The sequence below is a fragment of the Natronomonas marina genome (assembly GCF_024298905.1).
Lineage (GTDB): Archaea > Halobacteriota > Halobacteria > Halobacteriales > Haloarculaceae > Natronomonas > Natronomonas marina.
Genome location: NZ_CP101154.1, coordinates 2,075,483 through 2,301,922, shown reverse-complemented (window position 1 = coordinate 2,301,922; position 226,440 = coordinate 2,075,483). Strand labels below are relative to the sequence as shown.

General features: G+C 63.7%; 214 protein-coding genes, 2 tRNA genes and 1 pseudogene (2 of these 217 only partly in view). 99 read left to right on the top strand and 118 right to left on the bottom strand.

What is annotated here, in order from left to right; genetic code table 11:
* The 4 genes from NLF94_RS12290 to NLF94_RS12275 form a co-directional block, all read left to right on the top strand.
* Positions 1-420, top strand: partial view of a phosphoglycerate kinase gene (locus NLF94_RS12290; protein WP_254837919.1) — the 3' end only. It extends 765 nt beyond the left edge of the window; the window shows 420 of its 1,185 coding nt (coding positions 766-1,185); its start codon lies off the left edge, out of view; it ends in the stop codon at positions 418-420.
* 62 nt (positions 421-482) lie between these two features.
* Entirely contained in the window at positions 483-932 is a 450-nt protein-coding gene (locus NLF94_RS12285; RefSeq protein ID WP_254841424.1) for a GNAT family N-acetyltransferase, read from the top strand.
* Positions 933-943: 11 nt separating this feature from the next.
* Positions 944-1,017: transfer RNA gene (locus tag NLF94_RS12280), tRNA-Thr, on the top strand.
* A 206-nt stretch (positions 1,018-1,223) separates the two neighbouring features.
* The gene (locus tag NLF94_RS12275) at positions 1,224-1,640 is read left to right on the top strand and encodes a hypothetical protein (RefSeq protein ID WP_254837918.1); all 417 of its coding nucleotides are present in this window, start codon (positions 1,224-1,226) and stop codon (positions 1,638-1,640) included.
* A 4-nt stretch (positions 1,641-1,644) separates the two neighbouring features.
* On the opposite strand, the gene NLF94_RS12270 is transcribed toward NLF94_RS12275, so the two are convergent.
* Positions 1,645-4,518, bottom strand: a complete 2,874-nt coding sequence (locus NLF94_RS12270) for an outer membrane protein assembly factor BamB family protein (protein ID WP_254837917.1) — start codon at positions 4,516-4,518, stop codon at positions 1,645-1,647.
* 344 nt (positions 4,519-4,862) lie between these two features.
* Between NLF94_RS12270 and NLF94_RS12265 the strand changes: the two genes are divergently transcribed.
* On the top strand, positions 4,863-5,003 hold the full coding sequence (locus NLF94_RS12265) for a DUF7331 family protein (protein ID WP_254837916.1): 141 nt from the start codon (positions 4,863-4,865) through the stop codon (positions 5,001-5,003).
* Between the two features lie 7 nt (positions 5,004-5,010).
* Here the strand turns inward: NLF94_RS12265 and NLF94_RS12260 are convergent, their stop codons facing one another.
* Positions 5,011-6,429: a two-component system sensor histidine kinase NtrB gene (locus NLF94_RS12260; protein WP_254837915.1), complete on the bottom strand. Its 1,419-nt coding sequence runs from the start codon at positions 6,427-6,429 to the stop codon at positions 5,011-5,013.
* A 185-nt stretch (positions 6,430-6,614) separates the two neighbouring features.
* On the opposite strand from NLF94_RS12260, the gene NLF94_RS12255 reads away from it, so the two are divergent.
* Both NLF94_RS12255 and NLF94_RS12250 read left to right on the top strand, forming a co-directional pair.
* Positions 6,615-7,397, top strand: a complete 783-nt coding sequence (locus tag NLF94_RS12255) for a hypothetical protein (protein ID WP_254837914.1) — start codon at positions 6,615-6,617, stop codon at positions 7,395-7,397.
* A 29-nt stretch (positions 7,398-7,426) separates the two neighbouring features.
* Positions 7,427-7,657, top strand: coding sequence for a hypothetical protein (locus NLF94_RS12250; protein ID WP_254837913.1), 231 nt, complete (start codon positions 7,427-7,429; stop codon positions 7,655-7,657).
* 114 nt (positions 7,658-7,771) lie between these two features.
* Here the strand turns inward: NLF94_RS12250 and NLF94_RS12245 are convergent, their stop codons facing one another.
* From NLF94_RS12245 to NLF94_RS12220, 6 genes are all read right to left on the bottom strand, one after another.
* Positions 7,772-7,924, bottom strand: coding sequence for a hypothetical protein (locus NLF94_RS12245; RefSeq protein ID WP_254837912.1), 153 nt, complete (start codon positions 7,922-7,924; stop codon positions 7,772-7,774).
* Positions 7,925-8,022: 98 nt separating this feature from the next.
* Entirely contained in the window at positions 8,023-9,861 is a 1,839-nt protein-coding gene (locus NLF94_RS12240) for an acetyl-CoA carboxylase biotin carboxylase subunit (RefSeq protein ID WP_254837911.1), read from the bottom strand.
* Positions 9,862-10,046: 185 nt separating this feature from the next.
* On the bottom strand, positions 10,047-10,286 hold the full coding sequence (locus NLF94_RS12235) for a DUF8022 family protein (protein ID WP_254837910.1): 240 nt from the start codon (positions 10,284-10,286) through the stop codon (positions 10,047-10,049).
* Positions 10,283-11,833: an acyl-CoA carboxylase subunit beta gene (locus tag NLF94_RS12230; RefSeq protein ID WP_254837909.1), complete on the bottom strand. Its 1,551-nt coding sequence runs from the start codon at positions 11,831-11,833 to the stop codon at positions 10,283-10,285. Before NLF94_RS12230 ends, NLF94_RS12235 begins: the two co-directional genes overlap by 4 nt.
* Positions 11,834-11,903: 70 nt before the next feature.
* Positions 11,904-13,226: a sodium-dependent transporter gene (locus NLF94_RS12225; protein ID WP_254837908.1), complete on the bottom strand. Its 1,323-nt coding sequence runs from the start codon at positions 13,224-13,226 to the stop codon at positions 11,904-11,906.
* A gap of 115 nt (positions 13,227-13,341) precedes the next feature.
* Positions 13,342-14,049 (bottom strand): SDR family oxidoreductase, encoded by a 708-nt coding sequence (locus NLF94_RS12220; RefSeq protein ID WP_254837907.1) that lies wholly within the window; start codon positions 14,047-14,049, stop codon positions 13,342-13,344.
* Between the two features lie 139 nt (positions 14,050-14,188).
* Between NLF94_RS12220 and NLF94_RS12215 the strand changes: the two genes are divergently transcribed.
* On the top strand, positions 14,189-14,851 hold the full coding sequence (locus NLF94_RS12215; RefSeq protein ID WP_254837906.1) for a glycerophosphodiester phosphodiesterase: 663 nt from the start codon (positions 14,189-14,191) through the stop codon (positions 14,849-14,851).
* Positions 14,852-14,893: 42 nt separating this feature from the next.
* Here the strand turns inward: NLF94_RS12215 and NLF94_RS12210 are convergent, their stop codons facing one another.
* Complete coding sequence (locus NLF94_RS12210) at positions 14,894-15,544, bottom strand: helix-turn-helix domain-containing protein (protein WP_254837905.1); 651 nt, start codon at positions 15,542-15,544, stop codon at positions 14,894-14,896.
* Between the two features lie 84 nt (positions 15,545-15,628).
* On the opposite strand from NLF94_RS12210, the gene NLF94_RS12205 reads away from it, so the two are divergent.
* From NLF94_RS12205 to NLF94_RS12190, 4 genes are all read left to right on the top strand, one after another.
* Positions 15,629-16,576, top strand: a complete 948-nt coding sequence (locus NLF94_RS12205) for a ferritin family protein (RefSeq protein ID WP_254837904.1) — start codon at positions 15,629-15,631, stop codon at positions 16,574-16,576.
* A gap of 95 nt (positions 16,577-16,671) precedes the next feature.
* Entirely contained in the window at positions 16,672-17,817 is a 1,146-nt protein-coding gene (gene sucC / locus NLF94_RS12200) for an ADP-forming succinate--CoA ligase subunit beta (protein ID WP_254837903.1), read from the top strand.
* Positions 17,814-18,683 carry a succinate--CoA ligase subunit alpha gene (gene sucD, locus NLF94_RS12195; RefSeq protein ID WP_254837902.1) on the top strand — a complete coding sequence of 290 codons (870 nt, stop codon included), beginning with the start codon at positions 17,814-17,816 and terminating at the stop codon, positions 18,681-18,683. Before sucC ends, sucD begins: the two co-directional genes overlap by 4 nt.
* Before the next feature lie 263 nt (positions 18,684-18,946).
* Entirely contained in the window at positions 18,947-19,738 is a 792-nt protein-coding gene (locus NLF94_RS12190; protein WP_254837901.1) for an SDR family NAD(P)-dependent oxidoreductase, read from the top strand.
* Positions 19,739-19,817: 79 nt separating this feature from the next.
* On the opposite strand, the gene NLF94_RS12185 is transcribed toward NLF94_RS12190, so the two are convergent.
* The 6 genes from NLF94_RS12185 to NLF94_RS12160 form a co-directional block, all read right to left on the bottom strand.
* A complete protein-coding gene (locus NLF94_RS12185) occupies positions 19,818-20,894 on the bottom strand; it encodes a hypothetical protein (protein ID WP_254837900.1) in 1,077 nt (358 codons plus the stop codon).
* Between the two features lie 167 nt (positions 20,895-21,061).
* Positions 21,062-21,586 carry a DUF7504 family protein gene (locus tag NLF94_RS12180; protein ID WP_254837899.1) on the bottom strand — a complete coding sequence of 175 codons (525 nt, stop codon included), beginning with the start codon at positions 21,584-21,586 and terminating at the stop codon, positions 21,062-21,064.
* A gap of 239 nt (positions 21,587-21,825) precedes the next feature.
* Entirely contained in the window at positions 21,826-23,484 is a 1,659-nt protein-coding gene (locus tag NLF94_RS12175) for a Coenzyme F420 hydrogenase/dehydrogenase, beta subunit C-terminal domain (RefSeq protein ID WP_254837898.1), read from the bottom strand.
* Entirely contained in the window at positions 23,477-25,198 is a 1,722-nt protein-coding gene (locus NLF94_RS12170) for a nitrite/sulfite reductase (RefSeq protein WP_254837897.1), read from the bottom strand. The genes NLF94_RS12175 and NLF94_RS12170 overlap by 8 nt, the downstream gene beginning before the upstream one ends.
* Positions 25,199-25,564: 366 nt before the next feature.
* On the bottom strand, positions 25,565-26,152 hold the full coding sequence (locus tag NLF94_RS12165; RefSeq protein ID WP_254837896.1) for a DNA-3-methyladenine glycosylase family protein: 588 nt from the start codon (positions 26,150-26,152) through the stop codon (positions 25,565-25,567).
* Positions 26,153-26,234: 82 nt separating this feature from the next.
* Complete coding sequence (locus tag NLF94_RS12160) at positions 26,235-28,562, bottom strand: S8 family serine peptidase (RefSeq protein WP_254837895.1); 2,328 nt, start codon at positions 28,560-28,562, stop codon at positions 26,235-26,237.
* Positions 28,563-28,972: 410 nt separating this feature from the next.
* Between NLF94_RS12160 and NLF94_RS12155 the strand changes: the two genes are divergently transcribed.
* Positions 28,973-29,971 carry a tyrosine-type recombinase/integrase gene (locus NLF94_RS12155; protein ID WP_254837894.1) on the top strand — a complete coding sequence of 333 codons (999 nt, stop codon included), beginning with the start codon at positions 28,973-28,975 and terminating at the stop codon, positions 29,969-29,971.
* Positions 29,972-30,038: 67 nt separating this feature from the next.
* Here NLF94_RS12155 and NLF94_RS12150 read toward each other — a convergent pair whose 3' ends face one another.
* Positions 30,039-30,422, bottom strand: a complete 384-nt coding sequence (locus NLF94_RS12150; RefSeq protein ID WP_254837893.1) for a hypothetical protein — start codon at positions 30,420-30,422, stop codon at positions 30,039-30,041.
* Between the two features lie 85 nt (positions 30,423-30,507).
* Between NLF94_RS12150 and NLF94_RS12145 the strand changes: the two genes are divergently transcribed.
* Positions 30,508-31,857, top strand: coding sequence for an IS4 family transposase (locus tag NLF94_RS12145; RefSeq protein WP_254837892.1), 1,350 nt, complete (start codon positions 30,508-30,510; stop codon positions 31,855-31,857).
* Here the strand turns inward: NLF94_RS12145 and NLF94_RS12140 are convergent.
* The 4 genes from NLF94_RS12140 to NLF94_RS12125 all read right to left on the bottom strand — a co-directional run bounded on the left by NLF94_RS12140 (position 31,854) and on the right by NLF94_RS12125 (position 37,507).
* Positions 31,854-32,978: a site-specific integrase gene (locus NLF94_RS12140; RefSeq protein WP_254837891.1), complete on the bottom strand. Its 1,125-nt coding sequence runs from the start codon at positions 32,976-32,978 to the stop codon at positions 31,854-31,856. The genes NLF94_RS12145 and NLF94_RS12140 overlap by 4 nt on opposite strands.
* 687 nt (positions 32,979-33,665) lie before the next feature.
* Positions 33,666-34,691: a hypothetical protein gene (locus NLF94_RS12135; RefSeq protein ID WP_254837890.1), complete on the bottom strand. Its 1,026-nt coding sequence runs from the start codon at positions 34,689-34,691 to the stop codon at positions 33,666-33,668.
* Between the two features lie 513 nt (positions 34,692-35,204).
* The gene (locus NLF94_RS12130) at positions 35,205-36,596 is read right to left on the bottom strand and encodes an ATP-binding protein (protein ID WP_254837889.1); all 1,392 of its coding nucleotides are present in this window, start codon (positions 36,594-36,596) and stop codon (positions 35,205-35,207) included.
* A 572-nt stretch (positions 36,597-37,168) separates the two neighbouring features.
* The gene (locus NLF94_RS12125; protein ID WP_254837888.1) at positions 37,169-37,507 is read right to left on the bottom strand and encodes a hypothetical protein; all 339 of its coding nucleotides are present in this window, start codon (positions 37,505-37,507) and stop codon (positions 37,169-37,171) included.
* A 993-nt stretch (positions 37,508-38,500) separates the two neighbouring features.
* Between NLF94_RS12125 and NLF94_RS21145 the strand changes: the two genes are divergently transcribed.
* The 6 genes from NLF94_RS21145 to NLF94_RS12100 all read left to right on the top strand — a co-directional run bounded on the left by NLF94_RS21145 (position 38,501) and on the right by NLF94_RS12100 (position 41,778).
* The gene (locus tag NLF94_RS21145; RefSeq protein WP_491562640.1) at positions 38,501-38,893 is read left to right on the top strand and encodes a hypothetical protein; all 393 of its coding nucleotides are present in this window, start codon (positions 38,501-38,503) and stop codon (positions 38,891-38,893) included.
* Position 38,894: 1 nt separating this feature from the next.
* Entirely contained in the window at positions 38,895-39,209 is a 315-nt protein-coding gene (locus NLF94_RS12120; RefSeq protein ID WP_254837887.1) for a hypothetical protein, read from the top strand.
* Positions 39,210-39,314: 105 nt separating this feature from the next.
* Positions 39,315-40,013 (top strand): hypothetical protein, encoded by a 699-nt coding sequence (locus NLF94_RS12115; RefSeq protein ID WP_254837886.1) that lies wholly within the window; start codon positions 39,315-39,317, stop codon positions 40,011-40,013.
* Between the two features lie 129 nt (positions 40,014-40,142).
* Positions 40,143-40,760 (top strand): tyrosine-type recombinase/integrase, encoded by a 618-nt coding sequence (locus NLF94_RS12110; protein ID WP_254837885.1) that lies wholly within the window; start codon positions 40,143-40,145, stop codon positions 40,758-40,760.
* A gap of 180 nt (positions 40,761-40,940) precedes the next feature.
* On the top strand, positions 40,941-41,273 hold the full coding sequence (locus NLF94_RS12105; RefSeq protein ID WP_254837884.1) for a helix-turn-helix domain-containing protein: 333 nt from the start codon (positions 40,941-40,943) through the stop codon (positions 41,271-41,273).
* Between the two features lie 10 nt (positions 41,274-41,283).
* Positions 41,284-41,778, top strand: a complete 495-nt coding sequence (locus tag NLF94_RS12100; RefSeq protein WP_254837883.1) for a DUF8045 domain-containing protein — start codon at positions 41,284-41,286, stop codon at positions 41,776-41,778.
* A 45-nt stretch (positions 41,779-41,823) separates the two neighbouring features.
* Here the strand turns inward: NLF94_RS12100 and NLF94_RS12095 are convergent, their stop codons facing one another.
* From NLF94_RS12095 to NLF94_RS21140, 14 genes are all read right to left on the bottom strand, one after another.
* Positions 41,824-42,822, bottom strand: a complete 999-nt coding sequence (locus tag NLF94_RS12095) for a DUF7983 family protein (protein WP_254837882.1) — start codon at positions 42,820-42,822, stop codon at positions 41,824-41,826.
* Between the two features lie 349 nt (positions 42,823-43,171).
* The gene (locus NLF94_RS12090) at positions 43,172-43,615 is read right to left on the bottom strand and encodes an HVO_A0114 family putative DNA-binding protein (protein ID WP_254837881.1); all 444 of its coding nucleotides are present in this window, start codon (positions 43,613-43,615) and stop codon (positions 43,172-43,174) included.
* The gene (locus NLF94_RS12085) at positions 43,602-43,901 is read right to left on the bottom strand and encodes a toxin-antitoxin system TumE family protein (protein WP_254837880.1); all 300 of its coding nucleotides are present in this window, start codon (positions 43,899-43,901) and stop codon (positions 43,602-43,604) included. Before NLF94_RS12085 ends, NLF94_RS12090 begins: the two co-directional genes overlap by 14 nt.
* Positions 43,902-44,041: 140 nt before the next feature.
* Positions 44,042-44,875 carry a type IV toxin-antitoxin system AbiEi family antitoxin domain-containing protein gene (locus NLF94_RS12080; RefSeq protein WP_254837879.1) on the bottom strand — a complete coding sequence of 278 codons (834 nt, stop codon included), beginning with the start codon at positions 44,873-44,875 and terminating at the stop codon, positions 44,042-44,044.
* A gap of 264 nt (positions 44,876-45,139) precedes the next feature.
* On the bottom strand, positions 45,140-45,586 hold the full coding sequence (locus tag NLF94_RS12075; RefSeq protein WP_254837878.1) for a hypothetical protein: 447 nt from the start codon (positions 45,584-45,586) through the stop codon (positions 45,140-45,142).
* Between the two features lie 74 nt (positions 45,587-45,660).
* Positions 45,661-46,290, bottom strand: coding sequence for a helix-turn-helix transcriptional regulator (locus NLF94_RS12070; RefSeq protein ID WP_254837877.1), 630 nt, complete (start codon positions 46,288-46,290; stop codon positions 45,661-45,663).
* A gap of 289 nt (positions 46,291-46,579) precedes the next feature.
* A complete protein-coding gene (locus NLF94_RS12065; RefSeq protein WP_254837876.1) occupies positions 46,580-47,248 on the bottom strand; it encodes an RNA polymerase subunit sigma-70 in 669 nt (222 codons plus the stop codon).
* 174 nt (positions 47,249-47,422) lie between these two features.
* A complete protein-coding gene (locus NLF94_RS12060; protein WP_254837875.1) occupies positions 47,423-48,538 on the bottom strand; it encodes a hypothetical protein in 1,116 nt (371 codons plus the stop codon).
* Between the two features lie 167 nt (positions 48,539-48,705).
* Complete coding sequence (locus tag NLF94_RS12055; RefSeq protein ID WP_254837874.1) at positions 48,706-49,695, bottom strand: HNH endonuclease; 990 nt, start codon at positions 49,693-49,695, stop codon at positions 48,706-48,708.
* Positions 49,696-49,884: 189 nt separating this feature from the next.
* Complete coding sequence (locus NLF94_RS12050; RefSeq protein WP_254837873.1) at positions 49,885-50,568, bottom strand: ribonuclease H-like domain-containing protein; 684 nt, start codon at positions 50,566-50,568, stop codon at positions 49,885-49,887.
* Positions 50,568-51,509 (bottom strand): hypothetical protein, encoded by a 942-nt coding sequence (locus NLF94_RS12045; RefSeq protein ID WP_254837872.1) that lies wholly within the window; start codon positions 51,507-51,509, stop codon positions 50,568-50,570. The genes NLF94_RS12050 and NLF94_RS12045 overlap by 1 nt, the downstream gene beginning before the upstream one ends.
* A 43-nt stretch (positions 51,510-51,552) precedes the next feature.
* The gene (locus NLF94_RS12040; RefSeq protein ID WP_254837871.1) at positions 51,553-52,431 is read right to left on the bottom strand and encodes a DUF8168 family protein; all 879 of its coding nucleotides are present in this window, start codon (positions 52,429-52,431) and stop codon (positions 51,553-51,555) included.
* A gap of 258 nt (positions 52,432-52,689) precedes the next feature.
* A complete protein-coding gene (locus NLF94_RS12035; protein WP_254837870.1) occupies positions 52,690-53,661 on the bottom strand; it encodes a hypothetical protein in 972 nt (323 codons plus the stop codon).
* A 2-nt stretch (positions 53,662-53,663) separates the two neighbouring features.
* Positions 53,664-54,257 carry a DUF8112 family protein gene (locus NLF94_RS21140; protein WP_491562639.1) on the bottom strand — a complete coding sequence of 198 codons (594 nt, stop codon included), beginning with the start codon at positions 54,255-54,257 and terminating at the stop codon, positions 53,664-53,666.
* Positions 54,258-54,472: 215 nt separating this feature from the next.
* Here NLF94_RS21140 and NLF94_RS12030 point away from each other — a divergent pair, with 215 nt between their 5' ends.
* Entirely contained in the window at positions 54,473-54,685 is a 213-nt protein-coding gene (locus tag NLF94_RS12030; RefSeq protein ID WP_254837869.1) for a hypothetical protein, read from the top strand.
* A 108-nt stretch (positions 54,686-54,793) separates the two neighbouring features.
* Here NLF94_RS12030 and NLF94_RS12025 read toward each other — a convergent pair whose 3' ends face one another.
* The 4 genes from NLF94_RS12025 to NLF94_RS12010 all read right to left on the bottom strand — a co-directional run bounded on the left by NLF94_RS12025 (position 54,794) and on the right by NLF94_RS12010 (position 62,310).
* The gene (locus NLF94_RS12025) at positions 54,794-56,218 is read right to left on the bottom strand and encodes a hypothetical protein (protein ID WP_254837868.1); all 1,425 of its coding nucleotides are present in this window, start codon (positions 56,216-56,218) and stop codon (positions 54,794-54,796) included.
* A gap of 5 nt (positions 56,219-56,223) precedes the next feature.
* On the bottom strand, positions 56,224-58,299 hold the full coding sequence (locus tag NLF94_RS12020; protein WP_254837867.1) for an AAA family ATPase: 2,076 nt from the start codon (positions 58,297-58,299) through the stop codon (positions 56,224-56,226).
* A 26-nt stretch (positions 58,300-58,325) separates the two neighbouring features.
* Complete coding sequence (locus NLF94_RS12015) at positions 58,326-60,635, bottom strand: ATP-binding protein (protein ID WP_254837866.1); 2,310 nt, start codon at positions 60,633-60,635, stop codon at positions 58,326-58,328.
* A gap of 115 nt (positions 60,636-60,750) precedes the next feature.
* Entirely contained in the window at positions 60,751-62,310 is a 1,560-nt protein-coding gene (locus tag NLF94_RS12010; protein ID WP_254837865.1) for a DNA-methyltransferase, read from the bottom strand.
* A gap of 267 nt (positions 62,311-62,577) precedes the next feature.
* Here NLF94_RS12010 and NLF94_RS12005 point away from each other — a divergent pair, with 267 nt between their 5' ends.
* The gene (locus NLF94_RS12005) at positions 62,578-65,511 is read left to right on the top strand and encodes a DNA methyltransferase (protein WP_254837864.1); all 2,934 of its coding nucleotides are present in this window, start codon (positions 62,578-62,580) and stop codon (positions 65,509-65,511) included.
* A 49-nt stretch (positions 65,512-65,560) separates the two neighbouring features.
* Here NLF94_RS12005 and NLF94_RS12000 read toward each other — a convergent pair whose 3' ends face one another.
* Complete coding sequence (locus NLF94_RS12000) at positions 65,561-66,049, bottom strand: hypothetical protein (RefSeq protein WP_254837863.1); 489 nt, start codon at positions 66,047-66,049, stop codon at positions 65,561-65,563.
* Between the two features lie 196 nt (positions 66,050-66,245).
* On the opposite strand from NLF94_RS12000, the gene NLF94_RS11995 reads away from it, so the two are divergent.
* The 5 genes from NLF94_RS11995 (at position 66,246) to NLF94_RS11975 (ending at position 71,946) form a co-directional block, all read left to right on the top strand.
* Positions 66,246-68,297 carry a DEAD/DEAH box helicase family protein gene (locus tag NLF94_RS11995; protein WP_254837862.1) on the top strand — a complete coding sequence of 684 codons (2,052 nt, stop codon included), beginning with the start codon at positions 66,246-66,248 and terminating at the stop codon, positions 68,295-68,297.
* Complete coding sequence (locus tag NLF94_RS11990; RefSeq protein WP_254837861.1) at positions 68,294-68,476, top strand: hypothetical protein; 183 nt, start codon at positions 68,294-68,296, stop codon at positions 68,474-68,476. The genes NLF94_RS11995 and NLF94_RS11990 overlap by 4 nt, the downstream gene beginning before the upstream one ends.
* On the top strand, positions 68,473-70,419 hold the full coding sequence (locus tag NLF94_RS11985) for an AAA family ATPase (RefSeq protein WP_256558612.1): 1,947 nt from the start codon (positions 68,473-68,475) through the stop codon (positions 70,417-70,419). Before NLF94_RS11990 ends, NLF94_RS11985 begins: the two co-directional genes overlap by 4 nt.
* Entirely contained in the window at positions 70,419-70,826 is a 408-nt protein-coding gene (locus tag NLF94_RS11980) for a hypothetical protein (protein WP_254837859.1), read from the top strand. Before NLF94_RS11985 ends, NLF94_RS11980 begins: the two co-directional genes overlap by 1 nt.
* Before the next feature lie 133 nt (positions 70,827-70,959).
* Complete coding sequence (locus tag NLF94_RS11975) at positions 70,960-71,946, top strand: HNH endonuclease (RefSeq protein WP_254837858.1); 987 nt, start codon at positions 70,960-70,962, stop codon at positions 71,944-71,946.
* Between the two features lie 82 nt (positions 71,947-72,028).
* Here NLF94_RS11975 and NLF94_RS11970 read toward each other — a convergent pair whose 3' ends face one another.
* From NLF94_RS11970 to NLF94_RS11960, 3 genes are read right to left on the bottom strand one after another with little or no spacing between them, the layout of a single operon-like run.
* Positions 72,029-73,222, bottom strand: coding sequence for a DsbA family protein (locus NLF94_RS11970; protein ID WP_254837857.1), 1,194 nt, complete (start codon positions 73,220-73,222; stop codon positions 72,029-72,031).
* A gap of 3 nt (positions 73,223-73,225) precedes the next feature.
* On the bottom strand, positions 73,226-74,110 hold the full coding sequence (locus NLF94_RS11965; protein WP_254837856.1) for a hypothetical protein: 885 nt from the start codon (positions 74,108-74,110) through the stop codon (positions 73,226-73,228).
* A 47-nt stretch (positions 74,111-74,157) separates the two neighbouring features.
* Positions 74,158-74,469: a GIY-YIG nuclease family protein gene (locus NLF94_RS11960; RefSeq protein ID WP_254837855.1), complete on the bottom strand. Its 312-nt coding sequence runs from the start codon at positions 74,467-74,469 to the stop codon at positions 74,158-74,160.
* Positions 74,470-74,577: 108 nt separating this feature from the next.
* Here NLF94_RS11960 and NLF94_RS11955 point away from each other — a divergent pair, with 108 nt between their 5' ends.
* The 4 genes from NLF94_RS11955 to NLF94_RS11940 all read left to right on the top strand — a co-directional run bounded on the left by NLF94_RS11955 (position 74,578) and on the right by NLF94_RS11940 (position 82,277).
* Complete coding sequence (locus NLF94_RS11955) at positions 74,578-75,363, top strand: HFX_2341 family transcriptional regulator domain-containing protein (protein WP_254837854.1); 786 nt, start codon at positions 74,578-74,580, stop codon at positions 75,361-75,363.
* A gap of 128 nt (positions 75,364-75,491) precedes the next feature.
* On the top strand, positions 75,492-76,655 hold the full coding sequence (locus tag NLF94_RS11950; RefSeq protein WP_254837853.1) for a hypothetical protein: 1,164 nt from the start codon (positions 75,492-75,494) through the stop codon (positions 76,653-76,655).
* Positions 76,656-76,911: 256 nt separating this feature from the next.
* The gene (locus NLF94_RS11945; RefSeq protein WP_254837852.1) at positions 76,912-79,443 is read left to right on the top strand and encodes a hypothetical protein; all 2,532 of its coding nucleotides are present in this window, start codon (positions 76,912-76,914) and stop codon (positions 79,441-79,443) included.
* A 293-nt stretch (positions 79,444-79,736) separates the two neighbouring features.
* Entirely contained in the window at positions 79,737-82,277 is a 2,541-nt protein-coding gene (locus NLF94_RS11940; RefSeq protein WP_254837851.1) for a hypothetical protein, read from the top strand.
* 1 nt (position 82,278) lies between these two features.
* Here the strand turns inward: NLF94_RS11940 and NLF94_RS11935 are convergent, their stop codons facing one another.
* Complete coding sequence (locus NLF94_RS11935) at positions 82,279-83,046, bottom strand: CBS domain-containing protein (RefSeq protein WP_254837850.1); 768 nt, start codon at positions 83,044-83,046, stop codon at positions 82,279-82,281.
* Positions 83,047-83,347: 301 nt separating this feature from the next.
* Between NLF94_RS11935 and NLF94_RS11930 the strand changes: the two genes are divergently transcribed.
* The 5 genes from NLF94_RS11930 (at position 83,348) to NLF94_RS11910 (ending at position 88,700) form a co-directional block, all read left to right on the top strand.
* A complete protein-coding gene (locus NLF94_RS11930) occupies positions 83,348-83,698 on the top strand; it encodes a hypothetical protein (RefSeq protein WP_254837849.1) in 351 nt (116 codons plus the stop codon).
* Positions 83,699-83,775: 77 nt separating this feature from the next.
* Positions 83,776-84,123 carry a nucleotide pyrophosphohydrolase gene (locus NLF94_RS11925; protein ID WP_254837848.1) on the top strand — a complete coding sequence of 116 codons (348 nt, stop codon included), beginning with the start codon at positions 83,776-83,778 and terminating at the stop codon, positions 84,121-84,123.
* Positions 84,124-84,128: 5 nt separating this feature from the next.
* Positions 84,129-86,018: a DUF2075 domain-containing protein gene (locus tag NLF94_RS11920; protein ID WP_254837847.1), complete on the top strand. Its 1,890-nt coding sequence runs from the start codon at positions 84,129-84,131 to the stop codon at positions 86,016-86,018.
* A 510-nt stretch (positions 86,019-86,528) separates the two neighbouring features.
* Positions 86,529-87,488, top strand: a complete 960-nt coding sequence (locus NLF94_RS11915; protein WP_254837846.1) for a hypothetical protein — start codon at positions 86,529-86,531, stop codon at positions 87,486-87,488.
* Between the two features lie 48 nt (positions 87,489-87,536).
* Complete coding sequence (locus tag NLF94_RS11910) at positions 87,537-88,700, top strand: hypothetical protein (RefSeq protein ID WP_254837845.1); 1,164 nt, start codon at positions 87,537-87,539, stop codon at positions 88,698-88,700.
* A gap of 15 nt (positions 88,701-88,715) precedes the next feature.
* Here NLF94_RS11910 and NLF94_RS11905 read toward each other — a convergent pair whose 3' ends face one another.
* Positions 88,716-89,576: a hypothetical protein gene (locus tag NLF94_RS11905; RefSeq protein WP_254837844.1), complete on the bottom strand. Its 861-nt coding sequence runs from the start codon at positions 89,574-89,576 to the stop codon at positions 88,716-88,718.
* Between the two features lie 131 nt (positions 89,577-89,707).
* Here NLF94_RS11905 and NLF94_RS11900 point away from each other — a divergent pair, with 131 nt between their 5' ends.
* Positions 89,708-90,463 (top strand): DUF429 domain-containing protein, encoded by a 756-nt coding sequence (locus NLF94_RS11900; RefSeq protein ID WP_254837843.1) that lies wholly within the window; start codon positions 89,708-89,710, stop codon positions 90,461-90,463.
* 51 nt (positions 90,464-90,514) lie between these two features.
* On the opposite strand, the gene NLF94_RS11895 is transcribed toward NLF94_RS11900, so the two are convergent.
* Positions 90,515-90,832 carry a helix-turn-helix transcriptional regulator gene (locus tag NLF94_RS11895; protein ID WP_254837842.1) on the bottom strand — a complete coding sequence of 106 codons (318 nt, stop codon included), beginning with the start codon at positions 90,830-90,832 and terminating at the stop codon, positions 90,515-90,517.
* Positions 90,833-90,935: 103 nt separating this feature from the next.
* On the opposite strand from NLF94_RS11895, the gene NLF94_RS11890 reads away from it, so the two are divergent.
* Together NLF94_RS11890 and NLF94_RS11885 are read left to right on the top strand one after the other, a co-directional pair.
* Entirely contained in the window at positions 90,936-91,262 is a 327-nt protein-coding gene (locus NLF94_RS11890; RefSeq protein ID WP_254837841.1) for a hypothetical protein, read from the top strand.
* 33 nt (positions 91,263-91,295) lie between these two features.
* A complete protein-coding gene (locus NLF94_RS11885; protein ID WP_254837840.1) occupies positions 91,296-91,760 on the top strand; it encodes a hypothetical protein in 465 nt (154 codons plus the stop codon).
* A 171-nt stretch (positions 91,761-91,931) separates the two neighbouring features.
* On the opposite strand, the gene NLF94_RS11880 is transcribed toward NLF94_RS11885, so the two are convergent.
* Both NLF94_RS11880 and NLF94_RS11875 read right to left on the bottom strand, forming a co-directional pair.
* On the bottom strand, positions 91,932-92,219 hold the full coding sequence (locus NLF94_RS11880) for an amphi-Trp domain-containing protein (protein ID WP_254837839.1): 288 nt from the start codon (positions 92,217-92,219) through the stop codon (positions 91,932-91,934).
* Positions 92,220-92,573: 354 nt separating this feature from the next.
* Positions 92,574-94,703 carry a DUF262 domain-containing protein gene (locus NLF94_RS11875; protein ID WP_254837838.1) on the bottom strand — a complete coding sequence of 710 codons (2,130 nt, stop codon included), beginning with the start codon at positions 94,701-94,703 and terminating at the stop codon, positions 92,574-92,576.
* Between the two features lie 103 nt (positions 94,704-94,806).
* Between NLF94_RS11875 and NLF94_RS11870 the strand changes: the two genes are divergently transcribed.
* A complete protein-coding gene (locus NLF94_RS11870) occupies positions 94,807-95,604 on the top strand; it encodes a hypothetical protein (protein WP_254837837.1) in 798 nt (265 codons plus the stop codon).
* A gap of 183 nt (positions 95,605-95,787) precedes the next feature.
* On the opposite strand, the gene NLF94_RS11865 is transcribed toward NLF94_RS11870, so the two are convergent.
* The 8 genes and pseudogenes from NLF94_RS11865 to NLF94_RS11830 all read right to left on the bottom strand — a co-directional run.
* Positions 95,788-97,674 (bottom strand): ATP-dependent nuclease, encoded by a 1,887-nt coding sequence (locus tag NLF94_RS11865; protein ID WP_254837836.1) that lies wholly within the window; start codon positions 97,672-97,674, stop codon positions 95,788-95,790.
* Between the two features lie 52 nt (positions 97,675-97,726).
* Entirely contained in the window at positions 97,727-97,939 is a 213-nt protein-coding gene (locus tag NLF94_RS20985) for a KTSC domain-containing protein (protein ID WP_254837835.1), read from the bottom strand.
* 61 nt (positions 97,940-98,000) lie between these two features.
* On the bottom strand, positions 98,001-99,860 hold the full coding sequence (locus tag NLF94_RS11855; protein ID WP_254837834.1) for an ATP-binding protein: 1,860 nt from the start codon (positions 99,858-99,860) through the stop codon (positions 98,001-98,003).
* Positions 99,857-101,146, bottom strand: coding sequence for a DNA double-strand break repair nuclease NurA (locus NLF94_RS11850; RefSeq protein WP_254837833.1), 1,290 nt, complete (start codon positions 101,144-101,146; stop codon positions 99,857-99,859). The genes NLF94_RS11855 and NLF94_RS11850 overlap by 4 nt, the downstream gene beginning before the upstream one ends.
* Positions 101,146-104,415 carry an AAA family ATPase gene (locus NLF94_RS11845; RefSeq protein ID WP_254837832.1) on the bottom strand — a complete coding sequence of 1,090 codons (3,270 nt, stop codon included), beginning with the start codon at positions 104,413-104,415 and terminating at the stop codon, positions 101,146-101,148. Before NLF94_RS11845 ends, NLF94_RS11850 begins: the two co-directional genes overlap by 1 nt.
* Entirely contained in the window at positions 104,412-105,596 is a 1,185-nt protein-coding gene (locus tag NLF94_RS11840; RefSeq protein WP_254837831.1) for a DNA repair exonuclease, read from the bottom strand. The genes NLF94_RS11845 and NLF94_RS11840 overlap by 4 nt, the downstream gene beginning before the upstream one ends.
* A 177-nt stretch (positions 105,597-105,773) precedes the next feature.
* Complete coding sequence (locus NLF94_RS11835) at positions 105,774-108,044, bottom strand: phospholipase D-like domain-containing protein (protein WP_254837830.1); 2,271 nt, start codon at positions 108,042-108,044, stop codon at positions 105,774-105,776.
* A 376-nt stretch (positions 108,045-108,420) separates the two neighbouring features.
* Positions 108,421-108,683: pseudogene (locus NLF94_RS11830) on the bottom strand (hypothetical protein); the annotation flags it as partial.
* Between the two features lie 40 nt (positions 108,684-108,723).
* On the opposite strand from NLF94_RS11830, the gene NLF94_RS11825 reads away from it, so the two are divergent.
* Positions 108,724-110,088: a restriction endonuclease gene (locus tag NLF94_RS11825; protein WP_254837829.1), complete on the top strand. Its 1,365-nt coding sequence runs from the start codon at positions 108,724-108,726 to the stop codon at positions 110,086-110,088.
* A 16-nt stretch (positions 110,089-110,104) separates the two neighbouring features.
* Here NLF94_RS11825 and NLF94_RS11820 read toward each other — a convergent pair whose 3' ends face one another.
* On the bottom strand, positions 110,105-110,452 hold the full coding sequence (locus NLF94_RS11820; protein ID WP_254837828.1) for a DUF8165 family protein: 348 nt from the start codon (positions 110,450-110,452) through the stop codon (positions 110,105-110,107).
* 27 nt (positions 110,453-110,479) lie between these two features.
* Positions 110,480-110,617: a hypothetical protein gene (locus tag NLF94_RS11815; RefSeq protein ID WP_254837827.1), complete on the bottom strand. Its 138-nt coding sequence runs from the start codon at positions 110,615-110,617 to the stop codon at positions 110,480-110,482.
* Here NLF94_RS11815 and NLF94_RS21135 point away from each other — a divergent pair.
* The gene (locus NLF94_RS21135; protein ID WP_350355880.1) at positions 110,579-110,689 is read left to right on the top strand and encodes a hypothetical protein; all 111 of its coding nucleotides are present in this window, start codon (positions 110,579-110,581) and stop codon (positions 110,687-110,689) included. The genes NLF94_RS11815 and NLF94_RS21135 overlap by 39 nt on opposite strands.
* Positions 110,690-110,740: 51 nt before the next feature.
* Positions 110,741-111,073, top strand: coding sequence for a hypothetical protein (locus tag NLF94_RS11810; protein WP_254837826.1), 333 nt, complete (start codon positions 110,741-110,743; stop codon positions 111,071-111,073).
* 5 nt (positions 111,074-111,078) lie between these two features.
* On the opposite strand, the gene NLF94_RS11805 is transcribed toward NLF94_RS11810, so the two are convergent.
* Positions 111,079-112,005 (bottom strand): ADP-ribosylglycohydrolase family protein, encoded by a 927-nt coding sequence (locus tag NLF94_RS11805; RefSeq protein WP_254837825.1) that lies wholly within the window; start codon positions 112,003-112,005, stop codon positions 111,079-111,081.
* 371 nt (positions 112,006-112,376) lie between these two features.
* On the opposite strand from NLF94_RS11805, the gene NLF94_RS11800 reads away from it, so the two are divergent.
* The 3 genes from NLF94_RS11800 (at position 112,377) to NLF94_RS11790 (ending at position 113,873) form a co-directional block, all read left to right on the top strand.
* Positions 112,377-113,108, top strand: a complete 732-nt coding sequence (locus NLF94_RS11800) for a hypothetical protein (RefSeq protein ID WP_254837824.1) — start codon at positions 112,377-112,379, stop codon at positions 113,106-113,108.
* Between the two features lie 111 nt (positions 113,109-113,219).
* Positions 113,220-113,567: a hypothetical protein gene (locus NLF94_RS11795; RefSeq protein ID WP_254837823.1), complete on the top strand. Its 348-nt coding sequence runs from the start codon at positions 113,220-113,222 to the stop codon at positions 113,565-113,567.
* A 117-nt stretch (positions 113,568-113,684) separates the two neighbouring features.
* Positions 113,685-113,873, top strand: a complete 189-nt coding sequence (locus NLF94_RS11790; protein ID WP_254837822.1) for a hypothetical protein — start codon at positions 113,685-113,687, stop codon at positions 113,871-113,873.
* Positions 113,874-114,214: 341 nt separating this feature from the next.
* On the opposite strand, the gene NLF94_RS11785 is transcribed toward NLF94_RS11790, so the two are convergent.
* A tRNA-Val gene (locus NLF94_RS11785) sits at positions 114,215-114,288 on the bottom strand.
* Positions 114,289-114,410: 122 nt separating this feature from the next.
* Here NLF94_RS11785 and NLF94_RS11780 point away from each other — a divergent pair.
* Positions 114,411-114,782, top strand: coding sequence for a HesB/IscA family protein (locus NLF94_RS11780; RefSeq protein ID WP_254837821.1), 372 nt, complete (start codon positions 114,411-114,413; stop codon positions 114,780-114,782).
* 79 nt (positions 114,783-114,861) lie between these two features.
* Here the strand turns inward: NLF94_RS11780 and NLF94_RS11775 are convergent, their stop codons facing one another.
* A complete protein-coding gene (locus NLF94_RS11775; protein ID WP_254837820.1) occupies positions 114,862-115,059 on the bottom strand; it encodes a dodecin in 198 nt (65 codons plus the stop codon).
* Between the two features lie 106 nt (positions 115,060-115,165).
* On the opposite strand from NLF94_RS11775, the gene NLF94_RS11770 reads away from it, so the two are divergent.
* Positions 115,166-116,347, top strand: coding sequence for a pyridoxal-phosphate-dependent aminotransferase family protein (locus tag NLF94_RS11770; RefSeq protein ID WP_254837819.1), 1,182 nt, complete (start codon positions 115,166-115,168; stop codon positions 116,345-116,347).
* 81 nt (positions 116,348-116,428) lie between these two features.
* On the opposite strand, the gene NLF94_RS11765 is transcribed toward NLF94_RS11770, so the two are convergent.
* Complete coding sequence (locus tag NLF94_RS11765; RefSeq protein WP_254837818.1) at positions 116,429-116,743, bottom strand: DUF7116 family protein; 315 nt, start codon at positions 116,741-116,743, stop codon at positions 116,429-116,431.
* A gap of 124 nt (positions 116,744-116,867) precedes the next feature.
* A complete protein-coding gene (locus tag NLF94_RS11760) occupies positions 116,868-117,104 on the bottom strand; it encodes a DUF5816 domain-containing protein (RefSeq protein ID WP_254837817.1) in 237 nt (78 codons plus the stop codon).
* Positions 117,105-117,181: 77 nt separating this feature from the next.
* Between NLF94_RS11760 and NLF94_RS11755 the strand changes: the two genes are divergently transcribed.
* Both NLF94_RS11755 and NLF94_RS11750 read left to right on the top strand, forming a co-directional pair.
* Positions 117,182-118,543 carry a bifunctional metallophosphatase/5'-nucleotidase gene (locus NLF94_RS11755; RefSeq protein WP_254837816.1) on the top strand — a complete coding sequence of 454 codons (1,362 nt, stop codon included), beginning with the start codon at positions 117,182-117,184 and terminating at the stop codon, positions 118,541-118,543.
* 53 nt (positions 118,544-118,596) lie between these two features.
* The gene (locus NLF94_RS11750; RefSeq protein ID WP_254837815.1) at positions 118,597-118,998 is read left to right on the top strand and encodes a universal stress protein; all 402 of its coding nucleotides are present in this window, start codon (positions 118,597-118,599) and stop codon (positions 118,996-118,998) included.
* On the opposite strand, the gene NLF94_RS11745 is transcribed toward NLF94_RS11750, so the two are convergent.
* The 4 genes from NLF94_RS11745 to NLF94_RS11730 all read right to left on the bottom strand — a co-directional run bounded on the left by NLF94_RS11745 (position 118,982) and on the right by NLF94_RS11730 (position 124,927).
* On the bottom strand, positions 118,982-120,055 hold the full coding sequence (locus NLF94_RS11745) for a mechanosensitive ion channel family protein (protein WP_254837814.1): 1,074 nt from the start codon (positions 120,053-120,055) through the stop codon (positions 118,982-118,984). The two genes, NLF94_RS11750 and NLF94_RS11745, sit on opposite strands and share 17 nt — an antisense overlap.
* Before the next feature lie 194 nt (positions 120,056-120,249).
* The gene (locus tag NLF94_RS11740; protein ID WP_254837813.1) at positions 120,250-121,944 is read right to left on the bottom strand and encodes a YcaO-like family protein; all 1,695 of its coding nucleotides are present in this window, start codon (positions 121,942-121,944) and stop codon (positions 120,250-120,252) included.
* A gap of 108 nt (positions 121,945-122,052) precedes the next feature.
* A complete protein-coding gene (gene tbsP / locus NLF94_RS11735; protein ID WP_254837812.1) occupies positions 122,053-122,862 on the bottom strand; it encodes a transcriptional regulator TbsP in 810 nt (269 codons plus the stop codon).
* Positions 122,863-122,989: 127 nt separating this feature from the next.
* Positions 122,990-124,927, bottom strand: a complete 1,938-nt coding sequence (locus NLF94_RS11730) for a hypothetical protein (RefSeq protein ID WP_254837811.1) — start codon at positions 124,925-124,927, stop codon at positions 122,990-122,992.
* A gap of 144 nt (positions 124,928-125,071) precedes the next feature.
* On the opposite strand from NLF94_RS11730, the gene glyA reads away from it, so the two are divergent.
* The 6 genes from glyA (at position 125,072) to NLF94_RS11700 (ending at position 130,322) form a co-directional block, all read left to right on the top strand.
* On the top strand, positions 125,072-126,346 hold the full coding sequence (glyA, locus tag NLF94_RS11725) for a serine hydroxymethyltransferase (protein ID WP_254837810.1): 1,275 nt from the start codon (positions 125,072-125,074) through the stop codon (positions 126,344-126,346).
* Between the two features lie 77 nt (positions 126,347-126,423).
* Positions 126,424-126,792 (top strand): DoxX family protein, encoded by a 369-nt coding sequence (locus tag NLF94_RS11720; RefSeq protein ID WP_350355879.1) that lies wholly within the window; start codon positions 126,424-126,426, stop codon positions 126,790-126,792.
* Positions 126,793-126,893: 101 nt separating this feature from the next.
* Positions 126,894-128,300, top strand: a complete 1,407-nt coding sequence (locus NLF94_RS11715; protein ID WP_254837808.1) for an FAD-dependent oxidoreductase — start codon at positions 126,894-126,896, stop codon at positions 128,298-128,300.
* Positions 128,297-128,836, top strand: a complete 540-nt coding sequence (locus NLF94_RS11710) for a hypothetical protein (RefSeq protein ID WP_254837807.1) — start codon at positions 128,297-128,299, stop codon at positions 128,834-128,836. Before NLF94_RS11715 ends, NLF94_RS11710 begins: the two co-directional genes overlap by 4 nt.
* Before the next feature lie 89 nt (positions 128,837-128,925).
* The gene (gene folD / locus NLF94_RS11705; protein WP_254837806.1) at positions 128,926-129,819 is read left to right on the top strand and encodes a bifunctional methylenetetrahydrofolate dehydrogenase/methenyltetrahydrofolate cyclohydrolase FolD; all 894 of its coding nucleotides are present in this window, start codon (positions 128,926-128,928) and stop codon (positions 129,817-129,819) included.
* The gene (locus NLF94_RS11700) at positions 129,819-130,322 is read left to right on the top strand and encodes an NUDIX hydrolase (RefSeq protein ID WP_254837805.1); all 504 of its coding nucleotides are present in this window, start codon (positions 129,819-129,821) and stop codon (positions 130,320-130,322) included. The genes folD and NLF94_RS11700 overlap by 1 nt, the downstream gene beginning before the upstream one ends.
* A gap of 99 nt (positions 130,323-130,421) precedes the next feature.
* Here the strand turns inward: NLF94_RS11700 and NLF94_RS11695 are convergent, their stop codons facing one another.
* The 3 genes from NLF94_RS11695 to NLF94_RS11685 form a co-directional block, all read right to left on the bottom strand.
* Positions 130,422-131,498 (bottom strand): hydroxymethylglutaryl-CoA lyase-like TIM-barrel protein, encoded by a 1,077-nt coding sequence (locus NLF94_RS11695; protein ID WP_254837804.1) that lies wholly within the window; start codon positions 131,496-131,498, stop codon positions 130,422-130,424.
* Between the two features lie 138 nt (positions 131,499-131,636).
* Positions 131,637-132,347 carry a DUF7117 family protein gene (locus tag NLF94_RS11690; protein WP_254837803.1) on the bottom strand — a complete coding sequence of 237 codons (711 nt, stop codon included), beginning with the start codon at positions 132,345-132,347 and terminating at the stop codon, positions 131,637-131,639.
* 24 nt (positions 132,348-132,371) lie between these two features.
* A complete protein-coding gene (locus NLF94_RS11685; RefSeq protein WP_254837802.1) occupies positions 132,372-133,325 on the bottom strand; it encodes an asparaginase in 954 nt (317 codons plus the stop codon).
* An 85-nt stretch (positions 133,326-133,410) separates the two neighbouring features.
* Here NLF94_RS11685 and NLF94_RS11680 point away from each other — a divergent pair, with 85 nt between their 5' ends.
* Complete coding sequence (locus NLF94_RS11680) at positions 133,411-133,557, top strand: DUF8555 family protein (protein ID WP_178917488.1); 147 nt, start codon at positions 133,411-133,413, stop codon at positions 133,555-133,557.
* Between the two features lie 175 nt (positions 133,558-133,732).
* Here the strand turns inward: NLF94_RS11680 and NLF94_RS11675 are convergent, their stop codons facing one another.
* A complete protein-coding gene (locus NLF94_RS11675; RefSeq protein WP_254837801.1) occupies positions 133,733-134,002 on the bottom strand; it encodes an amphi-Trp domain-containing protein in 270 nt (89 codons plus the stop codon).
* Between the two features lie 224 nt (positions 134,003-134,226).
* Here NLF94_RS11675 and NLF94_RS11670 point away from each other — a divergent pair, with 224 nt between their 5' ends.
* Entirely contained in the window at positions 134,227-134,505 is a 279-nt protein-coding gene (locus tag NLF94_RS11670) for a PadR family transcriptional regulator (RefSeq protein WP_254837800.1), read from the top strand.
* A 161-nt stretch (positions 134,506-134,666) separates the two neighbouring features.
* Complete coding sequence (locus tag NLF94_RS11665; protein WP_254837799.1) at positions 134,667-135,821, top strand: acyl-CoA dehydrogenase family protein; 1,155 nt, start codon at positions 134,667-134,669, stop codon at positions 135,819-135,821.
* Between the two features lie 175 nt (positions 135,822-135,996).
* On the opposite strand, the gene NLF94_RS11660 is transcribed toward NLF94_RS11665, so the two are convergent.
* Positions 135,997-136,872, bottom strand: coding sequence for a homoserine kinase (locus tag NLF94_RS11660; protein WP_254837798.1), 876 nt, complete (start codon positions 136,870-136,872; stop codon positions 135,997-135,999).
* 166 nt (positions 136,873-137,038) lie between these two features.
* Here NLF94_RS11660 and NLF94_RS11655 point away from each other — a divergent pair, with 166 nt between their 5' ends.
* A complete protein-coding gene (locus NLF94_RS11655; protein WP_254837797.1) occupies positions 137,039-138,367 on the top strand; it encodes an NAD(P)/FAD-dependent oxidoreductase in 1,329 nt (442 codons plus the stop codon).
* Between the two features lie 78 nt (positions 138,368-138,445).
* Entirely contained in the window at positions 138,446-138,697 is a 252-nt protein-coding gene (locus tag NLF94_RS11650) for a hypothetical protein (protein WP_254837796.1), read from the top strand.
* On the opposite strand, the gene NLF94_RS11645 is transcribed toward NLF94_RS11650, so the two are convergent.
* Positions 138,694-139,284, bottom strand: a complete 591-nt coding sequence (locus tag NLF94_RS11645) for a DUF6149 family protein (protein WP_254837795.1) — start codon at positions 139,282-139,284, stop codon at positions 138,694-138,696. The two genes, NLF94_RS11650 and NLF94_RS11645, sit on opposite strands and share 4 nt — an antisense overlap.
* Before the next feature lie 166 nt (positions 139,285-139,450).
* Here NLF94_RS11645 and NLF94_RS11640 point away from each other — a divergent pair, with 166 nt between their 5' ends.
* Complete coding sequence (locus tag NLF94_RS11640) at positions 139,451-140,695, top strand: NAD(P)/FAD-dependent oxidoreductase (protein ID WP_254837794.1); 1,245 nt, start codon at positions 139,451-139,453, stop codon at positions 140,693-140,695.
* Here NLF94_RS11640 and NLF94_RS11635 read toward each other — a convergent pair whose 3' ends face one another.
* The 7 genes from NLF94_RS11635 to NLF94_RS11605 form a co-directional block, all read right to left on the bottom strand.
* Positions 140,696-142,324, bottom strand: coding sequence for a potassium channel family protein (locus tag NLF94_RS11635; RefSeq protein ID WP_254837793.1), 1,629 nt, complete (start codon positions 142,322-142,324; stop codon positions 140,696-140,698). It abuts the gene before it with no gap.
* 90 nt (positions 142,325-142,414) lie between these two features.
* Positions 142,415-144,277, bottom strand: coding sequence for an SLC13 family permease (locus NLF94_RS11630; protein ID WP_256558608.1), 1,863 nt, complete (start codon positions 144,275-144,277; stop codon positions 142,415-142,417).
* Between the two features lie 91 nt (positions 144,278-144,368).
* Positions 144,369-144,524 carry a DUF8143 family protein gene (locus NLF94_RS11625; RefSeq protein WP_254837792.1) on the bottom strand — a complete coding sequence of 52 codons (156 nt, stop codon included), beginning with the start codon at positions 144,522-144,524 and terminating at the stop codon, positions 144,369-144,371.
* Complete coding sequence (locus NLF94_RS11620; protein ID WP_254837791.1) at positions 144,524-144,736, bottom strand: zinc ribbon domain-containing protein; 213 nt, start codon at positions 144,734-144,736, stop codon at positions 144,524-144,526. Before NLF94_RS11620 ends, NLF94_RS11625 begins: the two co-directional genes overlap by 1 nt.
* 47 nt (positions 144,737-144,783) lie before the next feature.
* The gene (locus NLF94_RS11615; RefSeq protein ID WP_254837790.1) at positions 144,784-145,749 is read right to left on the bottom strand and encodes an MBL fold metallo-hydrolase; all 966 of its coding nucleotides are present in this window, start codon (positions 145,747-145,749) and stop codon (positions 144,784-144,786) included.
* A 55-nt stretch (positions 145,750-145,804) separates the two neighbouring features.
* Positions 145,805-146,488 carry a 6-hydroxymethylpterin diphosphokinase MptE-like protein gene (locus NLF94_RS11610; RefSeq protein ID WP_254837789.1) on the bottom strand — a complete coding sequence of 228 codons (684 nt, stop codon included), beginning with the start codon at positions 146,486-146,488 and terminating at the stop codon, positions 145,805-145,807.
* A 145-nt stretch (positions 146,489-146,633) separates the two neighbouring features.
* A complete protein-coding gene (locus NLF94_RS11605; protein WP_254837788.1) occupies positions 146,634-147,758 on the bottom strand; it encodes a dihydropteroate synthase in 1,125 nt (374 codons plus the stop codon).
* 105 nt (positions 147,759-147,863) lie between these two features.
* Here NLF94_RS11605 and NLF94_RS11600 point away from each other — a divergent pair, with 105 nt between their 5' ends.
* Positions 147,864-148,379, top strand: a complete 516-nt coding sequence (locus NLF94_RS11600; RefSeq protein ID WP_254837787.1) for a DUF8114 family protein — start codon at positions 147,864-147,866, stop codon at positions 148,377-148,379.
* A 1-nt stretch (position 148,380) separates the two neighbouring features.
* Positions 148,381-149,136 carry an RNA methyltransferase gene (locus NLF94_RS11595; protein WP_254837786.1) on the top strand — a complete coding sequence of 252 codons (756 nt, stop codon included), beginning with the start codon at positions 148,381-148,383 and terminating at the stop codon, positions 149,134-149,136.
* Positions 149,137-149,140: 4 nt separating this feature from the next.
* Here the strand turns inward: NLF94_RS11595 and gatE are convergent, their stop codons facing one another.
* The 3 genes from gatE to NLF94_RS11580 all read right to left on the bottom strand — a co-directional run bounded on the left by gatE (position 149,141) and on the right by NLF94_RS11580 (position 153,092).
* Positions 149,141-150,994 (bottom strand): Glu-tRNA(Gln) amidotransferase subunit GatE, encoded by a 1,854-nt coding sequence (gatE, locus tag NLF94_RS11590; RefSeq protein ID WP_254837785.1) that lies wholly within the window; start codon positions 150,992-150,994, stop codon positions 149,141-149,143.
* 64 nt (positions 150,995-151,058) lie between these two features.
* Complete coding sequence (locus tag NLF94_RS11585) at positions 151,059-151,550, bottom strand: PadR family transcriptional regulator (RefSeq protein WP_254837784.1); 492 nt, start codon at positions 151,548-151,550, stop codon at positions 151,059-151,061.
* A gap of 129 nt (positions 151,551-151,679) precedes the next feature.
* A complete protein-coding gene (locus NLF94_RS11580) occupies positions 151,680-153,092 on the bottom strand; it encodes a class II fumarate hydratase (protein ID WP_254837783.1) in 1,413 nt (470 codons plus the stop codon).
* A gap of 155 nt (positions 153,093-153,247) precedes the next feature.
* Between NLF94_RS11580 and NLF94_RS11575 the strand changes: the two genes are divergently transcribed.
* The 3 genes from NLF94_RS11575 to NLF94_RS11565 all read left to right on the top strand — a co-directional run bounded on the left by NLF94_RS11575 (position 153,248) and on the right by NLF94_RS11565 (position 158,858).
* On the top strand, positions 153,248-154,309 hold the full coding sequence (locus NLF94_RS11575; protein WP_254837782.1) for an aminotransferase class I/II-fold pyridoxal phosphate-dependent enzyme: 1,062 nt from the start codon (positions 153,248-153,250) through the stop codon (positions 154,307-154,309).
* 110 nt (positions 154,310-154,419) lie between these two features.
* The gene (locus tag NLF94_RS11570; protein ID WP_254837781.1) at positions 154,420-158,151 is read left to right on the top strand and encodes an outer membrane protein assembly factor BamB family protein; all 3,732 of its coding nucleotides are present in this window, start codon (positions 154,420-154,422) and stop codon (positions 158,149-158,151) included.
* A gap of 38 nt (positions 158,152-158,189) precedes the next feature.
* Entirely contained in the window at positions 158,190-158,858 is a 669-nt protein-coding gene (locus NLF94_RS11565) for an HAD family hydrolase (protein ID WP_254837780.1), read from the top strand.
* A 4-nt stretch (positions 158,859-158,862) separates the two neighbouring features.
* On the opposite strand, the gene NLF94_RS11560 is transcribed toward NLF94_RS11565, so the two are convergent.
* The 3 genes from NLF94_RS11560 to NLF94_RS11550 form a co-directional block, all read right to left on the bottom strand.
* Positions 158,863-159,828: a M48 family metallopeptidase gene (locus NLF94_RS11560; protein ID WP_254837779.1), complete on the bottom strand. Its 966-nt coding sequence runs from the start codon at positions 159,826-159,828 to the stop codon at positions 158,863-158,865.
* Between the two features lie 84 nt (positions 159,829-159,912).
* On the bottom strand, positions 159,913-161,562 hold the full coding sequence (locus tag NLF94_RS11555; protein ID WP_254837778.1) for a GTPBP1 family GTP-binding protein: 1,650 nt from the start codon (positions 161,560-161,562) through the stop codon (positions 159,913-159,915).
* Between the two features lie 121 nt (positions 161,563-161,683).
* Positions 161,684-162,370: an HAD-IIB family hydrolase gene (locus NLF94_RS11550; protein ID WP_254837777.1), complete on the bottom strand. Its 687-nt coding sequence runs from the start codon at positions 162,368-162,370 to the stop codon at positions 161,684-161,686.
* A 55-nt stretch (positions 162,371-162,425) separates the two neighbouring features.
* On the opposite strand from NLF94_RS11550, the gene NLF94_RS11545 reads away from it, so the two are divergent.
* Entirely contained in the window at positions 162,426-163,295 is an 870-nt protein-coding gene (locus NLF94_RS11545; RefSeq protein ID WP_254837776.1) for an MBL fold metallo-hydrolase, read from the top strand.
* 22 nt (positions 163,296-163,317) lie between these two features.
* Here the strand turns inward: NLF94_RS11545 and NLF94_RS11540 are convergent, their stop codons facing one another.
* Positions 163,318-164,154 carry a COX15/CtaA family protein gene (locus NLF94_RS11540; RefSeq protein ID WP_254837775.1) on the bottom strand — a complete coding sequence of 279 codons (837 nt, stop codon included), beginning with the start codon at positions 164,152-164,154 and terminating at the stop codon, positions 163,318-163,320.
* Positions 164,155-164,231: 77 nt separating this feature from the next.
* A complete protein-coding gene (locus NLF94_RS11535; RefSeq protein WP_254837774.1) occupies positions 164,232-165,428 on the bottom strand; it encodes a DUF3592 domain-containing protein in 1,197 nt (398 codons plus the stop codon).
* Positions 165,429-165,574: 146 nt separating this feature from the next.
* Between NLF94_RS11535 and NLF94_RS11530 the strand changes: the two genes are divergently transcribed.
* From NLF94_RS11530 to NLF94_RS11510, 5 genes are all read left to right on the top strand, one after another.
* Entirely contained in the window at positions 165,575-167,830 is a 2,256-nt protein-coding gene (locus NLF94_RS11530; RefSeq protein WP_254837773.1) for an NADP-dependent malic enzyme, read from the top strand.
* A 142-nt stretch (positions 167,831-167,972) separates the two neighbouring features.
* Positions 167,973-168,812 carry a transporter substrate-binding domain-containing protein gene (locus NLF94_RS11525; protein WP_254837772.1) on the top strand — a complete coding sequence of 280 codons (840 nt, stop codon included), beginning with the start codon at positions 167,973-167,975 and terminating at the stop codon, positions 168,810-168,812.
* 7 nt (positions 168,813-168,819) lie between these two features.
* Positions 168,820-169,557: an amino acid ABC transporter permease gene (locus NLF94_RS11520; protein WP_254837771.1), complete on the top strand. Its 738-nt coding sequence runs from the start codon at positions 168,820-168,822 to the stop codon at positions 169,555-169,557.
* A 1-nt stretch (position 169,558) separates the two neighbouring features.
* The gene (locus tag NLF94_RS11515) at positions 169,559-170,287 is read left to right on the top strand and encodes an amino acid ABC transporter ATP-binding protein (protein ID WP_286670320.1); all 729 of its coding nucleotides are present in this window, start codon (positions 169,559-169,561) and stop codon (positions 170,285-170,287) included.
* Positions 170,284-171,261, top strand: coding sequence for an amino acid ABC transporter permease (locus NLF94_RS11510; RefSeq protein WP_254837770.1), 978 nt, complete (start codon positions 170,284-170,286; stop codon positions 171,259-171,261). Before NLF94_RS11515 ends, NLF94_RS11510 begins: the two co-directional genes overlap by 4 nt.
* Here NLF94_RS11510 and NLF94_RS11505 read toward each other — a convergent pair whose 3' ends face one another.
* The 6 genes from NLF94_RS11505 to NLF94_RS11480 form a co-directional block, all read right to left on the bottom strand.
* Complete coding sequence (locus NLF94_RS11505) at positions 171,262-172,725, bottom strand: replication factor C large subunit (protein WP_254837769.1); 1,464 nt, start codon at positions 172,723-172,725, stop codon at positions 171,262-171,264.
* A 45-nt stretch (positions 172,726-172,770) separates the two neighbouring features.
* Complete coding sequence (locus NLF94_RS11500; protein WP_254837768.1) at positions 172,771-173,121, bottom strand: DUF5615 family PIN-like protein; 351 nt, start codon at positions 173,119-173,121, stop codon at positions 172,771-172,773.
* 2 nt (positions 173,122-173,123) lie between these two features.
* Positions 173,124-173,402 carry a DUF433 domain-containing protein gene (locus NLF94_RS11495; protein WP_254837767.1) on the bottom strand — a complete coding sequence of 93 codons (279 nt, stop codon included), beginning with the start codon at positions 173,400-173,402 and terminating at the stop codon, positions 173,124-173,126.
* Between the two features lie 183 nt (positions 173,403-173,585).
* Positions 173,586-173,960: a hypothetical protein gene (locus tag NLF94_RS11490; RefSeq protein ID WP_254837766.1), complete on the bottom strand. Its 375-nt coding sequence runs from the start codon at positions 173,958-173,960 to the stop codon at positions 173,586-173,588.
* A gap of 44 nt (positions 173,961-174,004) precedes the next feature.
* Complete coding sequence (locus NLF94_RS11485) at positions 174,005-174,556, bottom strand: HD domain-containing protein (RefSeq protein WP_254837765.1); 552 nt, start codon at positions 174,554-174,556, stop codon at positions 174,005-174,007.
* A 50-nt stretch (positions 174,557-174,606) separates the two neighbouring features.
* Positions 174,607-175,008 (bottom strand): hypothetical protein, encoded by a 402-nt coding sequence (locus tag NLF94_RS11480; RefSeq protein ID WP_254837764.1) that lies wholly within the window; start codon positions 175,006-175,008, stop codon positions 174,607-174,609.
* A 378-nt stretch (positions 175,009-175,386) separates the two neighbouring features.
* On the opposite strand from NLF94_RS11480, the gene NLF94_RS11475 reads away from it, so the two are divergent.
* Positions 175,387-176,637: an MFS transporter gene (locus NLF94_RS11475; protein ID WP_254837763.1), complete on the top strand. Its 1,251-nt coding sequence runs from the start codon at positions 175,387-175,389 to the stop codon at positions 176,635-176,637.
* 29 nt (positions 176,638-176,666) lie between these two features.
* Here the strand turns inward: NLF94_RS11475 and carB are convergent, their stop codons facing one another.
* The 3 genes from carB to NLF94_RS11460 form a co-directional block, all read right to left on the bottom strand.
* Positions 176,667-179,927: a carbamoyl-phosphate synthase large subunit gene (gene carB / locus NLF94_RS11470; RefSeq protein WP_254837762.1), complete on the bottom strand. Its 3,261-nt coding sequence runs from the start codon at positions 179,925-179,927 to the stop codon at positions 176,667-176,669.
* A 227-nt stretch (positions 179,928-180,154) separates the two neighbouring features.
* Positions 180,155-180,382 (bottom strand): hypothetical protein, encoded by a 228-nt coding sequence (locus tag NLF94_RS11465; RefSeq protein WP_254837761.1) that lies wholly within the window; start codon positions 180,380-180,382, stop codon positions 180,155-180,157.
* Between the two features lie 146 nt (positions 180,383-180,528).
* The gene (locus NLF94_RS11460) at positions 180,529-181,059 is read right to left on the bottom strand and encodes a DUF5815 family protein (RefSeq protein WP_254837760.1); all 531 of its coding nucleotides are present in this window, start codon (positions 181,057-181,059) and stop codon (positions 180,529-180,531) included.
* A 260-nt stretch (positions 181,060-181,319) separates the two neighbouring features.
* Here NLF94_RS11460 and NLF94_RS11455 point away from each other — a divergent pair, with 260 nt between their 5' ends.
* Positions 181,320-181,793, top strand: coding sequence for a mechanosensitive ion channel family protein (locus tag NLF94_RS11455; RefSeq protein WP_254837759.1), 474 nt, complete (start codon positions 181,320-181,322; stop codon positions 181,791-181,793).
* 9 nt (positions 181,794-181,802) lie between these two features.
* Here NLF94_RS11455 and NLF94_RS11450 read toward each other — a convergent pair whose 3' ends face one another.
* The 6 genes from NLF94_RS11450 to NLF94_RS11425 form a co-directional block, all read right to left on the bottom strand.
* Complete coding sequence (locus NLF94_RS11450) at positions 181,803-182,138, bottom strand: hypothetical protein (protein ID WP_254837758.1); 336 nt, start codon at positions 182,136-182,138, stop codon at positions 181,803-181,805.
* A 45-nt stretch (positions 182,139-182,183) separates the two neighbouring features.
* On the bottom strand, positions 182,184-183,050 hold the full coding sequence (locus NLF94_RS11445) for a DUF7847 domain-containing protein (protein WP_254837757.1): 867 nt from the start codon (positions 183,048-183,050) through the stop codon (positions 182,184-182,186).
* 80 nt (positions 183,051-183,130) lie between these two features.
* On the bottom strand, positions 183,131-183,547 hold the full coding sequence (locus NLF94_RS11440) for a DUF7124 domain-containing protein (protein ID WP_254837756.1): 417 nt from the start codon (positions 183,545-183,547) through the stop codon (positions 183,131-183,133).
* Positions 183,548-183,643: 96 nt separating this feature from the next.
* On the bottom strand, positions 183,644-183,991 hold the full coding sequence (locus NLF94_RS11435; protein ID WP_254837755.1) for a hypothetical protein: 348 nt from the start codon (positions 183,989-183,991) through the stop codon (positions 183,644-183,646).
* A gap of 275 nt (positions 183,992-184,266) precedes the next feature.
* Complete coding sequence (locus tag NLF94_RS11430) at positions 184,267-185,238, bottom strand: quinone oxidoreductase family protein (RefSeq protein WP_254841421.1); 972 nt, start codon at positions 185,236-185,238, stop codon at positions 184,267-184,269.
* Positions 185,239-185,359: 121 nt separating this feature from the next.
* Positions 185,360-186,232, bottom strand: coding sequence for an NAD+ synthase (locus NLF94_RS11425; RefSeq protein ID WP_254837754.1), 873 nt, complete (start codon positions 186,230-186,232; stop codon positions 185,360-185,362).
* A gap of 263 nt (positions 186,233-186,495) precedes the next feature.
* Here NLF94_RS11425 and NLF94_RS11420 point away from each other — a divergent pair, with 263 nt between their 5' ends.
* Positions 186,496-187,917 (top strand): FAD-binding oxidoreductase, encoded by a 1,422-nt coding sequence (locus NLF94_RS11420; RefSeq protein WP_254837753.1) that lies wholly within the window; start codon positions 186,496-186,498, stop codon positions 187,915-187,917.
* A 159-nt stretch (positions 187,918-188,076) separates the two neighbouring features.
* Here the strand turns inward: NLF94_RS11420 and NLF94_RS11415 are convergent, their stop codons facing one another.
* Complete coding sequence (locus tag NLF94_RS11415; protein WP_254837752.1) at positions 188,077-189,330, bottom strand: alkyl sulfatase dimerization domain-containing protein; 1,254 nt, start codon at positions 189,328-189,330, stop codon at positions 188,077-188,079.
* A 151-nt stretch (positions 189,331-189,481) separates the two neighbouring features.
* Between NLF94_RS11415 and NLF94_RS11410 the strand changes: the two genes are divergently transcribed.
* From NLF94_RS11410 to NLF94_RS11400, 3 genes are all read left to right on the top strand, one after another.
* Positions 189,482-190,672, top strand: a complete 1,191-nt coding sequence (locus tag NLF94_RS11410; RefSeq protein WP_254837751.1) for an acyl-CoA dehydrogenase family protein — start codon at positions 189,482-189,484, stop codon at positions 190,670-190,672.
* 87 nt (positions 190,673-190,759) lie between these two features.
* The gene (locus tag NLF94_RS11405; protein ID WP_254837750.1) at positions 190,760-191,515 is read left to right on the top strand and encodes an SIR2 family NAD-dependent protein deacylase; all 756 of its coding nucleotides are present in this window, start codon (positions 190,760-190,762) and stop codon (positions 191,513-191,515) included.
* 113 nt (positions 191,516-191,628) lie between these two features.
* Complete coding sequence (locus NLF94_RS11400) at positions 191,629-192,030, top strand: cupin domain-containing protein (protein ID WP_254837749.1); 402 nt, start codon at positions 191,629-191,631, stop codon at positions 192,028-192,030.
* Between the two features lie 24 nt (positions 192,031-192,054).
* Here the strand turns inward: NLF94_RS11400 and NLF94_RS11395 are convergent, their stop codons facing one another.
* Positions 192,055-192,330, bottom strand: a complete 276-nt coding sequence (locus NLF94_RS11395) for a glutaredoxin family protein (RefSeq protein ID WP_254837748.1) — start codon at positions 192,328-192,330, stop codon at positions 192,055-192,057.
* A gap of 83 nt (positions 192,331-192,413) precedes the next feature.
* Here NLF94_RS11395 and NLF94_RS11390 point away from each other — a divergent pair, with 83 nt between their 5' ends.
* A complete protein-coding gene (locus NLF94_RS11390) occupies positions 192,414-192,899 on the top strand; it encodes a peroxiredoxin family protein (protein WP_254837747.1) in 486 nt (161 codons plus the stop codon).
* Here the strand turns inward: NLF94_RS11390 and NLF94_RS11385 are convergent.
* From NLF94_RS11385 to NLF94_RS11375, 3 genes are read right to left on the bottom strand one after another with little or no spacing between them, the layout of a single operon-like run.
* Entirely contained in the window at positions 192,893-193,351 is a 459-nt protein-coding gene (locus NLF94_RS11385; protein WP_254837746.1) for a hypothetical protein, read from the bottom strand. The genes NLF94_RS11390 and NLF94_RS11385 overlap by 7 nt on opposite strands.
* Before the next feature lie 24 nt (positions 193,352-193,375).
* Complete coding sequence (locus NLF94_RS11380; protein ID WP_254837745.1) at positions 193,376-193,657, bottom strand: hypothetical protein; 282 nt, start codon at positions 193,655-193,657, stop codon at positions 193,376-193,378.
* A gap of 1 nt (position 193,658) precedes the next feature.
* On the bottom strand, positions 193,659-194,882 hold the full coding sequence (locus NLF94_RS11375; RefSeq protein WP_254837744.1) for an acyl-CoA dehydrogenase family protein: 1,224 nt from the start codon (positions 194,880-194,882) through the stop codon (positions 193,659-193,661).
* 125 nt (positions 194,883-195,007) lie between these two features.
* Between NLF94_RS11375 and NLF94_RS11370 the strand changes: the two genes are divergently transcribed.
* Complete coding sequence (locus NLF94_RS11370; protein WP_254837743.1) at positions 195,008-196,177, top strand: CaiB/BaiF CoA transferase family protein; 1,170 nt, start codon at positions 195,008-195,010, stop codon at positions 196,175-196,177.
* On the opposite strand, the gene NLF94_RS11365 is transcribed toward NLF94_RS11370, so the two are convergent.
* From NLF94_RS11365 to NLF94_RS11350, 4 genes are all read right to left on the bottom strand, one after another.
* Positions 196,170-197,072, bottom strand: coding sequence for a DMT family transporter (locus NLF94_RS11365; RefSeq protein WP_254837742.1), 903 nt, complete (start codon positions 197,070-197,072; stop codon positions 196,170-196,172). The genes NLF94_RS11370 and NLF94_RS11365 overlap by 8 nt on opposite strands.
* Before the next feature lie 253 nt (positions 197,073-197,325).
* A complete protein-coding gene (locus tag NLF94_RS11360; protein ID WP_254837741.1) occupies positions 197,326-199,020 on the bottom strand; it encodes a thiamine pyrophosphate-binding protein in 1,695 nt (564 codons plus the stop codon).
* Between the two features lie 79 nt (positions 199,021-199,099).
* On the bottom strand, positions 199,100-200,101 hold the full coding sequence (locus NLF94_RS11355; protein ID WP_254837740.1) for a TIGR04024 family LLM class F420-dependent oxidoreductase: 1,002 nt from the start codon (positions 200,099-200,101) through the stop codon (positions 199,100-199,102).
* 22 nt (positions 200,102-200,123) lie between these two features.
* Entirely contained in the window at positions 200,124-200,900 is a 777-nt protein-coding gene (locus tag NLF94_RS11350) for an SDR family NAD(P)-dependent oxidoreductase (protein WP_254837739.1), read from the bottom strand.
* Positions 200,901-201,072: 172 nt separating this feature from the next.
* Between NLF94_RS11350 and NLF94_RS11345 the strand changes: the two genes are divergently transcribed.
* The 4 genes from NLF94_RS11345 to NLF94_RS11330 all read left to right on the top strand — a co-directional run bounded on the left by NLF94_RS11345 (position 201,073) and on the right by NLF94_RS11330 (position 204,345).
* Positions 201,073-202,035: an MBL fold metallo-hydrolase gene (locus tag NLF94_RS11345; RefSeq protein WP_254837738.1), complete on the top strand. Its 963-nt coding sequence runs from the start codon at positions 201,073-201,075 to the stop codon at positions 202,033-202,035.
* Positions 202,032-202,724: an HAD family hydrolase gene (locus tag NLF94_RS11340; protein ID WP_254837737.1), complete on the top strand. Its 693-nt coding sequence runs from the start codon at positions 202,032-202,034 to the stop codon at positions 202,722-202,724. Before NLF94_RS11345 ends, NLF94_RS11340 begins: the two co-directional genes overlap by 4 nt.
* A 73-nt stretch (positions 202,725-202,797) precedes the next feature.
* Positions 202,798-203,577 carry an SDR family NAD(P)-dependent oxidoreductase gene (locus NLF94_RS11335; RefSeq protein ID WP_254837736.1) on the top strand — a complete coding sequence of 260 codons (780 nt, stop codon included), beginning with the start codon at positions 202,798-202,800 and terminating at the stop codon, positions 203,575-203,577.
* 72 nt (positions 203,578-203,649) lie between these two features.
* The gene (locus NLF94_RS11330) at positions 203,650-204,345 is read left to right on the top strand and encodes a DUF502 domain-containing protein (protein WP_254837735.1); all 696 of its coding nucleotides are present in this window, start codon (positions 203,650-203,652) and stop codon (positions 204,343-204,345) included.
* 8 nt (positions 204,346-204,353) lie between these two features.
* Here the strand turns inward: NLF94_RS11330 and NLF94_RS11325 are convergent, their stop codons facing one another.
* Complete coding sequence (locus NLF94_RS11325) at positions 204,354-205,208, bottom strand: hypothetical protein (protein WP_254837734.1); 855 nt, start codon at positions 205,206-205,208, stop codon at positions 204,354-204,356.
* A gap of 101 nt (positions 205,209-205,309) precedes the next feature.
* Between NLF94_RS11325 and NLF94_RS11320 the strand changes: the two genes are divergently transcribed.
* Entirely contained in the window at positions 205,310-206,080 is a 771-nt protein-coding gene (locus NLF94_RS11320) for an SDR family NAD(P)-dependent oxidoreductase (RefSeq protein WP_254837733.1), read from the top strand.
* 16 nt (positions 206,081-206,096) lie between these two features.
* On the opposite strand, the gene NLF94_RS11315 is transcribed toward NLF94_RS11320, so the two are convergent.
* Positions 206,097-207,311 (bottom strand): acyl-CoA dehydrogenase family protein, encoded by a 1,215-nt coding sequence (locus NLF94_RS11315; protein ID WP_254837732.1) that lies wholly within the window; start codon positions 207,309-207,311, stop codon positions 206,097-206,099.
* A gap of 133 nt (positions 207,312-207,444) precedes the next feature.
* Here NLF94_RS11315 and NLF94_RS11310 point away from each other — a divergent pair, with 133 nt between their 5' ends.
* From NLF94_RS11310 to NLF94_RS11295, 4 genes are all read left to right on the top strand, one after another.
* Positions 207,445-208,527 (top strand): phosphotransferase family protein, encoded by a 1,083-nt coding sequence (locus NLF94_RS11310; protein ID WP_254837731.1) that lies wholly within the window; start codon positions 207,445-207,447, stop codon positions 208,525-208,527.
* A gap of 97 nt (positions 208,528-208,624) precedes the next feature.
* Positions 208,625-208,861 (top strand): HalOD1 output domain-containing protein, encoded by a 237-nt coding sequence (locus NLF94_RS11305; protein ID WP_254837730.1) that lies wholly within the window; start codon positions 208,625-208,627, stop codon positions 208,859-208,861.
* Positions 208,862-208,908: 47 nt separating this feature from the next.
* Positions 208,909-209,925, top strand: a complete 1,017-nt coding sequence (locus tag NLF94_RS11300; protein WP_254837729.1) for an alcohol dehydrogenase catalytic domain-containing protein — start codon at positions 208,909-208,911, stop codon at positions 209,923-209,925.
* 59 nt (positions 209,926-209,984) lie between these two features.
* On the top strand, positions 209,985-211,619 hold the full coding sequence (locus NLF94_RS11295) for a rhomboid family intramembrane serine protease (protein ID WP_254837728.1): 1,635 nt from the start codon (positions 209,985-209,987) through the stop codon (positions 211,617-211,619).
* Here the strand turns inward: NLF94_RS11295 and NLF94_RS11290 are convergent.
* The 4 genes from NLF94_RS11290 to dph2 all read right to left on the bottom strand — a co-directional run bounded on the left by NLF94_RS11290 (position 211,616) and on the right by dph2 (position 215,500).
* Positions 211,616-212,257, bottom strand: a complete 642-nt coding sequence (locus NLF94_RS11290) for an METTL5 family protein (protein WP_254837727.1) — start codon at positions 212,255-212,257, stop codon at positions 211,616-211,618. The genes NLF94_RS11295 and NLF94_RS11290 overlap by 4 nt on opposite strands.
* 56 nt (positions 212,258-212,313) lie before the next feature.
* Positions 212,314-213,636 (bottom strand): hypothetical protein, encoded by a 1,323-nt coding sequence (locus NLF94_RS11285; protein WP_254837726.1) that lies wholly within the window; start codon positions 213,634-213,636, stop codon positions 212,314-212,316.
* 67 nt (positions 213,637-213,703) lie between these two features.
* On the bottom strand, positions 213,704-214,381 hold the full coding sequence (locus NLF94_RS11280) for a DUF8173 domain-containing protein (RefSeq protein ID WP_254837725.1): 678 nt from the start codon (positions 214,379-214,381) through the stop codon (positions 213,704-213,706).
* A 51-nt stretch (positions 214,382-214,432) separates the two neighbouring features.
* Positions 214,433-215,500 carry a diphthamide biosynthesis enzyme Dph2 gene (dph2, locus tag NLF94_RS11275; RefSeq protein ID WP_254837724.1) on the bottom strand — a complete coding sequence of 356 codons (1,068 nt, stop codon included), beginning with the start codon at positions 215,498-215,500 and terminating at the stop codon, positions 214,433-214,435.
* A 109-nt stretch (positions 215,501-215,609) separates the two neighbouring features.
* Here dph2 and NLF94_RS11270 point away from each other — a divergent pair, with 109 nt between their 5' ends.
* The 7 genes from NLF94_RS11270 (at position 215,610) to NLF94_RS11240 (ending at position 222,897) form a co-directional block, all read left to right on the top strand.
* Entirely contained in the window at positions 215,610-216,005 is a 396-nt protein-coding gene (locus NLF94_RS11270; protein ID WP_254837723.1) for a YlbF/YmcA family competence regulator, read from the top strand.
* Positions 216,006-216,068: 63 nt separating this feature from the next.
* Positions 216,069-216,896, top strand: a complete 828-nt coding sequence (locus NLF94_RS11265; RefSeq protein ID WP_254837722.1) for an MBL fold metallo-hydrolase — start codon at positions 216,069-216,071, stop codon at positions 216,894-216,896.
* Between the two features lie 51 nt (positions 216,897-216,947).
* Positions 216,948-218,153, top strand: a complete 1,206-nt coding sequence (locus NLF94_RS11260; RefSeq protein ID WP_254837721.1) for a hypothetical protein — start codon at positions 216,948-216,950, stop codon at positions 218,151-218,153.
* 56 nt (positions 218,154-218,209) lie between these two features.
* Positions 218,210-219,124, top strand: a complete 915-nt coding sequence (locus NLF94_RS11255; RefSeq protein ID WP_254837720.1) for a phosphoribosyltransferase HisG-related protein — start codon at positions 218,210-218,212, stop codon at positions 219,122-219,124.
* A gap of 24 nt (positions 219,125-219,148) precedes the next feature.
* Positions 219,149-221,470, top strand: coding sequence for a DEAD/DEAH box helicase (locus NLF94_RS11250; RefSeq protein WP_254837719.1), 2,322 nt, complete (start codon positions 219,149-219,151; stop codon positions 221,468-221,470).
* A gap of 38 nt (positions 221,471-221,508) precedes the next feature.
* Complete coding sequence (locus NLF94_RS11245; RefSeq protein ID WP_254837718.1) at positions 221,509-222,231, top strand: SDR family oxidoreductase; 723 nt, start codon at positions 221,509-221,511, stop codon at positions 222,229-222,231.
* Between the two features lie 192 nt (positions 222,232-222,423).
* Positions 222,424-222,897 (top strand): Lrp/AsnC family transcriptional regulator, encoded by a 474-nt coding sequence (locus NLF94_RS11240; protein WP_254837717.1) that lies wholly within the window; start codon positions 222,424-222,426, stop codon positions 222,895-222,897.
* On the opposite strand, the gene NLF94_RS11235 is transcribed toward NLF94_RS11240, so the two are convergent.
* Positions 222,894-223,910, bottom strand: coding sequence for an amidohydrolase family protein (locus NLF94_RS11235; RefSeq protein WP_254837716.1), 1,017 nt, complete (start codon positions 223,908-223,910; stop codon positions 222,894-222,896). The two genes, NLF94_RS11240 and NLF94_RS11235, sit on opposite strands and share 4 nt — an antisense overlap.
* Before the next feature lie 394 nt (positions 223,911-224,304).
* Between NLF94_RS11235 and NLF94_RS11230 the strand changes: the two genes are divergently transcribed.
* Both NLF94_RS11230 and NLF94_RS11225 read left to right on the top strand, forming a co-directional pair.
* On the top strand, positions 224,305-225,792 hold the full coding sequence (locus NLF94_RS11230; protein WP_254837715.1) for a proton-conducting transporter transmembrane domain-containing protein: 1,488 nt from the start codon (positions 224,305-224,307) through the stop codon (positions 225,790-225,792).
* Positions 225,782-226,440: the 5' portion of a DUF2309 domain-containing protein gene (locus NLF94_RS11225; protein ID WP_254837714.1), read on the top strand. It continues 1,753 nt past the right edge of the window; the window shows 659 of its 2,412 coding nt (coding positions 1-659); its start codon is at positions 225,782-225,784; its stop codon lies off the right edge, out of view. The genes NLF94_RS11230 and NLF94_RS11225 overlap by 11 nt, the downstream gene beginning before the upstream one ends.

Below are 226,440 nucleotides of genomic sequence, written 5' to 3'. Positions count from 1 at the left end.
GCCGCCGGCGACCTGCTGGACGACTTCAGCCACCGAATCTACATGCCCAGGGACATCGCCGTCGAGCGGGACGGCGAGCGCGTCGAGGTCGACCTCGACGACCTGCCGGCCGAGGAACCCGCCATGGACATCGGCGCCCGGACGCTGGCCGCCTACGCCGACATCCTCGAGGACGCCGGGACGGCCATCCTCAACGGCCCGCCGGGCGTCTTCGAGGACGAACGCTTCGAGTTCGGCACCCGCGAACTGTACGGGGCCGCCACCCGGGCCGAGATGAGCATCGTCGGCGGCGGCGACACGGCCGCGGCGATGCGAAAGCTCGGCGTCGAGGGATTCGACCACGTCTCGACCGGCGGCGGCGCCGCCCTCCGGATGCTTTCGGGGGAGACGCTGGCGGGCGTCGAGGCGCTCCGGGTGTGACCGTGCCCGACGCCCCGCCCGGCTACGTCATCGAGGCCGCAGACACGGACGCCGCCGACGCGATGGCGGACCTGTGGGTCGAACTGGCGGCCGACCAGCGACGCCACGGGTCGCATCTGCTGGCCGCCGAGAACCGCGACCGCATCCACGAGACGATGCTCCAGCACGTCGTCACCGACACCACCCTCGTCGCCCGCCGAACGGACGGCGGTGCGGTCGTCGGCTTCGTCACGTTCGGCCTCGAATCCGAGAGCTACACCCAGGAGGTCGCCCGCGGGGTCGTCCACAACGTCTACGTCCGCGAGGGCGACCGCGACGAGGGCGTCGGCAGCGCGCTGCTTGCGGCCGCCGAAGCGACTCTCGGCGAGTACGGCGTCGACGCCGTCGGCCTGGAGGCGATGGCCGACAACGACGCCGCCCGCCGGTTCTACCGCCGGCACGGCTACACCCCACACCGGGTCGAACTCGAGAAGTCGCTCGAAAGCGATAGCCTCACAACGGACGACGGCTAAGCCCCGAACGCGCCAGGGGAGCTTGGGCGGTTCAAGCACCCGACTTGTAATCGGGAGTTCGTGGGTTCAAATCCCACCCCTGGCTTACTCACTCAGGTTCAAGGCCTGTACGAAACCTCTTCAGTCGGCGAGTTCACGTCGAATCCTCGCCTCGAATCAGCGATTCGGGCACCACCCTCACCGGGTCGCCCGGGAAACGGGAGGGAATACCGGCCACCCGACGGACCTACCGAAGTAATATCTCGACCAATAATAGTTAAAATGAAGTAATTAGAGCAATGAATACACGTCGTGACCGAGGGCGCAAACGGCAGTCAGTCGCGGGGCGTCGACGGGCGGGGACATTCCTCTCGACGACGCCCCGAGGATCCGAAGGCGGTCCCGTTCGAGAGCCGCTGGCATCTCGCGGCCGTCGGAACGCTCGCGTTCGGTGGTTCGGTCGTGGTCCTCATCGCGGCCGGGCGGCCCGAACCGCTCCGTCTCGTCGGATTCGCGGCCGTCTTCGGCACGATAGTCTGTTCGCTGCTCTCGCTTTTCGCCTATCGCGTCGAGGCAAAGCGTCTGCGAGCGGCCGATGCCGACTGGCGGCCCGTCTGGTGGGCGTACGTGCTGGCCCACCTCCTGCTTTCGCCGTTCTTCGTCACGTTCGTCTACCTTCTCCAGCGGTGGCGACACGTCGGACTCGGGACCGGAATCGACGGTCCCTAGGCGCTCACCCGACGGTGACGGTCTCGCCCGTCCGCCAGACGTCGACGGTGTCCCGGAGCGTGACCGTCGAGGTGTTCTGGACGCGCCAGTCGTCGACGGCGGTCCGCAGGCCGTCGTTGTCGACGACGCCGTCGTCGTTGGCGTACTGGGGGACGCCGAGTCCCACGAAGCCAGTGGTGCCGCTGCGGTCCGTGCTGCCGTCGTCGGCGATGGCGTCGCGGTTCTCCAGCAGGCCCTCGTCGCCGGGGGCGGCGGCGGTGATTCGCTGGCCCGGCAACTGGAACGTCTGGACGTTGCCGTTCTCGTCGATGGCGATGCCGCGGGTGGCCGTCCCCGAGAAGGGCGCAAAGGGCGGCGGGTCGACGGGGTCGACGTTCCCCGTCGGCGGCGTCGCCCACGGGCTCTTTGCGACCTGCTGGAGGTAGGTCAGCTGGGACTTGTCCACCTGCGTGCCGCCGTCGGTCGTCGACTCGTTGTGGTGGCCGAGCGTCCGGAGTGCCACCCGCGTGCCGACGCTGTCGCCGCCGGCTGGGTCCGCGACGACGGTGGGCGAGGAGACGCCGATCTCGCCGACCCCCGAGTAACTCCAGGCCTCCTGACCGGACGAGGCGTCGACGGCGTAGAGGTTGCCGTCGTTGGAGCCGACGAAGACGGTTCCGTCCCGGACGGTCGGTGACGAGCGGACGTAGTCGGTCGACCCGTTGAACCGCCACTCCTGGGTGCCCGACGCCGCGTCGACGGCGTACAGCGCCGTGTCGTCGGAGCCGACGTAGACGGTGCCGTTCGAGTAGGTGGGCGAGGAACTGACGATACCGCTCGGCTCGTGGAAGCTCCACTCGGGCGTGCCGGTGGCGGCGTCGAAGGCGTAGACCGTTTCGTCCCATGTGCCGACGAACACCGAGCCGTTGGCGACCGTCGGCGAGGAGTCGATGAAGGAGACGTCGACGAAGGACCACTCCTCGGCGCCGGTGGCCGCGTCGACGGCGTAGACGCCGTCGGAGGCGACGTACACCGTGCCGTCGTGGACCGTCGGCGACGAGAAGACGAACGAGTTGGGGCCACTGTAGACCCACTCCTGTTGGCCCGTGCCGGCGTCGACGGCGTGTAGCGTTCCGTTCTGGGCGGTCGCGTTGAAGGAGCCGACGTAGACGGTGCCGTCGTCGACGTTGGGCGAACTGATGACGGCGCCCCTGGTGTCGGTGTACTCCCACTGCTTCTGTCCGGTCGCTGCGTCGACGGCGTACAGTTCGCCGTTCCCCTCGCCGAGGCTCTGGCTCTCGTTGGCCTCGGTGCCGCCGAGGTAAATCGTTCCGTCGACGACGGTCGGCGAGGAGGTGAAGACCCGGTCCGTCACCGTGAACTCCCACTCCTTGTCGCCGGTGTCGGCGTCGATGGCGTACAGCGCCCCGGGAGTGTCGGTTTCGGCGACGCCGGTGCCGACGTAGACCGTCCCGTCGACGACGGTCGGCGACCCGATGACCTGCCCGGCCGGTTCCGTGAACGTCCAGGCCGCCTGGCCGGTGTCGGCGTCGACCGCGTACAGGCTGGTGTCGTTGGAGCCGACGTAGACGGTGGCGCCGTCGGTCTCGACCGCCTCGGTCGTCGTCGAGGAGACGGTGACCTGCTCGTCGGTGCAGGCGTCGTTGTTGTCGGTGTCGAACTCCGTGACCTCGGCGTCGGCGTCTATCTCGTAGCAGACGTAGTAGTCGTCCTCGATCGTATCGGAGGGAATGTCGACGTCCGTGTCGACGTTCGCGTAGTCGAACGGAGCGACGTCGGCGGAGACGGTCCGCTCGTCGACCTTCGTGTCGAAGCTGTCGACGCCGTCGTCGAGGGTCGAGAGGTAGTACTCGACGGTGAAGTCGGCTCCCGACCCCGAGGCGCGGCTGTTGGAGACCCGCGAGGTGCCGATGTTGCGGACGTCGTGACTGACGCCGACGCTGCCGCCGGGCGAGACCGTCGAGTCGTCGAGGTCGGTCCACCGGGGGCCGTCGTCGACCAGGTCGGCGTTATCGTCGACCAGGCTCTCGTCGACGACGGTGTTCATCCAGTACTCGATGTCCGCGAACTTCGAGGGGGTGAGCCGGTTGGCGAAGTTGCCGGCGTAGGTGTGGACGCCCGCGGTGTACCGACCGGGACAGGACGCCCACGGGGGACAGCCGCCGTTCCCGGAGTAGTACTTGTAGAGGGCGCTCCCGCTGGACCCGCCGGCGGTGTCGGCGTTGTGCCTGATGTGCTTGCCGTCGCCCGTGAGGGAGGTGCCCGTCTTGTTGGAGTCGAACCACATCGTCCCGAAGGGCTTGTCGGCCGGATACTGGTTGAGGTTCACCCACCCCGAGTACAGCGGGTGGTTCGAGGGGGCGGCCACCCGGCCCATGTAGCCGACGACCTTGCCGATCGGCCGGTCGAGCTGGACGATGGCGACGTCGTAGTCGTTGTTGCCGCTGTCGGTCCAGTTCTTGTACGTCACGATGTGGGTCCAGTCGGCGGAGCCGTACGGCGCCGTCGAGGCGTTGTGCCGCGCCGGCCGGAAGACCAGCGTCTCGTTGGCCCACTCGTTCGTGGTGGAGTTGTAGACGCAGTGGGCCGCCGTCAGGATGACCGTCTCGGAGATGGTCGCCGCCGAGCAGACGCCAGTGTTCCCGTTGGGGTACTCCATGAAGACGTGGCCGGTCGCCCGCCGCGGCCACGCCGTCGTCGGGTCCACCCGGGTCCGGTCGTCCGCGCCCTGGACGGACTCGGTACCGACGGTGTCGTTGGTCGCACCCGCGTCGGGCGTGGCGGCGACGCCGCCCGTCGCGGCCACGAGGACGGCGACCGCGGCGACGAAGAGGCCCACGGCGAGGAGGACCCGCCGCCGTCGGCCGCGCGCCGTCACGGTGTCCACCTGCCCGAGGACCCCCGCCCCGACGCGAAGGCTCCAGTCACTTGCGTACGCCCCGATACCGCCGGCCGGCCGCCACGGATCGAACCAGTCGTGTACATGTCTCCCCCCTACGGTTCCGTCCCCCTCCGCGACGAGAGCCCCCCAACAGGCTAACGGACGACCGCCGAGGTGGTACGACCGCAGTTCCTTTGACGAGGGATAGCCACCGATATAAAAGTTTTCGCCGAACCGAACGCTCTCGCCGACCGCTGGGGCCGGGTGGCGTCCCGAATTTGGGTGAGACCCTAGACCGAATCCGGCGAAGTATGAAGTAGCCCCTCGGGGTAGCGACGGGTATGAGCCTACGGAACGACCGACCCACTGACGACGAACCGGCCATCCGCGAGGTCCGCCTGGAGGACGGCGGCCTCATCATCTACGACACCGAAAACGAGGACGCCTGGCTTCAGGCCGACGAGCCGACCCCCGTCGGCTGAGGGGTGGTCACGCCTGCACGTCCGCCAGCGTCTGGACGCCCCGAATCTCGAACCTCGCGCCGCCCGCCTGACTCTTCGCCGCCGATATCTCCCAGCCGTGGGCCTCGACGATGCTCCTGACGATTGCGAGACCGAGTCCCGTCCCGTCGTCGCCGGTGGTGTATCCGGCCTCGAAGATTTCGTCGCGCTTGTGATCCGGGATGCCCGGTCCGTCGTCGGCGACGAAGAATCCCTCCCCGCCGTCGAGCATTCCGACGCTGATTTCGACGTCCTCGCCGCCGTGCTCGATGGCGTTCCGGAAGAGGTTCTCGAACAGCCGGCGGAGCCGCTCGCCGTCGGCGGTGATCGCCGACAGCTCCCCGTACTCCATGTCGGCGTGCTTCTGGTCGATGGTTCCCCAGGCAAGCTGGACGGTCTCCTCGAGTTCGACCCGCTCGAACTCGTCGACGTCCTTGCCCTGACGGGCCAGCGTGAGCACGTCCTCGATGAGCTGTTCCATGCGCTCGAGGGCCGACTCGGCGGATTCCAGCTGTGACTCGTCGTCATCCTTCTTCTGGGCCATCCCGATGCTGCCGATGGCGACGTTGAGCGGGTTCCGGAGGTCGTGGCTGACGACCGAGGCGAACGCCTCGAGCTGGCTGTTGCGGCGCTCGAGCTGTTCGAGCCGTTCGCGCGTCTCGGATCGATCCGACAGCACGAGGAGGTAGCCGAGCAACTCGCCGTCCTCGTCGATGGCGGTGAGCGTCCCCGAACCGTGGAACTCCTCGCCGTCGCTGCGGCGGAAGGTCCGCTCCAGTTCGACGGCGTCGGTCCGGAGCGCACGCTGTAGCTGGGCCCTCACCACTTCGTCGGCGTCGTCGCCGGTGTACAGTTCGTCCAGCCGCGACCCGACGACCTCGTCTGCGGGGAAGCCGGTGACGGCCGCCGCGCCCTCGCTCCAGGTCTCGACGAACCCCTCGGGGTCCAGTCGGACGACGGCGAACCCGCTTGCGCCCTCGACGAACCGCTCGGCCCGGTCGGCTCGCCGCTCGGCGTCCGCGACCGCGCTCTCCTGGCGTGCGGCGAGGAACCCGCCGACTGCGCCGGCGGCGCCGCCGACCGACGCGATGGTGGCGACCACCAGCACCGAGTCCGGGAGCGTGATGCCGAACTCCTGGGCCAAGAGGAGGTCGCCGACCGCGGCGACCGCGACGGCGGGCACGAGGGTCCAGGCCACGACGCGGACCCCGCCGGCATCCAGCGAGCGGACGCGATAGCCGAGCGAGGCCAGCAGTCCACCGGCGACGAACAGCGGCGCCAGCGCGAGGAGCAACAGCCCGTCGATCGTCTCCACGGTCGAGGCGTACCACCCCGCGACGGCGATAGCCCCGAGGCCACCGAGCGCCAGGATCGCCCCGGCTGGCACGTAGTCGTCGAAGCGTCCCATCGTGCCACCATTCGTCACCCCTACAGTATAATGTCTCGCATCGATCAGCTACGCGAGCCCGTCTCGAACCCACCGTGATTCCGGCGGAACCGGGCTCGTACCGGGAGTCGAGTGCTCGGGACCGCGGCCGGTCGCCGGTCGTCCGGACCGCAAGGGCTTTTCTCTCCCGGAGCGCGGCGGGGAGTATGGAGGTGGCGTCGCCGGCGGTCGTCGTGTCGTGTCTCGCAACGCTCGCGGCCGTCGGCCTCGCCGTCGAAGACGGGTTCTCCCACTGGACGGTTCCGGCGGCCGGCCCCTGGGCAGTCGCGGGCGGAGCCGTCACGGTCGCCAGCGGCGCCGGCGTCTACGCGGCCCTCGAAACGTCCCCCTCGGCGAGCCTGCTCCTCTCGGTCGTCGCGGGGTTCGCCGCCGCCTCGTGGATCGTCGTCGGCCGTCTTGCCGCCGGTTGGGGGGTCGACTACCGGGAGCGCTACTTCGCGGCCGCGGGCGTCGGGGTCGCCGCCGTCGTCCTCGTGGCGCTTGTGACCCACCTGGGGGCGCCCGCGAGCAGCCTCGTGTGGGTCCTCATCGTGCCCGTCGCCGCCGCCGTACCGGCAGCGGTCGGCTTCGTCGCGTTCGGGTTCCTCGTCACGGACCTGTTCACCGAACTGCGGCTCTCCGGGCTGTTCGCCGTCGTGACCGTCGTCTTCGAGGGGGCCGCATCCGTCGCCGCCGGACGTCTGCTGGCGGCCGACGCCGAGGGGCTCTTCGCGTCGGCGCTGCGCCCGGCGTTTTCGGCGGCCGGCGTCGCTCCCGGGTGGTGGGCCCTCGTCGCCGCCCACCTCGCGGTCGGACTCGTGATCGTCGCCGTCTGCGGTCGGCTCTCGCGGTGGCGGACCGACGCCGGCCGGACCGTCGTCTTCGTCGTCTCGGTCGTGACGCTCTGGTCGGGCACCGCCGTCCTCGTCTCGGCGGTAACCCTCGGGTGAATTATATACCCGCAAGCGCAAGGGTCGCCGTGAGCAGTAGCTTCCGTGACCCGACCGGAACCGCGGGCGCCTTCCTCGCTGGCGTTGCCGGCGGACTCGCGCTCTCGGCGCCGATGCTCCCCGGCCGCGCCGCCGTCCCGACCCCGGAGTTGGCCCTCGGCCCCGTGGGCGGCTACCTGCTCGTGGGCGTCCTCGTGATGACGGCGTTACCGCTCTGTATCGCCCTGCTGTACGTCGTTTCGATACAGATCGACAACTGACGTCGGCGCGGAGCCTCGCGTACACACGACAGCGGCGCCGGCGAACTCACCGCAAGAGAGGACTCGAAAATCGTCGACGGTCGGCCCGTTCGACCGGTCGGAGCCGGTCTCGGCTTATTCGACCAATCGGAACTGGTTGCTCCCACACCGGCAGTTCGGGTTCCCCATCGCCTCGAGTTCACCATCCGGGCGTACTTCCACCGGCTGGATCGCATCGCAGTTCTCACAGACCGCGATGCCGTGTCGGACCTCCTCGCTGCTCGACATACGAACGTATGCTACTGGCTCCAGTATAGACGCACGCGAGAACACAGCGCTAGAACTCAGCTGAAAGTATATATAGAAGTTCCGCCGTCGGGCGGGTGTCAGTCGAGCACGACCAGCGGGTCGCCCTGGTCGACGGACTGGCCCTCTTCGACGGCGACCTCCGCGACAGTGCCGCCGATCTCGGCGATGACGTCGTTCTCCATCTTCATCGCCTCCAGCACGCAGATGACGTCGCCCGACTCGACGCTGTCGCCCTCGGCGACGTTGACCTCCAGGATGGTGCCCTGCATCTCGGCGTTGATGATCTCGCCCTCCGCGGAGACGGCCTGGGCGCTGCCGCCACCCCCGCCGCCGCCACCGCCGCCACCGCCGCCTCCACCACCACCGCCGGTCCCGGGCGCCGGGCGGTTGGCGGCGAGTTCGGCCCGTTCCTCGAGGTTGACCTGGAACCGCTTGCCGTTGACCTCGACAGTGAACTCCCGTTCGACGACCTCCTCGTCGGTCGACCCCTCGGTGTCACCGGTGCCCCACTTCTCCTGGGCCTCCTCGAGGCGCTCCTGTTCGAGGTGTTCGTCGAGGTACTTCGTGGTGTGGGTGCCGGAGACGAAGGCGTCGTCGTCCAGCATCAGCCGGTGGAACGGGACGATGGTCGGGATGCCCTCGATGTCGTACTCGGCGAGCGCCCGTTTCGAGCGGGCGATGGCCTCCGTGCGGTCCTCGCCGTGGACGATGAGCTTCGCTATCATCGAGTCGTAGTCCGTCACCAGGTCGTCGCCCTGCCGGGGGGCGTCGTCGATGCGGACGCCGATGCCGCCCGGCGGGTCGTACACCTCGAGTTCGCCGCCGCTGGCGGGCGCGAACTCGTCGGCCGCGTTCTCGGCGTTGATGCGGTACTCGATGGCGTGGCCGTCGAGTTCGATGTCGTCCTGGGAGAACGTGAGTTCCTCGCCGTCGGCGACGCGAATCTGCCACTTGACGATGTCGATGTCGGTCAGTTCCTCGGTGACGCAGTGCTCGACCTGGATGCGGGTGTTGACCTCCAGGAAGTAGAAGTTCGCGTCCGCGCCGAGCAACTCGCCGTCGTCGCGGTCCTCCTCCTCGACGAGGAACTCGAAGGTGCCGGCGTTGTAGTAGTCGGCGGCGTCGGCGCCGCGGCGAGCAGCCTCGCCGATCTCCTCGCGCAACTCGTCGGTCAGGGCGGGCGAGGGACCCTCCTCGATGACCTTCTGGTGGCGCCGCTGCAGCGAGCAGTCCCGCTCGCCGAGGTGACGGACGTTGCCGTGTTCGTCGGCCAGGATCTGCACCTCGATGTGGCGGGGGTTCTCGAGGTAGCGCTCGAGGTACACCGAGTCGTTGTCGAAGTAGGCCTCGCCCTCGCGTTTGGCGGTTTCGAGCTGTTCTTCGGCTTCCTCGGGGTCACGGACGATCTTCATCCCGCGGCCGCCGCCGCCACCCTCGGCCTTGATAGCGACGGGGTAGCCGTGTTCCTCGCCGAACTCGTGGACCTCCTCGGCGGTCTCGACGGGGTCGGTCGTCCCCGGAACGATGGGCACGTCGGCCTCCCGCATGATGGTCCGGGCCTTCGTCTTCTCGCCGGCCTGCTCCATCGACTCGGCGGAGGGACCGATCCAGGTCACGTCGTCGTGGGCCTCGACCTTGCCGGCGAACTCGGCGTTCTCCGCGAGGAAGCCGTAGCCCGGATGGATGGCGTCGGCGTCGGCCTTCTCGGCGGCCTCGATGACCGCCTCGTGGTCGAGATACGAGTCCGCGGCGCGGGCGGGACCGATGTTGTACGCCTCGTCCGCGTGCCGGACGTGGCCGCTGTGCTTGTCCGCGTCGCTGTAGACGGCGACGGTATCGACGCCGAGGTCGTCGCAGGCGCGCATCACGCGAACTGCGATCTCACCCCGGTTGGCGACGAGCACCTTGTCGAACATGTGTGCGGAGCAAATCGCGGGGCATACGTCATTCTGTCGATTTCCACAATTGCAAACTCCGGGAGAATTTACGCCCGCAGGCCGTCTACCGATTCCGTATCGCGGGTTGACGAACTGCCGGCGACGCGTCGCGGACGACACCGGGGGGACCGATTCGGTCGCGTCGACGACGGACCGGCCGGCGTTCAGAGGCGGTCGGTCCGGCCGGCCGCAGTCCAGGCGTCCTGGGGCGCGGCCGTCGGCACGCGGACGCGGCGGCGCTGGAGCGCGTCCACACGGCCCCGGAACCGCCAGCGGGCCCCGTCCCAGCCGTCGTCGGACGCCGCCTCGTCCTCCGAGTCGTCGGCCGAGACGTGCGCCCGAACGGCGGCGGCGATGGCGGCCGCCTCCGCCGAGTCGGCGTCGTCGGGAACGTCCAGCCTCATAGCGGGATGTTGCCGTGCTTGCGGTCGGGCTGGTCCTTGCGCTTGGATTCGAGCATCCGCAGGTCCCGGATGAGCCGCGGGCGCGTCTCGGCCGGTTCGAGGACGTCGTCGACGAAGCCCCGCTCGGCCGCCGTGTAGGGGTTGGCGAAGGTGTCGCGGTAGTCGTCGATGAGCTCCTCTCGGCGGCTCTCGACGTCGTCGGCCGCCTCGAGTTCGTCGCTGTAGAGGACGTTGACCGCGCCCTTCGGTCCCATGACCGCGATTTCGGCGGTTGGCCAGGCGTAGTTGACGTCGGCCTCCAGGTGCTTGGAGGCCATCACGTCGTAGGCGCCGCCGTAGGCCTTGCGGGTGATGACGGTGAGCAGCGGTACCGTCGCCTCCGAGTAGGCGTACAGGAGTTTCGCGCCGTGTTTGATGATGCCGTTGTGCTCCTGGTCGGTGCCGGGCATGAACCCCGGCACGTCGACGAAGGTGAGGATGGGGACGTTGAAGGCGTCACAGAAGCGGACGAACCGGGCGCCCTTCAGCGAGGACTCGATGTCGAGCGTGCCGGCGTTGACGCGCGGCTGGTTGGCGACGATGCCGACCGAGCGGCCGTCCAGCCGGCCGAACCCGGTCACGAGGTTGCGGGCGAAGCCCTCCCCGACCTCGAAGAAGGAGTCCTCGTCGACGACCCGGTCGATGACGTCGACGATGTCGTAGGGCTTCTGCGGTTCCGACGGGACGATGTCGGCCAGTTCCTCGTCGCGGCGGTCGGGGTCGTCCCACGGCTCGACCTGCGGGGGGTCCTCGACGTTGTTCGACGGCAGAAAGGAGAGCAGATACCGGATGTCGTCCAGCGCCTCCTTCTCGTCGGCCGACGAGAAGTGGGCGACGCCGGACTCGGTGGTGTGGGTCCGGGCGCCGCCCAGTTCCTCGAAGCCCACCTCCTCGCCGGTCACCGTCTCGATGACGTCCGGCCCCGTGATGAACATGTGGCTGGTGTCCTCGACCATGAACACGAAGTCGGTGATGGCCGGCGAGTAGACCGCGCCGCCGGCGCAGGGACCCATGATGGCCGAGATCTGTGGGACGACGCCGCTCGCCTTCTGGTTGCGGTGGAATATGTCGGCGTACCCCGCGAGGGAGTCGATGCCCTCCTGGATGCGGGCGCCCGCCGAGTCGTTCAGCCCGACGATGGGCGCGCCGGTCTCGATGGCGCGGTCCATCACCTTGCAGACCTTCTCGGCGAAGGCTTCGCCGAGGGACCCGCCGAAGACGGTGAAGTCGTGGGCGAAGACGAACACCTGTCGGCCGTCGACCTCGCCGTAGCCGGTGACGACGCCGTCGCCGTAGGGGTGGCGTTCGTCCATGTCGAAGTTCGTCGACCGGTGGGTCTTCAGCTGGTCGAACTCCTGGAAGGTGCTGTCGTCGAGGAAGTAGTCGATCCGCTCGCGGGCGGTCATCTTCCCCTTTTCGTGCTGTTTTGCGATGCGCTCCTCGCCGCCGCCCTTCGCGGCCTCGCGCTTCTTCTCGCGCAGTTCCTCGAGGTCCTCCTCCATCGTCATGCCATCTCACGCCCCGCGTGACTCATTGACGGCTGCAACGACGGGCACCTAGAAAAGAGTTTCCGACTCCCTACAGCGGCGGTGCCGACAGCCCCTGGAGGCTCAAAACGAGGGTCCCGGCCACGGCCACGAGCACCACTGTCCGGAGCGACCACAGCCACACGACCGACAGTGTCTCGGCGCCGCCGGTGCCCTGCCGAATCTCGTCGACGGCGTCGCCGGCCATCACCCAGCCCACGAAGAAGACGACGCCGAGCGCCGCCAGCGGCAGCAGCAGGTTCACCGCGACGGTGTCGAACCAGCCGAGCCATCCGTCGTACATCGCAGAGGGGATACCGCCGACGAAGAGCACGGCACCGAGGCCGACGGCGGTCGCCGGACGGCTGAACCGATAGTTGTCGACGACGTAGGAGACGACGACCTCCAGCAGGCTGATGGCCGACGACAGCGCTGCGATGAGCACGACGCCGAAGAAGACGACGCCGAGAACCCTGCCGAAGGGCAGGTCCACGAACGCGGACGCGACCGAGACGAACACCGCGCCTGCGCCGGCGTCGCCGACCTCGACCCCCTGTGCGAACAAAAGCGGGAAGACGACGAAGCCGGCCAGCACGCCGACGAAGGTGTTGAACGCCGCGATGCTGACGCCGTCGGTCCCGAGGTTCTCGTCCTTCCCGAGGTAGGAGGCGTACGTTATCATCACCGAGAAGCCGAGCGACAGCGAGAACAGCGCCTGTCCGACCGCGGCCGGGACCACCGTCTCGAAGTTGGCGACGATGGTCCCGAGGTCCGGCGTCAGGAAGAACGCGTACCCCTCGCCGCCGCCGGGCAGGGTCGCGGCGTAGGCCGCCAGCCCCACCATCAGCACGACGATGCTCGGCACCATCAGCTTCGTCGCCTTCTCGATGCCGTCCTCGACGCCCAGCGCGACGATGCCGACGGTGACGGCCATGAACACGAAGTGCAGGAAGACCGCGTCCAGGCCGGAGGCGATCATACCGAAGTAATCGGCTGGTCCGGGGTCGCCGAAGTACGCCCCCGTCGCGCTGCCGAAGACGTAGCGGATGACCCACCCGCCGACGACGCTGTAGTACGACATCGTCCAGAAGCCGGCGAGGACGCCCAAAGCGCCGACCGCCTTCCAGTTCGGCTTGTCGAGTCGGTCGAAGGCGGTGATGGCGTTGATGTTCGCCCGGCGGCCGATGACGAACTCCGCCAAAAGCGCCGGCAGGCCGATTATCACGACCGCCGCCAGGTACACCGCGAGGAACGCCGCGCCGCCGTTCTCGGCGGTCTGGAAGGGGAACCGCCAGATGTTCCCCAGTCCGACCGCGCTGCCGACCGATGCGAGGATGAATCCCAGTCTGGTCGCCCACGTCTCTCTGTCGGCCATGTGTTGTCGTTGCGGCACAACTGACGGAAAAATTTGGTGGAACCGAACCGACAGGACGGCCGTCAATCGACGGCGGCACAAGCCGATCCGCTGGCGTGTCGGCGTCGCCGCTCGGTCAGGCCTCGCCGTAGACCGGCACCGCGGCGCCGCTGGTGACGCCTGCCTGCCCCGTACAGAGGAACAGCACCACGTCGGCGATATCGGCGGGGTCGACCCACTCGTCGTGGTCGGCGTCCGGCATCATCTCGCGGTTCATCGGCGTGTCGATGACGCTCGGCATGACGGCGTTGGCCCGGACGGTGCCGAGGTTCTCCTCGGCGATGGTCTCCGTCAGGAGGCGAACGCCGGCCTTCGAGGCCCGGTAGGGTCCGTCGCCCTCGCCGCCCTCCAGCGACGACCGGGCCGACACCGAGACGATGGCGCCCTCCGTCTCCCGGAGGTGCGGGATGGCGTGCTTCGATGTCAGGAACATCGACTTCAGGTTCACGTCGAACAGCAGCTCGAACTCGGAGACGTCGGTCTCGTGGATGGGGTCGCCGCCGCGCCAGGTGCCCGCGACGTTGCAGAGCGCGTCGAGGCGGCCGTGCTCGTCGACGATGGTCTCGACCGTCTCGGCGACGCTGTCCTCGTCGGTGGCGTCGGTCTCGTAGAACTCGACCGTTCCGGGTTCGACCAGCGCGTCCTCCTCCGTGGGAGCCACGACGTCTGCCCCACAGACCGTCGCCCCGCAATCGTCGAACGCCGCCGCGACGGCGCTACCGAGCGCACCGCTGACTCCGGTCACCAGCACGACCGACTCCTCGAAATCGTAGGACGCGTCCATACCCCTCGTAGGGGTTCCGACCGGATAAATTCGGTTGCCGGTCGCCGCCGCCGACCACTTCCGCCGCGTGGATCGGTTTTAAGTGATAGTTCGAGAGCCACCGACAGAGACTTGCCCGTCGCCGCCGGGCGATGTGGACGTGCGACTCATCGCCCACCGGGGGTTCGCGGGCGTCAATCCGGAGAACACCCGGCGAGCGGTCGTGACGGCCGCCGAGGTGGCCGACGCCGTCGAAGTCGACGTTCGCCGGTGTGCGAGCGGCGAACTCGTCGTCGTCCACGACGCGACGGTCGACCGCGTCACCGACGGCGAGGGCCCCGTCGCCGACCACACGCTCGCGGAACTCCGCGACCTGGACGTGCTGGAGAGTGGCGAGGGGGTCCCGGCGCTGGTGGAAATCCTGGAGGCCATCCCCGACGCCGTCGGCGTCAACGTCGAACTCAAGGAGACGGGCACGGCGGCCGACGCGCTGGCGTCCGTGACGTCGCTGCACCCCCAGGCCGTCGTCTCCTCGTTCTCGCCCGAGACTCTCGCGGCGTGTCGGGACGTCGACCCCGCGGTGCCGCGGGCGTTGCTCACCGACGATAGCGATTCGGCCGTCGAAACGGCCCGCGAGGTCGGCTGTGGCTACCTCCATCCCTCGGTCGAGTCCTGCGACGACCGCCTCGTCCGCGACGCCCACCGTGCCGGCATGAGCGTCAACGCCTGGACCGTCAGTCACAGCGGGGAAGCCGACTCGCTCGCGGCGATGGGCGTCGACGGCGTCATCGCCGACCGACCGGACGTCCTGTCGGAGGAGTGACCCCGTTGCGACCGGGAACCGCAGGTCCGACCGCGCCGCCCGTCACTCCCGCAGCGACCGCATGACCGTCCCCTCGATGCGGCGCAGGTGCTCGCCGACCGTCGCGGGCGCGAGTCCGACCGCCTCGGCCACGTCGGCCTGATTCGCCCGGCGGGGCTGCTCGTAGTACCCGGCATCCAGCGCCGCGTCCAGCACCTCGAGTTGTCGGTCGGTCAAGAGCGCCTCCGCCCGATCGGTCGAGGGGTCGTACTCCCGCAACTCGACCAACTCGACGCCGACGGCGTCGGGCAGCCCCGCGACGGCCGCCTGCAGCGTCCGGTCGTCGCCGACCGCCGACACCTCTAGCCGACCGTCCGCGAGCCAGCGAATCGGCGTCCGGACGACGAGTTCGTGGGCGCGCCGGAGCTCCAGGAGCGCCTCGGCCGTCTCCGTCGGGCGGAAGTGGACGTACGCGTAGAGCGTGCCGTCGGCGTCGGTGACGTGGGAATCGAGGACTCCCTCGGTGTCCGCGAGTACGTCCGCCAGCGCCGCGGCGTCGCCCCGGAGCCGACAGAGCACGACCCCCGCACCGTCCGCCAGGGCCGTGATGTGGTCGATGGCCTCCCGCCCGAGGTCCGGCCGCGCGGCCACTTCCGCGTCGGCCGGGTGCAGGCCCGTCCCGGGCGGCGAGAGCCGCACCGTCGCGGTTCGCATACCCCTCCATCGGTCGGTCCCGATCAAAAAGCCTCCCCAGATAACAGGGCGAGAACCCACGTCGTGGTAGTGTGTGACACTAACATGGCGAAACTGACGAGCACCGACCGCGGTACCCGGAGCGACCCCGACTCCTTCGCTGGCGGCTACTTCCGGAACGCGGTGTACCGGCACTGGGACCCCCACGACATCGACCTCGCGAGCGACCGCGAGGCGCTGCTGGAGTACGAAGACGAGTTCACTGGCGAGGAGTTCGACATGCTCCGCCTCGGCGTCGCCCGGTTCGGCGGTGGCGAGGAGGCCGTCACCGAGGACCTGATGCCGCTCGGACTCGCCCTGGAGGGCACCGACGCCCAGATGTTCCTCACCACGCAACTGTACGAGGAGGCAAAGCACACCCGCTTCTTCGACCGCTACTGGGAGGAGGTGCTCGATCCCGTCGCCGAGGAACTGGGACTGGAGCCGGCCGACCCGACGGACGAGCGATACCTCAACGACGATTACGTGGCGATGTTCGACGCCGTCGAGGACGCGATGGCGGCACTGCTCGACGACCAGTCGCCGGAGACGCAGACCCGCGCCTACAGCCACTACCACATCGTCGCCGAGTCCGTGCTGGCACAGACGGCCTACTACAGCCTCCAGTCGGCGTTCGGCGAGACGGGCGACGACGCCGTCATCACGCGGTCCCGCGAGGAGATGCCGACGCTGCCCGGCCTCGTCGACGGCATCGCAAAGATCCGCAGCGACGAGGGCCGCCACGTCGGCTTCGGGATGCACGAGGTCCGCCGACTCGTCCAGGAGGAAGGCGTCGACGAGGCCGTCGTTCGGGGGACGCTCACGGAGCTGATGCCCCACGTCGCCGGTATCTTCACCGACATCGAGGGTCCCGTCGACCACGGGGCGATCGTCGAGTACGCCCGCGACAAGCTCACTCGTCGCCTCGACATCATCACCGACGCCGACGGCGAGGTGCCACCCGTCGAGGAACTGGTCGCAATCGAGGGCGCCGACCGCGGCGCCGCCGACTGACCTCGCCCCTCCGCGAGCGCACTCCTCGCCGTTTTCCCCCCGTTTCGGGCGAACATAGCACGTTTTAAGCGGATGCCGGACGCCGTTCGATACGGATGAAACTACACGAGTATCAGGCGAAGGGCGTCTTTGCCGACGCCGGGATTCCGGTCCCGGACTCGGCGCTGGCTTCGACCGCCGAGGAAGCGGTCGAGGCGGCCGAGGAGATCGGCTACCCCGTCGCAATCAAGGCACAGGTACAGGTGGGCGGCCGTGGGAAGGCCGGCGGTATCGAACTGGTCGAGGACGCCGAGGAGGCCCGCGAGGCCGCCGAGCGCATCATCGGCATGGACCTCAAGGGGCTGCACGTCGACAACGTCCTGGTCGAGGCCGCCGTCGACTTCGTCAACGAACTGTACGTTGGCGTGACGATGGACCGCAACGAGGGCGAACCCGTCGGGATGGTTTCGACCCGCGGTGGCGTGAACATCGAGGAGGTCGCCGCCGAGGATCCCGACGCCATCGTCCGCGAGCACGTCGACCCCGCCTTCGGGATGCAGCCCTACGAGTCCCGCAAGGCCGTCTACGAGGCCGGCGTCGACCGCGAGGTCGCCGGCGATGTGGCGTCGGTTCTGGGGACGCTGTTCGACCTGTGGGAGGACAGCGACGCCACGGAAATCGAGGTCAACCCGCTGATGGTGACGCGCGATGGCGACGTCGTCGCCGCCGACGCCGTCATGAACATCGACGACGACGCCCTCTTCCGGCACCCCGACCTCGCGGAGATGGAAGAGGAGGCCGCCGGGGACGAACTGGAGGCGAAGGCCAACGAGTACGGCTTCGACTACGTCCGACTCGACGGCAACGTCGGCATCATCGGCAACGGCGCCGGCCTCGTGATGACGACGCTGGACCTGGTCGACTACTACGGCGGCGAGCCCGCCAACTTCCTCGACATCGGCGGCGGCGCCAAGGCCGAACGGGTCACGAACGCTCTCGATATGGTCTTCTCCGACGAGAACGTCGACGCCGTCGTCTTCAACATCTTCGGGGGCATCACCCGCGGCGACGAGGTGGCAACGGGCATCAACGAGGCGCTGGAGGCGTTCGACGAGATACCCAAGCCGGTCGTCGTCCGACTCGCCGGCACCAACGCCGAGGAGGGCATGGAGATACTGAACACGGATCTGGTGACGGTCGAGGCGACCCTGGAGGAAGCCGTCCAGCGCGCCGTCGACTTCGCCGAGGAGGAATCACAATGAGCATCCTGGTCGATTCGGACAGCCGCGTCGTGGTACAGGGCATCACCGGCGGCGAGGGGAAGTTTCACACCCGCCAGATGATCGAGTACGGGACGAACGTCGTCGCCGGCGCCGTCCCCGGCAAGGGCGGCCAGGAGGTCGACGGCGTCCCCGTCTACGACACCGTCGAGGGCGCCGCCCGCGCGGAGGACGCCGACACGTCGGTCGTCTTCGTCCCGCCGGCGTTCGCCGCCGACGCGCTGTTCGAGGCGCTGGACGCGCCGCTGGATCTGGTCGTCGCCATCACCGAGGGCATCCCCCAGCAGGACATGTCGAAGGTCTACCGCAAACTGCGGGAGACCGACACCCATCTCGTCGGCCCGAACTGCCCCGGCCTCATCACGCCCGGCGAGGCCAAACTCGGCATCCTGCCCGGCAACATCTTCGCCGACGGCAACGTCGGCCTGGTCTCCCGGTCGGGGACGCTGACCTACCAGGTCGTCGACAACCTCACGAACCGCGGCCTCGGGCAGACCACTGCCGTCGGCATCGGCGGCGACCCCATCATCGGGACCGACTTCGTCGACGCCCTCGAGATGTTCGAGGCCGATCCCGAGACCCACGCCGTCGTCATGTGCGGCGAGATCGGCGGCGAGGACGAGGAGGAGGCCGCCGACTACATCGGCCAGTACATGGACACGCCGGTCGCCGGCTTCATCGCCGGCCGAACCGCCCCGCCGGGCAAGCGGATGGGCCACGCCGGCGCCATCGTCTCCGGTAGCGGGACCGGCACCGCCGAATCGAAGATCGACGCCCTCAACGACGCCGGCGTCCCCGTCGGCGACACCCCCGAGGAGGTCGTCGACCACATCGAGGACCTGCTCTAACGCCCCCACTTTTTACACGGCCCGTCGGCGCTGCCGACGGGCCGGCAAAAACTTGGGGAAAATATGCGCGACTCGCTCCTGTCGCTGCCCTGCGGGCCGCGGTAGTCGCTCGTCGCTACGGCGATTCGTCGCCCTCCGGGCGCCTCACCGCCGGGAACCGCTCGCTCACTCCGTTCGCTCGCGGATGCTGGTCCCCCGACGGTATCGTGTTCCGGACTACCGCCGCCGATACAGTCTTGCCGGCGGCCGCCGACGGTCGGCCCATGCCGACGGACCAGTTCAGCGTCGAGGGTCGCAACGCCATCGTCACCGGTGCTTCCCAGGGCATCGGCCGCACCATCGCCGAACGGCTGGCCGCCGACGGCGCCAGCGTCGCCATCTGCTCGCGGGCACAGGAACGGGTCGACCCCGTCGCTGAGGGCATCCGTGACGATGGTGGCCGTGCCCTCGCGGTCGAGTGCGACGTCCGTGACCGCGAGGCAGTCGACGCCTTCGTCGAGGCGACCGTCGAGGAGTTCGGCGGCGTCGACCTGCTCGTCAACAACGCCGGTGGTGAGTTCGTCGCCGCCTTCGAGGACATCTCCGAGAACGGCTGGAAGTCCATCGTCGACCTCAACCTCCACGGCACGTTCCACTGCACCCAGGCCGCCGGCGCGCACATGCGCGCCGGCCAGGGGGGTTGTATCGTCAACGTCTCCAGCGTGAACGGCCAGCACGCCGCGCCGAACGAGAGCCACTACAGCGCGGCCAAGGCAGCCATAATCCGGCTGACGGAGACGCTGGCCGTCGAGTGGGCCGACGATGGCGTCCGGGTCAACTGCGTCGCACCCGGCCTGATCCAGACGCCGGGGGTCGCCGACACGCTCGGCATCCGCGAGGAGTCGATGCCGGCCCGCGAGACCGTCGACCGGCGCATCGGTTACACCGAGGATGTCGCCGATGTCGTCCAGTTCCTCGCCAGCGACGCCGCCGCGTTCATGACCGGCGAGACGGTCACGGTCAAAGGCGTCCCCCGTCCCGGCAACAGCTTCGACGTGGACCTGGGATTGGAGTAGCGGGAGGCCCGGCCGGAGCGACGTCTCGGCGTGGCGAGCGAAGCGACCTGCGGGACTGCGATGGAAAAGAGCCGTCCGTCTACCCCGTGAGGGGGTCCAGAAGGCCGCCGTCGTCCTCGGTCGGGGTCGGCGTCGGTTCGGGCGTCGGCGTCGGGGTTGGTTCGGGCGTCGGGGTCGGTGTAGCCGTCGGCGTCGGGGTCGGCGTCGAGGTGGGTGTCGGGGTGGCCGTCGGCGTCGGGGTCGGCGTCGAGGTGGGTGTCGGGGTGGCCGTGGGTGTCGGGGTGGCCGTCGGTTCCGGCGTGTCGGTCGCCGTCGGCGCCGGCGTCCCGGTAGCGGCCGGCGCTGCTCCCGTCTGTGCCCCGCCACCGCCGCCGGGAGCGGCGAAGCCGGTCCCCGGACCGAGCGGAGCGACGCCGCCGGCCAGCGTCATCGCCACCGCCGCGAGCGTGGCCGCGAACACCGCGAACACGGCGATTTTCGCCGGTGGGAGGTCGGAGATGCCGCCGCCCGGCGGCGTGGGATACCCCGGATCGCCCGGTGCCGTCGCGCCCGCTTGCGCGGCACTGGCGGTCGGCTCCGACTGCAGCACGTCGGGGTCGACGTACTCGGTGCCGCCCTCGCCGAGCCAGTCCGCGAACTGGAACCGGCTCCCGTCGGCGCCGACGGTCGCTCCGGCGGCAGCCGAACTCGCGGCGCTCTCGGACTCGTGCTCCGCGAGGCTTTCGGTGACGACGCGGGGAGTGTCCGGCGGCCGCTCCGGTCCCTCGGCGTCGTCGTCCTCCATCCACTGTCGGAACCCGAACCCGGAGTAAGACGGTTCGAGGCCGGCCTGCTCCTCCGCTTCGGCTTCGAGTTCGGCTTCGGTCGCGGTCTCCTCGGTCGTCGTTGTCGTGGTTCTGGCCTCGGTCTGATCGAGCCACGTCCCGAAGTCGAAGCCGGCGAAGTCGGCACGACCGACCGTCCCTCTTCCGTCGGCCTCGTCCGCCGACCCGACCGCCGAGTCGTCCCGAACGTCGGGGAACCCGCCGTCCGTCTCGCCGGTCGGCTGTTGGCGGTCGGCGTCCTCCGAACCGCCGTCGGACATCGGGAACTGGAACCCGCCGACCTCCTCCGGTCGGTTCTCGCTATCGTCCGGCTGTGAGTCTCTTTCTGTCATCGATTCGTTACTGCCTGCCCTTGCAGGGTAGATTCGCCATTACACGTAAAAAGTCTCTGGTCAGTATAGCCGGTCGCTTATACCCTCCCGCGCCACCTCGGGGTGTGTTCCGGCGGCCGAGAACGATCCTCGCGCGGCCGAGAGAAAGCAGTGCCTACCGACCGCCGCTACGCGTCGACCCAGCGGTCGGTCGTTTCGTCGTACTCGCGGACGGCCTCGAAGAGCGTCTCGATCGTCGAGACGGTCCGCTGTCCGTGTACCGAGGGGTCGAGATGGTAGTGTGCGACGGCGTCGGCGGCGTCGATCCGCCGCATCAGTACGTGGAGGAACCGAAACACCGTCGGCAGGTCCGTCGTCTCGAGCAGCGCCGATACCGAATCGAAACAGATCTGGACCGGCGGCCCGTCGCTCCACGACGACAGACAGCGGTCGATCTTGACGCCGATACCGGAGAGGTCGGCGGCGCTGGACACCGTCGCCCAGGACAGTTCCGTCCCGCCGCGAGCGGTCGTCGGACCCGGCGCCGTCGAGGCGGCCGCCGCGCTCCGTGTCTCGCCGGCGGTGAGGACGGCTACCTCCTCGGGGAGTCCCCCGCACGCCTCGATGGCCGCGACGCGGGCCTCGGCGTCGCCGGAGAGCGAAACGACAAGCAGGCGCCGTTCCGTGTCCTCCTCGCCCGGCGGACAGGGCACTGGCTCGCGCCGGTCCGACGACGAACGCAGCAGGACGTGGCCCGACCGACAGGTCGGGCCCGGCAAATCGGCGGTGGCATTGGACGACGGACGCATTCGTTACCACCGCTACGGGCCTACCGTTCATAAGCCCCGGAGACGTTTTTCACGCTCGGATAACCCCGACGACCGAAACCACCGGATCGTTTGGCCTGCCGCGCCGGTGGCTCGAATCGGTTCACCGTGCGGGACGCCGGCGTTCAGTGGGCGTCCTCGTGGGGGTTCCGGATCGTCCCGTAGCTGTCGGCGTGGTCGGTGTACTCGATGAACCGCGGGGCGTCGGGGTCGAACGGTCGCTGCAGCGACTCGAACGCCTTCTTCTTGTCCCAGCTCTGCAGCCCGCCGATGGCACTGCGGTCCTCGAGGTCGTGGTAGTCCAGGTCCGGCTCGGTCAGCTCCCACGCCTTCAGCCCCTGTTCGGTCCGGACGATGACGCTGGAGTACTCGTCGCTGGAGCCGACCGACCCGACCGTCAGGTCCGCACAGTAGCCCGTGAAGTCCGCACACTCGTCACAGCCCTTCAGCGCCGCGTCGTGGAACTCCTCGACGTCCTCCTCTAAGATCATCTCGCCGCTGTGGTCGTACACCATCATGTTCCCGTGAAGGACGTCCATCTTCCCGATGTCCTCCGGGGCGATGCCGCGCTCCGCCTCGAGTTTCTCGCCCATGAGCCGCCGGTAGTTGAAGTTCTTCGTGCACATCAGCGCGATTGTGTAGTCGACGGCACGGACGCCGGCCTCCTGGCTGGCGTAGTCCCACTCGAAGTCCTGCAGCGCGCGGATGCCCTCTATCTCGCAGGGCGTCCCGACGAGCGCCAGCGAGAGGTCCGCGGGATCCTCGTCGGGGAGTTTCTCCTCCCACTGGTCGACGTCGAGGTTGCCGAGCGCCATCGTCTGGTTGTAGAAGCTGCCAGCGTTCTCGATGCACTCGGCCGGCGTCGTCGCCAGGAAGCTCTCTGCCTTCCAGGGCTCGTCGTCGGACTCGGTAGCGATGAGCGCGCCGTCGATTTCGCCGGCCTCGAGCAGGTGGATCAGGACCGAGGTGACCAGCCCGCCGTCCTGGGCGTTCTCGCGCCAGTCGTCTTCGACCTTCGCGGAGAACTCCGTGATCGGGTCGCCGGCGCCTTTCACGTTGTCCTCGCCGCCGGTGATCTTCCACTGGCGCTCGTAGCGCAGGCCGCCGCGAGGACAGAAGTCCCAGCACAGCGAGCAGCCGGTGCACATCTTGACCAGTTCCGGCAGGCCGTCGTCGCCGATGCCGATGGAGTCCGAGGGACAGGAGGCGACGCAGGTGCCACACTGGATGCAGCGCCCCTCGTCGATGACCGCCGCGTCCAGCTCCATGAACCACGTCTTGTCGTCCGGCTCCTCGATGTCGTTCATCTCGGCGCGGATGCGGTAACTCGGCGTCTCCAGGTCGACGCCCTCCGGCACGCCGACGCGTTCGTCCGGCGCCGACCCCTCGACGTCCTGGCTGACGCCCTCGGCCGGCTCGGTGAACTCCAGGTCGCCGAGGCTGCCCTCGCCGTCGACGTTGGCGGGCGTCGCGCCGCCGTCGGCCACCGGCGCCGTGCGGGACGGCCCGCCCGAGTCGTTCCCGTCACAGCCACAGGAGCCGTCGTCGCAGCCACGGTCGGCGTCACCCTCCGGCCGCCTGTCGGAACGGAAGAACCGTATCGGCTTGCCCGTCGACGTCGAGTGGCCTGCCTCCCGGCCGCTGACGGGCGGCACCTGGACGGCCTCGGGGTCGACGTCGACGTCGGGGACGCCCGGAAGGGACGGGGAGCCGTCGGCGTCCTCGCCGTCGGCCTCGTGCAGTTCCGGTGCGACGTCGGCGGGCGCGTCCGGCGTCTCAGTCATCGCTCGTCACCTCCTCGTGGGGGACGCCGCCCGCGACGTTGGCGTCGGCCCGCTGCATCACGTCCCGGAGGCGGTCGTTGTCGACGCGCCGGCACCACTCGTAGAACCGCTCACCGTCGGTCCGCTCGTCCGCGTAGGCGTCGAACAGTTCCTCCAGCGCCGGGATGACGGCGTCGGCCGGGACGGCGTGTTCGACCCAGTCGAGGAACTCGTTGTCGGCGCCGAGCGAGCCGCCGAGGCCGAAGTCCATCCCCTCGACGATGTTGTCCCCTTCCTCGTTGGTGGTTCCCTCGGGATCGTCGATGTCGACGGTCTCGCCGCGGAAGCCGATGTCGGCGATCTGCGGCTGGGCACAGGAGGCCGAACAGCCGGACATGTGCATCCGGACGACCTCGAGGTCGTCGGGCGTCTCGATGCGGCGGTCCAGCGCCTTGGCCCACCGGCGGACGCGGTTCTTCGTCTCGATGATGCCGTAGTTGCAGAACTCCGAGCCGGTACAGCCGACCGCGCCCCGCGAGAACGGTCCGGGGTCGGGGCGGTACTTGCGGGCGAACGGCTCGTTCAGGAGGTCGCCGACGTTCTCCTCGGGAACGTGCGTGACGAGGAAGTTCTGGTCGGTCGCCAGCCGAATCGTCGCGTCGTCGGTGCCGTACTCCCGGGCGGCGCGGGCAGCCGCGGCGAACTCGTCGCCGCCCATCCGCCCCGCGATGACGTTGAAGCCGACGTACTTGAGGCCGTCCTGTTTCTGGTCGTGGACGCCGACGTGGTCGCCGGTGTACCCCTCGGTGAGGTCGGCCCCACGCGAGCGGAGATCGACCGTACAGCGGTCGCGGACGGCCTCCTCGAACGTTTCGGGACCCATCTGCTGGACCAGATAGCGCATCCGGCAGACGCCGCGGTTGTTCCGGTCGCCGAGTTCCTTGAACGTCTGGGCGACGGCGCGGCAGAACTCCACGGCGTCCTCCGGACGGACGAACACGTCGAGGTTCGAGGCCATCCGCGGGCCGTCCGAGAGGCCGCCGCCGACGCGTGCGTGGAAGCCGTAGTACTCCTCGCCGCCGACCTCCTTGCGGGCCGGCACCAGGCCGACGTCGTTGATCTGCGACTGGGCGCAGTCGTGCCGACAGCCGGTGATGGTCATCTTGAACTTCCGCGGGAGGTTGGCGTACTCTCGGTTCTCGGTGAAAAAGTCCGAGACGGCGGCGATCACCGGCTGGGCGTCGAAGCACTCGTGGTCGTCGAGGCCGGCCGCCGGACAGCCCAGCACGTTCCGGGCGGAGTCGCCGCAGCCCTGGATCGTGGTGAGGCCCACCTCGCCGTAACGGTCCCAGATCTCGGGGACATCCTCGACCTCGATCCAGTGTTTCTGGATGTCCTGTCTGGTCGTGATGTCGAGGAAGGCGTCGCCCCAGATGTTGTTCTGGTTCTCGCCGCCGTACGCTTCGGGCGCGGTGGCGTACTCGTCGGCCACTTCGCCGATCACCTCGGCCTGCTCGGGCGTCAGGCGGCCGCCCGGCACCTTCGTTCGCATCATGAAGTAGCCGCGCTGGCGGCCGTGGGCGTACATCCCGGCCCACTTGAGCCGCTCCCACTCGCCGTCGCCGGCGTCGGCCTCGATCTCGTCGAAGCTCATCCCCTCCTCGGCGTAGCGCTTGACGTCCTCGATGACGTCGAGCGGGTGTTTCTCCTGTTTCCACCGTTCGACGGTGTTCACGGTGACCACTCCGGCGTTCCCTCACGTCCCGAACGTCTGCGGTAGTCGATAACAATCATTGTGACAAGGACGTACAACCGAAAATAGAGTCTACCCGTTGCGGTCAGGCCTGCCAGCGATCCTCTCACTCGTCGTATATTGCCGCTTTGTCGGACGTGCCTCTCGGCAGGAAACAATCCGAGCGTCCGAAATCGGTCCTTTGAGAGTCTCTCGGGCGGTCTCGGACGAGTATCGAGCGTCCGAATAACTGGTAACGCACGGATCGGACCGAACCAACCGACGATGCGGGTGTCGTGACGAATCGACCGTCCCAGGAGAGGGAAAATATCTCCGGTTGTCGTGCCGACGTCCGCGTCGGACGCGAGGTCACTCCGACTCGTAGGCGGCCCAGACGTACCGCGTCCCGTGGCTCCGGTATGGACGCCAGGCTTCGGCGGCCTCGCGCATCTCGGCGCGGGTCATCTCCCCGCCGTCGGCGTACAGTTGCTCGATGCCGCGGCGAACCGCGAGGTCGCCCAGCGGCAGCACGTCCGGCCGCTCGAGCACGAAGATGAGGTACATCTCGGCGGTCCAGGTGCCGATGCCCTTGATCTCGGTGAGTCGGTCGACGACCGCATCGTCCGAGTCGTCGGCCAGTCCCGCCGGCGTCAGATCGTCCCGCTGGAACGCGCTCGCGGCGTTGTGCAGGTACTCCACCTTCGACGCCGAGAGCCCGGCGTCCCGGAGCGCCGCCTCGTCGGCCGACAGCACCCGCTCCGGCGTCACCTCTCCGAGCGTCTCGAAGGCCCGCTCGCGGACGGCCGCGGCGCTTTCCGTCGAGAGCTGCTGGTTGATGATCGAGACGCAGAGCCGTTCGAAGGGCTCGCGATCCCGTTCGGTGTAGGGGTCGTGCCGTTCGAGTAGCTCCGCCATCACCGGGTCCTCCCGGAGGACCGCTTCCGCCTGGGATCGCATGCTCGTGCCCGGAGGAACGGCCGCGGTCGGGGTAAGCGACTCGGTTCCCGGCCGGTCTTTCGGCCGAGCGGCTACGGCCCGGTCACGTACTCGGACCGACGACGTAGTTCGAGTCGGTGCCGGCTATCTGGACGCTCACGTCCGCGTCGACGACCGTGGCCGTCGCCGGGCCGAAACTGTAGCTGTTCGTCGCCTGCGGCCCGGAGGGTGCCTCGACGAAGTACGTCTTCGTGACGGTGGCATCGCCTTCGACCTCGCTGGGGTCGACGGTGCCGAGGACGACCGTCCCGTCCTCGACGGACTCGGCGTCGCCGTAACGGGTGTCGACGGTCCAGCCGTCCGGAACGGCGTCGGTGACGACGACCGGCTCGGAGGTCTCCGAGACGGTGATGTCGACCCGGTTGGTCTGGCCGCCGGTGAAGACGGTCCCGTCGTCGGTCCGGGAGCCCGAGGCGGTGAGGTCCGGCGCCGAGGGCACGTCGTCGCCGCCCTCGTCGACGTCGGCTGCCGGGAGCGTCACGTCGGTGTAGTCGGGGACCCCGCCCTCGATGGCCGTCTCGACCGCGCTGCGGGCGTTGACGAAGCCCGCACCGGCGTTGTAGGGGTTGTAGGCGTCCGCCGCGTTCTCCTCGGCGGTGCCCTCCACGATGCGGATAACCTGCTCCGGGGAGGGGTACTCCTCGCCGTTGTTCGTGTACCAGGCCTCCATCACCTGGGCACAGACTCCGGCGACGACCGGACAGGACATCGACGTACCGGAAAGTGCGGTGTACAGCGGACCAGTTCTCGTCGAGGTTGGGCCCTCCTCGTCGAGTGCCTTCAGCGCGGAGGCGCCCTGCGTCGAGATGACCGCGTGACCGGGCGCGATGACGCCGGGCCGATAGACCCCCAGCGGACCCTCCGGGTCGCCCGGCAGGTCGACCTCCGGCGGCGGACCACGCTCCTCCACGGAGAGGGTACACTGCGCCTGGACGGCCGTCCACGGGTCGACCTCGAAGTAGTAGGTCTTGTCGGGGTCGATGTCCGTCGCGATAACCTCGAGTTCGCCGCCGCCGGGACTCGGCGAGGTCGTCTGGCCGTTCGTGGAACTGGCGAGCACCGGGCCGTCCTCGGCACCCTCGTGGATGTAGAGGTCGATGTCCTGGGTGCCGTCGGGCCAGCTCAGCGTCGCCCGGACGTTCGCCGCACCGTCGGCCGGCACGTACTCGACGAACGACGAGCTACCGACGGACGGCCCGCCGGCGACGCTGGCGTCCGCGCCCGGCCCGACCGTGACGGTCTCCTCGAACGTGTTGACCGTCTCGCGGTCCCCTGCGGCATCGGAGTTGAGCGCACGCAGGTTCCTGAGTCCCGTCTCGCGGTCCTCGGCGGTGAAGCCGCCCTCCCCGTCGGGGAACTCGTCCCAGCGGGCGCCCTCGCCGTCGTCGTAATTTCCCTTCCGGCCCCGCGAGGAGAAGTCGGTCGGTGCCTTGGTGTCGTGGACGTCCTGGCCCTGGCCGTCGTGGCTGGCCGCCACCGAGAGGGTGTGCGGTCCGGTCTTGGAACCGCCGAGCGTGTTCGTGCCCGGCCCGGAGTTGCCCGCCGACCCGACGCTGAGGATGCCCTCCTCGAAGGCGCGCCAGGTCGCCCGTTCCCAGCCGCCGGAGGGGTTGAAGTCGTTGCCGCCGGCGCTACCGTAGGAGTTCGACGTGATCTGCACCGGGTCCTCCGGGTGCAGTTCCGTCAGCAGGTGGTCGAACGCCGCGACCGACGAGAGGACGAAGATGCCGACGCCCTGCGAGTAGACGGTCAGGTCGGCGTCGGGGGCCATCCCCTCGTGGCTGCTGTCGACGTTGCCCTCGCCGGCGACGGTGCCGGCACAGTGGGTACCGTGGCCGATGTCGTCGGTGTCGGCGTACGCCGCATCGACGTAGGCGACGCCCTCCTGGAGCGGGTTGACGAACTGGAAGTGGTGGCTCAGCCGCGGCGCCAGGTCCGGATGATACGCGTCGAGTCCGCTGTCGATGACCGCCACATGGACCCCTCGGCCGGTGTAGCCGAGACCGTCCTGGACGACCCCCGACTTCGTCGCTATCTGGGCGTCGCCGTTGTCGTACTCCAGTTCGTGGTTGTACTGGACGTACTGGACCCTGTTGTGGCCCGCGATGCGCTCCAGTTCCGGCCCGGTCGCCTTCGTGTAGACGATGTCCAGCGCCTCCATCTCGAAGGTGCCCATCGGCGTCTCGTACCGGTCGAGGAGGCTGTAGTCCGCGCCGGGTTCCAGCACCACGAGCGCCTCCTGTAACTCCTCGCTGGAGAGATCGAACGCGTCGTCGATTCGTCTGCCGGCGGCAGCACCCGTCGTCGAGAACAGCTTCCCACCGAGTGCCGCACCCGTTGCCTTCAGTACCGAACGTCTGTCGAACGACATACCTCATCCGACGTGTGGAACGGAAAGTATTTCCTGACAAAACTGTCCAAAGGCCACTGTCATAGAATACCAAACGACCACCGGGACGGGGATGGATAGCCGATATTCTAGATAATACCGGCGGCTGCTCGGCGTACAGCGCCCTGCTGGTCTCTCACTCCGCTACGCTCCGTTCGAGAAGTGGGTCGGGGCGGATTCGAACCGAAGGAAGACGGTCGCCTCACTTCGCTCGGCGCTGCGACTTCCCGGGTTCGAATCCTTCGGACGATTTCCGTGCCGAAGGCTCCTCGCTACGCTCGTCGCGTTGCGGCACGGAAATGGGTCGGGGCGGACTAAGCGCGAGGTACGTACTGACCCTTCGCCGCCGTTCACGCGGTAGAGCGCCCTTCTACAGGCGGTCCGTGACAACGATGACCACGGACAAAGACGATCTCGAACCGCTTGATCCCGAGACGGGGACCAAGCTGTTCCTCGAACACAAGGCAACAGACTGTACAGACTCGACCGTCCAGAATCACCGCTACCGGATGAAACACTTCCTGGAGTGGTGTGACGAGGAGGATATTGACAACCTGAACGACCTGTCGGGCCGGGACATCCAGCGGTACCGGCTCTGGCTGGCTGACGACGATGACGTCAACGCGCTCACGATGAAGAATATGATGTCGGGCTTCCGCGTCTTTCTCAAGTGGGCCGGCTCGGTAGAGGCGGTTCCGGAGAACCTCTATTCGAAGTTGATGATTCCGCGCGTCCGGCGTAGCCAACAGAGTAGCGAAAAAATCCTTGAGGCGGAGCGAGCAGAGAAGCTTCTCGCGCACCTCTCGCGGTACGAGTACGCCTCAATGCACCACGTCCTACTCGCATTCCTTTGGGAAACCGGAATGCGCATGGGAGCTGCCTACTCGGTCGATCTGACCGATGTAGACTTCGACGAGAAACGCGTCGAACTCGTCCATCGACCTGATCAAGGTACGACGTTGAAAAACGGAAAGAGCGGCGAACGATTCGTAGCGATGTCTGCCGAAGTGACAGAGCTACTCAAAGACCACGTCGATACGTTCCGGTACGACGTCACCGACGAGTACGGCAGGAAGCCTCTGCTGACAACAGAGCACGGACGGATGTGCCGAGGAACGATCCGTCGAAAAATCAACAAGATCACCGCGCCGTGCTATCTTGACGACCCGTGTCCTGACTGCAACCAGGGCATCGAGAGGAAGTGTCCCGAAGCAGTTAGCCCGCACGCCATTCGTCGTGGGAGTATCACGCACTTCCTCACGGAAGACGTGCCGATCGAAGTTGTCAGTGATCGTATGAATGTGAGTCGGAAAGTACTCGACAAGCACTACGACAAACGATCCGCGGAGGTGAAACTGGAACAACGCCGCGGCTACCTCGATGAGATCTGAGGGGATAGCCAGTTAGCGAACCCCCTGCCGATTTTTTCGAGTAACAAACTACTGCCTCTAGTTTCAACTAAACGGCCCCGGGAAGAAGACTTAGACTGAATAGGTTGAGTGAAACCATGCCGACGAACAACGAGTAGGCAACTGCGCCTCTGGCCATTCGTTCTCTGTTTGGATGGAGGGATGCACCTGGTCGGGACGCTAAGTTTTCGAGCTCTCGTCGAAGACGATTCACCAGCAACCGCCCGACAGCGAATCCACCGATGACAAATACGGCTCCTGGATGCAGTACGCCCGTTGTGTCGTCGGGGAGTTCGTCGAACGTCAACTGTTCCTCAGCCATTGATTCGTCGTCTTCAGGCACTATCACGTCGTCTCCGGATGTCGATTCATCAGTTCTATTGAATTCCATGAGCGCCTCCGTATCGACTGTCCCGTCACTGTTGATGAACATATTGACCATCCGTTCTAGTTTAGTGGAGAATCCTGTTGCTATCTGTTGATTAGATATCGTCGCAACTACCCGGTTGAGGAACCCGGTGGGAAGTGTGTACTCTCCACCGGACTCGGTAGTTGTTGACCGAATTCAAAGAGCGTTTCCCTCTGATGAGTTGCGCGAGCGCGCTCGCGCAACGAATCTCGTTGAGCGTGAGCGGAAGTTCGACATCGTTGCGCTGTTTTACACGCTCTCGTTTGGCTTCGCCGCTGGCTCAGACCGCTCCCTGCAAGCATTTCTCGACCGCTACGTCGAGATGGCTGACTGCGACGAACTCTCTTACGCGGCATTCCACGACTGGTTCGAACCGGGCTTCGTTGCACTCCTTCGAGAGATTCTCGATGACGCCATCGAGAATCTCGATACCGGACGAACCGAGTTGAACGGACGTCTCGAACGATTTCGAGACGTCCTCATCGCCGACGCAACTATCGTTTCGCTGTACCAAGACGCCGCTGATATCTACGCAGCAACTGGCGAAGACCAAGCTGAACTGAAACTCCACCTCACGGAGTCACTCTCGACAGGTCTTCCAACACGGTTCCGCACAACTGACGGCACTACTCATGAACGGAGTCAGCTACCCACCGGCGAGTGGGTAGCTGACGCCCTCATCCTGCTTGATTTAGGCTTCTACGACTTCTGGTTGTTCGACCGAATCGACCAGAACGGCGGCTGGTTCGTCTCCCGAGTCAAGGACAACGCAAACTTCGAGATCGTCGAGGAACTGCGAACGTGGCGAGGCAACAGCATTCCGCTGGAAGGAGAGTCGCTGCAGGCCGTCCTCGACGACCTGCAGCGACAGGAAATCGACGTCCGCATCACGCTCTCGTTCGAGCGCAAGCGAGGGTCGGGCGCCAGCGCGACCCGGACGTTTCGACTGGTCGGGCTGCGCAACGAGGAGAGCGAAGAGTACCATCTGTATCTAACGAATCTAGCGCGTGAGGAGTACAGCGCGCCCGATATCGCGCAGCTCTATCGGGCGCGCTGGGAGGTCGAACTGCTGTTCAAGGAATTGAAATCGCGGTTCGGCTTGGACGAGATCAACACGACCGACGCCTACATCATCGAGGCACTGATCATCATGGCGGCGATTTCGTTGTTGATGAGTCGTGTGATCGTGGATGAGTTACGGTCGATTGAGGCAAGACAGCGTGAGGTCGAAGCCGCCGCAGACGCCGACGAGTCGGCGTCGCGGCTCCCTCGTCGTCGCTGTTCGCTAGCCGTCGAACGCCACGCTCATCTGATCCAGCTGTATCTCATGGTTGAGTTGGGCTACGAACTGCCGGATTTGGACGAGCTGTTGCTGTGGGCATCACGAAATCCAAATCCACACAGAAATCGGTTACGTGAGCAGGTTGAACGGGGTGAGTTCGGCTTTGACCGCCCCTAAACTAGAACGAATGACATATTGACAAGGACACCGGCATCTATCGTTGCCTCAGGATCACCGTAGCCGTCGAAGATTTTCTCCAGCACTTCTAACCGGTGCTCCCGCCTTCGCTCCTCAGTTCGCGTGTCGTAGTGTTCGTTCAGTACCGGAACCGAGACATCCACCCGATCGGTGAGCAGCTCCTTGGACACCCCACTCTCGATCTGGTGTTCTATCGACCACCGTCGAAGCGGATGGGGACTATGGCTCGACGGACACTCGGATGCGTGTCGACTGATCGTCGCCGTACACGACGCGATCTCACGATCGTGTGGGCACTCACCCGTGTATTCGCAGGGACGGGTGAGTTTGTACAGGTCTCGCCGGATCGTCGTTATTTCGGGACGGCCGTTTTCTGTCGTCAATAGTGGTTCTCTTCCAAACTTGTCTTCTACATCGGGGCGCTGAGGGCTGTTCACGTACCGCTTGATGAGGTCCGCCAGCTCCCGTGAGATGTTCTGATGTCGCTGTCCATCTGTCCCGTTTTTGAGCGGCGTCCCTCTTTCATTTTCGAACTCCTTCTCCGGACGATGCCGAAGTCGAATCGCAGGACCTTCTTCATCATCCTTGTCGATCACGTCATCCTTGTCAATCGCGCGAACAGCGCCGACCCGGTTCCCGAGTTCTTTGATGAGCCGAAACTCAACATGGCGACGCGAGCACGGTTCATGCGCTTCGAGAAAGTCAAGTGCTGCGTTGACTTCCTCGTCGCTCGGTTTGTCATTGGAAACACCCTCATCATCAGGCACGTTTGGAACAGGGGTTTTGTTCGGAACGTCAGAGTAGACCGCCTCGATCTCGACACAGAAGACGAGAAACCGCCGCAAGACGCTCATAATTCCATTAAGACTAACCGTGCTATTATCGGACGTATCCTGACACCAGTTCTTGAATCGGCGCAATTCCCGCCCCCGAATATTATTCATATTGTCGATACCTGATTCATTAGTCCACTCAACGAAGAGCCCGACCCCGTCCTTGATTGTCTGAATTGTGGCATACCTGGCGTCTTCCTTGCGCTCGTCCAGGTACATCTCTTCGGCTTCCTCTGGAGTGATTGGTTCGAGTCTATCCCTGTGCATTTTTGAGACAAAGCGGAATATTATACAGGTACTTAAAAACCCTCGTCGTACAGTGACTATTTTATCCGCGAATACTTCGAATTTGCCGACTCAGCCACATTCCTTGGTATGTTCTGTAAAGATCATTCTCCTCTATAGTGAACCCGAAATCCAAACCGTACCGAACATTTCACAAGCGGATCTGTTACGAAATCGGACACTGATGACGACTGTCAAATACTCGCAAGTCACCACTGAGTGGAGACAGACCCATTCGAAAATATCGGATCCGGACACCGACCACGATGAGATTGTTACTGCCGCGCCACTCCCACACCTTCGGCTGCAAGCTGTGGGAAATCGGAGAATATAACGTACTGATTCTCCGAGCGTTTCCGAGCTTCTTGCCACCTCTGGTTCCGTGGAGAATCGAAATCAACCTCGGAAAAACGTCGATATTGTCCCATAATGGTCTATCTAATAGGTGGATTTGTAGTGGGGTTGGAGCGGGATTTACCCGCCGGATTCAGCGCGTCGTCTCGGGTGCCGACGGGCGTGCGCTTCCCGGCGGCCAGCGCCAGGCCTCTGGCCTGCGGGCGCAGTGCTGGCGCGGCGTAGCTGTGCCGACGGAAGTGAACGGAACGAGGTGGGTATCGATTGCGGTGTATAGACGGGTGGTGTTGTCGCCGGAAAAAGTGCGCGGCAAAATCAGTCATCCAGAAGCGCCGTCGGGATTCCCGGGAACGGAGCCATGGTCGGCTTCCGGCAGTGTTTGCACCGCCAGTAGAGGCGCGCGCGTTCGCCTTCTTCGCTCGGAAATTCGATCGGATGCTCGAATTCCAATTTGCACGTGTTACACCGGTAAGACGGTGACCGCGTCTTTCGGTGAGAGATACTCTGCCCACCGCATGTGGGACACCTACAGCAAGCGCAAGATTCGATGTCGCCGTCTTCTGGCTCACAGTGGTCATAATCCGGATTCCCTTCCGTAATGCCACCGTCACGGACAGAACGAACACCGCGTTCCAGTGGCACCAGCCACGGATCCTCGCCGCCGCAGTGGTCGCATTGGGACTTGACTGAGTTCTTCGCTGGATCGTACTTGTTGAGGCAGTCGTCGCGCTCGGCTGCATCGATGAACGCGGGCAGGTCTTCGAGGCGGGCGTCTTCGGGGTCAAGCGCATCGGGGTTGACGTCTGCTTGAGTAGCATCCTCGAACGCGGTGAGTCCTGCCTGCCGGTCGTGCACGTCTGTCGGGTCAATCGGGTCAGTGGTCGCTTCCCGGGCCCAATCCGGTGTGTGGAGATCACGCGACCAGTATGCGCTGTCTTCCCGTGGTGCATCCGCGTCGTGTGGCCAGGAAGTCCGCGGCAGTCTCCGGGAGGCTGCGCTGTGACTCCGGATGGTGAACCACTCCTCGATGTTCTGCACCGGGTCGATGAACGCCGGGCCCGAGGGGTGGTAGTGCTCACGGTGATTGTCAGAGATGAACGCGGTCGTCCAGCCGTTCGGCGTTCCTTCGTTAAGCATCTCGCTGCAGTCGAAATACCCAACGACGCCCGGGAATTGCCGCCCGGAACCCGGTGTGACCATCGGCAGGATTCCCTCGCCGCCGAGGTACTCCTGAACGGTCAGGCCGTCCACGGTGTAGGTGTCCATGTCCGTGTCGTACCGCGGGTCTTTCCGATTCTCCTCGATTAGCTCGTCGATGCTGACTTTTCTATATTGTCGCATTGTCTTGTCTCCGTAGGGGTTCTCGCAGGGGACGCTGACCGAGAATCGACTTCGGGAAGGGTATCCGGAGCCTCACTGCACCGTGACCTATGGTCAACCGGTTCTCTTTGCGTGGGACGGTAGCGTCCTGTCGTTTCAGGCAGTCACCCTCCAGCGTTCCTCCTTTGTCGAATATCTACTCGGTACGTTGATTCCTAGTCTAATTTTATATCATATAGGTAAATAACCTCGCCAGCGACAGTCGTTTGATTATCAACGAGTCTCTGACCGCACCAGTCAGACCAGTATCGTCGGTAGCGAGCGGCAAAATTGTGTGGAACGTGGTCCATGTGCGCTATCTCCGAGGCATCGAAGGCGGAGTAGTCCCGTGTTTTCAAAGCTTTCATTGTTCCTGCGCAATCGGTGGCCTGCTGGCGCGCGCCGGGAGATGGGTAACACACGGTCCGGAACACGGGATTGACGATGTCGTACACATTCTCTCGTCATCGGCCGATGCCCCGGCTCTCAACGCACCTACCGCGACGCGCTCGAGTCAACGATTTCCTCAAGATCGAACAACTGCAGGTCGTCACGGTCAGCAGCTGCGTCTTGAACGGATTGCGTGAACCCGTTTCGGGCGAACAGCGCATACTCGTGCTCAATGTCCGCACCATCGGGCGACCATCGAATCTCCTCCGTGTGAGATTCAAGCGAGGCGAGCGCGCTATAATCGAGTGGTGCAGACGTGAACTTACACTCGCCCGTCACCATCGTCCCGTCTGCGGCGAGCCCGACGACGTCCACCTCGTACTCGTTGTACCACCAGCGCCCGATGTCGGTGAACATCGTATCGGGATACAGATCAGGCAGGATATCCTGACACCGGGTTTCGAACGCCGGACTCACGAAATCCGCTAGTTCCGGTTCAATAACCGTCTCGTACGCATCGGCCCCCAACCGCTCGTACCGGTCTTCGTTCCCGTAGACGAACCGGAACCAAAACCGGAACAACGGGTCGAGAATCCGGTACCGGCCTCGGCGTGATTTTGTCTTATCCTCAGTCACCGGGACTTCCCGTTCGACCAGTCGCAGCCGCTCAAGTTTCTGCGTGTACGTCGAAATCTGTTTGCTATCGATCCCGACCGTTTGCGCAATCTCGTTCGACGTCGTGTTCCCGGCCGCGATCGCTTTCAGGATAGCGAAGTACCGGTTCGGCTCCGTCAGCTCAGTGCGAAGGACGTACTCCGGCTCGTCGTGCAGGAACCCCTGCCGTGACAGCAGCGACTGTTGGATGGCTGTGCCGAGATCGTTGTCCAGATCGACGCCGTCCAGATAGTACGGCGTCCCGCCAAACACACCCCACGCGAGCAACAGTTGTTCAGGGGAGTAGCCCTCAGGAAAGAACGTGCGTGCAGCAGCAAAATCGAGCTGACGCAGATTGATCTTCTCAGTGAACCGGCCATACAACGGACTGTTCCCGAGGAGCGTCGCCTCCTCCATCATACTAATCGAGGATCCCACAAGCACGAGCGTCACGCCAGTCTCGCGCAACTCCTGATCCCACAGTCGCTGGATCACCGATGGAAGGCTCTCGTCAGCGTCAATCAGGTATGGGAACTCGTCCAGCACGATGACTGCATCCTGATCAGCGAGGTACCCAAGCAACGACTCCCACTCGTCCTCAATCCGGTCGATTCCTGGAAACGACTCTGCCGCCACATCCACGAACGCATCCAGTTGGATCTGCCGGGTCGTTTCGGTCGCCTGGTACAGGACAGCGTCATCGCGGTCTTCCAAAGACTCACGAACGAGTTCGGTCTTCCCGAGACGGCGACGCCCAAAAATCACGACCATGTCAGCGTCATCCGACGCATAGCAATCTCGAAGCCGGCTGAGTTCATCCTCCCGATCCACGAATCGCTCCATATCCTCTAACTGGCGTCCAGCCGAATAAAACTCTCGAATAGCCTAATCCAGAATAGGCTAATTCAGAATTGTCTAACCGAAGATTGTTCTCTGGACATAATACGGTGACAGCAGAAGCAGCTCTCTATCACCGCTAGCGACTGTGGGAACGACCGATGTCTCGATTCCGACGGACGCGACCGACCACTACCGTGTGTCGCTTAGCCGTCGTCTCGCTCGATAGTCCAGTACTTGACTGGCGTATTCAGCATCGTCTCGATTACTCTCCGCAACGGCTTCGAACGATTGGCGTGAAATCTGCTCTGTCAGCAACTCCCCGTCTTCAACCTTCCACGCAAACGGCTCAGCAGGATCTATTCCGCGCTCCTGCAGCAGGCTTCCATCCACCCGTAGGGACATCACAAGCTCGTCGCCATACTCACGTGCTTGGTCACGGCTCAACACCAAGTTATCCAGGTATCCATCACCACCTGGCGTAGGTGTCGCCCACTCAACTGTCCAGGACTCAGTTTCGCTCGTTACCAGATTCATCCTCAATCATAAGACACCATTTTAGTGGCGGTATGAAAGTTCTATTCAGAGGTATGGTCAGGCCACTCATGGCCGGGTTGTTGCCTGTCAGGTTCGGTTCGGTGCTGGAACTCCGCTTGTCGAAGGGCTTGGCGCTCCAGATCCTTTTCGAAGAACTCAGCCGCGCTCAGCTTCTCCTTAATGCTTCTCGATAGCCGCCGCATCGTTCGCTTATCCAGATGAACGGACTCAGCCAGACGTTTGAAATCCTCTGTCTCCGAAATTCGCGGAGCGTCCTTCTTCCGTAGGTGTGCGAAGCGATTGTAGTTGACGACGACCCGGATGACTGTTAACGCCACCTTCTCGATCCGTTTGTTCTGTCCGAAGTCGTCGAGATCCAACAAGAGCATCGCCCGCACCGCCTCATCTCGCTGGAACTGAGTGACACCGAACCGAGAACAGTACGCTTGCGTGATTCGTTTCTTATCGAGTCGAGCAAGCCGCGCACTCAGCGTCCCATCTGACGGATGCCGTCCCTCGTTGTGTTTGGCGAGACGATCAGCAGGTGTTCGAAACCGAGAGAATTTTGAGTGCCTGTACCGCTCTGAAGCATCCCCAATAGAAGTCTCCCCTACAGGTTCGTACCCGACGGCGTATGATTCAACATCGACCCCCCATGCCGGCGGCAAATCTCCGTCCCCTTCGCTCTCGTGTATGGGCCCTGCCCGATAATCTAACCGGGCACCAGTAGTGATCTCCCGGATAGTATCGTCAATAGTGGCAGTCTCCCACACCGAGTGACTCATCCATTAACCCTGCACCGGACGCGTTCTTTAATGCAGCGCTGCTGAACAGTCCGGAGTATGACAGGATACGGAAACAGATGAGGGGGTACTCCCTTAATTTGGGTTTAAGTATGGTCCTGCGACAATACTGTTATTGAGGGGTTCCCGGCTGAGGTGGCTCGGAGAGCCAGCGAGGGTATGCCGATTTTCCGGCCTCTTTTCGAGGCCTTCCATAATACCCTTTACCTGCCTTACGGCAGGTCGTGATGATTGGCTCGGCTTCGTCAGCTAAGGGTTACCTTTGGCGCTCGCCCGCGAAGGATTACACGAAGGGGCTTCGGGCCCTTTGACCCTACGTTGAGCGGCGTCAGGGGATGACTCCGTGGATTGCGAAGGGTTTTCAACGTTCTGAGCAGCACTCTCGCTTCGGTTGACGTCCCGCCGAAGTGAACTTGAGCCCAGAGCATCGTCACCGAGCGTAGCGTGTAGCTTGCCGGTTCGATATTCCCCTCACCCGACGACGCGATAGCGATTCTCAGAGACCGTTCGTCCGACTGAGCACACTTCGGCAGGGGCGGATCCGACCTTGCCGACCAGAGGATTCTACCCATGAACACGAAAACCACCAGCGACCAGCATCAGCGTCCAGTTGTGTCGTCCCACGCAGCAGACGAGTACGACAACCGATTCGACAACGGAGACGTCCCCCTCGCAACAGCGTGGGAACGCGGGGTTCGAGTCGAAGCACCGGACAAAGACTACCACGAGGCTCGGCTCCACCCGTTGATGGACCTGCTGATGACCTGCAAGAACGGAGTCATTACGACCGTGATGTACGCCAGTAGGACACGGGTCCAAGCACCCGGCAAGGTTCGGTGTCAGGGGTGCGGTCACCCCCACGAACCGCTTCGAACAAACGAGACCTGCCCGTGGTGTGGTTCGACCGCCGAGGCTGGTCGGAGCACCGGAGCGATCAGCATCACTCGAAAGGGAGGTAACTGAAATGGCGCAAAAGCAGGGACTCGCTGATCTCGCCGATCTTTCTGGGACAGGAGACAATGTCCTCGTTAAAGCTCAGGTGACTTGTGAGCAAGATCTGAACAGCCATCGACCCTACCAGAAGGGGCTCCTCTGGGACAAGTCGATGAACTACGGAGACATCCGGGCCTTCGTTGTCTACGACCCCGACGTTCGCCTGGAACCTGGAAAAGTCTACATCCTGAACGGCAAAGACCACTACTACGACCCCCGTGGCGAAGTCCAACTCATGCTCCACGACGGTGCCTACGTGAAGGAGCTCTACGACACCAACTCGTGAACCCCCGACCCCTATTTTTTATCCAACTCTGGAGTGCTCAGTCGCCTCAGGTTTCCTGAGTCGATAGACCCCCGTATTTATATCCCGCCGAGAGGAGTGGGTAGTGTGCCAGTCTTTCACTCATACGTGAATGACGATGGATATTATATTACTGCTCGACCGTCTGATGTTGGGAACATAACCTACCAGACTACCAGCGAAGCCGATCAACTTATATCTGAGTTGGGTTACGAAGACGAAGATGATCTCCCATGGGGGATCATCAATCCACTCCGATCAGCTGATCTCATCTATACAAACAATCAAGGAGTCGATAGTCATCAAGAAGACGCACCAAACCTTGACCCCTCAAAGTTACCGGAACTAACGGAAAGCGAGATACAGAAATTACTTGATTATTTCGACTCACGAGGGGACATACCTGACCATATCTATAGCCAGCTCGAAGAGAAAATTGAATCCTCAGCAGAGAATATGCTCGATAAGGTATGTTCGAGATTTCATTCCAAATTCCCCAACAATTCTACGAAACTCCATGTGACTTGGAAGTCGGGGAAGCATGAGGAAATCAATGAGATTAGAATTGAGATTAGGGATCTGAAAATCACTCACTACCTAAGAATGCGGGGCGGATCCTCGATCGACGAGTGGGAGGTGGAGCATTCCTATAATGAGAGTTGGGAAGGAATGGCCAAAGCATACGAAACTAGACCGGAAATTATGCGTGCCCTGGACGAAATCAATTCCGAGCTCCCTTTCGAGATCACTTGGTGTGAAGGCCTCAACGATGGATACCTGATCTGATCTTGTCTGCTTTTCGTGTGTCTGGGAGTAGATAGAAAACCACCAATATCTAAACTTTGGAGTCTGTTTGTGAACTCCAAAGTTCAATTGCCCATGGCCCGTGATAGTATATAAAGAGGATTCATTGTAATGAGCGATTCTGCAGATTCCAAAGTTCGTGCCAAAGTATGGCTCACGCCAGACCAAGTCGAAGCACTCCGATCGGCCTGTTACGCGACAGGTGCAGAGTATCTCCAACAACGCAACGAAGCCATCATTGCGTTCACGTACGATACCGGACTTCGAGTGGGGGAACTCGTCCAAGTGGATGTCTCACTGCTTCGGAGCAACAACTCGGAACTCTATCTGCCAACAGAGATCCAGAAAGACTACCCCAACGAGAACTCGCCACCGCCGGTAACGCTCGAACTGGCGGACGATACTGCACGATTGCTGTCGGCCTACCTCACCAATCGATGGAAGGAATCACCAGCGCTGTTCCCATCTCGTTCCTCGGACAGAATTTCAGAGCAGGGCGTCCGGAATATGCTTCACAAAGTTGCTGAAGCAGCAGCAGTGCGCCCATACAAAATTGACGGCAGTCGCGGTGATGCCGGTGACGTGACACCGCATGCGCTCCGACATGGTGTTGCCTACCGGATGATGAACGAAGAAGATGAGAACACGCTCTACGATGTCCGCAATCGGCTCCGTCACCGGAGTATCCAGACGACCGAACGGATCTATGATCACCTGCTGAAGGTCTAATCCGACAATAGTACTGGCACAGTGGCCTGAAATTCAGAAGGCACGCGAACTGGCTATACGGCTCCGTCTGAACAGCCAGTCCACAGTTGACACTGAGATGGATTCCCCGTGACAATCGGAGCGAGTGGCTGCCGATGCGAATCACGAGGAATTACCTCTATCGGACGCGAACTTCGGGATATGACATCGCCGGTCGAAGGATGGGCGAGAGACCGATTCGACGAGTCGTTCGGAACGCTTGATGATGCGGTTGCGCGGAAAGCAGCACTCGCACACGCCACCAAGTACGCGATCCTGTCCTACCTGCACGAGAACGGTGACGTCTCCAGAGAGGATCTCGCCACAATCGTCGAGGACGGCGTTGAGAGTCACGTCGGTGATCTCATCGATGCTGGCCTCGCAGCCCGTATCGGCGCTCCTGACGACCAGCCCCAAGAGACGGTGTACCGAATCACGCCCTCTGGTCGTCGGGAAATCGAGACTGACATGAAGCATATCGTGCATCACGCGTAACCCGCCGAATATGAAACTCCGATACTACGCTGACGCCGATATTCGTGAGCACCACGAGCATGTGCTCCGACTGTTGCGAACGCTCCACGATGACCATGGCCTCGCGGTGGAGATCGATCGGATCGACGAACAACACGGATCGATTACGGAGTTTCCCGGCGAGGTACGGTCTGCGACGCCAGAAACCGTCTACGAACGTGACCTCAAACGGAATCGTGCTCTGAACCAGTCCATCGAGCCGACTCCCTCAGAAGGCTTCAAACGATACGGGAAGCTCGACATCGCCGGCAACGTCGCACTCGTCGATGATGAGGGGACCGTCCAGTGGGCTTCGACGTTACCGGGGTATGCTGATGGTTATGGGCCAGGTGTCGAAGACCGAACTGCGATGGACTTCCTCGAAGAGGTTGCCACCGCACCGAGCAACCGCTTCTGTGTCGAGTGTCTTCACCTGCTGGACGGCGACGAACGCTTCTGTCCGAACTGTGGCGCAGAACTCCAGTAGCGATTCGTTTGCCTCGCAGACCAGTCTCCACCATCAGCCGTCAACCTATGACTCGCCGCCGGCCTGCGTGTGGAACTCCCGGCCAGATTTGAATTCAGTCAATTCATCGATCCGGGCTTCGAGGGCTTCGATCTCGTTACGAAGCTCGGCGGCCTCCTCGCCCTCGGTCGCCGCGAGTTGATCCTTGAGCCCCTGTAGTCGCGTTTCTTTGCGGTCCTGATCCACCTCGGCCTTCCGGACGTACGCTGACTCTTCGATCTCGTAGACATCAGATTCGGAGAGATCCGTGACAGCGAGTGCATCATCGACCTTGTCGCGGTCAACCCCCATCACCCGTTCGCGGTCAATCCCGGCCTCCGCAAGCGTGTCCAGGACCTCCTCCTCGTCTTTCAGCGACCGATTGCGTCGTGTCGTCCGCTGGACGGACCCGAAGGGACCGCTGACTGGTCGGTCGTGGTGCAGCCGGCTGAGAAGCACATCGCCCACGTCCTGGCGGAGATCGTTCGCGTTGCGTTGGACGTCCGAGAGGAGCGTATAGATGTTGACGAGTCCGTCTGTCTCCATGTCTTGGAGCGCGGTCACGTCGTGTCGTTCGAGGGCGTCAACAAGCAGCAGCGCATCCGCATAGACATCCAGGTCCGGCTCCATTCGGTCTGTCGCCTCAGCGTCGGTGTCATCCGCAGCGTCCAGTACCTGGCTCGTGGTCTCCGCGTCTGTCTCGACAATCACACCCCTTTCTTCGTCGATTTCGAAGCGTGGGTGGACGCTCAGGACTGCTGGATACGGGTCGGCGTCAGGCGGCAGTCGATCAAGCTCGAATCCGTTCGGTTCGTCAGTGATCCGTCGGTACAGCGTCTCGAACTGGTCGCGGTGTAACGGCCGTGTCTCATCATGCTCGCGGTCGAGAAACTTGATGATGACACGGTGTTCTTGGACATCGGCAGTGCGAAACTGCTTGTGCGAGAGCGGCGTGCGCAGCGTCGCACCCTCAGGGAGCGTATCGAGTTCCTCCACCAACGTGGACCAACTCTCGCGGAAGGACATACCAGTACCTTCGGTAGTGAGCGGCAAAATCGTGTGGGTGTGGTCCGTCTACGCCGTTCTCTGGACGCTGATACGTACGTCATCCGGTGATTCCACAGCTTTCGTTGTTCCTGCGCAACCGATGACCCGCTGGCGCGCACACAGACGAATTTAAAAAATACTGATATCGAAACCATTTCAATCCCCTCTATTACACGCCATCATCAAACCCTGAAAGTGTATTCTTTTGCGGACACACCCCTCCCTCTGCACTATAATATACTGTAACAAACATATCAGCCTAATTGCGGACACACCCCCTCCCCCCGTCCGATGTACATCCTGAACTAGTTCTGGCGACCATCTTCTCTCATACAGGGGCTTCAGTGTCGCCGCCCGTCAGCGGCGCACGGATTGTCACGTCGAACTCGATCGTCTCGTAGGGGACGAAGGGCTGCTTCGCCTGCCCTGCCTCGCGGTACTGGACGATCCCGTACTCAGCGAGGACTTCAACATCTTCGTGCACGGCCGAGTAACTGCGTCCGAGTCGGTCGGCCAACTCCGTGATGCTCTCGGCTGGCCGACCCATCAGCGAGCGCAGCAGTTCGAGTCGGCGATCCGTGAGCAGTTTCCGGATTCCCTCGGCAGTCTCGAACGAGACGACCGCGTCGCGCTGCTCGCCGTCCTCGGCAGCGCCGGCGGCTTCGACCGCCTCGTCGAATGCATCCTCGGCCGAGGCAATCGTGACGCGCAGTGTGTCCGGGAAGTTCATATCCTCGGGTGCGGGCATGTCGGTGTGGTTATCGTCGGGCATTGATTTCGGTCACCTCGTGGCGAAAGCGGGTAACATGGTCTTGGAGCCCCTCGAACTCGATGCCGGTCACCTCGTCAGCGTGGTGCCGGTGATGCGGACCGACATCGGAATCGTGGGCGTTGTCGTACCGGAGGATCTGCTCCCCCTCTTCCGGAGCGTAGTACTGAAATCGGTAGTAGTACCCGCCCGGTGACGAGGAGCTCTCGACAGCGAACAATTCGACCCGTGTCCCTGCCTCGGCATCAACCTCGAAGTTCCGGTTGAGTACGACATCACCATCAGCCATGTTGCCCTGTCACTATAACCTATAACCCGATACCCCATAATTCTGGTGCTGATCCCGAGACGAGCAGTCGCTCCTATCGGAGTCCGTCTCATCCATAGCATCCAGTTCTCTGGCCAGCCGTCGGAGTTGCGCGTCGGAAATCATGAGAACTCATCCGCGAGGAACGATTCGGGGGTGACGTTCAGGCGGAGTTGGTATGTGCTGTCACGGGTCCCCGTCGCTTCTCTCGTCGGATCAAGTAGTGGATATCCAGTCGTGAAGTTCTCAACGAGGTCCCGATACTCCGGAAGGTCGATATCCAACTGGTCGGCGAGATAGACAATTCGTTTCGTTGCGGCACCGTTCCCGACACGCCGCAGGTACTCGATGACTCGCTCCCATGAACATCGCATCTCAACAGCGTTCTGCATCGCCTTCGCAAGCTCGCTGATACCTCCGCAGAACTCCGGATGGTCGGCGCAATCGACCAGGGTCTTTTCGACACTCGAAATGTTCACCTGGCTCGACCCAACCGGAGTCGGTTGATAGCCGAAAAACTTCTGCTCAGTGACCGACACGGGTCGATACGTAACACCGTGGATTTCGCGCTCTTGGGCGCGCACTGTCGTCACGATGTACACAGTGCGGGACATCTGCTCTGTAAGCCCGTGGTGATTCAGCGCACTCCAGTACCCGACGTACATTGGCTCCACGAGCGCTGACGCGATTACGAACTCGTGTGCGGTATAGACCGCGTTCTCGCCCGCAGCGAGCGGCAGGATGAGATACTTCCCGTGAGCGATCCGCTCAAGCCACCCTTTCTCCTTGAGCGCATACGCCATATCCTTCGCCGACTTCCGCGGGATGTCAAGTGCGTCCGCGATGTCACTAATCGTGATGACCTGCCGGTTCTCGCTTGCGAGCCGTGACAGTGCCTGCGACTCGCGCGTCGACAGGCTCTTTCGTTGAGCTTCTTCCTCGTTTGTTGACTCCATAGCCGCTCAGCGTACATAGACTCTAAATCCAGCAGTGATAAAGGTGATTGTTTAGTGCTAGTTTCGGGAAAGTCAGCTCTTGAACCGCTGAGCATACACAGAATCTAACTGTTCTGCTAGGCTCGAATCTCAGCAGGATCTGCGTCGCCTGCTCGCTGTGCTAATCGACGCGTTCACACGCGCATGAATAACGCCGATTCGATCCGATACTCAGTCACGACTGCGGGGTGTTCCTACACAAGAGCACTGAGCCACCTAACCGTGTTACCTGTAGTCTGTGTACCCTCGTTCTCGAAGGAACTCGTACCGGTTGTTGTGATTTCCGATTATCCCGCTGTTAGTGAGCTCTGCTCCCGTGTAGCGTTCTAGAATCTCAGGGTCGGAAATGATCGCCCCGTGATAATCGTCGAATGCCTCGGTGACATCCACGAGTTTCTCCCCGTCCAGCATACACCACGCATGCTCAGTCCCATCCAGATCGAGATCGTCCATGACCGCGAATCCCTCGGTATACTTGAACCGGTCATTGTATACCCACATTCGCAGCGCGTTTCCAAAACAGGTTTTTGCAGACTGCGTTGTCGCTTCGATGGCTTCTTTGATGAGTGTTCGTTCCGCGGCGGTCACAGCGTCGGATAGTGCGATCCGACGCCCAGCAACCCTTACGTGCTCTATCTCCTGTTTCGCCACGCCTTCTCCGTTGTCTGCCACGTACCGATACATCGGAGATCGTTCTCGTGACGTCTCGACGTACGTAGAAGCTGGATTCACCGTCGGCACCTCTTTTACTCGACAGTGTGATGGACGACGCGATCCATAACGCGCTCCCGAGCGGCCTCGATTTCGTTCCGAGAGATGTCTCGGTCAAGCACATCCTCCGGGTGCGGCGCATAGTCCGCGCCCGGGTCAATACCACTCTTTTCCAGTAATACGGAGCGCAAGTAGAACTCGTCGATCGTATCTACGCCCTCGTAGATGGTATTGCGTAATCCATCTGGTACGTAGGCTCCACGTTTCACGTTGGTCTCGGTCGCGTAGTCGTCGACATCCTTGATTTCCCGTTCGACGAAGAGGTAGGTAGGATCACATATGCCCCAATGCCCGAAATACAATTCGAGTTCGACACGAGTACGGTCTTCGTCGGACTCGTTCCTCGCGGTAGAGGCAAGCAGATTCCACGTCGTATCGTCGACGGCGTCGATGTCCCGCGTCTCGCCGTCATCCCATGGTTGCGGTCCCAAAATCGTACAGAGTTCTTGAGCCCGGTCCCACTGGTCAAGGATGTCAGACCAGTGGTCTTCGACCCTGTCCGAAGGGAGCCCAAGGGTGTCGCCGATTTCATCAATCGATTCACCGTTTTTCCAGAGGGCAAGTACATCTGCTTGCCGTTCAGTGAGCGGGGTGCGTGCCTGCAAGTACTCGCTATGGTCTAACCATCCTGTGTGATATCCGGTCATATCTGATTCCGGATAAGCATATGAACCATACTGCCATAAAGAGTTGGAAACTGGGGACGCAAAACAGAGTCTCAGGGCTTCACACGCCCTTATTTGAAGGTTAGGGTTTTCAGAAAGTCGCCGTCTGTGTATTTCATAAACATCATTGTAAATCGACAATCACCAAATCATCAAGGCGGGTCTGGTTCCCCTGGCGGCCATGTGGTCACCGGTGTCCTGAGGGGCAGTGGTGCCATCATCATGAAGCTCACGAGCGACCCTGTTCCGACTCGCGGTCGGCCACATCGAGATCGTCGTACATCCGGTCAAGCATCGACAGCGCCGACTGGAACTGCGCGTAGTGCTCACGCATGTAGGCGACGGTCTCGTCACGAGGGACGACCGAGTAGCCGTCGACGTGGTCGATTTCGAGCGTGGGTCGCGGATCGAGGACGATCTGGAGTGTCCCCTCAACCGCGTCTCGCGGTTGGCGCTCGAACGCCGTCGGAAGTCCGAATCGCTGGAAAAAGCTCTGCCACCTCTCGATGTCCTGTTCACGGACGGCAAGAAATATCGGATAGTCGTCGGGATTCCGACCGACCTGGTAGCCACCCTGCGTCCAGACGTAGACGGCATCGATCCGAGCGAACGCGAACGGCCAGTCGCCGAACTGCGGGAGGACGTACGCCTCTTCGATGGATGGTGGACTCACATCAGCACTCGCGGCCAGTAGGTCGCGTGCTGTCTCGCGGACGCGATCGTCGGTGACGAACAGGCCACCGTCGTAGGCGAGATAGCCCGCATCCTCAAGTCGGTTGACCGCCTGCCGGACTGTCTCGTACGGGGTGTGGAGGTGGTGGGCCACTCGTCGGATCGAATCGCCCGGCTCGATAGCGAGCAGGACGCGGGCCGCTGTCTCGTCGAACAGTTCGTACATCTAATAGTTACCAATAATTCGGGAATAATCCAAATTTATACTCTTCCAGACTACGAAGCGTCACACCGGAGCGAGTTATTCCGGCACATCACTCCCCTTGTCGGTGACACAGGTCGCCGTCCAGCACGTGGAAGTTATAGGACTCAGTTTGGTTGATACTGGCGCGTCCAGCTATTACCGTGACTCTCGGACGGCGACTTGCTGGATTGCCGATCGGAAGATTTGCCTCGTCCTCGGGTCGTCCGCCTCCCGGCTGGCCGATGACGACATCGGTGTAGTCGCATCGAATCGCTCCGTGAGTTCATCCACCGCGTCGCCCGGCGCACACCCACGCTCAACGGCAGCCTGCACTCGGTATCCGGGCGGCAGTCGCGTGTCCTCATCCACGGTGAGCTCTGCCGACTGCATTGCGATGCCCGTTTCGGCCAGAAAGCCAGCCAACAGTTTGCTGATATCGTCGTCGACATCACAGACAGAGCTGATGATCTCACTAAGCTTCTGCTCCCGCTCACCCGCCCATGGGTCAAAGTACCACGAGTCAACCGTCGGCGTCTCCCGGATGGTCACCGCACTCATCACGTACTGCCGCCCGTCCTCGATAAGTTGCATCAAGTACTTCACTTCGAATTCACTCCAGCGCTCAATCAGCTGATCTATCTCGTTGGTCACCTCAACATCAACACCGTGCTTTCCCAGCGCCGGCTCCAGCCGATCGTGGTTGGGCGGCCGGCACGTGATATCGAGATCACCAACTGACTTCACCCGGTACCCGGCTTTTCTGGAGAGCTTTTGTGCGAGGGGTTCGACCACCACGAACACGCCTGATTCCGGGATGCTGTACAGGATTTCCTCAGGCCGGTACGGGCTGTCGACTGTGAGCCGTTTCTCCCAATTCTCAGGAATTGTCCAGAACCGCTCATCTGGCATCACTGCCTGCCTGGTCTTCGGGACGCGAATCATCCACTCGCCAGTACTCTTGCTGTCGAACATGAGAACATAGTCATCCTCTACCGCCGCGACATTCACGATATCGCTGTCCGTTCGTCGGCGAAATTGCGTTTTGAATTGTCGCGCTGTCTCGGAATTCAGCACTTCGTGGTTAACGTCCGATGTGGCTGTCTGTGTGGTGTCCGCAAGTTCACCAGTCGTTCCGGATTGCTCACCGTCCGTGCCATCTGCAGGCGGATAGAATCGGTCGTCAGTCTCAATGTCAGTTCGGATGTCAGGGTCAACACTGCCACCGGTCAATTCATGTGCTTCAGTCGCGGGGACCGCATCTTCAGCTACCATTACATCCATCTATAATACCCACATACACTTAATGGATTGTAAACTGAGAAAGCGAATTAGTACTCAAAACCACGATTTTCCAAACGTTTATATGGGTAAATCGGATATGATGCTCGGCACATCGTAGGTGTTCATTGAAAACTGTGACTCGCCGTCGTCAGGCGAGTTCAGAGTTCGCCATCAAGCCGCTGTAATGCCGCAATCGCCTGCTGAATGTGACCCTGGACCGCTGGTTGCTCACTCGATACGCGGTTCTCCCGCCCCTCACGCTCGTCCGACGATTCATCCGTCGCCTGTTCGGACACATCAACTGAAACCGCGTCCTCCTGACCGCTGCCATCAGCAACCGTGTCGAGTCGCTGCTGGCCATCTCCAACCGACTCCGTCGGATTGTCAGATCCTGTTACGTCGCTTCCGTCACCCGCATCATCCGCTGGTGGTCGCCCGCCGTTACGTCGATCGATCGCATCCAACGGCAGTGCGTAGGCGTGCGCCCGTTTCTCCCGGTAGAACGTCGTCCGACGAGAGATACCAAGCACGGCCATGATCGCATCTCGGTCACAGCCGCGGTCCAGCGCCCGTCGAACGAACTCGTCCTGGACGCGTTGCAACAGCGTCTGCGGATTCGTCGGGATACGACCCCTCGCCCGGTGATCGATCTGGCCGACCATGCCCCACTCGCCGGTATCGACATCCTGGTCGACGATCTGCCGATCACGTGACGCAACCAGACTCTCCAGTCCCATTAACACCCACAACCGTTCTCGGACAGCCGTCACCGTCAGGTCCATCGAGAGTTTCTCGGTCACGTCACCGGTGGATAGCGGCCCGGAGTCGGCTAGGATCCGGAGAATCTCGACGTCTTGTGGGAGCAGCACGGTCAAGTCCTCGTCCGTGAGTTCGACGGGGACGTCCTCCTCGGTCGTCTGCTGATGCTGCCAACTGTGGCACGATCGGCAGAGGACCGTCAGGTTCTCCTCGTCGTGTTCGTCCATCTCCTCCGGGTCACGTGTCAAGTGATGGACGTGCAGCGTGGCGAGGCCGCCAGCCGCCGGGCCACACCGTCCACAGCCCTGACAGCGATGCTTGTACTTGGCCAGCATGTCCTCGCGCGTTTCCGGATCCACCGTCTCGTGACACTGGTCATGCCCGGGCATTAGAGCACCTCCGACGCCGTCAGTTTGGTTGCTCCGTGATTCGACACCATCGCTTCGATTAGGTTTGATTCGAGCATCTGTGGTCTCTCGATGTACCGCCTGCCTGCAGAGTCGTCCGCGTCGCGGTGGCGTCAGACTCGTTGGTGTGGTGTATCGCTTCAATCCGCACTCCTGCAGCCACACTGGCGTTCAGCCCTTGCTGTCCACCGTCGGCGTCAGTGACTTCAACTGGAAATCCGATTTGCTGCAGTACCGTTCGGCGACCAGCCCCAACTGCCGCGTTCGCTGCACGTCCGCCACGTTGTGCGTGACGAGATCACCGAAGTGTCCGTTTTCGAAGGCCGTGACCGCCTCCTGACTGTCATCGAACGGATCCATCGCCCCAACTGCCCCGTCGCACAGCGTTGCGTACACGCCGGCGAGGTCCCGACGGGCCTCCGACTCGTCGTCCATCATCGTGTTGAACCGCTGTGTCAGGACCGGCAGCAAATCCGTGTACGGTAGGTCCTGAAACGGCCACTCGACACCTGTTCGCGCGAGTCGCGTCCGGAGGAACGGGAGGTCAAACCCCGCCTGCCAGGTCTCACCGTTAAACGCCGCCAGTAGCACGTCATCATCGGCGAACCGCTCGGTCACGAACGTCCCGAGCGCCTCCAGCAACGCCCGTTCCGTCGCGTGCAGCGACACCTGAACGTGACAGTCTACTCGTTCCCGCACCGCCATCTCGACATCGTCACTCGACGGTGACCGGCCACCCGTCTGGCAGAACACACGAACGCCGACCGGCAGCGCGAACCCGGCAACGGTCACCGTATCAGCAACCGCGAAGCCAGTCGTCTCGATATCAAACGCGATCAACTCTAACGCCGCCATCACGACTCACCTCCCTGCTGGTCTGCCTCCGCCTGCGCCCGCTCTGGCACGCGGTCCGCGTCGGCCGGTCGCAAGCGAAGCTCACCGAACCCATACTTCGCGTGTGTCCCAACACGCTGGATGCCGTTTTTCGCGGTCTCGACCGGCCGATCACCTGCGTACGCGACGACCTGCCCATGATCGATCGTCGCCACCTCATGCGCGTCATCGCCAGCGACGAGCCGTGTCTGCCGTCGGCGTAACTGCCTGTCGGATGCCCACCACCACGGCACTGACTGCCTGTCCGCCCCCGGATACTCACTCTGCACCACGTACGGCGACAGCAATTCGATCTGCAATTCGTCAGCCGAGCGGACCCGCGAATAATCGAGCGCGTCCACGTCGATGCCCTGCGTATCTGTCAGCGACAGTTCACCGAGCCCGTAGTTCCGCGCCCCGCCGACACGCAACCCATCCAGCACGCCCTCGGAGAGCGGGAGGATGTCCTCGTCGCCCCCGTCACCGTGCAGGTAGCAGTGGACGTACCAGTGCATCGTCCGCTTCGTGTTTCGATGCTCGGGCGGCTGCCCGAACCGGGTCGCCGGTGCGAACGCCAGTCGGCCGCCATGGCTCTGAATGTCGTGCGTGTTATGCGCGTCCCGCGGCCGTGAATCCAGCAACCACCGCTGCGCCGCGTCTCGAAACACGAACACATCCTCGTACGCCTCAACAGGTGGGAGCGACATCCCAAGCTTCCCTGCATACCCGTCGTGCGAATGTGACTCCGGATACGCCCCGTACTCACCAGGGATGAACACGCCCGTACTCACGTTGAGCGCTCGACGCACCCGGCCATTCACGCGGCGGGCAAGCGCGTTGAATAAAGCGTGGCCCGTCAGGAAGTACGGGTGCCCCATGTAGTCGGATTCCATCTCGAACAGCACCTGCTGGATCGTGGTCATCGGTCACACACCCCCTCGTTTCGCCTCCAGTTCGTGATGGGAATCACGCCCCATCACCCCGTTCGGCCGCCGAGCCGTGCAATTCGATGAATTCATCGATGTACGCCAACGCCACCGACCACGACCGGATGCGACGCAGTTGGGCATCCAAGAGACGCCAACGCCGCCCGCCATCCGTGTCGATCGGGTGCGCAGGCAGACGCGACCACACGTCCGCAAACGAGCGCGCCGGTGCGTCGCCGAGTCTCGCCGCCGGGCTGTCACCGGGCGTGGCCGTCACGTGGAGCGCGAGGTCGGGCGTCCAGCACACCGTTCGGTGCGGCTCGACCTCGTCGGCCGCCAGCGCCGCCTCCGGGTCACGAGTCGTTGCCGTGTCCGTCGTCGAGGCGTCGTCCAGGCTCGAACCCGTCGCCACCAACCACAGGTCCTCGAACGCGCGCCCCGCCCGGTAGGCATCCAGAAGTGCCGCCGCGAGCAGCGTGTGATACTGCAGCGACGTATACGGGTAGTGGACCGATTCGCTGTAGGCCCCGGCGACCGCGCTCGGAAGCCACCGCGCGTGCAACCGCTCCGGGTCATCAGGTGTCACGAGGTCGCGGAACCCGCCACCAGCAGCCGCCTGAATCCGGTCCGTCTCGACAGCTGTCTCGCCCGTCAACAGCGACAAACGGTACGGCGACCAGTGATTGGCGACCGTCTGCTCGGGCTCTCCACGCGGCCGACTCAACAACGCCGCATCCCGATCCGCATGCAACGGCACCGTCTCATTCACCGCCACGCCAGCATACGACTCCGCCGCCGCGCTGTGCCGCCTGTGCCGCAGCTTGTGGACGTCGTGCCGGTACACCGCCACCATCGGGGCCGCCCGCGTGGACGCGTCCTCACGGCTCCTGTCGGCCTCCAGGGCCGGCCCGTCAACCATGCCGGCCACCTACGTCCGGCTCAACGTCTCCACGGGCTTGACGCGCGGCGTGGTCGCGCTCTTGGGTGTCGTGTGCTCGTGCTGCCGGGTCAGGGTCAAGGCCGGACGCATCGTCCGCTGCTTCTGACGACCGCTGCACCGGTTCGTCCTCGCGTTTCGGCTCCCGACGGCGCTTGGGCGCTTCGACTGGCTGCCAGTCCCGAGCACACGCGCGGTCAGGGTCCGGTTCCGGGTTGGGGTCCCAATCTGCGTCTCGGGTCACGCCGAGTCCTCCGTCGGCATCGGCAGGTCGCCGTCACCAGCGGCTGTCCGAGCCTGCAGTGCGCGCACGAACTCGTCACGACACTGATTACGCCAGATGTCGTCCTTCGTCCCCATCCCGCTTGTCGGGTCCTGCGAGCGGTTGTAGACCCGCCGGAGTTCAGCCTCCGTGTACAGCGGATTCACCACCTCAACATCGGCGATGCCAGCACCGAAATTCCGCGCCCCGCCGAGTTGCATCTCGTAGACGTCACTGTGGGCATCCAGGTATGAGATGGCCTCGACGAGCAAGCCCACATATTCGGGCTTCAACTCCCGAAGCGTCAGTCGCCACGTCCCCACGAGGTTGCCGACCACGTCCCGGGTCGCCTGCCGGAGCGGTTGGCCCTCGTCAGCTTCGTTGCGCGAGCGTACCTGCGTGTTGAGCTGGCGGTAGTGCGCTTCGGCTTCGCCCTTCGTCACGTCCACCTGCCGTCGAATTGGTGAGAAGCGGATCGGCCGGCGGATCACGCGGCCCGCCCGGTCACCGAACCCACCGAACAAGTCGTGAATGACGCAGCCCGCGTCGTCATCCCCGTTGTCATCAACACAGCTGCCTTTCTCGTGATACCCGTTTTCCAGGTCGCGGTCGTAGACGTCGTCGAGCATGTAGTCGGCGTCGGCATTGCCCGGATGGCAGGCCGTCGTCCCCGCCGTCTGCACCACTCCTTCACAGCCATGGCGCAGCCAACCCGATAATGTGAACGGCGAGATCTGTCCGGCAATCTGATTCTGTGGATCATCCGCTTCGTACCGATCCGCTGACGCGTGGTGGCGATCCGTCACGATCCCATCGCCCGGTGCCAGCAGGCCGATATCGAGGCCGACGTACAAGTCCGGGAACAGCATCTCATCGACCGGGCGCGGGAGGTCGAAGTCGATGTCAAGGTGCGACGCGTCGAAAGTCTGCGAGTCTTCGTCTCCGTGCATCGTCAGCGAGCACCCCCCGGCTGGCCGCCATCAGGTGCGCGAGGGGCACTAGTTTCGACCGTGTCGTCACCCTTCGAATCCGGTTCAGGTGTGCTATCAGGGTCTGCGTTGTCACCTCGCACCACTGGTCGCTGCCAAGGTTTGCGCGTCGATGGGCGATCCGCCGCAGCGAAGACGTCGCTCCGCGCAATTGGGTGTCGGAACCACGTGGTTCCCGGTAGGGGTTGTACTGTTGTGGTGTCCGCCGGACTCACCGCGCGTGGGCGTGGTGCCAGCAGGACCGGCCACGACGACTGTGTTGCAGGGTCAGCACAGGTCCCGACGCGGCCGTCAAGCACGAGTTCGCACACGCCGAGCGTAAAGTACTCCGTCGGCTCGTGCCGACACTCAGTGCATTTCACGTGCCCGATCTCGAAGGCCGGTTGGTCGGCCGGTCGGAAGGCGAACGCGACGATCGGTTCGCCTTCCCGCAGTTTTTCACCGCAGGCTTCGCAAGCCGCGGCCCCTTCCCCGAGCGCATCTTGTTGTAATTGTGATATTTCTTCAATTAACTGATCGTCGATGGACTCTTGAGTTGGTAGCTTTGAATGGTTCATGGGTTCTTTCACACACTGTGGGGAATCCGGCTCGGGTGTTCTAGCACCCGGGCATTTCCGACACTTCTCACGCCCCGAGGAGCCAATTTTCCACGTTAGTAGTTACTATATGCAGTCACTTAATAGTTACTGTTTACAGTTATCATGACTATATATAGTAATAAGTGGCTGTGGCCAGTAAGAGTTACTATGGTGGAGGCGACCAATCGACAATTATGGTTGATGATCAGTATCGGGGGCTCCTCACCGAGCGTGAACGTGAAATCTTAGATGGTGAGGCAGAAGTCTCTGACAACTATCGCTATAGAGTTGTAAGCCGTATCCGTACGAAGATAGAGAATGTAGATGAGGATGTTGAAATTTTAGCTGAGAATCGAGAGGATCTTCTGGAAGAACTACGTGAAGCAGTGTGTGAAAATAATGAATGAGGGACATTTCCCTCGCTCTTCGGAAGCAAGTTGTTGGTCGGGTAGAGCTGGCGCTGTGAAACCGTAGCGGTCCGAATAATACTCGATGACAGAGAGCGTTTCCCGTTCTTATGACGAATTGTCTGGGAACGGAATATACGAGTCCCCATACTCAACTAATGAAATTGGGAGTTCACTGTCATCCGTCTCTGGAGGAAGTTTGTCCACGAAGAGGGCCCCCACGACGGGAATTTCGCTCTCGAAATTAGCGTCGGTTGGAGAAGGTGTTACGATATAGTCTCCATTGTAATGGAGATGATAAAGATACTCGAGGAGTTCTTCAACTCCATCTTTGATGTACTGAACGTCACGAGAATATTTCACTTCGCCAATCAGTATGCCCGTAAGCTCATTATCCGGATTGGTCCGGACGAGCAAGATATCCGGGACGCCAGTCCAGAGAGTCTTATGAGTACTCGACCCTAACGCAGTCTCAGCAATCTCTGCGGTATCTCGTTGTACTGTATGGGTTCGCTGGAAGTAATTCATCGACTCGAAGTGGTCCTCAAGGTGATGAAGTTGTGACTCTACGTCGGCTGAGTGGACCGAGAATGATAGCATATCTGGCCCTGTAGTGTGGTGGTAAAGGTCGTACTGGGAACCACCAGCCTCCCAACGTGCGATAAGATCGGTTCCTGATCGAATAATCTGAAGTTCCCCACCTGTTACTTCATCAAGTATCTTGAATAGCCAATAGATCTCGAAGAGTCTCCCACCATTATCGGTATTCGGTCGGATGTAGACATTCTGAAGGATATCTGTTGCCTTCTCTCGCTCAAAGTTCCGGTTTTGAAAGGAATAGTATTGCTCAAGCAGGGAGGCCGCATCCCGATACAACGATTGACGAGAGGATTTGACCGTACGAAGGATACGTTGAGGGATGCGCTCTGACGGGGAAACATCATCTAAATATACATTCTGATAAAGTGTTTCGGTCAGCGTCGTAAGTAATCCTGGTTTTTTCAACCATTCAGACAGCCACTGATAACTCTCTGGATCATCAGTGGTGGCTTCGAGTTCGTTCTGAAAGACAGAATGAATTTCCAGTAAAAGCCGCTTGAGAACCTGGTTTTCCGGGGTGTCGTACTCGGTCCGATGTTGATTACAAATGAATTTTGTCCCGTCAACGAACCCTCGCCGGCTGTACATCTCGACTGTTTCTCCCCAATCGATCCGCCCGTCAACACCGCCAGCAACCAGTTCCGATTCTTGATAGGTCGAGCGGTTGAGGCGGCGGATATGGTCGGGGAGTGCTTTGATGAACGGAACTACCTCGGGAGAGCTATGGGTTCCTGTGGCTAACGTCGAACCCGTAAGGACGAAATGAACTCGTAGGAGAGATTCAAGATCATTCACATTCAGCGAAGGATCCGTATCGATATCACCGATTCCAGGAACACTCACTCCCTTTCCAATATAAGTATGGAACGATCCAGCAGTATCCTTAATTAACTGGGTTGCAGGAGTCTTAGACGCGGAGGAATGGTTGACCATCCAAGTTACCCAGTAGTGAATCGTTCTCTATCGATACCAAAGTAGTCGCTGGCAAAACGCCTGAATCGTTCCCGTGCAAGCGGAATTTCATCATTATTCAATAATGCATTAATCGCGTCTATCTGCGTATTCTCCGGGAGATCCTCCAATTGCGGAAGAACGTACATTTTCAGTGGTCCGGTCAAATCGGCAGTATCGGGGCCCTGACGTGCGAGAGCTAGGCTGAGGTTCCGGATAATCGCCGGGCCAATAGTTCGATGTGGCTGCAACGTTTCCCAGAACGAGGCGATATCATCCAATCCATCTTCATGTATTACTAATCCTTGTTCTTCCCCATATTCGTTTTCGGCGTCGCCAGAACCCTTTTCACTAACCGATAGTTGAGACCACTCTGAGACATATTCTTTAATAAGATCTGTGCTGATTTCTCCTGCGTCTGGGGCACCGACGTGGATGAACGCAAAGCGGCGCATGAACGCGTAGCTCATATCGTATAACGACATCTTGTCATGTGTGTTCATCGTCGCAATGAGACGCCACGTTTTCGGGATGTAGTAGCGACTCGGGCGGATTATCTGGTCGGCATCGCCACTCCCGAGTATCTCGATTTCGTTGCCGTCGCTAGATTTGAACGCGGTGGTAACATCGTCACCAGAGAGGGCGGAAAAAAAGCTGCCAAACGCTTTATCAATATTCGCGCGGTTAATCTCGTCGACAATTAGCCATTCGTTTGCAGGGGCCGCATCTGATCGTTGAAATCGGGAGAGAAAAACTCCAGGGATAAAATCGAGCTGTGCCTCTCTATCTGGTTGGTACCCGCCTACAGTATCGAAGGTCGACCAATCTGCTGTGGCCGTCACCAAAGCGTACCCATCACGATTATTCACTTCACCAGCAATGGTTTGCGCTAATTTCGTCTTCCCTGAACCGGGCGGGCCGATCAAAATAAGGTGTTGATCGTTCAGCAGTGCTTCCTCAATCTCCTCCATCATCGCATCGAAGGGTTCTTCGGGGAAGTGCAGGTCGAAATCGTCTTTTTCGGGCAATTGAGAAGCTGAAAGCTCAAGTTCAACATCTACGTCAGCATACCGGTCAAGTTCACCTCCCATCTCGAAGATAGTTTTCGCCGCCCCCGATGGCAGCACGCCGAGCGAGATATTTCGGAGACCAGTTTCTGTAAAAGGATATGAAGGATCCTCAAGTACCGCCTCCGATAGATGCTCTGACGATGTCAAGGCTCCAATAACCGAAGACAGAGGAACTGACGCTGAAAATTCTCGGAAAAATACAGGAGTCCGATAGTACTCTGTTCCCGACTCGGTCGTGATTGTACCTGGTTCACGAAGCGTAGAATATCCGATCACTTCGCCATCCTCATACCGAAAGATGATATCTGAGGGTCCTATGTCACGGGGAGAGACACCAGTATCGGTATCGAGACGTGGCCGAATATAATTAGTAGAGCTGTGGCCTGTATTGTCATGGTTCACCCAGTAGAAATCCGGCGTCGTGCCAGAATCATCCCGTATCGAAGACATCAATTCCGTCGGTGTTGGTGGTTCACTATACTGGGAGTCAGGCGTATCCGTCTCGCTTAGTCGGGCACGGCCGGCGGGTGTAGGCGCATAAGTGTCGTCCTCATGGAGGTCGACATACCCTATACTTCGGAGATAATTGAGCCGGTGGTTGGTTTGATGAAGTTCTCTCCAATCGACATCTTGATCGAGGTTCTCAATAAGTGCCTGATGAAGTTGTTCTTTTGTGTCATAGTCATCGACTAGTTTCAGGAGTGTTGATATACCAAGATATTCATCATCCAGAATAGTGTAGAGTGCTTGTTGTTTGTCACCGGCATCGAGAAGTTGGTATCCATTACTACCGACCCGCATCTGTTCAACATTCTGTGAGAGAAGATCCGCCTGTTTAAGAAAAGAAATCCGGCGCTCTGCGGATTCCTCACTGGTCATCTCCCCCTGTTCGAGGATCCAGCTGACAAGGGCCTCATATGTAGGAGACTCAGAGTCCACGAAATTTACAGCTTCCAAAATAGTCTCGTCCTGGCTTTCTACACCACCGGGCATCGGGTAGACGGTACTATGTCGGGGCATTAGTCGATATTAAGTTGGATAGAATACGGATCTCCGTGCTCGTCATTACGACTCTTGACAGATTCAATATCTCTCTGGGCAATTTCTGACGCATCGGTCGCCCAAATCACTGTGCCTTCATAATCATCGGAGGTTCGCTTGTAGTGGTCTTGGTAAAGCATTGCCCGATAGATATCTTCTGGAGTTGCATTACCGTCAACGACGATGTGGAGTACATCGCCCGCTCCTGGATGCTGTGAAATGAGGTCGATTATTACTTCTTCAACCTCACTATTGCGTTGGATGTTTTCCCCGCCTCCGTCTCTAACTTTGCTGATCACAGTCTGAATTCGGTTATCAGTATCACCGCCGCTACTACTGCCGCTATCACCGCTTCCGCCACTACCGCCGCCACCACCGCTTCCGCCACTACCGCCGCCACCACCGCTTCCGCCACTACTGCCGCTGGTACCGCTTCCGCCACTACCGCCGCCACCACCGCTTCCGCCACTACTGCCGCTGGTACCGCTTCCGCCACTACCGCCGCCACCACCGCTTCCGCCACTACCGCCGCCACCACCGCTTCCGCCACTACCGCCGCCACCACCGCTTCCGCCACTACTGCCGCTGGTACCGCTTCCGCCACTACCGCCGCCACCACCGCTTCCGCCACTACTGCCGCTGGTACCGCTTCCGCCACTACCGCCGCCACTACCGCTTCCGCCTTCCTCGTAGGTAGCAACTGGAGTTCGTTTGGAGTCATTCAGCCACTCGGAGAGCTCCTGCCAAAGGTCTGAACTCTTCTCAACCCCAGTTTTGTCGTTGGTCGTTGGAAGCTCGTACTGTTCTGGGTCTGCAGGAATAACCCGCAACATACCACAGTACCCGTTATACTGGTTATTGTATGTGAGATCAAAAGGCCACTCTGCCGAGTTGAGTATCCGGCCGTTTCCGTATACATCGATCCCTGTACCTTCCTGATTACGCTTATATCGCCAACGGAACCCCTTGGTGCTTGGAGAGGTGATTTTCAAATTCCGTCCTTCGGCATTTGTTTCCTCAAACATCGCGTCCAAGTCAAGTTCACCGTACTCATATGAGACATAGAAAGTTTCTCCGGTGTTGTCGAACGAGATTGTGGTTGTATGCCAACCGTACTGTTCTGATCCAATATCTTCCGTGGAGATGCCAGCTACCGCTTCCCCAAAATCCTCAAACGAATTATAATCTGTGATCTCGCCAACATCAGTGTCTGAAGGTTTCGCTTTGAAACGAGGCTCAATGGGTGTGACCTCGAGTGTATCCTCGTCTACGATATCTCCGTCTTCAATGTCGCGGTACGTAATGATAATCGAGTTATCCTCATGAGCATTGAGAAGATGCTGGAAACGAACCCCGAGTTCCTCTTGTAGATATCGTATCTTCGTCTCGAGATTAGTAGCTCTTGGTGCAACTCCTTCATTGAAGTCCTGCACAGCACAGGTCAAATGGACTCGTGTCCCGTGCTCTGTCTGGGGTAACTCATCGGCTCCCTCCTCCCAAAGCTCAGTATCATCTGAATTGTAAACCTCAATCCCACGTTCGACAGGACCATCGACCCGTTGATACTGGTCTTCATCTGGTTCTCGGGAAAGCACATGGAACCGGTTATCATATCCGGAGGGTCCTTGTGCACTGCTCAGTGATTCCTCACACCAACAAATACTAGCTTTCAACCCAGCGCCGATATTGTTGAGAATGCCATCCGAGTAGTTCGTATCGCCGGTGCTAAATACATAATCGCGGATGACTTCTCGAGACATCCCACAACCGGCATCAGACACGATCACACGGCAGGTTTCTGGTCGGCGCTCAAAATCAAGCTGAATCATAAATGGCTCGGGATCGTTGTAGTACAGTTCGTTTTCCACAGTCGCAGAGATAGAATTATCAATCGGCTCCTGCAGCATCTCGCGATAGTTATCGTGCTGTTTAGCGAGGAGGGGCTTCAGCTGCTGGAGATCAGATTCAGTATTGATCGCCTCGGAATTACCAGTATTGCTCATGCTTTCACCCACCCTCCAACTCTCCCTAGCGGGGATGAGGTGTGGACTGGAGAGCGAACGCGAGCCGGTTTCAGTATCATATATGTTGAAATAGCCCCCCCTACTTTGTCTTTGTGTGCTCATCGAAAGCCGATAAGGAGCGGTGCCTTCGAAAAATACAAGAATATCATCTGCCGTGCCCTCGGTGTAGTTCTTCAAAGTTGTTGCCACTTCCCACCAGATAAATCCGAACAAAAGTGCCCGGACACGGGCGAAAAAGTGGCAGTTGCCGCAGGTTGTGTTCATAGCGCTAGAGTGATCAGACACCCCCTACCAGACCGATACTATAGTAAAGAGAAGGAGCTGATCAACAGGGGAATTCCAACTGATTATATTGAAGAGGACCTATAGATAGGGAATGTCATACATCCTCATTAAAATTTCTAAGTACCGTCTGGTGTTTATCAACCTTCTCGACCTCCTGTTGAGGATTTTCAACTTGGATACCAAGATTCGAGACAAGGGGTGTCCAGTGAGTACTCTGGTATCGTTTCCACTCGCTGTTAGCGACCATCGATTTCCACTGGTCGAACGTGATTTCGGCTTGATACCAGTGGTGGACACCGTCAGAATAGACATATAGATGATCAATAGAAGAGAGATCGAGTACTTGGGAAACAGTCCCTTCGAACCAGTCCTCGACGGGATATGCGTTTAGTTCGAAGTCAACTTCGTAATAGTCTCCAGACCCCCTGTTTGCAGAGATCAAGTTTTCTGCTGCTTGATCGAATGTGTCTTTGAGATTTCGGACTTTGTCGGTGCCGAGGTAGTACAGCTGTGTCTGGGGCCGGGTATCGGTACCGATAGTTTCCGGGTCAGTCACCGCCAACACAGAGTTGAAATCTTCCCGTTGGATGCCGATTTCTTCGTTGCTAACCAGTTCTCTTTGTAGTCGGAAAGCGTATTTGTGAATTCGAAGTGTCCAGATCAGGTATTCGAGATTGTGTCTAGAGTCCTCATCAACTAGGGTTTGCTGTTCGGTCTTCTGCTTACCCACCGAAGGTAGGACGTGATTATGATAGTGTTCAATGAACTCTTCATTGAGTTCGAATCCAATCGGACGACGGTTTAGTCGTTCCGCCACTGCCAGTGTGGATCCAACGCCGGCAAACGGGTCTAAGACGGTGTCGCCGGGGTCGGTGGCTAATTTGATGATTCGTTCGACGAGAGGTTCCGGAAACGGGCTAGGATGGTAGTTGAGTTTGGGCCCCCACTCTCCCTGTTTGGGGATCGGAAACTCCCATATGTTCTCAGGTAATTTTCCTTTCGGATGGTATCTCTCTGGGTAATTTACCCACCATCGGCCGAATTCGTCTGTATCTTGAATACGGATGGAGTCAGCGTTGTATTTGTAGTCATCCGTCTTGGCGTACATCGAGATATGTTCGTAGATGTTCCGTAGCTGGCCTTTTTTTCGCCAGGGACGCGTCCGTTGCTTGTTCCATATAAGATGATCTTTCAGCTGCCAAGATTCATCGAGAGGATTGACCTCTTCACCACAGATGTCGCAGTGCAGTATTCCGGTTCCTCTGTCGCGCTGAAGCCGGCCATTACAGTCTTCGTCAGGACAGAGACGGCGCTTTTCCAGATTTTCCAACTCATCAGCGATATCGAACGGAGGACGGACAATACGGTTGTTCCGACGAAAGGTATCTGTGACAATCCACAGTGTACTCTCGTCAGAGGCCACATTGTAGCACTGCTTGAAAATGGTACGTAGGTCTTCTAGAAAGTCCTCATACAGTTGTTCGCCTATTTGTCCTTCCTGGTCGCCGTAGTCCTGCATATCGGCGTAAGGAGGCGAAGTAATGATTGCATCTACCACTCCATCAGTTGATTCAAACCATTTTTCGAGCTCAGATTTTAGATTCCGCGCATCAGCTTGATGGATATCAAAGACGGAATCCGAAGTCTCACCCATCGTACGTAGTAGATAACCTCCACCCATATAACATCAAAGAACCCTTGGCCTCTATCCACAGGCCTACAGCACTGTAACTAGGGAACTGGTCCGAGAAACGTGTCAGGAACGATCAGAAAACTTAAAACATCTAGATCAATTTGAGTCTGCTATAATGGTTGCTTCGGACCGCCAGCCCGGATTTATCTCCGATAACGCGTTGGCGCTCAACAAGATTGCTTTTAAGCGGCTCTCAACTGGTGAATCTTCCTCTCCCCGGAGACAACTATGAGTCGTCAGACCAGGGCGACCTGCGATTCCGAGGTAGAACTCTCCACGTTGGCCTCGGGAATGGCAAAGCAGCACGAAAGGTATCAGGATGCGCTCCAGGAACTAATCGACAACTCGGTCTCGTCCGTGGTGAAGAACGAGGCATACTTCGATGATCCGGAGACCCCGATTAAGATAGTAATCACGCTTCGACGCACCGAGAACACTGTCCGAACGACTATTGCCGATAATGGACCAGGTATCAGCAGGGAAGCTCTTCAGAATGAAATCTTCCGAACCGGGAACAAGAAGGAATCCAACGGTATCCTGAACAACGTTGGCTGGGGTCTGAAAGCCAGCCTTGCTTGGTTCGAGGAAACTCTGTCGCAGGCTAATCCCACACCCGAGAGCGAATGGTTTACACTGGTAACCCAGGCCAGTGGATCAGAGAGATACCGGGTTGACGGGCCTATCACCGCGGATCTGCCTATCTCTCGCGCCGATGATGACGCCTGGATTGATGGGTTAGGTATCGGTAATCACAGCCTTGGTGAATACGAAAGTGGAACCCGTGTTCACGTCAGCTGTAGCCGACCCAAGTTCGATAACGACGTCTGGCCATCAGCCAAATCACTCGAAATCAAAGCACAGACACTACGAGAGCTGCTCGGAGTCAAGTTCCGTCGGCTGCTCTCCGTTCACTCTGAGAACGAGATATACATCGACTACGAGGATGAGACCAACGGGAAGAGCGGCTCTTTACCTGTTATTCCAATCTTCCCCAAGTACGTGTCGAACGATCAAGACCCGCCGACACCTTACGCGGAGGATTCGTTTGAAATAGAGGGTGATGACGGTGCAGTGTATCAGGTAGAGTTCGAACGCGGAACGCTTGATTTCGACGCGATGACCAGTGAGCTGGCCGACGACTATCCTGGTCTCTTCACTACAAGTGGACGGTTCAGAACCAGATTCAGACCCAACCAGTCCAAGCAGGGTGTCGATATCTATGCTAATGGCCGTATCTTGATGACCTCGGTATTCACTGATCTTTTCGACCTAATCAGGAATAACGAGTACAACTATTTCGGGGGTGAGGTCCGTATCTTCCCGAAGGAAGGGACGGACGAGGTTCCAACGGACAATAAAAAGGTTCGCGTCGATACCAACAGCACATTATGGCAGAACCTGTGTGAAATCCTCTCCAGCGACGAATACCAGCCAGAGGGGAAGCGGTATGACGAAGCATATGACGAGTCCGAGTTGGAGACTGAAACCACCACAACTGGAGAGGTAGACTCTACGGAGCCCTCCTCGGGAGCGGCTGATATTGGCCCCTCTATCGATACGTCCAGTCTTTCCGCTGCTGATGACCTTTTTGAAATCCACCAGCAGGATTCGATGAAGCTGGAGGAGACTCTTCGAGGGTTCGATGATGTTCCCGATGAAGGCGGTTTTGTCGATGCAACGTTGACTTCGCCGCCGTACTTCGACCTCAAGGATTATGGGTATGAAGCGGAGGAGCAGCTGGGTCAAAGCGGTTCATACGACCAGTATCTTGAGGAGATGCGAGAGGTCTTCCAGCAGGTATACAACGTTACCAAAGACTCCGGGACTCTCTGGGTGGTGGTGAACACGTTCAAGAACAACGGTGAAATCGTCCAACTCCCTAACGATATTGCTTCTATTTGCCAGAACTTATCAGGGATAGATCAATGTCCTGAGTGTGGCTCTTCGCTGCGACTAGACCAGCTTGATCATCAACTCACCTGCCGTGAATGTGACTACACCCATAACCGTAAGTCGGATTCGTGGCTGCTGCAAGATATCGTTATCTGGAACAAGACCCGGGCCTTACCCTACAACAGCGACGGCCAGTTCAGGAACGTCTTCGAGTACATCCTGTGCTTCAGCAAAACCGATTCCTTCGAGTTTGACGTTGACAAGACACGTATAGCAGATCCGACACAGTTCAAGCAGTGGTGGGTCGAATATCCGGAAAGATATCATCCACGAGGTAAGGTCCCGGACAATATCTGGGAGCACGTAACCCCTCCTCAGGGTTCATTTGGCGGGATTGATTCACTGGATCATCCAGCACCGTTCCCCACTGCGCTTGTGGAGCGAATTCTACGCTTGACCACGAAACAGGATTCGATAGCGCTCGACCCGTTTGCCGGGTCGGGAACGGTACCTGCTGTGGCCGACATTATGGGACGTCGCTCTATCGGCTTCGAGCTGAGCCCAAAGTATTGTGAGGCATATAACTCGGTCAAGAATGAGATCTCAGAGAAGTACGGGGATCGGCTTCGGTCTCAGACATCTGAGCAACAGGAAGATCTGGCGAAGGTGATCGGAGGTCTACGGCAAATAAAGCATATCCGTGAACTTCTTCGGAAACACGGAAAGGAGTCGAATGGTGGTTCGCACGATGATCTGACTATCCACACTGCTTTCCACCTTTGTCGGGAGATAAACGTCCGATCAACTGATCAGGATCGGTTTATCGACTCGGATATCTACTATATTGTTGACGACGATCTGAACGAGGAACTTCAATCCAATCTTCAGCAAAGCCTACGGTCGATTGCAGCCGACGGGATCAGTGCCTCTTACGGAATCAATCCGACTATCAACGTATATTCTACCAGCGAATTTCTTGAACAGGCAATAACACAATCTGAGATGTCGTCTATTGGCGATCTGTATGTCTACGAGGGGGGACGGCATTACGATTACAAGGAGAAGATTAGCCTGTCTGATTGGGTCGAACGGGCTGTCGGGACGAACAAATGGAGACAGGAATTCGCCCAGAAGGAGTGGCCGCCGATTGTGAGCAACGTTGGTCTTTCTGTGGACAATCCGCGTCGCGGGGGAAGTCAAGAAGGAAGTAAAGATGAGACTGCAGATCAGATAGAGATTCTTGGAATCGACGAGTTAGCCCTCAGTTAGGCGTCTGGTGCTGATTCCTATTTGTGCAACAATCATCCTGTGACGAGGGTTATTCGTCAACGAGGGGTCGCTGAGTAAATAGAGCAGGATTTTCTGCGAATAGTTCGATTTCCTCGATTAGGGTTCCAAATGACTCGATATCAATGATGCGGGCTCCGATTGATGCGAATTCGGCTTTGAATGACCGATCCCCTACATCACTGAATTCACGTAGAACGAGTGATTTAGGAATGAAGTCTCCGCCCACTTCATCCATCCGGGCGTGTGCTCGATCAACGTGATTGTACCAAGTACTGTTGTTGGTATCTGCTATGATGGTATCCTTGATATTGATGAGGTGAAGATATCTTTCGTTCTGACGCCCTTTGATCAGGGGTACGGCATCAACCTCATAGTGATTTCCTGACCGTCCCAGTACCTGCTTTTTTTCGCAGTCGAAACCTGTCTGCTGACGAATCATTTCTCGAACCAGCTCTTCGAATCCCCACTCGGGATTCTCTTCCTCCATTGTCTCAAAGAGCATCTCCCAATTAGTCATAGTCGTCCAAATACCTCCAGAGATTGTAACGCTTCTGTCAAAGTAAAAATACTCCGGCGGTCGAATCTCGGTATGTAATCCAAAAGCCGATCAATAACTGGAATCTCAACAGGGCAATTTCTATTGTAGTTCGGGTACTCTATGGTGGTAGATGTCTCTGAGGGATTACCAGTGGGAGGGATACTATCCTGGGCACGTGGATATCTTAGAGGAGTTCTTTATTCCTGCGCTCAAGCACTCGACTTACTATGATCGGATTACCGGCAGCTTTTCGTCTTCTGTTTTGGAGCTGTTTTCTGAAGGACTGCCTGAATTCATCGAGAACGGCGGGACAATCCGTCTTCTGCCTGGAATTGTGCTTTATGAGGAGGATATTGAAGCGATTGATCAGGGTCATTCTGACGAGGTTTTGTCCGAACGGATTGAGTGGGAGAAGGTCAAGCAGGGGAGCCGTGAGGAGGTTATTGAGGCCTTGGCTTGGCTGGTTGCCGAGGATATTCTGCAGATCAAGGTTGGTGTGGTAACCGATGAATTGGGGAGACTGCAGACACAGCAAGAAGCGGAGTGGCATCAGAAGGTTGCTATCTTCAGAGATGACGAGGATAACGCAATCGGGATTACCGGATCGCCCAATGAGTCGTTCAAAGCATTGCGGCAGAATCGAGAGAGCTTCAGCCTTTTCCGGAACTGGGTGGAATCTGAGGAAAATGAGTGGGATGAGAAAACGCGGCTGAATAAGCAGATAGATGAGTTTGAGCAGCTATGGAATGATGAGGATCCGGAGTCTGCTGTGTTCGATTTTCCGGAGGCGCTTCGCAGGGATCTAATCGAGAAAGCCCCGGAGTCCGAGCCCGACTGGGATGAAGTTATTCCTGGTGGGAGTGGCGGGGTAAGCGGCCGTGAGGATATTGAACTGCGGCCGTATCAGGAAGAGGCTATCGAGAGATTTCTTGATAACGGGAATCGGCTTGTTCTTGATCACGCGACAGGTACAGGGAAAACCTGGACCTCGCTTTTGGCAATGCAGCACGCGGTTGAGGACTCCGATATTGTTGTTGTCTTTGCTCCGACGAAGGACTTGGTCAATCAGTGGGTAGATGGTGACAATATCACACGGTTCTTCCCGGAGAGCAGTATCGTCCGGTGTCTGGGAGACACGAATTGGCGTGAACGTTTGCAGAACTATCTCTTTACTGAGCGGTCGGCTCCTCTGTTCGTGGTGTCAACAATGCATCCTAGCACGATGGAAGACGTCATCGAACGAGTGAATTCGACTAAGGAGTCGGGGATTGCAGTGATTGCGGATGAGGTACACAACTTGGGTTCTAATCTTCGCCGAACCATCTTCCCGGATCTGGAAGCGGATCGAGCCAGAATCGCTTTGAGTGCTACGCCATTCCGTGACGATCCCGGCGATGAAGCTATTATCGAATACTTCGGGGACACGATCCACGAAATATCGATAGAAGATGCAATAGAAGAATATGAAGTGCTTAGCGAGTACGACTACCACATTCACCCGGTTGTCTTGTCGGACAGCGAACGGAAGCGGTTCCGTGATCATTCTACCGAGATTTCCCACCTGTATAATACGTACAAGTCCTATGAGGACCAGTCTCTGATTGAGGTCTCAGATCGGCATCCGGATCTGAAGGTTGAGGTGATGGACCGAGCTCGGATTGTTAAGGAGTGTTCGGCTAAGCTGGATGTTACGAGGTCGTTGATTGATGAAGCAGGATCACGGACCTTAGTTTACTGTAATACTGAAGAGCACACTGAACAGGTTGTCGAGGAAGTCGACGATCATACTACGAAGACTGTCTCGATATTCCTCGGTCGTCTCCCCTCCAGCGAAAAAGAGAATCTGTTAACTCATTTTGAGGGTGGGAAAATTGATGTCTTGGTTTCTATTGATTGCCTTACGGAGGGTATCGACGTACCTGAGTGTGACTCAGCTATATTGGTAACGAGTTCTACCACGGAGCGAGAGGCCGTGCAGCGACGTGGCCGTATCTTGCGTGAAGCAGAAAGTGACGAACCGGCCCATCTCTATGACTTCGTCACTTTACCAGTTGATCTTGAGAAAATCAAAGCAGGGGAGGCTGATCTTGTCCCTGCTGAGATTTCGCTTATCGAGCGCGAACTACAGCGTCTACGTATTATGAATGCCGATGCAGCGAATAAGATGGAGAATGATCCCCGTATTTTAAGATTAAGTCGTGCCATCACGCAGTACGATCTCGAATGACAGGAATTGATCCGGACATCGAGGATATCTTAGATGAGGAAGTTGACGACTTCCACACGAAACAGATGTTACGGGAAATCCTCGACTGGGAGGATCAGCAACTCTACAAAACAAGACGTCGCGGAAAGAAAGACGCTCTTGAAGGATTCTTAGATAACTACCTCGAAGATAAAAAATGAAGCTACAATCTATAGAGATAGTCAACTTCCGGCCATACCGGGATTCTCACTTGGACCTCACCGACCGCGATGGTTCTATACACGTAGTAGAAGGTGATCAGGGAGGGGGAAAGACCAGTCTTCATACAGCGATCCAGTGGGGTCTATACGGTGGAGATGGGCCCGGCACGAATTATTCGGAGCACTGGAACGAACGTGCAAAGCAGGACCGAGAAGAGAAAATGTCGGTCGAAATCAAATTCAAAGAAGGTGAGAGGAACTACACTCTTATCCGGGAAATCGACCGGTTCAACCATACACAGGGGCGTGCATACGAAGAGACTACATTAATCGGGAATACCAATACCTATTCTGATGAAGAGGCTCAGAACCAGATCGAAGAGATCCTCCCTGAGCAGCTGAAGGACTTTTTCTTTTTAGATGGCGAACGAATCCAGAGGCTGATCGAGGAAGATGCCGGGCAGCAGGTGAAGCGTGAGATTGAGACTGTTCTCAAGCATCGAACAATAATCAATGCTCAGAACGATCTTGAGGATCTGCTGGAGGACCGGTTGATTCCTCGTCGAGATAAGATTGAGGAGGAAGCAAGTGAGCGCGACGAGATTGTACAAGAAATATCGGAGTACCGGGATGATATCAAGGACCTGAAGGAGCAAAATGAGGAAGATCGTGACAAGATTCAGGAAAAGAATGATATACTGGAGGAGACGCGTGAGGAGCTAGAAGAGCTAAATGAGGAGAAGATTGAGGAGATCAACGACTTAGAAGAGGCGATTCAGGACCTGCAACAGGATAAGGTCAGGATTCTTTCTGAGTTGAACGAGTCGTGGAAGGAGCTCCGCTACGCTATTCTGTTTGATGATATAGCCGATTTGAAGCAGGAGCTTGAGAGACAGATTGAGGAATACGATAAGCAGCTGTCGGAGATTGAGCGTAATCAGATTATCTACGAATTAACTGAGGAGGCCCGAGAGGGTGAGTGTCCGATCTGTGGAAATGAGGATATTGAATATCTGAAGCAGCACGATCACGAGGACCACGATGAGGACTTGAAAGAGCAAATCACGGAAAGAATTGTTGAACTGCGTGAGATGCGAGATAGGCTTGATTCTGTTGAACCACCCGAAGATGCTCCTGGGGACAAGCAGGTTCGCCTTGAAGAAATTACGAGTAAGATCGAGGGCAAGCAGGAACGACGTGATGAACTATTAGATGAGTTAGGAGGTGTTCCGGATGAAAGCGAGCGCGACACGTTGGAACAGAACATCAAGCAGCTTGAAAACGATATCAGAGATCTTCGAGAGGATATAGAGGATCGGGAAGAGGATATCCAGAAAAAACAGCAGGAAATCAAGAAGTTAGAGAATAAGCGGGAAGAGCGTTCCTCGAACAGGGATTTGGAAGAGGTAACCGACAAGATTGAGGCGGCCAAGACTGCTATTGAGAAACTGAAAACGATACGTGAGGAGCACGTCCGGGAGAAACGGAAGAAGATTCGGGATGAGATGAACGAGGTGTTCGATCAGGTAGCGCAGTCTGAGTTTATGAGCGAGCGTTACAAGGGACTCGATTTCCGTGGAAGCCCGGATGAGGACGATTCTTATGTTCTCCAGCTGGTCGAGGTTGATGGCGAGACAAAAGATATGGTCAATCATCAGCCGTCAGCTGGCGAATCGCAATTGACCGCTCTCAGCTTTATTTTCGGCCTCAATAAGTACGCGCGTTATTCCTCGACGATCGTGTTCGATACCGTTGCTGGGCGGCTTGATTTGACTAACAGTGAGGCGCAGGGTGAGTTCTTTGCGTCGCTCGATGAGCCACTCCTGCTACTCGTAACGGACTCGGAACTCCGTGATCTCGGCGAATCCGTTCAGCAGGAGATTGGAGCTCACTACCAAATCAAGCCTAATGGAAAGGACTCGGAGCTTAACAAGGTGAAATAATGAAATTCGACGAAATTTCCGGTGCTCAAACAGTTCACGTTACAACAGAGAAATTCGAGAAGGTAGCGACCTCTATCAATGAAACATTAGAGAACAACGACGGAAATCCAGTGGAAAACACTCAGATAGCGAATCTAGCGATTGCGGTTGGTTTCAAGGAGAAGCGCCGAGAGGAGCCGGAGAGTACAAATAAACCATTAAAGATGGAATCGCTGGATCAGGACAAGGTGCTCCGGACGATGATTGAACGTCGACACGAAGACGCGTCGCCTGAAGAGCTAAAGAACTACATGGAGAAATATTTAGAAGGAGGTATTCAGGAGATGGCGGAGGACATCGAGGATCAAAATTACTTTGAATACCACCAATATATTGACACTGACATCGGAGAGGTTTCAGAAGGCTAATCTTCAGAGAGTGTCTTTTTAGCTTTCACGTTCCAGGATTTGTAGCTTCAATACTTGAGAGCCGTTTGTGTAGAGTTTGAATGGTTGTTTTGACAAAGAAAGAATCATCATCCAGCTCTGTCACTGTTTCTTCATGCCTCCGGATCGGCTCCGTAGTATCGTCCCGATGTTTGGCGGTGGGACACGGTACGTTGAGACGCTGGATGCGATTCTTGAGTTCGTTGAAGCGCATCAGCCGACAACGGATGAACTCGTCGGGTGGCACCGTGGTTCGTTCCAGAACGTGTCCAGTCGAGATTCGATTATGCGGCGGGTGAGTTATCTCCAGCAGGTCGGATTCCTGCGCCAGTCAAACGATCACTGGGAGCTTGGTGATGCTGGTCGGAAGCATGCCGATCAACGTGATGTGGCAACGCTGCTGCGAATTATGTGTGATCGGAACGTCGGGCTACGGAGTCTCCTGTATGCGTTGGCTGCTGGTTCGATGACGCTCACAGAGGTGAGTGAACAGCAACTCGACACGCATCCGGAGTTAGGGTGGAGCCGCGGGGAGACGGACATGGCGAAGCAGCGGGTGAATTGGCTGCGGAGTATGGGGCTCGTCGAGAAGCGCGGCGACGAGTACGCGTTGACTGATGACGGTCTACAGTTCGTTGAGAATGCGGTAGAGGAGTGGGGTGACTCGGACTGGACACCGTCGGTGAGCGATGCCGAAATGCATGCAGGGACGTACAAAGCGACTGTCCACGCTCGCTCGGTCGATCCGGAGTTCCGTGCGACTGTGATATCCCGTCATGGACGAACGTGTCCGGTGTCTGGTGTGGATCATCCCGGCCTGTTGGACGTGGCGCATGTCTTGTCGTGGAGTGAGTATCCGGAACACAGGGCGGATCTCTCGAACGTGTTGGCACTCAGTAAGACGCATCACGCGGCGTTCGATCGGGAACTGTTCACTATTGATGTGGACTACCGGTTGCGCGTGAACCCGGACTTTGAAACACAGAGTGACGTACTCCAAGAGACGATTATTGACCGTGCAGGGGAGCGAATCTCGGTTCCGGAGGAGAGCTTGAACCCGCAGTATGTCGCGCAGCACAACGCGGCGCTTGAGTGGGTGTGAGAAGGACGGGTTGGAGAGACGTTCAGACTATCGACAACGCCGACCACGAAAGACGATGCAGCCTTGACGAAAGAGGATCAACTCAGTGCCAGAAGTTTTCGCCACTGACCTCGAACGACGAAACACCGTCCAGGTCTTCAAGGCGTTGTAGAGCGTCCTCGCGCTGGATTCCGTAGACTTCCATCACTTCTAGTGTAGCTACAGGACCGTGCTCATCAACAAAGACCTGCAGTTCCTGCGGCTCCTGCTCCTCTACCCCCTGGAACGTGAACTGATTTTTGAAGTCAGAGTACCGGACACGGCCATTCTTCGGAACTGGATTACCCTGGATTTCCATCAACGTGAACGGAAGCTCGCCACGCTCCCCGGCTTCTACCTCCACCTCGTCAAGATCTTCCTCGAACTGTTCTAAGTCCAGACCCAGATCTGAGGCCAACTCGGTCAGTATTTCTCGGTCGTTGATATCGCGGCCAGCCGCAACACCGTGCCGCCACAACTTCCTGATGTACTCCATACCTCGGTACTGCTGGATAGCTGCCTCGAATGCTCGGTTGACCAGTTCCGTGGACTCCGGCGGGTCCTCATCCCAGAACGAAGGATCGACTGGCATTTCCAGTTCCTCGCTGCACTCGACCCACTTCTGCTTCGCTTGCTCCGGGTGGAACTCTCGGACGGGAGCTGGTTTGTAGGAAAGTTCGATCTCTTCACCGTAGCACTCCTCGACGTGTTTCATCACCGGTTGGACACCCCAAGACATCGCGCTCAGGGCATCGACTTCCTGGACCACAACCATCGCCTCATCTTCCTCCTCATCTTCGTCTTCATGTTCTTCCTCGTCGGCATCCTCTTCTTCCGCGTCTTCCTCCGTCTCGGGTTCCTCGATGTCGTCTTCCGGCTCTATATCCGACTCTTCGACATCTGGCGATTCCGGCTGATTCTCTTCTTCCTCACACTCTTCTTCATCTGGTTCATCGGCGTCTCCGGAATCCTCACCCTCGGGCGGCTCAGTAACCGCACCGCCGCCGGCACCTGAAGCAGCAGTACCGGCAGCACCTGCACCACCTGCACCTGCAGCCCCAGCGGCACCGGCAGCGCCAGCAGCAGCAGCAGCGGCTTTACCACTGCCTGAATCTGCTCCAGAATCGTCACCTTCGCCATCACCAGTGTAATCGTCTACATCAGTTTGCGTATGATCGTCTGTCGATTCCTCGTCCTGCGAATCATCATTTGACGAACCTCCGCCGCCTCCACTGTACGAGCCTAAGAATACGAACATCGTTTAGTTTTCTTCCTTCGAGCCGCCGAACTCGTTTACAGGCCTTTGCTCCTGACCGTCGTTGACCGACAGCTTAGCTTCCCGCTTCTCCTGGAACTCCGGCCACAGACGTTGCGAAAGCCCGTCGTCCGTAGAGCAAGCGTCCGTCCACTGTCGAAGTCCAGTTGCTCCACGCACACGCGGAGCGAAATCCAAAAGGTCGTCCTCCGCGAGCCGTCCAATCAGGAAAACGTCCTCCATATCGATGGCGGCGATCGAGTTCCTAACGTGGCTTCGGAGGACGTTGATTGCGTTACCAGCGTCACCTCCGGTGTACTGAACGGCGTAGAACGCGAACTCCTCGTAGTCGAACTCCTCAAATAGCTCCCGGTATTTCAGGAAGTGTTCGTACGTCCATCCCTTGTTCGTCGGGATAAGTCGGACATCCAGCTCCTCCTCGATGACCAGTTCCTGTAAGGTTCGGATATGCCTTGTGTAGGCTTCAATCGCGCTTTCTTGGATTTCATCTTCTATCCAGTTGTAGCTATAGACTACGTCCGGGACGTAGATCGCTGGTTGGACCACTACGAGTACGTCCAAAACATCCTGCAGGGTACGTGCATTTACGTCCTCGTCGTACTCCGTACCGAGGATTACAGGGATATGCCACGGCTCTAAAATCTGGCCCAGGTTACCGTCCCGTTCCAGGACCTCTTCGGCATCAGAGAAGTTGATGACCACATACTCAACTTCCCGATTGCCGTCAAGCCACTCCTCGAATTCCTCGTCCGGAAGCTCGACGCGAGGATGAATCCCTCTAATCGGCTCGTAAATCCGGTGAGAATTAACTGCCTCATGCAGTGTCTGCTGGCCTCTGCCGCGTTCTCTGGATTCTACGTGTGAACTCAATCTTTTTCTCCTTGTTTTATTTGAAGAATCCAGTGATGTATCCCGTATTAGAGCCAGCTGGTGCGTGGGTCTTGGGTGTTCCAGGGCGGTGTTTCGCCGTGTTTGTCTTCGTAGTTGTCGAACGCGTCTTGTTCCATAGACCCATGACTTTGGAGGAATCCAGCTTCTTTGAACCGGAACTTGTTCGGGTTCTTGTCGTCGAGGTGTTCCAGCAGACGGCGCTGCAGGTCCCCGGTGCTCCCGATGTACAGCGCTCGCTGTTCGCCGAAACTCGTCAGCTCGTAGACGCCGCCATTGGTCGGGGCGCTCCGCTCGATTTTTGAGCGGTTCATCTTGCTCCACTTTTTCGAGATTGGCATTACTGGAATGAGGGGGATTATATGTTTAAGAATTATTGTGTTAGAAACGTTACTAACGTTGGTATCGTCACAAAATCGGCTTTTGTGAGTGTCTCGTAAGAGAGTGTAATGGGGATGGATGTTCCTGACCGAATCCACATTTCGCCGTTAGGATACGAGCATGACAGGGTTGTGAAGCCAGCAGTTGACTACAAGGCTGATTGCGTATATCTGTTGGAGCACGAGGAATCGAACAGCGAGAAACCAGAGTATCATGCGACGTTAAAGGAGGAATTGCGGGAGTCTGGGATTACGGTTCGACCTGTGCAGTGTGACATCTTCGATCTGTACACAGTCCTGGGCAAGGTTGCAGAGATCATTACCGCCCATAGGAATGATGAGGTGTATGTTAACCTCTCGACTGGGAGCAAGATCTCCGCGATCGGCGGGATGATTGCGTGTATGGTGACTCGGGAGTCGGCAAGCGTCACGCCCTACTATGTGCGAGCAGAAGGCTATACACCGGATGTTGAGGACAAGGAGGAGACACCGGTGAGTTTCGGGATGGCTGCTATTTCCGAACTTCCGACCTATCCTATCCAAGGGCCATCCCAAGAAGAAATTGCGATGCTCCAGTATATTGCCGACGAACAACCGATCACAAAGAAGCAGTTAATCCGCCACGCCCGACAGGTAGTTGATCGGTTCAGACGGAATGCGGAGCAAAAAGACATTCAGCTCGATGACGACCCCCATATGGGTGAGTACCGGCTACTGGATACGCATATTCTCAACCCCTTGGTGGAACGGGAGTGTATCGAGACTACCGAAGTCGGACGCTCCAAAGAGATCACGACCACGGAGGAAGGGCACAATACACTCCGGGCATTTGACTACCTGTTGGACGATGATTAGTCAGGAGTAAGGTAGCGGTGTGGTAGTTTCCCTGCCCGTTCAGCGAGTGATGTGTGGTTGTAGGTCTTAGAGGCCGGTGGCTTTGTGGCATACATTCAAACCGAATAGTTTCGAAGTGTTTGGTCAAGATGGATGAATCGGCGGTGTTCGGGCACGTCATTGATGAACTCGAAACACGCGATTACCAGCCACTTGTCCACGTGCCGGGCTCGCACCAAGACACGTACGCAGATGTCTTGGATCGGTGCGAGACCCACCAGATAACGATTGGCGGGCGGTATCCGGACGTACTTGGGTTCACGCATGCTGATCGCGTGTTCGCTGTCGAGGTGAAGGGATCGAGCGGCCTCCTCCGCGGGATCGGGCAGGCACTCACCTACCAGCAGGGGGCGCACGTCTCCTATCTTGCGGCGGCTGCTGACACGGTCGGGCAACATACTGATTTGCTCCGGTCGAAGGGTGTCGGTGTGATTGGTGCGACGGACGATGGCGTGACGCGGTGGTCGAGTCCGCCGACGTCGGAGTCCCACGAGCAGGTCGTTGATATCGAGGGGCAACTGTCGGTTCGACTGCGTCGCAGTGACATTTCCGGTGATATTGCGAGTCTTTCGCTTGCCCAACCACTGAATTACCTCGCGCCGGTCGTCGCGGTCGATCAACACGGCCCGCTGGCTGGCGATGAATTAGCGGATGTAATCGAAGCCGAGTACGGCTTCGGTGCGGGCACACAGGCTCGACGGAGTGCGCTGTCACTCGGACTGTTGGAGGGTACTGATCGGTTCACGCTGACTGACCAGGGGGAACTCGCGGCGACGGTGCTTCGTGGCTCTGAAATTTCGACACTCCAAGAACTCGATGCGGTCAAGAGCGATGTCGGGCGATCGACGGTCGTCGCGGAGCACCAGCCGCTCGCCATTCTGCTGCGGAACTGCTACGAGCGACACCCTGAATTCCGGTTGTTGCTTGACGCGTTGCGGAAAGAGGGGCCGCGGATTCACTTCCCTGACCTGGTTCGTCGGTTGGTCCACGAGTACCCGAACGTCTTCCTGAACACGTTCTGCACGCAAGCCGGCCGAATGCGAGCCCGGGAGCTGATCGAGGCTGGCCAGACGGCCCGAATCTACGAGGAGGAAGCTGTCTGGAAGGACATCATCCGGACGAATGTGTTGTTCAATTTCGTCCAGCAGCTCAAGCATATCGGCGTGCTTGCTGCGGACACGCGCAGTCACAGCGGGGCGATTAGCGAGTACGATGCCGGGGCGAAGCCGTGGATAATGCGCGAAGGCGGGTGAGGCGTGAATGATATTGATCCGGATCGTAAGTCGCTGAATTCAGGCACCCCATGGGAGCTTCAGTTGGAAGCACCTATCGCCTTGGTCAGTCCCGTACTGTCTGTTGACCGCGAGATGACTGTGACTGTGATTCGTTGTTGTTCAGTTCTACTTCCCAGGGTCCCGACTATTCGAGGTCGTTGTGTCCGGGATAGGTGATGGCGACCGTGCTGTCAGGAGCCAAAAAAATAAAAGACTACCCTTCGTCTCAAGCCGCATGGCGGCCGTTCAAGCCCAGTTGAATCCCGATACTATATTGAGGGATGTCCCCGCTGATCGGCCACGGTACGAGGACGGATGGGAGGAAATCTACAAGTCGAAATTTGAGGATGTACTGGATGATATTGATTCTGACACGCTAGATGTTATTCGTGAGCTTCTGGATATCGACGAGGATACTGACAATCTCCAATCAGAGATTCTTTCCCATCAAGCGGAAGCAATTACACTCTACGCCCTCTACCGATTTCTTGCAGATAAACGCACGCTCCTACGGGAAATGGCAGGAAGATATGGAGACGAGGTTGAGGAGGATGAGGAATATCGGTATCTGCTTCAAGGGTTCTTAGAAGGGAATCATAGTTTCGCCTATCAATTGCTACTCTACAACGAGTGGTCCGATGCAAAGAATGAACGGACATACAGTGTCGAAAACGATCTTCCAGACGACTATATCGATCGCTTTGATGACGACTTTCGGAAAATCCAGGTTACCCTATCACGCCGCATGAACACCGGCCACTTCAGATATGAAGACCGAAACGAACTCTCCTTTAAGAATTCGACCATTTTTGCAATCGACCGTCAGACCTCCGATAGAGAGCGACGTGATGTTGTCGGCGCTCAACGGCGTCGAAACCTACGGAGCATCTTTGTAGAGGTTAAAGAAGAGGAGGGGGTCGTCAAGATCATTGCGAACAATCAGACAATTCGTGACACGCTTGTAGAAAAGCTTGAGGAGATATTCGCTATTTCGTTGGTGAATGTTGATGCCGTTCAAAATCAGATGGCTGTCGATGCGGCGCAGTTCGAATCGTCTCTCAGCGAATTAGACGAGGACACTGAGGAAAGTGAAATCCGCCTGTTGAACGTAGAATTCCGGCGGACAGAGACAACTCCGTCAGTACCGCTCACGGTCTCAAAAAAGTCCTACGACACCGAAATTCGAAATGTTGTAGCAGCACTCGCTGAAGATATCATCAATCCAAGCATCCTGAACATTCGCCGATTCTGGTTTAATGCCTATGGCGTTGACGCCCGCGTACACGTCGACATCTCAACTGATGAAAACATTCTTCGGCTTGATTCAGATATCAAAACACACTCAGGTGATCTCTCTGGCAGAATTCGGAACACATTCCAAGACCGGTTTGGAATCCCGCTTGACCAAGAAATACCCTTACACTGGGTGACCGGTGAGCGGAAGCAGGTAGTCTCTTTTATCCTCAAAAATCCGCCTACCTACGAAACACAGAATAACCTATATCAAGACTTGATCGATGATCTCGCCGAACTTGGCGTCGTCAACACGCATTCTGTCGAACGGAAGCAGTGCCAAGGCTGTGAAGAAATCTATGAGCAGCGGGAGGACGATATCTGTCCAGCATGTGGTGGCGATTTAGCTGTTTTCGCGGAGTTTGAGAAGGTGACACTGTCGAGTCGCGGCGTTTTGAACTTCTTCCAGAACCGGCTTGCGGATGAGGGGCTGGACTACTTAGGGACGAAAACAGAGAAGATCTACCGGACAGAATACCGATTCCGTCGTGTCCGTCATGAAGGCGATATTGTCCATGTGCTGATTAATACCCCGGAAGTGAGCATCACTCCGAAGTCGATCGATCACCTGTACAGAAGTATTAATCCGGTGACGCTGCTGAATCCGGGGACAGTCAAAAATCAGCGTTTGATGGAGGAGGTCCTTGCCACGCATCTGGATTTGAGTGAGATAATCGACAAGTATCTTGACGATGAGCTGCCGGATGACTATATCACCCAGCACATCGAAGAGGTGGCTCGGGCTACTGAAGAGCGTGCTGCACGAACCGCTGCTGACGCGTATGGCCAACTACAGGAGATCGTCGCAAAACCCCAAAACTACGTCGGCGGGGATTTCGAACTGGAACTCTTCCATCTTATCAATCAGATTATCACGAATGCCGAGCAGTGGGGTACGAAACGACGGGGGAATCTCCCAGATGGGTTTGCGGAACTCCTATTTTCTAAGAGTCAGGGGCGCTTCTTCCGGTCTTTTGCGTGGGATGGCAAGTTCACTACTTCTGATGAATTGAGTATCGACGCGTCAGAAGCCAAGGATCTCCGTGGTTACATCCATCGCATCAAGGATTCTCCAGATGTTCAGTCGGCTGATACGCAATTCAGAAACTTTGTCGTGATTACCAACGCTGAGCCCGGCAATTTTGGTTCACGTGTCGCCGAACGTATCAACAAAATGCGGAGTTGGGATGGAATCCCAGTGTTGATGCATGTTGACTTCCTTCTCGGTCTCCACATCGGCTTCAACAAAAACGTCGAGGCAATCAAACGACATATACAGGAGTTCTATGAACAGTTCTATCTAATTCTAAACGACGGTAATTACTATCACCGGGACGTGGATGACGAGTTCTATGTCCACTTGACCGCTGAGGACGCTGAGACGCTGTTCGAAAACTTCGACAATCATACGACAGACAGTTCACTTGACATCAGCACCCTGCGCGACTTCATGGAGCAAGACATCTTCCCCTAAGCCGATCTCCTCCCTTGCCGAAACACCCTAACTACTCTAGCTGAAGAAGTTCCGACCCGCTATCGGCGTGCTGGACGCGGCAACGCGCAGCAACAGCGGGAAGATCAGCGAGCACAATCCTGATGCGAAGCCGTGGGTATTGCGAGAAGACGGGTGAGACGTAGGCGGAGTGGTGTTCGGTGGACGCCCTTGACCACTATACGATACTATCGATGGTATTGGTGAATCGGGTGTATTTTGCTGCAGAGGCCAGTCGAGAGTTTTTATATGTTAAGACAGTGCGAGTTATAGTGATGGATCTTCGGAGCAGTGTATCGCAGGTTCGTGTAACTGTTACACATCTTCTCTTCCGTCTGCTCACTGGGCGGTACAGCCGGAAAGCAGGTATCGGAATCGGATTCGGGGGTGCAGTGCTGATCGCGGTCGTGGGCTATGTGGCGGGTCCAGCCGTGGAACCCATCGTCACTGATTCACCTGTCGTCCCGCCACTCATGTTCACGACGGGCGATCTCACGGTGCTCTGGGGAGTGCACGCGACTGTTATCACACTGAGTCTGGTCGGGTTATCCTTCGCGTGGAACTCCGTGAAGAATCTTCCAACGATGGAGACGATCGTCGGAGAGATTGCGTATCGGCTGCGGTCGATTGAGACGATCACGTTCCTGCTGACCGCGAATCTCTGCATCGGCGCGGGTGTTCTGCTAGCCACGGACGACTTCGTTACCGCCGACATCGGTACGGCAACCGGGGCTCTGCTTGTTGTCAGTGTCGGGGTAACGGTCCACCGATTCTGGATAGTCTTTGATCTCCTCCTACACAATACACTGGACGAGAAGGTATTCGATTTTGCCGATGCTGCCTTGTCCGGAAAGTCTCGGGCGACAGCAAACGAGTATGACGTGTATCTCGGTCACTTCTTCGATGCGAGCCGGACAGAAATCGAACGTGATCGACCCGAGCGTCTCCGGGAAAAACTTCGGCGAGTGGAAGAGTTGCTGGATAGGTTGCTTGCCTCTGATTCCGAACTGAAAGAAGACGAAGGCTTCTGGGAGTACGTGTACGGAAGGTATGACGCGATCTACCGGCAAAGTGTCACACAACAAAACCCGGAGCTGGAAAAGAAGGTGATCGCCTCACTCTCTGGTGTTTTCTGGAAAACACGTAATTACGGTGATCCCGGCCTTGTTGAGCAGACAGTCCAGTGCTTCGCAAGGCTGTTCGCTCGCGGGTATGATATGAAGCCGCAGAGCACCTCGACAGAGTTTCTTCTAGATAGGTTTGAGAACGCTCAGAACGCGATATTCAGACAGTTCCAGAATGCAGACGATGATGCGTCGCTTGAGGTAGCGACGGCACAGGTCAATGGCCTGCTGGAGACGCACACCAGCCTGTGGCGGACCGCGGTTGAATACGAAGCTGTCGGAGCAATGGATTATCTCCGGCATATGCTTGACGACGTGTACCAGTTCCAAGAGCACACGTATGCACCGCCTCAGACGATCCGGGAGGCCAGGAATCTCCCCGAGGACTCGCTTGAGGCGCGAAAGCAGGAGCAGGCGGATGAGTACCGCGATGCAATCAGCCACCTGAAGTTTGCCACGTACGGGTGGGCACTCAATCTGTTTGAGGAGGAGGACGTCTCGGAGTACTTCATCGAACAGGTGCTCACCGAATACGTAGAGCAGGATTTTGGATCTGCCAACGCACTCTCGGAGATGTATTTCGAGATGGGTGAGGCGACCGAACCGCTAAACTACTGGGAGCGGTGGAATATTGACCGCGAGCTTGAGAAGAGCTACGGGGTCGCGTCGGCAGGCATGGCGATTCATACGTGGCTTCTTCGGTTCTACTGTACCGCACTTGTCTGGATCATGGACAGTGAGGAGGCGATAGACAACCTTGAGGCACGGGATCCGGAGGACAGTCCGCTCACAGAACACGACCACATTCAGAACCGTGTCGACAAGATCATCGATCGTCTGGAATCCTATCGGGATGATTATTCGCTTGATGACGTTCTAAGCGGAGGACCCTCCACGGATGAACGATGTGATGCGCTGATAGAGTACTTTGAGGCAGTCAAGGCTGTTCTTGACGAACAGGAGCAGAACTGGATTCGGGCCCTGCCAATCGGTGAGGATTACGCGGACAGTTACGGGGAGAGTCTGAATTCGCAGTTGGACTCCTGCGTCCTGCGGACGGCTATCGAGGAGGTTGGGGATATCACGCAGGTAGAGTCGCTTGAGCAAGACGCAAATGCTGAATTCACGTTATACTCTTCGTCAGTGCGAAAAGCGTTCGTGGACGATGGTATCCCCACGTTTTTCAACAGCAATTTTTCCGGAATCATGGATAAGTACCGCGGACTGGTGTTAGACTATCTCGATTTCGAAGAACGAGAGGTCGACGCGGCTGCCGATGTGGCGGATGCACTCGCGGAGGTGGTATCAGAAGAAGATGTTGCGCTTATTGTGGCCGAAGAGATGGAAGTGGCTCGGACATTGCGGGATGACGAGCGGAGCGACCGTATCTCGAACGACGATCTGCGAAGCTACCTCGCGTTCCAAGATGTTCCGGTGCTTCGGGACGTCACGACCGAATTTGCTGCTCTCGCCTTGTTTGACGAGGAATTCGACTATGTTGAAGAGGTCAAAGGTTACCCGATCGCGGTGGAGGTGACTGCTGGAGAAGATGTCGATGATTGGGACCCTGAGGAACTTTCAGGTGAGGAAGATATCCGTGACTATGTCCATATCGAGGCATCCTATAACGCGCACATCGAAACTTCCGAGCCTACCGGTGTCGTATATCGAATAAGAGAGCAAGAATACTGAATTAAACTGTGCTGGCGACGCTGGTGAAGTAGCCGTGGGCCATGTCTAGTTGGTCGCGGTCAACTTCGTCGGCATCGGTTCGGAAGTGGAAGAGTGCATTACGCGTCTCGCGGATGTCTTCAAGTAGGCTTTCGACCATGTCGCGTTCCTGTGAGAGGCGTGGCGGGAGCTGGTCGAGGTTCCGCATGATGAACATTCGGTACTCGGCGAAGGAAAAGTCTTCAAGCCGTTCGGGTGGTTCGTAACTTTCGTCGTGAGTGGCGCGGTCGGCGAACGTGTCCTCAATACGTTGGTCTAGGTCATCGCAGGATGCGCGGAACAGGTGGCGGAGGCTTTCTTCGATTCCGCCGATCTGGAGGAATGGTTCGACTTGGTGTTTGAGGAAATAGAAAACATCGTACCGGGTCAAGATCCCGTCCAGTTCCTGCTGGTCGCCGATCAGGACGTAGTCATCTTTTGCAAGCGTGTCGAATAACTCGAAGAGGTCGTGGTCAAGATCGACGAACTCGGGGTTCGTATTCAACGCAATCTTGACCGAGGTTTTCTCGACACGGGGCTTGTCAATTGATTTCACGTATTTGGCGGCCGATTTATACGTCACCGTACCCTCAACGCCGTCGTCGCTCACCACAGGGAGCTGGTCGAAATCGTTCTCCAGCATAAGTTTCAATGCCGTTTGGATTGAGTCATCAAGATTGACGGTTACAGGATCATCTGGGGTCGCTGCTGTACTGTGGCTGAGGACATCATCAGCAGTGAAGAACTCCATAGGACACTCAACATAGCACGTGTTCATTATATTCGGGGTCGCGTCGAAGCACTGGCGAGGTCAAGTGTGTCCAATCAGGGGGCAGGGAATGTTACGACCATCTAGGCATCATGCTCCACTACGGAAGTGACGGGTTGGAGCCGAACCGAAGACGCAGTCATGCCAAGCGTACGGTCAGAGGCACAGCATCGAATGCTCCGGGTCTGTCTTCCTTGGAAGGCCATTATTCGAACGAACATACCGCTCAATTTCGTTCGCTCCACCACGACTGTTTTATTTTGGCCGTTTCACGGGTAGTAGTATGACTCGTGGGCTGGAGCCGACGGAATCGTATGATGGTAGCATCACAGTGCACGTTTTGAACGATAAAAGAGATGATGTGAAGATTCAGTGTGCGTCGTATCAGGAGGCGATTCGGACTGTGAAACAACACCGTGACGGAGCGACGGCGACGAAGATTGCGGATCGTGATGGGAGAATCGTGTTCACGTCTGCTGAAATGAAGCTTGAAGAGTGGGTCGCAGAGTGGGAGCGTGCGAAGCGAAGCCTCTCGGTTGATGTTGAGGCGCATGAGTGCCCGTACGATAATGTTGCCTGTGTTGCCGATGACCTTTGCGTAAAATGCCAGATGGATGTGGTTAGAGATCAGTAGGTAACTTCGGAGTCATCTGTGAGAGGCGAGTGCACTCCTCCACTAGTTTCTTTATCGGCTTCTGTTGAACGTAGCGTATGCAACTTGATGAGGTGAATGCGGAGGTCAGGGAGTTTTGCGAAACGAGAGAGTGGGAGCAGTATCATACGCCGAAGGAGTTGGCGATCGGACTCGTCACGGAGTCGAGTGAGTTGTTGGAGTTGTTCCGGTTCAAGGAGCGGAGTGAGCAATCGGATCTCTTGACAGACTCTGAGAAGCGTGAGGATGTTGAGGATGAGTTGGCGGATGTCTTGTTTTTCTTGCTTCGGTTCGCTGATCTGTACGATGTCGATTTAGAAGCCGCGCTGGAGCGGAAGTTGGAGAAGAACAGGCAGCGTTATCCGGAGGATGAATATAAAGGAAGTAACAGGAAGTACGATGAGTAACGAGCATGCTGGTCTATGAGAATACGAAGTCGGGCTTCTTAGACGATACCCTGGAGGATCGGTTGGTGCCGGAGATTAAGCGTGGGTACGAGTCGAAGGGGCTTGGGATGGGGAGTGAGAGTGAGGTGCGGTCGTGGGAGAATTCCTTCCAGTACATGTACAAGGTGTTGCGGGGGAGCGATGTGCCTGACGATGCGGGCGTCGCCATCGAGTTCAAGATCCCGTTGACGTCGCGTCGGATTGATTTCCTGATTTCAGGGTATGACGAGGATGGGAATTCGAACGTGGCGATTGTTGAGTTGAAGCAGTGGGGTGGGGACGATACAGAGGCTGTCGAGGGGAAGGACGGGATCGTCAAGACGGTGCTTGGCGGTGGGCTTCGTGAGACGACGCATCCGAGTTACCAGGCGGTGTCGTACGCCGAGTTGTTGAAGGATTTCAACACGTCGATTCAGGAGGAGCCGATTCACTTGTACCCGGCGGCGTATCTTCACAATTTTGACCCACAGCACCGTGAGAAGATCGATAATGACGCGTACCGGCGGTATACGGAGCAAGCTCCGTTGTACGTGCGCGGTGATGCGAAGAAACTGCGGTCGTTCCTTGAGACGCAAATCGATGTTGGTGATGACCGGGAGACGCTGTACGAGTTGAACGATGGAGAACTCAAGCCAGCGAAGTCCCTGCAGGATTCGTTGTTGGCGATGTTGGAGGAGCAAGACGAGTTCACGTTGATTGACTCGCAGAAAGTCGTGTTTGAGAAGGCCGTCGAGTTGGCGAAGCAGTCTGACCGTGACGGGCAGAAACGCGTGTTGATCGTTGACGGCGGGCCTGGCACGGGGAAGACGGTGGTGGCGGTCAACATTTTAGCGGAACTGATTCAGAACGACCTGGTTGCGCAGTACGTCTCGAAGAACCGTGCGCCGCGGGAGGTGTACAAGGAAAAGCTACGGGGCGACAAGCTGGTGAAAGAGATTGACCACTTGTTCACGGGCGCTGGGAGTTACGTGGAGACGGAGGCGAACACGTTACCCGCGTTGGTCGCTGACGAGGCCCATCGGTTGAATGAAGAATCGACGTTCTTCGGGCGAGGTGAGAATCAGATCATGGAGATCATCAACGCGGCGCGGTTCAGCGTGTTCTTCATTGATGAGAGTCAGCGCGTCCATATTGATGATATCGGGTCGAAAGACGAGATTCGAAAGCATGCCCGAGAGTTAGGCGCTGACATCGAGGAATTGACGTTGGAATCGCAGTTTCGCTGCAACGGCTCGAAGGGCTACATCGCGTGGCTTGACGACGTCTTAGAGATTCGGGACACGGCGAACGCGGACGGGTTCGAGTTAGACTACGATCTCCGCATGTTTGATGACCCCGGCACGCTGCACGAGGCGATCGCGCGGAAGAACGAGCACACACGGTTGTCACGGGTGGTCGCGGGGTATTGTTGGGAGTGGGAGAAGGACGGTCGGTCTGATCCTGACACATATGATATCAAGATTGGTGAATACGAGCGGAGTTGGAATCTGGATTCCAGTGACCCGTGGGCGATCGCGGAAGGATCGATCGACGAAGTCGGGTGTATTCACACGTGTCAAGGTCTCGAATTCGATTATGTCGGCGTGATTATCGGCGAGGACCTGAAGTACCGTGACGGCGAGATCGTCGTTGATCATGAAGCGCGAGCAACGACGGACCGGTCGCTGTTCGGGATCAAGAAAATGTTCGACGAGCAGCCGACCAAGGCGGCTGAGACAGCTGAGGAGTTGATTAAGAACACGTACCGCACGTTGATGAGCCGCGGTATGAAGGGCTGTTACGTGTATTGTTGTGACGATCAACTGCAGGAGTATCTCAGAACATGCGTTGCAAACGTCAGTGCAGGATCTCAATAAGCGGATAAGACCGTCCTCAGTGGACTATCGTTCGTACTTCGGATCGTGGGGTTTCCGGACTGGTGTGTCTTTGCGGGTTTTAGCTTGAGTTTGTGATGTGTGCGGTTGTATGGCGGTACGTGTCGTCGAGAGCGGGGCCACTGAGTGTTGTGTAGAGTTCGATGAGGTCAGCAACGTCGCTTGTACAATAGTTTGAACGGGTCTGACCGGCTTGCATGGCTGTTAAGTGTGAGAGCAGGGTCGTTAGTGTCACCAGGTACGAACTTCCGTGAGCAGTATTGAGTGACGGCATCAGGGTTGAATTAGTAAGTGTCGAAAAGCGTGGAACTGAGGCTTTGCGTTCTGGAACGAATCTATGTATTTGTCGTGTCGGTTCACTTCGGACGTCGCATTACAACGAACCAGAAACAAGTACCACTCAGCTGTTCGCGCAATGTTAAGCGGATTTGTTACACGGGTCGATTTCCCGTATCGCCAATTTAAATATCGTTTGTCACAGTGGTGACTACCGTGCCAAATCTTAAACAAAAGAAGAATGGTGATTTTATTATACATAAGAACACAGACAATGTTCCATCTGCGCCTCCGGTCAGTACTTTCCAGGTTGACTCGATGGCCGTCAGAATTCTCGCAGAACTGAATATTAATGACGGTGATTATATCGATGAGGATACTTTTTGGAGTCTATTCGATATTGGATTACTTGACACGCGTAATGAAGACTACAAACCGAGTATTCCGGGTGATCTGAATGTCGATGACTTAGATCTCTTCGAAGGATTCGATATTTTGGAACAATCGAAGTTCGTGTCTGAGCTATTGTCAACACATGATCTTGAGGATCTTACCGATTCTAACGCTGTTATCGAAATTGCGACGCAGATTGATCAGGAATTCCAACGTGACAATTCGAATAGTGAGTTGATACGAGAATTAGTGACTATTTTGAAGCCAGAACTGAGCCGCCTTCTTTCATCAACCCCATTTGAGGTAGAGATATTATTCAATGTCTGTGACGTGCTAGGAGCCGAGGAACAGCAAGGGAATGCGGGTGGGTCTGGTGGGCCGCTACTCTGGACGTTCTTTCTAAACCAATTCTTTGAGGGGTTCGAAGATATCGACCATGTCTTGACAGACATTGTTAATTCGTCAAAAGATTCGATCCTCTTCGAAATAGAAGGCTTCGTTGTCGCAGCCACGTGTGAAACGTGGTATTTTGTCGGTGCAACGAATGCATTGAGTGCCGTTCCAGAGGACCTTACCGACGCTGTGTGTTCGTTTTACGATCCTCACGAGTTGTTCCTAACTGACATGCCGAAACTGGTTAGAGCGCAAATTCAGAGCTGGTTTCCCTACTCTGGAAAGTATGCAAGTTCACTCGGAGACATTCTCACAAAATCAAATCCGGGATATCTGATAGCACTACCTAAGTCTGACGCGGTTAATGTACCTGTCATCAGTTTAGAATAAAAGTTGGGTTTGATTTGTATCTGTTCTGTTAGTCCACAACGATCAGCAATGGTAGAGAACCCCATCGTCGTGGATCCTGGCCGTGAAAATCGCCAGGACAAACTCCCCTACCCGGTCGTTCAGTACCCGGCTCATTACGGTGTGTTCATCGGTTTCAAACCGGAGTCGGATGGCGATCTACATTTCTGCAGGTGTGCGAAGGACGCGATCCGGAGCTACATCCGGTGTGAAATGGAGAACCCTGCTGTCTCTGGCCGTACACCATCAGTTGAGAACATTCTCAGTCGGAAATTTCCTGAGGATACACTTGACCAAGTCACGGATACGGATGTTGATTCACCGGACGCCATCGCCAATGAACTGAATTTTGCCGATCAGCTCTGCCACCGCTGTAACGGCGTCGTTCCCGAATACCGATACTGTCACGAGATGTACGGCACTGTCTTTATGCAAAAACACGGCTGGTATGTTAACCAGCAACAGTACGAATACGGTATCTGCGGTGGGAATGACTATCTCTATGACGTCCTCCCCGAAGATCTCACCGACATCGTGGACGATGGCTTCCGCGACCGCCTTGACCGATACGAACGCCTTCAGGACAAAAAATGGGAGCGCGAACGGGAAATCCGGGATCAGAAAGAGGAAGCGATTGACGAGGTCCGCGACGAGCTACCGGATGATATCGACCGGGAGGAGCGGTACCGCCGGATCCGCGAGGTCCGGGAGCCATACGAAGAGATGGATCCACTACCCAGTGACGAAGCCGAGGAATTCGCGGAGCTGCAGGATCAGTTACAGGCGGAGCGCAAGGAGATCATGGACACTGTCGAGAACGAGGTTCGGCAGGCGTTCGGCCACTATAAGAAGGGTAATCGGTGGACTAGCGAAACCATCCTCTACCAGCTCGTGGAATCGAACTATCCTGACCACACCGTCAAGCGTCACTACCGGCCGGACTTTCTCGACGGACTGGAGTTGGATATCTTTCTGGAAGAAGCCGAAGTCGGGATTGAATATCAGGGAATCCAGCACTACGAGGCAGTGGATCACTGGGGTGGCGAGGAAGGCCTCAAACAGCGGCAGGAGCGCGACCAGAAAAAGAAGGAACTGTGCGACGAGCACGATATCGCTCTGGTGTGCATCCGACACGACCAGGAATTGACGGACGCACTTATCGAACAGGCAATCGACTCGCTAATCGAGGAGTAATGGTGCTGCGTGGTCTCAGGCAACGGTCGATCCTTCCGCAGAAGATCGTTTGTGGTGGTATCGGAGACTTCCCGCAACCGCCATACCGAACAGGATCCCGACACCGTGCGCCACAATATTTGTCAATCCGCCGCCGGACGTGATATCTGACGGGAGCGAGGCAGTAAATCCGAGGACACTCACGAGGATCGAAACTAAGAGTACCAAGCTCAGACGGCCGTTTTTATTTCCCCATTCAGATAGTTCGGCGGCCGATGCCACGTGTGAGGTTCGCGTACCGGCAAACGTACCACAGAGGATGAGTACGCCCACACTGATGGCCACACTCCGCTGGGTCAGTATACCGAACCCCAGCATCAGATACCCGAAGTAGAGTCCCATTGATAGCACGGCAACCGGTTCCTCCTGTTTCTGGGCGAACGTGTAAAGGATAGACATGAGCAGGAACCCGGCCAGAGCACCGACAACTCCGGAGAATCCCCGGTCGTTCTGGATCTCAAAGCCTAGAATTTCATAAAACGCAAGGTAGCTACTGGCGCTGATAATGAATGGACTGATCGCCAGGATGATGCCCAATCCGAGCCAGAAGCGGCGTTCCTGCTCACAGTAGATCTGAAGGATCCAGCAAGGGAACACCAAGAGTAAGTAGCCCACGAGGTTGCCGATTAGATGGCCGTCACCTGGTCGATGGTCGTGGACAAGTGCGTTCGTCCAGAAGTTGTGGAGGCGCGGGTTAGTGTGGTCGAGAACGAGGGTTTGTTGTAACGAGAGGGAGGTGCCGTAATAGATGGCTGTTAGTACGGCGGGGATTACCAGGAGGACGAGAATTTTGAGGACGTCCCGGTAGGTGATCTGAGACGTCTCTAGCAATTCCATTATCCGTCAACAAGACATCTGTTCGCATAATAGTTGTTGATCGGTTACAATTTAGCATCTGGAATCGCTTGATTATCCCTCAAATAGCGTTGGACGCGTACCATGAAGTGCTGTCACCGACGAATACAGATATGACCTACGTTGGAGTTGACTGGGCAAGCGGGTTGTGGGTCACTGTTACACTCGGTGACGATATCAGCATCACGACCCATCCCTCAATCCTGAACGTCTGGCACGACTACAAAACGTCAGCCGAGGCGATACTGGTGGACATCCCGATTGGCCTTCCGGAATCAGGCACCCGTGCCTGTGACCGTGCTGCGAAGTCGATGCTCAAGGACCGATCGAGCACCATCTTCTCAGTCCCGGGCCGCGATATCGTCGAAATAGATGACTACTGTGACGCCAGGGAGGCCAACGACGATTCGCTCGGTAGCCAGAGCTGGTGGCTGTTCCCCCGCATCCGTGAGGTTGATGTCTTCCTCCAGGAGGTTAACGGCGCAATCAACCGCATCTACGAAAGTCACCCCGAGGTTTGCTTCGCGGCGCTGGCCGGCGAGCCACTCCAGTCGAAGAACAGTGAGGCCGGTGTGGATGATCGAGTGGCTCTGCTCAAAGCTCTCGACGAGGATCTCCACGCAGAGGTCAGGGAGTTTGTTGATGAGCGCCGGGATGATGCGGCGTGGCACCATCACATCTCGAAGGGTCGGATTGACGATGTCGTTGACGCGGCCGCCTTGGCTGGCACTGCTGCGAAAATCGGTCTGACTGAGAGAGCCAGCCGGGCGGACTATCCCGCGCTTCCTGAGACCGGGGACAGACCTCCTGAAGATCCAGTGCTGGACATTCCGATGGAAATTGTGTTTCCAGGTGGAGGCGTCTCGTAGAGAGTGGAACAAACGCTCGATACTCTACGGTTGGAGAGATACTACCGGGAACTAGATTTCGAGATATGTCTTTGTCTCTTCCCATCGCTGTAATTCGTCTTTCAGCTCTTCGATTTTTTTGTCAGCTTGGGCTGCCTTCTCGCGGACTCGCTCAACGTGTCTTGATACGGTGCTTTCTTTGATTCCGTATTCTCTGGCGATGTACATCTGTTTCAAGTCATAGCGAACGGCGAGCTCCCACATTGCGATTTGGCGTTGTGTAAGCGCTGTTTTGTCAGCGAGATCTGCCCAGTTCTCCTCGTTCGTCTGTCGAAGCGCTTCGACTGCCTCAGCACCATGACGACCAGAATCCTTGGGATTCGGACTCATACGTGTGGTATTTGGTGCAGGAATGTATATCTTGTTGTGCTGGTTAGCACCCATAGGGCTTGGGTTAACTCTTTTTTAAAACCCTCTGCTATTACCAAATGCGATGCAAGAAATAATCGACCGAAAGGTCTACGACACGAACAGTGCGGAACGAATTGCCAAGCATGGAGCCATAGTAGACAAGGGTGACTTCTACGCCCTCGCAGAAACGCTCTACAAGGATCCGAATGGTGAGTACTTCCTGCATTGTCAGGGTGGTGCGGCTACGGAGTACGCCGACCAGACCCCAAATGGGACAACGTACGGTGAAACGTTGGAGTTGCTCACGAAAGAAGAAGCCCTCGACTGGTGCGAGAAACGCTCTGCCAACTCAGAGACAGTCCTTGAGGAGTTTGCTGATCTCATCGAGAACGTCAACACCGCAGAGTAACACCGGCCAACCTACCAACCTCTTATACCAAAAATGCAACAGAACAACCTCGGTAGCAACGAAGACGACCAGACAGCACAAGGACGGACATTATCAGAGCCGATTGAGGCGGTTATCGACGAGATCGAGAAGTCAGTCCATGGCATCGCTGCGATTACGCTGAGCCACCCACTGCCGAACGAGGAGATGCACCCGATGGAGATCATCGTCCACACTGACGGTCGAAGGAAACCAATGTTTGATCCGATGCAAGACGTCACGGCCACCGAAGCGGTGATCGATATCAAGGATGGGGATCAGGTTGGCATCCTGTATGACATCCACATCCGTACGGACGACCCTGTTGTAACGGAGACGGTCAACATAACGCCAGTGTACCGATCTGACGATGTTGGACAGGCTGACCCGATCACGGTTGAAGACGGGCTTGATCGTCTCCGGTGGAAACTGGGAAAGACAAGAGATGAGATCCAGTCGGCACTACGGGAGGAGCAGTAACCACCAACGCGACGCAGAGCAGGCCGAGAACGGACTGCGCTAGAGAGTCCGAGTGAACGATTGTCAACACGAACAAATCGCATCCGATGCGAGGATGGATGGCCCTGTTGAAATCCTATTCGTTCGACCCTCTCGTCGCTGGAACACCCGTTAGGTAGGCGTGCGGAGTGACTACTCGATTTCTAACTGACCACTTTTGGTGCCTTCCCCACCGTCGTTCTCGTCCCATTCGAGCTCGAACTCGATACTGCGTTCAGTCATGTTGCCAGCCGGACCTTCGCGTTCAGCTTTGACCTCGTAGGTCGGCCGGGCAGGGGGGTTCAGTGTTACAGACTCGGAGCCTGCTTTCAGGTTGATGGGGTCTCCGCTTTCGAGGTTGTCCGCGACTTTCCGGGGGTACGATGCGATCTCTTCTCGACTCTGGTTGCTCTCTGATTTGAACAGGACTTCTTCAGGCATACAGGAGAACGTACACAGCCTGCACCGATAAATGCGCCCGCTGTACTGACCGATTCTCCCAGAACCTGGTAGCTAGTGAGGATTTCAACAGAGCCAGATAGACCTATAACTCTCTAAGGAAGCGTTCTGTGTTCAGTCATCGCGGAGTAACTCTTCCGGAGGAGCTAATACCGCAGAGTCGGGTGCTTCAGCACGTTCATCGGCGTTGGCTTTTACCTCCTCGCGCGGTTTCTCCACACTCTGTCCTCGGTCCGGGGCGGAATCAATCTTCGATACACGTAGTCTACCACACCGCTCATAGGCACCAACGAAAACTCGGAGTGCGAGGTTTAGACGGCTCGCAGAAACCGAACGTTAGGTGGGGGCCTCCACGGTAAGCGCCTCGTCGGTGGGTGACCAGGTATGCTTGTTCTGCTCAGCGAGACCAACGTTCTGGAGGCGACTCAGAATCGAACCCACCTCGTTTCGTTCTGTCCCATTCGAATTAGGTTCGTTAAACGGTGAATCAGGGAGTTCGCACACATCGCCGTGGATAACACGGCGAACCGCGCCGCCGGTGTTCTGGCGGAGTGCCTTGAGGACGAACTGTTCCTCCGTCGTCAGCCGGTCAATGGCGTCTGCAGGCTCTTCAACGCCGCCAAGACGTGTCTCAGGGGTCTCCCATTCTTCGAGAACAAACGCGGTTATCGCCTCCTCGCGGTTCTCGATATTTTCGACGGACCACTCGTCGTAGTTGTCCTGGATGTCCCACTGAACCCAGAGCTTCGACTCTACGTACCCTTCGTCGCGCTTTGTCTCGAACGCAGCGTTCCCCCACTTCGAGTTCCACGATCTGCTTGCCAACGTGAGGTTCCCGAGCCGGTGAACATATGCATCATACCGAGCTTCGGGACTCGGATACTCGCCGGCATCCTGGATCGGGAGTTCGTCAGGACTCTGTGGCCAGATGTGTTCGACCGTGTATTCGTTACTCATTGCTTCCGAGAGCGTCGGCCCCCCACGTTCACTCTTCTCGTCAGCTCGGTGTTCGTTGTAGAAGTAGAAGAGGTACCGGAGATCCTGTGAGCTTGCTTTCGAGAAGAGGTCTGCAGCGGACAGTGACCGTCGGAACTGCGAGTCATCCTCGTATCGATTCATCAGGGAGACGACTTTGCTCACCCAGACATCGGCAGGGCTGTCCTTGCTGAGGTTCCGAGTGCGGACGTAGAGGCTGGATTCACCAGTGTGGCTCCGATGGTTCCCAATAGAGTAGACGCGGAAGATGTACGTCTCAATCGCGTTCAGAAGTTCCTGTCTCCCGTCCTCATCGAGGTTCGGCCAGGCTTTGAGGAGCAGCGGGTAGAACTTCGTCGCATGACGCAGGCGATGTATCCGCTGGACAAGCGTCGAGATGTCGTCGTCGTCAGTACGGTCGAGTACTTTCGCTAACGCGTTGAACCCGCGCTCCAAGCTGTTGGTGTAGTCGCGGATGTATTCCAAGCACGCTTGAGGGTCTTCCCTTCGAAGCGTGCGAATGTGTTCTTTCAGTTCGGTGAGGAAGGCGGGATCGCTGTACTCGTCGGAGTTCGACCAGTCGAAGTACGAGATGAAGTGGTACCGCTGGACCGCATCGTCGCTGATGTCGGTGACGTACGGTGACTCCAGCATCGTCTGGTGGTCGTTGTACATCTCTCCGAAGGACTGCCGAATGCGGCGAATGGTGGCTTGGGCCTCACCTTCGTCGTCAGCAGCGAGGTAAGCCATCCGCATCAGGAAGGACTTCGTCTTGTCGAACGTTGAGAGTGACCGGCCGCGGTCGTTGACGCTGTCGAAGATGAGTGTTGCCTTCTCCGGGTTGGCTGCGTCAACGACGTACACCATCAGTTCGAGTTCGAGGATGGTCTCCCAGAGTTGCTTGAGTTCGGTGGCGACGTCTACAGGATTAACATCAGGGGACGCAGTGAGATTATCGAGTTGCTCGTCGAAGTATTCCTTCGCCTCGATCATCTTCCGCTGAGACGGGCGCTCTGGCTCGTGAACGTCGTGCCCGGTAAGCAGCCATTCGAGATACTTGTTGTCCTCCTCGTCAAGTAATTGGAGCTGGTAGATGTTGTCCTCAACAAGAAGCGTCTCGCGCATCTCTTCGATGTCGCTGAGTATCTCGGCCTCGTGATCCGTCTCCGGTGCGATCTCTTCCAGACACTCCGTCATTGAGCGCACCAACAACGCAAGCGATGTGATGCGCTGTTGGCCGTCGATGAGGAGGTTGATCGGTTTCTCTCTGGAAGAGCCGTATCCACCAGTACTCCCGCCGCTTTCCGTTTCGTCCGTCTTCTGGATGATGATCGTCCCGAAGTAGTGCTGTTTGTCCGGAGGTAGCGTGTAGAGGTCAGTCCAGAGGTCGTCCCATTCCGGCTTGGTCCACGAGTAGTACCGCTGGTACTCCGGAACGTGGAATACCCCTGCTGTCGTCAGTTCTTCTAACGATTTCTTTCCCGATTCCATACACCTGATTGCTCAGAGAAGGCAGAAAGTTCCTGTGGGAATCACGCTACTGGAGTTGAAACATCCTCAACAGAGTTTTCGGCAGTGCAAATGACGGATACATATGGCTCAGGTCGAATGGACGTTCTCGGACGAGGAGATCGGCAACGTTCTTGAGATAATCGCTGACCAAGAAGACGACCCATTTGTGCAGAAACGACAGGAACAGAACGTGAACAATGCCGAGATCGAAATCACTCCGGATCAGTTCTGGAATGCCCATCTCGCAGCACTGCTCACCTCCCAGCAGCGCTCAGGGCCGGCCAGTCACGTCTCCAAATTTCTGAAGAACAAAATTCAGACGGTGAGTCTCGATCAGTGTCGGGATGTCGATGACGTCAGTGGATTCGTTTCTGAGACGCTCGAAGAACACGGAGGGATTCGGTACTACAACAACATCGGTGACGCCTGTGAGACGAATCTCGAACGTCTGGACTCTGGAGGGTGGGACGAACTGTGGAGTGAACTAGAGCTGTTACGGGAGGCACGAACGCGAGAGCCGAAAGCTAGCGATCCGGGGACGGAGCGTGAAGCAGCGACTTACCTGTCCGAGCGACTCGGTGGTGATGGACTCCACAGAGTGGGATCGAAGCAAGCGCGGAACGTCCTCCAGATTCTCGGTCTAACGAGGTTCGAGATTTCACTCGACTCTCGTATCACGAAGTGGCTGAACAAGAACTTCGATCTTCCCTACCACGTTTCCGGGTCAGGACTCAGCACCCCGGAGTATTACCACTTCATCATGGACATCGTTCAAGACGGCTGTGCAACAGCCGATGTGCTCCCCTGTGTCTTCGACGCCGCGGTGTTCTCAAGCTACGATACGAACTGGACAGAGAGTGATGCTGATGCGATCTTCTAAGAGGAATTATACGACGGCGTTGCCGATCATCGCGGCCGCAGAACTCCGCACCTAGATTACGCAGCGGAGGTGACGCTCACAGACGAACAAGTCGGACGACATACTGTGGTGGGATTTTGCTCACAGACTGGATCGACAGTAGCACGAAGTATTGCGGTTGACGAGACAACCTATGCTTCTCTTTCAGTTCTGGCTACAGTATTCATGAACATGTTCCATAATATCGACAATCTTGGATGGGTGTTCCACGTCGTCTAATCTCCCCATCTTAAGCCCTATGTTCGGTTTAGTCACACTGGGACAGTCTTGGAGATTCCGCGCGCAACCAGTTTGAATGATGTCAACGATTTCTCCACTCGGTTTTTCCGCCTCGTCTACTGACTGGAAATGGATTTCATCCCAGTCATTGCCATCTGCACGTGGCCAATGTTCTTCAGCGAGTCGGGCTAAGTCGTCCTTCTCCCACGTGTCTTCAAGTTCCTTGTCACCGATCCAGACGAGTTCTGGTTCCGAACCGCCGACTTCGTACATATCTTCAAGATGGTCTTCAAGAGTATCCTCAGAATAGGTCCGCTCTTTCGCGTCGGAATCCAGGATAACGAACGTTCGTGCTCGCCCACTGTCCTGAAGACGCTCAAGGGTTTTTACGATATGGCCACACCCCTGACTATCCCAGACTTGAACGCCATCCTCTACGAGGGTGCTACCGGTGACTTGGTGGTATAATTCTTCGATATATTTGTGTTCAGTTGCTCCCTCTACGACAATCATCGCTCGTTCAAGATAGACCCAGCTAGCAGAAAGACCCAGGCCTGCCATGATGTTGCCCATGAAATCCTCAGCCTCTGCTTCGTCCTTTGAAACTAGCGGCGCTCGCTCGTCGTTTGTATCCACTTCTTCAGGGAGATATACTACTTCGTGTAAGGGAGTCCCATCGACCATAATCAAACTATGAGTCGAGACGATACACTGGGAGAGATAACTATCTTCATCTGAGATGTCGCTCCGGAGAAGATTGATCAGCCTCCGTTGGACGTCAAAATGGAGTCGATGGTCTGGTTCGTCCATCGTCCGGATGACGGATTCTTTTCCTTCGTTGGCCTCTGCGCTCCATTCAAGCATCGAGAGGGCCGAACGGGCATTAGTTCCGCCACCCAGTTCTTGAAGCGGGACCTGTTCACCGTCTCGGCGAAGCACGATATTGGAGAGATCTGCCCCGTTGACAAAACTCCAATCGGGATCCACCGTAATCTGATCCAGGCCGGGGAGGTATCGCTCCATCCTGTCGGAAAGGCTTTCGAGTCGTTCGTTAAGCGCATCCGTCGCCTGTTCTTCAATTTCGACAAGCTCGTCAACTCCCGTTTTTTCACCATCCTCGTCCTCCGCGTAGAGGAAGGATCTGGTCTCTTGACGGAGTAGTTTTGAGAGTAACTTGATTGGACTGTCTACCTCCTCGGTATCGATTTGCTCACTGGCTGGAGCTAAACGACCGAATTCTCTGGTTCCACAAGAGACCCAATTAAGACTGGTGTCTTCGGGATTTTTGAGGATTTCAGCCTTCAATTCCTCGAACTGTTCTTCCCGCTCAGCGGCGTTACTCCCCGGGTCAATATCGTAAGCATCCAGAATCTCTCGTTCTTCGTCCGCTAAATAGTCCCATTCGTGGAGCCGTTCATCTTCGGGAACCCGCTCTCTGAGATAGTGGTCTGGGGACTCTAAATAGACATCTTCTTCTGAATCTCCAGTAACTTCCCATTCGATCTTCAGCCCTGCAGCATCGTCATCCTCAAGATTGGTACGATCTGCCAGGTCGTCTGGCGGGTTTTCAATGATCGCCTCGATAGAGGCGTCGGGTGCTCTTCCGGTGTCTCGTGTCACATCACGCCGGATCTGCTTAATGTCTAGACTCGAATGATCGCATACAGTCTGTAATGCCTCCAAGAGAGTGGTTTTTCCAGCGTCGTTAGGGCCCACTAAGAGTGTAAATGGGGTCAGCTGGAGTGTTAAATCCTCAAATTTCCCGATGTTCTCAACTGAGAGTCGTGAAACGTGAGTCAGTCCGTCACTCACGGCTCTGCCCTCTCCATTCGAGAATCTTGGACACGCACAAAATTGCTGCGCATCATTTGATCTGATCGTAGCGATATTTATCTTCGATATTTCGGTTGAAGTATTTCCCGTGCGAATTGGCGTTCATAAGTTCTTGGTGGATTCGTTTGGGAACATCAAAATACTGGTAGACTCTTCCACCGTGGAACTCGATCTCTAGAACTTGGTTCGACTCGTCATATCCTACACTACTGAGATTGCTTGAGGAGACGGGAACCCGGTTCATGCTACATAATGTGGAAGAATAGTCATTTAGTTTTACCCATTAAATAGCGATTTGTCTACCCTCAGTTGCTGTGTTGGGTGAGGCAGTAGGGGAGTCCTTTGACTTCGACCGCTTCGACGTCGGGGGCTTTGATGACGGCTTGGCCTTTGCCGTATTTTTGGAGGTCTTGTTCGTAGCCGCGGGGGATGGAGGGGACTTTGGTGATGACTTCTTCGCGGAGGCCAAGGAAGATGTTGGTGTTGGTTTGTTTGAGGATGTCGCCGTCGATGTCTTCGGGGTTTTGGGTGATCATGAAGAGGCCGAGTTTGTCTTTGCGGCCTTGTTTGACGGCGTCGCGGGCGCGGTTGACGATGTATTGTTCGCGGAGGGTGTTGGGGTCGGAGACGTAGTTGTGGGCTTCGTCGACGGCGACGAGGAGTGGGGTGTCTTTGACGTTGGGATCGACGTTGTAGTCGTCGATTTTGTTGTCAATGATGTAGGAGAGGATGGAGAGGACGGTGAGTTCTTCTTTTGCGCCGTGGAGGTGGCTGGTTGGGATGACGGTGACCTGGCCTTCGCGGAACACGGCGTTCGACACGTCGGGGAGGGGGTTTGTGCCGTGGTCGAAGACGTCGCGGTAGGCGGCGTCGGTGACGCGACGCATGATTGCGCTCCACGTGCCGTCTTCGATGTTGTATCGCTGACGGAGGGGACTTTCTGAATCTTCGTTGGTGCGGAGGTACTGGAGGAACCCGTCGTATGTCGGCGTATCAGTATCGTCAAAGTAGGCTTGGATACAGTTTTCGAGGGCCCCGCGTGTGACTTCCGTTGGTTTGTACGGCATGAGGAGCTGCGGGCGGTGCTCGACGAGCGAGAAGGGGATCGTGAGGTTCCGGCTCTCGCCGGTACTTGGGGCGTTTGTTTTCCCGATGTCGGGGATGAACGTCTCGAAGTTGTCGATACCGCCAACCTCGATATCGCCACTGATGTCATCCTCGTTGATTTCTGGGTTGTCGTTCCGCATTTCGGAGTACTCGTTTTCGGGGTCAAGGATGACGAGGTTGAGTCGGCTGCGCTCGGTATCACCAGTTTGGTGGTTCTCAATCGGATACCGCTTGTCGGTGGCGAACTGTCGGAGCAGGTTTTTCGTGAAGTGCGTTTTCCCTTTCCCGGTGGAGCCGGCGACGAGGGTGTGTCGGAAAATGGCGGGTTCGCCCGATTCGATTTCCTCGGTAACGGGGTCGATCCCGGGGTTGTTGATGAAGTACGGTAGTGGGTCGCCGTCGACAGTCATGCGGTCGCCACCGACGGAGAGGTAGCCTGCGAACACGCCGTCTTGTGGGATGTTGAGGCCGGTGCGGAGGTATTCCTCGTCGAGGGAGAGCGCGACGGGCGTGTTGGGTTTCGGAATCTTGTTGACAACACTGCGTTCGAGCCCGGTGTCGGTCGAGGAGATGATGGCGATGGGTTCGAGTTCAGCGATGAGGACGAACTCTGTTTCGTCGAGGGTGTGGGCGGATGCGATCCGGTTGTGGGTGTCGGATTTGTCGTCGAGTTCCGTGTAGGGTTCGTATCGGAGTCCATCGACGACGGCGAAGAGTTCGTCGGCTTGCTCGGTTGGATCTGAGACGGGGTATGGGATTTGGACGTAGTCGCCGACGCGGACGTTATCACGGCAGTTGGTTTTCACGAAGGCGTTGACTTTGTAGTCGCTGCGTGTGACGTGAATTTCTTCGCTGGCAACGACGTGACCGAGTTCGTCCTCGTCGGCGTCAGTAAGCGAGTTCGGAACCGTCGTTTCCGGAACTGTCGTCTGGTCATTCGTCTCCGTACCTGTTGTAGCCCCCTCGTCATCGCTGGAGTCGGCGGTGTCCGTGTCGGTGCTAGTTTCGTCGTCGGCGACGGGATCGCGGTCAAGGATGTCGTCGGTGTTATCGCTCATTGTTGGAGTTGTGTGTCGGGTGCTTGTTCGATGTCATTCCAGCGGCCGTCCCAGTTGTAGTCGTGGGCGTAATCGGCAGCGGTGAGGAAGTCCCGGATCGTGTCGCGGTTATCGCGGCTGATCCTAGCGATCCGATCGGCTCGCCCGACGGCTCGCGGGACATCTTGGGTCTGTGCGATTTCTTTCAGGACTTTGTACTGGATCTGGTCGCGGGTTTGCTCGTCGTCGATCATGAGCCGCGGTGTTTCCACGCGGAGTATATCACCGGTCTTTGGGAGCCGGACGTAGAAGAACGCTCGCCGGTAGTCAGCGGGATCTCCGTGTGCTAAGTCGTCGCTGTACGGTTCTAAGAGTTCGAACGATTGTCCGTCGACGGGGGCTTGTTTGTGGACGAACCAGGACGTGTACGTGAGGTGTTCGAGACTATCGTCACGGAGTACCTCTGCAATGAATTGGTGGTCGCGTGTCCACGGCACGTCGGGCCGGCCGCCGTGGTCGTTCGTCACGTGGTTCGTGGCGAGTTTCGCGTCCAAGGCGTCGAGGAGTTGACTGATGGTGGAGGTCTTCACAACGCCGATGACCGGATAGCCCTTCTCGTACTGTGTGTCGATGACGTCGATGTAGTTCCGGATGATCTCATCGGGTTTGTCCCATGCGCCGGCGGGCGTGGTGCGGCCGACTTGGTCGAGGAGTACCCAGTAGAGGACGCCGAGTGGGTAGACTGCGCCGTCGATGAACAGCAGGCCGTCGAGCGCGTCAACATGACCGGCGACGTGAGTACTTTCAGCGAGGCCTTGCGCGGCACTGGCGACTGATTTCGAAAGGGTCGCCGAGCGGTCGGTCGGTGGGAATTGGACGACTTCGCCGGTGACGCGGTCGGCTTCAAACTGTTCGGCGTGAAGCGTACTTTCGCTATCTGCGAGGTACACGACCGTTTCGATCGTCCCGGTCTCTTCGATTCGCTTGTCGGTACCAGCACCGGCGACGCCGAGCTTGGCGTACGCCGTGTCGACGATGAGCCCATTGTTGAACTCTATCGGACGTGTAGTGCTGGCGTCAAGCCCGTACGTCGGCGTTCCCCACGGGTCGCCCGTCCAAGTGCCGAGTTCGTCGATTCGCGTTTTCTGGTAGGCAGATTCCCCGAGTGCGGTGACGCGTCCACCGTCACGCGAGAGGTGCTCGAAGAGACCACGGGCATAGTTTGCTTGTAGGGCGACATCGCGCGGGATGTTCGTATCGATGTGGTCGAAGATATCCTCGACAATGCTGAGTGCGTTCGTGTCCATCAGTCAGCCCCTGCTGTGCGCATCGTGATCTGGCTCGTGTTGTCCGACTCGTCAATGGTTACGTGGCATTCATGATCGGCTCCGTGGATGAGAGCTTCATCGTGGGAGACGACGATGATTTGCGGGACATCCCATTCCTTGATGGTCGTCAGCATCTGTTCGAGCTGCCCGACGTGCCCTTCGTCGAGGAACGTCGTCGGCTCGTCGAGAATGAACGGTGGGAGTTGTCCGCGGTTCCCGCCGTGCAGTTCGGCGATGAGTTTGTAGATTCCGGCACGCAGTGCGAGGTTCACGATAGCGCGCTCGCCGCCGCTCGCGTTACTCGGGTCTTCGGTCGTCCCGTCGTCACGGAGCAACCGAATGTCGTATTCGTAGCTGTCTCGCCGGTCGTCGTACGTCTCTTCGATGATGACCTGCTGGTAGCTGCTGTTCTTGTATATCTCTTTGAAGATGTCGTTGGTGTACTCGTTGATGTAGGCGAGGTACTGCTCGCGGAGATCGGACTTCGTACTTTCGTAGACTGAGATGACCGCGTCAAGTTCATCATGAACTTCCTTTGCCCACTGCTCTTTGTCCTCGTACAACTCGATCTGCGCTTTCGTCCGTCGCAGCGAATCGAGTTCTGTTTCGAGCCGTGTACGCTCGTCACGCATATCCTGCAGGTCTTCTTGGTACTTGTCACGCGTCTCCTGCCGCTGCTCGATCCGAGTGTTGACGCGCTCTAAGTCTTCGCGCAGATCCTCGGCATCCTCGTCACCAAGTTGATCCTCGATATCTTCCTTCTCGTCTTGCAGGCGAGCGATCTGACTATTAAGATCGTCAATCCGATCACGAGCGTGTTGGATGGTGTTTTGCTCCTGCTCAATCGTCGTCCGTAATTCGCTGATGGTGTCGTACTTCCCAACCGCGTCTTCAACGGTTCCCTGAACAGATTCGACCTCTTCGACGCGTTCCTTGGCAGCTTGGAGTGCGCTCTCGCAGTCGTCAACGACGGCCTCCTGTTCTTCGATAGCGATCTCAAGGTCCTCGATTTCCTCTTCAACGTCCGCAAGGTCTTCCTTGATGTCCTCGATGTCTCCCTCGATATCGCTAATCTCGTCTTCGAGATCGGCCACCGTTTCTTGCTGGTCGGCCACCTGCTCGAACGCGTCTACGACATCCTCCCCCGTTTCAATACCGTCGTTGATCTCAGAGAGTTCCGCATCGAGCGTCGCTTTCTGCTCTTCGAGGTCATCGATGTCTGCCTCTAAGTCTGCGATGGTGGACTCGTAGTCCTCGATAGTCTCCTCCAATTCCTCGATGCGGGACTGCAACTCGTCCGCCTCGTCACGGAGCGATTCCACCTCGTTTCGTGCCGTTGTCAGCGTCTCGTCACGGTAGGAGATCGTATCCAGCAAGTCCTCACGGAATGCCTGCAACTCCTCTTTCCGTGACTGTAGTTCCGCTTCAGTCTCTTGGGCTTCTTCTACCGCTTCTTGTGCAGCGGTAATCGCAGCTTCTAGCTCGCTAACCTCACTCTCGATGTGCGTGTCCTCAACAGTCTTCCCGCACTTCGGGCACTTGTCCTGCTCACCGAGTTCCTTGATTTCCGCGAGATCTTCTTCGTAGCGCTGCTTGTCGTTCCGATGTTCAGCGATAGCGTTCCCGATGTCGTTTAGGTTCGCGTTGGTTTCCTCGATGAGATCTGGAATTACCGTGTCACGAAGCTCGTCTAAGTTCTCAGCTGTGACCTCCACGTCGAACTCGGCGGCCTGTTCCGCGAGCGTCTCGACGCGCTCTTCGAACTCCGCTTCGGCAGCCGTGAGATCCTCTTTAGCAGTCGCCAGTTCAGACTGGACGGTTTCGAGGGCGGATTCTGCGTCCCTTAAGTCATTAGTTACCGTCTCCAGTTCCTCACGCGCTGTTTCGAGGTCCTCCTCGGCACGGTCGCGCTTCGTTGTGACTTCCCGCTTGGTCGCGGTCACGTCCTCCCGTTCTTCGCCGAGCTCTGCAAGCCGCGTCTCGACCGCCTCCTCGTGATCGTCTGTGACCTCGTCCGCATCAGCAACCGCGGGGAGGAACGCAGCCACGCTCTCGTTCCGTTCAGACGTGAGCGAATCTCGTTCTGCTTCCGCTTCCGTGAGACGGTCAGTAGCGTCTTCGAGATCCGACTGGAGGTCGTCACGCTCCTCAATCAGCTCCTCACGTTCGGTCTCGGCCTCAGAGAGGGCCTCTTCGAGCCGTCCCAGTTCTTCTTGGGCGTTCTGAAGGTCGTTCTCGCAATCGTTGCGTTCTGTCGTCGCCTCCAGGAAGGATTCCTGCACGGCCTCGTTCGCGTCCGCAGCGCTCTCTGCAGCACGCAAGTCGTATTCAACCTCTGTATCGAGGGCTTCGATGTCGCTTTCGAGCGTGTCGATCTCGTCCTGTGCCTCCTCGACGTTGGTCTCACTCTCGTCGATAGTAGCCTGTTGGTCAGCCCGCTTCGCTTGTGCTTCTTCGATCTGCTCTTGCTTCTCGACTTTACGTTCCTGCAGATCTTCGTAGTCCTCGATGTCGCTCTTGATGCTGGTCCGGTGGTCTTTCAGCTCATCAATGAACTCCTCTATCTCCTCGATATCTGCTTCGAGGTCAGCGATATCGTCGGTGAGCGTGTGGATGTCGTCTTCGTACTCAGGCTCCGTTTTCTCGATGTCGTCGAGGTCGTCTTGGTAATTTTCCCGACTCGTTTTGTTCTCCTTCTGGACGCGACCGGCACCGCGACGTGCCGCCTTCATCCGGCCGATGTACTCGTCGAGTTCGTCTAACCCGAGGAGACTGTCTATCATCTCAGCACGGTCACCTGCTTCGATGAGACGGTCGATTTCGCCTTGTTTGACGTAAACCGAACTGGAGAAATCGTCTTCATCCATCCCGAGTAACCCAATCACCTCTGCACGGACATCTTCGATTCCAGTCACGGGGTCCGAGAATGACTCCGAGTCCAGCGTCGCACTGTTCGGGGTACTCGTCGTGTACAGCTCCCAAGTCACGGTGTACTCTGTCCCGTCAATTTCGAAGACCAGTTCTACGGTACCCTTGTCTTCACCCCGCCGAACCAAGTCGTCCAGATTGAAGTCGTTCGTTCCGACGTTCCGAATCTTCGAGAGGAACAACCCGCCGAAAATCCCCATCAAGAGGGATGTTTTCCCGGCACCGTTGTCACCACGAATCAGAATCGTTCCATCGGGGAACTCGACGGTCTGATCCTCGTAGCTCCGAATATTCTGCAACCTGAGCGACTTGATCTTCATTCGCCGCTCACCTCTGCCTCCGTGTCATCGAGATTGGATTCGGCATCACGCTCGTCGAAGGCGTTCGCTTGGGCTTCCTTGATGAGTTCTTCCATAGTGTCGTCGATACTTGTCTGGGCGAGGTCGTCGTCTGTGCGAACTCGTTCTTCGACATCGGTGGCGATGTCACTCAGATTCTGATCGGCAAGCTTCTCCTCGATGAGCTTATCAGCACTCTGGATATCTCCTTGCGGCCCGCCCTCCAGATCGAGTTGTCTGCGACCGCGATTGTCATCCACCTTGCAGACTGCCGCACCCTTGTCTATCGCCATATCGTACACATCACTTGACGTAACGGGCGTCCGCTCACCGGTGAGAGTCACGATGGCGACTTTGTCATCGAGCTGGTGCCGATCCAGTTCGTCGCGTGCGTAGCCGTGACTGTCGCTGTCGTCAAAGTCGATCCGGATGGATTCGAACTCTCGGGTGTCAAGTTCTAGTTCTCGCCGTTCAAGATCTCCATCTTCGATTTCGAGGAGGCTGACGGTGCGGGGTTCGATTTCGTCTGTCGCACAGCGTTCGGTTGACCCGGCGTACCACGCTGGGACACCATCGACAATCTTGCTCTCCGTCTTGTGATAGTCACCGAGTGCAAGCGCGTCTATTTCAATATCCACTCGTTCGAGGACTTCGGTCAAGTCGTGGTCTGCGTAGAACTCGGGCACGAGCGGTTCGAAGAGTTGGTGTAGACCCAGCAGTCGGAACGCGTCAGAGTTCGATGGTTCTTCGAGTGTGAAGTCTGCTGCGTGCCAAGCAGGTTTAGTAACAGCGTCGATTCCGTAGAGGGCAACGTCATCGTTGACCATCGTCGGGGTTTGGTCAAGTCGCTTTGCGGTCCCTGTTTCGCGGATGAGATCGAGCCACTGTTGATCCATTTTCCGGTCGTGGTTTCCGACGATCCCATAGAACGGGATATCCTCATCGGCGAGTTTCCGGAGGATCTCGATACAGTCCGTGACAATGGGAAGTGACGGTGTTCGGCGATGGAACAGGTCGCCGGTGTGAATAACTGCATCGACGTTCTCATCGAGCGCTCGGTCGATGGCGGCATCGAACGCGCGCGTGAAATCATCCCTACGAGTATCGCTTCCGTATTGGCGATTGCCGAGATGTGTGTCACTTAGATGAAGGATCTTGGCCATTGGTATTGAATTACTGTAAACTGACAGCGGAGGGTACAATAACGTATGGCAAGCAAGGTGAAACTAAAGAGGCTCTAACTGTCGAAGTTGTCCGACCAGCGTATTGCTATCGACTGGCCGAGCAAGGGATGGAGATCGTAGAGCCCTCCGCAAGAATCTGACAGGGGATCAGGGAGATTAGTCCCCGAACAGCCGAGAGAAGAACCCGCCCGAATCGTCCGTATCCGATGCGTCTTCCGTGGTGGCTGGCTGCTGGGTCTCCGTGCCGGTTTCGGCCGCGCCGTTTAGGAGTTCGTTGACGGAGTACCCGATCCACTCAGCGAATTCCTCGGGTGCGCCGATGTAGACGCTTGTGGATGATTTCTCGGACATGAATCGTTTCGGGAGGCGCTTCTCGTAGTCGTACACCTCGTACTCTTCGCGGTCGAAGTCGGCTGTGATGGCATTCGGTTCTGACTCGAACGTGACACGGCCGCCTTGGATATCCCGCTGCCACTTCAACCGCCCCGTGTCGTACGTCTTTTCAGCCGGTTCGTCAGCGGGGAAGTATTCGGGTTGCTCTCGACCGGCTTCGTCGTAGAATTCGCGGACGATGCGACGAACGTCTTCGATAGTGCCGTTCCCGTCGGTCCATGGTTGTTCGGTGAGCATTCGGCGGGCGATGTAACTGAAGATCGGGTTTTGTCGTTCCAGAACCTCTGAGAGGTCTTTTTGTGCTTCGCGGAAGCCCGGGTCTTCCGGGTTGGAGGGGAAGGAGACGTCCATGCTCAGGATTTTCATTCGGTTCCGGAATTCGGATTTCGGGAGCGCGTCGTTGGTCGTGAAGATGAGGCACGGCTGATCGACGCTGGTGGGTGTCCAGTCGCCCCAGTAGTTTCGGATCGGGCTCCACCGCTGGATCTTTTCTTTCTCCGCGTCGATGATGGCGTACGGGAAGCACGTGTCCCATTCGCGGACGCCGCGGACCTCTTTGACGCCGACGTCGTCTGCGTCCACACCGGAGATGACCGTGTTGTCGGAGACGAGTCGCAGGATGTACTCGGTGAGCTTGTCCTTCCCTGCGTCGCTTTTCCCTTCGATGTAGAGGTGCTGCAGGACGTTGTCCAGCGTCCGTGACGGTGATGACAACGCTTCGGCGTACTGGTTGGCGAATGGGGCCCAGAACCCGTAGAGGAACGCCTCGTACATTTGCGCCATCACTGCGGTCTCGGATTGCGTGTGGCCGTGGTTCTGGACGGTCTCGATGTAGTCTTCGATGGTTTCGAGGCAGTGGTCTAGGACTTCGGGGGTCGGCTCGTCGGTGGCGACAAGGATCATCTCGTCGTCCTCACCGATCACGACCTGCTCGGCCTCTGGAAGAACCGACATCGTTGGGATGGCTGTCGATTCCTTGACCTGGTTGTTGTACGCGCTCAGCGGCGCGGTGATACTGTGGTCCTCGACAGTCGCGCCACGGTCACGGAGTCCGGCCCCGAACTCGTCGGCAGCTTCCTTGTCCACCTTGCTGGTTCCCATTCGTATCTTCTCGTCAGGCGCACGGATCCGCGGACGGTCGAGTCCGTCCGTCAGCCCCGTTTCGTGATCCGACTCGACGAGCCCAACGTCCGGTGACTCGTCCTCGTCTGGAGCGACGGAACCGTCTTCGTCCGTTGGCTCGTCCGGCTCGACGACGTTACGGTCGGCGTTCTCGGGTTCCTCGACGAACGCAACCGTCTCGTCAGCCTCCTCAGGGTCGTCAACGACGGCAGTGATCTGATCGGCGACATCTTTCAGGTCCTCAACGGCATCCTGATTCAGGGCAGCAGTATCGCTCACGTCGAGATCGCCAGCACCAACCCAGTACTCGATGCGGTTCTCCCGCTCTTCCGGTGAATCGGCATCCTCCAGTGCCTCGACAAGCCCTTCGAGGAGCGTCTGGTCGCTGTACCCTTCGCGGTACTCGTCGATGAACCGCTCGAACTCCTCGTCTAGTTCGGTCCCGACATCGGTCGTAATGACGGAGATCTGGTTTGTGTGGTACTCCCAGGAGTTCCGCGAAAGGTTAGCCGACCCTTGGACGAGCTTCACCGTGTCGTCCGGCATAACAATTCGGTAAATCTTCGAGTGGACTGTCTTCCGGTTCTTCAATCGAATCGTGAGTCGGTCGTCCTGTCGAAGTCGGACGAGCGACCTCGCTGTCGAGACTTCATTTACCTGGTCGGCGTAGTCTTCGGCGTTCCCGATGAGCACGTCAAGTGAGCCGATATCGTATTCGGTTAGCATCTTCACCATCAGGTCGGGCGTCTCCGCGTACGTCACGGCGTCCACGTGACGAGCGCCTGCGAACAGATCGAGAAAGTCATCCCGCTCTTTCACCATCGCCAGGCGGTATTCCGCAGCACCGGATCCGTAGAACTCCGGCATATCTGCAAACCTATCAAACGAGATATTCGCCGTCAGTTCGTCCATACACACAGCAGCGGTCTAAGACGAATAAAACCGTGCCGTGGCGTGGTAGTGAACCATACACTGTCGACACTTAGAGACACATCGACAGCGACGCACGCCCCACGGGGCTGGCAGCCGGCCAGTCATCGAGGAATGGCACGAGGCCTACGATGAACGGCAGCGCGAACCGACGCGATCAGAGGGAGCTGATTTCGGAGAGGGTGACTCGACAGGGGTGCAAGATCTAGACTGATCGAGTGGTGTGTGGATAGTTGGCTATCCCTTCGTGAAACGCTAGTCTTAGAGTCTGATGCACCGTCTAATTGCGGACACCCCCCGTTCACCAGCGGGTGCCAACAATCGTCGAACATCGAAGTTAACAGTGCCCGGCTCAAAATCATCGGCGTTGATATCGTAGACGCTCATCCCGGTTACTGTAACACAGGAGCTTCTCGAATCAGTCGCCGGTGAGTTGCGTTTCAGTGCGAAGAAATCGAGGTAGTTCTGGAGGTGATACTTCGAGACACCGCGGAGCTTCGCCAGCCACTGGCAAAAGAAGCTGTGACGGTTCTCGCAGGTGTTTGTGTGAGCGTCACCGAGGATGTAGGTGGCCGAGTGGGTAACCGCCAGATGGACATCCACCTCTTCTAGTTTCCTGATAACGCATATGTAAGTGGAAATAAAATCTCGAACATACTGTATGGCTGTCTTGGACGACCTCTCAGGGTTCGAGTTCGAAGATCTAATGGAGGACGTATTCCGGAACCTTGGCTACGAGAACGTCCGGCAGGCCGACCGGACCGCCGACGAGGGTCGAGACGTCATTATGGAGGAGGTCGTCGACGGGATGCGGCGAGCGGTCATCGTCGAGTGCAAGCACACCGACACTGTCGGTCGACCAGTCGTTCAGAAGTTGCATTCGGCTATCGCCACCTTCGACTTCGACGGCCCCAGGCGCGGAATCGTCGTCACCACGGGCCGGTTCACGAACCCAGCCCAGGAGTACGCTCAGCGCCTCCGGAAGAATGACGATCCACACCCCATCGAACTTATCGACGGCGAGGATCTGCGAGAGATCGCCGACGAGATAGGCCTCGATCTCTACAACGGGCGCATCGAGATCCTCTGCGACGAGACGCTTCGCCCCTACGATCCGGCAGCGTCGGTGACTGCACCCGTCGAAGAGGCATTCCGGGACATCGAGAACATCGAAGCGACGGAACTCCGCGAACCGTACTCACAAGCCACGTTTCGCCCAGTGGTTGCGATCACCGCCGACACCAACGCGGTCTTCGAGACATCAGTAGGTGTCATTCATCGGATTAACGACCGCACGCGGTTCGTCGTCCACGCGGAGCGGGGATACCCGCAGGTTGCTGACGACAAGGTCGGGACACTGGTCACCGAGAACCTCCATTCGACGATCGAACTCGACACGGAGCAGTTCGAGGAGGTGTTCGACGACGTTGAGGAGCGCCGGTTCGGGCAAACCCAGACCGAGTACAAGGAGTGGGTCGTTGATCGGCTCCAGGACTATCACACGACGACGGTCACCTACACCGGCGATAACAACGTCACGTATAACAAGACCTGCGAGCCGAATCTCTCGGACATCTCGGTCCAGTCGATCGAACCGGTCTACCTCCCTGAAGTTCACCAGACGACTGAGCTAGGGGAGTATTCCTATCCCTACGAGTACTACGCCGCGGGCCCCTCGCGTGTCACCGTCAAGGACGGCATCCATCGTTGCGTCCACTGTGAGACCAGTGGCGTCAAGGAGACCTACACTTACTGTCCCAACTGCGGGGCGATCGCCTGTGACAGCCACATTGAGACCGAGCGGTTGGAAGGCAAACCGGTCTGTACGGGCTGTGCGGTCACCGAACGGTTCGCGCTGAAGACGAAGTACTTCTACGACGAACAGAACCTCGAAGCGTTCCGCGAGGAGTACGCAGAGATGCCGATCCACGAGAGGGCGATGGAGAACAAACCACTGGTCGGCGGCAGTATTGTGACGACGCTACTGGTGATCCTCGGCCTCCTCGTCACATTCGGGGTTATTTAGACGCCGCCAGTGACCGTCAAAACTCTGCGAGACTGCGGTTCTGTGCTGGCGTCGTCGCTCTCCCGAGTTGAATAAGTTCGAACTGTGCCAGATCGGGATCGAGTGCCCTGTCGAGTTGTTCCCGGAACTCGTCGTCCAGTGATGCGACCTCGACCGCCGTCAGTGGTCGCTGCGTCAACGCGTAGCTGCTTGCTAACCCCGTTGGTCTGATAGCAAGCACGGATTCGGCTGATGCGTCCTTGAGGGCACGCTCCGCATCTCGGTGGGTGTACACTCTCGCCTGCAACTCTTCGATCGGCAGCAACGTGGCCGCGTCCCCGTAGTCGAGGTGTCCGCCGGCATCGAAGAAATGCCCTATGCTCATCAAAACAATCTTAATAATTACTTTTACTTATTTCTTGTGCCGGGCAAAAGGATTATTCGCCGCGAAACCGGGGTCTGCGTCGAACGCTTCCGGCCATACCGCGACGTCGATCCTGAGTTCGCCGACCTGCTCGCCGCGGTACGGGAAGCGGGTGTCGGTGTCCACGCAGTCACGACTGCGTGTGACCCACCACACTACGTTCTCCGCAACGAGTCGCTACCGATTACTCTCTCGTAGGGACGACTGGCGCGTGGAACGTTTATTCCTGGCACTGACCTACCTGCGGGTATGGCGTATCGATTCGTGCGTGCACAGCCACTGCGGCAGCGCCTCCCCGAATTGCGCGAGCGCATAGAGAGTGGTGAGATCGAGCAGATGGAGCCGTTCGGGCAGGCGATGATGAAGGCCCTGCAGAACGCTCGCTTCGATCCCGAGACTGGCGAGGCGGTCTGGATCGAGGAGGATTATTGTACACCGCCACTGGCGATGGAGCGCGCGGAAGTCCTCGACGAGTACTTCGAAGGGATCAGCATCGTTGACGAGAACGTCGATGAAGCGGATGGGTGGGAACGCATCGAGAATCTACCCGGCCTGTGGGACCAGATCCTTGACACAGCTTAGATCGGTCACATTCCTGCGTCGATCTCCGTGGTTGCCAGTGCGTGCGCGAGAAGTTCGAGATCATCACGATACTCAATAGTGGTGAGCCACCGGTCAGGAAGCGACTCACTCCCGAAGCGCGCGCCGACAAGCGCGCCTGTAATGGCTCCAATCGTGTCCGTGTCGCCGCCGCGGTTAACAGCGGTCACGATGGCATCCTCCGCATTGTCGGCTGTCAGCGCGTCGTGCAGCGCCGTCTGGAGTGTATGGACGACGTATCCGCTGTTCGGTAATTGACTCGCATCGACGTGGTCAGGCACGAGTCGCAGCGTCTCGACGAGTTCGTCCGGCGCGTCATCTTCGACACGGTTGAGGGCATCCGTGAGCGGGTCGTCGTCACCTCGGAGGTACCCGGCGATCGTGCAGTTCAGGATTGCGCACCCGTAGGTGCAACGCGGGTCGTAGTGCGTGATCGCAGAGGACTGTCGGCTCACCTGTACGAGCGCGTCGGGGTTGTCGGTGAAGGCAATCGCGTGCGGTGCACACCGCATCACGCTGCCATTACCGGCGTTTGAGCCTTCGGCGCGGTGTTGCCAGACTTCGCGTCCGGCATCTCGCCAGGACGTTCCGCTCGCGTACTCGCGGATGGCATCAGCGGTCATCAGCCCGATGTCGAAGGGACCGCTCTCGTACCACTCGTGGAATCGGTCTGCGATATCTTCTCCATCAAACGCTTCCTGTTCGACGAGACTCCGTGCGATACACAGCGCGAGATCGGAGTCATCGGTGACAGTCCCCGCGGGTTGGCCGTGCGTCCCGTGGTCAAGCATCTCTGTGACCGTCCCGTACTGTTCGGCGATCGATTCTGCGGAGCGAAACTCTACGGGACGACCCAAGGCGTCGCCGCAGGCGAGACCTAAGAGTACGCCGGTGGGAGCGTCTGGTGCAGCCATGTCTGTCTCGGCGGTTACGAGCGGCGAACTCTTGTAACCGGGTGAGTCTGGAGTATCAAATAAATCCTTTCCAGCCGAGTACACGACTGTCACCGCGACGCACTTGGAGTGGATCGATAGTTCCTGCCTTCCGGGTGTAACGGATCAATGTGGACTGTGTACGACGAGGGTTTATACCAGCGTGGTTCATTTTTTCAGCCAGCGACGCCCTAGAACCCTCTCGCATCTGCAAGCTGACGATGCATAGACCTCTCTGGCAAGACAACCCGATACCACAATCCTCGGTATCATAGTCCCTTTCCGACGCGGGGCCAGCGCGTCGTCGGACGTCGCGTGTCAGCAGTACCAACAGTCCACGACACGTGACAAAGATGACCCGAGAACTCCCCCCACAACACGACAGCAGTACAGTTCGACATTACCGCGCCGACGGAACGCTCACCGTCACGCGAGACGAAGAAACAAACGAGCACGTCATCAAATCCCGCGGCCACGACCCGAATGATAAGTGGACGCGTCGCGTCCCCGCAACTCGTACCGACGTCGAGGAAGGCGACAAACTCTGGAGCATACCGGACAACTGGACGCACTCCTACACACTCAAACCCGATCACGGGTCCCAAAAGGAGATCTACCACATCCCGGAGACCGGAGAAGACGTTCTCGTTAGCCTCACTCATCCCAACAACTACCTCGTTGACGCGTGGCACAGCGTCAAAGCGGTCGGAGTGGAGACCTGGACCGCTCACGCAGAAGTTGACCAAGACGCACTCACGGATGCCATTACTTTCGTCAATGATCACGCTCACGAGTTCGACGATGGAGTCGTGCATTTCCTCCAATATGTCCGTGAGAACCCGCGAGAAGCGGTTGAGGGCGCGGAGGACGTGGCTGCGGCACACGCACCTGAGGCCGTTGAGGACTGGAACGGAATCCCTGCCGGCGAATTCGATCCGTGGCGTGTGTCCTTCCGTAACGAGAACGGGGTCGTCAGTCACCCCGACTGCCACCATCGGAGCGACGTCATGGCGGATGTCCGCCAGCTCTTAGCCGAGTTCGATGTCGTCCCTCCGTCTCCGCTCGTATCGGTGACCGTCCGATAAAACGCCCCAAGACCGTGGATTTGCTCGGCGGGCGCTCCCCGGTGCAGGGGCCCGGGTTCGACTCCCGGGCGGGCCATCAGGTCGGCGGAGATCCCGGCTTCAAGACAAACCATGACACGAGAAGACAACAGCGAAACAAGCACAGGCACAGACGACGGTGACACGGTACTCACCGAGACAGAGTTCGAGAACATGGGATGGCCGGCTGACATCGATGGCGTAGATTCTGGAGTGGATCGTGTCTACATGATCTCCAGCTCACTCAGTAAAAGGGGGATGTTTGATACCAAAGAGGCTCAGGCCCTCGCATTCCGCGCGATCGCGGGCGTTGGACGACAGCGGACAGCTGATGAGACAGGTATGTCCACATCAGAGGTGGACCGTGAGCTCCGTTCTGCGCGGCGAAAAGCGACCCGCGCTCGGGAATTAGTCGAAATTCTCGACGACTGTGGGTGCTGAGCTCTGGCAGCACCTTGCTGCTCTGGTGTTCGTACTGGCATACCGACTAAGTTCTGAGTACGCATTGGGGGTGACCAACCCCACCGACTCAAATACGACTAATACGAATATCAAGGCATGACTGACGAGGAAACAATCGATCCCACGAAACTCGACACTCACACGCTCAAGCAAATCAAACGCGTTGTCGAAGCCTACCCGGTCGTCTCAGAAGATCCAACGCAAATCGATGATTACCGAGCAGGGAAACACGCTGCATTCACCACCGTTGCTGCGACGCTCTCAGAATGGATCGATAAATCCTGACTGTCGAGGTTAGACAACCGACGAGAGCCCTGTAGGACGGGAGCTATCGGCCATACAGGTCAGCCTGATCATTACCGCTCTTCTGATTGTCTGCGACCATAGTCGAGTTCATTAGCTGCCTGTCGTTGATCACAGCGCGCGCGCGTCGAATACCCCCGATCAGCATCCATCTTTTTATATAAGCAACTGTAGTCAATAACCGGATCGCCATACGGAGGGACCCCGCGTGCAACGAGCGAATGGATTCACGACCTCGAAATCACCGCCCGAATCGACGATTCGCCCGTTAGAAGCTCTGAAAGCAGAGAATACGGCCGAATACAATCAGTACGTGCCGCGTATGGGTCGGGGCGGATTCGAACCGCCGACTTCCTCCGTGTGAAGGAGGTGTCATAACCGACTAGACCACCGACCCGGCGGGCGAAACTATCGCCCCGCCGGACTTAACGCTTTTCAACCGGATTCCTAGCCACCACCGGTTCCGAGGGACACCGTGGGGGCGTCACCATTATGCCCGTCGCACCATAACCGGTTCCCATGAGCCAGACCGCCGACCCGGGTGACGGGGACGCCGGCGAGCCCGTCGTCGTGACCGAGCGGGCCGCCGAACAGGCACTCGACCTCATCGAAAACGAAGGGTACGACCCCGACGAGGCCGGCCTGCGGCTGTTCGTCAAGCAGGGCGGCTGTGCGGGGCTGTCCTACGGCCTCCGGTTCGACATCGAACCCGAGGAGGACGACGCCGTCACGCGCCACCACGGGCTCCGTGTCTTCGTCGATCCTTCCAGCCAGAAGTACGTCGAGGGCTCGCGCCTGGACTTCGAGGGCGGCCTCCAGGGCGCAGGCTTCCACGTCGACAACCCCAACGTCGAAAGCGAGTGCGGCTGCGGCGAGTCGTTCCGGACCTGAAGCTGTCCGGTGGCGAACGCAGACCCCCCGGCGTCGGGTGACGCCGGGTTCCCCCTCGTCTCGTGGACGCTCGTGACGGTTACTCGAGTTCGAACGCGACCTCGACTTCCGCCTGGTACTCGCGGTTCTCGACGGAGGCGAGTTCGACGCCCATCTCGTCGACCTCGACCCAGTAGACGTTGTCCAGCGTCGCAACGGCGCGGTCGACGGCGTCGTCGACCGCCGCGTCGAAGCTCTCCTCACTGGTGCCGACCAGCGTGATTTTCTTGAATACCATCGCGTTCTTCGTTCTCCCCCTGGGTTAGTAAAACTACCTTGACGTATCGGGTACGCAACCGTTTTCGTTCCGCACCCCTTTTCGGTCGTGGCCGCCACGTCGGTGTATGGATCCTGTCGACGAACTGCGGCCGCCGGATCGTCTGCTCATGGGCCCGGGGCCGAGCGAGACGCACCCACGGGTGCTTCGTGCGTTCGGCACGCCACCGGTCGGTCACCTCGACCCGGCGTTCATCGACGTGATGGACGACACCCAGCGGTTGCTCCGGTCGACCTTCCGGACGGACAACCGATGGACCATCCCGGTGAGCGGGACGGGGTCGGCCGCGATGGAGGCGGCCATCGCCAACCTCGTCGAACCCGGCGATACCGCGGTCGTCCCCTCGAACGGCTACTTCGGCGACCGGATGGCGGAGATGGTCCGTCGGGCGGGCGGCACCGCCGAACCCGTCGACGCACCGTGGGGCGAGCCGCTGGACCCCGCCGACGTCCGGACCGCCTGCGCCGAGTACGACCCCGACGTGGTCGGCGTCGTGCACGCCGAGACCTCGACGGGCGTCCTCCAGCCGTCGATGCCGGCGATAGCCGACGCCGTCCACGACCACGACGCACTCCTGCTCGTGGACTGTGTCACCTCCCTGGGCGGTGTCGAGTTCCGAGCGGACGAGTGGGACGTCGACGCCGCCTACGCCGGCGCCCAGAAGTGTCTCTCCTGTCCGCCGGGTGCCAGCCCGCTCACCGTCGGCGAGGCCGCCGCCGCGAAGATCCGTAACCGCGAGACGCCGGTCCGGTCGTGGTACCTCGACCTCTCGGAGCTCGACGCCTACTGGGGCGAGGACCGCTCGTATCACCACACCGCGCCGATCAACAACGTCTACGGCCTCCGGGAGGCGCTCCGTCTCGTCGACGAGGAGGGCATAGAGACCCGCTGGGCGCGCCACGAGCGGTACGGCGAGGCGCTCGGCGAGGGGCTGTGGGCGCTCGGTCTGGAACCGGTCGTCGACGCCGGGGCACGCCTGCCGAGCCTCACGACGGCGCGGCTACCCGCCGGGCTCGACCCGGGGACGGTCGTCGAGCGGATGCGTGACGCCTACGACGTCGAGATAGCGACCGGCCTGGGGACCTTCGCCAACGAGGCCGTCCGGGTCGGCTGCATGGGCCACGGTGCCCGGCGCGGCCCGGTCCTGGAGACGCTCGGGGCGCTCGGCGAGACGCTCGTCGACTTCGGGGTCGACGTCGACCCCGGGGCGGGGGTGGCGGCGGCGGTCACGTCGCTGCGCGAGGAGTGATCCGTCGCGGCGAGGGGTCGCGGCGGCGGGCGTCGGGCGACCGCGACCCCGCGCTGGCGACAACCGGCCGGTTGCGGTTCACTACGGCGCCGGCAGCACGTCCGCGTCCGGGTGCAGCACGCGGTAGTCGTCCTCGTCGACGCTGATGACGGCCCAGTCGTAATCCGGTTCCACCGAGAGGAGTCGTTCGCGTACGTCGGCGGCGCTCTCTTCTCGCGTGACGAAACAGCGGAGGTTGCCGTGCGAGGCCGCCTCCTCCGGTTCGGCGGTGGTGACGTGGACGGTCCGCCACTTCCGCTCGGCGCGGAGTTCGTCCCCGTCGTCGGTCACCTCGTACCCGAGGTCGGTGAAGATGGTCCGTGCCTCCTCGACGAGAGATGTGCTAACGGCACCCATTCGTCACGAAGTAGCGCGTGCCACGGAATAAAGATTCGCACGTGCCCGTTCGGTGACCTGTAGTCTCGTTGCCGTCCGACGAGCGTCCGACACTGACGGATTCGGGAAGAACGTGTCGACTGCGTTACTCGTGGGCTGCGTCCCACTCCTCGGCCTTGTGGAAGTTCGCACAGACGTTGCACTTGATGCGGCCCATCGAGTCGACCGCGTTGTCGAACGACTCGCAGTTCGTACAGTAGAATCCCCACCGCCGCTCGCCGTCCGGGTCGGCGTACACCACGCGGAACGGTCCCTTGTTGCCGCGCTCGACCTCCCGGGAGAGATAGAGCGTCTCGCCGTCAGGTCCCCGGCGCTCGTCCATGGTGGCGGAAGGTCGCCCGCCCGCAAAACGCTCACGGTCTCGACACGGTTTTGCCGCCCGGGGACGGAGTCTCGGACGTGCGTCTCCTCCACTACTCCGATATCGAGAACGCCCACGACGACCCCGACCGGGTCGCCCGCCTCGCCGGTCTCATCGACGAACTGCGCGGCGAGGACGCTGTCGTCTGCGGAACCGGCGACAACGTCGCCCCGGGCGTGCTGCCGCTCGTGACCCGCGGCGAGCAGGCGCTGGACTTCTTCGAGGTCGTCGACCCCGACTTCTCGACGTTCGGCAACCACGACTTCGACTTCGGCATCGACCGGACCGCCGAACTGGTCGCCCGCTCCCCACAGCGGTGGCTCTCGGCGAACGTCTCCCGGAACGGCGACCGCTTCGCCGGCGTCGACCCCTGGGCGATCCGGACGGTCGACGGCGCCCGCGTCGGCTTCCTCGGTCTCACGGACCCGACGACGCCCTCCGGCAGCGACAGCGCTGCGGCACTGGAGTTCGCCGACCCCACCGAGCGGACCAACCGTGCGGTCGAGGCGCTCGAAGAGCGCGGCGCCGAGTACGTCGTCGTACTGTCGCATCTCGGCCGCGCCGACGACCGTCTGGCGGCCGCCTGCGACGTCGACGTCGTGCTCGGCGGGCACGTCCACTCCGAACGCGTCGAGCGGGTCGCGGGCACCCTCCTGACGCGGCCGGGCGACGGCGGCCGGACCGTCCTCGAGGTCGACCTTGAGACGCGCGAGGTGACCCGACACCCCGTCGAGGAGGCCGCCCCCGAGGAGGCGCTCGCCGAACGGTACCGCCGCCGACTGGACGCGACCGGTCTCGACGAGGTCGTCGGTCGCGTCGACGACCCCATCGAGCGGACCGAGCGAGAGGCGTTCCGCGGCGAGAGCCGCGTCGGTAACTTCGTCGCCGACGCCTACCGCTGGGCCGCAGAGCGGGAACTCGGCACCAACCCCCCGGTCGTCGGCCTGCAGAACAGCGGCGGCATCCGCACCGGCCCGCCACTCGCCGGCGAGGTGACCGTCGGCGACCTCGTCAGTCTGGTCCCCTTCGAGGAGGCGATGGCCGTCGCCGAACTCTCCGGGCGGGAACTGCGGGCGGTCTTCCGGGAGGCCGCGGACACGACCGGCTTCGGCGAATCCGACTGGTGGCACGCCCACGTCTCCGGCGCACGACTGGTGTACGACTACGCCGACGACGCCCTGCTGGAGGCCCACGTCGACGGCGACCCCGTCGACGACGACGCCCGCTACCGACTCGCCGTCTCGGAGTTCCTCCTGAACACGGACGCGGAGTTCCCGACGCTCACCGAGCGGGCCGCACTCGGCCGTTACGACGTCCAGTACGAGGTGCTGGCCGACTACGCCCGGACGGTCGGCATCGACCCGGAACTGGAGGGCCGGGTCACCCGACAGGGACTCTGAACCGTCGTCGACAACCGGAAGGTTCAGGCGGCGTCGGGCGCTCGACTCCCGCAATGACGCTGGTCGTGGTTCCCGTCCGGTACCCACTGTCGGCACACTCGCGGGCGACGCTGCGGCGGGCAATAGAGGTCGCCGACGAGCACGACGCCGACCTGACCGTCCTCCACGTCAACCTCTATCAGGACGACAGACACGTCACCCGGACCGAACTGAAGGCCGCCGTCGAGCGCGCCGTCGGCCACCTCGAACGCGCCCGGTACGTCGTCCGGTCGGGCTTTCTCGTCGAGGAGACCATCCTCGACGAGGTCGCAAACGAGGGGGCCGACTACGTCGTCATCGGCCGCAAGCAGTCCAGCCGCTGGCGCCGGATGATACGCCGACTGCTCGACGACCCCGACGTCGAGGGCTTTCTGCGGACCGAACTCGACTGCGAAATCATCACTGCGAGTCCGTAGGGTCCTCGTCGTCGGTGGTCTCGTCGTCGGCAGCCTCGTCGTCGGCGGCCTCGTCGTCGTGCTGTGTCGCGCCGCCCTGCCTCGTGGCCGGTCCCGCGTCCCGCTCGCGGGTCGCCACGCCGAGTTCGCCGCTCGTGTCGTCGAACACCATGTGGCGGTGCGGGTACGGGATTTCGATGTCGTGTCTCTCGAAGCGGTCCCAGACGTTCGTCATCACCGCCGACCGCACCGTCGTCTGCTTGTACGGTTCCCTGGCCCAGTAGCGCAACCGCAACAGCACCTCGCTGTCCCCGAACTGCCGGATGTAGCAGGTCGGCGCCGCCGGATAGCGCGCGCTGCCGATGCGGATGGCCGGCCCGCCCTGGATGACGGCGTCGACCTCGGTCGCCGCCGCCTCCATCTGCCGGCGGGCGGTCGGGATGTCGCTCTCGTAGGTGACGCCGACGTCCAGCGTCATCCGGATGCGGGTGTCCTCCGCGGAGTAGTTGACGACGTCCCGCTCCCGCATCGAACCGTTCGGCAGCACGATGAACGTGTTGTCCAGCGTGAACACCTTCGTGTACAGCAGCGTGATGTCCTCGACGAACCCCTTGGTCCCGACGTCGGTGAGTTCCACCATGTCGCCGATCTCGTAGGGCTGTTCGTTCAGGATGAAGATGCCGCTCAGGAGGTTCCCGATGATGGGCGCGAGCACGATACCGACGACGGCCGAGAAGACCCCGACCGACAGCGCCAGGTTCCCGAACCCGAGCCCGAGGAACCCCAGAGCGACGACGATGCCCAGGAAGACTATCAGGCCCTGGACACCCCGCAGGATGGTCCGGCTCACGGAAGGGCGCTTGAACCGCCGGGCGACCCGGCGGCCGAGCACCTGCCGGGTCAGCTTCGAGACGTAGTAGGCGAAGAGGACCACTGCCACCGCAACGACCAGTCGGTAGAACACCGTCGGGATGGCCTCGGGGAGCCAGGTGGGCCTGACCAGTGGGTCCACGCCGTCGCTCGTGGTCTCGGCCGTCGTCGGCGTCCCGGCCTGCAGCAACCCCACCAGGGCGTCCATGTAGGACCCGTCATCGGGGGATGGAAAAAGCGTTCCCCCGCGAGACCGCGTCCGTCGATGCCGGACCGTCGCGGCACACGACCGCCGTCGAGGAACGCCCGACGATCGCGCTCGCCGGACGCCGTCCGTCGGCTCTCTCCGACCGGCCCGGGAACAGCGGATGGACTGCCGGAGACCGGACCCGTCACCGCGGTTCAGGGGAACGGGTGGTGGCCCCGGTCGAGTCGCGGCTCGTAGCCGAACTCGGCCGGCACCGTCCGGGCCCGCTCGCCGAAGTACGCGTCGTCGGTGAAAAGCGGCTGGGCGGCGGGCACGACGACCCGGACCGCCTCGAAGCCCAGCGAGTCGATGTCGCGGGGCGTGAGCCGCGCGCCGTAGGCGTCCAGTCCGGCCGCCCCGACGCGGTCGAGGAGGGCATCCAGTTCCGCCCGCCCCGTCGGTGGCTCCGCCGGTCCGACCGTCGCGGCCGGCACCGTCGTCATCGGGTCGACGAACTCGCGGGCAGCCTCCGGGAACTCGGCGTAGCGGCCGATGGCGCCGGGTTCGTCGGCCGCACGGTCCGGTCCCATCCGGCGCAGTTCCAGCCAGTTCTGCAGCGCCTCCTCGAGGGCGCCGACGGCCGCCGCCGCCGGGTCCAGCGCCGCCGACATCCCCGCCGCGAACCGGGGCCACTCGCCCTCGCGGTGGACGCAGGCCGCCACCACCGGTACGTCGATGTCCTGGGTGAGCGACAGCGCCGTCACCGAGAGCTCCTCGCTTCTCGCGCGGGCCGAGAGCGTCGAGAAGTCCTCGTCGTCGACGGCCAGTCCGACCGGGTCCGACGTCGAGTACCACGACAGCATCGCCGCGTCCCGCTCGACGACCTCGTAGAGCCCCGACAGAAGCGCCTCACGGCCGCCGTTGCCCAGCCCGAGGCCGGTCGTGATGGCCGGGCGAATCCGTCGCTCCGGCGGCGGGAACACGACGAGTTCGGCCGGCAACTGGACCGTCTCGCCCGAGGCGAGGTCCTCGGCGACGTGCCAGGCGTCGACCGCCTCGACCCCGACCGGGTCGCCCGGCCCGACGAACCGCCCGGGGTCGACCGGGTTCCGGGGGTCGGTCTCGAAGTCGGCGGTCCGGTAGACGGCCGCGCTGTACCGCTCCAGCGCTTCGCCGAGGGCCTTCATGAACGCCGGGTCCCACTCGCGGCCGACCCCGGCGGCGTGGTCCGGCGGGTCCGCGTCCGAAAAGGGCGTCGAGGAAAGCGTCGCCAGGTAGTACGGCACCGGGAACGACTCGAGTTCGCCCACCTCGGTCACCGGGCCGAGTCGCTCGTCGAAGGCCGCCTCCGCCGAGGCGAGCGCTTCCTCCAGCGACCGGTCGCCGTCGTCGACCCGCAGCGCCCGGTCGCGCCCGTCCGCGCAGTCGCAGTGCGGCACCGGAAGTACGCGCCGGCGGGCGTGGGGCACCTCGAGGACGCCGCCGATGACGGGCGACTCCCCCCCGCCGACCAGGACCGCCAGTTCCCGGCCGGCGACGGCGCCCGCAAATCGGGCGGTCGCGGCGTCGACGCCGTCGCCCGCCGTCTCCGCGCCGACCGCCTCGACTCGTCGCCGGAGGCAGTCGTAACACGCGGTGCCGGGCGCGTGCCCGGAGACGGCGGCGTCGACGCCCGAGACGGCCCGGCCGCCGACGCCGCCCAGTTCGACGACCACGAGCGGCGTCCCCGACTCGCGGGCGGTCCTCGCCGCGGCCGCGAAGTCCTCGTCGACTGCGCCGACCCCGACGGCCACGTCGGTCCGGCCGAGAGTCGAGGGGTCGACTTCGACGGCGTCGGCGTCCGTGTCGGCAAGCGCCGACCGGACCGCCTCGACGGCGGGCCCGTCGCCCACCAGGCCGACCGTCGTCACTGGAACGGCCTCCGGCCGTCACAACGGTTCGTCTCGACGCGTCCGCGCGGGAGAGTCATGGCCGACGCTTCGGGGGCGGCCTCGAAAAAGGTAGGTGAGTGACGACGCTCAGGCCGCGAGCATCGACTGGGCGACGTTGGCGAGTTGGCCGCCATCGGCGTCCTTCAGCCGGTCGTCGCCGAGTTTGAGACGGAGCCGCGGGCGGCCGACGTCGATGGGCACCTTCTCGGTGTCGATGAGACCCATCTCCTCCAGCCGGCTCTTGGTCCGCGAGAAGGTGGCCTTCGAGGCGATGCCGACGTCCTCGCCCCACTTGGAGATGTCGTACAGCAGGTCCTCGTTCTTGGCGGCCACCAGGATGGAGATGGTCACCTCGTCGAGACCGTCGCCGTCGCCGCGGGCCGTCTCCAGCGACGCGAGGACGGCGTCGAAGTCGTCGGCGGTCGGCTCGCCCAGGTCCTCCTTCAGCGAGTGGCGGACCCGCGAGAGGGCGGGGGTCCGGAGGTTGAACTCCTCGGCGGTCTCCCAGGCGGCGCTGTACTGCTCGTAGGCGCTGTCGACGAAGGCGTCGTCGTCGGCCGTGAGTCCGGCCGCGTGTCCGCCGGCGTCGACGATGGCGACGACGGCGGTGTCGGTGACGACGAGCGTGTTCGCGTTCGTCTCGGCGGTACGGAGTTCCAGGTTCCCCGCCTCGACGTGGTCGGCCGCCGAACTCGCTATGAGGAAGTCGTCGGTGACGTCTTTCAGCGTGGCTTCGGCGGCCAGCAGCCGAACGGTCGGCGACTCGGCGTCCAGTACCTCGACCAGTTCCTCGATGGTTTCGGGAGTGGGATTGATCAGGAACAGTTCGTCGTCCGCGGCGGAAAGCGACTCCTCGAGAACGTCCGTGAGAGTGCTTTCTATCACGTTTGATTCCATCGTACTACTAGTTAGAACGTTCCCAGGTGTATTTAATATTAGCGGCTTTTCAAGCGCAAATCTCGCCGAAAAATATATGTAAAAGCTTTCAGCGAACCGTTTCTATCAGTTCTTGATAAATTCTGGTTTACAGGTCGGTCATCTCCCGTGCCAGATCGTCGGTCCACCGCAGTTCGCCCTCGTAGCGGACCGGCGAGCGGTGCCGTTCGAACAGGTCCCGGAGTTCCGCCGGCGCGAGCGACGCACGGGTGGGGACGCCGCAGGCGCGTTCGCAGTCATCGAAGGGGTCTCGGTACCGCCGTCCGGCGCCGTCCGGTGCCGTCGCGTCGTACCCCACAGCGAAGCCGTCGTCGGTCCGTTCGACGTCGAAGACGCCGGCGTCGCCGCGCGGCGGCCGGAGCCGGTGGGTGCCGTCACCGACGACGACGTAGTCCCGTCCCGCGATTATCTCCCCGCGAGCGAGCGACATCGCGCGGTCGAAGGCGAACCCGCCGGCGAGCAACTCCGCGAAGATCGTCCCGACGGCCACTGCCTGCTCGTCGAGGACCGTCGTCAGGGTGACGGCGCCGACGGTCGCTCCGCGCCGGACGAGGTCGTACCCCTCGTGGTAGGAGCCACAGGCGTTCAGGAAGAACGCCTCGGTCCCGCAGGTCTCCAGGTCGGCGGCCGCGAGGTGGCCGTCGGGACAGACCACGCCGTCGACCTCGCAGTGGCCGATGAAGTGAACGAGGTCGGTCGGCCGCTCCAGCAGTGCCGACAGTTCGGCCGTCGTGAGCCGCTCGTGGACGCGAACGTCGACCGACCGGCCGGCGAGGCGGCGCCGGTACACCTCGGCGACGGCCCCCTCCGAGCGCATCGCTTCGTCGTTGCAGACCACGTCGACGTCGAAACCCGCCTCGGCGCTCGCCTCGATGCCCGCCCCGCCGGTCCCGAGGAGCGTGAACGCCTCGACGGGCGTGCCCTCGCCGCGCCAGGCGTGAAACCGGCCGTCCGCGAGCGAGGGGTCGACCGCCTCGACCGACGCCGTCTCGCCGCGGAAGAACTCGTCGAGGCTCCGCTTCAGAAGCGCCTGCGGGTCGAGTTCGGATGCTGCCGCCGGGTGAACCAGGCTCAGCCGGTCCAGCAGGTACGGGAGATACCGACCGTTCTCGACGTCGTCGTCGACGTACGTTGCGAGCGGCCAGGTCCACCCCAGGTCGGCGTCCGACTCGACCACGGCGCGCAGCCGCTCGACGGGCGGCGCCGCCCGGAGCCGTTCGGCGTCGCCGACCCCGACCGACAGGGCCCCCGTCTCGCCGGGCACCGACCGCAGCCGCACGTCGAGGGCACAGAGACCGCGGAGCAAGCCGCCGACCGCCTCGGCGAAGGCGGGCAGCGGGTCGAAGGTGTGTCGGAACCCGTCGGCCCGGAGCGTCGGCGGGCCGTCGCCAGTCTCGACGTCGGCACCGATGTAGTAGGCCAGCGGCGCGGCGACGAGCACCGCCGTCGGCCGTTCGGGAACGGTTACCGTCGGTCGGTCGTCGTCGGGCGCGAGGTCGGTGCGAGCCTCGTGACCGAAGGCGACCCGCGGCGTCCGGGGTCGATAGCCCGGATGCGACCGCTCGGGACCCGCCGTACGGTGGGTGCGGCTGGCGGCGGTCACGGCCGTCGCCAGCCCCGCTGCCGTCGCCGGCACCGTCACCATCTCCCGCGGTGACCGCGACTCCCTGAACCCGACGGTGACCGGGGTCGGCTCCGGGAAGCGAAGCCACGCGCCCCCGGCTTCGTCCTCGACGGACGCCGGCCCCTCGAAGGCGACCCGCGTCTCCAGGCCGGCGTCGACGGCCACCTCGTGGACGCCCTCGGGTAGCGTCTCCTCGTCCAGCCTCCGGGTCGCTCCGCGAGCCAACAGCGGCTCGCCGTCCGGGAGCCGTATCGCCCGGAGCGACCCGACGGCCGTCGCGTCGACACGGGCGCTCAGGGCGGGGGGATTCCCGCCCGGCTGCCAGCCCTCTACATCGAGGCTCGTCCGGTCGCTGTCGCCGAATCCACACAGGCGTTCCTCCGTCCCCGACCACTCGACCATCTGTTGATTCCGTACGCCTCTGGCTGTATAGTATTACTCCTCTGCGGCAGTCGGGAGCGATCCGTCCGGGCCGACCGTCGGGAGCCGTCGACGTGCTCGCCGACAACGGGTACATTCTTGTCCCGCCGTTCCCGAGTCGCCCACATGAGCTACGACCGAGTCCGCGAGGCCGACCCCGCGGTCGCCGACGCCCTCGAGGGCGAACGCGAGCGCCAGGAGAACACCCTGGCGATGATCGCCTCCGAGAACCACGTCTCGGAGGCGGTGCTGGAGGCACAGAGCTCCGAACTCACCAACAAGTACGCCGAGGGCTACCCCGGCGAGCGCTACTACGCCGGCTGTGAGAACGCCGACACCGTCGAGGAACTCGCAATCGAGCGCGCGAAGGAACTGTGGGGCGCCGAGCACGTCAACGTCCAGCCCCACTCCGGCACACAGGCCAACATGGGCGTCTACCTGGCCGTCCTGGAGCCCGGCGACCGCATCCTCTCGCTCGACCTCACCCACGGCGGCCACCTCAGTCACGGCCACCCGGCGAACTTCGCCGGCCAGATTTACGACGTCGAGCAGTACGAGGTCGACCCCGACACCGGCTACGTCGACTACGAGGGCCTCCGCGAGATGGCCGAGGCGTTCGACCCCGACATCGTCGTCTCCGGCTACTCGGCGTACCCACGGGAGGTGGACTTCGAGCGCGTCCAGGCGGCCGCCGAGGCCGTCGACGCCTACCACCTCGCCGACATCGCCCACATCACCGGTCTCGTGGCCGCCGGCGTCCACGAGTCGCCGGTCGGCGTGGCCGACTTCGTTACCGGGTCGACCCACAAGACCATCCGCGCCGGCCGCGGCGGCATCATCATGTGCGACGCCGAGTACGCCGACGATGTCGACTCGGCAGTGTTCCCCGGCAGCCAGGGCGGCCCACTCATGCACAACGTCGCGGGCAAGGCCGTCGGCTTCGAGGAGGCGCTGCAACCCGAGTTCGACCGGTACGCCCAGCAGGTCGTCGACAACGCCCGAGCGTTGGGCGAGCGCCTCCAGGAGCACGGCTTCGCGCTGGTCTCCGGCGGCACCGACACCCACCTCGTGCTGGTGGACCTCCGGGACTCTCACCCCGACACCCCCGGCGGCGTCGCCGAGGAGGCCCTCGAGGCGGTCGGTATCGTCCTCAACAAGAACACGGTCCCCGGCGAGACGCGGTCGGCGTTCAACCCCTCGGGCATCCGCGCTGGCACGCCCGCCCTGACGACCCGCGGCTTCGACGAGGACGCCTGCCGGCGGGTCGCCGACGTCATCGCCCGCGTCGTCGACAGCCCCGACGACGAGTCGGTCAAGGCGGAAGCCGCCGCCGAGGTCGAGGAGCTCTGTTCGGAGTTCCCGCTGTACGACCGCGAGGGCGCCATCACCGACTTCGAGTGACCGGGACCGCAACGACTCGGCGGGGCGACCGCCTCCGGACCGCGCTCCGACGGCTCAAGCGCCCGCTGCTGTACGTCATGAGCGTCGGCTACGTCGTCGCCGGCGTGCTCCACTTCGTCGTTCCCGACCTGTACGTCCAGATCGTGCCGCCGGTGTTGCCGGCGCCGCTGGCGCTCGTGTACCTCTCGGGCGTCGCCGAAATCGCCGTCGGTCTCGGCCTGCTGTACCCGCCGACCCGCGAGTACGCGGCCTGGGGGACGGTTCTCCTCTTGCTCGCCGTCTTCCCGGCGAACGTCTACATGGCGACGAGCGGCGTCGTCGTCGAGGGCGTGCCGGGCGACGGCGACCCCTCGACGGTCGCCCGCTGGGCGCGGCTCCCGTTGCAGGCCGTCCTGGTGGCGTGGGCGTGGTGGTACACCCGGCCGATGCCCGGCGGCGGCGAGTAGCGGATGGCGCCCGGCGCGCGGTCGCAGTGCCGCCGCCGTGGATTCGCTCGACGGTCGCACGCCCGACCGACCTTTATTCGGTCCCCCCGTGAATCACGGGTATGACATTCGTCGTCGTCGGCGGGGACGCCGCCGGGATGAGCGCCGCGAGCAAAGCACGACGCGAGGCACCCGACCGCGAGATAGTCGTCTTCGAGAAGGGCCAGTGGGTCTCCTACGGGGCCTGCGGGCTCCCCTACTACATCAAGGGCGAGATACAGAGCCTCGAGGACCTCGTGTCGGTGACGCCCGAGCAGTTCCGCGAGGAGCGCGACATCGACCTCCGGACGGGCCACGAGGTGGTCGACATCGACCCCGGCGACCGGACGGTCACCGCCAGGAACGACGACGGCGAGGTGACCGTCGAGTACGACGACCTGCTGGTGGCGACCGGCGCCGAGAGCGTCGTCCCCTCCATCGAGGGCACCGACCGCGAGGGGGTCTACACGCTCGGTTCGATGACCGACGGCAAGGAACTCCGGGAGTTCGTCGCCCGCTCGCGGGAGTCCAGCCCAGTCGAACAGCCGGACAGCGGTCCCGCCTGTCACTTCCTGGAGACCTGCGAGGGGGCGGTCGGCATCGTCGGCGGCGGCTACATCGGCGTCGAGATGGCGGAGGCCCTCGCGGCGAACGACTTCGAGGTCCACCTCTTCCAGCGCGGCGACCGCGTGCTGAAGGGGTTCAGCGAGGCGACGAGCGAGCGGGTCGCCGACCACCTCCGCGAGCAGGACGTGGCGCTGTACCTGAACGCCGAGGTCCGGGCCTTCGACGGCGGCGAGGCCGTCGAGGCCGTCGTCACGGCCGACGAGCGAGTTGAGGTGGAGATGGCGCTTCTCGGTACGGGCGTCCGACCCCGGACCGACCTCGCCGAGGCCGCCGGCATCGAACTCGGGCCGACGGGCGCCATCGCGGCCGACGAGTACCGCGAGACGAGTGCGCCGGACGTCTACGCCGCGGGCGACTGCGCGGAGGTCGAACACGTCGTGACCGGCGACCCCGATTACGTGCCGCTGGCGCTGACCGCCAACCGCCACGGCCGGGCCATCGGCCAGACGGTCACGGGCGACCCGACCGAGGGCGGTGCCGTCGCCGGCACGGCAGCCGTCAAAGCCTTCGACGTGGAGGCCGCCAGGACCGGCGTTCTCGACCACGAGGAGGCGCGGGCGGCGGGGTTCGACCCCGTCACGGAGACCATAGAGGCCAAGTCCCGGGCCGGCTACTACCCCGAGGACGGCACCGTCACCGTGACGCTGACCGCCGACCGCGGGACCGGACGCGTCCTCGGCGCCAGCCTCGCGTCGGGCTACGGCGAGGGCGCCGTCCACCGGAGCCACGCCGTCGTCGCCGCCGTCACCGAGGGCGTCACCGTCCCCGAACTGTCGAACTACGACCTCGCGTACGCGCCCCCGTTCAACACCACCTGGGACCCCATCCTGACGGCGGCGAAGGTGCTCGGAGGGCAGTTGTGAGGCGTCGGCACCTCCTGGCTTCTGCCACCGGTACTCTCCTGGCGACGGTCGCCGGCTGTCTCGACGGCGACTCCGGCGCCGACCCGACCGACGAGGGGGACGGCGCGACGGCCACCGGGACGCGGACCACCACCTCGAACCCGACGGCGACCACCACGGACGGTCTCGACCTGCGCGAGGCAAACGTCACCGGCGTCGATGTCGAGGCGCGCGACGAGGGCTACCGGTTCTCGGTGACCCTCTATCACGACGACGACGGCGAGGACGGCTACGCGAACTGGTGGCAGGTCGAGACGCTCGACGGCCAGCGACTCGGCCGCCGGGAACTGACTCACGCCCACGGTGCCCGCGAGTTCACGCGCTCGGAGACCGTCTCGATTCCGGCCGCGGTCGACTGCGTGGTCGTCCGCGGGCACGACCAGACCCACGAGTACGGCGGCCAGGCCGCCCTCGTCACCCTCGAATCGGGCACGAGTCGACTCGTCCGGCAGGGCAGCGAACCGACGGCGTTCGAGACCGACGACTGCCCGAAGTAACCACGTTCGTGTATAGAAGTGGAGTGAACGCCGACGTATATAGCACGAACCCGAACAATTGATATGGGTGGCGCGTCGCTCTTCTCGTAATGACGGAGGTCATCGACGGCGACGCCGTCGCTGCCGAGGTCCGCGAATCGCTGACCGAGAGCATCGAGACCCTGGAGGCAGCGGGCGTCACGCCGGGGCTGGCGACGGTGCTGATGAGCGACGACCCCGCGAGCGAGACGTACGTCTCGATGAAACAGCGGGACTGCGAGGAGGTCGGCATCGACGGGGTTCACGTCGAACTCGACCCGGAGACGCCGGCCGAAGAGCTGTACGACACCATCGAGGACCTCAACGGCGACCCGTCGGTGCACGGGATCCTCGTCCAGATGCCCGTTCCGGACCACGTCGACGACCGCCGGGTGCTCCGGGCCATCGACCCCGTCAAGGACGTCGACGGCTTCCACCCCGAGAACGTGGGCCGACTGGTCGCCGGCAACGACCGCTACCGGCCCTGTACGCCTCACGGCGTCCAGAAACTGCTCGCGGCCTACGACGTCGAGACCGAGGGCGCCGACGCAGTGATCGTCGGTCGCTCCGACATCGTGGGCAAGCCGCTGGCGAACCTCCTCCTCCAGAAGCGCGAGGACGGCAACGCGACGGTGACGGTCTGTCACTCCCGGACCGACGACCTCGCCGCGAAGACCCGCGACGCCGACATCCTCGTCGCCGCGGCTGGCCGCCCCGAGTTCATCGACGGCGAGATGGTCGGCGAGGGCGCGACCGTCGTCGACGTCGGCGTCAACCGCGTCGACGCCGACACCGAGAAGGGCTACGAACTCGTCGGCGACGTCGACTACGATAGTGCGAGGGAGAAGGCCGACCACATCACGCCCGTGCCGGGCGGCGTCGGGCCGATGACCCGCGCGATGCTGCTGTACAACACCGTCAAGGCGGCCGGACTGCAGGAAGACGTCGAGGTCGCGCTGCCCTGATGTCGCCGACGCCGGACGAACTCGCCGCGCGCTACGGCGATGTCTACCGGAAAGCCGAGCGCATCGAGATCGACGCCGAGCGGTTCGACCGCGGCATCGAACGCGGCGACGACGGCGCCTGGGGGGTCGGCGCGCTGGTCGTCGACAGCGGGCGGGTCCTGCTGGTCCGGGAGGGCGACATCTGGCTGCTGCCCGGCGGGCGCCTGGAGTCCGACGAGACCCCCGAGGCTGGCGCCGTACGGGAGGTCCGCGAGGAGACCGGCGTCGACGCCGAAATCACGGGACTCGGTGCCATCGCCGAGCAGACGTTCCGGCGCGACGGGAGCGCGGCCACCTTCGACTTCCGGTTTGCGACCTTCCTCGCCGACCCGGTATCGACCGACATCGCGGCCGACCCCGGCCGACCGGGTGAGGGCATCGACGAGGCCGCCTGGCACGGCGACGTCCCGGAGAACACCTTCGACCGCGACCTGGTCGTCCGGCTCGCCCGCGAATTTATGTAAGAGGACGGGAGCAGCACCGGCGTGCTCGATTGAACCGCCCCGGAGCGTTCCGCGGGAGCGCGACACGTCGCTCCGGGAGATTCGGTGTCGCCTGTACGCCTACGCGTCCGCCGCGAACGCCAGCGCCTCGTCGAGTTCGATCGGTCCCTCCTCGGACAGCCGTTCGAGCAGCGACTCTATCGCGTCCTCGCTCGGCTCTTGCCCGGCCCGCTCCAGTAGCCGTCTCGCCCCCTCACGGCCCGTCGACTCGCCGAACACCAGCCGCCGTCGGCCACCGACCGTCTCCGGGTCGAAAGCCTCGAACGCCGAGGGGTCGTCCAGCACCGCTTCCGCCCCGGCTCTCACCTCGTGGGTCGTCGCCGCCTCGCCGAGGACGGCCTTTCGCTCGTCGACCGATTCGTCCAGCGTCCGGAGGACGTCCTCGCAGGCGGGGACGGTCTCCTCTTCGACGATGCCCGCGTCGCCGCCGGCGGTCTCCGTCGCGGCGACGACCTCCTCGGTCGCGGCCACGCCGGCCCGCTCGCCGAGCGAGGCGACCGACGTGTCGACCCGGTCGATGCCGGTCTCGGCGGCCACGATGGTGTTCGCCGTCGCACAGCCGAGATCGTCGTGGAAGCGGACGCCGGCCCGCGTGAGGTCGGCGCTCGCGTCGGCCAGCGTCCGGAGGAAGCCGGCCACGAACGGGGGCGTCCGGGCGCCGACCGAATCGGCCAGGACGACCGGACAGTCGAATCGCCCGAAGGCACCGGCTATGGCCGGCACCTCCGCCCGGAATGCGTCCGAGAGCGTCAGGTGGGCGTCGACACCGCCCTCGTGGGCCCGGAGGAGGGCCGCCTCCGCGCGGTCGAAGGCCTCGTCGCGCGAACAGCCGAGGACGGCCTCGAGACGTGAATCCGAGACGGGAATCGCCACCTCAACCACGTCGGCGTCGGCCGACAGTGCCGCCTCGACGTCGTCGGTGGTTGGCTCACAGAGGGCGACGACGTCCGCCGAGAGGTCCGAAGCGAGCCGTCGGAGCGTCTCGCGTGCGACCGCACTACTCGAGGGCGACCCGGTTCCGACGAGCGGCACGCCAAGTCGATCCAGGGCCCGTCCGGTCTCGACGCGCTGGTCGGCGGTATACCCGTTGCCCGACGCTCTCGCCGACGCCCGGAGCGTGATGTCACAGATTCTCATACGACGCCTCCCCGGTGCCGAGAACGGTCGTCGCGTTCCGAGCGCGCCGCTGGGCTCGCGGTGTCACCTCGTGGGTGAGTGGTCGGACCATGGCATCGACTCCGGCGGCCGGGGGAAAAAGCACCGCGACTCGGGCGGTCAGGCGAGGCCGTCGAGTCTGGCCTCTGCCTCGGCGAGGGCGGCCTCCTCGCCCTCTCTCAGGTATCGGCTCACGTCCCGGACGGCTGCGACGAGCGACTCGGCCTCGCGCGGCGGAACGTCACCCTCGAGGGCTCGAATCCTCTTTGCGTGCTCGGTGACCCGTCCGAGCACCCGCTCGGCGGCGTCGTCGGGGTGTTCGCGGAGGTAGGTCCGCAGGTCTGAGCGGTACTCCCCGACCGCGTCGGCGTATGCCAGCCCCCGCATCCCGCGCAGGCCCTCCGGCACCGCCTCCGGTGAGGGTCGCTCCCCCTCGTCGGCCCGCAGTAGCTCGGTGAAGTACAGTTCCTCGTCGTCGGCGATCTCCAGACGGCGTTCGAGTTCGCTCCCGACGTGCTGTAGCTCCGTCGCCGCGAGGTAGGTGTCGTCGAGCGACTGGAGCGTTCCGGCCTCGATGAAGCCGTAGCCGCGGGTGAACTCCCGGCAGCGTTCGGCGGCCAGCGACGCGAGACGGCGCAGCGGCGCCTCGTCGACCTCGCGCCGGACCGGGGTGAGGTCCAGCGTCGCCGCCGTGGCCGTATGGAGGGACCGCTCGTCGTCGACGCCGACGCTGTAGAGGCTCCCGCAGTCGGGGCAGGCGGCCTCGCCGGTGTCGTAGTAGGACCACCTGGTTCCGCACTCCTTGCACTCGCGCTGGCCGCGGACTTTCATGCTCGGTACTGTGGGTCGAGGCTCCTAAACATCCCCGGGCGGGAAACTGTCGAACCGCTCGTCGACCCGTCCGGCGGCCGTCGCAAGGACGAGTTCGATGCGGGTGGCCCACGGCGTCGCGTGGGAGAACCGGACGTGGTCGTGAGTTGCGAGCGTCGCGCCGCCGCCGGGCGTCCCGTAGACGGGTTCGGTCGGCCCGGCGTGACACCGCGAGGCGACTACCACGGGACAGTCGGCGTCCGCGATGGCGTGCCCGAGCGCTTCGGTCGTGTTCCCGAGGCCGGTGCCGGCGACGACGACGGCCTCGCCTTGGTCGACGGCGGCGTCGAAGCCGGCCCGCCCGACGCCGGACGCGGACACGACGACGGGGACGACGGGGTGGTCGTCGGGAATCGGCAGTCGGTCGGTCCCGGCATCCGGGTCCCGGTACCAGTGGACCTGCCGTCGGGTGAAGCGGGCCAGCGGGCCGGTCTCCGGAGAGCGGAAGGTGTCGAGGGCGGCGGTGTGGCTCTTCCGGACCCGCGCGGCGGCGTGGAGTTCCTCGTCGAAGGCGACACAGGTGGCATCGGCGAGCCGTTCGTGTGCCGCCGCCCGGACGGCCGTCCGGAGGTTGGTCGGACCGTCGCTGCCCAGTTCGTCCGGTCGACGCTGGGCGCCGGTGACCACGACCGGTGCCTCGCAGGTGAGGTCGAGATAGCGGGCGGTTTCCGCGAGGGTGTCGGTTCCGTGCGTGACGACGAACCCGTCGACGTCGGCGTCGAGGTTAGAGATGCGTCGGGCGACCCGGGCACAGACGTCGGGCGACATGTCGAAGCCCGGCCGGTCGGCGACTGTCTCGACGGTAACGTCGGCGTGGGTGTCGAGACCGGGCACCGCCTCAAGGAGGTCCTCCCCGGAGAGCGTGGGCGCCGCGCCCGAATCGCTTCCGTCGGTCGTCGAGGCGATGGTACCGCCCGTTGCGATGACGTGGACGCGCATACGCGACCTGCGAGCGGCGGTCGGTTGGGGCTTCCGGTCGTTCCGGGGCGCGAACTTTCATTTGACGGGCGGCCGACGGTCCGGTATGCGCGACGAAGAGGAGATCCGCGAGCAGTACGAATTTCTGAAGAACGAACTCGACGACGAGGACATGAACCACGAGGGGGTCAGACAGATGTTCACGTACTACAAGCGGGCACTGGGATGGGTGCTCGAAGAGGAGTACATCTGAGTACGGAACTGTACATCGTGGCCGGTAGATTTATGATGCGACGGCCACTGGATTCAGGTGACGCTTCGCTTGGAGGGCCGAAGCGTCAGCGGGGACCAATTCAGGGCGGCAAGCGCCCGACCAACTTTTCGCTGGTCGGGTCGCTTTCCTCTCTCGCTGAACGACGCTCGACAGGTCAGGCTATCTCTAGGTCACCATCCTCGCCGCCGTTCTCGTCCCATTCCAGTTCGAACTCGACGCTGAGTTCCGACGCCGTCCCCTCCTGTTCTCGCTCCACCTTGACCTCGAACACCGGACGGTCCGGCACGTCGACGGTGACGGATTCGTCGCCCGCGGAAAGTTCGAGCGACTCGCCGGACTCCAGTCGGTCGGCTACCGTCCGTAGCAGGTCCGCTATCTCGCCTCGGGACTGGCTCCGCTCGGTCTCGAAGAGGATTTCCTCCATGGCGGGACGTACCGCCCCGAGGAAAAACTAGCTGGATGGGAAGAACGGCTGTCAGACGTTTTTCAATCCCGACATCTATCACGCAGGTTCGGCCGCTTACATCCCGGTCCGTTCAGCTAAACGACACTCAGAGGGACCCTCTCGCCGTATCGTAGGCACACACCGGGGAGATAATCCGGTATATTTAAGCGAATACGACAGTAACAGGTAGATAGAACTTACCGATGCACGACCTGACAGGATTCCAGCGAGATCTGCTCTACGTCATCGCCGGGCGGGAGGATCCCCACGGGCTGGCGATCAAAGAGGAACTCGAGGACTACTACGAAAAGGAAATCCATCACGGACGGCTCTACCCCAACCTCGATACCCTCGTCGAGAAGGGGCTCGTCGAGAAGGGCCAGCGCGACCGGCGGACGAACTTCTATACGCTCACGCGCCGCGGCCGCCGTGAGATGGAGGCCCGCCGCGAGTGGGAAGACCAGTACGTCGACCTCGAGTGACCGTCGTCGGCCGACGACACCGGTACGACCCGAGACCGTGGTTCGGGCATCAAAATAAACTACCCGTCAGTACACGGTTATTGTTGTAAACAGCGACGTAGGATGCTGCAAACGTCGTTAGGAAAAGTTGGCCTTTTATGCTTCCAGTCTAACTATAGCGTATGGACTTCGAACTATCGGAGGAACAGCAGCAACTGAAAAGCGAGGTGCAGCGGTTCGCCGAAAACGAGATCCTGCCGGTCGCCAAGGAGTACGACCGCGAGGAGAAGTACCCCTGGGAGGTCGTCGACAAGGCTGCCGAGATGGGACTGCTCGGTCCGCAGATTCCCTTCGACTACGGTGGCGCCGGCTACGACGTCCTCGACACCGCCATCGTCGTCGAGGAACTGTTCGCCGCCGACCCCGGCATCGGTCTCTGTCTCTCCTCGACCGGGTTCGGGAGCGAGGCCATCATCGAGTTCGGCACCGAGGAGCAGAAAGAGGAGTACCTCGAACCGATCGCCACCGGTGACGCCATCATGGGCGCCGCCATCTCCGAGCCCGACACCGGATCCGACGTTTCGAGCGTCAGCACGCGCGCCGAGAAGGACGGCGACGAGTGGGTCATCAACGGCAACAAGATGTGGATCACCAACGGCTCCGTCGGTGACTACTTCGTCGTCCTCTGCAAGACCGACCCCGACGCCGAGGGCCGCTACAACGGCTTCAGCCAGATCATCGTCGAGTCCGACCGCGACGGCTTCGAGGCCGACAAGATCACCGGCAAACTCGGCATTCGCGCCTCGGACACCGCCGAACTCATCCTCGACGACGTGCGCGTGCCCGAGGAGAACCTCGTCGGCACCGAGGGCATGGGCTTCCTCCAGCAGATGCAGTTCTTCGACGAGACCCGAACCGCCGTCGCCGCCCAGGGCGTCGGCATCGCCAAGGGCGCCGCCGAGCGCGCGCTGGAGTACGCCCAGCAGCGCGAGCAGTTCGGCCAGCCCATCGGCGACTTCCAGGCCATCCAGCACAAACTCGCCGACATGCACACCGAGACCGAGGCCGCCCGCCAGCTGACCTACAAGTCCGCCTGGTCCGTCGACCACGCCGACGGCCAGCTGACCAAACTCGCGTCGATGGCCAAGGAGTTCGCCTCCCGCATCGCCGTCGACGCGGCAAACGAGGCCGTCCAGATTCACGGCGGCTCCGGCTACGTCGACGACTTCGACGTCGAACGGTTCTACCGCGACGCCAAGATCACCCAGATCTACGAGGGCACCACCGAGATCCAGAAGATGATCATCGCCCGCGAGCTGCAGGGCAAGGGCTTCTAAACACCCACTTTTTACTCCCTCGGGGTCGCGCTCCGCGCGACCCACTCGGTCGCAAAAACTTGGGGAAAAACTCCTGCCGGCTACTCGGCCTCCGGCCTCGTCGCCGGGGGAACCGCTCGGCGCGCTCCGCGCGCCTCGCGGATGCTTGCTAGATTCGATTACCTCACCGTTTCGATCAGTGAATCGTCGCGCCCTCGCCAATTTTCGTCTGGTAGGCGCGGGCGTCGACCTCCTCGTCCTCGAATGCGTCTATCATCGCGCCGGCGATTGCTCGACGGTCCCGCTCGCGGCAGGCCGCGAGGACGGCCGGACCCGCGCCCGAGATGGTGACGCCCGTCGCGCCGGCGTCGAAGGCCGCCTCCCGGACCGCGTCGTAGCCCGTGATGAGTTCGGCGCGGGCCGGCGTGACGACGCCGCCCTCCATGCCCGTGCCGACGAGGGTGGGGTCGTCGCGGGCCATCCCGACCGCCAGCGTCGCGGCGCTACCGACCACGCCGACGAGCTGGTCCATCGTGGCCCCGTCCGGCACCACCTCGCGTGCGTCCCGCGTCGAGACGACGATCTCGGGCAGACACGCAACGAGCGGAATCGAGGCGTCGACGGCCGTGACGCCGTCCTCGCGGGCGATGGTGAACCCGCCCATGATGGAGGGCGCGACGTTGTCGGCGTGGGCCGCCCCGGAGACGACGGCCTCCCCCTCGGCGGCGATGGGGACCAGTTCCTCCCGCGTCAGACCGCGGCCGTACAGTTCGTTGAGACCGACCGCGGCGGCCGCCGCGGATGCAGCCGACGACCCCAGTCCCGAGGCCGGGCGCACGCCCTTGTCTATCTCGATGCGGGCGGGCGCGTCCAGCGCCTCCGCGACGGCGCCGACGGTGTTCTTCTCGGGGTCCTCCGGGATGTACTGGCTGCCGGCGCCGGTCACCTCGATGGTGGTGCGATCGGCCCGTTCGAGACGAACCACGTCCGCGGGCCGGTCCAGGGCCGCCCCGAAGACGTCGAACCCGCTGCCGAGGTTCGCGCTCGTCGCGGGGGCCCGGACGGTGAGCATACCCGACGTTCCGGGACAGCGGGCAAAAAGGTAGCGACCCCGCGGCCGTCCGGCCCGACAAAGTGTGCCCGCATCAGTGCCCTGCTGGCGGGAGACGACCCGCCGTGGGCGCCCCGGAACGCTGACGACCCGAAAGGCCCTTTCCGTCCGGGGCTGACCACCCCACATGATCGGTATCGTCGGGGGCGGCCTCGCCGGGCTTGCGGCCGCCTATCGGCTCCAGACGGCGGGCCACGAGGTCACCGTTTTCGAGGCCGGCGACCGGGTCGGCGGTCTCGCGGCCAGTTACGAGACCCGCGGCGACCGAATCGAGAAGTTCTACCACCACCTCTCGAAGTCCGAGGAGACCATCGTCGAGTTGGCCGAGGACCTGGGATTGGGCGACCGAATCGAGTGGCGAATCGGCGAGAACGCCTACTACGTCGACGGCGTCGCCCACCCGCTGGACACGCCGTGGGAAATCGCGGCCTACCCCTACCTGTCGGTGTACGACAAGTTCCGGCTGACGATGCTGACGCTGGGAATCGACGTCCGCGGCGGCGTCCCCCGCCGGGACACCTACGAGAACCTCGAGGAGTTCGAGGACGTCCCGATCAAGGACTTCTTGCTGGAACACACGACCCGGGGCGTCTACGAGTACTTCTTCGAGCCGTTGCTCGACGCCAAATTCGGCAGTCGGAAGGAGGACGTCTCGGCGGCGTGGCTGCTCGGCCGCGTCAAGTTCCGCGGCGAGCGTGACCTGCTCCGCGGGGAGGTGCTGGGCTACCTCGAGGGCGGTTTCGGCGTCCTGCTGGACGCGCTCGTCGAGGCCGTCGGCCGCGAGAACGTCGTCACGGAGGCTCCCGTGACCGACATCGGCTTCGAGGGGGACGGCGAGCGGGCGGGGGTCGAGTCCCTGACCGTCGAGCGGGAGGGGAGCGCCGAAACGCATGAGGTCGACGCCGTCGTCGTGGCGACGATGCCGGACGTCCTGGAGGCGCTGACCGGCTACGAGTGCGACATCGACTTCCAGGGCTCGGTGTGTGCGGTCGTCTCGATAGAGGAGCGGCTGATGGACACCTACTGGCTCAACGTCGCCGACGATGCTCCCTTCGGCGCGCTCATCGAGCACACCAACTTCGTCCCGCCGGAGCGGTACGGCGGCGAACACCTCCTGTACGTCGCCAGTTACGTCCAGGACCCCGCCGAGCAGTTGTGGCAGCTCGACGACGAGGCCGTCGAGAAGCTGTGGCTCGACGGCGTCGAGGACATGTTCCCCGACTTCGACCGCGAGACCGTCAACTGGATCCGGATCGGCCGGAATCCCAAGACGGCACCCGTCTACGAACGGGGCTACCTCGAGATGGTCGTCCCGTACGACCTCGGGGAGGCGGTCGCGCCCGGCGTCTACTACGCGGGGATGGCCTCGCGGGCCCAGTACCCCGAGCGGAGCCTCGACGGAGCCATCGAGGCCGGCTACGCCGCGGCCGACCGCCTCGTCGAGTCGAGTCACTGAAATCCAGTTCAGTAAACTCGGTTACAGAAATGTTCTTCAGATTATACTTATGTCGATACGGCCCGTGCGTCTACGTGTATGAGAGAGCCACAACGCACCCGCGCTCCGGTCCCGTCCGCCGTCCGCTACGCCGTCGTCGCCGCCGCCGTTCTCGGCGGCTTCTTCACGCTGCTGGTGGCCGCCGCACACCCGGTTGCCGTCTCGGCCGCCGTCGGCGGCGTCGTCGTCGGGTCCCTGGCCGGGCGCGCGAGGTCCCGCGTCGAATCGTACGCCCGCGGCCTCGCCGACGCCGGTGAGGAGCCCGCCGAACCGCGACCCGACCTCGCTTAGGCCTGGGCGTCCTCGTCGACGCCGGGCGCCTCGGTCGGGTCGACGTCGTCCGGTTCCGCCGTCCCGCCGACGACCGTCTCGCCCGTCTCGGTCTCGACGTAGACGTCGTCGGCGAAGCCCGCGATGGCGTTCTCGTACTCGGCCCGCTCCAGTTTCTCCGGCGTCTCGGGTGCGTCGGCGATTCCGTCGGCCGGCCGGAACGCCCCGAGGGAGTCGTCGATGGTGATGTCGTGTTCGACGAAGAACGACTCGTAGCGGCGGTAGTGGTCCTCGAGTTCGCCGCCCGGAATCTCCATCATCTCGGTCCAGCCGTGGACGAAGAAGTCGAAGTTGGCCTGGACGTGCGTGATCTCGCGGGCCTCGGCCTCGGTGTAGCCCGCCTGCAGTGCCGCGACGTAGGTGTCCATCGTGGCGTCGAAGAACTCGTCGAGGTGCTCGCGTCGCTCTTCGCGGCGTTCCTCGTCGGCCTTCTCGAGGAAGATCTTCGTGTGCAGGTCGACCAGTTTGTCGTTGGCGATGTCGCCGAGGACGGGCGTCGTCAGGGCCTTCTTCGCGGCCCAGTGGCGGACGTTCTGGCGTATCTTCATGCCCGCAACTGGGGTCCTCGGAGACTTCAACCTCTCGGAGCCGGAATGTCGGCGGCGGTCGCGGGTCGCGGAGGTCGGACGGTTTCGGGGGCCGGGGGGCGCCCCGCCGTCCCGTGAGGAACCGCACATAGCAATTCACATTAGGCCGGGTGTCTTACCCGCGGTCATGTGTGCGTCGTACGTCATTATCGGTGACGGCATCGCCGGATCCTCGGCGGCGGAGACGCTCCGCGAGGCCGACCCGGATGCCGAGGTCACCGTCATCACGGAGGAGGGGGAGGCCCTCTACAATCGCATCCTCATAAAGGAGTTCGCGAAGGGCAAACTCCCGGCGGCACCGGTGTCGATTCACGACCCCGAGTGGTACGCCGACCGGGACATCGACCTCCAGTTGGACACCGTCGTCACTGGGGTCGACACCGACGCCCACGAGGTGTACACCCACGAGGGCGACGCCTACGAGTACGACAAACTCCTCCTGGCGGCCGGCGGGACGCCGACGCAGTTGCCGGTCGACAACAGCGACGCCGAGGGCGTCCACCACTTCTGGACCTTCGAGGACGCCCGCGCCATCAAGGACAGCGCCGAGAGCGCCGAGACGGGTGTCGTCGTCGGCGCGGGACTGCTCGGCATCGACCTCGCGGCCATCTGCGGCGCACAGGACGTCGAGGCCCACTACCTGATGCGCGGCAACGCCTGGTGGCGGTACGCCCTCTCCGAGGAGGGCGCCGAGATAATCCACGACGCGCTCCGGGAGAAGGGGGTCACGCCGGTGTTCGACTCGGGCGTCGACCACTTCGAGACGGACGAGGAGGGCCACGTCACCGCGGCCGTCGACCCCAACGGCGAGCGGTTCGAGGCCGACTTCGCCGGCGTCGCCATCGGCCTGAACTTCAACACCGAGTTCATCCGGGACACGGACATCGAGTGCGACAACGGCATCGTCGTCGACGAGTACATGCAGACGAGCGTCGAGGACGTCTACGCCGCCGGCGACATCACGCAGTTCCACGACGTCATCCTCGGCGAGCGCGCCCAGAACGGCGCCTGGGGGTCCGCCAAGGAGCAGGGCTCGGTCGCCGGTACCAACATGGCCGCCGACGGCGATGAAGAGGTCTTCGAGTGGGTCTCCTCGTACTCGATCACCCACTTCGATTTCCCATTCCTCTCCTTCGGCCACCCGACGCTCGGCGACGAGACCGTCGAGCGCAAGTACGACGAGGGAACCTGGCGGCGCGTCACCCTCAAGGACGGTCGCGTCATCGGCGGCGTCCTCATCGGGGACCTCTCGGCACAGTCGGCGCTGAAACAGCTCGCCCGGAGTCAAACCGACGTCTCCGGGCAGACGGACCGCCTGCTGGATGAGTCCATCGACGTCGAGGCGTTCCAGGAAGCGGCGGCCCCCGAGTGACTACCCGGCGAGTTCGCTGAACCGCTGTATCCCCTCGTCCGTGCCGGCCACGATGAGCGTGTCGCCGTCGTCGACGACGAAGTCGGCGTCGATGTCCGTTATCAGCTCGCCGTCGCGTTCGGCGGCCACGACCGTACAGCCGGTCCGTGCCCGGACGTCGGCCTCCGCCAGGCTCACGCCGTCCAGTTCGGCGACGGTCGTCCGGACGAGTTCGATCTGCAGGTCCGGCGTCAGCACCTGCTCTTCCAGCAGCGCCGAGGCGACCATCCGACCGGTCACCGTCGACAGCGCCAGGACGTAGTCGGCGCCGGCCCGGTACATCTTCGTGACGTTCTGGGCGTCCTCGACGCGGGCGACGACCTCGGTGTCCGGCGAGAGGTCGTCGATGACGAGCGTGGTGAACTCGGCGACGGTGTCGTCCGGCAGCGCCAGGACGGCCGACCGTGCGTCCTCGATGCCGGCCGCACGGAGCGTCTCCGGCTCCGTGGCGTCGCCGACCACGTCGACGCCGTCGCCGTCCTCGAGGTCGACGACGGTGTACTCGCAGTCGGCGTTCTCGAGGACGTCCGTGACGGTCCGGCCCACCTCGCCGTATCCCAGCACGACCACCTCGCCGCGCTCGACGCGTCTGACCGGCGACCGGGTGAGCGAGCGGAGTTCCGACAGCTGTGCGTTCTCGCCGGAAACGAGCAGCACGGTCCCGTCGGTGAGGGTATCGTCGGGGGAGACGGGACTCCGGAACTCCCCCTCGAACCACGCCCCGATGACGTTCGCGCCCGTCCGCTCGCGGATGCCGCTGTCGGCGAGCGTACTGCCGGCGAGACGGCTCCCGCGCTGGACGGCCAGTTCTGCGATCTCGAAGTCGTCGCCGATCTCGACGGCGTCGTCGAGGTTTGCGGTCACGGCGCTCGTCACCTTCGAGGCGAGGCTCTGTCCCAGGAGCGGCCGCGGGGAGACGACGATGTCGGCGCCGGCGAGCCGGTGGTACCGCTCTCTGTCGGGCTCCTCGACGACGCTTATCACCGTCACGTCGTCGGCGATTTCGCGGGCGGTCAGGACGATGCTCGTGTCCACCTCGTCGGAGACGTCGGCCACGAGCGCGCGGGCGTCCTCGAGACAGGCCCCCTCGAGGGCCTCGGCGTCCTCGGGGTCGGCGTTGACGACGGTGTAGCCGGCCTCGTACAGTTCCAGCGCCTGTTCGCGGTCCGGTTCGACGACGACGTAGTCGACGTCGCGGGACCGGAGTTCGCCGATGAGGCTCTCGGCGCGGGAGGTGTAGGTGCAGACGACGACGTGGTCCGAGAGCCCCTCGACGCTCGTCGGAACCGTCGTCGAGAGGGCGTCACCCAACAGCGGGAAGACGAAGACGGGAAGCGCCAGGAAGATGAGCGCGACGCCGGTGAGGTCCATGACGATGACCAGCAGGTTCATTCCGGGCGTCTCCCAGGGGGCGTCGGAGCCGAACCCGGTCGTGGTGAACGTCTCGACGACGACCTGCAGGGCGTGGAGGAACGTGGTGGGCTCGCCCTCCAGCACCCGCATCCCGTAGTAGTATGCGACGGCGTAGGCGAGCATCGTCCCGAGGAGCGCCGCCGAGTACAGCAGGGTCCGGCGCTGCCAGCTGTCCATACTGGGGCTGTCGGAACGGGACCTAAAGAGGCCATCCCTCCGTCGGCGTCGCAAGCGGCGTTCCGGCGGGTACCGCCGACGCCCCGGCGCTCAGATACCGTACAGCCAGACGATGCCGAGCGTCGTCACGGCGGTCAACAGCAACTGCAGCGGCGCGCCGACCCGGGCGAAGTCGGTGAACCGGTAGCCACCGGGGCCGTAGACCATCAGGTTCGTCTGGTAGCCGATGGGCGTCAGCATCGCCGTCGAGGCGGCGAACGTGACCGACAGCACGAACGCGAAGGGGTCGGCGCCAACCTGAATGGCGGCGTCGTAGGCCACCGGCACCATCAACACGACGCTCGCGTTGTTGCTGACGACGTTCGTCACGAGAGCGGTAAAGAGGTAGAAGGCTCCCAGCAGGGCGACGACGCCGAGGCTCGCACTTCCGGCGACCACGAGGTCAGCGAGCCAGGCGGCCGCGCCCGTCGCCTCCATTGCGACCCCCAGCGGGATGAGTCCCGCAAGCAGGAAGATCACGTTCCAGTCGACGGCGTCGTAGACCTCGTTGGGCTTCACGCAGCCGGTGACGACCATCCCGACGATGCCGCCGAGCGCGGAGATGGCGATGGGGGCGATGCCGAGCGCGGCGACGGCGACGACCGCGAGGACGATACCGACCGCGACCGGAATCCGCTCCGAGCGGAAGTCGGGCCGGACGAGTTCGCCGGCGACGACGAAGTTGCGGTCCCGGCCGAACCGCCCGGCGGTGTCCTCGGTGGCCTGGATGAGCAGCGTGTCGCCGGCCCGGAGCCGCCGCTCGTCCATCCGCTCGTGGATGACCCGGCGGCCGCGCCGGATGGCAAGCACCGACGCGTCGTACCGCTGGCGGAAGTTCAGCGACTCCAGCGTCTCGCCGATGAGGTTCGTGTCCGGCGTGAGGACGACCTCGACGAGACGCTGTTCCTCGTCGGCCGTCTCGATTTCGGCTGCGGTCTCCTCCTCGGCTGCCAGGACGTCGTCAGTCACCTCGGCGTCGGGCGCCAGGTCCAGCCCCTCGGCGTCCAGCAACTCGACGAGACTCTCGCGGTCGACCCGAAGGACCAGGATGTCGCCGGGACGGACCTCCTTGCGGTCCAGCGGCTCGTTGAACGCCCGCCCGCCGCGGATGAGCTGGACGATGTCGGCGTCGACCTTGACGTCCGCGAGGGCGATCTCGACCGACCGGCCGACCATCGGCGAGTCCTCCCGAACGACAGCCTCGGTGAGGTACTCGGTCATCCCGAACTCGTCGGTGAGGTCTTCGCCCGCAACGATGCGCTCGGGGAGGAGACGGGGACCGAACGCCAGCAGGTAGGCCGTCCCCGCCACCAGCACGAGGGCGCCCAGCGCCGTGAACTCGAACATCGAGAACGGCTCGGTCGCGGCACCGCCGATCCGGTCGTAGACGTCCGAGGCGAGGATGTTCGAGGAGGTGCCGATGAGCGTCAGCATGCCGCCCATCATCGAGGCGTACGACACCGGGATGAGGAGCTTCGAGGGGGAGATGCCGGTCCTGTCGGACAGTTCCGTCACCATCGGTATCATCACCGCCACGACGGGCGTGTTGTTGATGAAGCCGGCCGTTCCCCCCGCGAGACCGAGCACCGCCGCGAGCTGGCCGAACGGGCTGTCGCCGAACCGCTCGGCGATGGCCTTGCCGATCCGGTTGACGACGCCCGTCCGGCGGATGCCCTCCGAGAGGACGAACATCGCAAGCACCGTCACCGTCGCCGTCGAAGCGAAGCCCGAGAGACCGTCCGTGGGCGTGACGCCGGTCCACGGCTCCAGCACCACGAGCGCCACGAGAACCCCGACGGCGGTGATGTCGATGGGGACCGGCTCGGTCACGAACAGCACGAGCGCGGCGAGGATGACCCCGAAGACGACGAGCATGCCCGTCGTCAGTCCGGTGCCGGCGACCAGCGGGAGCACGTCGGTCGGTTCGCCCATCCGGCGCCTAAAGCTTCGGGTGGGAGCGGATTTCGAGCGGGTTCGTTCCGCCCACGAGTGGATACCGGTTCGGCTATCGCTCCTCGTCGAGGTCCCGCCTGGCGGCGCGTTCGGCCTCTCGGCGGCCCATCTCCTCGCGGCTTTCGTGTTCCTTCCTGACCAGCGAGTACAGCACGAGCGGCCCGACGAGCGCGAGGACGCCGACCAGAAGGAAGACGACGCCCTCCATCAGCCGAGGAAGACGTCGACGATGTCGCTGGAGCCGGCCGTGTCGTCGCGGTACAGCTCCGAGTACCCGCAGTTGCTACAGGAGACGACCTTGAAGCTGTTCGTCTGAATGTCGAACATCTTGCTCACACCGCCGCCGGTCGTCGAGATGGTACCGACCTCGGTTTCCGTGTGCCCGCACTTGTCGCAACCGCTCTCGGATTCGGGGACCATATCGGCGTTTCCGGCTCGTCCGTAATGTGTTTTCCCCCGTCGACGTGCTACGCCGGCCGGAACCGGTGGACCCCCTCCTCGGTCTCGGCGTCGAGGACGCCCTGGCGCCGCAGTCGTGCCAGCGCGCCGACCGACTCGAAGACGGTGTACTCCCGGCCGTCCAGTGTTCCGACCCGTTCGGCGGTCACCTCGTGGGCCGTCGCTACCCCGAGGGACTCCACGACGGCCCGACAGTCCGCGACGACCGAATCCAGCGACTCGCGGTCCCTGGCGACGGCCCCCGCGAGGTCCTCGAAGACCGGACCGTGGCCGGGATACACCCGCTCGACGTCGGGTTCGACCGAAGACAGCGCCGACAGCCCCTCGTAGAAGGCGTCTATCGACTCCGTGTGGCCCTCGTCGAAGCCGACGTGGAGCGCAGCCGGCCGGAACGGCTCGACCGCGGCGTCGCCGGCGAACAGCAGCCCGTCGGTCAGGAAGGCTGCCTGGTTCTCCTGGTGCCCCGGGACGTGGACCGCCTCGAAGACGGTGTCACCGGCAGAAAAACGCTCGCCGGGCGCCACTTCGACGTCGATTCGCTCGGGCGGCAGGCAGGCTCGGTTCCGCCGGAGCGAGTCGACCGCCCGGTCGACGTGGGCCTCGACGTCCGGGACGCCCGCCGCGGTCGCGTTCCGCCGAACCGTCGCCGCGAGGTCGTCGACGTCACGGGACAGGCGCGCTCGGACACCCACGGGCGCGTACACGGTCGGGTCGGCTGCGTCGAGCAGCGTTGCCGCCTGTCCCGCGTGGTCCGTGTGTGGGTGCGTGACGAGCAGGTGTTCGATCTCTTCGGGAGCGTACCCGGCGTCGGAGATTCCCGAAGCGAGGGCGTTCCACCCGGTCTCGCCGGGGGAGCCTGCGTCGACGAGGATCGGCTCCTCGGCCACCAGCAGGTACGCGAAGGCTGTTCCGGGCGGCCACTCGATGTCGAACTCGATGCGTTCGACCGTCCCGGCGTCCAGACGAGGTTCCATTCGGGCTTCCTTTTCGGCCGGCGAGCATAAACCGTGCGGCGGCAGCCGCCGGGACCTATATCGGCAGTTCGATGCGGTCCCGACGGCCGTCCAGCACGTCGAAGCGTTCGTTCCGCCGACGTTCGAGCCAGTAGAGCAGTCGCTCGGCCCACCGGAGCTTCCGGGACTTCTCGGCGCCGACCGTCGGGTCGTCGAAGTCCCAGCCGGCGAAGACGAGGCGATCGGCGCCGCTGGCGTCCGCCAGGAAGGCGGCCCGGTCGCCGTCGGTGAACCCGCCCGGATTGACGACCGGCGGTCGGGGTTCGGTCTGGGTCGTCGGCAGGACCGCGGCGGCGTCGAGGTCGGGAACCAGCCGCCGGATGCCCGCGACGTTGTCGCCGTGGGCGTGGACCGCCACGGGCGTCCCCGCGGCCGTCAACTCACGGGCCGAGTCGGGGTTCTTGTCGAGGTCCGTGACCATGCAGTCGACGGCGACGCCGGCCTCCCGGAGCACGTCGGCGGCCGTCGATGCGGCGACGACGCTGTCGGCCCGGCGAGCGACCGCCAGGTCCCCCGGAAGTGAGGGTCCAGCGCCACAGACGGCGACGGTTCCGCCCAGGTCCAGGTCCTCGACGCCGAGCGGCTCCGTTCCCTCCAGCGTCTCGTAGAGCGCGTCGCGTGCCCGCTCGTCGTCGGCCGCGTCGTAACCGAAATCCGCCAGTATCGCCTCGTAGACGGGTTTCCACTCCTCGTATAGCATTGCCACTACGGGGCGTGAAGACTGGGCCCCGAGGACACCAAGGTACCCCTACCCAGATGTGTCCTCCGGGCGTCCACCCGGTCTTTCCGGTCGCTCTGGTATAAGCTTTCTCGTCGCGCACGCCATCCGTCTGCCGGCCGTCAGACTACTCCACGTCGGTGCAGACGCTCTCTACGGCCCGAACCGCGGCGTCGGGTCCCCCCTCGACGATCCCCCGGAGCGACCGGAACTCGGCGGCGGTGCCCACCAACAACAGCGCCTCACCGACGTAGACGCCGATTCCGGCCCGTTCGCCCCGGCTGGCGACGTAATCTTCCGGGCCGGGCGGGAGGCGGAACTCGACGACGTGGGTGACGACGCTGTCCTCGCCGTCGCCGCCGACGCGGTCGAGGTGGCGGGCGAACTCGCGGTCGGTCCGCACGTCGAGTTCCTCGACGCCGACTTCGGGGTCGCGGAGCCGTTCGGTTCGAAACTCCTCGCCGACCAAGGCCGCGTCGCGGGTCTCGGCGACGTCGTGGGTCCGGACGACGTGGGCGCCCCGTTCGACGGCCATCGAGGTGGCCGCAAGCGAGACGGGCAGCGCCTCCTCGGTGTCCCGATCCGCTATCGTCCGCAGGAAGTTCTTCCGGTTGATCGAGACGAGTATCGGCCGGCCGTACCCGCGGAACTCCCGGAGTCTGTCGAAGGTCTCGCGGTCGTCGGCGATGGTCTTCGCCTCCGACCACCCGCCGAAGGCGGGGTCGACGATGGTCTTGTCCGTGAAGCCGTTCAGTTCCAGGGCGTCGTAGATGTCGTTCACGTCCTCGACGGCGCCGGGGCGTTCGAGGTCCGGCGGCGACGCCATCTTCGAGACGGCGACGTCGTACTCCGCACAGACGCGGGGCATCTCGGGGTCGGCGAAGCCGCAGATGTCGTTGACCATCTCGAAGCCGCGGTCCAGTGCGGCCTCGGCGACCTCGTGGTAGCGGGTCTCGATGGACCAGACGGCGTCGCCGGAGGTACTCTCCAGCGTCTCGACGGCCGTCTCCAGGCGGTCGAGTTCCCCCTCGGCCGACAGCACCTCGAAGCGCTTGTTGGCCGACTCCAGGCCGACGTCGACGATGTCGGCACCTTCCCCTATGAGCTCCCGGTCGACGTATTCGGCGGCCTCGCCGGGGTCGTCGAAGACGCTCGGGTCGTACGGGGACTCCGCCGAGACGTTCAGCACGCCCATGATTCGCGGCGGGTACTCGTCGCCGATGCCGAGTCCGGCGGCGTCTACCGTTCGCATACGCGGCGTTCGGGCGCCCGCGAGTAAAGCCGTCCGATACCGGCGACTGCGACCGTTTCGAGCCGGACGGACGGGCTTATGAGCGCCGACCTCGAATCCCCGCGTATGGGAAAGGTCTCCATCGCGCTGCGGGGCTGGCGCTTCGACGAGGAGGAGGTGTTCGACGACGACGGCGAGATACGGCCGCTCGAGGAAGTGAGCGACGAGACGCGCGAACGGCTCATCCGCCTCCGGGTCGTCGCCGGCGAGCCCTGCGACGCCTGTTACCTGCTCAGCGAGTCGAAATCCGACTGCAACGTCGCCCGCATCGTCTACGGCGAACCGCTCGGGGAGGTGCTGCTCTGTCCCGACCACGAGGCGGACTTCCTCTACTGGTACCGCGAGGCGGGCGGCAGCGACCACCGTGGCGACGAACACTTCGCCGACTACTTCCACGAGTGGTTCGCGGCCGGCAACCGCGCCCCGGAGGGGTACGGCGGCCTCGACCACGTCGACACCGAACCCGACCGGGTTCCCGCCCCCGACATGGGCGAAGACGTCCCCGAACTCGAGGCGGCCCTGGAGGAGATCGACGACGAGGACCTGGACGCGCTGGGGATGGACTACTCCGACGTGACGTGAGATGGTCGAGATAGCCGTCGCCGTCGTCGACCCGGAGACGCCCGGCAACGTCGGCACCATCGCCCGCGGGATGAAGAACTTCGGTCTCTCGGAGCTGTACCTGGTCGACCCGCCGGAACTGGACCCCGACGGCGAGGCCTACGGCTTCGCCGGCCACGCCCGCGAGGACGTCCTCCCGAACGCCGAGACCGTCGAGTTCGACTACCTCGTCGAGAACTTCTACACCGTCGGCACCACCGCCATCACCAACGAGGACGCCACCAAGCACGTCCGCTACCCGTTCGTCCGGCCCGCGGAGTTGCCCGACGAACTCGGCGGTCTCGACGCCGACGCCTGCATCGTCTTCGGCCGCGAACGGGTCGGTCTCACGAACGAGGAACTCGCCCGTCTGGACCGCGTCTGCTCGATCCCGGCCGCCGACGACTATCCTGTCCTCAACCTCGCACAGGCGGCGACCATCGTGCTGTACGAACTGCGGGAGTTGACCGTCGAGGCGACCCAGCACCCCGAGGAGGCCCACGAGCGAGCGAACGAACACGAGATAGAGGGTCTCTACGAGACGTTCGACGACTACCTCCACGACGTCGGCCACCCCGAGGAGAAAGTCGAGAAGACGAACCGGCTCTTTCGACGCCTCGTCGCCCGCGGCCAGCCGACCGGTCGGGAGGCCCGCACCCTGCGGGGCGTGTTGCGCCGCGGCGCGATGCGGGCGTCCGGCGAGATCCCGCGGGGTGACGGCGACGGCGACGAACCGTAGCCGCTCAGGCCCGCTTGCCGATCTCCTCGCGCAGGAGTTCCGAGACCACCTCGCCGTCGGCCTTCCCGCGCAACTCGCCCATGCACTCGCCCATCAGCCCCGAGAAGGCGCCCATGCCCTCGGCCTCGACCTGTTCTTCGTTGCGCTCGACGACGGCGACGACGGCCTCGCGGACCGCCTCGCGGTCGACGCCGCCGACGTCGGCCTCGTCCATCGCCGCCTCGACGGACAGGTCGGGGTCGTCGGCCAGCGTCGACAGCACCGGCCCGATGCCCTCGTTCGGCAGGTCGCCGGCCTCGACGCGCTCCAGCACCGCGAGGAGGTGCTCGTCGGTCAGGTTCCCGACGGCCACGTCGTCACGGCGGAGTTCGGTGAGCGTCCCCTCCAGCGTGTCGGCGGCCGTCGTCGGGTCGACGCCCCGCTCGACGGCGGCCTCGAAGGTCGGCATGTGTTCGCTGTAGGCGATTTGCTCGGCCAGACCGGCGCCGAGACCGTGCTGGGCCTGATACCGGTCGACCTTCTCGGTCAGGAGTTCGGGCGCCTCGACCTCGGTGGGGTCCGGTTCGACGGGCGGGACGTCCGTCTCGGGGTACATCCGGGCGGCGCCGGGCAGCGGCCGCAGGTAGCGGGAGGTGCCGTCCTCGTTGGCGCCGCGGGTCTCCTCGGGCACCTCGTGGATGGCGACCCCGGCACGGTCGGCGACGGCCTCGATCGCGCTCTCGGCGACCTCGCGGTCGGCGGCGACGATTGCGACGGCGTCGTCGTCGCCGGCATCGACGGCCTCGCGCAACTCCGCCACCTCCGCCTCGGTGACGCCGTAGGCGGGCAGTTCGTCGGTGTGGAAGATTCCCCCGGCGCCGTGCCGCTTCGCGTGGTCGGACAGTTCGGTACCGAGCCGTCGGTCGGGCTGAATCTCGCGGCCGACGAGACCGTCGAAGCCCGACAGCCGGACGGCCATCACGGTCTCGGCGCCGGCGATGACGCCGCTGTCGGTGTCCTCGAACACCGCCGTCACGTCCTCGGGGTCGGCGACCGCGGCGTCGCGGTCCCGCAGTTCCTCGGCGACCTCCAGCAGTTCGACCTGGCGGCCGACCTCGCGTTCGACGATGTCGTCGATGTCGTCGAGGCTCTGGACGCCCTTCAACTCGACGCGGGCGCCGTCCTCGATGGAGACGTTGACGTCCTGGCGGATGGTGCCGAGGCCGCGTTTCACCTTGCCGGTCGAGCGGAGCAGCATGCCGATGCGCTCGGCGGCGTCCTTGGCCTGGGCGGGCGAGCGGATGTCCGGTTCGGTGCCGATTTCGACGAGGGGGATGCCGAGTCGGTCCAGCCCGTAGGTGACGCCGCCGTCGCGTTCCTCGATGCGGGCGGCGGACTCCTCTTCGAGCAGCATGTCGGCGATGCCGACGGGACCCTCCGAGGTCTCGATTTCGCCGTCGGTCGCAAGCAGCGCCGACCGCTGGAAGCCGGAGGTGTTGGAGCCGTCGACGACTATCTTCCGCATTACGTGGGCCTGGTCGACGACCTCACAGTCCAGCAGCACCGCGATTTCCAGCGCCGTCCGCAGCGCCTCCCCGTCGAGTCGGTGGGGCGGTTCGTCGTCCTCCTCGACGAGGCAGGTCGAGTCGAAGGCGAGGTACTCGAACTCCCGGTCGACGCGGGACTCCTCGAGGGCGGCCTCGTCGAGTTCGCCGAGTTCGGACTTCGTCGGGTGGAGATACCGGGTGAACGACCGGACGGACTCCTCCGGTTCGCGGCGCGCCGTCGGGCAGTTACAGAAGAGCTTCGTCGCCGTGTCGAGTTGCTGGTGTATCTCCAGCCCGGCGACGAGGCCCAGGTCCTCGTAGTCGTGGCTCATTACCAGCGAGTGCGGCGGCGAACGTCAAAAAAGACACCATCCCGCGGCCGCCGACCGGCGGTCGCTACGCGAAGTCGCCCTCTTCGAGGGCGGCCTTGAACGCCAGGCCGAGCGCGAGGTGCTGGCGGGCGGACTCGGCGATGGTCTCGCGGGCGGCCTCGGGGTCGTCGATGGTGTACTCCTTCGTCCGGACGAGTTCGCGCCGCTCGAGGACGCCCTCGTCACAGAGGTCGTGGAGCCGCGGGTAGACGGTCCCCGGGCTGAGCGACGTGTCGAACTGGTCGTCGAGGTCCTCGATGAGCTGTTTGCCGTGGGTGTCCGAGGAACGGACGCCCGCGAGCACCACCAGTAGTTCGTCGAGCGACCCCTTGATGCGCTCCTCCTGGAAGGAGAACTCCTCGGAGAGGACCGACCGGTCGGCGGCCGACGCGATCTCGGAGACGGCCGTCTCGTCGTCGGCGTCGACGGTTCCGTCCATCTCGGCCCGGAGGCTCGAGAGACTGACCGAATCGGTCTCGGTTCGCTCGGTGGGTCGCTGGCCGCGGTTCGATGACATACTGACGACCAGGCACCACATCCCCCTAATACGTGCGAGCGTCTGCAGATGTCGGAACGGCGCCGAAGGATTTAATACGGATGAACCTTCCCCCGCGAGAAGGCAGGGCCGTAGAGCGGCGCTCCGTCGTCAGTCGTCGCCGAGGATGACCCGTTCGGTCATCGCGGCCGGGTCGAGCACGTCGTCGGCCTCCTCCTCGGTCAGGTAGCCCTCGGCGACGGCGACCTCCCGGACGGACTTGCCCTCCGCGAGCGCCTGCTTTGCGACCTTCGAGGCCGCATCGTAGCCGATGGCGGGGTTCAGCGCCGTCGCAAGCGCCATCGACTGCTCGACGCGAACGCGGCAGTGCTCCTCGTTGGCCTCCAGTTTCGCCACGAAACGCTCGCCGAACGTCTCGGCCGCGTTGGCGATCAGGTTCGCGCTCTGGAGGAAGTTGTACGCCAGCACGGGCTTGTAGAGGTTCAAATCGAGTTCGCCGCGGGCGGCGCCCGCCGAGACCGCCGCGTCGTTGCCGACGACCTGCTTGTGGACCTGGTTGACCGACTCTGCGACGACCGGGTTTATTTTGCCGGGCATGATGGACGAACCGGGCTGGTTCTCCGGCTGCTCGATCTCGCCGAGACCGTTTCGCGGGCCGGACGCCAGCAGCCGGAGGTCGTTTGCGATCTTGTTCATCGACCCCGCGACGGTCCGCAGGGCGCCGTGGGCCTCGCCCATCGCGTCGTGGGCAGCCTGCGCCTCGAAGTGGTTGTCGGCCTCCCGGAACTCCAGCCCCGTCTCCGCGGAGATGAACTGCGCGGCCAGCGCGGGGAAGTCGGGGTGGGTGTTGAGCCCCGTCCCCGTCGCCGTCCCGCCGAGGGCGAGTTCGCCGAGGTGGTCGCGGACGCCCGCGACCCGCTTTACCCCCTTCTGAATCTGCGTCCGGTAGCCGCCGAACTCCTGGCCGAGGCGGACCGGCGTGGCGTCCTGGAGGTGGGTCCGACCCGTCTTGACGACGCCGTCGAACTCGGACTCCTTGGCCTCGAGTTCGTCGGCCAGCGTCTCCAGGGCCGGGACGACGTCCTTCTCTATCGCCTCCAGGCTGGCGACGTGCATCGCCGTCGGAACGACGTCGTTGCTCGACTGGCCGTAGTTGACGTGGTCGTTGGGGTGAATCTCCCGGGAGCCGACCTCGCCGCCGTAAATCTCGGTCGCGCGGTTGGCGATGACCTCGTTGGCGTTCATGTTCGAGGAGGTCCCCGACCCGGTCTGGAAGACGTCGACCGGGAACTGGTCGTCGTGGGTGCCGACGATGACCTCGTCGGCGGCCTCGATGATGGCCTCGCCCTTCTCTTCGGGGACGAGGTCGAGTTCGAGGTTGGCCTTCGCGGCCGCCTTCTTGACGATCCCGAGCGCCCGGACGAACCGTCGCTGGAAGGTGAGTCCCGAGATGGGGAAGTTCTCGACGGCCCGCTGGGTCTGGGCGCCCCAGTAGGCGTCCTCCGGCACCTTCATCTCGCCGAGACTGTCCCGTTCGACGCGGTAGTCTTCGTCGTCGGTCATGGCTGACCCGTCTCGTCGGGGGCGGTAAAACGCATCGAAAGCTCCCACACTGGCGGCCGCTCGTCCGCTCGGTCACCGCCGGAACCTGGAGGGACTCGCCGACTCGACGGGCAGGCCGGCGGCGTTCTTTTGTTCGCTGCCCACGACCGGCCGGTATGGACATCGAGCCGTTCGCACTCGAACGCTTCTTCGCCGAACACGAGGCCGGCGCCGATCTCATGCTCGCCGAGAGCGGCGTCCGCTCGCTGTCCGCCGCCCGCTTCGACACCGCCCCCGGCGAGTTGGGGTACGTCGTTCCGACGGCCGGCGACCCCGACTTCCGGGCGGCCGTGGGCTCCCTCCACGACCGCTCGGCGGTCGAGACGCTGTTCACCTGCGGCACGCAGGAGGCGAACTTCCTGGCGTTCCTCGGGACCGTCGAGTCCCACGCCGTCGTCGTCACGCCGACCTACGGGTCGCTGACGGCGGTCCCGCGGTCGCTCGGCGAGGTCACCGAGGTGCCGCTCGGCGAGGACTGGCGGCTCGACCCCGACGCCGTCGTCGAGGCACTCCGCCCGGAGACGGACCTCGTCGTCCTCAACAACCCCAACAACCCGACCGGCCGCTACCACGACGAGTCAGCGGTCCGGGCGGTCTACGATGCCTGCGCCGACAACGACACCTACCTGCTGTGCGACGAGGTGTACCGTCTCCTGGCCGACGAGCCGATTCCGCCGGTCGCGGGGTTCGGCGAGTACGGCCTCTCGACGGCCGGCGTCTCGAAGCCCTTCGGCCTCGCAGGCCTGCGGTTCGGCTGGCTCTGCGGGCCCGAGTCCGTGGTCGAACGCGCCGAGCGATGGAAGGACTACACCACCATCTCGCCGCCGAAAATCGGCCAGCACGTCGCCCGCCAGGCCTTCGACGAGCGCGAGGAACTGCTGGCAGAGAGTCGGGCGCTGGCCGCCGACCACCGCGCGGTCGTCGCCGACTTCCTCGACGAGCGGGGCCTGGCGTGGTCGAACCCCGACTGCGGCGTCAACGCCCTCGTCGAGGTGCCTGACGGCTTCCCGGACGGCGAGACGTTCTGCCGGCAGTTCGTCGCCGAGGAGTCGGTCGTGCTCGCGCCGGGGGAGGCGTTCGGTCTCCCCGGGCGGTTCCGCATCGGCTACGGGCTGCCGCTTGCGGAACTGGAAGCCGGTCTCGGACGGCTCGGCAACTTCCTCGAACGGCACCGCTGAATCGTCCGGGTGAATATCCGGAAGCTTTTAGTATTCGAATCGGTTTTCCGCATCTGGATGTTTCGTGGGGATGCGTGCCAGCCACCCGAGTCGGACGGTGGTCGGCTCCAATGAGGGGCATCAGACGGCTGGGCGGACGCGAACTCGAACTTGACCGGCGCGACGTGCTGAAAGCGAGCGGCGGCGTCGTGGGGACGACGGCACTGGCAACCGGGCGCGCGACGGCGGAGGCGTCGGGACCGACAGTCTATGCCAGTTCGTGGGACGGCAACGTCTACGCGATCGACGCCGACGGCGGCGACAACTCCTGGCAGTTCTCGGCCGACGGTGAGGTGCGCCACGGGCCGACCGTCGTCAGCGGGACGGTCTACGTCGGCTCCAAGGGGGGCACTCTCTATGCACTCGACGCCGAGGACGGGTCCGAACAGTGGCAGTACGGCGTCGGCGGCTCGCGCGGTGTGGGCTCGAACGCGACAGTCGTCGACGGGACCGTCTACGTCGGCGCCTGGGACGGTGATCTACACGCGGTCGACGCCCGAACCGGCGAGGCCGAGTGGCGTTACGGTGCCGGCAGTCACGTCGCGTCGGCGCCCTCGGTGGTCGACGGGACGGTCTACGTCGGGTCCGGCCGGACCAGCGACCCGGACGTCCACGCGGTGAGCGCCGACCGGGGAACAGAACTGTGGACGTTCGACACCGGCACCGACGGAAGCAATGCCGGCATCTACTCCTCGCCGACGGTCACCGACGGGACGGTCTACGTGAGCGGAATGGACGACGTCCTCCGTGCGATGGACGCCGACACCGGAGAGACGGTCTGGCAGTTCCGGTCGGGCGGGAACATGTCGTCGTCGCCGACGGTCCCGTCCCCCGAGAGAGCGGAGTCTGACCCGACCGTCTACGTCGGCGGCTGGGACGGCAACGTCTACGCGGTCGCAACCGACACCGGCGAGAAGCGGTGGGCCTTCGAAACCGGCGACAGTGTCTACTCGTCGCCGACGTTCGGCGAGGCGGTCGTCTACGTCGGCTCCAACGACGGCAACGTCTACGCGCTCGAAGCGGAAACCGGCGAAGAGAAGTGGAGACACGCCACGAACGGCGAGGTGACGTCGTCTCCGACGCTCTTCGACGGCACGGTCTACGTCGGCTCCAACGACGGCAACGTCTACGCGCTCGACGCGGAGACCGGCGACCGACGGTGGCGGTTCGAGACGGGGCATGTCGTCCGGTCGCCGACCGTCGTCGAGGAGCCGGAAAGCGGTCACAGCGCCGGCACGAGAGTGAACCTCGGGACGATCGGCCACCACCACGTCTGGGCTGGCGGGGAACCGGGCGGGCGGCCCGACCCACAACGGGACCCGGACCTCCGGCTGGAGCTGGTCTCCGCGTCCGCGCGAGCGGGACGCACGGTCACCGTCGAGTTCCGGCTGACCAACGAGGGTGACGCCACCGCGAGGGGTCTACAGGGGTACATCTCCCCGCCCTCCGAAGCGTGGTCGGTCGTCGGTGAGCCGGGCGCATTCGACGTATTGCCGCCTGGCGAGACGGACACTGCGGTCGTCACCTACGAGGTTCCGGCCGACGCCGAGGGCGACTACGAGTTCGCCGGTCTGGTCGAGGACGAGGCGGGAAACGAGGCACGGGACACCGTCACCCTCACGGTCGAGTCGGTCGGCGGCGACGTTTCGGCCGACATCGACCTGGTCGCGGCCGGCGAGTCCGCCGACGCCACGTTCTCGGTCGTCAGCAATGGGGACGTTCCGCCGACACTGGACGTCCGGTTCCTCGGGCCGACCGACGGAGCGTCAGACCCCCTCGTCGTGTCGTCCGGGGAGACCGTCGCAATCGTCGATCGGCGGTCGACCGACGGTGGCGTCCAGGCCGACGCCTCGCTGGGCGTCGCCGACGATGTCACCGACGGCGAGTACCAACTCCGGTTCGAAGTAGTGACCGGTGACGGCGTCCCGGTCGGCGAAGCGACGGTGACACTGCGGGTGAACAACGCTCCGCTGGTCGTCGAGGACATCGCCGGCACCTACGCCGGGATGCGCGAGGAGGGTCTGAATCCGGGGTGGTGGCAGACCGAAGCGGCCGACGAGGCAGCGGAGGCGCTATCGGCGCTGGCGCCCACCTTCGGGGACGCCGCAATGGAGTCGCTGACATCGACCCTCGAGACGTTCGCGGGCGCCGGTTCGGGATCGCTTGCTACCAGTCTCGTGACACTCCTCGACCAGCTCGTCGGCATCCTCACGGCACTCGACACGGCGGGAACCGGTACCGCAGTACAGTCGACACCGCTCTCGGAGATCAGAGAGCAGCTGCTCCTGCTGGCCGATGACACGGAAGCGCTCCTCGAGACGACCGACAGCGAGGAACGCGACGAGCTCTTTTCGAACCGACGGACCCACATGGAGGACCTCTACGACGCGCTGCCGACCTATCTCCGGAGCGTCTACGACACGTCGAGGGCCCCGGGAACGAACTTCGGCGACTACGTTGCGGTCCGACGCGTCGTCGAACAGCTCCGGCTCGTGCTGGTTGCCGACTACGCCGCGACGCGCTCGTGGCTCGACGGCGACCCCGAAAACATCGCCCTGTCGGTGGGCGAACCGCTGGGGTACGACGGCTTCGACGGTGAGACGTACTCGAAGGCGGTCGACTCGATGGACGTTCCGGCCGATTACGGGCTGCTCGAACTCGACGTTCCCGAGGAGTTCGACGGCTACAACCTCATCGTCGAGGTGCGGGCGTCCGAACGCTCCCTCGACGACGGTCTCACGGCCGCGCTCTTCGCCGACCGGCCCGAGCCGACGGCGCCGTCGGGTGGCACTGCGCTCGACCGACAGGGCCCCGAGCGGCTGGAGGCCAACTGGAAGAACCGCGGGACCGGCGATTACTACCTGCTCGTCGAGGCCGGCGGCTCGCTGGGCCCCTACGAGGTCACTGCTCGGCTCCGTGAGGGACCGCTCGCCTGGCGGAGCTATGCGCCGTCGATACACGTCGACCGGACCGGCTGGGTCGACGGTCCGGCTTCGGCCGCCGGGACGGTGTCCGGAGACGGCAGCGAGGCGGGCGACCCCGATTCCGGGCCGGGCGGCGAGTCCGATGGGGAGTCGACCGACGCGATACCCCCGACGTACGCGAACGCCGAGACGGTCGAAAACGAGGAGCTGGGGGTGGCCGTCTCGGCGTCCGACCCGGCCCGCATAGCGACCGAACTGGATGCGGGCGAGCGGCTCTCCGTCCGTGTTCCGGCGTCGGACGCCGACGACGTCACGGTACACGTCGACACGGTGGACGACGGCGGCCTCCGTGAAGTCGCACGCGCGGGCGAGGAGGGCCGACGGGTCGTTTACGACGCCGAATCCTCGGGCACGTACTACGTCGGCGTGTACGGAGACGACTCGCGGGAGACCGTCGAGACCAGACTCTCCGTCCGCACCGGGCCGGCGGAAAACAAGCGCCCCCGGGCCATCCTCGATGGCCCGCCGGAACCGGCCGCCAGAGCCGAGGTGAAGCTGGACGGCCGCGGATCGGTGGATCCGGACGGGTCCATCGAGACATTCGAGTGGGACCTCGACGACGACGGCGAGTTCGAGGCGTCGGGCGAGACGGTCACCCACCGGTTCCCCGAAGCCGGCGAAGCAACCGTCCGACTCCGGGTGACCGACAACGAGGGCGCCAGCGACCTGGCGGCTGCAACCGTCCGGGTTCAGTCTTCCGACATTACCCGGACGCCGACGGACGCGGACGGCGGACTCTCCGGCTGGCTCGCCCCGGGAGCGATGGCGGCCACCGGAGGACTCTACCGGTATCTCCTCGACAGCGACGACGAAGCGTAGACGCGTCGTTTTTGACACTGGCTCGCGTATCGTCGACCGTGTCCCACGATGCGGTTCTCTTCGACGTCGACGACACGCTCTGCCGGTACCGCCGTTCCGGGTCGGAACTGCTGGCGGCGGCCTTCGAGCGGACCGGCCACGAGCCGTTCATCACGCGGGCGGAGTACCACGACCGCTACCCGGAGTTCGTCGACGACAGCGACTCGATGACGGACCTCCGCGAGCGGTGTTTCGCGGCTATCGCCGCCGAGAAGGGCCGCGACCCCGAGGCCGGCCGCCGCGTCGCCCGCGCCTACGCCGACGAGCGCGACCACGGCAACGTCGAACCGCTGGACGGCGTCGACCGTGCCCTGTCGGCGCTCGACGACCTCCCGCTCGGCGTCGTCACCAACGGCGCCCCCGAGATGCAGTCGGCGAAACTCGACGCGCTGGGCGTGACAGACGCCTTCGACGTGGTCGTCCACGCGGGCTACGACGCCCCCGCGAAACCCTCGCCCGAACCGTTCCACGAGGCGCTGTCGGCGCTCGACGCCCGCCCGGACCGGACCTACCACGTCGGCAACTCCCTGTCGTCGGACGTGGCCGGCGCCCGCGCCGCCGGCGTCGGCGCGGTCTGGCTGGCCGACGGCACCGCCGCACCGGATCCCGAACCGGACCACACCGTCGAGGCGCTCCCGGAGGTCCCCGACCTGTTCGACGAGGCGTGAGCGGCTACGACGGCGGCCGTTCCGCGGGGGGCCGTCGCTGTCGTCGTCCCTGCCGGTTGGCCCGCTCGACGAGCCGTCCGACCCGCTCGTCCATCGGCGGGTGCGTCGCCAGCAGTCGCGTGAGCATCCCCGCCTGGTCGCCGTGGACGTACAGCGACGACAGCGGTCCCCACCCGGGCGTGGCGGCCCGCTGAATCTTCACCAGGGCGCGGGCCAGCGCGATGGAGTCGCCGGTCACCTCGACGGCGCGGTCGTCGGCGCGGTACTCCCGGTGCCGGGAGTGCGCCCGGAGCACGGCCGTCAGCACGAACAGCACGGCGACGGTCGCCCGGGCCACGGCGAACTGGACGGCGGCGAGGTGCTGGCCGAAGGGTCGTGGCGGCCGGCCACGAACCCACGACAGCGCCCGGGCGAGTCCGCCCGCGACCACCCCGACGGGGAGCAACGCGAGAAACAGGACGCCGCCGCCGGTCCTGACGGTCGTGTAACCGAGCGTCTGGACCAGCGCGTCGCGGCCCTCCATGTGGGCGAGTTCGTGAGCCAGGATGGCGTCGAGTTCGGCCGGAGCCAGCAGCGCGAAGAGGTCCCCGTCGACGACCAGTGCGCCGCCGCCGGCTCCCCCCAGCGCGAGGGCGTTCGGCGCCTCGAAGTTGGCGACGTGGACGCTCACGTCACCGACGTCGAAGGCGGTCCGGAGGCGTTCGAGTCGCTCGTGAAGCCGCGGGGCCTCGGCGGGCGACAGCTTCGTGGCGTCCAACTCGCGGAGCAGCCCCGCCGTGCCGGACTGGTAGCTCAGGAGCCCGAACAGGACCGTCGCCACGAGGAAGTACGCCGCGACCCGGAGCGGCGACGGCCGCTGTGCCCACGCGACGAGGAGGAGCCGGTAGCCCAGCGCCGCCGCCAGGAGGTAGACGACGAGAAGCGAGAGTCCGGTGAGGACCATCAGGACCCGCAGCGGGAGGCGGCGCATGGTCGTACCTACGTGGGGCCGGGTTACCAGCCTTGCGCGCCCCCGCCGCCCGACGGGGACCGGGCGGCGGCAGACCGCCGCGGCTCACTCGGCGGGCGTGACGTCCGTGACGGTACCGACGCCCTTCGAACTGCCCTCCCGGAAGACGAACCGCTGGCCCTCCTCGATCAGGTAGGGCCGGAACTTGAAGCGGACGCGGGCGGTGCCGCTGTCGCCGGGGAGCAACTGGCCGTCTTCGGGGTGGATTGAGACGGTCTCGCTCACCGTCTCGAGGTGGACGACCGGTTCGTAGCCGTCGTGGATGCGGGTCGGGTGGTTCAGCACCATCACCTCGGCGGTGAACTCCCGGACGGGCGTGGGGTCGGCCGACCGCGGGAGCAGCACCATCCCGCGCTCCAAGTCGGCCTCGCCGATGCCCTTCAGCGCGATGCCGACGATGCGGCCGGCGGAGGCCTCCTCGACGGGGTGGTAGTGCATCTCGATGGAGCGGACCTCCACCTCGCGGAAGGCGCCGTCGGCCAGCGGGCCGACCAGCAGTTCGTCGCCGGTCTCGACGGTGCCCGACCGGACGGTGCCCGAGGCGACGGCCCCGACGCCGGTGACGTTGTACGTCCGGTCGATGTACATCGAGAAGTCGCCCTCGGTCTCGCCGGTCTTCGGCAGGTGCTCGAACAGTTCGTCCAGCACGGGGAGTCCCTCCATCGTCACCGCGCTCGTCGAGACGACGGGGACGACCTGCTCGTTTATCTCCTCGATTGCGGTCTCGACGCCGTACCGCTCGACGGGCAGGGGCGTCCGGTCGGCGTCCCGGAGGAGCCGCTCGACCTCGCGTTCGACCTCCCGGCGGCGCTCCTCGGAGACGGCGTCGGCCTTCGTGACCGCGACGACGGTCGGGAGTTCGGTCGCCAAGAGGATACCGAGGTGCTCGCGGGTGGTCTTGGTGGGGCCGTCGTCCGCGGCGACGACCAGGAGGCCGTAGTCGAGTTTCTGGCCGACGAGTCCCCGGATGGTGGTCCGGAGCCACGGCTCGTGGCCGACGGTGTCGACGAAGGAGACGAGGCGGTCGGCCTCCTCGACGACGCGGGCGCGGTCGGACTTCCGGTGGGGGTTGTCCATCCGGACGGCGCCCTCGTCGTCGAAGCCGTAGACGCCGTACGAGAGGTCCGCCGACAGCCCCCGCTCCATCTCGTGGGGCTGGACGTCGAGGAAGCTCCGGGTGCCGCCCTGGCCGTCGTCGGGGTCGCCCGTCACCAGCGAGCCGACCAGCGTCGACTTGCCGTGGTCGACGTGGCCGGCCGTCCCGACGACGATGTGGTCGTCGTCGACGTCGAGGACGGCGCCCTCCTTCAGCGTCGCGACGCCGACCAGCCCGTCGGTTTCGGTCTCGCTCCCCGCGCCCCGTTGGGCGGTCCCGCCGTCGGGGGCGACGCCCCACGTCTGGACGTCGTCGATGTGGGCGCCGGCCTCGTCGGCGATGAGCGAGAGGACGTCCATCGACTCGGAGAACGCCTCCGGTGAGATGCCCGCGACGCCGCCGTCGTCGGTGACGCCGACGACGTAGGTCGCCTCGCCGTCGCCCGACAGCACCCGGTGGCGTAGCTGTGCGACCAGCGACTCCAGCCGGCCGTCGGCGAGGTGTACCGCACGCGTGAGCCGTTCCTTGAACTCGACGCTGCCGCCCTCCCGTTCGCCGCGCTCCAGCGCCCGCCGGAGCGCGGCGCGGTCGGCGCTCATGCTGGATGTGGATTACGACCACACCGCTAAAAGGATTCCCCCGAAACGGTGGCAGACGGGGGTGTAGCCGGCGTGTGAGGGCCGTTCCGTCACCTACCACTCCAGTGGGATACCGAGGCGTCTATAACCGTCCGTCCGCCCGGACCGACTCCAGCGCCTCGAGGAAGCCGTCGGCGAAGGACGCCTCCGTCACCACGTCGGCGACCGACCGGGCCGCGTCGTCGGCGTTAGCGACCGCGTACGACCGGCCGGCGAGACCGAAGACGGCCGCGTCGTTCTCCGAGTCCCCGACGGCGACGAACTCGGTCGGGTCCCGGTCCAGAAAGCGGGCGGCCGACTCGAGCCCCGTGGCCTTGTCCACGTCGGGCGACTTGACGTGGTAGGCGTAGCCGGTGTCGACGACGTGCATGCCGTGGTCGGCGGCGATGCGCTCGAGCGGCGCCAGCGGCTGCTCCCGGGAGACGGCGAGTTCGGTCTCCCGCCAGCGGTTCACCGCGTCGACCGCGCCCCACCCGAGGTCGTACCCCTCCTCTCGATAGGCCGCCGCGACGGCCGCGGCACCCTCGGGGTCGCCGTTGTACGCCACCTCGTCGGCGTCCTCGACGTAGACGCACCCGCCGTTCTCCGCGACGACGTTCAGCGGAATCCCGAGGAACTCACAGAGACCGACCGGATAGGGGAAGGACTTCCCGGTGGCGATGACGACCGGCGCCTCCCACGCCCGCAGCGGGTCGAAGACGCGGGGGTCGATGGACTTGTCCGGTCGGGTGAGCGTGCCGTCGATGTCGGCGACGAGCGGCGGGACCATGTCGGCACGTCGGTCGCCGCAGGTATCAAGCCTGCCCCCCTCGTAGCCGCGCCCGATGACGGTCTCACACGCGGTCGGCGACGTCTACGCCGTCGACCCCGAGCTACTCGGAACGCCGGGCGCGCTCACGCTGTACGTCGTCGACGCGGCGGAACCGTTCCTCGTCGACACCGGGTCGGCGAACTCGCCGCCGCACGTCTACGACGCGCTCGAGGAAATCGGCATCGACCGGGCCGCCGTCGAGCACGTCCTCGTGACCCACGTCCACCTCGACCACGCCGGCGGCGCCGGGCACCTCGCCGCCGAACTCCCGAACGCCACCTTCCACCTCCACGAGCGGGGGCTGCCCTACCTCACCGACCCCGGGGAACTGGCGCGACTCAAGCGCAGCGTCGACCGGGCCATGGGCGTCGAGGACGCCTACGGCGACCCGGAACTGCTCGACCCCGAACGGTGCCGGACCGTCGCCGGCGGCGAACGCCTCGACGTCGGCGACCGCGAACTGGAACTGGTCGACGCCCCCGGCCACGCGCCGCACCACTTCGCGGCGTTCGACCCCGCCACAGAGGGCCTGTTCTCCATCGACGCCGCCGGAATGTACGTTGCCGGCGAGATGCGGCCGACGACGCCGCCGCCGGGCTTCGACCTGGAGACGAACCTCGAGACCGTCCGGCGGCTGCGGGCCTTCGAGCCGTCGGTGAACTTCTACGGCCACGTCGGACCGGGCGGCGAGGACGCCGTCGGCGAACTCGACCGCTACGAGGCGATGCTGCCCGAGTGGGTCGACCTCGTCGCCGAGCGACGCGGGGAGTACGGCGACGACGTGTCGGCCATCGTCGACTCGCTGGGCAGCGAGTGGCAGAGTCCGACCGTCCAGCGGGACGTGGCGGGCGTGCTGCACTACCTCGACCGGACGACCGAGTAGCCGCGGCGGGCCGCCGGTGCGGTCAGTTCCCGACCGACTCGACGGGCGCGACGGTGGTCTCGACGCGGCGGGTCCGCCGGACGGCGAGCACCGTCAGCGCGAAGGCGGCAAAGGAGAGTCCGAGGATGAGTAGCTGGCCGGTGTCGCCGAAGGCCCGCCGCGCGACGACGAGCTGGCCGACGACGAGCGCGGCCCCGAGGCCGCCGGCGGCCGACACGAGCCTCGCGTCGAGTTCGCGGCCCCACAGGGCCACGACGACGAGCGCGGCGAAGGTACCGAAGCCGACGGCGTAGTAGACGAACTGCGCCACCTCGCCGAAGGTGACGAACAGCCGCGGCGTCAGCGCGACCATGACCGGGAAGGCCAGCAGCGCCGCGGCGCCGGCCTGCCGGACGCGGTCCGGGGAGACGGCCGTCTCGGCGGCGTAGGTCCAGACCGTCGCCGCCACAAGCGCCGCGAGGATGGCCGACGCCAGAGCGAAGTGCAGCGTCAACACCAGAATCGAGTAACCGAAGACGAACTCCCTGACGAGGACGGTGAAGGCGCCGAAGACGACCTGTATCGGCGTCAAAAGCAGCGCCACGAGCGTCGCAAGCCGGACGCGGCGCTGTCGCCCGCCCCGCCAGGCAGCCACCGTCGAGCCGACGATGAGGAATCCGGTTATCATCGCCACGAGCCGGTGAGACCACTCGATGAACGACATGAAGTTCGCGGGAAAGAGGCCGAAGACGGCGCCGTCACACAGCGGCCACCGGGCCTCGCAGGTCAGGCCGGCCCCGGCGGTCGCGGTCACCACCCCGACGAGCGCCGTGACCGCGGTGGCGACGGTCGTCCCGAGCAACAGCCGGCGGAAGTCCATGGTCGAGCGTCGGAACTCCGGGAGTATATACCCCGCGGAAGCGGCCGGTCCGGTGGCCGAACGCCCCTCGCCGGCGGTCAGAACACGACCGGCAACTCCAGGCCGGCGAGCGGACCGAGGAGGAACAGCGCGATGGCGAAGCCGGCGACGGTGAAGAGACCGCCGACCGGGAGCCGCCAGCCAGCCCACTCGCGGCGGTCGACCAGGTCGGCCTCCTCGTCGTCGGAGATGAGGAACATCGTCTCCTCGAGGGCGTCGTCCTCGCCGACCTTCCGGACGACGAGGCGGTCGGCGTTGCTCCCACCGACGTCACCGTCGCGGGGCTGTGCGGTGCCGAAGACGTAGACGCTCTCCTTGTCCCGGACGAGGTTCTGCTTGTACCGCCTGTCGTTGTCCTTCCCGGTGGCGTCGGCGGGATAGGAGAGTCCCTCGGTGGCGTCGACGAACTGCTGGACCGGGGCCGGTCCCCGGTCGCCGCTGTCGACGTAGGTCGTCGTCCAGTCGTCTGGATCGAGTTCGTAGGTCGCCTCGTCGTGCGGTTCGACGCGGACCCGACCGGTCCCGTCGTCGACGAGAAACGGCGTGTGCAGGACGCCGGACTCGACGGTGTGCCAGTTCCCGGGATCGTCGTCGTTGTCGTCGTACTCCTCGATCTCGTAGTCGGCGACGACGCACTCCTCGTCGGAGAACGGTGCCTGTATCGGCCCGTCGGCGGCCAGCGCCGACCCCTTGACCTCCGAGGGGCCGACCGACAGCGCCTCGACGTCCTCGGTCGGGGTGTCCCGCATCAGCGTCCGCTGTTTCCGCCGGGTGAAGCCGGTCTTGACGAGACCCAGACCGCCCAGCGCGACGACGAGCGCACAGCCGACGCCGGCGAGCCAGGCGCCCGGCATCCCGTCGTTGCGGAGGTAGGCGTTCCCGGGTTCGCCGGGGCGGTACTGGACGGTCACCTGGTCGCCGGGGTCGTACTGGCTGACCACGTTCTCCGCCGGCCCCCGGCTGTCGTCCCAGCGGGTGAATCCCCCCGGATAGACGTTGTCGCTGGTGTAGGTCTCCCCGTCGACCGTGTACTCGTAGGTGACGACCGGCCGATACGACCGGTCGCCGTCGTCGTCGGTCTTGACGGCGATGTCCGTCGACTGGATCGTCGCCTCGGTCGGCTGGTTCTCCTGGACTGCGATGTGGTGGCTGACGGTCGGGACCACGCCGATGACGCCGAGGATTCCCCCGACGAGCAGGAGCGCCCCCACCGCTCCGACCCCCTTGGTGTCCATGGTCGTGGTGCGTTCCGGTCGGCTATTAACTGCTTCGCCGGCGACACCTCTCCACACCGGGCCGCGACGGTCGGTTCCGGCCGGGCGCTGTCGTCAACGCTGCGCCGTTGGGTAGCTTTTTGGGGCCGCTGGACGGGACCTAGGACATGGGACTGGACGAGGATTCACTCGAGTATCACCGACGCGAGCCGCCGGGGAAACTCGAGATCTCGACGACGAAGCCGACCAACACGCAGCGGGACCTCTCTCTGGCGTACTCGCCGGGCGTCGCGGCGCCGTGCAACGAGATAGCCGCGAACCCCGAGGAGGCGTTCACGTACACGACGAAGGGCAACATGGTCGGCGTCGTCTCCAACGGGACGGCCGTCCTGGGGCTGGGCGACATCGGCGCCCAGGCCTCCAAGCCCGTCATGGAGGGCAAGGGCGTGCTGTTCAAACGGTTCGCCGACATCGACGTCTTCGACATCGAACTGGACCAGGACGACCCCGGCGAGGTCATCACCTCGGTGAAGGCGATGGAACCCACCTTCGGCGGCATCAACCTCGAGGACATCAAGGCGCCGGAGTGTTTCGAGATCGAGTCGACGCTGCGGGAGGAGATGGACATCCCCGTCTTCCACGACGACCAGCACGGCACCGCCATCATCTCCGGGGCAGCCCTCCTCAACGCCGCCGACATCGCCGACAAGGACCTCTCGGAACTGGACATCGTCTTCTCGGGTGCCGGCGCCTCCGCGATTGCGACCGCCCGCTTCTACGTCTCGCTGGGCGCCGACCGCGACAACGTCACGATGTGCGACTCGTCGGGCATCATCACCGCACAGCGGGCCGAGACCGACGATGTCAACGAGTTCAAAAAGGAGTTCGCACAGGACCGCCCCGAGGGTGACCTGGCCGACGCGATGGAGGACGCGGACGTCTTCGTCGGCCTCTCCATCGGCGGTATCGTCGACGAGGAGATGGTCCGGTCGATGGCCGACGACCCGATCATCTTCGCAATGGCCAATCCCGATCCCGAGATCGGCTACGAGGCCGCCAAGAACGCCCGCGACGACACGGTCATCATGGCGACGGGGCGGTCGGACTACCCCAACCAGGTCAACAACGTCCTCGGCTTCCCCTTCATCTTCCGGGGGGCTCTGGACGTGCGAGCGACCGAGATCAACGAGGAGATGAAGGTCGCCGCCGCCTCGGCGCTGGCGGAACTCGCCCGACAGGACGTCCCCGACGCCGTCGTGAAGGCCTACGGCGACCAGCCGCTGCAGTTCGGTCCCGAGTACATCATCCCCAAGCCGCTGGACCCCCGGGTGCTGTTCGAGGTGGCGCCCGCCGTCGCCGAGGCGGCGATGGACAGCGACTGTGCGCGGCGGGATCTGGACCTCGAGAAGTACGCCGAGCGGCTGGAGGCCCGGCTGGGCAAGTCCCGCGAGATGATGCGGGTCGTCCTCAACAAGGCCAAGAGCGACCCCAAGCGGCTCGTCTTGGCGGAGGGCGACGACGAGAAGATGGTCCGTGCGGCCTACCAGCTGGTCGATCAGGGCATCGCCGAGCCGGTACTCATCGGCGACCACGAGGAGATATGGGCCCACGCCGAGCGGCTGGGACTGGACTTCGACCCCGAGATCGTCGACCCTGAGAGCGGCAATCTGGACCCCTACGCCGAGCGGCTCTATGAACTCCGCCAGCGGAAGGGCGTCACTCGCCGCGAGGCCGACGAACTCATCGAGGACGGCAACTACCTCGGCAGCGTGATGGTCGAGATGGGCGACGCCGACGCGATGCTGACGGGGCTGATGCACCACTACCCCTCGGCGCTCCGGCCGCCGTTGCAGGTCGTCGGCACCGCCGACGACGCCGAGTACGCCGCCGGCGTCTACATGCTCACGTTCAAGAACCGCGTGATCTTCATTGCCGACGCCACCGTCAACCAGGCGCCCGACGAGGACGTCCTCGAGGAGGTCACGCGCCAGACGGCCGATCTGGCCCGCCGGTTCAACGTCGAACCGCGGGCGGCGCTTCTGTCGTACTCGGACTTCGGCAGCGTCGACAACGAGGGCACCCGCAAGCCCCGGGCGGCGGCCCAGCGGCTCCGTTCGGACCCGGCCGTCGACTTCCCGGTCGACGGCGAGATGCAGGCCGACACCGCCGTCGTCGAGGAGACCCTGGAGGGAACTTACGCCTTCTCGGAGCTCGACGACCCGGCCAACGTCCTCGTGTTCCCGAACCTGGAGGCGGGCAACATCGCCTACAAACTGCTCCAGCGGCTCGGCGGCGCCGAGGCGATCGGCCCCATGCTCGTCGGTATGGACAAACCGGTCCACGTCCTTCAGCGGGGCGACGAAGTGAAGGACATCGTCAACCTCGCCGGCGTCGCCGTCGTCGACGCACAGAACGGCGAGTAGCGCCGGCGATATTCTTCATTCGTCCGGTTCGGCTGCGAGTCGCTGGTCGAACGACCGACAAAGCGTCCGAGTCGTTCCGTTCCGCCGCATTTGCCCGGCGTCGGTCGAAAGGTTAAAACGGAGTTCACCCAAGCACACGGGTATGGCACGCGAATTCGACGTGGACCGTCGTGCGTACCTGAAGACGGTCGGCGCTGGTGGTCTGGCGCTCGGGATCGCTGGCTGTATGGGCAACGGCGGCAACGGGGGCGGTGGGGTCGAAGTCGCCTTCACAATCCAGACCGGCGAGCAGTACGGACTCGGCGTCCGCGAGGACGACAGCGCCAGACTGGAGGCCGTCAACGCCGGCCTGCAGGCGGTCCGGGACGACGGCGTCTACGACTCGCTCATCGAGGAGTACTTCGGCTCCGGCGAGGACGCCGGCGACGTCACCGAGGGCGCCGACGGCGGAACCGGTGCCGGCACCATCGTCGCCGGCACCGCCCCCGGATTCGCGCCCTTCGAGTTCAACAACGACGAGGGACAACTGGTCGGGTTCGACGTGGAGTTGACCGAGGCGGTCGTCGCCCGGACCGACTACGAGTTCGGCGGCTTCGAGACCTTCGAGTTCAACAGCCTCATCCCCGCGCTCCGGGACGGCAACATCGACCTCATCGCGGCGGCGATGACCATCACCGAGGAGCGCGACGAGCAGATAAACTTCTCGAACCCCTACTACGAGGCGAACCAGGGCGTCCTGGTCCAGTCGGACGGGGACTTCAGCCCGGAGAGCCGCGAGGACCTGGAGGGCCGCGTCGTCGGCGCCCAGAGCGGTACCACCGGCGAGGACGAGGTCGACAAACTCATCGAGGACGGCATCATCGCCGAGGACAACAAGCGGACCTACGACAACTACGAACTCGCCGTCAACGACCTCGAGAGCGGCAACATCGACGCCGTCATCATCGACGTGCCCGTCGCCGAGAACTTCGCACAGCGGTAATCGCCCGATGGAGTTCGCACCGCTACAGGCGAGCGACTGGGCGGTCGTCGCCGACAACTGGTGGGTGCTCGCACAGGGGCTCTACGTGACGGTGCTTCTCACCGTCGGGAGCCTCGCGCTCGGGTTCCTGGCCGGGTTCCCCGCCGGGGCCACCGAGGTGTACGGCGACGGTCTGCTCCACTCGCTGGTTCGCGGTGCCGGCGTGCTGCTCCGCGGGACGCCCATCGTCGTCCTCATCGTGCTGTTCTTCTTCGGCATCCCCTGGCCCGACATCGGGAGCGTCGGTCTCGGTGGGTGGCTGCTCGTCGACCGGTTCGAAATCAACGGCCAGGCGCTCCTGGCGGCGACGGCCGCGCTGGGTTTCCGGAGCGCCGCCTACCAGTCGCAGGTGTTCCGTGGCGCCATCCAGAGCATCGACGAGGGACAAATCGAGGCCGCCCGCTCGGTCGGACTCTCGAAGCTCGAAGCGGTCCGCCACGTCGTCTTCCCGCAGGCGCTTCGGCGGTCGATTCCGGGGTTCCAAAACGAGTTCACCATCGTGCTGAAGGACACGAGCATCGCCTTCGCCATCGGTCTCGGGGAGCTCCTGTACCGGGGGTACCAGCTGTTCCTCCGCCCCGACGTGGAGGCCGTCGCCGAGGTCATCATCGCAATCAGCGCAATCTACTTCGTGCTGACGTTCACGACGAACCGGGCGCTCGACCGACTCGAAGCGCGGTACGCGGTACCGACGGGGGAGTCCTGACGTGAGCCGACTGCTCGAGTTCGACGACGTGTACAAGTCCTTCGGGGAGGAGGAGGTGCTCAAGGGCATCAGCTACGGGATGGACCGCACCGACGTCGAGGTGGTGGTCGGCCCCAGCGGGAGCGGCAAGTCGACGCTGCTCCGGTGTGTCAACCGGCTCACCGACATCGACGACGGCGACATCCGCCTGGACGGCGAGTCCGTCTACGAGATGGACGTCGACGACCTTCGGCGGCGCGTCGGGATGGTGTTCCAGGGGTTCAACCTGTTCGCCCACCGCACGGCGCTGGGTAACGTGACGCTCGGTCTCCGGAAGGTCCGGGGGATGGGTGCGGAGGCGGCCCGTTCGCTCGCCGAGGAGAACCTCGCCCGGGTCGGCATGGCCGAGCAGGCCGACTCCTACCCGGCGGAGCTGTCGGGCGGGCAGAAACAGCGCGTCGGCATCGCCCGGGCGCTGGCGATGGAGCCGGAACTGCTCCTGTTCGACGAGCCGACGAGCGCGCTCGACCCCGAACTCATCGGCGAGGTGCTCGACGTGATGTTCGACCTGGCCGACGAGGGCATGACGATGCTCGTCGTCACCCACGAGATGAGTTTCGCCCGGTCGGTCGCCGACACCATCACCTTCCTCGACGACGGCGTCGTCGCCGAGCGGGGACCGCCCGAACAGCTCTTCGAGCGCCCGGAGAACGAACGAACCCGCCAGTTCCTCGGCGAGTTGGACGCATGAGCGAGCGGACGGTCCGCGGCGTCGAGTTGGGCGAGATTCCGGGCACGCGACGGCTGCTGTTGTTCGCCGTCGGCGTCGTCTTCTGGGGATGGCTCCTGGTTCGCTGGACCCACGACCTCTTCGTCGCGCCCGGCGTCAACACCAGCGACCGCGAGCCGTTCGTCCCGCCGGAGATATTCGCGAATGGCGCCGCCAGCCTGGAGAAACTGGCGGCCGGCGGCGGGCCGCTGGCCGGCGTCTACGGCACGCTCGCGGGTCTCTTCGACTTCCTCGCCTTCGGGATGAGCGTCATGCCGGAACTCGCCACCGGCGCCAGGCTCACCGTCCTGTTGACCGTGCTGTCGATACTGCTGGGGCTGGTCATCGCCGTCCCGCTCGCGGTCGCCCGGACCTACGGCGGCGCGGTCTCGCGGTGGGTTGCGCTGACCTACACCGAACTCCTCCGTGGGACGCCGCTTCTCGCACAGCTGTTCGTGCTGTACTTCGGGCTGCCGACTTCGCAGGTCGTCCGTCTCGTGCCCGGCGTCGGCACCGGAATCGTCCCGCGTGCCGCCGTCTGGGTCGCCGTCATCGGGTTCACCATCAACAGCAGCGCCTACCAGGCCGAGTACATCCGGTCGGCGCTGCAGTCCGTCGAGTCGGGGCAGATGACCGCCGCCAGGTCGGTCGGACTCTCCCGCCTGGAGAGCATCCGTCACGTCATCCTGCCGCAGGGACTCCGCTACGCCATCCCGGGGTGGACGAACGAACTCGTCTACCTCGTCAAGTACTCCTCGCTGGCGGCGTTCATCGCGGTCACGGAACTGTTCAAACGCGCCGACAGCATCGCCTCGGACACGATACGGGTCATCGACATCTACCTGTGGGTCGCGATACTCTACCTGGCGCTGGTGCTGACGCTGTCGGTGGCGATGAGCCGCTTCGAGGCGCGCGTCTCGATTCCCGGCGTCGGCAGTCCCGGCGAGCGCGACTGACTACATGAAATCGGAGAGACCGGCCTGCCCGTCGTCGGATTCGGCTGCCTCGTCGTCCCCGTCGTTCGCGGTACCCTCGTCTGTCTCGGCCGCCGTCCCGTCGGTCGCACCGAAGTCCGCCAGCGTCCCCCCGGCGTCGTCGCCGTCGTCGTCCTCGCCCGACTCCGCTTCCGCGGCGCTCCCCTCGACGGCCGCGAAGGCGCCGCCGGAGTGTTCGACCGCCTCGACCTCGCGCCGCTCCTCGGCCTCCTCGACGATGCCCTGGACCTTGTTCGTGGTCTTCCCGGACCCGGTGACGAAGGCGACGTGTTCGGCCTCCAGTTCGTAGCGGGCGGTCATCCGGACGGTCAACTCCCGGTTCTTGCAGTGGTGGGTCATCGCCGCGAGGTAGGGCACGATTTCGCGGCGAGCGGTGCCCGTCGAGACGCCGGCAGTCTTTGCGATTCGCTCGGCGACGTAGTCCCGCGTCGAGTCCCGCGAGGAGCGGTAGGGGGCGCCGCCGTAGCGGGTCCACCCGCCGCGCTCGGAGCGGCGGACCGACGCCACGCCCGCGGCCACGTTGTCGGTCGCGTACCGCCAGTAGGTGTAGTTCTGGGTCGCCCGGACCCGGCCCAGCCAGACGTCGGCGTCCGCCAGGTGCTCGTAGGCGTCGGCCAGTTCGGCCCCCTCGTACACCTTCGGGACCTTGTCCTCGATCCACAGCAGCAGGTCGTCGGGCGTCTCGTCGACGTTGTAGGCCGTCTGGAGGGCCTCCTCGGCCGATTCCTCCTTGAGGACGGCGTCGAGGAACGTGAAGATGTCCTCGGTCCGGTCGCGCTCGCCCTCGGTGGCCTCGGCCAGCACCGCGCCGTCCTTCACGCGGGACTGGAGGTCCTTGATGGCGCCCCGGAGGTCGCCGCGGTTCCGGTCGGCGATGGTCTCCAGCACCGACTCCTCGAAGGTGACGTCCTCCCGCCGGCAGATGTCCCGCAGGACCGGCACGATAGAGCGCGAAGAGATATCCCGGAACTCGATGTCACGGCAGGCGCTCCGGAGGCCGGAGGACATCTCGTAGTAGTCGTTGGCGATGAGGACGATCGGCTGGGTGGCCTCCTTGACCAGCCGCGTCATCGCGGCGGCGCCGCCGCGGTCCTTGTGGTGGTGGAGGTTGTCCGCCTCGTCGAGGATGACGAGCTGGCGCTCGCTGCCGAGCGTCGTGTTCGAGGCCGCCCGGCCCGCGAACCGCTCTATCTCGTCGGCGGTGCGGGCGTCGGAGGCGTTCATCTCGAGGACGGGCCAGCCCATGTCGTTGGCCAGCGCGTGGGCCGCCGAGGTCTTGCCGACGCCCGGCGAGCCGTGGAGGACGACCGCCTCGCCGTGCTCGTCCCACGTCTCGGCCCACTCCTTCAGGGCGTCGCGGGCCTTGTCGTTGCCCCGCACCTCCGACAGCGTCGTCGGGCGGTACGTCTCGGTCCAATCGACCATTAGCAGGTGGTTGGCTGGGGTGCGTTTAGTGGTTGCGGAGCGGTGCTACCGACGCCACTGGTCGAGCCAGACGAGTTCGTTCCTCAGTTCGTCGAGCGGATAGTGAGCGAAGATTCGTTCGAGGGTGCGGACGGCACTCTCGGGGTCGTCTCGAAGATAGTTCGCGTCGGTGTATATCACGATTCCCGCGTGGTCTACGGTGTCGGCGAGACTTCCCGCGAAGTCCTTCCTGTCGTGCGTGATGAACGGGAGACCGTTCTCACCGCAGAAACGGAGTAACTGCTCGTCGTCGGTAGCCTCTCCGAATGCTTCCCTGGCTTTGACGACCCCGTGTCCGTTCGACCGAAGGGTCGTGATGAATACGCTGGGAACGTGTTCGTCGGTGAGAACGGACACGGCTACTTCGCCGGTTCCGGGGGAGACAGGGACGCCTCCGCGAGGCTGACCTCGGCGTCCTCCTGCGAACGTCGAACCTCTCGCATCTCGTCGGGATGCTCGTGGTAGTACGCGAGGGCCGAGTACACTTCGCCTAGTGAGAGATCGAGCTGGTCAGCGACGTCGACGGGAGAGTGTTCGCCTTCCACTACCAGCTCGTAGACGTGGAGGACGCCCACCCGCGTTCCCTCGATGCGGGGGTCCCCACCGAGCACGTCGTCGGTTCGGACGATTTCGGCCATCACTCGAGGATAGGGCGGGTTCCAACATAAACCTCCGTGTACTGAGCCGGTTGACGCCTCTCGTGTACGTCATACACACGAGTTGGCCGATTGCTCCGTCCAGTCTGCCATTGCACGCGATTGGGAGGAGCCAGGTAAAGCCGTTGTGGAGCCTCGAGGAACCAGGGGCCGACCGGACGGCCGTCACCGCCCGGCCAGCCGCTCGCCGAGTTCCCGGAAATACGGCGTCACCGCGGCGTTGACGAGACCGACGACGACGAGCGTGCCACCCAGCGCGAGGTAGCTGCCGCCGTCGATCCTCGGCCACAGCCAGCCGCCGAAGGAGCCGACGAGCAGGCCGAGCGAGAGCCCACCGGCGGAACCGCCCTCGATGGACTCCAGGACGAACGTTCCAATCGCCACCGCGAGGAGACCGTAGAGGACGATGGGTCCCGGATTCGTGCTGACGAGGGCGACGAGCGCCGTCAGGATGCCCGAGACGGCGATGCCGTAGCCGACCCGTCGAAGCTGCTTTCGCTGCCGTTCGTCCGTCTCGCCGGACGCCGTCTCGTCGCTCATGCCCGACGGTTCGGCACGGCCGAGTTAGGGTTTACCCCCGACGGTCACTCCTGACCGGCGCTCGCCCCGGCGCTCGCGCGGGCCGCCGCCGCGGCCGCCTCGTCGGCCCGACGGACCAGCCTCGCCTCCAGGGTCGCCGGCTCGACGGTCGTCTTCGGCGAGTGCGAGAGCACGACGTGGGCCATCTCGACCGGCAGGTTCGCCTGCGAGACGACCGCGACGCCGTAGTAGGGGTGGCCGAGCAACTCGCCGAGTTCCGTTCGGTCGGTCGCATCGAACTCGTAGAGCTTCGAGACGTCGTGAATCAGCGCCCCCGCGAGGACGGTATCGAGGTCGATTTCGAAGTCGGGGTGCCGCTGCAACAGCGACTCCGCCAGCCCGACCGCACAGGCGGTCACGTCGCGGACGTGCTCGACGAGTCCGAACGGCTCGGCCTCCTCCGGCCGCGCTTCGGGCGGCAGCCACGGCTGCTGGGGCAACTCCTCGACGTCCAGCCCGTTGACGCCCGCCGCGGTCGTCCAGGCCGTCGCCACGCCGGTCCGCAGGCTGTCGTCCTCGATGCTCTCGATTTCGGGAAACACTCCCTCGATGTCCATGCGGCCGAAACGGCCGCCGCCGGCTAAACGCTGTGGGAACGCACCGGGCGTCAGGCCGCCGTCCCGGCGCCCACCGGCGGCAGGGCGTACTGGAGCGGGACGAAGACGACGAGGGCCACGAGACCCCCGACGGCCAGCGCGAGGGCCGCGCTCTCGACGACGAACCGGCTCCCGAAGGCGACGACGCCGCCGGCGTCCAGCGCCATCCCGGCGGCACCGCGGCGGGCGTACGCCCCGTCGACGTCGGCGGCCGTCGGCGTCGAGCGGTACAGGAAGTACGGGAGGTGCAACAGCGTCCCGACGCCGACGAGCAGGCCCACGACGCCACCGAACAGCACGTCCTCGAAGAGGAGGCGGCCGAGGTAGGCGAATATCGGGACGTTCCCGACGAGCGCCAGCTGTCCGAGCCGTTCCGGCGTGATCACGCCGTCATCGAGAGGGTCCTCGCTCATCCGGTGTGGCGTCGCACGACACCGTTCTAATTCTTTCCGTGGGATCGGCGTCGACCCGGAGGCGACCGCCCGTTCCGGGGTTTCGAATCCGAACGGGACGGCGGAAGTCACGCGTCGAGAACGCTCCACAGCGGCTCTCGATCGTCCAATTCGGGTCGGCCGGGCCGCGACCCGTGGATGGCGCCGGCCGGCTGGCGACGGGACGGTTCGGAAACCGAAGCGAGTGGCCCGCTGGACCCAGGAAAATCAATGGAAACCGCATTGAATAGTGGGTCCGTTGGTTCACTCGATGAACGGACGCGCCGGAAGCGCCGGACGAGTGGCGGCGGGTGCCGTCCGCCGTCCCGCGACCAAGGCGGGCTCACAGGACGGGAACCGATGAACCGGAACGACCGTCGCATCACCGGGTTCACGATGGTCGGTCACGGACTCGTCCACACCTACGAACTGGCCGTACCGATACTGGTGACCGTCTGGCTGGTCGAGTTCTCGGTCACGGCGGCGACGCTCGGCGCCGCCGTCTCCGTCGGGTACGCGCTGTTCGGTGCCGGCGCCATCCCCGGCGGCGTGCTCGCCGACAGGTTCGGCTCACGACGGCTCATCGCCGCCTGCCTGCTGGGGATGGGGCTGTCCTTCGCGCTGTTGAGTCTCGCACCGGGCGTCGGCGGTGTCGTCGTCGCCCTCGGCGCGTGGGGGCTGGCGGCCAGCGTCTACCACCCCGCGGGCCTGGCGCTCATCAGCAACGGCGTCGACGAGCGGGGCGCCGCCTTCGCCTATCACGGCATGGCCGGCAACGTCGGCATCGCCGGCGGGCCGTTCGTCGTGGCGCTGCTGCTCGTGCCGTTCGACTGGCGGACGGCCGTCCTCGTCCTGGCCGTCCCCGGCGTGGTGGCGGGCGTCGCCGGCCTCCGCGTCGACCTCGAGGAACACCGGACGGCGGAGATAGCCGACGGCGGCGAGGCACCCACGACCGAGGTCGAGTCGCTCCGCGACTTCGTGGCGGCCTCCCGGGGGCTGTTCACCGCCGGCTTCCTGACGGTGCTCGGCATCGTCCTGTTCAACGGGCTCTACTACCGCGGCGTGCTGACCTTCCTGCCGGAACTGCTCGGCGGGTTCCTGGCGCCGCTCGTCGGCGGCGAGACGCCCGCCGTCGGTCCGCTGTCGGCCGGGCCGGCGGCGGCCGAACTCGGCCTCTCCCGGTACCTGTTCACCGGGCTTCTCGTGGTCGGCGTCGCCGGCCAGTACGTCGGCGGTCGGCTCACCGACGCCGTCGAACCGGAGCGGGGACTCGCCGGGATGCTGGCCGTACTCGTCGCCGTCGCGCTGCTGTTCGTCCCCGCCGCCGGCGCGGCCTGGTCGCTCGTCGCCGTCAGCGCCGCCCTCGGCTTCACGCTGTTCGGTCTCCAGCCGCTCAGCCAGGCCACCATCGCGGCGTACTCGCCGCCGGACCGGCGCGGCCTCTCCTTTGGCTACACGTACCTGGCAATCTTCGGCGTCGGCGCCCTCGGCGCGTCGCTCGCGGGGGTCGTCCTCACCTACAGCACCCCCGCCACCGTCTTCCTGCTGTTCGCCGGGTTCGCGGCGGCGGCGCTGGTGCTGGCGTCGACGCTGGTGTTCGGCGACAGATAGCCGTCCGACCGGGGCGGCCGCCCCCGGGCCTACTCGCCCCAGTTGCGCCGCTCGGTCGGCCGCTCGGACAGCGCCATCACGTCGAGCGGTTCGTCCTGCGTCTCGATGGCCTCGATGGCGGCGCGGGCGCTCGGCACCGTCGAGAAGTAGGTGATGGTCTCCTCGACGGCGACCTCCAGCACGTCGCGGTCACGCGAGAAGATGACATCGACCTCGCCGTCCCGGAGCGCCTGGGGCAGGTCCTCGAAGTCCTCTTTCTCGTAGACGTCGAAGTGGCGTTCGGCGCCCTCCCGGATGTCGGAGATGTCCTCGTTCTTCTGGGACATCCCGCGCAGCGTCTCGAGGTCGACGACGGCGGTGCCCTCCGTCGGGATGGGCTTGCCGGTCGACGACTGCGCCTTCAGGTAGGCCTTGCCGAACGAGCGGGCGGTGCCCATCACCTCGCCGGTGGACTTCATCTCGGGACCGAGCCGGGGGTCCGACCCCGGCAGGCGGTCGAACGGGAGCACGACCTCCTTGACGGAGACGTGCTCGGGGACCTGCTCGTGGACGCGGAGTTCGTCGAGCGTCTGGCCGGCCATCACCTTCGCTGCCAGTTTGGCGATGGGGACGCCAGTCGCCTTCGAGACGAACGGGACGGTCCGCGAGGAACGGGGGTTGGCCTCCAGGACGTACACCTCGCCGTCACGCACGGCCAGCTGGACGTTCAGCAGGCCGACGGTGTCCAGCGCGCGCGCGATTTCGAGGGTCACCTCGCGGACGCGCTCCAGCGTCTCCTGTGACAGCGACCGCGGCGGAATCATGCACGCGGAGTCGCCGGAGTGGACGCCGGCGGCCTCGACGTGCTCCATGATGCCGCCGATGAGGACGTCGTCGCCGTCGGCCACCGCGTCGACGTCGAGTTCGACGGCGTCGGCGAGGAACTCGTCGACGAGGATGGGCTTGTCCGGCGCGACGCGAACCGCCTCCTCGATGTACTCCTGCAGTTCCTCGTCGGAGTAGACGACGTCCATCGCGCGGCCGCCCAGCACGTAGGAGGGCCGGACGAGGACGGGATAGCCGATGTCGTGGGCCAGCTCCAGCGCCTCGCTCTCGCTGGTCGCGGTGCCGCCCTCCGGCTGGCTGATTCCAAGCTCGTCCATCAGTTCGTTGAACCGGTCGCGGTCCTCCGCGAGGTCCATCGCCTCGACTGAGGTGCCCATGATTTCACAGTCGAGGTCGCGGCGCCGGAGTTCGTCCTCGAGCGGTTCGCCGACGTTGACGGAGGTCTGGCCGCCGAACTGGACCATCACCCCGTCGGCGTCGGTCTCCTCGACGATGTCGGCGACCTCCTCGGCGGTGATGGGCTCGAAGAACAGGCCGTCGGAGGTGTCGTAGTCCGTCGAGACCGTCTCGGGGTTGTTGTTGACGACGTGGGCGTCGATGCCGACCTCCCGGAGGGCACGGACGGCGTGGACGGCACAGTAGTCGAACTCGACGCCCTGCCCGATGCGGATGGGACCGCCGCCGACCACCACGACCGACTCGACGTCGCGGTCGACCTGGACCTCGCTCGCGCCCTGGCCCGTCGGCGGTTCACGCGCCGAGTAGTAGTACGGCGTGGAGGCGCGGAACTCGCCGGCGCAGGTGTCGACCTGTTTGTACGTCCGCCGGGAGGTCGCGTCCTCGACGTCGTCGACGGTGACGTCGCCGGACGCGACCCCGCCCGCCTCGCCGCCGTCGGGTTCGAGGCGCTGGCCCTCCTCGTCGTCGCCGTCGTCGACCTCCGAGGGTATCCAGGAGGCGTGGGTGTCGTTGAACTCCCCGCCGGCGATGGCGGTGACCTCCTGGTTCGTGAAGCCGGCGTCGGCGGCGGTCTGGAAGTCGCCGTCCTGTGCGGCGTCGGCGGCCTCGGCGATGCGCTTGAACCGCTCGACGTACCACTCGTAGATCCCGGTCGACTCGACGACCTCCTCGACGGAGTAGCCGCGGTCGAAGGCCTCGAACATCGCGTACGGGCGGTCCGGCGTCGGCGTCTCGAGGTACGCCGACTCGAGTTCCTCGTCGTCGACGGTCGTCCAGTCGACGGCCGGGTCGTACTCCGAGGAGCGCAGCGCCTTCAGCAGCGACTCCTCGAAGGTCCGGCCGATGGACATCGCCTCGCCCGTCGACTTCATCGCCGGGCCCAACTCGAACTCGACGTCGGAGAACTTGTCCTTGGGCCACCGCGGCACCTTCGTGACCACGTAGTCGATGGCGGGTTCGAAGGCGGCGGTGGTCTCGCCGGTAATCTCGTTGTCTATCTCGTGGAGGCGCTTGCCCATCGCCACCTTGGCGGTGACGCGGGCGATGGGATACCCGGTCGCCTTCGAGGCCAAAGCCGACGAGCGGGAGACGCGGGGGTTGACCTCGACGACGCGGTACTCGCCGGAGGGCGTCCCGTCGTCGCGCCAGGCGTGCTGGATATTACAGCCGCCCTGGATGCCGAGTTCGCGGATGACCTTCAGCGCCGAGTCCCGCATCTCCTGGTGGGCCTCGTCGGGGATGACCTGCGACGGGGTGACGACCGTCGACTCGCCGGTGTGGATGCCCATCGGGTCGATGTTCTCCATGTTGCAGATGATGATACAGGAGTCGTCGGCGTCCCGCATCACCTCGTACTCCAGTTCGACCCAGCCGGCGATGGACTCGGTGATCTGGACCTCGTGGTTCCGGGAGAGCTGGAAGCCCTTGCGGACGATTTCGCGGAGTTCGTCCATGTCGTCGACGACGCCGGAGCCGGAGCCGCCCAGCGTGTAGGCGGTGCGGGCGATGACGGGGAGGCCGCCGACGGCCTCGACCGCCTCTTCGAGTTCGTCCATGGACTCGATGGTCTCGGAGCGACAGACCGGTTCGTCGATCTTCCGCATCCGCTCGCGGAACAGTTCGCGGTCCTCGGTGGCGTAGATGGTGTCCAGCGGCGTCCCCATGATGTCGACGTCGTGCTCGTCGAGGACGCCCTGTTCGGCGAGTTCGGCGGTGACGTTCAGCCCGGTCTGGCCGCCCAGTCCCGCGATGACGCCGTCGGGCTTTTCCTCGCGGACGACCTCGGCGATGGCCTCTGGCGTGATGGGTTCGACGTACACCTTGTCGGCCATCTCGGGGTCGGTCATGATGGTCGCGGGGTTGGAGTTGACGAGGACGACCCGGGCGCCCTCCTCCTGGAGCGCCCGGCACGCCTGTGCGCCGGAGTAGTCGAACTCCGCGGCCTGTCCGATCTGGATCGGTCCACTGCCGATGAGCAGGATGGTGCGGTCCTCGTCGTCGGTCATTACCCCCATCGAGTTCGCACATCGTAATAAGCCCGGCGAAAAGATGCGGATTTCGTAGCGCAAGTACGAATTTCGAATCGTGCGAGCCTCGCCGGAAGCGGGCCGGAACCGGACGAACTCCGGCCGCAGGGCTGACGAGCGTTCGGAAAACGCGACCTCGGGTTACGAGGTTCGCACTGCTGGACCAGAGCGACGGATACGGCCACCCGCTCCCGTGCCGCCGACCCTCAGCTACCTTCGCCGAGTCGGTAGCGGTACGGCTGGCCGTCGATGACCTCGACCTCGCCGGCCTCGGCCTCCCGACCGAGGACGGTCGCAACGCGGTGAGCGCTGTCGAACTCCTCGCCGTGCTCCTCGAGCAGGTTCAGTATCTCCCGGGCCGTCAGCGGCTCCTCGGGGTCCGCCTCCGAGAGTACGGACCGTATCCGCTCGAACTCACCCCGGCGTATGCGCATGTTCTTACGCATGGGCCGGCGTACCATAACACCCCGTCAGACAATCGTCGGACGCCCGACTGACGAAAACCGGGAGACGGGACGCTGGTCGCTCGCGTGGGAACGTCTGACAATTCGCCGCAAAACTGTGTTACACCGTGACACGTCTACACCGGCGTGTCGACCTCGGACTCGAAGTCCCGCTCGGCGCGGTACTCCTCGACGAAGGTCTCGACGTCGAACTCCAGCATCTGCTCTTCGAACTCGGTGGCGGTCGACTCGTCGCCGTGACTGACCGCGTGCTCCATCAGCTCGACGAGCAACTCGACGACGATTTCGTGGAGGCGACGGGAGTCGAAGCCGGTCACCCACAGCAGCGCGTAGCCGACGTGGCCGTCCTCGGCGACGTCGGCGACGGCGACCTCCTCGGGGAACTCCTCGAGAACGATGCCCATCACATGCGGCGTCCCGAACTCCGGGAACTCGTCGTCGGTCTCGACGGTCTCCCGGAGCACGTCCACGATGGACTCGGGAACGAACCGCGAGACGGGGTGGACGTCCACGACGACGGCGTGGCGCTCCCCGCAGTCACACCGGATTTCGCGCATCCCCATGTCGAGGTCGTGGGCGTGAATCGTCTCGCCACAGGGAAGTTCCAGGCTCCCGGAGCCGCCGCCGGGCACGCGCGGTTCTGCCATACCGCCACTCGGCGTCGAACCCGGTTAAAAACAGCGTTCCCGCCCGACCCCCCGTCGGGGGACTCGTCACTCCCGTCGTCGTGGCCGTGGTGGTCGTCGTCCCCGTCGGTCGTGGTGGCCGGGCATCGAGCGAGGGTTGTCCGGGCCGTACGGAACCGGACCGAACTCGACCGACTCGTCATGAAGACGCCACTCGGCGGCGCCCTGGGTGGCAGCGAGAAGGCGGTGTCGCGGAGCCTCGGTCGCGTCGGGGGTACTTCGTGTACGCGCTGGCGCTACTCGCGGCGGCGGACGCCCTCGCGGTCGAACTCCTCTCGGAGTGGATCTCGGCCGCGGTCTCGTACCTGCCGGCGTTCGTCGCCGGCGCGCTCATCATCGTCGTCGGGTTCGTCCTCGCGGACTTCGTCGCCGACGTCGTCGCACACACCGAGACCGTCACGGAAACCAGCTACACCGATGTCTTCGCCGACGGACTGCGCGTCTTTCTCTACTTCGTCGTGACCGTCATCGGGCTGGGGACGATGGGCGTCGACGTCCGAATCCTCAACACGTTCGCGCAGGCCGCCGCGTGGGGCCTGGCCGCCGGTGTCGCGCTCGCTATCGGCATCGCGTTCGGGCTCGGCGGCCGGGACTACGTCGCTGCCAACATCGGCGACTGGCTCCCCGGGCGCGCCCCCGACACCGAGCCGGCCCCCATGGGCCAGCCCGACGGTGGCGAGGAGTCCACCGACTGACCGGCCCGGCTACTCGTCTTCGTCCCCTTCCCCTTCGTCCTCTTCGTCTTCTCGGTCCTCGTCGTCCTCGTCCCCTTCCCCTTCGTCCGCGTCGTCCTCGTCATCTTCTTCTTCCTCTTCGTCACTGTCGCTGTCGTCGCTGATTTCCTCGTCGTCCTCCCGCGGCTCTTCGTGTTCGTCGTCGTCGACTGCCACGGCCTCGATTTCGGCTTCGATCTCTATCTCGAGACCGTCCGTCGACAGTTCCGCCTCGGCTTCCTCGGTGTCGCCGACCGCTATCTCGAGTTCGTCGCCGTCGACCTCTACCTCGACTTCTATCTCCACGTCGAGTTCGGTGTCAGTCATACCCCCGAACGTTCGTCCTACCGGATCAATAGCGCTGTGGTCGGACTACTCGGGGATGTCCTCGGGTCCGAGCGCGCCGTCGTAGGGGTCGCCCGCCGTCCTCTCGGCCTCGTCCGGTGGCTCTCGCTCGGTCAACTGTAGGTAGCCGCGGGTGACGGCGGCGGCTCCGAAGGCCGCGAGCACGCCGCCGATGGCGGCCGAGACGACGGTCGCGGCGACGGCCGACACCGGCGCGAGGACCAGGCTGGCCATCAGATCGATCTGCGAGACGACGACCACGAGCAACCCGAGCGCGAACACGTTGAGCCGGTTGCCCTTCGTCAGGCGCCAGGAGGCCGCCAGGGCGTCGACGAAGTTCTCGTCTTCGAGGGCGATCCGCTGCCGGAGGAAGTAAAACACGACGGCGAAGAAGAGCCCGGGGACCAGGAGGAACACGGAGCCGACCGCGATGAGCCCCCAGACGACGATACCGCCGACGAAGCCGTTCAGCGTCGCCAGCCCGAGACCGCCAGTGGCGTCCCCGAGGGCGACGGCTTCGGGGTCGTCGGCCGCAAACGCCCGGACCGCGACGATCGAGACCGCCTCCGCGAGAAACGCGACCACGAGCAGCCCCCCGGCGGCGACCGAGAGCGGCACTCCCAGCGCCAGCGGGGACGTCTCTCTGACCGTCTGGAGTTGCGTCTCGAGGACCTCTATCTGTCGGTCGTACTCCGCCTGGGTCAGGTCGAGTTGCTCCGGCGATGCTGCCCGGAACGTCTCCAGCATCGCCTCCAGGGCCTCGATCTGGAGCGTCTGCGAGAGGACGGCCGACACGAGCGCCACGAGGGCGAAGACGACGGCGAGCGAGAGGCCGGCTCGGGTGGAGAGCCGCGAGAGCCCCTCGCCGAACGCCTCGCCGATATCCAGCGACATATCCGACCCACCGCTCGCCCACTACTTAAAAACGTCCGTACGCCGCCCCGGTAGTGCTACGCGTCACCGACGGCCGATCCTCAGGGCCAGTCGTCGCGGCCCTCGTCGTCGACCGTCTCGTCGTCGGTCTCGGGATCGCCCAGTTCCCACCCGGCGGCCTCGGCTGCTCGCTCGACCGGCAGGAACTCCCATCCGACCTCCTCGGCGAGGGTCTCGTCGCCGTCGTCGACGCCGACGAAGACGTGCCGCTCGGTGTCGAACTGGGTCTTGACGTTCTCGAGGCTCTCCTCGCGGCCCCGGGGCCCCGAGAAGAAGTCCTGTCGGATCCGGTTCTTCCGGGTGAAGTTCGTCACGACGTAGGTCGGCTTCTCCGAGACCACCCCGACGTACTCGCTCCAGGTGCGGGCGTCGGAGAACACCTCCTCCGGCCGCGCCAGCCGCTTGAGCGCCTCGAGTTCGAACGCGAGCGTCATGTCCGTAGAGCCGCCGCCATCCATACACGAATCGGGGACTCGCCCGGAGAAAACACTTTGGATATACGCCCCCCTCACTCGGAATCGCCTGACGGGTGTCCGGCAGTTGGCAGTCGTGTCCTACCAGTACCGTTGCTGCACACTGTCGTCGTCTGCGTATATGCGGTAGGTCTGTGCCTGGGTCCATTCGTCGGGATCCGTTTGGTCGCCGACCCGGTCACAGGGGTCGTATATCGAGGTGCTAGACGTGATGTCGAGGGTGCAGTCTTCGCCTCCGGGGACGTTCAGTTCGAAGGTACCCTGGACCTTCGTTTTTGACCGCTGGTGGCTGTTGTCGGCTGTCCGCCGGTTGTGACTCATCGTGGCGGTGGCCGTCCCGTTACCCTGGTAGTCCGAGAGGTCCACGATAGCTGCGGCAGTTATCAGGATATCGATCGGTTGCTCGATGGCAGCCGCCAGCGTGTCCACCGCGATTGCGCCACAGCATCCCAATTGATTTCGACTTCTTTACCGTTCTCGGATGGGTATATGCCGCTGTTGGGTTCACAGAAATCGATGCTCGTAGAACTGTTATCCGAATCGACTTTGAACTCGTGGCTGGTGATGCAGTCGTTTTCACGCCAGGCGTCGGAACTCGAGTCGCTGGTCACTTCCGCCGCGGCCGTGGTCTGGAAGTGCAGCGCGCTCGCAGTACCGACCATCCCGGTCCCCCCGGCAGCGCCGGCGACCCCCACCGACGGCCGCTACGGGATCAGCACGACCTTGCCGGAGGAGTTGCGGTCCTCGATGAACTCGTGGGCCTCGGCGGCGGCCTCGAGGTCGAAGGTGTGGCCGACCTGGACCGCGAGGGTGCCGTCCCCGAGCAACTGGGTTAGCTCCGGCACCGCGCCCATCACGCGCATCGGCTTCTCGGCGATGGCGCGCCCGAGGTGGTAGCCGATGACGGTCTTGTTGCCGAACAGCAGGTCGGCGGTGTTGGGCCGGCCGGGTTCGCCGGCGGCCGCGCCGAACGAGACCATCCGGCCGAAGGATGTCAGGGCGTCGAGGCTCCGGTCGGTCGTCTCGCCGCCGATGCCGTCCAGTACGAGGTCGACACCCTCGCCGTCCGTGATGTCGTCGACCCGTTCGACGAAGTCCTCCTCGGTGTAGCGGATGCCGTGATCCATCCCCAGGTCCGCGGCCATCTCGAGTTTCTCGGGGGTTGAGGCGGTGCCGAGCACCGTCGCGCCGGCGTCGTCGGCCAACTGGACCGCCGCGGAGCCGACACCGCCCGCTGCGGCGTGGACGAGGACCGTCTCGCCTTCCTCGAGGCCGCCCCACTCGTGGAGGCAGTTGTGGGCGGTGAGCCACTGGACGGGGAAGCCGGCGGCCTCCTCGAAGCTCATGTCGCCGGGAATATCGAGCAGGCCGCGCGCGTCGGCCAGCGCGTACTCGGCGTACCCGCGCCCCTCGACGAGCGAGACGACGGCCTCGCCCTCCTCGCGGTTGACCCCCTCGCCGACGGCGTCGACGACGCCTGCGACCTCCATACCGGGGACGTAGGGCGGCTTCGGACCGCCCTGGTAGTGGCCGCGGCGCTGCATGATGTCGGCGAAGTTGATGCCGGCCGCCCGGACCTCGATACGGACCTGGCCCTCGCCGGGGTCCGGTACCTCCGCTTCCGATACCGTCAGCGCGTCGGCGTCGCCGTACTCCGTGACCTCGATGGCTCGCATCGACATGGACGGACCTGCGGCCCCCGACCTTATCAATGTAAGCAAGCCGACGGAGATGAACAAAGAGTGTTAAAGCCACCCGGCGACGCCGGGGACCGTCTCCGTCCCGGGAGGGTGCCGCTCAGGCCCGTCCCTCGAGTTCGCAGAAGAGGGCGTCGCCGCCGGTTCGGTCGCCGTTCGGGGTCGGCACCGGCTCGCGCTTGTGGCCGTTCTCGAGGACGCGGTGGGCGTAGCGAGCGACGAACGACTCGTCGACGCCCAGCGTGGCGGCGGTGCCCTCGACGCCGAGGTCGTTCTCGACGAGTTCGTGGAGGATAACGTCGAGCAGGCCGTACGGGGCGCCCAGTTCCCTTCGGTCGGTCTGTCCGGCCCACAGTCCCGCAGTCGGCGTCTTCTCGACGATGTCGGTCGGCACGTCGAGGTGCCGCGCCAGCGCACGGACCTCGGTCTTGTAGAGACCGGCGATGGGACGTATGTCGGCGGCGCCGTCACCGTGCTTCGTGAAGTACCCGAGCAGGAGTTCCGTCCGGTTCGAGGTGCCACAGACCAGCCGGCCGGTCACGTTCGCGGCGTAGTAGGCCACGACCATCCGCAGGCGGGCGATGACGTTGCCGATGGCCCGGCGGTCCGCCTGCTCGGATATCTCCGGCGCCACCGCGTCCTCGAACATGTCGAGCATCGGCTGGAGTTGGATCTTCGTCGGCTCGACACCGAGGCGCTCGACGACCGACTGGGCGTCGATGGTGTTCTCCGCGTCCGTCAGCGTACACGGCAACACGAGCGCCGTCACCGCCTCCGGGCCGAGAGCCTCGACGCAGAGATGCGCCGAGAGCGTCGAGTCGATGCCTCCGCTCACCGGGACGACGACGCCGTCGGCGTCCGCCCCGTCGACCTGGTCCCGGAGGAACGACACGATCTCCGCACGGAGCGTCTCCAGTTCGCTTTCCTCGGTGCGGAAAGCGAGTTCCGGGATCTCCTCGACCGAGGTTATCATTCCCGGTGGTCGTCGGTCGAGACGTGCAGCACCGGGTGGTCGAAATCGGCCGTTCCAGTCGCGTCGGATTCTACGGACATTTGTTCTTTAAACACGCCACAATGGTGTGGTATATCGAATTTAAATCTTTCTACACCACATGTTCGTACACTCAATACTGTAATAGGTGTGAATAAGGGGAATAGAAAAGACACAGCAGTCGCCCGCCGCGTCGACCGGTCGCTCCGTATACATTTAAGCCGATACGGGCGTGGTGTGTCGGTATGACGCACGACTGTTCGTTCCTGTCCGACCTGGACCTCGACGGTGCGGTCTCGTTCGACGAGTCGGCCCGCGAGAGCCACGCCGCCGACTGGGTGGCACAGGAGGCCGGCCTGGGCGTCACCCCCGACGCCGTCGTCTGGCCGGCCTCGACTGCCGACGTCTCGGCCGTCCTCGAGGCCGCCAGCGAGCGCGAGGTGCCGGTCACCCCCTACGCCGCCGGCACGTCGCTGGAGGGCAACGCCGTCCCGCTGTTCCGGGGAGTCAGCATGGACATGACGCGGATGAACGACGTCCTCGATGTCCGGCCCGACGACTTCCAGATCGACGTCGAACCGGGCGTGATGGGCAACGTCGTCGACGACACGGTCGCCGAACACGGGATGTTCTTCCCGCCGATGCCGTCGTCGGCGAACCTCTCGACTGTCGGCGGGATGATCGTCAACGACGCCTCCGGCCAGAAGACCGTCAAGTACGGCGAGGTCGCCGACTGGGTGCTCGAACTGGAGGTCGTGCTCGCCGACGGCACCGTCCTCGAGGCCGGCAGCAAGGCCGTCAAGACCTCCTCGGGCTACAACCTCAAGGACCTCGTCGTCGGCAGCGAGGGCACGCTCGGCGTCGTCACCCGCGCGACGCTGGAACTGGAGGGCCGTCCCGAGCAGATCAAGGGCGGCCGCGCCGTCTTCGAGTCGATGGACGACGCCGCCGAGGCCGTCTACGACGCCGTCCGCTCCGGCGTCGACACCGCGAAAATCGAGCTCATCGACCCGCTCGCGGCGGAGATGGCGAACGACTACTTCGACACCGGCCTCCCCGAGGGGGCGATGATCTTCTTCGAGTTCCACGCCAACCACGGCATCGACGAGGAGATCGACTTCTTCGAGACTATCCTCGAGGCCCACGACGTCGCCGAGTTCGAGATTGCCAGCGACGACCGGATGGACGAGATATGGCGCGCCCGGGACGAACTCGCCTTCGCCGTCCAGCAGTACGACCCCGACCTCGAACCCCGCCATCCCGGCGACGTCACCGTCCCAATCAGCAGGTACCCCGACATCGTCCGCTACGCCAAGGACCTCGCCGACGAGCGGGACCTCCTCTTGCCCTGCTTCGGACACGCCGGCGACGGCAACGTCCACTACGCCGCCCTCGTCGACCCCGACGACGCCGAGGCCGAGGCCCGCGCCGAGGACGTCTACGACAGCATCGTCGAGCGGGCCATCGAGTGGGGCGGCACGGCGACGGGCGAACACGGCATCGGCATGGGCAAGCGCAAGTTCCTCGAACTCGAACACGGCAAGGGCGGCGTCCAGGCGATGCGCGCCGTGAAGGGCGCGCTCGACCCCAACGACATCCTCAACCCGGGCAAGATGTTCCCGGAGACGGAGACGGAGGGCGGCCGCGTCGAGTTACCGGGCCGATAGTCCCGATGCAGGACCCGGTGGCGCGGGCCGGCGTCGCCAGCCGCCCGACCGCCATCGGGATGATGCCGGACCCCGGAGTGGTCATCGGTCTCGCGGACGCCAGGTGACGCACGTCGACCCGACCGAGGCGCCCCCGACTGCGGCGACCCCGCGAACGCGTCAGCGGAACGGGCGCCGGTCGGCGGCGTACGACGCGGCCGACCGGTAGAGGTTCTCGGCCATCAGGCTGGCGGCCTGCTCTGCTCGCGCCGCGTACACGCGGTTGACGGCGGGCGCGACCGACTCGTCCTCCGGGGCGGCCTCCAGCGCGAAATCGGCGAGGTGGCCGGCGAGCCGGAACTCGCCCGCGTCCGCGAGTTCCTCCGCGCGGGCGGCCAGGGCCTCGGCGCCGCCCCCGAGCGACGCGACCTCCGAGGCGAGGGCCGCGCGTCGTGCCGGCTGTAACTCCGACGGCCGACCGCTCCACCAGCCACCGTAGCGGCGGATCACCGAGCGAACGACGAACTCCGGGTCGTCGTACTGTGGGGCGAGCCACTCGGCGTCGGTCTCGGGGTAGTCCACGTCGTGGACGATGTCGACGTGGGGTGGCGAGCCGTCGTTCAGGGCCGCGAGCGCGTCCTCGACCAGCGCCTCGAGATAGGCCGCGGTCCGGACGAGGCGCGTCCGGATCGCGTCCGGGTCGTCGACGATCGGGTCGCCGTGACCCGGACAGAGGTGCCGCGCGTCCTCTGCGGCCATCTCGCGGAGCGCGTCGATCCACTCGTCCGGATACCGCTGGACCTTCTGCGGGTTGCCCGCGTTCGGGCAGGCGCCGATCGAGAAGTCCCCGGGGCAGAGCACCTCGCGGTCCGGGCAGTACAGCCAGGTGTGGTCGTCGGTCTCGCCGCGGGCGTGGTGGAGTTCGAACCGCTCGCCGCCGACCGTGAGGACGAGGTCGTCGCGGTACTCGGTGGTCGGCGGGTAGTCGGGCCAGCCGAACGGCGACCCCTCCTCGTACATCGTGTCGGCCAGCTCGACCGTGCCGCCGAACTGGCGGGCGTTGATGGCCTCGTTGTGGTCCCGCGTCCGGGCGTAGCGCGCGAACCGCTCGGCGACGGCCTCGTGTGCGACCACCTCGGGATCAGACTGACCCTCGAGGAGGTACGGCGCCAGGCCGTAGGCGTGATCGACGTGGCCGTGCGTGTAGACGGCGGTGTGGACGGGCGCGTCGGTGTACTCGCGGAACGCTTCGGCGATGTGCGGGGCGAGCCGCTCGAGACCGGTGTCCACGAGGACGAGCCCGGCGTCCGTCTCGAAGGCGGTGACGCCGCTGAACAGCGGACAGAAGTACGTTCGATCGGTCACCCTGACGACCTCGGGGTCGCGCACGCCGGCCTCGACGGCCGCGACCGTCTCGATCGCGTTTTCGACCATGTGGGCCGCTCGACACGCCGCCCCGTAATCGTTGCGTCGAGTGCGCTGCATCGGTCGCTCGGCCGCTGGCGTCGTGACACCGGTCCCGACCAATAAACGCCCTCCCATGCGACGGTAAACCGCTTAGCCGGTCGTGCCGCAACACCGTGGTATGCGACACGCCCACCTCGACGAGGAACACGAGATGATACGGGACTCCCTGCGGGAGTTCCTCGAGGCCGAAATCGCGCCGGACCTGCCGGAGGCCGACCGCGAGCCGATGAGCAAGGACGAGGCTATCCAGTACCAGCAGATGCTTGGCGAACTCGGCATCGGGCCGGGCGACGTCGAGGGCGACGGGTTCGCCGACCCGCTCACCTACGCCGTCACGAGCGAGGAGATCTCCCGTATCTGGCCCTCGCTCAACGTCACGCTGAACATGTCCTTCCCGACGCTGTTCGCCGCATACGCCGGCGAGGAAACCCAGGACGCGCTCGGTGACAAACTCGACGACGGCTCGTGTATCGGCTGCATGGCGGTCACGGAGCCGGACGGCGGCAGCGACACGCGCAGTCCCGCCACGACCGCCGAGAAGGACGGCGACGAGTACGTCATCGACGGCGAGAAGACGTGGGTATCGAACGCCCCCATCGCGGACATGGCGCTGGTCGTCGCTCACGACGAGGAACTGGGCCAGCGGGACTTCTTCATCGTCGACTGCGTCACCAACGACGTCGAGACGCGCGAACTCCACAAACTCGGCTGGAACGGCTCGCCGACGGGCCAGATATTCTTCGACGAGGTGCGCGTTTCCGAGGACAACAAACTGATGAACGCCGTCACGAACATGGTCGCCTCCGGGGAGTCGGACATCACGGACAACGAGATGTTCCAGACGCAGAACCCGCTGAACGCGATGTTCTCCTACATGCGGACGGGGATGGCGGCGATGTCGGTCGGCATCATGCAGGCCGCCTACGAGGACGCCCTCAACTACGCCAAGGAGCGGGAGGTGTTCGGCGGGCCCATCGGCGGCCACCAGCTCGTCCAGGAGAAACTGTACGAGATTCGCGCGGGGCTGGAGACCGGCCGGCTGCTCACCTACGAGACGGCCCGGAAGGTCGGCGAGGGCGACCCCGAGGCGCGGATGTTCTCCTCGCTGGCGAAGGGGTGGGTCTGCGAGAAGAGCGTCGACGTGACCGACACGGCGCTGCAGGTCCACGGCGGCAACGGCCTCTCCGAGGAGTACCCCCTCGAACGGTACTACCGCGACGCCCGCACGATGACGATTCCCGACGGCACGACGGACATCCAGAAGCTCGTCGTCGGCAAGGAGCTGACCGGCGTGAGCGCCTACAAGTGAGGTCCCTCGGGGTCACCGGCGGCGAATCCCGGCCCCGGGGGACACGAGAGGCGGTTCGCTTTTCTACGTCGGCGCTGAACGGCGGGCATGGACCAGCGGGAACTCGAGTTCGCGGCCGGGGCCATCCGCGACGCCGACTCCGTCGTTGCGATGACCGGCGCCGGCGTCTCGACGGCCTCCGGCCTCCCCGACTTCCGCTCGGAGGACGGCCTCTGGACGGAGTACGACCCCCAGGAGTTCCACGTCTCGCGGTTCCGGGCGGACCCGGAGGGCTTCTGGCGCGACCGCGCGGAACTCGTCGAGGAGATGTTCGGCGACGGCGTCGAGCCAAACGCCGCCCACGAGGCGCTCGCACGGCTCGAGACCGGCGGCGTTCTCGACGGCCTCGTCACGCAGAACGTCGACGGGCTCCACCAGGCGGCCGGTAGCGAGGACCCCGTCGAGATCCACGGCAACGGCCGCCGCGTCGTCTGTACGGGCTGTAACCGCCGTCAGGACGCTGACCCCGTCTTCAAGCGGGTCCGGGAGGGGACCGTCCCGCCGACCTGCGACCACTGCGACGAGGTGCTGAAACCCGACGTCGTCCTCTTCGGCGAGCAGTTACCCGACCATGCGCTGTTCCGGGCGCAGTCGCTCTCGGAGTCCGCCGACACCTACCTCGTCGTCGGCTCCTCGCTCGCCGTCGAGCCCGCCGCCTCGCTGCCGCGGACGGCGGCCGAGCGGGGCGCCACCATCGTCGTCGTCAACCTCGAGGAGACGGCCATCTCCGACCGCGCCGAGTACGACTTCCGGGCGGACGTCACCGAGGCGCTGCCCCGGCTGGCGGACGCGGTCCTGGAGTAGCCCCCGAGGTACCCCTCCGTAGCTCGGGAGCACAAGCCGTCCGAGCGTGAGGATGCCGGCGAACGTACCCCGAGCGTACCTTTTTGTAGGTCGGGAGCGTTCGGCAACCCGCCATGGAGTACGAAGTGATCGACCTCGAGGAGGCGCCCGTGACCGACCTTTCGGAGATAGAGGCCCTACCGCCGGACCTGGACATAAAGCCCGTCGGCGACCTGCTGGGGCTCGAGGAGATGCGGGTGACGGTGTGGTACTTCGAGCCGGGAGAGGAGATACAGTACCACGCTCACAGCGAGCAGGAGGAGCTCTACTACGTCGTCGAGGGGGAGTTCTCGCTGAAACTCGGTCGCTCCGGCGAGGAGGAGTACGTCGACGTCGAGGAGGGGGCGCTGTGGGCTGCCGGCCCGAAGATCGGCCACGGCCACCGCTACACCGGCGACGACCGAGGGGTCGTCCTCTCGGTCGGCGCGCCGCCGGTCGAGGACCCCGGGCTCAACCCCCACGATATAGACGAGTGAGCGGCCGCGACGGTCCTGCCGGAGTCAGAACGCCGCCTCGACCTCCTCGGGCGAGTCGGCGTCGCCGTAGGTCGTCTCGAGGAACTCGAAGATGCGCGACGACTGGCTCATCGAGACGCCGTAGTCGTCGTCGACCACGACCGGCACCTGTCGCTGGCCGGTGATGGCCTTCACCTCGTCGCGCTTCGAGTGGGGACCCTCGACCCAGACGCTGTCGTACTCGAGGTCCAGTTCGTCCAGTTTGTCGACGACGAACTCGCAGAACGGACAGCCCTCCAGCCGGTAGAGCGTGATGGACATACCCACACCTTCGGCCGCCGGGGCAAAAATCCGGCGCCGCCCACGGACACCGTGTTTAAGTTCCGACGGTCGGATGTGGCCGTATGCCACCGTCAGTCGGCGAGCGGGCTCCGGCGTTCGAGGCACTGCTGTGTGACGGCGAGACGTTCAGGGCGACGGCGTTGGCCGACCGCATCGGCGAGCGGGGGGCGGTCCTCGTCTTCGACGGCTTCGTCTTCTCGGCCATCGCACAGAACTGGTGGATTCGCTACGAGAAGGCCGACTGGGACGCCTTCGACGGCGTCACCGTCTCCGGCGTCGTCCGGGACGGTCCCTACTCGATCAACGAGTTCCTCAGGCAACTCGACAGCCCCTTCTCGATTTTCTCCGACCTCGAGGGCGACGTCGCCTCGGCGTACGACCTCCTCGTCGAGCGCGAGGGGATGGCTGGCACGAGAACGCCCCGCCGAGCGATATTCGTCCTCGACGGCGAGGGCGTCGTCCGGCACGCCTGGGACACCGACGAGTGGATTCATCCGGTGCCCCGCGAGGAGATAGAGACGGCCGTCGAGGACCTGCCCGCTCAGTAAAAGGCGCCGACGACGGCGGTCGGCACGCCGACGGCCAGTCCGTACGCGATACCGCCGACGAGAGCGCCGCCGACCGCGCCACCGACGACGAGGGAGAGGGCGACGCCGACGACCGCGTACCCGACCGCCAGCAGGCCGCCGGCGACGGCGGCGGTCTTCGCCCGGTTGCGCTCGGTCCCGCGGACCGACTGGACGAGCGACCGGACCCGGCCGGTCACGCCGGATCGGGTGCTGCGTCCGGCACGGAGGCCTGCGACGCCGACCGCGACGACGGGGATAGCGACGCCGGCGGTCGCCTCCGGCGGCACGGCGTGGGCGCGAACGTAGGCCGCGGCCGCGCCGTCGACCCCGCTCCTGTCGACGACGCCGACGACGACAGCCGCGAAGGTGAGCGCCCAGCCGACCAGCCACGCGACCGCGCCGCGCACGACGCCCCTGAGCAGTCCCAGCATGGTCGGCCCGACGACGACGGGGAACTAATCGGTTCCGGCCGCCGCCGGACCGTCCGCGAGACGCTCGTACAGCGGGCGGGTCAGCCGCTCGACGTGGAAGGTCCGCTCGTCGTTCTCGTAGACGGCGAGTTCGGGCGCCTCGCGGTAGCGGTACACCTCGATTCGCTGGCGGTCTCCCTCCAGGCCGCGGGAGGTGGCTGGCGCGAACGTGACCACGTCGACGACGGGGTGGCGGTCCCAGTCGGTCGCCGCCAGTTCCGCACGGACGGTTCGCGGCCACGGCGGAGCGGCGGACCGGAGCGACATCTCAGTTCACGCCGAGTTCCTTGGCGATGGTGTTCAGCTGGATCTCGTCGGTCCCCTCGACGATGCGGAGGATGCGGGCGGTCTGGAGTTCGTCCATGAAGGGGTTGTCCTCGGAGAGGCCGTTACCGCCGTGAACCTGGACGACGTCGTCCGCGATGTCGAACATGACGTTCGAGGCGAGGTACTTCACGATGGAGGACTCCTGGATGGCCTGTTCGCCGTTGTCCATCAGCCACGCGAGCCGGAGCGCGGCGGCGTCCGCGGCGAAGGCGTTGGCCCGAGCGCGGGCGAGTTTGTGCGAGATTCCCTGGAACTTGCCGATGGGTCGGCCGAACGCCTCCCGCTCGTTTGCGTACTCGACGCCTTGCTCTATGAGGAACTCGGCGTGTCCGAGCGCCCGTCCGCCGATCTCGAGTCGTCCGAGCGAGAGGAACTCCATGGCGTCGTAGAAGGCGCCGTCCTCCGTACCGAGCACCCGGTCGTCGGGAATCCGCACCCCGTCGAGGGCGATTTCGCCCTGCATGCCCGTCATCCCGACGGCGTTGTTCAGCGAGGCCACCTCGTACTCGTCGTCCTCGACGATGAAGCAGGTGATGCCGCCGTACCGCCCCATCTCCTCGATGGGCGAGGTCCGGGCGAACACCTGCACGAAGTCGGCGTACGGCGCGTTGGTTATCCACTGCTTGCGGCCGTCGAGCACCCACTCGTCGCCGTCCTTCTCGGCGGTCGTCGACATGTTCGGCGAGTCCGAGCCGACGCCGGGCTCCGTCTGTGCGAAGGCGGTCGACTTCTCGCCGCGGACGCAGGGCTTCAGGTACTCCTCGATTTGCTCGCCCTCGGCCTGTGCCAGCAGTGGCTTCGGTCCCTCCGGCCCGGCCAGAACGTACTCCGACAGCCCCGGCCCGGTCGAGGCGACGTGCTTTATCGCCCGGTACCAGGTGACGTTGGAGACGCCCTCCCCCCCGACCTCCTCGGGGAGGTTCATCGCGTAGAAGCCGGCCTCGCCGCTGGCCTCGCGGACCTTCTGGATAGCCTCCTGCACTTCGGGGACGAGCCGGCCGTCGTCTTCGTGTCGCTTCCGTGGATTCGACCACGTCTCGCCCAACTCGTCCTCGAGCGGCTCGACCTCTCGCTCGATGAACTCTTCGAGGCTGGAGAGAATGAGGTTCGTCTCTTCGTCCGTCTCGAAGTTGATGCCCGCCTGTTGGGCCTCCTGCGTTGCCATACCCTCACATACGACGGCCGCCTCTTGAACCCTGTGCGCCGTCACGCCGGAACGTTTAAACGTTCCACGCGGGGTCGGTTCCCGCCCGACGGCAGGCTTATGTGACGAGGCGAACACCGCCACCCATGCGACTCGACGGCGTTCGCGTGCTTGACCTCACGCGACTGCTCCCCGGACCGTACGCGACCCAGTTGCTCGCCGACGCGGGCGCGGACGTGGTGAAAATCGAAGACACCGGCGCGGGCGACTACGCCCGGCACATGCCTCCGGCGACCGACGACGGCGTCGGCGCCGTCTTCGACGCGGTCAACCGGGGCAAGCGAAGCGTCGCTATCGACCTCAAGGACGACGCCGGCCGCGACGCGTTCTACGATCTCGTCGCCGACGCCGACGTCGTCATCGAGAGCTTCCGGCCCGGCGTGACCGAACGTCTCGGCGTCGATTACGACACGCTGACCGACTATCGGGAGGATCTGGTCTACTGTTCGCTCACGGGCTACGGGCAGAGCGGTCCCTACGCCGACCGGCCCGGCCACGACGTCAACTACGTCGGTCTCGCGGGTCTGCTCGACATGACCCGGACGGACGTCGACGAGGCTCCGCAGATGCCTGGGTACCAGATCGCCGACATGGCCGGCGGACTGCTCGCGGCCTTCTCGATCTGTTCGGCGCTCCTGTCGCGCGAACTCGGCAACACCGGCGGCGAGTATCTCGACGTGGCACTGACCGACGCCGTGGTTTCGTTCTCGCAGGCGATCGCACCCGAGGCGCTCGGCGACGGTGACCCCCGCCCCGGCGAGACGCCGCTCACCGGGGCGTTTCCCTGGTACGACGTCTACGAGGCCGCCGACGGCCGATACGTCACGCTCGGCGCGCTCGAACCCAAGTTCTGGGCGGCCTTCTGTGAGGCGATCGACCGCCCGGACCTCGCCGGCAAGCACATGACGAGCGACCCGGCCGAACGCGAGGCGCTCCGCGAGGAGTTGACCGAGATATTCCGGTCGAGAACCCGCGACGAGTGGGCAGAGGCGATGGCCGACGTCGACGCGGCGGTCGACGGCGTCTACACCCCAACGGAGACGTTCGAGCACCCCCAGATCGAGGCCCGCGGGTACATCGAGCGCCCCGAGGACGGAGCGCCACGGGTGGGGATTCCGGTATGCGGCACCGACGTCTCCAGGGATGGCACCGACGAGGCGCCGGCCCACGGCGAACACACCGAGGAGGTTCTGGCGGCGGCCGGAGTCGACGAGAGCGACCTCGAACGGCTTCGGGAGGCGGGCGTCGTCAACTGACGCCGGCGGCGACCAGGTCGACGAGCGCGTGGCGTTTCAGGAGCGCGAACCCCGCGAAGACGACGACGAATCCGACGATAGAGAGGAGGCCGACCGACTCCCCCAGGAGGAAGATGCCGGCGGCGGTTGCGACGAGCGGAACGAGATACGCCACGAGGCTGGTCTCGAAGGCACCGCGCTCCTCGAGGATCGTGAAGTAGATGAGGAACGCCAGCGCGGTCGAGAAGACGCCGAGATAGATCACGGCGCCGAGGGCGGGCGGAGCCGCCAGGGTCGCCGGCACCCGTTCGCCGGCGCCGAGACTCAGCAAGTGGAGAACGACGCCGCCGACGAGCATCGCCCAGCCGGTCATGGCGACCCGCTCCATCGACGGGGCGGCCCGGTCGACGAGGACGCCGCCGAGCGCGACGCTGACGACCTGCCCGAGGACGATGAGCCGGCCGACGGTGTCGCCGGCCAGGAGGTTGTTCGGGTCCGGCTGGACGATGAGGCCGATACCGAGGAAGCCGAGGGCGACGCCGACGCTCCCGACCGCCGAGAGCCGCTCGTCCAGCAGTGCCAGCGCGAACAGCGCCGTCACGATGGGGACGAGTGCCTGCAGGATGGCCGCCACGCCGCTCGAGACGGTCTGCTGGCCGATGAACAGCAGGCCGTTGCCGGCGACGAGGAACAGTCCGCCCCACAGGACGGCCTCGAGGTTGTTCCGGCCGACTGGGCGCCAGCTATCCGTCGCGACGACGGCGTAGCCGAGCAACAGCAACGCGGCGGTGTCGTAGCGGAACGCCGCGAACAGCAGCGGCGGGAGGTACTCCAGACCCACCGAGATCGCGGGGAAGGACAGCCCCCACATCGTCGCGAGGGTCACGAACAGCGCGGTAGCGGACAGCCGGGACACGACCGAACGGTCGCGCGGCCCCGTGAAACCGTTGCCGTTTCGACGCTCCTCGTGTTGGCTTGCGAACAGGCGACCTCCGGTACTGACCGGCCGTGGGTCGCGCTCGCGGCCCGCTCGCCGCTCACGTTCCGGTGACTCCCGTCACCAATCTCCCGCCTCGGCGGCCCGTCAGCGATTCCTCAGAGCACGGACCGTCTGGCCCCGTGTCGGTATTTAAATGATGGGCCCGAGACCCGGGCGGAAACCGCGGGCGTCAGTCGTGGACGAGCACGTCGATGATGTCGGTGCCGCTGGATGAGAGCGCCGCCTCGTACACCTCGGGGAACTCCTCGGGCGTCTCGACGAGGTGGCCGCGGGCGCCGTGGCTCTCGGCGTTGGCCGGGATGTCGACGTGCGGGTCGAAGTCCATGCCGACGAACTCGTAGTCGTCGTCCTCGCCGCCCATCATCTTCACCGTGTTGTCCTTGAGGATGCGGTAGTTGCGGTTGTCGGGGACGACGACGGTCAAGTCGACGTCGTGGCGGACCGCCGAGTAGATGGTGTTGGGGTAGTACAGATAGGAGCCGTCACCGATGTAGCCGACGACGGTCCTGGGGTCGTCCCGCATCGACTCGGCGATGGCGGCGCCGACGGCGGCGGGGAGCCCGTAGCCGAGGCCACCGCCCTTGTTGGAGAGGTACTGCTCGGCCTCGAAGGGAAAGCGGGTCAGAAGCGCGAACTTCGAGGTGACGCCCTCGTCGACGATGTAGGTGTCCGGGTCGACGGCCTTCATGTTGTCCACGAGTTCGGCTTTCGACGATCGGGTGTCGCCCTCGGGTTTCTCGTCTTCGCCCATCTGCTTCATCGTGGACTCGAGGCCGGCCTTCATCGTCTGGACGTACTGGATGCGCTCCTGGCGTTCGGCCTCGTCGAGGCGCTCCTCGACGCGCTCGGCGATGGCGTCCATCACGCGACCGGGGTCGCCGACGACGGCCGCGTCGGCCGGCTGGTTCTTGCCCACCTCGTGGGCGTCGCTGGACGCCTGGACGATCGTCGTGTCCTCCGAGACGAGGGGGTTCTCGTGGCGCAGAAGCGTCGTGTTGGTCGAACAGCCGACCAGCGCCAGCGTGTCGGTGTCCATCAGCATCGAGGCGATGTCCTCGTCGGGGCCGATAAAGGAGATCCACTGGTCGTGCTCGGTGGGGTAGTTGACCTCGCAGGCCAGGATTTCGCCGTGGACGCGGGCGCCGGCCGCCTCTGCGAGTCTGACGGCGGCCTCGACGGCGTCGGTGCCGGCGCGGGCGACGTGGTCGCCGACGACGAGGACCGGCTGATCGGCCTCGACGAGGTAGTCGGCGGCGGCCTCGACGTTGTCGGGGTCGCCCGACCCGGCGTCGGGGATCGACCCGAGCCGTTCGGGGTCGGCGTCGGTCTCGGTCTGCATCACGTCAGCGGGCAACGAGAGGAAGACCGGACCGGTCGGCGGGGTCAGCGCGATTCGGGCGGCCCGACGCAGCAGCGTCGGCAGCGCGTCGACGTGGGTCACCTCCGCGGAGTACTTGCAGAACTGACTCACCATCTCCTCGAGGTCGCCGGTCAGTAGCGGTTCCTCGTGCCGGAAGTCGAGTTCGTGGTTGCCCGCGGTCACGAGCACCGGCGCGCCGCCGTACATCGCGCCGAAGACGTTGCCGAGACCGTGGGCCAGGCCGGGGGTGATGTGGAGGTTCACGACGCCCAGCGGGTTGACCGACGGGTCGCCGTCGGCGTGGTAGCGCCGCGTGGAGGCGTAGCCGGCGGCCATCCCGGTGGCGATGTCCTCCTGGAGACCGAGAACGTACTCGACGTCGCTGTCCGCGAGGGCGTTCATGATGGGTAGCTCCGTCGTACCGGGATTACCGAAGACGTGTTCGACCCCGTACTGCTCGAGCGCGTCGACGAACAGGTCCGCGCCCGTGTAGGCGTCCGTCATGAGGTTCCCTGCCGGTGCCACCGATAAATAGTTCATCCATCCGGGGTCGCCGGGACGGGCTGGCCGTTCCCGGTGGCGCTCACTCGGGCGCCAGCGCCCGCATCGTCGACTCGATGGCATCGAGGTCGGCGGCCCGCGGGAACGACACCGAGACGGCGTCGACGCCGTCGATTTCGGCGAACCGCTCGAAGCGCTCGCGGGCCTCTTCGGGCGTCCCCCAGGCGGCCAGTTCCTCGAGCAGGTCCTCGGGGAACGCCGCGACGGCCGCCTCCTGGTCGCCGGCCTGCCAGTCGTCGTATATCTCGTGGGCAATCTCCTCGTGACCCTGCCGGGCGAGGTTGTCGCGGTAGTAGGTGCCCATCCCGCCGATGTAGAAGGCAGCGTGCTGCTTGACCAGCCGCTTTGCGCGCTCGGCGTCATCGAGCGCACAGCAGGTCAGCGACAGGGTCACGCGCTGGGTGCTGCGGTCCCGGTCGCCGAGGTCGGCGCCGCGCTCGAAGTCCTCGAGTCGGTCCTCGATACCGTCCCGGGTCAGCATGACCCCGTGCCAGCCGTCGGCGAACCGGCCGGCCAACTCGACGGCTTTCGGACCCATCGCGGCGACCTCGACCGGCGGCGCCGGGTCGGGTGGGGCACACCGCAGCCGGAACCCCTCGAGGTCGAAGTACTCGCCGTCGTAGTCGACCGTCTCGCCGCTCGTGACCTGCTTGACGATCTCGACTGTCTCGCGGGTCCGCCGCAGCGGGTTCCCGAACTCCACGCCGTGCCAGTTCTCGATGACGATCGGTCCCGAGGGACCGAGTCCGAGCCGGAATCGGCCGTCGGAGACCTCTTGCAGCGTCGCGGCCGACTGACCGAGCAGCGCCGGCGACCGCGAGTACACCGGCAGGATGGAGCTCCCGATGTCGATCTCGTCGGTGTCGCGTGCGATACAGGAGAGCGTCGACACGGTGTTTCGTCCCCACGACTCGGGGAGCCACGCCGTGTCGTAGCCGAGTGACTCCCCGAGTTGGGCCTGTTCGACGAGTGCGTCGACGCTCGGCTGGGCGGCCACCGGGAGCGAGACGTCGCGTTCGGTCACGGGTTCGACCTCCGGAGTCGGCTCATACGTCCGGGCTCTCCTCGATGCTCGGTAAGCCTTTCGCCGTGATAGTTTCGCCGACGATGTAGGAGGAGGCCTCGGTGGCGAGGAACTGGACGATGTCGGCGATCTCCTCGGAGACGCCCATCCGACGTTTCACCTCGCTGCGGTCGACCTCGTCGGCGGAGACGCCCATCTGGGAGGCGACGCCCGGCGTGGCGACGAACCCCGGTGCGATGCAGTTGACCCTGATGCCGTGGTCGGCGTACTCGTAGGCCAGCGTCCGCGTCAGGTTGACAACGCCGGCCTTGGCGGCCCCGTAGTGGCTCATGTACGGCGATCCGTCGGTCCCCGCGACCGAGGCGAAGTTGATGATGGTGCCGCCGTCGCCGTCCTGCATCCGCTGGCCGGCGACCTGCGAGCAATGGAACGTGCCGTGGAGGTTGATGTCAACGATGGTCTTCCAGCCGTTCTCGGAGATGTCGTCGAACCCGGCCATGAACGAGGCGCCGGCGTTGTTGACCATCGTGTCGAGACCGCCGAACTCCTCGACGGTGGCGTCGACGAGGGCCTCGACGGCGTCCCGGTCGCGGACATCGCACTCGACGGCGATGGCCTCGCCCGGCCGGTCGCTGTCGTTGATGTCGGCGGCGACCTCGTCGATCTTCTCCTGCGAGCGAGAGGTGACGACGACGTCGGCGCCGCCGTCGGCGAACCGTTTCGCGGTCACCTCGCCGATGCCCTGGCTCGATCCGGTGACGATGGCCGTCTTGCCTTCGACGCTGTACTGCTCTAGCATCGTCGCCCACGCGCCGCGGCGACGCAGTTCGATGTCGCTGTCATGTTCGGCTGGTGCTTCTGCGCGTGTGTTAATAAAGGTAAGTACGAGGAGTTTGTATCTAACAATGGAAAGTAAAAATCGGACGTTTCAAAACGAAGTCTTATATTTGCGGGTGGCGTCCTTCCGGCGAATGGAGTCTCGAAGCACACTGGGCCGCGTCCACCGGCTCGCCTTCGAGGTGGACTGGCCGCCCGGCGACGTCGCCTGCTACCTCCTCGAGGGACCGGAGCCGGTTCTCGTCGACGCCGCCACGCCCGACAACGACGCGGCGTTCCGCGACCGTCTCGCGGGACACGGCTACGAACCGGGTGACATCGAGCACCTCGTCGTCACCCACCCGCATGTCGACCACATCGGGCAGGTACCGACGGTGCTGGAGGATGGCGATCCGACCGTGTACGCGCCGGCGAGCGTCCGCGAACGACTGGCACGCGATCCCGACGACGTGGAGACGCGCGTCCGTCGCAACTGCACCGAGGCGGGCTTCCCCGAAGAACAGTGCGAGACGGCCGTCGAGATGGCCGTCGAGTCACTGGAGCGGAACGCGGAACTGCTCGACCCCGGGGCCGTCGACCGCTGGATCGACCCCGGAGACACCACCGACGTCGGCGGCCTCGAGGTCGGGGCGGTCCACGTCCCGGGGCACCAGGCCGACCACCTGAGCTACTCCGCCGAGATCGACGGCGATCGCGTCCTGTTCTCCGGCGACATGGCGATGGAGCCGCTCCGACCGGTCCTCCTGCACGACGGTCTCGACGACGGCCACCGCGAGGCGTTCGACGCCTTCTACACCGCTCTCGACCGCCTGGCCGCGCTCGAGGTCGCCCGGGTCTACCCCGGCCACGGGCCCGTCCACACCGACCTCGCGGGCTCCGTCGAGCGGGACCGACGGAGCCTCGACGACCGTCTCCGGCAGGTCCGAGAGCTCGTCGCCGACGGCTACTCGACGGCGCCCGGCGTCGCCATGACGCTCGCGGGCGAGCGGGACATCAAGTATCTCATCCCCGAGACGATGAGCGCGCTGTCCCACCTCGAGCGGACCGGCGAGGTGTCGGCCGAACCCACCGACGGCGTCCGACACTACAGCGTATGAGCGACGCGTCGCGTCGGTACGAGGCCGTCTTCTGGGACATCGGCGGCGTCATCGTCGAGCTATCCTCCGTCCGGGAGGGGTACGCCGCCTTCGTCGGCGAACTCGCGGCCGAACACGATCTCGAGCCCGACCCCGCCCTCGAGGCGTGGAAGTCGGCCCTCGGCGAGCACTTCCGCGGCCGCGAGGGCACGGAGTACCGCACCGCCCGCGAGGGCTACCGGAAGGCGACCGCGGCGCTGTTCGACGGCGATCCGCCGGACGGCTGGGAGCGGACCCTCGACGAGGCGACGAGCGGGACCCTCCGGGCCGAAAACGGCGCCGTCGACACCGTCGAGGCGCTCTCCGAGGCTGGCGTCACCCAGGCCGTCGTCTCCGACATCGACACCCGCGAGGCCGAGAACATGCTGTCGACGTTCGGTATCCGGGACTGCTTCGAGCACGTCACGACCTCCGAGGCCGTCGGCTACACCAAGCCCGACGAGCGGATGTTCCGCGACGCCCTGGAGGGGACCGGCGTCGACCCGGCCGCGACGGTGATGGTCGGGGACCGCTACGAGCACGACGTCGCGGGCGCGGCCGCGGTCGGCCTCGCGGCCGCCGGCTACGGCGAGGACGCCTGGGGGCCGGAGGCGACCCACGAGATTACGGCCCTGCCGGAGCTCGTCGACGTGGTCGGCGTCCGGCGCTGACGGACGCCTACTAAACGACCCTCGTATGCCCGTCGGAACCCTTATCCTGTAACCAGCGGATACCCGCAATGCAATGGATCTGGGACTCGACGACAAGACCGCCCTCGTGACGGGCGGGGCCGGACGCATCGGGAGCGAAGACTGTCGCGTACTCGCCGAGGAGGGTGCCGAGGTCGTCATCCTCGACGTCGCCCTCGAGAAGGCCGAGAACGTGGCGGACGAAGTCGAGGACGACTACGGCGGCACCGCCCACGCCGTCGAGTGTGACCTCACCGACCGCGAGGACGTCGCCGACACCGTCGCCGCCCTCGAGGAGGAGACTGGCGGCATCGACGTGCTGGTGAACAACGCCGGGATGGTCGACGCCCGGGACAAGGTCGAGGACTTCGACGACGACATCTGGGACCGCGACATCGCAGTCAACCTCACCGGCGCCTACAACATCACCCGCGAGGTCTACCCCAACATGAAGGAACGGGAGTGGGGCCGCATCGTCAACATGTCCTCGATGGCCGGCTGGCAGGGCGGCTTCGGCCAGCTATCGTACTCGGCGACGAAGGCCGCCCTCATCGGCTTCGGGAAGACGCTCGCCCTGGAGGGTGCCCAGCACGGCGTCACCTCGAACATCATCACGCCGAGCATCGTCGTCGGCCAGCTCGCCGACCTCCCCATCGAACAGCTCGAACAGGTCGACGAGCACTTCGCCCGCATCGCCAAGGCCACTCCGATGCGACAGCTCGGCAAGGAGGAGGACGTCGCCAACCTCGTCGCCTACCTCGCCAGCGAGCAGTCCAACTACGTCACCGGACAGGTCATCGGCGTCACCGGCGGCATCGACCTCTTCAGTTTCTGACGCCGTGGGGTCGGGCACCGTCCGACGGCGAATCCCCCTCGAATTATTATCCGGGCGCACGGGAGCGAACCCATGAACGACCCGTTCATCGACGACCGAACGACACGACAGCAGCTCAAGAGCTACTTCGTGACCGGTGCCGTTCTCGTGGTACCGACGCTTCTGACGGTCGGCATCGCGGCCTTCGTCCTCCAGTTCCTCTCGGGATACCTCGCGCCGGTCTCCTCGACCATCGAGACCTACACCGGCGTCGGCGGGACGCCGGCCGATCTGCTCACGCTCGTGCTGGCGCTCGCCGTCGTGGTGCTTCTCGGCGCCGCCGTCGAGACGGCCCCGCGCGGATCCGTGGCCGCCGAGTACTTCCACGGTGCCGTCGAGACGATTCCCGGCGTCGGCGACGTCTACGGTGGGTTCCGGGAGATGAGCGAGACCGTCGCCAACGGCGAGGAGAGCTTCCGCGACGTGAAACTCGTCGAGTACCCCAGCGAGGGCTCCTACACCATGGCTTTCGTGACCGCCGACGCGCCCGACCACCTCGAGCGGAGCGTCGACCACGACGAGGAGGGCATGATGAGCCTCTTTCTCCCGATGGGACCCAACCCCGTCATGGGCGGGTTCGTCATCTACGTCTCCCGCGACCGTGTCCACGACATCGACGTCGGCGTCGACGAGGGGCTACAGGCCATCATCACGAGCGGCGTCACGATCAGCGACGACGACGACCCCACCATCGGCGAGCGGATGCAACAGCGGATCGAGGAGGCCTGAACTCCGAGCTACCACTCGGCGTAGGCGATGTACTCGTCGCTCTCGTACTCCAGCAGCCAGGTCCCGTAGAAATCCTGCACGTCGATACCCTCGTGGTCCCGGAGCCGGTCGACCACCGACCGGAACGCGTTGGTGTCCTCGAAGTGCGCGCCGTCGATGGACGCCTCGACGACCTCGCGTTCGGCCTCGGACAGCCCCGAGAGGGTGAACAGGTACCGGTCCCGGACCTGGTCGGCGAAGGCCTCGACGCTCCCGGCGCGTTCGGTGACCTCGTAGCGGTACTCGCCGGACTCGGCCGGCCGGGACTCGACGCCGACCCGATAGCGGTTCCCCTCGTAGACCAGGATGTCGTACTGCTGTTCGGGGACGAAGACGGAGTCGCCGGCTTCTTCGGCGGTCCCGTAGCCGACGCCGACGTCGTAGCCCTCCCCGTCCGGCGGGTCCTCCTCCGACACCAGCCGACCCAGTCGTTCGCGGTCCGCTTCGGGGAGGTCCTCGAATGCGATCTCGCCGAGGTCGGCCGTCGTGTCCGCCGGGTCGAAGTCGATCCGGACCGCGTAGACGGTCACCTCGTTTTGCTCGGTGCGGGTCTCGGAGACCTCGTAGAAGGCGTCCCCGACCCGGACGGTCTCGCCGTCGTCGAAGAGCTCCCCCCGGCCGCTCCGGGTCGCCGACCCGTTCTCGACGGCCGACGCGACGACGCGGTACTCTTCGGACTCGGGGTCGGGCGCTATCGACACCTCGCTGGCGACGTCCGAGGCGTCGGCCGCCTCGAGGTCCAGCACGACGTCGGGATGGGCACAGCCGGCGACTGCGCCGGCGAGGAGGGCGGTTCCACTCGCGAGGAACTGACGGCGACGCATGCGCCGTAGATGCGGCCATCCGGCCGAAAGTCTTCCGGTGGCGGGCCCCACGCTCCGCGACCGGGACAACGGCCAAATCCCCCCGGCCACTGTTGGCGTCCATGGGCGTACTCGACCGCTTCAGGCTCGACGACGACGTGGTACTGATTACGGGCGCGGCATCCGGCATCGGGAGAGGGTACGCGGAGGCCTGTGCGGATGTCGGTGCCGACCTCGCGCTGGCGGACGTCGACGGCGATGGGCTGGCGGACGTCGCCGCGGATCTCGACGCCGAGACGACCACCGTCGAGGCCGACGTCTCCGACCCCGAGCAGGTCGCGGCGATGGTCCAGGAGACGAAAGCGGCGTTCGGCGGCCTGGACGTCGTCTTCGCCAACGCCGGCATCGGACGATTGAGCCTCCCGCTGGATCGCTATCCCCTGGAGGAGTGGGACGTGGTACTCGACGTCAACCTCGACGGCGTCTTCTACACCGTCCGGGAGGCCGCCGCCGCGATGGAGGACGGCGGCAGCATCGTCACGACGGCCTCGGTGCTCGGCGACGTGGCCTCCGACTGGCCCGGCGTCGCCGCCTACGTCGCCTCGAAGGGCGGCGTCGTCCAGTTGACGAAACAGGCCGCCGCCGACCTCGCGCCAGAGATTCGCGTCAACGCCGTCGCGCCGGGGTGGACCCACACGAACATCGGCGGCGGCGCCTTCCGGAAGGACAGCGGCCTTGACGAGATGCACGAGCAGATGGCCGACGAGACCCTGCTGGGTCGCCTCGGCGAACCGGACGATCTCAAGGGCATCGCCGTCTTCCTGGCCAGCGACGCCTCCGCCTACTGCACGGGGAGCGTCTTCACCGTCGACGGCGGGTGGACGGCGACCTGAACCCACGAGAGGGGCTTCAGAACGTCGGAACGTTCTCCAGTTCGTGTGTGTGCTCGTCGGCATCCTCGAAGGCGTCGCGGGCGATGACCCGCTGGTGGACCTCGTCGGCGCCGTCGACGATGCGGAACGCCCGGACACCCTCGTAGAAGTCCGCCAGCGGGAGGTCCCGAGAGATGCCGGCGCCGCCGCAGCACTGGACGGCGAGGTCGATGGCCTCCTGGGTGACGTTGGCGGCGAACACCTTCGACATCGAGACGGGGACGCGGGCCTGCTCGCCGCGGGCGATCTCCTCGGCGGCGTGTCGCACCATCGTCCGGGCGGCGTGGAGTTCGGTCTCCTTGTCCGCGATGTCGTAGCGGAGCGACTGCTTCTCGTCGAGCGTCGACCCGAACGCCTCACGGTCGCTCATGTAGGCCTTGGCGATGGTGAGCGCCCGGCGAGCCATCCCCGAAAAGCGCATACAGTGGGTCAGCCGGGCGGGACCGAGCCGTTGCTGGGCGATGGCGAAGCCCATGTTCTCCTGGCCCAGCAGGTTCTCCTGTGGGACGCGAACGCCGTCGAAGCGGAACTCGGCGTGGCCGTGGCCGTCCATGTCGGGGCCGAGATGCGGGATGTCCCGGACCATCTCGACGCCGTCGGCGTCGGTCGGCACGAGGACGATCGAGGCGCCCTTGTAGGGGTGGACGTCGGGGTCCGTGACGGCCATCAACAGGATGACGTCGGCGTGGCTGCCCTGCGTGGTCCACCACTTGTGGCCGTCGATGACGTACTCGTCGCCGTCCTTCTCGGCGGTGGTGGCCAGCATCTTCGGGTCCGACCCGGCGCCCTGGCGGGGTTCGGTCATCCCGAAGGCCGACCGGATCTCGCCGGCGACGAGCGGTTCGAGCCACTCGTCTTTCTGTTCCTCGGTGCCGACCAGTTCCAGCGTGTGCATGTTGCCCTCGTCGGGGGCGTCGACGCGCATCGCGGCCGCGCCGAGCAGCGACCGACCGGCCTCCTCGAACAGCGGCAGCACGTCCCGGAGGTCGTGGCCCATCCCGCCGTGTTCCTCGTCGATCTGCGGGCAGTAAACGTCCCGCTTTCGTGCCTCCTCGCGCAACTCGGCGACGACGTCCTCGCCGACGGGACCGCCGCCGAGGTGTTCGCGCTCGGTGGGGATGACTACCTCGTCGACGAACTCCCGGGCCCGTGCGGCCAGCGCCTCGGCCGTCTCGGAGTCGTGGTACTCCATGACCGGGGTTCGGCGCACAACATTGTAAAAGGACCGGCGGATAGCTGTCCGGTCACCGAGATGTAGCGGCGGATATATACGTCTGGGTGAACACGTTCGCTTACAATGTTAGTAGGTTCGGAGGGGCGGGTCGATGACGGACCCTGACTCGGAGTACTTCGACCGCATCGTCGACGAGCGGTCGCTGCAGTCGTATCTGGCCGACGAGCTCGGGCCGGCCGACCGTTTCGAGGTCGCCCACCACCAGGAGGGCCACTCCAACGAGACACTGTTCGTCACCTGGGGCGACCGCGAACTCGTCGTCCGGCGGCCGCCGCCGGGCGAGACCGCCGAGAACGCCCACGACGTCCTCCGGGAGTACCGCGTCATCGACGCCCTGCAGGACACCGCGGTCAGGGTCCCGACGACCGTGCTGGCCTGCGAGGACCACGCGGTCCTCGGCAGCGACTTCTACGCGATGGAACGCGAGGACGGCGACGTGTTGCGCGACGAGGAGCCCGACCGCTTCGGGAACCCCCAGGCCCGCGAGACCATCGGTCACGAGATGGTCGACCGCCTCGTCGAGATCCACGAGGTCGACTACGACGCGGTCGGCCTCGAACACGGCGACTTCGGCTACCCGCCGGGGTTCACCCAGCGACAGGTCCGTCGGTGGTCCGAACAGCTCACCTGGGCCTTCGAGGTCACCGCCGAGGAGCGGGAGGTCGACGCGCTGTACGACGTGATGAACTGGCTGTACGACAACGTCCCCGACGACGACGAGTACCCCTCGACGCTCGTTCACGGCGACTACAAGCTGGACAACGTGATGTTCGGCCCCGGCGACGACCCCGAGATCGCGGCCATCTTCGACTGGGAGATGTCGACGCTCGGGGATCCCTTCACCGACCTCGGGTGGATGCTCTCGTACTGGCGGGAGCCGAAGGACCCGGAGCCGCCGACGCCGACGCTGGCCTCGACGTTCATGGAGCGGGAGGGCTACCCGACCCGACGGGAGCTGATCGACCGCTACGAGCGCAAGACCGGCTTCGAGTTCGACAATCCGCGGTTCTACTGGGCGCTGGCGGTCTACAAACTGGCGGGCCTCGGCGAGATGTTCTTCCGACGGTACCTGGAGGGCAACTCCGACGATCCGATGTACCCGAAGATGCGCGAGGGCGTCCCCGCACTGGCCGAGCAGGCGAAGATGATAATCGACGGGGAGATGGGGCTGTGACGGCTCGACGCCCGACGCCGGGTTCGAGGCGACCGGCGTTTTCGATTCGTGAAACCGCTAGGAAAATAATTTGTATGGGCGATTCCAAAGGGTCGTCATGAATGCCCCTCCCGTCCTGCCGGTGGTCGAGGCCGTCGCCGACGCCAAGGGGGTCGACCCGAACGAGATGGAGATGTCGCTCCAGGACCACGTCGACACCGACGCCATCCGGCTGCTGGCCGCCCACGACGATGCCACCTGGACGCTCTCGTTCGAACTGCCGGACCACGAGGTGACGGTGACCAGCGACTGTGTCGTCCTCGTCGACGGGGCTCGACAGGCGGCCTGGGCGTGAGCCAGGGGCTGGCAAACACCTAACTCGGGGCCGCCCGAGGCGACGGTATGCGCGTCGCAGCGTTCACCGGTTTCGGCGACGGCGACGAGGTAGCGATACGCGAACGACCCGACCCCGACCCCGGTCCCGGCGAGGCCGTCGTCGACGTCGAGGCCTGTTCCATCAACCGCCACGACCTCTGGATCCTGCAGGGCGACTCCGCGCTGGTCTCGGAAGGGGCGCTCCCCTTCGTCTCGGGGCTGGACGCCGCCGGCGTCGTCCGGGCGGCCGGCGAGGGTGCCGCGGTCGAGGCCGGAGACCGGGTGCTTCTGTGTCCCAACGAGACCTGCGGGACCTGCGAGTACTGCCGTGAGGGCCCGGAGACGCTCTGTGAGGCGTTCAGGCTGTACCACGGCGCGCTGGCCGAACAGGCGCTCGTCGAAGCCGACCGGTTGATTCCGCTCCCCGAGAGCGTCGGCTTCCCGGAGGCGGCGGCGCTACCGACGGCCTACCTCACCGCCTGGCGGATGCTGAAGGTCGCCGACGTCGGCCCGACGGACCTCGTGTTCGTCCCCGGCGCCACGGGCGGCGTCGGCGTCGCCGCCGTCCAGCTCTCGGACGTACTCGGTGCCGAGGCCGTCGGCACCTCCACCTCCGAGCGCAAACTAAAGCGCCTCGAGGAACTGGGCTGTGCCCACACCGTCGAGTCGGCCGACCCCGAGGAACTGGTCCGGGCGGTGCGGGCGGTCGGCCAGCCCGATGCCGTCGTCAACCACCTCGGCGGCGAGTTCACGCAGGCCGGTCTCGAGGTCATGCGGCGCGGCGGGACGATGGTCATTTGCGGGCGGACGGCCGCTCCCACCTCGGAGTTCGAACTCGGGCCCTTCTTCCTGCGACACGAGGAGATCGTCGGCTCGACGATGGGTACCCAGCCCGAACTGGCGACGCTCGTCGAGCTGCTCGCGGATGGGGCCTTCGACCCGCCCGTCGGGGGGACCTACGCGCTGGCTGAGACGGGCGAGGCCTTCGACGAGATGCTCCGGCGGGACGCCTTCGGCAAACTCGTCGTCGAACCGGGCGCCTGACGCCGGGCGGAGGGTCGGAACCGTCGGCTTATTTGTCGGTCCCGCCCCTGGCCGTCGGCATGGAGGTTCCGGCGGTCGGCTGGCAGCTACTCGTGGCGAGCGGTATCGTCGTCTCGCTTGTCGCCGTCGCCGTTCTCTCGCGCCCGGGCGGACGCTGGGGCCTGCTCGCCCGCAGGCGACTCGTCGCGGGCGTCCCGTGGGGGACGTTCGTGGCCGTCGTCGGAATCGTCGGGTTCTACCTGTTCGTCCAGCGCGGTCTCGTCCATCCGCGGGACCCGGTCGTCGTCCCGTTCCGCGCGTGGGGGTACTTCTACCCGACCGGCATCGCCACGGCCGCCTTCGCGCACAGCGGGCTGAACCACCTCGTCGGCAACGTCGTCGGGACGCTCCTGTTCGGCTCGGTCGCCGAGTACGCCTGGAGTCACTTCCCGCGCGAGCGGGGCAGCGCCTCGTTTTCCTCGCTCTCGACCAACCCCTTCGCCCGCATCGCCGCCTGGACGGTCGCCGTCTTCGTCACCGGTCTCCTCACCGGCCTGTTCGCGCTCGGCCCGGTCGTCGGCTTCTCCGGGGTCGTCTTCGCGTTCGTCGGCTTCGCCCTGGTCCGGTACCCGCTGGCGGCGGTCGTCGGCCTCGTGGCCACGGGCGTCGTCGACCTCGTCTACCGGGCGCTCCGCTACCCCGAGATCGCCCGCACCGCACGCGAGACGTTCGTGACGCCGTGGTGGTCCGACGTCGCCATTCAGGGACACGCCCTCGGGCTATTCGTCGGCATCGTCGCCGGAATCGCGGTGCTGTACCGTCGGGGGGTCCGGCCGAACCCGACCCACGTCTGGCTGGCGGCGCTGCTGGTCGCCGTCGACCGGGGGCTGTGGGCCGTCTACACCATCGAGGGCTCCGACCGGTTCCGGCTGTTCAGGGCGCTCGGGACGGCGCTGGTCTTCCTGCTTTCGGCCGCGGTCGCCGTCGGCGCGACCGCCTCCGACCGCACGCTGCTGTCGAGTATCGACCTCTCGCGCCGGGAGGCGGCCTACGGTCTCCTGCTCGCCGTACTCGTGGCCGTCGCCGTCGTCGCCGTCCCCTTCAACCTCTTCGTCGTCGACGACCCCGCCGCAGGGTTCGAGACGGCCGACGCCGTCGAGGTCCGCGACTACACCGTGTTCTACGCCGAGGGGGTGCAGAACCAGTACATCCCGGCGGTTCCCATCCCGGGCAACGACGCCTCGACGGAGGGCATCGAGGCCAGCGGCGTTATCGTCGTCTCCGAGCGGCGCAACATCTGGTGGGAGGTGTTCTCGAAGGGCCGTCTCGCCTCCAGGAACCGCGGCACCGTCCGTCTCGGCGGCCTCACCTGGACCGAGAACGTCCACGTCACCCGGAACGGGTGGAACGTCGCCGGCGGTCCGCCGGTCTATCACGTCCGCCTGGCCCGCGACCGCGGCGAAGGCCGCGTCGTCTACCGGAGCGGCAACACCACTGCCGGCCCACGCGTCGACGGCCGGAACGTCACCATCGAGCCGTCGGGCGACGCCTTCGCGGCCGTCGTGACCCGGAACAACGAGACGCTCGGACGGGCGACGCTGCCGTCGGCCGGCAACGAGACGGCCGCCGGCGGGCTACGACTCCGGCGCGAACAGCGGAACCTCTACGTCGAGCGCGGCGAGACGCGGGTCAGGATAGCCAGGCGGTCGAGCTAGACCCACTCGATCCGGAAGACCTCGGCGTCGATGGTCCGGGTCTCCTCGGTGTGGTGGTCGAACTGCCGCGGGAGGTCGAACTCGGCGGCGAAGGCGTGGGTTACCTCCCCGCCGTTGTCGGCCGCGAAGGCCTCGACGAACGACTCGCTGCCCGCGTTGTGTACCGAGTACGAGACGGACGCGACTTCGGCGGCGGTCTCGAGGAAGGCGCGGTCGGCGCCCTCGTTGCCCGACTGGGCGCCGAACGGCGGGTTCATCAGGACCGTGACCTCCCCGGCGGGACACAGCGGCACCCGCGTCGCGTCGCCCCGGACCCACGAGACGTCGGCCGTCGCGCCGACACGGCGCTCGTTCTCCGTCGCCGTCGACAGCGGCGCCGGGTCGACGTCGAGACCGACGACCCGGTCGGGTCCGCGCAGAGCCGCACCCAGCGCGAGCATTCCGGTGCCGCATCCCAGGTCGAGGACGGTCCGCCCCTCGACGTCGCCCTGGAGGTCGGCGACGTGGACGATGTGGGCCGCAAGCTCAGGCGGCGTGTGGTACTGCTCCAGCGGCGCCCGCGGGTCGTCAAACCCCGCGACGACGGCCAGCTCCTGTGCCAGTCGCCGCCGCGTCGCCCCCGTGTTCCCGTCTGTCATCGTGACACAATACTTGCCAGGAATTGTTATAACTTTTCGTATGTTCTATAGTAATATCACTTCCGGGGGCCGTCCGGGTCCTCCAGTGCGTCCGCCAGAGCCTCGCCCCGCGTCAGCGCCCGGTCGGCGAACGCCCGCCCTCCGACGTACATGAAGTGGGCGGTCGCGGTGGGATTCGTCCCCTGTTCCGACCGTAGCCTGTCGCCGTAGGTCACCATGTCCACTGCGAGCGCGCCGACCCGCCGCTGGAGGGGCGCGGCCGCCGAGAGGGTCTCGAGGCGGTCGGTGGCACGTCGCTTTTCCTCGACGAGTAGCTCCGCAGGGAGCCGACCGCGGTCCATCCGGTCGGCGGTCACCGCCGCGGCGGTCCCGAACGCCTCCAGTTCCCCACGAACGCGTACCGCTTCCAGGAGTTCCACGACCCGGCGTGGGCCCTCCGAAACGTCGCGCCCGGTCCCGTCGAGGAGATCCGAGCGGCGGGACCCGATCGTCGAGAGGATCGTCCGTACCCGTTCCGGTCCCGCTCCCGCCTCCGAACCCGGTGCCTCCGGCACCGACAGCGATCGGAGCGCGCTCAGCTGTCGCTCGACCGCGCTCTCGATGGCGTCCCGTCGGGGGGCAGCCGACGGCTCCGTCCCGGTCCCGAGGAAGCCGGCCGCGTTCGTCCTCGCCAGCCGGAACTGTTCGACCCGACGCCACGCGGCGGCTATCTCCGAGGAAGACGGCGTCCCGGACGTCTCGTCGAGACCCCCGACCCGGTTCTCGACGGTGTCGAGGCGGTTGCCAGCGTGTCCGAGGGCGGACTCGGCGACGGCCACCGTCGGCAGGTACTGGACGACGGGTGTCGTCAGGCGGTACTCGACGTCCGCTTGCAGGCCCTCGTAGCCGTCACGCTCCCTTCGGACCGCCGCCCGGACCGCCCCGGCGTCGAGGCTGTCGGCCTCCGCACGGACGTAACCGAGGACGGTACCCGCGTCCGCGAACGCGCGGTCGAAGCGCCGAAAGTTCCTGGGATCGGGGCCTTCCCGGAGTTCGTCGAGCGCTCGACGGGCTGCCTCGAAGGGGTCCTCCGGATCCCGCAGCGGGGCGTCGATCTCGGCGAGGTCGATCCCCGCTGCGGCCTCGAGTTCGCGCTCGGCCCTCTCGAGGAGTTCCTCGGCGGCCGCGACGACCGCCTCCCGGTGGTCGCCGTCGACGACGGCCGCGGGCGGCACCGACGGAACCGGTATCTCGGCCGCCGCCTCGAGGGCGCCGTCCTCCGACCGCGGTACGTCGACCGGCGTCACCGTCCGCTCCCTGGTCGGCCGACTCGACTCGTTACAGCCCGCGACGAGCGCGGCCCCGACGGCGGCGAGGAACCGACGACGGCTGGAGGACATCGTACTCGCAGTTCCGGTTCGGGCGGAAAACGTCTTCCGGTGACCGACGGCGCGGTCGGAGCGAGGTTCAGCGCGGCCCGCCGGGGTCGTCCTCGCCGTCGGTCCCCGACCGGTCGTGGTTCCCGATCGGCCGGCGATCGTCGTCACCGCGGTCCCGCACACGGCGGTCGCGCCCGCCGTGGTTCCGGGACTTTCGCCCGCGACCGGAACGTCCGTCGTCCTTGTAGTCGAGGTAGGCGGCACCGATGCCGAGACTCGAGAGGACGAACCCGAGGAGACCACCGAGTATGGGGATCGCACCGGTGACGACCGCCAGGACGACCGCGACGAGTACCGCAACGCCCCAGTCGTCGCTGACCGAGCGGCCGGCCGCGAGGTGGCCGAGGTAGCCGACGACACCGAGGACGATGAACATCGGGACGGCGACCAGAATGCCGACGATGGTGAGCGCGAGGAGGAATCCGACGATCACTGCCGCGATGCCGATGGCGAGACCGTAGAGGAACGTGCCGCCGGGGTTCGTGCGGATCCGGTCGGTCGTCCGCTCGGCGTAGTCGGGTGCAAGCGCGACGATGCCGCCCGCGACGACGAGGCCGAACACCCCCGACACGATAGCGTTCAGGACGATCGAGGTACCGACGGCTTCGGGGTTCGTCGTCTGTGCGGCGGCGGGGTCGACGGCAACGAACGCCGCGACGACGGACGCGACGACCGGAACCGAGCGACCGCCTGGAGGGCGCAGCATACCGGCGAGCGGTTCCGCCAGCGTATTATTTCTACCGCTCCCAGCGAGAAATCACCAGGTGCCGTGGAAGGTGTCGAACTCCAGGGCCTCCAGGTCCTCCTCGCCGATGGCGATGCGGTACTCCTGGGGGGTCAGCATCGGCTGCTTGAACTGCGGGCCGTCGTCGGTCGTGATCCGCGGACAGCCGGTGTTGACGTAGGCGTCCAGCCCGAAGTTCGTCAGGCGGTCCGGCGTCACCTCGTCCATCGTGATGAGGTAGGCGTCGTCGTTGTCCTCGACGATCTCCTGGGCGGTCTCCCAGCGGCCCTGGCCGATTTTCGTACAGAAGATGACGCCCCACTCCTCGGCGTCCATCGCCTTGTGGACCGCGGCGTAGCGCTGTTTCATGAACTTCTCCGTGTCCGCGACGGTGACGACGTTGTTGACCGGGTCGGCGATGACGACCTTCTTGTCGGGGTGTTCCATCGCCAGTCCGAGCGGGTGGAACTTCCCGCCGCCGACGTAGAGGACGTGGTCGGCGTCGACGTCCGCCGAGGCGTAGTTGCACCCGAGCACCTGTCCCTCGTGGGTCAGTCGCTCGTCGCCGCGGCGGGTCTCGACCTCGTAGCCCCGTTCCTCGAGCCACGACCGCATCTCGTCGAACTTGTTCATGTGCTGGGCAGTCGTGACGAGGCCGACCGCCGGCCGGTCTGTGGCCTCGGCGTCGGCGTCGGGCAGCTCCGCTAGCGACTCCTCCATGATGGGCGTCACCTCGACGTTCGAGAACAGCGGGACGTAGATGATCTTCTCCGACTCCTTCATCGGCGAGTGGCCGAAGTGGACGAAGACGTCGGTCCGGCGCATCAGGTAGGTGTCCAGATCGCAGGCGCCGTAGCAGGGCTTGCCCGATATCATCACGTCGGCGCCGTCGGGCAGCGCAGCCCGCAGGTCGTCGGCGACGCGCGGTCCCCGGCGCTTGAGGCCCTCGGGGAACTGCAGGCCGACCGTCGAGGCGTCCCGCTCGTCGACCGCCTCGACGATGCGGTCGAGTTCGTAGTCCCACGTCCGGTCGTGCTTCAGCGACATCCCCGTGTTCCGCAGGTCGCCGTCGGTGTACTCGGCGTCCGGTTCCTGGCTCATTAGCGTTCGATTGTGGGCGGGCGCGTAAAACGCCCGCGCTTCTCGGCCGGAGACGGCACGCCTGCGTGCTTCCGGCACCTCTAAACGTCCGAGGCCCGAAGCGCGAACAATGAGCGTCGAAACCGAAGCCGAGACCGACCTCACCGAAGACGTCGACGAACTCGCCGCCGAACTCGGCGAGGCCATCACCGACCTCCCGGTCTACCGGGAGTACCTCGAGGCCAAGGAGACCGTCGAGAGCGACGAGGACCTCCAGAAGGAAATCCAGGCCTTCGAGCGCCTCCGCGAGGAGTTCATGATGGCCCGGCAGGCCGGCGACGCCACCAACGACGACCTGCGGGAACTCCAGCAGACCCAGCAGGAACTCCACGAGAAGCCGAAGATGGAGGCGTTCCTGCAGGCCCAGTCGGAACTGGAACTGCGGCTGCAGGAGCTCAACGAACTCGTCTCCGAGCCGCTGGCCGTCGACTTCGGCCAGACCGCGGGCGGCTGCTGTGAGGACTGAGGGCCGGCGGCACCGATCCGGTAAATCGCGTTCCTTTTTGTCCGCGGCGCGTCACCCTCGGGCATGACCGTCCACTCCGACTGGGGCGACTGGCTCCCGACCGCGGTCGCCGACGCCGACCCCGACGGCGTCCGGCTGTGGTATCTCGGCTGCAACGGCGTCGTCCTGAAGGCCGCCGACGGGACGACCGTCTTCGTCGACCCGTACCTCGGGACCGGCGACCCGCCCCGGACCGTCCGGATGATACCCGTCCCGTTCGACCCGGCCGACGTCGCGGCGGCCGACGCGGTGGTAGCGACCCACGAGCACACCGACCACGTCCACGCGCCATCCCAGGCGCCCATCCTCGAGCGCACGGACGCGACCTTCTACGGCCCGTCGGCGTCCGTCGAGGCGGCCCGTCCCTGGACCGACGAGTACGACCTCGACGACGACGCTCTCGCCGAGATTTCGGAGGGCGACTCCTTCGAGGTCGGCTCCTTCGAGGTCCACGTCGAGGCGGCCCACGACCCGGACGCCGAGCACCCGGTCGCCTACGTCTTCGAACACGAAGCCGGGACCTTCTTCCACGGCGGCGACGCTCGACCGAGCGACGCCTTCGACGACGTCGGCGACCGCTACGACATCGACCTGGGGGTCGTGGCGTTCGGCTCGGCCGGCATGATACTCGACAAGGAGACCCGTGAACCGACCTACACGGCGTGGTACGCCGACGAGAACGACGCCGCGGAGGCCGCCGCACAGCTGGAACTCGACCGGCTGGTCCCAACCCACTGGGACATGTGGAAGGGGCTGACGGCGGACCCCTCTGCACTGGGCCCCCACGTCAGGAGCTACGAGCACCCCCGGCATCTGGAGATCCTCGAGATAGGCGACGCGACGGATCTGTGAGCGGTCGAAACCTTCGGATAGATTTATGAAGATAAGCCAACACCGAAGGGTATGGCCGACGCAGAGTCCGAGGAGGTCGTCGCATCGAACGAGGGGGTCACGGTGGAGAAATCGTTCGAACCGGACGACTTCCCCGTCCCAGCCATCGCCTTTACCGTCCGTTCGGAGCGTGACGAGGCGATCTCCGTCCGACTGGTCGACACCGTCCCCGACGACGTCCCGACCGAGGACATCGGCTTTCATCCCAAGTACGGCGCGGAGTTCTGGGACGTCGAGGACGAGACGATCGTCTTCACCCGGGAGTTCGAACCGAACGAGGAGTACGTGACGGTCTACGGACTCCGGGGGAAGGACGCCGCCGACGTCGAGCGGTTCCTGACCGAGCCGACGCTCGAGTCGGTCGATCCCCTGGACGGCGATTCCGGGGACGTCGTCCGCGACGTCATCGACGAGTCGGACGGTGAGGAGCCGGCCCCGGCCGGCGACGGCGTCGAGAGCGCGGTGACCGAGGTCGGCGTCGACGACGCCGGCGAGGAAGACGAGACCGACCTCGACATCGACCTCCCGGAACCGGAGGAGGAATCGGACGCCGAGACGGACGACGGCGCCGAGGCGGAGGCCTCCGAGGGGAGTGCCGCGGCGCCGGCCGCGGCCGCCCCTGGAGTGGCCGAGGGATCGCTCGCGGCCGCCCTCGCCGAGGAGGTTCGCGCCGGCGACGTCGACGACGAGGACCTCGAGGAGTTGCGCGACGCGCTCGGCGTGACGGCCGACGACAGCACCGAGGCCAGAATCGAGCACCTCCAGTCGGAGGTGGCCGACCTCCAGGCGTACACGGACGCCCTCGAGGAGTTCCTCGACGAGGAGGGCGACGCACAGACGCTCATCGGTGACCTCCGCGAAGAACTGCAGGAGACGACCGAGCGGTTCGAGGAGATCGAATCCGAACTCGAGGAGCTGTGGGCGGCGGTCGACGAGGGTGTCGACGAGGAACTCGAGGCGGTTCGGGAGGACATCGAGGCCGTCGAGGACGAAATCGAGGCCGAGACCTCCGAGCGGATCGAGGCTCTCGAGGAGGACGTCGAGGAACTCGAGGCGGAACTGGCCGACGTCGCCGAGATGCGCGACCGACTCGCGACCGCACTGGGAGGGATCGCAACCGGAGGCGGTGCCGAGACGGACGACGACGGTACCGACGAGGAGGCGGCCGACGACGAGGCGGACGACCCGGAGATCGAACTCGAGGACGGCGACGAGTAGCCCGGCCGGACACTCGAACCGCGGCGGTTTTATCCATCGAGGGACAGGCCCATACAATGACGACGCTCCGCGTCGCCGTTCCGCGGAAGGGCCGGCCCCTGGAGGCCGTCCTCGAACGCGTGGCGGCGGTGGCCGGCGTCGAGGCCGTCGCCGACGAGGTGGCCTCGACGCTCCGGTACGAGAAGGCCGTCACGAAGGGCGAACAGACGCCGGAGTCGCCGGTCTACGAGCGGCTGGCCGACTACAGCAGCACCGACGGCCACGCCCCGGAGTTCACGCTACTGCGGGACGGCCGACCCGGGATGCCCCGCCGGGTCGTCTTCGACAGCCTCCTCGTCGACGCCGGCGACCACGAAATCCACCTCGTCGGCCGCGAGGAGCCGTTCCGCGCGCTCCGGAAACACGAGTTCGCGCTCGGGTTCGACAGCGCGGACCTGGTGCTGGAGGAGGTCGTCCGCCTGGAGCCGGAGCCGCTGTCCTCGCTGTCGGAACTCAACGACCGGATCGACCCCAAGGACACGGACGTCCGGGTCGTTGGCGGTCTCGGCGACATCGTCCAGCACACGCTGCTGTCGACGCCGGACCTCGCCGAGAATCCGACGCGGGCGTTCGTCGCCGACTACGAGGGCCCGCTCTCCATCTCGCCGCGCTACGAGCGACTCGTGCGGGCGGTGCTGGGAACCCACGCGATGGACGGCGTCGAGTTCCGCTACCCCGACGACCGCGAGGAGGAGGCTGCCATCGCCTCCGTCGGGCTGGGGGTGTACCTGACGGTCACCGGCTCGACGGCCCGCGACCACGGCCTCCGGGTCGGCGAGGAACTGTTCCCCAGCGAGACCGTCCTGCTGGAGAACCCCGCCGAGGCCGACGGGCCGGCCGAGGACCTGGCCGCGAGGCTGGTCGACCCGGTGGAGGCTCCCGCGGACGGTACCGTCGTCGGCGTCGACGCCGACCACGGGCGGAACCGTTAGGCCGTCGCGGCGGCAAGCCACCGCGTGGACGAGACCGTCGCCTGGCTCCGCGACCGACCGTACTACGAGGGACAGTTACGGGTCCACGAGGTCGAAAGCGGCGGCGGGGCGCGTTTCGAGGCACTCGACCTCGACCCACGACTCGAGTCGGCGCTGGAGGCGCGAGGTATCGACCGGCTCTACACCCACCAGACGCGGGCAATCGAGGCGGTCCGGGGCGGCGAGGACGTCGTGGTGGCGACGCCGACGGCCAGCGGCAAGAGCCTCGCCTACACCGTGCCGGCCTTCGAGCGGGCGCTCGACGACCGGGCGACGGCGCTGTACCTCGCCCCGCAGGTCGCGCTCGTCGACGACCAGACCGAGACGCTGTCGGCGCTGGCCGGCGAACTGGGGTTCGGGAGCGGCGTCGAGGTGGCACAGTACACCGGGCGACAGTCCCGGTCGGAGAAGGCGGCGATACGGGACCGACAGCCGACGGTGCTGTGCTGTACGCCCGACATGCTACACTACGGGCTGTTGCCGCACGCGCGACGGCTCTGGTCGTGGTTCTTCGAGCGCCTCGAAACCGTCGTCGTCGACGAGGTTCACGAGTACCGCGGCGTCTTCGGAAGCCACGTCGCCCTCGTCTTCCGGCGGCTGGCCCGCCTCTGTGGGGAGTTCGGCGCCGACCCCGAGTTCGTCTGCTGTTCGGCGACCATCGGGAACCCGGTCGAGCACGCTGCGACGGTCACCGGCCGCGACCCCGACGGCGTCCGACTCGTGGACGGCGACGACAGCGAGTCGGGGCCGACCCACTGGCTGCTGTGGAACCCGCCGGAGTACGACGGCGACGGCTGGGGCGAGGGCGCCGGCGGGGGCCGCCGGCGGTCGAGTCACACCGAGACCGAGCGGCTGTTCTGTGACCTCCTCGCCCGGGGCTACCAGACGCTCGTGTTCACCTCGTCCCGGCAGACCGCAGAACGGTACGCCTCCGAGAGCGCGGGTCGGCTCCGCGAGCGGGGCGAACACGACCTGGCGGGCGCCGTCGAGGCCTACCAGGCGGCGTTAACCGACGAGCGACGCCGGGAGATAGAGGCGGGTCTCAAGGCCGGCGAGGTGCGCGGGGTCTGGAGCACGAACGCGCTCGAACTCGGCGTCGACATCGGCGGTCTCGACGCGGTCGTCCTGGACGGCTATCCGGGCACCCGGATGGCGGCCCGCCAGCAGGCCGGCCGCGCCGGCCGCGGGACCGACCCCTCGCTCGTGGCCGTCGTCGCCGGCGAGGACCAACTCGACCAGTACGTCGTGCGGAACCCGGACGCGTTCTTCGAGGGCGACCCCGAGCGGGCGGTCACGAACCCGGAAAACGAGCGGCTCCTGCCGGGTCACGTCCGCGCGGCGGCCGACGAGTCGTGGCTCTGCCCCGACGACGACCGCCACTTCGGTGACCGGTTTCCCTCGGTCGTCGCGGAGTTGACCGAGGCGGGCGCGCTCTCGCGGCGCGAGACCGACGACGGGGTTCGGTGGCTCCACGACGGGGCCGACCCCCACGGGAACGTGAGCCTGCGAGACATCGGCGACCGGCAGGTCCGGCTTCGCGGCCCGGACGGCGAACTCGTGGCGGAACTCCCGTTCGACGACGCCCTGCGTGACGCTCACCCCGGCGCTATCTACCACCACCAGGGCCGCAGTTACGAGGTGACGGACCTCGACCTGCGGGCGGGGGTCGCGCAGTTGCAGACGACCTGGGCGGACTACTTCACCCGCGTGCTCCACGAGAAGGCGATAATGGTCGCCGAGCGACTGGACTCGAAGGCGCTGTCGACCCGCCCGGACGTGCGAATCACCTTCGCGGACGTCGAGATGCGGAAGCAAATCACGGGATTCCAGCGGTTCGACGCCTCGTCGGGCGAGTCGCTCGGCACCGAAGCGCTGGACCTGCCCGAGACGAGCCTCGAAACGCGGGGGCTGTTCTTCGCGCTCCCCGACGACGCGACGGCCGCCCTGGAGGCCGGTGGCGACCTGCCGGGCGGCATCCACGCCGCCGAACACGCTCTCATCTCGATGTTCCCGGCGACGGTGCTGTGTGACCGCCGGGACGTCGGGGGGCTGTCGACGCCGCTGCACCCGGAGACGGGCGCGCCGACGATTTTCGTCTACGACGGCTACCCGGGCGGGGTCGCGCTGGCCCGGACCGGCTACGAGAGGTTCGCGTCGCTCGCGGGGACGACGCTGGAGATGCTCCGGGGCTGTCCCTGCGAGGACGGCTGTCCGGCCTGCGTGCAGTCGCCGCACTGCGGCAACGCCAACGACCCCCTCGACAAACGGCTGGCGACGGACCTGCTGGCGACGCTGCTGGACCGGTAGGGCGAGCGGCTATTACCACGGCGCTCCACGTCCGGTGTATGCCCGGAGACCTCGAGGGAACGGCGGCTATCGTCACCGGCGCGAGCAGCGGCATCGGGCGGGCGACGGCGTCGGCGCTGTCGGATGCCGGCGCCCGAATCGTGCTCGCGGCCCGCAGCGAGGACCGCATCACGGCGCTGGCCGACGACCTCGGCACGGACGCCATCGCGGTCCCGACCGACGTGAGAGACGAACGCGACGTCGAGACGCTCGTCGAGCGCACCGTCGAGACCTTCGGCGGGGTCGACACTCTCGTCAACAACGCGGGACTGGGACTGGGTAGTTCCGTCGAGGACCTCTCGACGGCCGACTACCGGCAGATGATGGAGACGAACGTCGACGGGATGTTCTTCACGACGCGTGCGGCGCTGCCGCACCTCCGGGAGTCGGCGGGAACGGCGGTGTTCATCGGTAGCTTCGCCGGGCAGTACCCCCGCTCGTTCAACCCGGTCTACGCGGCGACGAAGTGGTGGACGCGGGGGTTCGCAAAGAGCCTCTCGGCGCAGGCCGGCGAGGAGGTGGCCGTGACGGTCGTCAACCCCTCCGAGGTCCGCACGGAGTTCGGCTCCGAGGAGGGCGAGAGTTTCGCAGGTCGTTTCGAGGAGGGGGAGGTGACCGAACCCGAGGAGGTCGCCGAAGCGGTCGTCTTCGCGGCCGAGCGGTCCCCCTCGATGGTGAGCGAACTCGATCTCTTCCGGCGGGACAAGTTCACGGGGCTCTGAGCCGCCCCGCCTGCGACGTGGAGCCCCCGAGAACTGTCGGCCCTCTTTGCTCGAATCGTCGACGCCGGCGGCTCTCTCACCGGGGGCGCGGGTCGTCCTTCGCCCACGACTCCCGCGAAGACGGGCAGGGAACTCGGCGGGGTAACCCACCGACATCAAAAGGTAAAGTGGCTCTGTCGCGGACACGGTGGTATGGCCGACGAGGAAATCGACGACGTGGACAAGGCGATCCTGTACGCACTCCAAGAGGACGCTCGAAACATGTCGTCCGGCGACATCGCCGAGCGGACCGGCACCTCGGACAGTACCGTCCGCAAGCGGATTCAGCGTCTCGAATCCGACGGCGTGATCAAGGGGTACAGCGCCAGCGTCGATTATCAGAAATCGGGGTATCCGCTCCGAATGCTGCTTTTCTGTACCGCGTCGATACCCGAACGCGGCGACCTCCTCCCCGATATTCTGGATATCGACGGCGTGGTGTCGGTCCAGGAGTTGGTCACCGGCGAGCAGAACCTCCTGGTCACCGTCGTCGGCGAGTCGGACAGCGATATTACGCCCGTCGCACAGGAACTCCTCGATATGGGGCTCACCGTCGCGGACGAGGTCCTCGTTCGGAGCCACGAGACGACGCCCTTCGGCAAGTTCGATTCCGGGAACGGGAACTAACCGACGACGCGTTCGACGTCGAGCGCGGTCGCTCGCCGGACGACCGCCCTCACCGGATCCACCGAGTCGGCCAGATTGTCCGAGTCGCCGTCGAGAACGGTGAGTGCCGCCCGCCGGCCGGGAGCGATGACACCGCAGTCGAGCCCGGCGATCTCGGCTCCCGCGGTCGTCGCCATCCGCAACACCTCCCGTGGGGTCACGTCGAACCGCTTCGCCGTGTACGCCATCTCGCGGAACATCGAGGGGGGATTCAGCATCACGTTGTCCGTGCCGAGTGCGACAGTCGTGTGATCGACCAGTTCCCGGACCGGGGGCCGCCCCACGTCGAGGACGGTGTTCGCACGCGGACAGACCGCGACCGGGACCGACTGGGACCTGACCCGGTCGAGGTGTTCCCGTTCGGCGTGTACCATGTGGACGAGCAGGTCCGGCTCCAGATCGAGTGCGGGATGGATGTCGGTCGCGTCCGGTTCACCAGCGTGGATGGCGAAGGGGACCCCGCGGCGCTCGCACGCAGCACGCTCTTCGGTGAAATCGTCGTCGTTCGCACCGGAGGCTCCGTACCCGTCGGCGACGTCGAGGACGGACGGGCTCTCGCTCCCGAAGATGAACGGGTCGACGTCCACGGTCCGCGCCGCCTCACGGAGCGCGTTCGCCCCGTCGGTCCCGGACTCGCGGAAGTCCAGACAGGACACCGTACCGGTTCGCCGCGCGAATCGGAGCGTCCGGCGCATCGCCCCCACGAGTTCGGACCGGTCCGCAGCCGCGAGCTGGCGGTGTTTCAGGCTGTCCGGCGGTGCCACGGCCTCATCGAGCGACAGCCCGACGGCAGCCTCCTTCGCGACCGAGTCCCCGAGGTGCGTGTGGGCGTTGACGAACGCCGGCAGCACGATGTCCGTCGACTCCGTCTCCGTCTCCTCTATGGCCTGAATCCGGCCGTCCTCGACGACGACGTGGCCACGGATCGGCTCGAACGACCGGCCGGCGAGAACGGTTCCCGCGACTTCTTCCATACCGGCGTTCGGAATCCGATACCGATATGCTTTTTCCGCCTCGAATAGCGAACACTTCGGTAACTGAGACCCCGCTCGGCGTCCGGGCTGTTCCACCGGTCCCCCGGCCCAATCCCCCCAGCGGGTTCCGAACCCCGGCCCGCGTGAGCGGGAGCAGCCCACCCGTCGCCGAGCGGAGACGCACCTTCGGTGTGCGAGTCCCCGCGTCGGGCCTCGCCGTACGGGGCACCCTCGCTCACCGGCGCGGAAACATAATGTTCCATCACCAATTATTTGGGAACAGAATGTGAATATAGATAGATTTATTAATCAGTCTGTTCGTATACTGGGTAGAGACGACCAGAAGCGGTATACCGGGGTCCACGGTCACGGGACCCCGTTAGAGAGCCGAACGATGTCAGGACACAGTTCATCGACGACGGTTGGATCACTTCCGGACACGACGGCCGAGTCGCCGTTCGTGCCCGTCGCACTAACGTGGCTCGTGTGGTCGCTGTTCGCCGCGAGCATCGCCGTCCTGATCGTAAGCGTCCGATTCGGCGTGGGGTGGGAACTCCCCGGTCTGGTAGCCGTCGACGGCCTGACCGTCCTGATGTGGGTGGTGGTTACCTTCTTCAGCGGTATCGTCCACAGCTACTCGCGCCGCTACATGGCGGGAAGCACCCACAAAACGAGGTTCTTCCTCGCTACGTTCGGGTTCACCACATCCGTGATGGCGCTCGTCGCAGCCGATCACGTCGCACTGTTCGGGTTCCTGTGGGTGGCGATGGGCCTGCTGATGGCGGAACTCATCGGTATCAACGAGGGCTGGAAACAGGCACGGGCGGCCGCGGCGGTCGCCCGCAAGTACTTCCTCGCCAGTAGCGCGCTGCTGGGCGTCGCGTTGACGGCACTGTGGTGGACGACCGGCGCGACGACGGTCTCCGGGATCGGTGCGGCCACCGACACGGTCGGCGGTCCGGTGTGGCTGATCGCCGCCGGCGCGCTCGTGCTCGCGGCGATGATCCAGTCCGCCCTGATACCGTTTCACGGCTGGCTGCTCTCCTCGATGACCGCCCCGACACCGGCGTCCGCGCTGATGCACGCCGGCTTCGTCAATGCGGGCGGCATCCTGCTGGCCCGTTTCGCCCCGGTCATCACCGTCGACTCCACGCTCATGCTCGCGGTAGTCGCCCTCGGCGCGGCGAGTGCTGGCGGCGGAAAGCTCCTGAAGTCGGTCCAGACGGACATCAAGGGCAAACTCGGCTGCTCGACGGTCGGCCAGATGGGCTTTATGATCATGCAGGCCGGACTCGGCTTCTTCGGGGCCGCGATCACCCACCTCGTCCTGCACGGTTTCTACAAGGCCTACCAGTTCCTCAGTTCGGGCGAACAGATCGAACACGCGACTCCGAGCGAGACCACGGAGCACACGATCGGCCGTACGACGAGTGCCGTTGGCTTCCTCGTGGCGCTGGTGACCGGTCTCGCCGGCGGCGTGGTGTTTACGGTGCTGACCGGGAAGGGAGCCAACGTCGACAGCGGCCTCCTTTTGACCTTCTTTGTCGTCTTCACCACGCTCCATGCGGCCCGCAGCGCGATCCAGCAAACCTCACTTCCGGCGCCAGCCCGCTACGGAGCCGTTCCCCTGGTGTTCTTCCCGGCCATCGTCGTCTACGCCGTGGTCTACGAAGGTGTCTCGGGCCTCCTGACGGTCAGTACGGCAACGACCGAACTGACCCTACTCCACGGCGTCATCGCCGTCGGCTTCGTCGGCATCTACGTCGCCATCGAGACCGGCGTCCACGAGCAGAGCCAGCGTCTCTACGTGACACTACTGAACGCCACCCAACCGTCGTCGGATACCCTGTTGACCTCCAAGGAGGAGTACAATGAGTACTGAAACCGCCGTCCGCGACAGCATCGACGAAGCGGCGACGACCGTCGGCTCCCTGTGGCCCATTCACTCGTTCGTGACCGCCAACCCCCTCTCGGGGTTCGAGGACCGGCCCTTCGAGGAGGCCGTCGAGCGGGCAGCGACCCTGTGGGGCGGGCGTGGCTACCCCAGCGCCGAGACGTTCCGGACGGCGCTGGAACGCGGCCAGATAGACCCGGAGATCCTCGAAGCGGAGCTCGCCGAGGCAGGCTACGTGGACGACCCCGAGACGCTGCTCGACCGCATGGCCGACGCGGCCGACGTCGTCGATGCCGAGGACGACGCGGACACCGCCACCGACCACGTCGACCGGGTGCTGACGAAGTGGCTGTCGGCCTTCCTCGACGAGGGGAGCGCCCACTGGATGATGCCGAACCGCGAGGCGGGGTTCTACACCGCCTTCCGGGGAATGGCCGAATACGACAGCGAGATCCCCGACGATGGGGTCGTCGCCGACCTACCCGAGGCGGCGACCGAAGCTATCGAGGCGGTCCTGAAATCGTACCCGGAGAGCCAGTGGGTGTCCATCTTCGAGGAGCAACTGGCCGCGCTTCCGGGCTGGTCCGGGTTCGTCAAGCGTCGCGCCGAGGACGGCGGCGTGTGGCAGTCGACGTA

What these genes read in the sequence shown, in the direction of transcription:
- NLF94_RS11525 (WP_254837772.1), top strand. Translation starts at nt 167,973, where the DNA reads ATGGCACGCGAATTCGACGTGGACCGTCGTGCGTACCTGAAGACGGTC.
- NLF94_RS11465 (WP_254837761.1), bottom strand. Translation starts at nt 180,382, where the DNA reads ATGCGCATACGCCGGGGTGAGTTCGAGCGGATACGGTCCGTACTCTCG.
- NLF94_RS11420 (WP_254837753.1), top strand. Translation starts at nt 186,496, where the DNA reads ATGACGCACGACTGTTCGTTCCTGTCCGACCTGGACCTCGACGGTGCG.
- NLF94_RS21140 (WP_491562639.1), bottom strand. Translation starts at nt 54,257, where the DNA reads ATGAACCATTCAAAGCTACCAACTCAAGAGTCCATCGACGATCAGTTA.
- NLF94_RS11575 (WP_254837782.1), top strand. Translation starts at nt 153,248, where the DNA reads ATGGACATCGAGCCGTTCGCACTCGAACGCTTCTTCGCCGAACACGAG.
- NLF94_RS12245 (WP_254837912.1), bottom strand. Translation starts at nt 7,924, where the DNA reads ATGTCGAGCAGCGAGGAGGTCCGACACGGCATCGCGGTCTGTGAGAAC.
- NLF94_RS11935 (WP_254837850.1), bottom strand. Translation starts at nt 83,046, where the DNA reads ATGGAGTTCTTCACTGCTGATGATGTCCTCAGCCACAGTACAGCAGCG.
- NLF94_RS11670 (WP_254837800.1), top strand. Translation starts at nt 134,227, where the DNA reads ATGCACGACCTGACAGGATTCCAGCGAGATCTGCTCTACGTCATCGCC.
- NLF94_RS11385 (WP_254837746.1), bottom strand. Translation starts at nt 193,351, where the DNA reads ATGCTGGGACTGCTCAGGGGCGTCGTGCGCGGCGCGGTCGCGTGGCTG.
- NLF94_RS12110 (WP_254837885.1), top strand. Translation starts at nt 40,143, where the DNA reads ATGAGCGATTCTGCAGATTCCAAAGTTCGTGCCAAAGTATGGCTCACG.
- NLF94_RS11795 (WP_254837823.1), top strand. Translation starts at nt 113,220, where the DNA reads ATGACACGAGAAGACAACAGCGAAACAAGCACAGGCACAGACGACGGT.
- NLF94_RS11540 (WP_254837775.1), bottom strand. Translation starts at nt 164,154, where the DNA reads ATGGACTTCCGCCGGCTGTTGCTCGGGACGACCGTCGCCACCGCGGTC.
- NLF94_RS11940 (WP_254837851.1), top strand. Translation starts at nt 79,737, where the DNA reads ATGGATCTTCGGAGCAGTGTATCGCAGGTTCGTGTAACTGTTACACAT.
- NLF94_RS11570 (WP_254837781.1), top strand. Translation starts at nt 154,420, where the DNA reads ATGAGGGGCATCAGACGGCTGGGCGGACGCGAACTCGAACTTGACCGG.
- NLF94_RS11665 (WP_254837799.1), top strand. Translation starts at nt 134,667, where the DNA reads ATGGACTTCGAACTATCGGAGGAACAGCAGCAACTGAAAAGCGAGGTG.
- NLF94_RS11375 (WP_254837744.1), bottom strand. Translation starts at nt 194,882, where the DNA reads ATGGCAACGCAGGAGGCCCAACAGGCGGGCATCAACTTCGAGACGGAC.
- NLF94_RS12285 (WP_254841424.1), top strand. Translation starts at nt 483, where the DNA reads ATGGCGGACCTGTGGGTCGAACTGGCGGCCGACCAGCGACGCCACGGG.
- NLF94_RS11715 (WP_254837808.1), top strand. Translation starts at nt 126,894, where the DNA reads ATGACATTCGTCGTCGTCGGCGGGGACGCCGCCGGGATGAGCGCCGCG.
- NLF94_RS12225 (WP_254837908.1), bottom strand. Translation starts at nt 13,226, where the DNA reads ATGGCCGACAGAGAGACGTGGGCGACCAGACTGGGATTCATCCTCGCA.
- NLF94_RS12265 (WP_254837916.1), top strand. Translation starts at nt 4,863, where the DNA reads ATGAGCCTACGGAACGACCGACCCACTGACGACGAACCGGCCATCCGC.
- NLF94_RS11745 (WP_254837814.1), bottom strand. Translation starts at nt 120,055, where the DNA reads ATGGACGCCCTGGTGGGGTTGCTGCAGGCCGGGACGCCGACGACGGCC.
- NLF94_RS12090 (WP_254837881.1), bottom strand. Translation starts at nt 43,615, where the DNA reads ATGCCCGACGATAACCACACCGACATGCCCGCACCCGAGGATATGAAC.
- NLF94_RS12150 (WP_254837893.1), bottom strand. Translation starts at nt 30,422, where the DNA reads ATGTTCATCAACAGTGACGGGACAGTCGATACGGAGGCGCTCATGGAA.
- NLF94_RS11395 (WP_254837748.1), bottom strand. Translation starts at nt 192,330, where the DNA reads ATGTCCATCACGCTCTACCGGCTGGAGGGCTGTCCGTTCTGCGAGTTC.
- NLF94_RS11840 (WP_254837831.1), bottom strand. Translation starts at nt 105,596, where the DNA reads ATGGCCAAGATCCTTCATCTAAGTGACACACATCTCGGCAATCGCCAA.
- NLF94_RS11650 (WP_254837796.1), top strand. Translation starts at nt 138,446, where the DNA reads ATGAGAGAGCCACAACGCACCCGCGCTCCGGTCCCGTCCGCCGTCCGC.
- NLF94_RS12010 (WP_254837865.1), bottom strand. Translation starts at nt 62,310, where the DNA reads ATGGGTGAGACTTCGGATTCCGTCTTTGATATCCATCAAGCTGATGCG.
- NLF94_RS11440 (WP_254837756.1), bottom strand. Translation starts at nt 183,547, where the DNA reads ATGGATGGCGGCGGCTCTACGGACATGACGCTCGCGTTCGAACTCGAG.
- NLF94_RS12025 (WP_254837868.1), bottom strand. Translation starts at nt 56,218, where the DNA reads ATGGTCAACCATTCCTCCGCGTCTAAGACTCCTGCAACCCAGTTAATT.
- NLF94_RS11920 (WP_254837847.1), top strand. Translation starts at nt 84,129, where the DNA reads ATGCTGGTCTATGAGAATACGAAGTCGGGCTTCTTAGACGATACCCTG.
- NLF94_RS11750 (WP_254837815.1), top strand. Translation starts at nt 118,597, where the DNA reads ATGACGCTGGTCGTGGTTCCCGTCCGGTACCCACTGTCGGCACACTCG.
- NLF94_RS12155 (WP_254837894.1), top strand. Translation starts at nt 28,973, where the DNA reads ATGACCACGGACAAAGACGATCTCGAACCGCTTGATCCCGAGACGGGG.
- NLF94_RS11335 (WP_254837736.1), top strand. Translation starts at nt 202,798, where the DNA reads ATGGATCTGGGACTCGACGACAAGACCGCCCTCGTGACGGGCGGGGCC.
- NLF94_RS11695 (WP_254837804.1), bottom strand. Translation starts at nt 131,498, where the DNA reads ATGAGAATCTGTGACATCACGCTCCGGGCGTCGGCGAGAGCGTCGGGC.
- NLF94_RS11855 (WP_254837834.1), bottom strand. Translation starts at nt 99,860, where the DNA reads ATGAGCGATAACACCGACGACATCCTTGACCGCGATCCCGTCGCCGAC.
- NLF94_RS12030 (WP_254837869.1), top strand. Translation starts at nt 54,473, where the DNA reads ATGGTTGATGATCAGTATCGGGGGCTCCTCACCGAGCGTGAACGTGAA.
- NLF94_RS11800 (WP_254837824.1), top strand. Translation starts at nt 112,377, where the DNA reads ATGACCCGAGAACTCCCCCCACAACACGACAGCAGTACAGTTCGACAT.
- NLF94_RS11585 (WP_254837784.1), bottom strand. Translation starts at nt 151,550, where the DNA reads ATGTCATCGAACCGCGGCCAGCGACCCACCGAGCGAACCGAGACCGAT.
- NLF94_RS11505 (WP_254837769.1), bottom strand. Translation starts at nt 172,725, where the DNA reads ATGGTCGATTGGACCGAGACGTACCGCCCGACGACGCTGTCGGAGGTG.
- NLF94_RS11300 (WP_254837729.1), top strand. Translation starts at nt 208,909, where the DNA reads ATGCGCGTCGCAGCGTTCACCGGTTTCGGCGACGGCGACGAGGTAGCG.
- NLF94_RS12065 (WP_254837876.1), bottom strand. Translation starts at nt 47,248, where the DNA reads ATGTACGAACTGTTCGACGAGACAGCGGCCCGCGTCCTGCTCGCTATC.
- NLF94_RS11895 (WP_254837842.1), bottom strand. Translation starts at nt 90,832, where the DNA reads ATGAGTCCGAATCCCAAGGATTCTGGTCGTCATGGTGCTGAGGCAGTC.
- NLF94_RS11400 (WP_254837749.1), top strand. Translation starts at nt 191,629, where the DNA reads ATGGAGTACGAAGTGATCGACCTCGAGGAGGCGCCCGTGACCGACCTT.
- NLF94_RS11640 (WP_254837794.1), top strand. Translation starts at nt 139,451, where the DNA reads ATGTGTGCGTCGTACGTCATTATCGGTGACGGCATCGCCGGATCCTCG.
- NLF94_RS11330 (WP_254837735.1), top strand. Translation starts at nt 203,650, where the DNA reads ATGAACGACCCGTTCATCGACGACCGAACGACACGACAGCAGCTCAAG.
- NLF94_RS11780 (WP_254837821.1), top strand. Translation starts at nt 114,411, where the DNA reads ATGAGCCAGACCGCCGACCCGGGTGACGGGGACGCCGGCGAGCCCGTC.
- NLF94_RS12140 (WP_254837891.1), bottom strand. Translation starts at nt 32,978, where the DNA reads ATGCACAGGGATAGACTCGAACCAATCACTCCAGAGGAAGCCGAAGAG.
- NLF94_RS11475 (WP_254837763.1), top strand. Translation starts at nt 175,387, where the DNA reads ATGAACCGGAACGACCGTCGCATCACCGGGTTCACGATGGTCGGTCAC.
- NLF94_RS11975 (WP_254837858.1), top strand. Translation starts at nt 70,960, where the DNA reads ATGCCTCCGGATCGGCTCCGTAGTATCGTCCCGATGTTTGGCGGTGGG.
- NLF94_RS12175 (WP_254837898.1), bottom strand. Translation starts at nt 23,484, where the DNA reads ATGACTGAGACGCCGGACGCGCCCGCCGACGTCGCACCGGAACTGCAC.
- NLF94_RS12130 (WP_254837889.1), bottom strand. Translation starts at nt 36,596, where the DNA reads ATGGAGCGATTCGTGGATCGGGAGGATGAACTCAGCCGGCTTCGAGAT.
- NLF94_RS11550 (WP_254837777.1), bottom strand. Translation starts at nt 162,370, where the DNA reads ATGGTCCCGCCGCTCGTCGCCGACATCGACGGCACGCTCACCCGACCG.
- NLF94_RS12100 (WP_254837883.1), top strand. Translation starts at nt 41,284, where the DNA reads ATGAAACTCCGATACTACGCTGACGCCGATATTCGTGAGCACCACGAG.
- NLF94_RS11805 (WP_254837825.1), bottom strand. Translation starts at nt 112,005, where the DNA reads ATGGCTGCACCAGACGCTCCCACCGGCGTACTCTTAGGTCTCGCCTGC.
- NLF94_RS11810 (WP_254837826.1), top strand. Translation starts at nt 110,741, where the DNA reads ATGGCGTATCGATTCGTGCGTGCACAGCCACTGCGGCAGCGCCTCCCC.
- NLF94_RS11770 (WP_254837819.1), top strand. Translation starts at nt 115,166, where the DNA reads ATGGATCCTGTCGACGAACTGCGGCCGCCGGATCGTCTGCTCATGGGC.
- NLF94_RS11850 (WP_254837833.1), bottom strand. Translation starts at nt 101,146, where the DNA reads ATGGACACGAACGCACTCAGCATTGTCGAGGATATCTTCGACCACATC.
- NLF94_RS11690 (WP_254837803.1), bottom strand. Translation starts at nt 132,347, where the DNA reads ATGAAAGTCCGCGGCCAGCGCGAGTGCAAGGAGTGCGGAACCAGGTGG.
- NLF94_RS11685 (WP_254837802.1), bottom strand. Translation starts at nt 133,325, where the DNA reads ATGCGCGTCCACGTCATCGCAACGGGCGGTACCATCGCCTCGACGACC.
- NLF94_RS11380 (WP_254837745.1), bottom strand. Translation starts at nt 193,657, where the DNA reads ATGTCGCTCCGGTCCGCCGCTCCGCCGTGGCCGCGAACCGTCCGTGCG.
- NLF94_RS11290 (WP_254837727.1), bottom strand. Translation starts at nt 212,257, where the DNA reads ATGACAGACGGGAACACGGGGGCGACGCGGCGGCGACTGGCACAGGAG.
- NLF94_RS21145 (WP_491562640.1), top strand. Translation starts at nt 38,501, where the DNA reads ATGAACACGAAAACCACCAGCGACCAGCATCAGCGTCCAGTTGTGTCG.
- NLF94_RS11605 (WP_254837788.1), bottom strand. Translation starts at nt 147,758, where the DNA reads ATGCGAACGGTAGACGCCGCCGGACTCGGCATCGGCGACGAGTACCCG.
- gatE (WP_254837785.1), bottom strand. Translation starts at nt 150,994, where the DNA reads ATGAGCCACGACTACGAGGACCTGGGCCTCGTCGCCGGGCTGGAGATA.
- NLF94_RS11230 (WP_254837715.1), top strand. Translation starts at nt 224,305, where the DNA reads ATGTCAGGACACAGTTCATCGACGACGGTTGGATCACTTCCGGACACG.
- NLF94_RS11700 (WP_254837805.1), top strand. Translation starts at nt 129,819, where the DNA reads ATGTCGCCGACGCCGGACGAACTCGCCGCGCGCTACGGCGATGTCTAC.
- NLF94_RS11325 (WP_254837734.1), bottom strand. Translation starts at nt 205,208, where the DNA reads ATGCGTCGCCGTCAGTTCCTCGCGAGTGGAACCGCCCTCCTCGCCGGC.
- NLF94_RS11610 (WP_254837789.1), bottom strand. Translation starts at nt 146,488, where the DNA reads ATGCTATACGAGGAGTGGAAACCCGTCTACGAGGCGATACTGGCGGAT.
- NLF94_RS11970 (WP_254837857.1), bottom strand. Translation starts at nt 73,222, where the DNA reads ATGTTCGTATTCTTAGGCTCGTACAGTGGAGGCGGCGGAGGTTCGTCA.
- NLF94_RS11980 (WP_254837859.1), top strand. Translation starts at nt 70,419, where the DNA reads ATGAAATTCGACGAAATTTCCGGTGCTCAAACAGTTCACGTTACAACA.
- NLF94_RS11295 (WP_254837728.1), top strand. Translation starts at nt 209,985, where the DNA reads ATGGAGGTTCCGGCGGTCGGCTGGCAGCTACTCGTGGCGAGCGGTATC.
- NLF94_RS11280 (WP_254837725.1), bottom strand. Translation starts at nt 214,381, where the DNA reads ATGCTGCGCCCTCCAGGCGGTCGCTCGGTTCCGGTCGTCGCGTCCGTC.
- NLF94_RS12240 (WP_254837911.1), bottom strand. Translation starts at nt 9,861, where the DNA reads ATGTTCGACAAGGTGCTCGTCGCCAACCGGGGTGAGATCGCAGTTCGC.
- NLF94_RS11410 (WP_254837751.1), top strand. Translation starts at nt 189,482, where the DNA reads ATGCGACACGCCCACCTCGACGAGGAACACGAGATGATACGGGACTCC.
- NLF94_RS11425 (WP_254837754.1), bottom strand. Translation starts at nt 186,232, where the DNA reads ATGATAACCTCGGTCGAGGAGATCCCGGAACTCGCTTTCCGCACCGAG.
- NLF94_RS11265 (WP_254837722.1), top strand. Translation starts at nt 216,069, where the DNA reads ATGACCGTCCACTCCGACTGGGGCGACTGGCTCCCGACCGCGGTCGCC.
- NLF94_RS11340 (WP_254837737.1), top strand. Translation starts at nt 202,032, where the DNA reads ATGAGCGACGCGTCGCGTCGGTACGAGGCCGTCTTCTGGGACATCGGC.
- NLF94_RS11790 (WP_254837822.1), top strand. Translation starts at nt 113,685, where the DNA reads ATGACTGACGAGGAAACAATCGATCCCACGAAACTCGACACTCACACG.
- NLF94_RS12005 (WP_254837864.1), top strand. Translation starts at nt 62,578, where the DNA reads ATGAGTCGTCAGACCAGGGCGACCTGCGATTCCGAGGTAGAACTCTCC.
- NLF94_RS11460 (WP_254837760.1), bottom strand. Translation starts at nt 181,059, where the DNA reads ATGGCAGAACCGCGCGTGCCCGGCGGCGGCTCCGGGAGCCTGGAACTT.
- NLF94_RS11260 (WP_254837721.1), top strand. Translation starts at nt 216,948, where the DNA reads ATGGCCGACGCAGAGTCCGAGGAGGTCGTCGCATCGAACGAGGGGGTC.
- NLF94_RS12135 (WP_254837890.1), bottom strand. Translation starts at nt 34,691, where the DNA reads ATGCGACAATATAGAAAAGTCAGCATCGACGAGCTAATCGAGGAGAAT.
- NLF94_RS11510 (WP_254837770.1), top strand. Translation starts at nt 170,284, where the DNA reads ATGAGCGAGCGGACGGTCCGCGGCGTCGAGTTGGGCGAGATTCCGGGC.
- NLF94_RS11845 (WP_254837832.1), bottom strand. Translation starts at nt 104,415, where the DNA reads ATGAAGATCAAGTCGCTCAGGTTGCAGAATATTCGGAGCTACGAGGAT.
- sucC (WP_254837903.1), top strand. Translation starts at nt 16,672, where the DNA reads ATGAAACTACACGAGTATCAGGCGAAGGGCGTCTTTGCCGACGCCGGG.
- NLF94_RS12220 (WP_254837907.1), bottom strand. Translation starts at nt 14,049, where the DNA reads ATGGACGCGTCCTACGATTTCGAGGAGTCGGTCGTGCTGGTGACCGGA.
- NLF94_RS12040 (WP_254837871.1), bottom strand. Translation starts at nt 52,431, where the DNA reads ATGGTTGACGGGCCGGCCCTGGAGGCCGACAGGAGCCGTGAGGACGCG.
- sucD (WP_254837902.1), top strand. Translation starts at nt 17,814, where the DNA reads ATGAGCATCCTGGTCGATTCGGACAGCCGCGTCGTGGTACAGGGCATC.
- NLF94_RS11345 (WP_254837738.1), top strand. Translation starts at nt 201,073, where the DNA reads ATGGAGTCTCGAAGCACACTGGGCCGCGTCCACCGGCTCGCCTTCGAG.
- NLF94_RS12120 (WP_254837887.1), top strand. Translation starts at nt 38,895, where the DNA reads ATGGCGCAAAAGCAGGGACTCGCTGATCTCGCCGATCTTTCTGGGACA.
- NLF94_RS11615 (WP_254837790.1), bottom strand. Translation starts at nt 145,749, where the DNA reads ATGGAACCTCGTCTGGACGCCGGGACGGTCGAACGCATCGAGTTCGAC.
- NLF94_RS11820 (WP_254837828.1), bottom strand. Translation starts at nt 110,452, where the DNA reads ATGAGCATAGGGCATTTCTTCGATGCCGGCGGACACCTCGACTACGGG.
- NLF94_RS11235 (WP_254837716.1), bottom strand. Translation starts at nt 223,910, where the DNA reads ATGGAAGAAGTCGCGGGAACCGTTCTCGCCGGCCGGTCGTTCGAGCCG.
- NLF94_RS12105 (WP_254837884.1), top strand. Translation starts at nt 40,941, where the DNA reads ATGACATCGCCGGTCGAAGGATGGGCGAGAGACCGATTCGACGAGTCG.
- NLF94_RS11825 (WP_254837829.1), top strand. Translation starts at nt 108,724, where the DNA reads ATGGCTGTCTTGGACGACCTCTCAGGGTTCGAGTTCGAAGATCTAATG.
- NLF94_RS11520 (WP_254837771.1), top strand. Translation starts at nt 168,820, where the DNA reads ATGGAGTTCGCACCGCTACAGGCGAGCGACTGGGCGGTCGTCGCCGAC.
- NLF94_RS11545 (WP_254837776.1), top strand. Translation starts at nt 162,426, where the DNA reads ATGACGGTCTCACACGCGGTCGGCGACGTCTACGCCGTCGACCCCGAG.
- NLF94_RS11645 (WP_254837795.1), bottom strand. Translation starts at nt 139,284, where the DNA reads ATGAAGATACGCCAGAACGTCCGCCACTGGGCCGCGAAGAAGGCCCTG.
- NLF94_RS11360 (WP_254837741.1), bottom strand. Translation starts at nt 199,020, where the DNA reads ATGACGGACGCCTACACGGGCGCGGACCTGTTCGTCGACGCGCTCGAG.
- NLF94_RS20985 (WP_254837835.1), bottom strand. Translation starts at nt 97,939, where the DNA reads ATGAACCGGGTTCCCGTCTCCTCAAGCAATCTCAGTAGTGTAGGATAT.
- NLF94_RS11595 (WP_254837786.1), top strand. Translation starts at nt 148,381, where the DNA reads ATGGTCGAGATAGCCGTCGCCGTCGTCGACCCGGAGACGCCCGGCAAC.
- tbsP (WP_254837812.1), bottom strand. Translation starts at nt 122,862, where the DNA reads ATGGAATCAAACGTGATAGAAAGCACTCTCACGGACGTTCTCGAGGAG.
- NLF94_RS11430 (WP_254841421.1), bottom strand. Translation starts at nt 185,238, where the DNA reads ATGCGAGCCATCGAGGTCACGGAGTACGGCGACGCCGACGCGCTGACG.
- glyA (WP_254837810.1), top strand. Translation starts at nt 125,072, where the DNA reads ATGAGCTACGACCGAGTCCGCGAGGCCGACCCCGCGGTCGCCGACGCC.
- NLF94_RS12055 (WP_254837874.1), bottom strand. Translation starts at nt 49,695, where the DNA reads ATGCCCGGGCATGACCAGTGTCACGAGACGGTGGATCCGGAAACGCGC.
- NLF94_RS11960 (WP_254837855.1), bottom strand. Translation starts at nt 74,469, where the DNA reads ATGCCAATCTCGAAAAAGTGGAGCAAGATGAACCGCTCAAAAATCGAG.
- NLF94_RS12000 (WP_254837863.1), bottom strand. Translation starts at nt 66,049, where the DNA reads ATGACTAATTGGGAGATGCTCTTTGAGACAATGGAGGAAGAGAATCCC.
- NLF94_RS11445 (WP_254837757.1), bottom strand. Translation starts at nt 183,050, where the DNA reads ATGTCGCTGGATATCGGCGAGGCGTTCGGCGAGGGGCTCTCGCGGCTC.
- NLF94_RS12260 (WP_254837915.1), bottom strand. Translation starts at nt 6,429, where the DNA reads ATGGGACGCTTCGACGACTACGTGCCAGCCGGGGCGATCCTGGCGCTC.
- NLF94_RS12190 (WP_254837901.1), top strand. Translation starts at nt 18,947, where the DNA reads ATGCCGACGGACCAGTTCAGCGTCGAGGGTCGCAACGCCATCGTCACC.
- carB (WP_254837762.1), bottom strand. Translation starts at nt 179,927, where the DNA reads ATGACCGACGACGAGGACCGCACCATCCTGCTCATCGGCAGTGGACCG.
- NLF94_RS12205 (WP_254837904.1), top strand. Translation starts at nt 15,629, where the DNA reads ATGGCGAAACTGACGAGCACCGACCGCGGTACCCGGAGCGACCCCGAC.
- NLF94_RS11305 (WP_254837730.1), top strand. Translation starts at nt 208,625, where the DNA reads ATGAATGCCCCTCCCGTCCTGCCGGTGGTCGAGGCCGTCGCCGACGCC.
- NLF94_RS11315 (WP_254837732.1), bottom strand. Translation starts at nt 207,311, where the DNA reads ATGGAGTACCACGACTCCGAGACGGCCGAGGCGCTGGCCGCACGGGCC.
- NLF94_RS11495 (WP_254837767.1), bottom strand. Translation starts at nt 173,402, where the DNA reads ATGGCCGAAATCGTCCGAACCGACGACGTGCTCGGTGGGGACCCCCGC.
- NLF94_RS11245 (WP_254837718.1), top strand. Translation starts at nt 221,509, where the DNA reads ATGCCCGGAGACCTCGAGGGAACGGCGGCTATCGTCACCGGCGCGAGC.
- NLF94_RS12015 (WP_254837866.1), bottom strand. Translation starts at nt 60,635, where the DNA reads ATGAACACAACCTGCGGCAACTGCCACTTTTTCGCCCGTGTCCGGGCA.
- NLF94_RS11255 (WP_254837720.1), top strand. Translation starts at nt 218,210, where the DNA reads ATGACGACGCTCCGCGTCGCCGTTCCGCGGAAGGGCCGGCCCCTGGAG.
- NLF94_RS11480 (WP_254837764.1), bottom strand. Translation starts at nt 175,008, where the DNA reads ATGAGCGAGGACCCTCTCGATGACGGCGTGATCACGCCGGAACGGCTC.
- NLF94_RS11880 (WP_254837839.1), bottom strand. Translation starts at nt 92,219, where the DNA reads ATGCCTGAAGAAGTCCTGTTCAAATCAGAGAGCAACCAGAGTCGAGAA.
- NLF94_RS12095 (WP_254837882.1), bottom strand. Translation starts at nt 42,822, where the DNA reads ATGTCCTTCCGCGAGAGTTGGTCCACGTTGGTGGAGGAACTCGATACG.
- NLF94_RS11405 (WP_254837750.1), top strand. Translation starts at nt 190,760, where the DNA reads ATGGACCAGCGGGAACTCGAGTTCGCGGCCGGGGCCATCCGCGACGCC.
- NLF94_RS11900 (WP_254837843.1), top strand. Translation starts at nt 89,708, where the DNA reads ATGACCTACGTTGGAGTTGACTGGGCAAGCGGGTTGTGGGTCACTGTT.
- NLF94_RS11945 (WP_254837852.1), top strand. Translation starts at nt 76,912, where the DNA reads ATGGCGGCCGTTCAAGCCCAGTTGAATCCCGATACTATATTGAGGGAT.
- NLF94_RS12045 (WP_254837872.1), bottom strand. Translation starts at nt 51,509, where the DNA reads ATGACCACGATCCAGCAGGTGCTGTTCGAGATGGAATCCGACTACATG.
- NLF94_RS11350 (WP_254837739.1), bottom strand. Translation starts at nt 200,900, where the DNA reads ATGCTAGAGCAGTACAGCGTCGAAGGCAAGACGGCCATCGTCACCGGA.
- NLF94_RS11310 (WP_254837731.1), top strand. Translation starts at nt 207,445, where the DNA reads ATGACGGACCCTGACTCGGAGTACTTCGACCGCATCGTCGACGAGCGG.
- NLF94_RS11870 (WP_254837837.1), top strand. Translation starts at nt 94,807, where the DNA reads ATGGCTCAGGTCGAATGGACGTTCTCGGACGAGGAGATCGGCAACGTT.
- NLF94_RS11560 (WP_254837779.1), bottom strand. Translation starts at nt 159,828, where the DNA reads ATGCGCCGCCTCCCGCTGCGGGTCCTGATGGTCCTCACCGGACTCTCG.
- NLF94_RS11990 (WP_254837861.1), top strand. Translation starts at nt 68,294, where the DNA reads ATGACAGGAATTGATCCGGACATCGAGGATATCTTAGATGAGGAAGTT.
- NLF94_RS12255 (WP_254837914.1), top strand. Translation starts at nt 6,615, where the DNA reads ATGGAGGTGGCGTCGCCGGCGGTCGTCGTGTCGTGTCTCGCAACGCTC.
- NLF94_RS11675 (WP_254837801.1), bottom strand. Translation starts at nt 134,002, where the DNA reads ATGGAGGAAATCCTCTTCGAGACCGAGCGGAGCCAGTCCCGAGGCGAG.
- NLF94_RS12210 (WP_254837905.1), bottom strand. Translation starts at nt 15,544, where the DNA reads ATGCGAACCGCGACGGTGCGGCTCTCGCCGCCCGGGACGGGCCTGCAC.
- NLF94_RS11320 (WP_254837733.1), top strand. Translation starts at nt 205,310, where the DNA reads ATGGGCGTACTCGACCGCTTCAGGCTCGACGACGACGTGGTACTGATT.
- folD (WP_254837806.1), top strand. Translation starts at nt 128,926, where the DNA reads ATGACGGAGGTCATCGACGGCGACGCCGTCGCTGCCGAGGTCCGCGAA.
- NLF94_RS12160 (WP_254837895.1), bottom strand. Translation starts at nt 28,562, where the DNA reads ATGTCGTTCGACAGACGTTCGGTACTGAAGGCAACGGGTGCGGCACTC.
- NLF94_RS11720 (WP_350355879.1), top strand. Translation starts at nt 126,424, where the DNA reads ATGAGCGTCGGCTACGTCGTCGCCGGCGTGCTCCACTTCGTCGTTCCC.
- NLF94_RS12230 (WP_254837909.1), bottom strand. Translation starts at nt 11,833, where the DNA reads ATGACGATGGAGGAGGACCTCGAGGAACTGCGCGAGAAGAAGCGCGAG.
- NLF94_RS11885 (WP_254837840.1), top strand. Translation starts at nt 91,296, where the DNA reads ATGCAACAGAACAACCTCGGTAGCAACGAAGACGACCAGACAGCACAA.
- NLF94_RS11875 (WP_254837838.1), bottom strand. Translation starts at nt 94,703, where the DNA reads ATGGAATCGGGAAAGAAATCGTTAGAAGAACTGACGACAGCAGGGGTA.
- NLF94_RS11950 (WP_254837853.1), top strand. Translation starts at nt 75,492, where the DNA reads ATGGATGAATCGGCGGTGTTCGGGCACGTCATTGATGAACTCGAAACA.
- NLF94_RS11600 (WP_254837787.1), top strand. Translation starts at nt 147,864, where the DNA reads ATGGGAAAGGTCTCCATCGCGCTGCGGGGCTGGCGCTTCGACGAGGAG.
- NLF94_RS11905 (WP_254837844.1), bottom strand. Translation starts at nt 89,576, where the DNA reads ATGGAATTGCTAGAGACGTCTCAGATCACCTACCGGGACGTCCTCAAA.
- NLF94_RS11925 (WP_254837848.1), top strand. Translation starts at nt 83,776, where the DNA reads ATGCAACTTGATGAGGTGAATGCGGAGGTCAGGGAGTTTTGCGAAACG.
- NLF94_RS11450 (WP_254837758.1), bottom strand. Translation starts at nt 182,138, where the DNA reads ATGACTGACACCGAACTCGACGTGGAGATAGAAGTCGAGGTAGAGGTC.
- NLF94_RS11955 (WP_254837854.1), top strand. Translation starts at nt 74,578, where the DNA reads ATGGGGATGGATGTTCCTGACCGAATCCACATTTCGCCGTTAGGATAC.
- NLF94_RS11660 (WP_254837798.1), bottom strand. Translation starts at nt 136,872, where the DNA reads ATGCTCACCGTCCGGGCCCCCGCGACGAGCGCGAACCTCGGCAGCGGG.
- NLF94_RS11240 (WP_254837717.1), top strand. Translation starts at nt 222,424, where the DNA reads ATGGCCGACGAGGAAATCGACGACGTGGACAAGGCGATCCTGTACGCA.
- NLF94_RS11655 (WP_254837797.1), top strand. Translation starts at nt 137,039, where the DNA reads ATGATCGGTATCGTCGGGGGCGGCCTCGCCGGGCTTGCGGCCGCCTAT.
- NLF94_RS12050 (WP_254837873.1), bottom strand. Translation starts at nt 50,568, where the DNA reads ATGGCGGCGTTAGAGTTGATCGCGTTTGATATCGAGACGACTGGCTTC.
- NLF94_RS11930 (WP_254837849.1), top strand. Translation starts at nt 83,348, where the DNA reads ATGACTCGTGGGCTGGAGCCGACGGAATCGTATGATGGTAGCATCACA.
- NLF94_RS12085 (WP_254837880.1), bottom strand. Translation starts at nt 43,901, where the DNA reads ATGGCTGATGGTGATGTCGTACTCAACCGGAACTTCGAGGTTGATGCC.
- NLF94_RS11765 (WP_254837818.1), bottom strand. Translation starts at nt 116,743, where the DNA reads ATGGGTGCCGTTAGCACATCTCTCGTCGAGGAGGCACGGACCATCTTC.
- NLF94_RS11890 (WP_254837841.1), top strand. Translation starts at nt 90,936, where the DNA reads ATGCAAGAAATAATCGACCGAAAGGTCTACGACACGAACAGTGCGGAA.
- NLF94_RS11535 (WP_254837774.1), bottom strand. Translation starts at nt 165,428, where the DNA reads ATGGACACCAAGGGGGTCGGAGCGGTGGGGGCGCTCCTGCTCGTCGGG.
- NLF94_RS12165 (WP_254837896.1), bottom strand. Translation starts at nt 26,152, where the DNA reads ATGCGATCCCAGGCGGAAGCGGTCCTCCGGGAGGACCCGGTGATGGCG.
- NLF94_RS11485 (WP_254837765.1), bottom strand. Translation starts at nt 174,556, where the DNA reads ATGGACATCGAGGGAGTGTTTCCCGAAATCGAGAGCATCGAGGACGAC.
- NLF94_RS11285 (WP_254837726.1), bottom strand. Translation starts at nt 213,636, where the DNA reads ATGTCCTCCAGCCGTCGTCGGTTCCTCGCCGCCGTCGGGGCCGCGCTC.
- NLF94_RS11415 (WP_254837752.1), bottom strand. Translation starts at nt 189,330, where the DNA reads ATGGTCGAAAACGCGATCGAGACGGTCGCGGCCGTCGAGGCCGGCGTG.
- NLF94_RS11625 (WP_254837792.1), bottom strand. Translation starts at nt 144,524, where the DNA reads ATGGAGGGCGTCGTCTTCCTTCTGGTCGGCGTCCTCGCGCTCGTCGGG.
- NLF94_RS11680 (WP_178917488.1), top strand. Translation starts at nt 133,411, where the DNA reads ATGCGCGACGAAGAGGAGATCCGCGAGCAGTACGAATTTCTGAAGAAC.
- NLF94_RS12235 (WP_254837910.1), bottom strand. Translation starts at nt 10,286, where the DNA reads ATGAGGCTGGACGTTCCCGACGACGCCGACTCGGCGGAGGCGGCCGCC.
- NLF94_RS11775 (WP_254837820.1), bottom strand. Translation starts at nt 115,059, where the DNA reads ATGGTATTCAAGAAAATCACGCTGGTCGGCACCAGTGAGGAGAGCTTC.
- NLF94_RS11620 (WP_254837791.1), bottom strand. Translation starts at nt 144,736, where the DNA reads ATGGTCCCCGAATCCGAGAGCGGTTGCGACAAGTGCGGGCACACGGAA.
- NLF94_RS11370 (WP_254837743.1), top strand. Translation starts at nt 195,008, where the DNA reads ATGCGACTCGACGGCGTTCGCGTGCTTGACCTCACGCGACTGCTCCCC.
- NLF94_RS11580 (WP_254837783.1), bottom strand. Translation starts at nt 153,092, where the DNA reads ATGACCGACGACGAAGACTACCGCGTCGAACGGGACAGTCTCGGCGAG.
- NLF94_RS12060 (WP_254837875.1), bottom strand. Translation starts at nt 48,538, where the DNA reads ATGGTAGCTGAAGATGCGGTCCCCGCGACTGAAGCACATGAATTGACC.
- NLF94_RS11635 (WP_254837793.1), bottom strand. Translation starts at nt 142,324, where the DNA reads ATGGACAGCTGGCAGCGCCGGACCCTGCTGTACTCGGCGGCGCTCCTC.
- NLF94_RS12035 (WP_254837870.1), bottom strand. Translation starts at nt 53,661, where the DNA reads ATGCACGGAGACGAAGACTCGCAGACTTTCGACGCGTCGCACCTTGAC.
- NLF94_RS11530 (WP_254837773.1), top strand. Translation starts at nt 165,575, where the DNA reads ATGGGACTGGACGAGGATTCACTCGAGTATCACCGACGCGAGCCGCCG.
- NLF94_RS11760 (WP_254837817.1), bottom strand. Translation starts at nt 117,104, where the DNA reads ATGGACGAGCGCCGGGGACCTGACGGCGAGACGCTCTATCTCTCCCGG.
- NLF94_RS11835 (WP_254837830.1), bottom strand. Translation starts at nt 108,044, where the DNA reads ATGGACGAACTGACGGCGAATATCTCGTTTGATAGGTTTGCAGATATG.
- NLF94_RS11270 (WP_254837723.1), top strand. Translation starts at nt 215,610, where the DNA reads ATGAGCGTCGAAACCGAAGCCGAGACCGACCTCACCGAAGACGTCGAC.
- NLF94_RS11730 (WP_254837811.1), bottom strand. Translation starts at nt 124,927, where the DNA reads ATGGTCGAGTGGTCGGGGACGGAGGAACGCCTGTGTGGATTCGGCGAC.
- NLF94_RS11555 (WP_254837778.1), bottom strand. Translation starts at nt 161,562, where the DNA reads ATGAGCGCCGACCGCGCCGCGCTCCGGCGGGCGCTGGAGCGCGGCGAA.
- NLF94_RS12185 (WP_254837900.1), bottom strand. Translation starts at nt 20,894, where the DNA reads ATGACAGAAAGAGACTCACAGCCGGACGATAGCGAGAACCGACCGGAG.
- NLF94_RS11910 (WP_254837845.1), top strand. Translation starts at nt 87,537, where the DNA reads ATGGTAGAGAACCCCATCGTCGTGGATCCTGGCCGTGAAAATCGCCAG.
- dph2 (WP_254837724.1), bottom strand. Translation starts at nt 215,500, where the DNA reads ATGAGCCAGGAACCGGACGCCGAGTACACCGACGGCGACCTGCGGAAC.
- NLF94_RS12020 (WP_254837867.1), bottom strand. Translation starts at nt 58,299, where the DNA reads ATGCCCGGTGGTGTAGAAAGCCAGGACGAGACTATTTTGGAAGCTGTA.
- NLF94_RS11985 (WP_256558612.1), top strand. Translation starts at nt 68,473, where the DNA reads ATGAAGCTACAATCTATAGAGATAGTCAACTTCCGGCCATACCGGGAT.
- NLF94_RS11490 (WP_254837766.1), bottom strand. Translation starts at nt 173,960, where the DNA reads ATGAGCGACGAGACGGCGTCCGGCGAGACGGACGAACGGCAGCGAAAG.
- NLF94_RS12080 (WP_254837879.1), bottom strand. Translation starts at nt 44,875, where the DNA reads ATGGAGTCAACAAACGAGGAAGAAGCTCAACGAAAGAGCCTGTCGACG.
- NLF94_RS11390 (WP_254837747.1), top strand. Translation starts at nt 192,414, where the DNA reads ATGCCACCGTCAGTCGGCGAGCGGGCTCCGGCGTTCGAGGCACTGCTG.